This is a genomic window from Plantibacter sp. RU18, assembly GCF_050613355.1.
Lineage (GTDB): Bacteria > Actinomycetota > Actinomycetes > Actinomycetales > Microbacteriaceae > Plantibacter.
Genome location: NZ_CP159618.1, coordinates 1,637,898 through 1,867,437 on the forward strand (window position 1 = coordinate 1,637,898; position 229,540 = coordinate 1,867,437).

192 protein-coding genes, 2 pseudogenes and 1 riboswitch (2 of these 195 only partly in view) are annotated in these 229,540 nt (G+C 68.6%); of the genes and pseudogenes, 113 read left to right on the forward strand and 81 right to left on the reverse strand.

The genetic code is table 11. The features are described 5' to 3' along the window. The 6 genes from ABMA10_RS08060 to ABMA10_RS08085 form a co-directional block, all read left to right on the forward strand. Positions 1-143, forward strand: partial view of an ABC transporter substrate-binding protein gene (locus tag ABMA10_RS08060; RefSeq protein ID WP_347870243.1) — the end only. 895 nt of this gene lie to the left of the window's left edge; the window shows 143 of its 1,038 coding nt (coding positions 896-1,038); its start codon lies beyond the left edge, outside the window; its stop codon occupies positions 141-143. Between the two features lie 11 nt (positions 144-154). Further along, the gene (locus ABMA10_RS08065) at positions 155-1,876 is read left to right on the forward strand and encodes an ABC transporter permease (protein ID WP_347870244.1); all 1,722 of its coding nucleotides are present in this window, start codon (positions 155-157) and stop codon (positions 1,874-1,876) included. Positions 1,877-1,956: 80 nt separating this feature from the next. Further along, positions 1,957-3,078 carry an ABC transporter ATP-binding protein gene (locus ABMA10_RS08070; RefSeq protein ID WP_431031408.1) on the forward strand — a complete coding sequence of 374 codons (1,122 nt, stop codon included), beginning with the start codon at positions 1,957-1,959 and terminating at the stop codon, positions 3,076-3,078. Then, a complete protein-coding gene (locus ABMA10_RS08075) occupies positions 3,075-3,269 on the forward strand; it encodes a hypothetical protein (RefSeq protein ID WP_347870246.1) in 195 nt (64 codons plus the stop codon). Before ABMA10_RS08070 ends, ABMA10_RS08075 begins: the two co-directional genes overlap by 4 nt. 107 nt (positions 3,270-3,376) lie before the next feature. Continuing rightward, positions 3,377-3,952 (forward strand): isochorismatase family protein, encoded by a 576-nt coding sequence (locus ABMA10_RS08080; RefSeq protein WP_347870247.1) that lies wholly within the window; start codon positions 3,377-3,379, stop codon positions 3,950-3,952. Positions 3,953-4,032: 80 nt separating this feature from the next. Further along, complete coding sequence (locus ABMA10_RS08085) at positions 4,033-6,315, forward strand: MMPL family transporter (protein ID WP_431031409.1); 2,283 nt, start codon at positions 4,033-4,035, stop codon at positions 6,313-6,315. 57 nt (positions 6,316-6,372) lie between these two features. Here ABMA10_RS08085 and ABMA10_RS08090 read toward each other — a convergent pair whose 3' ends face one another. Together ABMA10_RS08090 and ABMA10_RS08095 are read right to left on the reverse strand one after the other, a co-directional pair. Then, positions 6,373-7,167 (reverse strand): alpha/beta fold hydrolase, encoded by a 795-nt coding sequence (locus ABMA10_RS08090; protein WP_347870248.1) that lies wholly within the window; start codon positions 7,165-7,167, stop codon positions 6,373-6,375. Positions 7,168-7,236: 69 nt separating this feature from the next. Then, complete coding sequence (locus ABMA10_RS08095; RefSeq protein ID WP_347870249.1) at positions 7,237-9,009, reverse strand: thiamine pyrophosphate-binding protein; 1,773 nt, start codon at positions 9,007-9,009, stop codon at positions 7,237-7,239. Between the two features lie 225 nt (positions 9,010-9,234). Between ABMA10_RS08095 and ABMA10_RS08100 the strand changes: the two genes are divergently transcribed. After that, positions 9,235-10,476, forward strand: coding sequence for a DUF4192 family protein (locus tag ABMA10_RS08100; protein WP_431031410.1), 1,242 nt, complete (start codon positions 9,235-9,237; stop codon positions 10,474-10,476). Here ABMA10_RS08100 and ABMA10_RS08105 read toward each other — a convergent pair. Then, positions 10,461-11,918, reverse strand: a complete 1,458-nt coding sequence (locus tag ABMA10_RS08105; protein ID WP_347870251.1) for a helix-turn-helix domain-containing protein — start codon at positions 11,916-11,918, stop codon at positions 10,461-10,463. The two genes, ABMA10_RS08100 and ABMA10_RS08105, sit on opposite strands and share 16 nt — an antisense overlap. Before the next feature lie 122 nt (positions 11,919-12,040). Between ABMA10_RS08105 and ABMA10_RS08110 the strand changes: the two genes are divergently transcribed. Together ABMA10_RS08110 and ABMA10_RS08115 are read left to right on the forward strand one after the other, a co-directional pair. Further along, positions 12,041-13,906 carry a phosphoenolpyruvate carboxykinase (GTP) gene (locus ABMA10_RS08110; RefSeq protein WP_347870252.1) on the forward strand — a complete coding sequence of 622 codons (1,866 nt, stop codon included), beginning with the start codon at positions 12,041-12,043 and terminating at the stop codon, positions 13,904-13,906. A 377-nt stretch (positions 13,907-14,283) separates the two neighbouring features. Then, positions 14,284-15,036: a hypothetical protein gene (locus ABMA10_RS08115; protein ID WP_347870253.1), complete on the forward strand. Its 753-nt coding sequence runs from the start codon at positions 14,284-14,286 to the stop codon at positions 15,034-15,036. 63 nt (positions 15,037-15,099) lie between these two features. Here ABMA10_RS08115 and ABMA10_RS08120 read toward each other — a convergent pair. The 7 genes and pseudogenes from ABMA10_RS08120 to ABMA10_RS08150 form a co-directional block, all read right to left on the reverse strand. Beyond that, positions 15,100-17,029 (reverse strand): annotated as a pseudogene (locus ABMA10_RS08120) (ABC transporter ATP-binding protein). A 183-nt stretch (positions 17,030-17,212) separates the two neighbouring features. Further along, on the reverse strand, positions 17,213-18,559 hold the full coding sequence (locus ABMA10_RS08125; protein ID WP_347870255.1) for an MFS transporter: 1,347 nt from the start codon (positions 18,557-18,559) through the stop codon (positions 17,213-17,215). 224 nt (positions 18,560-18,783) lie between these two features. Then, positions 18,784-19,254, reverse strand: a complete 471-nt coding sequence (ribH, locus tag ABMA10_RS08130) for a 6,7-dimethyl-8-ribityllumazine synthase (RefSeq protein WP_347870256.1) — start codon at positions 19,252-19,254, stop codon at positions 18,784-18,786. A gap of 58 nt (positions 19,255-19,312) precedes the next feature. Beyond that, positions 19,313-20,596 carry a 3,4-dihydroxy-2-butanone-4-phosphate synthase gene (gene ribB, locus ABMA10_RS08135; protein WP_347870257.1) on the reverse strand — a complete coding sequence of 428 codons (1,284 nt, stop codon included), beginning with the start codon at positions 20,594-20,596 and terminating at the stop codon, positions 19,313-19,315. Continuing rightward, positions 20,593-21,279: a riboflavin synthase gene (locus ABMA10_RS08140; protein ID WP_347870258.1), complete on the reverse strand. Its 687-nt coding sequence runs from the start codon at positions 21,277-21,279 to the stop codon at positions 20,593-20,595. The genes ribB and ABMA10_RS08140 overlap by 4 nt, the downstream gene beginning before the upstream one ends. Before the next feature lie 24 nt (positions 21,280-21,303). Then, the gene (gene ribD, locus ABMA10_RS08145; RefSeq protein ID WP_347870259.1) at positions 21,304-22,377 is read right to left on the reverse strand and encodes a bifunctional diaminohydroxyphosphoribosylaminopyrimidine deaminase/5-amino-6-(5-phosphoribosylamino)uracil reductase RibD; all 1,074 of its coding nucleotides are present in this window, start codon (positions 22,375-22,377) and stop codon (positions 21,304-21,306) included. A gap of 80 nt (positions 22,378-22,457) precedes the next feature. Beyond that, positions 22,458-22,620: riboswitch (FMN riboswitch) on the reverse strand. A gap of 214 nt (positions 22,621-22,834) precedes the next feature. Further along, complete coding sequence (locus ABMA10_RS08150; protein WP_347870260.1) at positions 22,835-23,821, reverse strand: sugar-binding transcriptional regulator; 987 nt, start codon at positions 23,819-23,821, stop codon at positions 22,835-22,837. A gap of 135 nt (positions 23,822-23,956) precedes the next feature. Here ABMA10_RS08150 and ABMA10_RS08155 point away from each other — a divergent pair, with 135 nt between their 5' ends. From ABMA10_RS08155 to ABMA10_RS08170, 4 genes are all read left to right on the forward strand, one after another. Next, complete coding sequence (locus ABMA10_RS08155) at positions 23,957-25,693, forward strand: glycerol-3-phosphate dehydrogenase/oxidase (protein ID WP_347870415.1); 1,737 nt, start codon at positions 23,957-23,959, stop codon at positions 25,691-25,693. 147 nt (positions 25,694-25,840) lie between these two features. Continuing rightward, positions 25,841-26,593 carry an MIP/aquaporin family protein gene (locus ABMA10_RS08160; protein WP_347870261.1) on the forward strand — a complete coding sequence of 251 codons (753 nt, stop codon included), beginning with the start codon at positions 25,841-25,843 and terminating at the stop codon, positions 26,591-26,593. A gap of 104 nt (positions 26,594-26,697) precedes the next feature. Beyond that, positions 26,698-28,212, forward strand: a complete 1,515-nt coding sequence (gene glpK, locus ABMA10_RS08165) for a glycerol kinase GlpK (RefSeq protein WP_347870262.1) — start codon at positions 26,698-26,700, stop codon at positions 28,210-28,212. Positions 28,213-29,126: 914 nt separating this feature from the next. Beyond that, positions 29,127-29,645, forward strand: coding sequence for a hypothetical protein (locus ABMA10_RS08170; RefSeq protein ID WP_347870263.1), 519 nt, complete (start codon positions 29,127-29,129; stop codon positions 29,643-29,645). An 86-nt stretch (positions 29,646-29,731) separates the two neighbouring features. Here the strand turns inward: ABMA10_RS08170 and trpS are convergent, their stop codons facing one another. The 3 genes from trpS to ABMA10_RS08185 form a co-directional block, all read right to left on the reverse strand. Next, complete coding sequence (gene trpS, locus ABMA10_RS08175) at positions 29,732-30,736, reverse strand: tryptophan--tRNA ligase (protein ID WP_347870264.1); 1,005 nt, start codon at positions 30,734-30,736, stop codon at positions 29,732-29,734. A 38-nt stretch (positions 30,737-30,774) separates the two neighbouring features. Continuing rightward, positions 30,775-31,620 (reverse strand): exodeoxyribonuclease III, encoded by an 846-nt coding sequence (locus tag ABMA10_RS08180; protein ID WP_347870265.1) that lies wholly within the window; start codon positions 31,618-31,620, stop codon positions 30,775-30,777. Between the two features lie 88 nt (positions 31,621-31,708). Next, on the reverse strand, positions 31,709-32,956 hold the full coding sequence (locus tag ABMA10_RS08185; RefSeq protein WP_347870266.1) for a YihY/virulence factor BrkB family protein: 1,248 nt from the start codon (positions 32,954-32,956) through the stop codon (positions 31,709-31,711). Positions 32,957-33,069: 113 nt separating this feature from the next. Between ABMA10_RS08185 and ptsP the strand changes: the two genes are divergently transcribed. Beyond that, complete coding sequence (ptsP, locus tag ABMA10_RS08190) at positions 33,070-34,728, forward strand: phosphoenolpyruvate--protein phosphotransferase (protein ID WP_347870267.1); 1,659 nt, start codon at positions 33,070-33,072, stop codon at positions 34,726-34,728. A 207-nt stretch (positions 34,729-34,935) separates the two neighbouring features. Here the strand turns inward: ptsP and ABMA10_RS08195 are convergent, their stop codons facing one another. The 5 genes from ABMA10_RS08195 to corA form a co-directional block, all read right to left on the reverse strand. Further along, on the reverse strand, positions 34,936-35,703 hold the full coding sequence (locus ABMA10_RS08195) for a succinate dehydrogenase iron-sulfur subunit (protein WP_347870268.1): 768 nt from the start codon (positions 35,701-35,703) through the stop codon (positions 34,936-34,938). A gap of 2 nt (positions 35,704-35,705) precedes the next feature. Further along, positions 35,706-37,508, reverse strand: coding sequence for a succinate dehydrogenase flavoprotein subunit (gene sdhA, locus ABMA10_RS08200; RefSeq protein WP_347870269.1), 1,803 nt, complete (start codon positions 37,506-37,508; stop codon positions 35,706-35,708). A gap of 16 nt (positions 37,509-37,524) precedes the next feature. Further along, entirely contained in the window at positions 37,525-37,971 is a 447-nt protein-coding gene (locus ABMA10_RS08205) for a succinate dehydrogenase hydrophobic membrane anchor subunit (RefSeq protein WP_347870270.1), read from the reverse strand. Further along, positions 37,971-38,399 carry a succinate dehydrogenase, cytochrome b556 subunit gene (sdhC, locus tag ABMA10_RS08210; RefSeq protein WP_347870271.1) on the reverse strand — a complete coding sequence of 143 codons (429 nt, stop codon included), beginning with the start codon at positions 38,397-38,399 and terminating at the stop codon, positions 37,971-37,973. The genes ABMA10_RS08205 and sdhC overlap by 1 nt, the downstream gene beginning before the upstream one ends. Positions 38,400-38,549: 150 nt before the next feature. Next, positions 38,550-39,674: a magnesium/cobalt transporter CorA gene (gene corA, locus ABMA10_RS08215; RefSeq protein WP_347870272.1), complete on the reverse strand. Its 1,125-nt coding sequence runs from the start codon at positions 39,672-39,674 to the stop codon at positions 38,550-38,552. A 111-nt stretch (positions 39,675-39,785) separates the two neighbouring features. Between corA and ABMA10_RS08220 the strand changes: the two genes are divergently transcribed. Both ABMA10_RS08220 and ABMA10_RS08225 read left to right on the forward strand, forming a co-directional pair. Continuing rightward, positions 39,786-40,901, forward strand: coding sequence for a mannose-1-phosphate guanylyltransferase (locus tag ABMA10_RS08220; protein ID WP_347870273.1), 1,116 nt, complete (start codon positions 39,786-39,788; stop codon positions 40,899-40,901). A gap of 13 nt (positions 40,902-40,914) precedes the next feature. Next, positions 40,915-41,403: a hypothetical protein gene (locus ABMA10_RS08225; protein ID WP_347870274.1), complete on the forward strand. Its 489-nt coding sequence runs from the start codon at positions 40,915-40,917 to the stop codon at positions 41,401-41,403. A gap of 29 nt (positions 41,404-41,432) precedes the next feature. On the opposite strand, the gene ABMA10_RS08230 is transcribed toward ABMA10_RS08225, so the two are convergent. Further along, positions 41,433-42,437 carry a hypothetical protein gene (locus tag ABMA10_RS08230; protein ID WP_347870275.1) on the reverse strand — a complete coding sequence of 335 codons (1,005 nt, stop codon included), beginning with the start codon at positions 42,435-42,437 and terminating at the stop codon, positions 41,433-41,435. 265 nt (positions 42,438-42,702) lie between these two features. On the opposite strand from ABMA10_RS08230, the gene ABMA10_RS08235 reads away from it, so the two are divergent. The 10 genes from ABMA10_RS08235 (at position 42,703) to ABMA10_RS08280 (ending at position 53,834) form a co-directional block, all read left to right on the forward strand. Further along, the gene (locus ABMA10_RS08235) at positions 42,703-44,415 is read left to right on the forward strand and encodes an ATP-binding cassette domain-containing protein (RefSeq protein WP_347870276.1); all 1,713 of its coding nucleotides are present in this window, start codon (positions 42,703-42,705) and stop codon (positions 44,413-44,415) included. Positions 44,416-44,682: 267 nt separating this feature from the next. Beyond that, complete coding sequence (locus ABMA10_RS08240) at positions 44,683-45,789, forward strand: BMP family lipoprotein (protein WP_347870277.1); 1,107 nt, start codon at positions 44,683-44,685, stop codon at positions 45,787-45,789. 157 nt (positions 45,790-45,946) lie between these two features. After that, positions 45,947-47,461 (forward strand): ABC transporter ATP-binding protein, encoded by a 1,515-nt coding sequence (locus ABMA10_RS08245; protein ID WP_347870278.1) that lies wholly within the window; start codon positions 45,947-45,949, stop codon positions 47,459-47,461. After that, positions 47,458-48,744, forward strand: a complete 1,287-nt coding sequence (locus tag ABMA10_RS08250; protein WP_347870279.1) for an ABC transporter permease — start codon at positions 47,458-47,460, stop codon at positions 48,742-48,744. Before ABMA10_RS08245 ends, ABMA10_RS08250 begins: the two co-directional genes overlap by 4 nt. Next, the gene (locus ABMA10_RS08255) at positions 48,741-50,039 is read left to right on the forward strand and encodes an ABC transporter permease (RefSeq protein WP_414693717.1); all 1,299 of its coding nucleotides are present in this window, start codon (positions 48,741-48,743) and stop codon (positions 50,037-50,039) included. The genes ABMA10_RS08250 and ABMA10_RS08255 overlap by 4 nt, the downstream gene beginning before the upstream one ends. Before the next feature lie 2 nt (positions 50,040-50,041). Beyond that, positions 50,042-50,461, forward strand: a complete 420-nt coding sequence (locus ABMA10_RS08260) for a cytidine deaminase (protein WP_431031411.1) — start codon at positions 50,042-50,044, stop codon at positions 50,459-50,461. Beyond that, entirely contained in the window at positions 50,458-51,750 is a 1,293-nt protein-coding gene (locus ABMA10_RS08265; RefSeq protein ID WP_347870281.1) for a thymidine phosphorylase, read from the forward strand. Before ABMA10_RS08260 ends, ABMA10_RS08265 begins: the two co-directional genes overlap by 4 nt. Positions 51,751-51,846: 96 nt before the next feature. Beyond that, on the forward strand, positions 51,847-52,977 hold the full coding sequence (locus ABMA10_RS08270) for an adenosine deaminase (RefSeq protein WP_347870282.1): 1,131 nt from the start codon (positions 51,847-51,849) through the stop codon (positions 52,975-52,977). Positions 52,978-53,097: 120 nt separating this feature from the next. After that, on the forward strand, positions 53,098-53,565 hold the full coding sequence (locus ABMA10_RS08275) for a PTS sugar transporter subunit IIA (RefSeq protein ID WP_347870283.1): 468 nt from the start codon (positions 53,098-53,100) through the stop codon (positions 53,563-53,565). Beyond that, a complete protein-coding gene (locus ABMA10_RS08280; protein WP_347870284.1) occupies positions 53,562-53,834 on the forward strand; it encodes a PTS sugar transporter subunit IIB in 273 nt (90 codons plus the stop codon). Before ABMA10_RS08275 ends, ABMA10_RS08280 begins: the two co-directional genes overlap by 4 nt. An 81-nt stretch (positions 53,835-53,915) precedes the next feature. On the opposite strand, the gene ABMA10_RS08285 is transcribed toward ABMA10_RS08280, so the two are convergent. Together ABMA10_RS08285 and ABMA10_RS08290 are read right to left on the reverse strand one after the other, a co-directional pair. Further along, on the reverse strand, positions 53,916-55,619 hold the full coding sequence (locus tag ABMA10_RS08285; RefSeq protein ID WP_347870285.1) for a phospho-sugar mutase: 1,704 nt from the start codon (positions 55,617-55,619) through the stop codon (positions 53,916-53,918). Next, entirely contained in the window at positions 55,616-56,449 is an 834-nt protein-coding gene (locus ABMA10_RS08290) for a purine-nucleoside phosphorylase (protein ID WP_347870286.1), read from the reverse strand. Before ABMA10_RS08290 ends, ABMA10_RS08285 begins: the two co-directional genes overlap by 4 nt. A 129-nt stretch (positions 56,450-56,578) precedes the next feature. On the opposite strand from ABMA10_RS08290, the gene ABMA10_RS08295 reads away from it, so the two are divergent. Both ABMA10_RS08295 and ABMA10_RS08300 read left to right on the forward strand, forming a co-directional pair. Continuing rightward, positions 56,579-58,015, forward strand: a complete 1,437-nt coding sequence (locus ABMA10_RS08295) for an NAD(P)H-quinone dehydrogenase (RefSeq protein ID WP_347870287.1) — start codon at positions 56,579-56,581, stop codon at positions 58,013-58,015. A gap of 205 nt (positions 58,016-58,220) precedes the next feature. Continuing rightward, complete coding sequence (locus ABMA10_RS08300) at positions 58,221-59,105, forward strand: type IV toxin-antitoxin system AbiEi family antitoxin domain-containing protein (RefSeq protein ID WP_347870288.1); 885 nt, start codon at positions 58,221-58,223, stop codon at positions 59,103-59,105. Positions 59,106-59,198: 93 nt separating this feature from the next. Here ABMA10_RS08300 and ABMA10_RS08305 read toward each other — a convergent pair whose 3' ends face one another. The 3 genes from ABMA10_RS08305 to ABMA10_RS08315 form a co-directional block, all read right to left on the reverse strand. Further along, entirely contained in the window at positions 59,199-60,881 is a 1,683-nt protein-coding gene (locus ABMA10_RS08305; protein ID WP_431031412.1) for a helix-turn-helix transcriptional regulator, read from the reverse strand. A 110-nt stretch (positions 60,882-60,991) separates the two neighbouring features. Beyond that, positions 60,992-62,752, reverse strand: a complete 1,761-nt coding sequence (locus tag ABMA10_RS08310) for a biotin carboxylase N-terminal domain-containing protein (RefSeq protein WP_347870290.1) — start codon at positions 62,750-62,752, stop codon at positions 60,992-60,994. Between the two features lie 97 nt (positions 62,753-62,849). Further along, entirely contained in the window at positions 62,850-63,500 is a 651-nt protein-coding gene (locus tag ABMA10_RS08315; protein ID WP_347870291.1) for a Maf family protein, read from the reverse strand. Positions 63,501-63,561: 61 nt separating this feature from the next. Between ABMA10_RS08315 and ABMA10_RS08320 the strand changes: the two genes are divergently transcribed. The 4 genes from ABMA10_RS08320 (at position 63,562) to ABMA10_RS08335 (ending at position 67,894) form a co-directional block, all read left to right on the forward strand. Further along, positions 63,562-64,863, forward strand: a complete 1,302-nt coding sequence (locus ABMA10_RS08320) for a class I SAM-dependent RNA methyltransferase (protein ID WP_347870292.1) — start codon at positions 63,562-63,564, stop codon at positions 64,861-64,863. A gap of 79 nt (positions 64,864-64,942) precedes the next feature. Beyond that, positions 64,943-65,599, forward strand: a complete 657-nt coding sequence (locus ABMA10_RS08325; RefSeq protein WP_347870293.1) for a response regulator transcription factor — start codon at positions 64,943-64,945, stop codon at positions 65,597-65,599. Further along, on the forward strand, positions 65,589-66,839 hold the full coding sequence (locus tag ABMA10_RS08330) for a sensor histidine kinase (protein ID WP_347870294.1): 1,251 nt from the start codon (positions 65,589-65,591) through the stop codon (positions 66,837-66,839). Before ABMA10_RS08325 ends, ABMA10_RS08330 begins: the two co-directional genes overlap by 11 nt. Then, on the forward strand, positions 66,836-67,894 hold the full coding sequence (locus tag ABMA10_RS08335) for a hypothetical protein (protein WP_347870295.1): 1,059 nt from the start codon (positions 66,836-66,838) through the stop codon (positions 67,892-67,894). The genes ABMA10_RS08330 and ABMA10_RS08335 overlap by 4 nt, the downstream gene beginning before the upstream one ends. 432 nt (positions 67,895-68,326) lie before the next feature. On the opposite strand, the gene ABMA10_RS08340 is transcribed toward ABMA10_RS08335, so the two are convergent. Beyond that, positions 68,327-68,578 (reverse strand): acyl-CoA carboxylase subunit epsilon, encoded by a 252-nt coding sequence (locus ABMA10_RS08340; protein ID WP_347870296.1) that lies wholly within the window; start codon positions 68,576-68,578, stop codon positions 68,327-68,329. Next, the gene (locus ABMA10_RS08345; protein ID WP_347870297.1) at positions 68,575-70,176 is read right to left on the reverse strand and encodes an acyl-CoA carboxylase subunit beta; all 1,602 of its coding nucleotides are present in this window, start codon (positions 70,174-70,176) and stop codon (positions 68,575-68,577) included. Before ABMA10_RS08345 ends, ABMA10_RS08340 begins: the two co-directional genes overlap by 4 nt. A gap of 139 nt (positions 70,177-70,315) precedes the next feature. Here ABMA10_RS08345 and ABMA10_RS08350 point away from each other — a divergent pair, with 139 nt between their 5' ends. Beyond that, the gene (locus ABMA10_RS08350) at positions 70,316-71,110 is read left to right on the forward strand and encodes a biotin--[acetyl-CoA-carboxylase] ligase (RefSeq protein ID WP_347870298.1); all 795 of its coding nucleotides are present in this window, start codon (positions 70,316-70,318) and stop codon (positions 71,108-71,110) included. Here the strand turns inward: ABMA10_RS08350 and ABMA10_RS08355 are convergent. After that, positions 71,094-71,912, reverse strand: a complete 819-nt coding sequence (locus ABMA10_RS08355) for an EI24 domain-containing protein (RefSeq protein WP_431031413.1) — start codon at positions 71,910-71,912, stop codon at positions 71,094-71,096. The two genes, ABMA10_RS08350 and ABMA10_RS08355, sit on opposite strands and share 17 nt — an antisense overlap. A 90-nt stretch (positions 71,913-72,002) precedes the next feature. Between ABMA10_RS08355 and ABMA10_RS08360 the strand changes: the two genes are divergently transcribed. Next, positions 72,003-72,548, forward strand: a complete 546-nt coding sequence (locus tag ABMA10_RS08360) for a PH domain-containing protein (RefSeq protein WP_347870300.1) — start codon at positions 72,003-72,005, stop codon at positions 72,546-72,548. Positions 72,549-72,704: 156 nt separating this feature from the next. After that, complete coding sequence (locus ABMA10_RS08365; RefSeq protein WP_431031414.1) at positions 72,705-73,850, forward strand: 5-(carboxyamino)imidazole ribonucleotide synthase; 1,146 nt, start codon at positions 72,705-72,707, stop codon at positions 73,848-73,850. Between the two features lie 112 nt (positions 73,851-73,962). Here ABMA10_RS08365 and ABMA10_RS08370 read toward each other — a convergent pair whose 3' ends face one another. Both ABMA10_RS08370 and ABMA10_RS08375 read right to left on the reverse strand, forming a co-directional pair. Next, the gene (locus ABMA10_RS08370; protein ID WP_347870302.1) at positions 73,963-75,789 is read right to left on the reverse strand and encodes a sulfite reductase subunit alpha; all 1,827 of its coding nucleotides are present in this window, start codon (positions 75,787-75,789) and stop codon (positions 73,963-73,965) included. Between the two features lie 23 nt (positions 75,790-75,812). Next, positions 75,813-81,410: a glutamate synthase-related protein gene (locus ABMA10_RS08375; RefSeq protein ID WP_431031415.1), complete on the reverse strand. Its 5,598-nt coding sequence runs from the start codon at positions 81,408-81,410 to the stop codon at positions 75,813-75,815. Between the two features lie 389 nt (positions 81,411-81,799). Here ABMA10_RS08375 and mvk point away from each other — a divergent pair, with 389 nt between their 5' ends. From mvk to ABMA10_RS08400, 5 genes are read left to right on the forward strand one after another with little or no spacing between them, the layout of a single operon-like run. After that, positions 81,800-82,738, forward strand: coding sequence for a mevalonate kinase (mvk, locus tag ABMA10_RS08380; protein ID WP_347870304.1), 939 nt, complete (start codon positions 81,800-81,802; stop codon positions 82,736-82,738). Then, a complete protein-coding gene (mvaD, locus tag ABMA10_RS08385; RefSeq protein ID WP_347870305.1) occupies positions 82,735-83,790 on the forward strand; it encodes a diphosphomevalonate decarboxylase in 1,056 nt (351 codons plus the stop codon). Before mvk ends, mvaD begins: the two co-directional genes overlap by 4 nt. Continuing rightward, positions 83,787-85,004, forward strand: coding sequence for a phosphomevalonate kinase (locus ABMA10_RS08390; protein ID WP_431031416.1), 1,218 nt, complete (start codon positions 83,787-83,789; stop codon positions 85,002-85,004). Before mvaD ends, ABMA10_RS08390 begins: the two co-directional genes overlap by 4 nt. Further along, a complete protein-coding gene (locus ABMA10_RS08395; protein ID WP_347870307.1) occupies positions 85,001-86,068 on the forward strand; it encodes a hydroxymethylglutaryl-CoA reductase in 1,068 nt (355 codons plus the stop codon). The genes ABMA10_RS08390 and ABMA10_RS08395 overlap by 4 nt, the downstream gene beginning before the upstream one ends. 55 nt (positions 86,069-86,123) lie before the next feature. Next, positions 86,124-87,317, forward strand: coding sequence for a hydroxymethylglutaryl-CoA synthase (locus ABMA10_RS08400; RefSeq protein ID WP_347870308.1), 1,194 nt, complete (start codon positions 86,124-86,126; stop codon positions 87,315-87,317). A 27-nt stretch (positions 87,318-87,344) separates the two neighbouring features. Here the strand turns inward: ABMA10_RS08400 and ABMA10_RS08405 are convergent, their stop codons facing one another. Next, positions 87,345-89,429, reverse strand: a complete 2,085-nt coding sequence (locus ABMA10_RS08405; protein WP_431031417.1) for an acyltransferase family protein — start codon at positions 89,427-89,429, stop codon at positions 87,345-87,347. 190 nt (positions 89,430-89,619) lie between these two features. Then, a complete protein-coding gene (locus ABMA10_RS08410) occupies positions 89,620-90,723 on the reverse strand; it encodes a VIT1/CCC1 transporter family protein (protein WP_347870310.1) in 1,104 nt (367 codons plus the stop codon). Positions 90,724-90,867: 144 nt separating this feature from the next. On the opposite strand from ABMA10_RS08410, the gene purE reads away from it, so the two are divergent. Together purE and ABMA10_RS08420 are read left to right on the forward strand one after the other, a co-directional pair. Then, on the forward strand, positions 90,868-91,389 hold the full coding sequence (gene purE, locus ABMA10_RS08415) for a 5-(carboxyamino)imidazole ribonucleotide mutase (protein ID WP_347870311.1): 522 nt from the start codon (positions 90,868-90,870) through the stop codon (positions 91,387-91,389). Then, entirely contained in the window at positions 91,386-92,759 is a 1,374-nt protein-coding gene (locus ABMA10_RS08420) for an LCP family protein (protein ID WP_347870312.1), read from the forward strand. The genes purE and ABMA10_RS08420 overlap by 4 nt, the downstream gene beginning before the upstream one ends. Positions 92,760-92,836: 77 nt before the next feature. On the opposite strand, the gene ABMA10_RS08425 is transcribed toward ABMA10_RS08420, so the two are convergent. Genes ABMA10_RS08425 through ABMA10_RS08435 form a run of 3 tightly spaced genes read right to left on the reverse strand, consistent with a single transcriptional unit; the run spans position 92,837 to position 95,410 of the window. After that, on the reverse strand, positions 92,837-93,973 hold the full coding sequence (locus tag ABMA10_RS08425; protein WP_431031418.1) for a glycosyltransferase family 4 protein: 1,137 nt from the start codon (positions 93,971-93,973) through the stop codon (positions 92,837-92,839). Then, complete coding sequence (rfbD, locus tag ABMA10_RS08430; RefSeq protein WP_414693720.1) at positions 93,970-94,821, reverse strand: dTDP-4-dehydrorhamnose reductase; 852 nt, start codon at positions 94,819-94,821, stop codon at positions 93,970-93,972. Before rfbD ends, ABMA10_RS08425 begins: the two co-directional genes overlap by 4 nt. Before the next feature lie 28 nt (positions 94,822-94,849). Then, the gene (locus tag ABMA10_RS08435) at positions 94,850-95,410 is read right to left on the reverse strand and encodes a GtrA family protein (protein ID WP_347870314.1); all 561 of its coding nucleotides are present in this window, start codon (positions 95,408-95,410) and stop codon (positions 94,850-94,852) included. 102 nt (positions 95,411-95,512) lie between these two features. Here ABMA10_RS08435 and ABMA10_RS08440 point away from each other — a divergent pair, with 102 nt between their 5' ends. Then, positions 95,513-96,115 carry a dTDP-4-dehydrorhamnose 3,5-epimerase family protein gene (locus ABMA10_RS08440; RefSeq protein WP_347870315.1) on the forward strand — a complete coding sequence of 201 codons (603 nt, stop codon included), beginning with the start codon at positions 95,513-95,515 and terminating at the stop codon, positions 96,113-96,115. A 71-nt stretch (positions 96,116-96,186) separates the two neighbouring features. Here the strand turns inward: ABMA10_RS08440 and ABMA10_RS08445 are convergent, their stop codons facing one another. Further along, positions 96,187-97,713: a glycosyltransferase gene (locus ABMA10_RS08445; RefSeq protein ID WP_347870316.1), complete on the reverse strand. Its 1,527-nt coding sequence runs from the start codon at positions 97,711-97,713 to the stop codon at positions 96,187-96,189. Then, positions 97,710-97,982 carry a hypothetical protein gene (locus tag ABMA10_RS08450; protein WP_347870317.1) on the reverse strand — a complete coding sequence of 91 codons (273 nt, stop codon included), beginning with the start codon at positions 97,980-97,982 and terminating at the stop codon, positions 97,710-97,712. The genes ABMA10_RS08445 and ABMA10_RS08450 overlap by 4 nt, the downstream gene beginning before the upstream one ends. Positions 97,983-98,142: 160 nt before the next feature. Here ABMA10_RS08450 and rfbA point away from each other — a divergent pair, with 160 nt between their 5' ends. After that, on the forward strand, positions 98,143-99,012 hold the full coding sequence (rfbA, locus tag ABMA10_RS08455) for a glucose-1-phosphate thymidylyltransferase RfbA (RefSeq protein WP_347870318.1): 870 nt from the start codon (positions 98,143-98,145) through the stop codon (positions 99,010-99,012). A gap of 28 nt (positions 99,013-99,040) precedes the next feature. Here rfbA and ABMA10_RS08460 read toward each other — a convergent pair whose 3' ends face one another. Then, positions 99,041-100,009, reverse strand: a complete 969-nt coding sequence (locus ABMA10_RS08460) for a lysylphosphatidylglycerol synthase transmembrane domain-containing protein (RefSeq protein ID WP_347870319.1) — start codon at positions 100,007-100,009, stop codon at positions 99,041-99,043. A gap of 46 nt (positions 100,010-100,055) precedes the next feature. Between ABMA10_RS08460 and ABMA10_RS08465 the strand changes: the two genes are divergently transcribed. Further along, positions 100,056-101,267: a glycosyltransferase gene (locus tag ABMA10_RS08465; protein WP_347870320.1), complete on the forward strand. Its 1,212-nt coding sequence runs from the start codon at positions 100,056-100,058 to the stop codon at positions 101,265-101,267. On the opposite strand, the gene ABMA10_RS08470 is transcribed toward ABMA10_RS08465, so the two are convergent. Next, on the reverse strand, positions 101,255-102,196 hold the full coding sequence (locus tag ABMA10_RS08470) for a glycosyltransferase family 2 protein (protein ID WP_431031419.1): 942 nt from the start codon (positions 102,194-102,196) through the stop codon (positions 101,255-101,257). The genes ABMA10_RS08465 and ABMA10_RS08470 overlap by 13 nt on opposite strands. A 140-nt stretch (positions 102,197-102,336) precedes the next feature. Between ABMA10_RS08470 and ABMA10_RS08475 the strand changes: the two genes are divergently transcribed. Further along, positions 102,337-105,168 carry a hypothetical protein gene (locus ABMA10_RS08475; RefSeq protein WP_431031420.1) on the forward strand — a complete coding sequence of 944 codons (2,832 nt, stop codon included), beginning with the start codon at positions 102,337-102,339 and terminating at the stop codon, positions 105,166-105,168. A gap of 43 nt (positions 105,169-105,211) precedes the next feature. On the opposite strand, the gene ABMA10_RS08480 is transcribed toward ABMA10_RS08475, so the two are convergent. Continuing rightward, a complete protein-coding gene (locus ABMA10_RS08480; protein ID WP_347870323.1) occupies positions 105,212-105,952 on the reverse strand; it encodes an ABC transporter ATP-binding protein in 741 nt (246 codons plus the stop codon). Continuing rightward, positions 105,949-106,785: an ABC transporter permease gene (locus ABMA10_RS08485; RefSeq protein ID WP_347870324.1), complete on the reverse strand. Its 837-nt coding sequence runs from the start codon at positions 106,783-106,785 to the stop codon at positions 105,949-105,951. The genes ABMA10_RS08480 and ABMA10_RS08485 overlap by 4 nt, the downstream gene beginning before the upstream one ends. A 113-nt stretch (positions 106,786-106,898) precedes the next feature. Here ABMA10_RS08485 and ABMA10_RS08490 point away from each other — a divergent pair, with 113 nt between their 5' ends. From ABMA10_RS08490 to ABMA10_RS08525, 8 genes are all read left to right on the forward strand, one after another. Further along, positions 106,899-107,834, forward strand: coding sequence for a class I SAM-dependent methyltransferase (locus ABMA10_RS08490; RefSeq protein ID WP_347870325.1), 936 nt, complete (start codon positions 106,899-106,901; stop codon positions 107,832-107,834). Positions 107,835-107,934: 100 nt separating this feature from the next. After that, the gene (locus ABMA10_RS08495) at positions 107,935-108,195 is read left to right on the forward strand and encodes a hypothetical protein (RefSeq protein WP_431031421.1); all 261 of its coding nucleotides are present in this window, start codon (positions 107,935-107,937) and stop codon (positions 108,193-108,195) included. 3 nt (positions 108,196-108,198) lie between these two features. After that, positions 108,199-109,650, forward strand: a complete 1,452-nt coding sequence (locus ABMA10_RS08500) for a glycosyltransferase family 2 protein (RefSeq protein WP_347870327.1) — start codon at positions 108,199-108,201, stop codon at positions 109,648-109,650. A 17-nt stretch (positions 109,651-109,667) separates the two neighbouring features. Continuing rightward, the gene (locus tag ABMA10_RS08505) at positions 109,668-110,906 is read left to right on the forward strand and encodes a glycosyltransferase family 1 protein (protein ID WP_347870328.1); all 1,239 of its coding nucleotides are present in this window, start codon (positions 109,668-109,670) and stop codon (positions 110,904-110,906) included. Then, entirely contained in the window at positions 110,899-111,825 is a 927-nt protein-coding gene (locus ABMA10_RS08510) for an NAD-dependent epimerase/dehydratase family protein (RefSeq protein WP_347870329.1), read from the forward strand. The genes ABMA10_RS08505 and ABMA10_RS08510 overlap by 8 nt, the downstream gene beginning before the upstream one ends. A 124-nt stretch (positions 111,826-111,949) precedes the next feature. Beyond that, entirely contained in the window at positions 111,950-112,423 is a 474-nt protein-coding gene (locus tag ABMA10_RS08515; protein ID WP_347870330.1) for a hypothetical protein, read from the forward strand. Then, on the forward strand, positions 112,420-114,696 hold the full coding sequence (locus ABMA10_RS08520; protein WP_431031422.1) for a hypothetical protein: 2,277 nt from the start codon (positions 112,420-112,422) through the stop codon (positions 114,694-114,696). The genes ABMA10_RS08515 and ABMA10_RS08520 overlap by 4 nt, the downstream gene beginning before the upstream one ends. 58 nt (positions 114,697-114,754) lie before the next feature. Next, a complete protein-coding gene (locus ABMA10_RS08525; protein ID WP_347870332.1) occupies positions 114,755-116,776 on the forward strand; it encodes a DUF7657 domain-containing protein in 2,022 nt (673 codons plus the stop codon). On the opposite strand, the gene ABMA10_RS08530 is transcribed toward ABMA10_RS08525, so the two are convergent. After that, positions 116,752-118,389 carry a DUF2142 domain-containing protein gene (locus tag ABMA10_RS08530; RefSeq protein WP_347870333.1) on the reverse strand — a complete coding sequence of 546 codons (1,638 nt, stop codon included), beginning with the start codon at positions 118,387-118,389 and terminating at the stop codon, positions 116,752-116,754. The genes ABMA10_RS08525 and ABMA10_RS08530 overlap by 25 nt on opposite strands. A 218-nt stretch (positions 118,390-118,607) precedes the next feature. On the opposite strand from ABMA10_RS08530, the gene ABMA10_RS08535 reads away from it, so the two are divergent. The 4 genes from ABMA10_RS08535 (at position 118,608) to ABMA10_RS08550 (ending at position 123,375) form a co-directional block, all read left to right on the forward strand. After that, the gene (locus ABMA10_RS08535) at positions 118,608-119,879 is read left to right on the forward strand and encodes an acyltransferase family protein (RefSeq protein ID WP_347870334.1); all 1,272 of its coding nucleotides are present in this window, start codon (positions 118,608-118,610) and stop codon (positions 119,877-119,879) included. Further along, the gene (locus tag ABMA10_RS08540) at positions 119,876-120,961 is read left to right on the forward strand and encodes an NAD-dependent epimerase/dehydratase family protein (protein ID WP_347870335.1); all 1,086 of its coding nucleotides are present in this window, start codon (positions 119,876-119,878) and stop codon (positions 120,959-120,961) included. The genes ABMA10_RS08535 and ABMA10_RS08540 overlap by 4 nt, the downstream gene beginning before the upstream one ends. A gap of 4 nt (positions 120,962-120,965) precedes the next feature. Beyond that, a complete protein-coding gene (locus ABMA10_RS08545) occupies positions 120,966-122,243 on the forward strand; it encodes a hypothetical protein (protein WP_347870336.1) in 1,278 nt (425 codons plus the stop codon). A gap of 67 nt (positions 122,244-122,310) precedes the next feature. Then, positions 122,311-123,375 (forward strand): acyltransferase family protein, encoded by a 1,065-nt coding sequence (locus ABMA10_RS08550; RefSeq protein WP_431031423.1) that lies wholly within the window; start codon positions 122,311-122,313, stop codon positions 123,373-123,375. On the opposite strand, the gene ABMA10_RS08555 is transcribed toward ABMA10_RS08550, so the two are convergent. The 3 genes from ABMA10_RS08555 to ABMA10_RS08565 form a co-directional block, all read right to left on the reverse strand. Continuing rightward, complete coding sequence (locus ABMA10_RS08555) at positions 123,308-123,706, reverse strand: DUF2304 domain-containing protein (protein WP_347870337.1); 399 nt, start codon at positions 123,704-123,706, stop codon at positions 123,308-123,310. The genes ABMA10_RS08550 and ABMA10_RS08555 overlap by 68 nt on opposite strands. After that, complete coding sequence (locus ABMA10_RS08560) at positions 123,703-124,446, reverse strand: glycosyltransferase family 2 protein (RefSeq protein ID WP_347870338.1); 744 nt, start codon at positions 124,444-124,446, stop codon at positions 123,703-123,705. Before ABMA10_RS08560 ends, ABMA10_RS08555 begins: the two co-directional genes overlap by 4 nt. An 85-nt stretch (positions 124,447-124,531) precedes the next feature. Continuing rightward, positions 124,532-125,419, reverse strand: a complete 888-nt coding sequence (locus ABMA10_RS08565; RefSeq protein WP_347870339.1) for a glycosyltransferase family 2 protein — start codon at positions 125,417-125,419, stop codon at positions 124,532-124,534. 90 nt (positions 125,420-125,509) lie between these two features. Here ABMA10_RS08565 and gmd point away from each other — a divergent pair, with 90 nt between their 5' ends. The 5 genes from gmd to ABMA10_RS08590 all read left to right on the forward strand — a co-directional run bounded on the left by gmd (position 125,510) and on the right by ABMA10_RS08590 (position 132,153). After that, a complete protein-coding gene (gene gmd, locus ABMA10_RS08570; protein ID WP_347870340.1) occupies positions 125,510-126,541 on the forward strand; it encodes a GDP-mannose 4,6-dehydratase in 1,032 nt (343 codons plus the stop codon). A 5-nt stretch (positions 126,542-126,546) separates the two neighbouring features. Continuing rightward, positions 126,547-127,482 (forward strand): NAD-dependent epimerase/dehydratase family protein, encoded by a 936-nt coding sequence (locus ABMA10_RS08575; RefSeq protein ID WP_431031424.1) that lies wholly within the window; start codon positions 126,547-126,549, stop codon positions 127,480-127,482. Next, the gene (locus tag ABMA10_RS08580; RefSeq protein ID WP_347870342.1) at positions 127,479-128,666 is read left to right on the forward strand and encodes a DegT/DnrJ/EryC1/StrS family aminotransferase; all 1,188 of its coding nucleotides are present in this window, start codon (positions 127,479-127,481) and stop codon (positions 128,664-128,666) included. Before ABMA10_RS08575 ends, ABMA10_RS08580 begins: the two co-directional genes overlap by 4 nt. Before the next feature lie 89 nt (positions 128,667-128,755). Then, positions 128,756-129,637 carry an HAD family hydrolase gene (locus ABMA10_RS08585; protein ID WP_431031425.1) on the forward strand — a complete coding sequence of 294 codons (882 nt, stop codon included), beginning with the start codon at positions 128,756-128,758 and terminating at the stop codon, positions 129,635-129,637. Continuing rightward, positions 129,634-132,153 carry a glycoside hydrolase family 65 protein gene (locus tag ABMA10_RS08590; protein ID WP_347870343.1) on the forward strand — a complete coding sequence of 840 codons (2,520 nt, stop codon included), beginning with the start codon at positions 129,634-129,636 and terminating at the stop codon, positions 132,151-132,153. Before ABMA10_RS08585 ends, ABMA10_RS08590 begins: the two co-directional genes overlap by 4 nt. 109 nt (positions 132,154-132,262) lie before the next feature. Here the strand turns inward: ABMA10_RS08590 and ABMA10_RS08595 are convergent, their stop codons facing one another. Continuing rightward, entirely contained in the window at positions 132,263-133,357 is a 1,095-nt protein-coding gene (locus ABMA10_RS08595; protein ID WP_431031426.1) for a glycosyltransferase family 4 protein, read from the reverse strand. 72 nt (positions 133,358-133,429) lie between these two features. On the opposite strand from ABMA10_RS08595, the gene ABMA10_RS08600 reads away from it, so the two are divergent. Continuing rightward, positions 133,430-134,419: a glycosyltransferase family 2 protein gene (locus tag ABMA10_RS08600; protein ID WP_431031427.1), complete on the forward strand. Its 990-nt coding sequence runs from the start codon at positions 133,430-133,432 to the stop codon at positions 134,417-134,419. A 33-nt stretch (positions 134,420-134,452) separates the two neighbouring features. Here ABMA10_RS08600 and ABMA10_RS08605 read toward each other — a convergent pair whose 3' ends face one another. Together ABMA10_RS08605 and ABMA10_RS08610 are read right to left on the reverse strand one after the other, a co-directional pair. Continuing rightward, entirely contained in the window at positions 134,453-135,781 is a 1,329-nt protein-coding gene (locus ABMA10_RS08605; RefSeq protein ID WP_347870346.1) for a lipopolysaccharide biosynthesis protein, read from the reverse strand. Positions 135,782-135,788: 7 nt separating this feature from the next. After that, positions 135,789-136,622, reverse strand: a complete 834-nt coding sequence (locus ABMA10_RS08610) for a glycosyltransferase family 2 protein (protein ID WP_347870347.1) — start codon at positions 136,620-136,622, stop codon at positions 135,789-135,791. Positions 136,623-136,790: 168 nt separating this feature from the next. Between ABMA10_RS08610 and ABMA10_RS08615 the strand changes: the two genes are divergently transcribed. Together ABMA10_RS08615 and ABMA10_RS08620 are read left to right on the forward strand one after the other, a co-directional pair. Beyond that, entirely contained in the window at positions 136,791-137,858 is a 1,068-nt protein-coding gene (locus tag ABMA10_RS08615) for a glycosyltransferase family 4 protein (RefSeq protein ID WP_347870348.1), read from the forward strand. Continuing rightward, positions 137,858-138,964, forward strand: coding sequence for a glycosyltransferase family 4 protein (locus ABMA10_RS08620; protein WP_347870419.1), 1,107 nt, complete (start codon positions 137,858-137,860; stop codon positions 138,962-138,964). Before ABMA10_RS08615 ends, ABMA10_RS08620 begins: the two co-directional genes overlap by 1 nt. A 72-nt stretch (positions 138,965-139,036) precedes the next feature. On the opposite strand, the gene ABMA10_RS08625 is transcribed toward ABMA10_RS08620, so the two are convergent. Both ABMA10_RS08625 and ABMA10_RS08630 read right to left on the reverse strand, forming a co-directional pair. After that, positions 139,037-140,212 (reverse strand): hypothetical protein, encoded by a 1,176-nt coding sequence (locus ABMA10_RS08625; RefSeq protein ID WP_347870349.1) that lies wholly within the window; start codon positions 140,210-140,212, stop codon positions 139,037-139,039. Beyond that, a complete protein-coding gene (locus ABMA10_RS08630; protein WP_347870350.1) occupies positions 140,209-141,138 on the reverse strand; it encodes a polysaccharide pyruvyl transferase family protein in 930 nt (309 codons plus the stop codon). The genes ABMA10_RS08625 and ABMA10_RS08630 overlap by 4 nt, the downstream gene beginning before the upstream one ends. Before the next feature lie 184 nt (positions 141,139-141,322). Here ABMA10_RS08630 and ABMA10_RS08635 point away from each other — a divergent pair, with 184 nt between their 5' ends. Further along, positions 141,323-142,768, forward strand: coding sequence for a sugar transferase (locus ABMA10_RS08635; protein ID WP_431031428.1), 1,446 nt, complete (start codon positions 141,323-141,325; stop codon positions 142,766-142,768). 18 nt (positions 142,769-142,786) lie between these two features. Here ABMA10_RS08635 and ABMA10_RS08640 read toward each other — a convergent pair whose 3' ends face one another. The 3 genes from ABMA10_RS08640 to ABMA10_RS08650 are packed head-to-tail and all read right to left on the reverse strand — an operon-like array spanning position 142,787 to position 146,715. Beyond that, positions 142,787-144,064, reverse strand: a complete 1,278-nt coding sequence (locus ABMA10_RS08640; RefSeq protein WP_431031429.1) for an O-antigen ligase family protein — start codon at positions 144,062-144,064, stop codon at positions 142,787-142,789. Positions 144,065-144,071: 7 nt separating this feature from the next. Then, the gene (locus ABMA10_RS08645; protein ID WP_347870353.1) at positions 144,072-145,499 is read right to left on the reverse strand and encodes an O-antigen ligase family protein; all 1,428 of its coding nucleotides are present in this window, start codon (positions 145,497-145,499) and stop codon (positions 144,072-144,074) included. A 37-nt stretch (positions 145,500-145,536) separates the two neighbouring features. After that, entirely contained in the window at positions 145,537-146,715 is a 1,179-nt protein-coding gene (locus tag ABMA10_RS08650; protein ID WP_347870354.1) for an acyl-CoA dehydrogenase family protein, read from the reverse strand. A gap of 201 nt (positions 146,716-146,916) precedes the next feature. Between ABMA10_RS08650 and manA the strand changes: the two genes are divergently transcribed. Next, positions 146,917-148,122 carry a mannose-6-phosphate isomerase, class I gene (manA, locus tag ABMA10_RS08655; protein ID WP_431031430.1) on the forward strand — a complete coding sequence of 402 codons (1,206 nt, stop codon included), beginning with the start codon at positions 146,917-146,919 and terminating at the stop codon, positions 148,120-148,122. 3 nt (positions 148,123-148,125) lie between these two features. Here manA and ABMA10_RS08660 read toward each other — a convergent pair whose 3' ends face one another. Beyond that, positions 148,126-149,172 (reverse strand): GlxA family transcriptional regulator, encoded by a 1,047-nt coding sequence (locus ABMA10_RS08660; RefSeq protein WP_414693724.1) that lies wholly within the window; start codon positions 149,170-149,172, stop codon positions 148,126-148,128. Between the two features lie 44 nt (positions 149,173-149,216). Here ABMA10_RS08660 and ABMA10_RS08665 point away from each other — a divergent pair, with 44 nt between their 5' ends. The 5 genes from ABMA10_RS08665 (at position 149,217) to ABMA10_RS08685 (ending at position 155,771) form a co-directional block, all read left to right on the forward strand. Continuing rightward, complete coding sequence (locus tag ABMA10_RS08665; protein WP_347870356.1) at positions 149,217-149,360, forward strand: hypothetical protein; 144 nt, start codon at positions 149,217-149,219, stop codon at positions 149,358-149,360. Positions 149,361-149,414: 54 nt separating this feature from the next. Continuing rightward, positions 149,415-150,377 (forward strand): UDP-glucose 4-epimerase GalE, encoded by a 963-nt coding sequence (gene galE / locus ABMA10_RS08670; RefSeq protein ID WP_347870357.1) that lies wholly within the window; start codon positions 149,415-149,417, stop codon positions 150,375-150,377. A gap of 189 nt (positions 150,378-150,566) precedes the next feature. After that, entirely contained in the window at positions 150,567-150,896 is a 330-nt protein-coding gene (locus ABMA10_RS08675) for a WhiB family transcriptional regulator (protein WP_347870358.1), read from the forward strand. An 89-nt stretch (positions 150,897-150,985) separates the two neighbouring features. After that, complete coding sequence (locus ABMA10_RS08680) at positions 150,986-154,348, forward strand: glycosyltransferase (protein WP_347870359.1); 3,363 nt, start codon at positions 150,986-150,988, stop codon at positions 154,346-154,348. Then, positions 154,338-155,771: a DUF5719 family protein gene (locus ABMA10_RS08685; protein WP_347870360.1), complete on the forward strand. Its 1,434-nt coding sequence runs from the start codon at positions 154,338-154,340 to the stop codon at positions 155,769-155,771. Before ABMA10_RS08680 ends, ABMA10_RS08685 begins: the two co-directional genes overlap by 11 nt. 46 nt (positions 155,772-155,817) lie before the next feature. On the opposite strand, the gene ABMA10_RS08690 is transcribed toward ABMA10_RS08685, so the two are convergent. Beyond that, positions 155,818-156,255, reverse strand: a complete 438-nt coding sequence (locus tag ABMA10_RS08690) for a metallopeptidase family protein (protein ID WP_347870361.1) — start codon at positions 156,253-156,255, stop codon at positions 155,818-155,820. A 104-nt stretch (positions 156,256-156,359) separates the two neighbouring features. On the opposite strand from ABMA10_RS08690, the gene ABMA10_RS08695 reads away from it, so the two are divergent. Genes ABMA10_RS08695 through ABMA10_RS08710 form a run of 4 tightly spaced genes read left to right on the forward strand, consistent with a single transcriptional unit; the run spans position 156,360 to position 159,503 of the window. After that, the gene (locus ABMA10_RS08695; RefSeq protein ID WP_347870362.1) at positions 156,360-157,154 is read left to right on the forward strand and encodes an MTAP family purine nucleoside phosphorylase; all 795 of its coding nucleotides are present in this window, start codon (positions 156,360-156,362) and stop codon (positions 157,152-157,154) included. Next, positions 157,151-158,200: an NAD-dependent epimerase/dehydratase family protein gene (locus tag ABMA10_RS08700; protein ID WP_347870363.1), complete on the forward strand. Its 1,050-nt coding sequence runs from the start codon at positions 157,151-157,153 to the stop codon at positions 158,198-158,200. The genes ABMA10_RS08695 and ABMA10_RS08700 overlap by 4 nt, the downstream gene beginning before the upstream one ends. Further along, complete coding sequence (locus ABMA10_RS08705) at positions 158,197-158,880, forward strand: glycosyltransferase family 2 protein (RefSeq protein ID WP_347870364.1); 684 nt, start codon at positions 158,197-158,199, stop codon at positions 158,878-158,880. Before ABMA10_RS08700 ends, ABMA10_RS08705 begins: the two co-directional genes overlap by 4 nt. After that, positions 158,877-159,503, forward strand: coding sequence for a TIGR04282 family arsenosugar biosynthesis glycosyltransferase (locus tag ABMA10_RS08710; RefSeq protein ID WP_347870365.1), 627 nt, complete (start codon positions 158,877-158,879; stop codon positions 159,501-159,503). The genes ABMA10_RS08705 and ABMA10_RS08710 overlap by 4 nt, the downstream gene beginning before the upstream one ends. Positions 159,504-159,935: 432 nt before the next feature. Here the strand turns inward: ABMA10_RS08710 and ABMA10_RS08715 are convergent, their stop codons facing one another. The 3 genes from ABMA10_RS08715 to ABMA10_RS08725 all read right to left on the reverse strand — a co-directional run bounded on the left by ABMA10_RS08715 (position 159,936) and on the right by ABMA10_RS08725 (position 163,214). Further along, positions 159,936-161,198: a molybdopterin-dependent oxidoreductase gene (locus ABMA10_RS08715; RefSeq protein ID WP_347870366.1), complete on the reverse strand. Its 1,263-nt coding sequence runs from the start codon at positions 161,196-161,198 to the stop codon at positions 159,936-159,938. Positions 161,199-161,302: 104 nt separating this feature from the next. After that, a complete protein-coding gene (locus ABMA10_RS08720; RefSeq protein WP_431031431.1) occupies positions 161,303-162,487 on the reverse strand; it encodes a sensor histidine kinase in 1,185 nt (394 codons plus the stop codon). A 7-nt stretch (positions 162,488-162,494) separates the two neighbouring features. After that, positions 162,495-163,214: a response regulator transcription factor gene (locus ABMA10_RS08725; protein WP_347870368.1), complete on the reverse strand. Its 720-nt coding sequence runs from the start codon at positions 163,212-163,214 to the stop codon at positions 162,495-162,497. Positions 163,215-163,326: 112 nt separating this feature from the next. On the opposite strand from ABMA10_RS08725, the gene ABMA10_RS08730 reads away from it, so the two are divergent. The 4 genes from ABMA10_RS08730 to ahcY are packed head-to-tail and all read left to right on the forward strand — an operon-like array spanning position 163,327 to position 167,215. Then, a complete protein-coding gene (locus ABMA10_RS08730; protein WP_347870369.1) occupies positions 163,327-164,031 on the forward strand; it encodes a class I SAM-dependent methyltransferase in 705 nt (234 codons plus the stop codon). Then, entirely contained in the window at positions 164,025-165,392 is a 1,368-nt protein-coding gene (locus tag ABMA10_RS08735; protein WP_431031432.1) for a hypothetical protein, read from the forward strand. The genes ABMA10_RS08730 and ABMA10_RS08735 overlap by 7 nt, the downstream gene beginning before the upstream one ends. Before the next feature lie 50 nt (positions 165,393-165,442). Next, positions 165,443-165,664 carry a DUF3499 family protein gene (locus ABMA10_RS08740; RefSeq protein WP_347870371.1) on the forward strand — a complete coding sequence of 74 codons (222 nt, stop codon included), beginning with the start codon at positions 165,443-165,445 and terminating at the stop codon, positions 165,662-165,664. A gap of 60 nt (positions 165,665-165,724) precedes the next feature. Further along, the gene (gene ahcY, locus ABMA10_RS08745; protein WP_347870372.1) at positions 165,725-167,215 is read left to right on the forward strand and encodes an adenosylhomocysteinase; all 1,491 of its coding nucleotides are present in this window, start codon (positions 165,725-165,727) and stop codon (positions 167,213-167,215) included. A 102-nt stretch (positions 167,216-167,317) separates the two neighbouring features. Here the strand turns inward: ahcY and ABMA10_RS08750 are convergent, their stop codons facing one another. Further along, on the reverse strand, positions 167,318-168,178 hold the full coding sequence (locus tag ABMA10_RS08750) for an RDD family protein (RefSeq protein ID WP_347870373.1): 861 nt from the start codon (positions 168,176-168,178) through the stop codon (positions 167,318-167,320). Positions 168,179-168,246: 68 nt separating this feature from the next. Here ABMA10_RS08750 and ABMA10_RS08755 point away from each other — a divergent pair, with 68 nt between their 5' ends. Further along, complete coding sequence (locus ABMA10_RS08755; protein ID WP_347870374.1) at positions 168,247-169,242, forward strand: stage II sporulation protein M; 996 nt, start codon at positions 168,247-168,249, stop codon at positions 169,240-169,242. Positions 169,243-169,264: 22 nt separating this feature from the next. On the opposite strand, the gene ABMA10_RS08760 is transcribed toward ABMA10_RS08755, so the two are convergent. Beyond that, positions 169,265-169,660, reverse strand: a complete 396-nt coding sequence (locus ABMA10_RS08760; RefSeq protein WP_347870375.1) for a DUF5997 family protein — start codon at positions 169,658-169,660, stop codon at positions 169,265-169,267. 97 nt (positions 169,661-169,757) lie between these two features. On the opposite strand from ABMA10_RS08760, the gene ABMA10_RS08765 reads away from it, so the two are divergent. Beyond that, a complete protein-coding gene (locus tag ABMA10_RS08765; RefSeq protein WP_347870376.1) occupies positions 169,758-170,624 on the forward strand; it encodes a substrate-binding domain-containing protein in 867 nt (288 codons plus the stop codon). A gap of 116 nt (positions 170,625-170,740) precedes the next feature. On the opposite strand, the gene ABMA10_RS08770 is transcribed toward ABMA10_RS08765, so the two are convergent. From ABMA10_RS08770 to ABMA10_RS08790, 5 genes are read right to left on the reverse strand one after another with little or no spacing between them, the layout of a single operon-like run. Beyond that, positions 170,741-172,048, reverse strand: a complete 1,308-nt coding sequence (locus tag ABMA10_RS08770; RefSeq protein ID WP_431031433.1) for a DUF58 domain-containing protein — start codon at positions 172,046-172,048, stop codon at positions 170,741-170,743. After that, positions 172,049-173,038: an AAA family ATPase gene (locus tag ABMA10_RS08775; RefSeq protein WP_347870378.1), complete on the reverse strand. Its 990-nt coding sequence runs from the start codon at positions 173,036-173,038 to the stop codon at positions 172,049-172,051. Then, positions 173,035-174,267 (reverse strand): DUF4350 domain-containing protein, encoded by a 1,233-nt coding sequence (locus ABMA10_RS08780; RefSeq protein WP_431031434.1) that lies wholly within the window; start codon positions 174,265-174,267, stop codon positions 173,035-173,037. The genes ABMA10_RS08775 and ABMA10_RS08780 overlap by 4 nt, the downstream gene beginning before the upstream one ends. Beyond that, positions 174,264-174,932 (reverse strand): DUF4129 domain-containing protein, encoded by a 669-nt coding sequence (locus ABMA10_RS08785; RefSeq protein WP_347870380.1) that lies wholly within the window; start codon positions 174,930-174,932, stop codon positions 174,264-174,266. Before ABMA10_RS08785 ends, ABMA10_RS08780 begins: the two co-directional genes overlap by 4 nt. Beyond that, a complete protein-coding gene (locus ABMA10_RS08790; protein ID WP_347870381.1) occupies positions 174,932-176,386 on the reverse strand; it encodes a hypothetical protein in 1,455 nt (484 codons plus the stop codon). The genes ABMA10_RS08785 and ABMA10_RS08790 overlap by 1 nt, the downstream gene beginning before the upstream one ends. A 164-nt stretch (positions 176,387-176,550) precedes the next feature. Between ABMA10_RS08790 and mtrA the strand changes: the two genes are divergently transcribed. From mtrA to hpf, 5 genes are all read left to right on the forward strand, one after another. Then, positions 176,551-177,234, forward strand: a complete 684-nt coding sequence (mtrA, locus tag ABMA10_RS08795; protein WP_347870382.1) for an MtrAB system response regulator MtrA — start codon at positions 176,551-176,553, stop codon at positions 177,232-177,234. A gap of 6 nt (positions 177,235-177,240) precedes the next feature. Then, positions 177,241-178,932 carry an MtrAB system histidine kinase MtrB gene (gene mtrB / locus ABMA10_RS08800; protein ID WP_347870383.1) on the forward strand — a complete coding sequence of 564 codons (1,692 nt, stop codon included), beginning with the start codon at positions 177,241-177,243 and terminating at the stop codon, positions 178,930-178,932. Then, the gene (locus ABMA10_RS08805) at positions 178,916-180,658 is read left to right on the forward strand and encodes an LpqB family beta-propeller domain-containing protein (RefSeq protein ID WP_431031435.1); all 1,743 of its coding nucleotides are present in this window, start codon (positions 178,916-178,918) and stop codon (positions 180,656-180,658) included. Before mtrB ends, ABMA10_RS08805 begins: the two co-directional genes overlap by 17 nt. Positions 180,659-180,752: 94 nt before the next feature. Then, positions 180,753-181,481, forward strand: a complete 729-nt coding sequence (locus ABMA10_RS08810) for a ComF family protein (RefSeq protein ID WP_347870385.1) — start codon at positions 180,753-180,755, stop codon at positions 181,479-181,481. A gap of 143 nt (positions 181,482-181,624) precedes the next feature. Then, a complete protein-coding gene (hpf, locus tag ABMA10_RS08815) occupies positions 181,625-182,269 on the forward strand; it encodes a ribosome hibernation-promoting factor, HPF/YfiA family (protein ID WP_347870386.1) in 645 nt (214 codons plus the stop codon). On the opposite strand, the gene ABMA10_RS08820 is transcribed toward hpf, so the two are convergent. Further along, the gene (locus tag ABMA10_RS08820) at positions 182,233-182,865 is read right to left on the reverse strand and encodes a PadR family transcriptional regulator (protein ID WP_347870387.1); all 633 of its coding nucleotides are present in this window, start codon (positions 182,863-182,865) and stop codon (positions 182,233-182,235) included. The genes hpf and ABMA10_RS08820 overlap by 37 nt on opposite strands. 227 nt (positions 182,866-183,092) lie before the next feature. On the opposite strand from ABMA10_RS08820, the gene secA reads away from it, so the two are divergent. Beyond that, positions 183,093-185,900 (forward strand): preprotein translocase subunit SecA, encoded by a 2,808-nt coding sequence (gene secA / locus ABMA10_RS08825; protein ID WP_347870388.1) that lies wholly within the window; start codon positions 183,093-183,095, stop codon positions 185,898-185,900. Between the two features lie 73 nt (positions 185,901-185,973). On the opposite strand, the gene ABMA10_RS08830 is transcribed toward secA, so the two are convergent. Continuing rightward, the gene (locus ABMA10_RS08830; RefSeq protein WP_347870389.1) at positions 185,974-186,474 is read right to left on the reverse strand and encodes an Rv3235 family protein; all 501 of its coding nucleotides are present in this window, start codon (positions 186,472-186,474) and stop codon (positions 185,974-185,976) included. Positions 186,475-186,624: 150 nt separating this feature from the next. Here ABMA10_RS08830 and ABMA10_RS08835 point away from each other — a divergent pair, with 150 nt between their 5' ends. Further along, positions 186,625-187,215: a hypothetical protein gene (locus ABMA10_RS08835; RefSeq protein ID WP_347870390.1), complete on the forward strand. Its 591-nt coding sequence runs from the start codon at positions 186,625-186,627 to the stop codon at positions 187,213-187,215. Between the two features lie 30 nt (positions 187,216-187,245). On the opposite strand, the gene ABMA10_RS08840 is transcribed toward ABMA10_RS08835, so the two are convergent. Then, positions 187,246-187,542, reverse strand: a complete 297-nt coding sequence (locus ABMA10_RS08840; protein ID WP_347870391.1) for a helix-turn-helix domain-containing protein — start codon at positions 187,540-187,542, stop codon at positions 187,246-187,248. 131 nt (positions 187,543-187,673) lie between these two features. On the opposite strand from ABMA10_RS08840, the gene ABMA10_RS08845 reads away from it, so the two are divergent. From ABMA10_RS08845 to ABMA10_RS08860, 4 genes are all read left to right on the forward strand, one after another. Continuing rightward, on the forward strand, positions 187,674-188,393 hold the full coding sequence (locus ABMA10_RS08845; RefSeq protein ID WP_347870392.1) for a hypothetical protein: 720 nt from the start codon (positions 187,674-187,676) through the stop codon (positions 188,391-188,393). Further along, the gene (locus tag ABMA10_RS08850) at positions 188,393-189,652 is read left to right on the forward strand and encodes an AAA family ATPase (RefSeq protein WP_347870393.1); all 1,260 of its coding nucleotides are present in this window, start codon (positions 188,393-188,395) and stop codon (positions 189,650-189,652) included. The genes ABMA10_RS08845 and ABMA10_RS08850 overlap by 1 nt, the downstream gene beginning before the upstream one ends. Positions 189,653-189,858: 206 nt before the next feature. Further along, positions 189,859-190,194 (forward strand): histone-like nucleoid-structuring protein Lsr2, encoded by a 336-nt coding sequence (locus tag ABMA10_RS08855; protein ID WP_347870394.1) that lies wholly within the window; start codon positions 189,859-189,861, stop codon positions 190,192-190,194. Between the two features lie 130 nt (positions 190,195-190,324). Then, on the forward strand, positions 190,325-191,824 hold the full coding sequence (locus tag ABMA10_RS08860; RefSeq protein WP_056012629.1) for a sensor histidine kinase: 1,500 nt from the start codon (positions 190,325-190,327) through the stop codon (positions 191,822-191,824). A gap of 70 nt (positions 191,825-191,894) precedes the next feature. Here ABMA10_RS08860 and ABMA10_RS08865 read toward each other — a convergent pair whose 3' ends face one another. Continuing rightward, the gene (locus tag ABMA10_RS08865) at positions 191,895-192,143 is read right to left on the reverse strand and encodes a WhiB family transcriptional regulator (RefSeq protein WP_056012627.1); all 249 of its coding nucleotides are present in this window, start codon (positions 192,141-192,143) and stop codon (positions 191,895-191,897) included. Positions 192,144-192,336: 193 nt separating this feature from the next. On the opposite strand from ABMA10_RS08865, the gene ABMA10_RS08870 reads away from it, so the two are divergent. Next, complete coding sequence (locus ABMA10_RS08870) at positions 192,337-192,762, forward strand: hypothetical protein (RefSeq protein WP_347870395.1); 426 nt, start codon at positions 192,337-192,339, stop codon at positions 192,760-192,762. 54 nt (positions 192,763-192,816) lie between these two features. Here the strand turns inward: ABMA10_RS08870 and bcp are convergent, their stop codons facing one another. From bcp to aroA, 3 genes are read right to left on the reverse strand one after another with little or no spacing between them, the layout of a single operon-like run. Beyond that, positions 192,817-193,296, reverse strand: coding sequence for a thioredoxin-dependent thiol peroxidase (gene bcp / locus ABMA10_RS08875; protein WP_347870396.1), 480 nt, complete (start codon positions 193,294-193,296; stop codon positions 192,817-192,819). Positions 193,297-193,341: 45 nt separating this feature from the next. Further along, positions 193,342-194,406 carry a ribosome small subunit-dependent GTPase A gene (gene rsgA / locus ABMA10_RS08880; RefSeq protein ID WP_347870397.1) on the reverse strand — a complete coding sequence of 355 codons (1,065 nt, stop codon included), beginning with the start codon at positions 194,404-194,406 and terminating at the stop codon, positions 193,342-193,344. Between the two features lie 4 nt (positions 194,407-194,410). Continuing rightward, positions 194,411-195,763 (reverse strand): 3-phosphoshikimate 1-carboxyvinyltransferase, encoded by a 1,353-nt coding sequence (gene aroA, locus ABMA10_RS08885; protein WP_347870398.1) that lies wholly within the window; start codon positions 195,761-195,763, stop codon positions 194,411-194,413. 43 nt (positions 195,764-195,806) lie between these two features. Here aroA and ABMA10_RS08890 point away from each other — a divergent pair, with 43 nt between their 5' ends. Beyond that, positions 195,807-196,496, forward strand: coding sequence for a sigma-70 family RNA polymerase sigma factor (locus tag ABMA10_RS08890; RefSeq protein ID WP_414693725.1), 690 nt, complete (start codon positions 195,807-195,809; stop codon positions 196,494-196,496). Beyond that, a complete protein-coding gene (locus ABMA10_RS08895) occupies positions 196,493-196,744 on the forward strand; it encodes a zf-HC2 domain-containing protein (RefSeq protein WP_347870399.1) in 252 nt (83 codons plus the stop codon). The genes ABMA10_RS08890 and ABMA10_RS08895 overlap by 4 nt, the downstream gene beginning before the upstream one ends. Positions 196,745-196,768: 24 nt before the next feature. On the opposite strand, the gene ABMA10_RS08900 is transcribed toward ABMA10_RS08895, so the two are convergent. After that, entirely contained in the window at positions 196,769-198,472 is a 1,704-nt protein-coding gene (locus ABMA10_RS08900; protein WP_347870400.1) for a cation:proton antiporter, read from the reverse strand. Positions 198,473-198,618: 146 nt separating this feature from the next. Next, positions 198,619-202,365: a multifunctional oxoglutarate decarboxylase/oxoglutarate dehydrogenase thiamine pyrophosphate-binding subunit/dihydrolipoyllysine-residue succinyltransferase subunit gene (locus ABMA10_RS08905; RefSeq protein ID WP_347870401.1), complete on the reverse strand. Its 3,747-nt coding sequence runs from the start codon at positions 202,363-202,365 to the stop codon at positions 198,619-198,621. 134 nt (positions 202,366-202,499) lie between these two features. Here ABMA10_RS08905 and ABMA10_RS08910 point away from each other — a divergent pair, with 134 nt between their 5' ends. Further along, positions 202,500-203,939, forward strand: a complete 1,440-nt coding sequence (locus ABMA10_RS08910) for a GuaB1 family IMP dehydrogenase-related protein (protein WP_347870402.1) — start codon at positions 202,500-202,502, stop codon at positions 203,937-203,939. A 33-nt stretch (positions 203,940-203,972) separates the two neighbouring features. Next, entirely contained in the window at positions 203,973-204,278 is a 306-nt protein-coding gene (locus ABMA10_RS08915) for a hypothetical protein (RefSeq protein ID WP_347870403.1), read from the forward strand. 42 nt (positions 204,279-204,320) lie between these two features. On the opposite strand, the gene ABMA10_RS08920 is transcribed toward ABMA10_RS08915, so the two are convergent. Further along, on the reverse strand, positions 204,321-205,166 hold the full coding sequence (locus ABMA10_RS08920; RefSeq protein WP_347870404.1) for a LysR substrate-binding domain-containing protein: 846 nt from the start codon (positions 205,164-205,166) through the stop codon (positions 204,321-204,323). A 152-nt stretch (positions 205,167-205,318) separates the two neighbouring features. Here ABMA10_RS08920 and ABMA10_RS08925 point away from each other — a divergent pair, with 152 nt between their 5' ends. The 3 genes from ABMA10_RS08925 (at position 205,319) to ABMA10_RS08935 (ending at position 209,198) form a co-directional block, all read left to right on the forward strand. Beyond that, positions 205,319-206,683 (forward strand): MFS transporter, encoded by a 1,365-nt coding sequence (locus ABMA10_RS08925; RefSeq protein ID WP_347870405.1) that lies wholly within the window; start codon positions 205,319-205,321, stop codon positions 206,681-206,683. Between the two features lie 149 nt (positions 206,684-206,832). After that, entirely contained in the window at positions 206,833-208,152 is a 1,320-nt protein-coding gene (locus ABMA10_RS08930; RefSeq protein WP_347870406.1) for a hemolysin family protein, read from the forward strand. Continuing rightward, positions 208,149-209,198: a hemolysin family protein gene (locus ABMA10_RS08935; RefSeq protein ID WP_347870407.1), complete on the forward strand. Its 1,050-nt coding sequence runs from the start codon at positions 208,149-208,151 to the stop codon at positions 209,196-209,198. Before ABMA10_RS08930 ends, ABMA10_RS08935 begins: the two co-directional genes overlap by 4 nt. Before the next feature lie 72 nt (positions 209,199-209,270). On the opposite strand, the gene ABMA10_RS08940 is transcribed toward ABMA10_RS08935, so the two are convergent. Further along, on the reverse strand, positions 209,271-210,347 hold the full coding sequence (locus ABMA10_RS08940; protein ID WP_347870408.1) for an NADH:flavin oxidoreductase/NADH oxidase: 1,077 nt from the start codon (positions 210,345-210,347) through the stop codon (positions 209,271-209,273). Positions 210,348-210,516: 169 nt separating this feature from the next. Here ABMA10_RS08940 and ABMA10_RS08945 point away from each other — a divergent pair, with 169 nt between their 5' ends. From ABMA10_RS08945 to ABMA10_RS08975, 7 genes are all read left to right on the forward strand, one after another. After that, on the forward strand, positions 210,517-211,380 hold the full coding sequence (locus ABMA10_RS08945; protein WP_347870409.1) for an ADP-dependent NAD(P)H-hydrate dehydratase: 864 nt from the start codon (positions 210,517-210,519) through the stop codon (positions 211,378-211,380). Positions 211,381-211,529: 149 nt separating this feature from the next. Next, positions 211,530-212,057, forward strand: coding sequence for a hypothetical protein (locus ABMA10_RS08950; protein WP_347870410.1), 528 nt, complete (start codon positions 211,530-211,532; stop codon positions 212,055-212,057). A gap of 19 nt (positions 212,058-212,076) precedes the next feature. Continuing rightward, positions 212,077-214,566: an FAD:protein FMN transferase gene (locus ABMA10_RS08955; RefSeq protein WP_347870411.1), complete on the forward strand. Its 2,490-nt coding sequence runs from the start codon at positions 212,077-212,079 to the stop codon at positions 214,564-214,566. 92 nt (positions 214,567-214,658) lie between these two features. Next, complete coding sequence (locus ABMA10_RS08960; RefSeq protein WP_347870422.1) at positions 214,659-215,894, forward strand: glycosyltransferase 87 family protein; 1,236 nt, start codon at positions 214,659-214,661, stop codon at positions 215,892-215,894. A 4-nt stretch (positions 215,895-215,898) separates the two neighbouring features. After that, positions 215,899-216,207, forward strand: a complete 309-nt coding sequence (locus ABMA10_RS08965; protein WP_347870412.1) for a thiamine-binding protein — start codon at positions 215,899-215,901, stop codon at positions 216,205-216,207. An 83-nt stretch (positions 216,208-216,290) separates the two neighbouring features. After that, a complete protein-coding gene (locus ABMA10_RS08970; RefSeq protein ID WP_347870413.1) occupies positions 216,291-217,592 on the forward strand; it encodes an MFS transporter in 1,302 nt (433 codons plus the stop codon). A gap of 175 nt (positions 217,593-217,767) precedes the next feature. Beyond that, positions 217,768-219,018 (forward strand): DDE-type integrase/transposase/recombinase, encoded by a 1,251-nt coding sequence (locus tag ABMA10_RS08975; protein WP_431030692.1) that lies wholly within the window; start codon positions 217,768-217,770, stop codon positions 219,016-219,018. Positions 219,019-219,162: 144 nt separating this feature from the next. Here the strand turns inward: ABMA10_RS08975 and ABMA10_RS08980 are convergent, their stop codons facing one another. The 5 genes from ABMA10_RS08980 to ABMA10_RS09000 form a co-directional block, all read right to left on the reverse strand. Next, a complete protein-coding gene (locus tag ABMA10_RS08980) occupies positions 219,163-219,813 on the reverse strand; it encodes a response regulator transcription factor (RefSeq protein WP_347869627.1) in 651 nt (216 codons plus the stop codon). Then, positions 219,810-221,042 (reverse strand): hypothetical protein, encoded by a 1,233-nt coding sequence (locus tag ABMA10_RS08985; protein ID WP_347869626.1) that lies wholly within the window; start codon positions 221,040-221,042, stop codon positions 219,810-219,812. The genes ABMA10_RS08980 and ABMA10_RS08985 overlap by 4 nt, the downstream gene beginning before the upstream one ends. Beyond that, positions 221,039-222,205: a sensor histidine kinase gene (locus ABMA10_RS08990; protein WP_347869625.1), complete on the reverse strand. Its 1,167-nt coding sequence runs from the start codon at positions 222,203-222,205 to the stop codon at positions 221,039-221,041. Before ABMA10_RS08990 ends, ABMA10_RS08985 begins: the two co-directional genes overlap by 4 nt. 80 nt (positions 222,206-222,285) lie before the next feature. Continuing rightward, positions 222,286-223,491, reverse strand: coding sequence for a homoserine O-acetyltransferase MetX (gene metX / locus ABMA10_RS08995; protein ID WP_347869624.1), 1,206 nt, complete (start codon positions 223,489-223,491; stop codon positions 222,286-222,288). Positions 223,492-223,697: 206 nt separating this feature from the next. Continuing rightward, positions 223,698-225,023 carry a bifunctional o-acetylhomoserine/o-acetylserine sulfhydrylase gene (locus tag ABMA10_RS09000; RefSeq protein WP_347868396.1) on the reverse strand — a complete coding sequence of 442 codons (1,326 nt, stop codon included), beginning with the start codon at positions 225,021-225,023 and terminating at the stop codon, positions 223,698-223,700. Between the two features lie 204 nt (positions 225,024-225,227). On the opposite strand from ABMA10_RS09000, the gene ABMA10_RS09005 reads away from it, so the two are divergent. After that, positions 225,228-226,004, forward strand: a complete 777-nt coding sequence (locus tag ABMA10_RS09005) for an SDR family NAD(P)-dependent oxidoreductase (RefSeq protein ID WP_347868395.1) — start codon at positions 225,228-225,230, stop codon at positions 226,002-226,004. Between the two features lie 27 nt (positions 226,005-226,031). Here ABMA10_RS09005 and ABMA10_RS09010 read toward each other — a convergent pair. Continuing rightward, a pseudogene (locus tag ABMA10_RS09010) lies at positions 226,032-227,499 on the reverse strand (MFS transporter). 103 nt (positions 227,500-227,602) lie between these two features. Here ABMA10_RS09010 and ABMA10_RS09015 point away from each other — a divergent pair. The 3 genes in view from ABMA10_RS09015 to ABMA10_RS09025 are tightly spaced (at most 19 nt apart) and all read left to right on the forward strand, a layout consistent with a single transcriptional unit that may run on beyond the window. Next, on the forward strand, positions 227,603-228,100 hold the full coding sequence (locus ABMA10_RS09015) for a phosphoribosyltransferase (protein ID WP_347868394.1): 498 nt from the start codon (positions 227,603-227,605) through the stop codon (positions 228,098-228,100). Between the two features lie 19 nt (positions 228,101-228,119). Continuing rightward, positions 228,120-228,848, forward strand: coding sequence for a Type 1 glutamine amidotransferase-like domain-containing protein (locus ABMA10_RS09020; RefSeq protein ID WP_347868393.1), 729 nt, complete (start codon positions 228,120-228,122; stop codon positions 228,846-228,848). Between the two features lie 3 nt (positions 228,849-228,851). After that, positions 228,852-229,540, forward strand: the 5' portion of a protein-coding gene (locus ABMA10_RS09025) for a uracil-DNA glycosylase (RefSeq protein ID WP_347868392.1). It continues 22 nt past the right edge of the window; only the first 689 of its 711 coding nucleotides appear in the window; its start codon is at positions 228,852-228,854; the stop codon falls past the right edge of the window.

Below are 229,540 nucleotides of genomic sequence, written 5' to 3' on the forward strand. Positions count from 1 at the left end.
CCTACCTTCCGGTGCGCAGCGACGTCGGCACACCGAAGGGCGCACCGTCGATGGACGACATCACCATCCTGTCGCCCGACCTCGAGACGATCCGCGCCACGCAGGGCGACGCGGTCGCCACCTTCAACCGCCTCTTCCAGTAACCGTGACGACGATGACGACGGCCCGCACGCCGAGCGCGCCGGCCACGGAGGCGACTGCAGTGGCTCCTGCCGGCGGGGTCGGGGAACCGACAGTGGGGCAGCAGCGACCGTCGCGGCATGGCCTCACACGTCCGGACGGCCTCACCGCCGTACGGGTGCTCGTGTGGCTCGCCTGTGCGGCTGTCATCATCGTCCCCCTGGCGAGTGTCGTGGTGCTCGCCGCCGGCGGGAAGCACCTGCCGTTCCTCCTGCAGGGCGACGTGGTCGAGGCAGGCGTGAACAGTTTCGTCTCCGCCACGCTGTCGTCGCTCGGGGCCGTCGTCGTCGGCACCGCGCTCGCGCTCCTGTTCGAGCGCACGGACCTCCCCGGACGCCGGGTGCTGCGCCTCGTCGCGCTGAGCCCGCTCCTCGTGCCGCCGTTCGTCGGCGCGATCGCCTGGATCGGCGTCGCAGGGCCGACGAGCCCGCTCAACGTGTGGTGGCGCGGGATCACGGGCGAGCCCCTGTGGTCGGTCTACGGCGGCGACGGCGTCGTGTTCCTCCTCACCGTGCACAGCTACCCGATCGCACTGCTGATCGTGACGGCGGCGATCAAACGGATCCCCGCCGACCTCGAGCAGGCCGCGCGCATCTCGGGGGCCTCCGCCGTCCGCGCGCTCGGCACCGTCACACTGCCGCTCGTGCGCCCCGCCCTCATCTCGGCGTTCACACTCATCGCCGTCTCGAACCTCGCCGACTTCGGCATCCCGTCGATCATCGGCACGCCCGAGCGGTTCGTGACGCTCTCGACCCTCGTCTATCGGTATCTGCAGTCGGGCACGATCGATTCACCGCTGGAGGTCGTGGCGACCATCGGGGTCGTCCTACTGGCGATCGCCCTCCTCGCGCTCGTCGCGGAGATGGCCGTCTCACGGCGGCGGACCGAACTCGACGCCTCGTCCTCGCCCCCGCAACGGTTGCCGCTCGGGCGAGCCCGTCCTCCAGTCGCGATCGTGACCTGGGGCTTCGTCCTCGCACTCACCCTGTTGCCGCTCATCGCCCTGCTCACCCAGGCGCTGCTGCCGGCCCCCGGTGTTCCGCTGACCTTCGAGAACCTGACCCTCGACAACATCGTTCGGGCAGTGACCGCATCCGGCACACTCTCCGCGATCGGCAACTCGGTGATGCTGGCGGGTCTCGCCGGAGCGATCTGCGTGGTCCTCGGCCTCGCCATCGGAGCGCTCGCCACCCGCACCCGTGCTCGCGACAACGGCGCGCTCTCCGCGATCGCGCTCCTTCCGCAGGCGATCCCCGGCCTCGTGATCGCCGTCGCCTGGCTCGTCATCGCACCGCGCATCGGGCTGTTCAACACGCCGTGGCTGATCCTCGCCGCCTACGTCACCTCGTTCGTCGCCCTGGTCGTGCAATCGGTCGGAGCGCCGCTCCGGGCGACGCCGCTCTCGGCGGAGGAGGCGGCCCGCGTCTCCGGAGCTGGACGGCTCAGGGCGCTGGTCGACATCTCGGCCAGGATGGCGCTCCCTGCCGCGCTCGCCGGCGGCGTCCTCGTCGTGCTGTCCGCCGTGCGCGAGCTGACGCTCTCGGTGCTCCTGCTCTCGCCGGGCTCGCAGACGCTTGGAGTGGCGATCTTCAACCTGCAGCAGGCCGGAGCGTACAACGCGGCATCGGCGCTCGCCCTCCTCGTCACCATCGCGGGCCTCGCGGGGCTCGGGCTGGCCGCCAGATCCTCCCGCTGACCGTTCCCAGTCCCTCGCTCGGCGCCATCGCCGAGCCGCCCGATCGCCCAGTCACCCCCGCACGAATCCAGGAGCATTCCATGGCCTCCGTCACCCTGTCCTCGGTCGATCTGCGTTACCCCTCTGGCACCCAAGGCCTCGCGGGGATCGACCTCCACGTCGAGGACGGCGAGTTCGTCGCGCTCCTCGGACCATCGGGCTCCGGCAAGACGACGCTGCTGCGAACGGTCGCGGGCTTCCTCGCGCCGACGAGCGGGCGGGTCCTCCTCGGCGAGCGGGTGGTCGCCGGGGACGGCGCCTTCGTCGCTCCGGAGCATCGGTCCCTCGGCATGGTGTTCCAGCAGCACGCGGTCTGGCCGCACTGGTCCGTCGGTCGGAACGTCGAGTACCCGCTCAAGCTCGCGAAGGTGCCACGTCGGGAGCGCGCGGAGCGGGTCGCCTCGGTGCTCGAGCTCGTCGGGCTCGCCGGTGCGGCGAAGCGTGACCCGGCCACGCTGTCTGGAGGGCAACGGCAGCGGGTCGCCCTCGCCCGGGCGATCGTCGCCGAGCCCGGTGTCCTGCTGTTGGACGAGGCACTCTCGGCGCTCGACGAACCGCTGCGGGACCGACTGCGACTCGAACTCCAATCCCTGACGAGACGGTTCGGTCTCACCGTCATCCACGTCACGCACGACCGCGACGAGGCACTCGCCCTGGCAGATCGGGTCGTCGTCCTCGACGGCGGGCGCATCCAGCAGGTCGCCACGCCTCCGGAACTGGTGTCGAGGCCGGCGTCGGCGTTCGTCGCCCGGTTCGTGTCGGACGCCACGATCATCGCGGGCGCGCTCGTCCCCGGCACGACCGGCGCGGGCGGGTTCGTCGGGAGTGGGCACGCCGTCCGGATCGACGCGGCCGTCATCGAACGCGGCGGGACCGAAGGTTCGAGGGACGGGGCCGAGGTCCACCTCGCGATCCTCCCGGAGGACGTCGTGCTCGCACCGTCCGGACGGGCAGGGGACGGCGACGCGGTTGTCGTCTCCTCCCTGTTCGGACGCGAGGGCAACGACGTCGTCGTCGACTGGGGCGGGCTCGCCCTCCGTAGTCGGACCGCCGGGTTCCGGCCGATCGTTGGGGAGCGGGTGCTCGTGCGGGTCCGACGGGCGATCGCGTGCCCGGGCGGTGCGTCCCGGTCGCCGCTCGTGCCGGTACCGTTGGGGGTATGAAGTACCTGGTGCTGTTCTCCACGGGCGTCGCGCTCATCGTCCTCGGTGTCGTGTTCGCCCTCCTGCTGGAGCTGCCGGTGCCGTTCCGGAGAGCCGGCCTCGTCGCGATGGTGCTCGGCACGGTCCTCATGGGCGTGAACGTCGCCCTGCAGTTCTTCGACCGCCGGAGAGAGCGCGACCGCCGCCTCTGAACCCACGCAGCATGCCGGGCGAAGCGCAAGCACCCGGCCGCCTCGCCGTCTCGGGCTACCCTCGAAGCACGCCGGACCGAACCGGGACGGCCAGGCTGGGAGGCATCGTGGCACGCGCACTGTTCATCATCGACGTCCAGAACGACTTCATCGAGGGAGGGGCGCTCGGCGTCGCCGGTGGCGAGGCGGTGGCTGCGGGGATCACCCGCCTGCTGACCGAGCACGGTGAGGAGTACGCGCACGTGTTCGCGTCCCGCGACTGGCATGACGCGGAGGGTGGCAACGGCGGTCACTTCGCCGACGGCGAGCCCGACTTCGAGACGAACTGGCCGGTGCACTGTGTCGCCGGCAGCGTCGGTGCCGAGTACCATCATGCGCTCGACACCAAACGCGTCGACACCCACATCCTCAAGGGGCAGGGCGCGCACGGCTACTCGATCTTCGATGGCGTCACGCCGGAAGGGAGACATCTCACGGATGTCCTGAGTGACGCCGGTATCACCGAGGTCGACCTCGTGGGTCTGGCAACCGACCACTGCGTGCGGGTCAGCGCGCTCGACGCGATCGAGCACGGGCAGCACGTGCGGATACTGACCTCCCTCGTCGCGCCCGTCGACCAGGCCGCCGGGGCTGCCGCGCTCGCCGAGATCGCTCACGCGGGAGGGCTTCTCATCGCCGAGTGAACACCGTGTCCCAAGGCGCCCATTCGAGATAGTAAGCTGGCTGCGTATTATTCGGAGCAGGGCGAGGATGGGACGCGCGCATGACGCACGGACGACACGGCGGGACACAGACGACGATGGAGGCGCCCTCGCCCGGACGCGGCGGTGCGCCCCGCTGGCTCCGCATCCTGCTGCCTGCCATGCTCATCCTCCTCTGGCTCACCGCCGCGTCGATCGGCGGACCCTACTTCGGCAAGGTGAGCGAGGTCGCGACGAACGACCAGACGAGCTTCCTGCCTGCGAGCGCCGACGCCACCGAGGTGCAGGCGGCGCTCGACGGCTTCCGCGAGGGCGATGACATCCCCGCGCTGGTGCTGTTCGTGCGGGACGGTGGCCTCTCGGATGCCGATCAGACCGCCATCGACGACGAGCTCTCGAAGCTGGCCTCCCTCGACGGCATCGCCGACGGTCTCTCTCCGGCGATCCCGTCCGAGGACGGCGACGCGATCGAGGTCTTCGTGCCGATCAGCGGCGATGCCGAGGTGGGTGATGTCGTCGAGGCGCTCCGCGCGCAGCTCGCTGAAGCGGTGCCGTCCGGCATGGACGTCTTCGTCACCGGACCGGCAGGCTTCACCGCCGACCTCACCGACGCCTTCGCCGGCATCGACGGCATCCTGCTCCTGACCGCGCTCGGCGCCGTCTTCCTCATCCTCATCGTCGTCTACCGCTCGCCGGTGCTGCCGTTCCTCGTGCTCGGTACCTCCCTCTTCGCCCTGTGCACCGCGTTGCTCACCGTCTGGTGGCTCGCGAAGGCCGGCGTCGTGCTGCTCAACGGCCAGGTGCAGGGCATCCTGTTCATCCTCGTCATCGGAGCGGCGACCGACTACTCGCTCCTCTACGTCTCGCGGTACCGGGAGGCGTTGCGCGACCACGAGAAACGTTGGGACGCGACCTGGGCCGCTCTCCGAGGGTCGTTCGAACCCATCGTCGCCTCCGGCGGCACGGTCATCGCGGGCCTCCTCTGCCTGCTGCTGAGCGATCTGAACTCCAACAAGGCGCTCGGGCCGGTCGCCTCGATCGGGATCGTGTTCTCGGTGCTCGCCGCTCTCACCTTCCTGCCGGCGCTCCTCCTCGCGTGCGGTCGCACCTCGTTCTGGCCGCTCCGCCCGAAGTTCGGGAGCGAGCACGCCGTCCACGTCTCGAGGAGTGACGACGCCGCCGTGCCGACGACCGGCCTGTGGGGGCGCATCTCCGGCCTCATCTCCCGCCACGCTCGCATCGTCTGGATCGGCAGCACGCTCCTGCTCCTCGTCGCAAGCCTCGGTGTCTTCCAGCTGAAGGCCGACGGCGTCGCGCAGAGTGACCTCATCCTCGGCACCTCCGAGGCGCGGGACGGGCAGGCGGTGCTCGGTGAGCACTTCCCGGCCGGATCCGCGAGCCCGGTCTCCATCCTCACGCAGGAGACCGACGCCGCGCAGGTGATCGGCATCCTCCAGCAGACCGACGGGCTCGACAACGTGCAGGTGCTGTCGGGCGACTCGGCGACGGGCACTGCCGACGCGACCGTGACAGACGGCGAAGTGGTGTTCACCGCTCCCGCAGCGGGTCCGCCCGGCACCCCGGCGACCGCTGTCGAGCCGACGGTCGACGACGGACGCATCCTCCTCCAGGCGACGCTCGACGATGCTCCCGACTCCGCCGCCGCCGAGGAGACCGTGCGGCAGCTGCGGTCCGACCTCGACGCCGACGTCAGCGACCACACGCCGGTCGGCGGCGTCACCGCGACCGCGATCGACTCGAACGACGCCTCGATCCACGACCGCAACCTCATCATCCCGGTCGTGCTCGCGGTCATCCTGCTGATCCTCATGCTGCTGTTGCGCGCGGTCCTCGCGCCGGTGCTGCTCATCCTGAGTGTCGTGGTGTCCTTCGGTGCTGCACTCGGCGTCTCAGCGCTCGTGTTCAACCACGTGTTCGCGTTCCCCGGCGCAGACCCCAGCGTGCCCCTCTACGGCTTCGTGTTCCTGGTGGCGCTCGGCATCGACTACAACATCTTCCTCATGACGAGGGTGCGCGAGGAGTCCATGCGGGTCGGGACGAGAGCCGGAGTGCTGCGTGGGCTCGCGATCACCGGGGGCGTCATCACCTCGGCGGGTCTCGTCCTCGCGGCGACCTTCGCGGCGCTCGGAGTCATCCCGATCCTGTTCCTCGCGCAGATCGCCTTCATCGTGGCGTTCGGTGTGCTGCTCGACACGATCATCGTGCGGACGCTCCTGGTTCCGGCGCTCAGCCACGACATCGGCGCTGCCATCTGGTGGCCGTCGAAGCTCGCGACAGGGCGCACCGAGCCCGAGCGAGCCCAGAAGCACAAGCACGTCGCCTGACGCGTCCGCTCCGCTCACCGAGCGCCCCTTCGCTCGCCGAGCCTGTCGAGGTGCGCCCTACCCCTGCTCGTCGAGGAACGCCAGGACGGCATCCTTGAACGCCCGCGACGACACCGCGTTGAAGTGCTCCCGACCGGGTAGCCCCACGTATCGGGCACCGGCGGCCTCGGCGAGGCGGCGGCTGCCGGCGGCGACGGCATCGTCGTCACCGGTCACGAGCAGCATCGGGAGCGCCGGCACCTGCGCGGTATTCGGCTGCGGACCCCCGCGGAGGCCCTCGACGAGCGCGATCAGCGCTGCGACCTCGTTCCCCGGGACCCCCTCGGCCATCGAGACGTACGTCTGGGTCAGGATGTCGGTGATGGGTTCACCGGTCGCGATCCGCGCCTGCGCGGCCGCGAGGTCGAAGTCGCGGAGCGAGTCGCCCTCGGGGAGCCCTCCGAGGCTGAGGCTCCGCACGCGACCCGGGTGCAGCACCCCCAGGCGCCAGCCGACGCGTGAACCGAGCGAGTAGCCGAGGTAGTGCGGCTCGTCGAGTCCGTAGCCGTCGAGGACCGTGAGCACGTCGTCGACGAGTCCGTCAGTCCGGTAGGCGGCGGGGTCGGTCGGTTTGTCCGATGCGCCGTGACCGCGCTGGTCGAGGGTCAGCAGCCGGTAGCCCGCGCGGGTCAGTGTGCGGGTCCAACCGGCGAGGTCCCAATTCAGGCCGGCGCTCGACGCGAAGCCATGGACGGCGACGATCGACCCGCGTTCCTCGGTGCCTGCGGCCGGCTCGTGCAGGTAGGTCGCGAGCCGGAGCCCGTCGTTCGACATCACGTAGGTGGGCGCGGCGGCGGGTGGGTTCGACAGCACGGCTCAACGATACCCGCGGGCAGGTGGAGCGACGTCGCTCGCGTCGTGGTCCGGAAGCCTACCGGGTGCTCACGGGGTGCTGACCGGCTGGGCCGCGTGTGCGACCATCTCCGCCAGATACGGCGCGACGATCGTCGTCGAGACCCGGCAGTCGAGGAGGAGGACGCCGTCGGCGCCGTCGCGCACCCAGTCGGCCAGGCCCTCGAGATCGGCGAGGGTGTCGATCGTCAGTCCGTGGCCGCCGAGGGCCCGGGCGATGCCGGCGAAGTCGACCTCGTCGATGAGCATCGGCGCGTGGGCGAGACCCCGAGAGCCGTACTGGTGGATCTCCGCGCCGTACGCGGCGTCGTTGAAGACGATCACGACTCCGCTGGGCACCGTCCGGATCACAGTGTCGAGATCGGGCAGCGCCATGAGGCCGCCACCATCGCCCGTGCACAGGACGGTCGTGCCCGTGTGGCCGGCCGCTGCGGCACCGACGGCGCTCGGGAAACCGAGGCCGATCGACTGGTAGGCGGTGCCCACCATGATCAGCCTGTCGGGGGACGGGACGTCGAAGTAGGTCGCGGCCCAACCGATGAAGTGTCCGCCGTCCTGCACGATCGTGCGATCGGTCGGCAGGAGTTCGTTCAGGCGGTGGGCGAGGCTGCGCGGGTCGAGACGACCGTCCGACGCCGTGCGCTCGCCCGGATGGCGGTCGAGGTGCGGTGCCGGTCGGACCGGGTCGGTGCTCGAGAACCAGCCGGAACCGGTCGTGTCGTGGAGTCGATCGAGGATGCCTGCGGCGGAGAGGGCGGCGTCGCCGCGGACGAGTTCGTCGACGCGGGGGTTGGTCGGTGCATCGGCGACGTCGAGCTGGATCACGTGGGCGCCCGATGCGAACGCATCGCCGAAGCGTGTCGTGAACTGGTTGAGACCGGCACCGACGACGAGCACGACATCGGCGTCGCGGATGCGGGTCGCCGCCTGTTCTGTCGCGAATCCGCCTGACACGCCCAGATCGCGGTCGCTCGCGCCGAAGAGTCCGAGGCCGAGCGCCGTGGTCGCGGTGTAGGCGTCGAGATGCTCGGCGAGCTCGTCGAGTGCCGCTCCGGCGCCGGCGAGCCAGGCGCCGCGGCCCGCGAGGATCAGCGGCCGACGGGCGGTGCGGAGTGCGGACGCCGCTGCGTCGAGCCGACGGGCGACGGGTTCGACACGTGATGGGCGGACGAGCGCCGGGTGGTGGGGCGTGCCGTCGGCACGAAGCGGCTCCTCGGCCTCGGCAGCAGCGAGGTCGTAGGGGATCGCCAGCACGACCGCCGTGCGGCGGTGCACCGCGTGCTCGATCGCGCGGATGGTGGTCGCGGTCGCGTCGTCGATGCCGACGGTGAAGGTCGGGGCGCCGAGGCCGGCGGCGATCTGGAACTGGTCGACGTCCCACGGACGTGCGCCCCCGGTCGGCGCGTCGCCGACCACGAGGACGAGGGGGATCTGGGCCATGACGGCCTCGGCCAGCGGGGTGAGCGTGTTCGTGAACCCGGCGCCGTAGGTGGCGGTGGCAGCGGCGATTCGACCGCCGGCTCGGAAGTAGGCGTCGGCCGCTGCGACGCCGCCGGCCTCGTGGCGCATCGCCGTGAACCGGGTGTCGGTCGTGCCGAGTGCATCGAGGAGGAATGCGTTGCCGTTGCCCATCACACCGAACACGTCGGAGATGTGACGGCTGAGGGCGTGGGCCACCCGGGCGGAGACCGTCGAAGCGGAGATCGTGGACCCTGGGGCGAGGGCCGCGGTGTCGATGGATGCGGGGCTGATGGATGCGGGGCCGACGGATGCGGGGTCGGTCGACGACAGGGATTCGGGCATGATGATGACCTTCGAGAGCTGGACGGATGGGGTTCCGTGTATGTCTCGCCGGTGCTGGCCGCGCTATCGCCCTTTTTTCGAGCAACGACCCCCAGAGGTGCGGGGTCTGACGAGCACACTCTACCTCGGTCCGAGCGTCCTGCACAGGGGGCGGCTGATGGCTCGATCTCGCACACCGACGACAGCCGTCGGACAGCAGACTCGCCACCGGCCCAGGCTTGCTGCATGACCACGATCGTGCAGGCTCACGCAGCCGAAGACCTCCTCGCCCTCGTCCCACACCTTCTCGGGTTCGCCCCGGAATCGAGCCTCGTCGTCATCCTGTTCGCGGGCAAACGGAGTCGTGGCGCGCTCCGCGTGCGGCTGCCGGCGGAGGCGGCGCTGTCGAAGCGCGCAGCGAAGACGGTCGCAGAACGGGCGCTCGCGTTCGCCTCGCGGGCTCCAGGGGTCGACGGTGTCGTGCCGGTGCTCTTCGTCGACAGGCCGTTCGGTCGCCGGACCCGAGCTGACGGACGCGCCGCACCACCCGGAGCGGCCATCGTCGATGCGTTCGTCGCCCTGGCACGAGAGAGGGGCCTCATCGTGAAAGACGCCCTCTGCTCGGCTCGCGATGGATGGGGCTCGTACCTCGACCCGCAGGTGCCGATCGGCGGGCGTTCCCTCGCCCTCGTCGAAGCGTCGCCGGTCGCGCGGGTGGCGCCTGTCCCGGACGAGCTCGTCACCGCTCAGATCCCTCCGGCGGATCCGACGTCGATCGCGGCGGTCGAGCAGGCGGTGCGGGGCTTCGAGGAGCAGCTGGCATCGATCGTCGGCGTCGGCGTCGACGTCGACGACGATGCCGACCTCGAGGCACTGAGCGTCGAGGTGATGGACACCATGGAACGCCTCGCGGCACTTCCGGTGCTCTTCGAACATGCGCTCGACGAAGGCGTCGCCGGGCTCTCCTCCGAGGACGTCGCGCTCCTGCTCGTCGCGCTGGAGCGGGCGTGGGCCAGTGACGTCGCGCTCATGCAGTGGGCGTTCGGCGTGGAACTCGGCGAGGAGCTGTTCTTCGCCGAGCACGAGCACCGCGACACCACGGCCGCGGAGCTCGACGACATCGAGGTGTTCCGTCGGGTTGCCCTCCTGCTCACTGGTGACGGCCCGCAACCGGACGTACCGCGCGTGCACGACGCGATCGCCCTGCTGTTCGGCATCGCCGCGTTGGCGCCGGTGCGCTATCGGCCGTCGCCGCTCTGCATGCTCGCCTGGTTCAGCTGGGCGCTTGGCCAGAGCACCCGCGCTGCGGCGTTCCTCGACCAACTCGCGGAGATCGCCCCGGGGCACAGCCTCGCCCCGACCATCCAGGCCATGGTCGTCCAGGGACACCTGCCGGCCTGGGCATTCGCGAGTGCGGCCTCGGCGGAGGCCTCGTCAGCGGACACTGCGGCCGACGTCACCACAGCGTCGGATCAGCCGGCCGCGTGACGCTCCAGGAAGTCGTAGACCTCGGAGTCGTCGACCCCGGGGAACGTCCCGCTCGGCAACGGGGAGAGGATGTGGGTGTGCAGTCGGGCGCTCGGCCACGCCTGCTCGCGCCACTTGTCGGCGAGGGTCGATGGCGGGCGCCTGCAGCACTGCGGATCCGGACACGTCGAGACGGCCCTGGCGGTCGTCTCCCGACCCCGGAACCACTTCGCCTCGCCCCACGGCACGCCCACCGAGATCGAGAACTCGCCCGCCTCGGTCGTGCCGGTCTGCGTCGCGCACCAGAACGTGCCGGCCGGTGTGTCGGTGTACTGGTAGAGCTCCGTGGTGCGGTTGGTCCGTGCGAAGGCGCTCCGAGCACTCCACTTGCGGCACACGATCTGCCCCTCGACCGCCCCCGTGACGTCGACAGGGAGTGGCAGCTCGTCGTTCTCGTAGGCCTTCGAGATCGCTCCGTCCTCGGAGACCCGCAGGAAGTGCAACCGCATGTCGAGTTGCGCGGTCGCGAGGTTGGTGAGGCGGAGGGCCGCCGCCTCGTGCGTCACCCCGAAGGCGTCCCGGAAGTCCTCCACCGCGAGGTTGCGGTCGCGTTTCGCCTGGTGCAGGAAGGCGACGGCGGCGGTCTGCGGCATCAGCGCGGCGGCGGCGAAATAGTTGATCTCGAGCCGCTGCCTGAGGAACTCGGCGTAGCTCGTGGGGCGCTGGTGGCCGAGCAGACGGTGCGCCATCGCCTGCAGCGCCATCGAGCGCAGGCCGTGACCGCCGGGGATCGACGCCGGCGGGAGGTAGATCCGTCCGTTCTCGAGGTCGGTGACGCTACGCGCGGAGTGCGGCAGGTCGTTGACGTAGATGAGGTCGAAACCGAGCTGCTCGGCCATGATGCTCACCGTGCGGTGGGTCAGGGCCCCCGTCGTGTGTCCGGCGCGCAAGACCCGCGACTCGGCGAGTTCCTCGATCTCCGGGAGATGGTTGTCGCGTTCGCGCATCCACTCGCGCAGCTCCGTGTTCGCGCGGCGCGCCTCCTCCGGCGTCGCGATGGCTTCGGTCGCGTGTCGTTGGAGTTCGCGGTGCAGACCGACGAGGGCCCGCAGGGCTTCGTCGGGGATGCCCTTCGACGGTTTGATGAGCGGCAGTGTGAGCTCGCTGTACAGGGCACTGCGCTGCAGGCGGTCCAGCTCGATCTCGAGCGCGGCGCGCGGGTTCGGCGCCTCCTTCGTGAGGAGTTCCGCCAGTTCGACGCCCAGGGCCGCGGTGAGCTCCTGCAACACCGACAGCTTCGGTTCACGTTTGCCGTTCTCGATGAGCGAGAGCTGGCTCGCGGCGATGCCGACACGCTCACCCAGATCGTCGAGCGTGAGCCCCCGCTGCGTCCGGAAGTGACGGATGCGGTGCCCGAGCGTCAACAGCTCGGCAGTGGCGTTGGCAGATGGCGTCGGCGTCATTCCTTCACCATATCGAAAGAAACACGATTCTTACTAGCACTCGCACCTCGAAGAAGCGCTGTCGGGGGCGCATTCTGAAATCGGCACCACTTCTTGACAATCCACCAACGCCGGAGGAACGCATGTCCATCGCAGAGCTGATCACGAGTCCCACGCAGGTCCCGACCTCTCGCCAAGCGCTGCGTGCGGTGACCACTCCGGCACCGAGCGGGCTCGCTGAGCTGCATGCCTGGGTCGACGAACTGGCCGACCTGCTGCAGCCCGCGGCGATCCACTGGGTCGACGGGTCCGCGAGTGAATCCCACCAGCTCACGAGGGAACTTGTCGCCGAGGGGAAGCTCATCAAACTCAACCCCGAGTGGCGCCCGAACAGTTTCCTGGCTCGCAGCGACCCGCGTGACGTCGCTCGAGTCGAAGACCGCACGTTCATCTGCTCCGAACAAGAGATCGATGCGGGCCCCACGAACAACTGGCGCGAACCGGTCGCGATGCGCGAGGAGCTCCAGGGGGTCTTCGCCGGGAGTATGCGCGGCCGCACGATGTACGTCGTACCGTTCTCGATGGGCGCCGTCGGCGGCCCGCTCTCGCAGCTCGGCGTCCAGATCACCGACTCCGCCTACGCCGTCCTGAGCATGGGCATCATGACCCGCATGGGCGATCGGGTCCTCGACCTCATCGCGACTGGTGAGCCGTGGGTCCGCACGGTCCACTCGGTCGGCGCGCCGCTCGCTGCAGACGAGACGGACGTCGTCTGGCCCTGCAACGACACCAAGTACATCGTGCAGTTCCCCGAGACGCGCGAGGTCTGGTCGTTCGGCTCCGGCTACGGTGGGAACGCCCTCCTTGCGAAGAAGTGCTTCGCGCTCCGCATCGCGTCGGTCATTGGACGCGATGAGGGCTGGCTCGCCGAGCACATGCTCCTGGTCCGGATCATCTCGCCGGAGGGGAAGGCGTTCCACATCGCTGCGGCGTTCCCGTCGGCGTGCGGCAAGACGAACCTCGCGATGCTGCGCCCGACGATCCCCGGTTGGCGGGTGGAGACACTCGGCGACGACATCGCCTGGATCCGTCGCGGCGAGGATGGGCGTCTGTACGCGATCAACCCTGAGGCCGGCTTCTTCGGCGTCGCCCCGGGAACGGGAGCCGGCACCAATGCGACCGCGGTCGAGACCCTGTGGGGGAACACGATCTTCACGAACGTCGCCCTCCGTGAAGACGGCGACGTCTGGTGGGAAGGGCTGACGGACGAGGCGCCCGCGCACCTCACCGACTGGCAGGGCCAGGCCTGGACCCCGGACTCCGGTCGCCCGGCGGCGCACCCGAATTCGCGCTTCACCGTCTCGGCGGCCCAGTGCCCGTCGATCGCCTCCGACTGGGACGGAGCCGACGGCGTGCCGCTCGACGCGATCCTGTTCGGTGGACGTCGTGCCACCAACGTGCCGCTCGTCGTCGAGGCGAGCAGCTGGGAACACGGGGTGTTCATGGGTGCGACCATCTCCTCCGAACAGACTGCAGCTGCAGAGGGCACCGTCGGGGAACTCCGGCGCGACCCCTTCGCGATGCTCCCGTTCTGCGGCTACAACATGGCCGACTACTGGGGCCATTGGCTGAAGGTCGGCAGCACGCTGGAACATGGGAAGGCGCCGAAGATCTTCCAGGTGAACTGGTTCCGGAAGGACGCCGACGGTTCGTTCCTGTGGCCGGGCTTCGGCGAGAACTCGCGCGTCATCGAATGGATCGTGCGTCGCCTCGAGAATCAGACCGACACTCGTGCGTCGGCGATCGGCGGGCTGCCGCTGCTCGACGAGCTCAACCTCGACGGAATCGACGTCCCTCACGACTCGCTGGAGGCCCTGTTCGCTGTCGACCGCGACTCGTGGCTCGCCGAATGCGACCTCACCGAAGCGTTCTTCGACACCTTCGGCACGCGTGTCCCGGCAGCTCTCCGGACCGAACTCGCCGCTCTCCGGTACCGCCTCCGCGACTGACCGGTCCCGCTCGTTCGCCCATGTTTGGGCGAACGAGCCTTCCTTCGCCCAAACTTGGGCGAGGGAAGTGGCGGCGAACGTCCTCCACAGGGTCCCGCGGGCCAGGAGGAGAGCACGGCGCCGCCGTCGGGCCTCACGGGCGGCACGATGGACGTCACGATCGAGGTATGACCGCATCGGATCTCCCACACGATCGCCCGTTCTCCGTTCGATCAGCGCTGGAACGTGGTGCGTCTGCCGAACAGCTTCGATCGACGAGGGTGCCGGCACCCTTCCCGGGTGTCCGTAGCTTCACCGCTCCACAGCGCGGGGAAGACCTTCCTCCGGAGCAACGCCACAGCGCCCATCTCGAGCTGTGTCGAGCGTACGCGGCGCGTATGCCGGACGTGCAGTTCTTCTCCCATCTGTCGGCGGCCCACGTGCTCGGAGCCCCGCTGCCGCTGCGCCTGGGTTGGGACCGCGTGCACGTGGGCGTCCGGCCGCCGCACCGTGAGCCACGCGTGTCCGGTGTCGTCGGACATCGGCTGACCGGCCTGGTCGCGGATCCCGTCACGATCGGCGGACTGGCGGTGGCGAGTCCTGCGGATGCCTGGTGTCAGCTCGGTCCGACGCTCAGCGTCGACGAGCTGGTCGCGGTCGGCGACCACCTGGTTCGAGAACGAGGTGCGTCCGGCCGGCGGCGTCGGGAACGGCAGCCACCGCTCTGTTCGATCGATGACCTCGGCGCGGCACTCGCGGCCGCTCGTCATCTCGGTGCGCGTTCGTTACGCGCCGCGCTGCCTCTGGTGCGTGTCGGTTCCGAATCACCCAAGGAGACCGAGCTCCGTCTCGCCCTCATGCGGGCGGGCCTGCCGGAGCCGGAGCTGAATCTCGAACTCCGTGACCGGTGGGGACGCTTCGTCGCCCGACTGGACCTCGCCTACCCGGCCTACCGCGCGGCGTTCGAGTACGACGGACGACAACACGCGACGAACGCGGCGCAGTTCGCGAAGGACGTCGATCGTGTTCACGCCATCAACCGCCTGGGGTGGACGCACGAGCGGTTCCTGTCGCATCACCTCGACGCCGGAGCGGCTGTCGCGATCGAGCGCGTTCGCGAACGCCTCGTGGCCGCGGGCTGGCGACCATGACCGGTTCGCCCATGTTTGGGCGAACGAGCCTTCGTTCGCCCGAACATGGGCGAGGGAAGAGCGTCAGACGAGGAGCTGGTGCTTGGCGAGCTCGCGGTAGAGCGGCACCTCGGTGACGAGTTCGCTGTGGGTGCCGACGCCGATGACACGACCTTCGTCGAGGACGACGATCTGGTCGCTGTCGACCACGGTCGACAGCCGGTGGGCGATCACGATCAGGGTGCGGTCGGCAGCCACCGCGTCGATCGCCTCACGCATCATCTGCTCGTTGACGCCGTCGAGGCTCGACGTCGACTCATCCAGCAGCAGGATCGGGGGTGCGGCAAGCAGTGCGCGGGCGATCGCGAGCCGTTGGCGCTCACCACCGGACAGCATGATCCCGTCCTCGCCGACGGGGGCCGAGAGACCGAGAGGGTTGCGGTCGAGGACCGCGCCGAGGTTCACGGCGTGCAGCACGCGCGCGCACTCGTCGTCGGTCGCGGTGGGGGAGGAGAGCAGCAGGTTGTCGCGGAGCGTGCCGGCGAGCACCGGAGCGTCCTGCTCGACATAGCCGATCTGCGCGCGCAGCTCTGCTCGCGGGATCGTCCGGATGTCGACACCGCCGAGGCGGATCGCGCCGGCGGTCGGGTCGTAGAACCGTTCGATGAGGCCGAGGATCGTGCTCTTCCCCGCGCCTGAGGGGCCGACGAGGGCGGTGCGCCGGCCGTGCATCGCCCCGAAGGACACCCCCTCGCAGGACCTGCCGACCCGCAGCGGAGGAGGCTTCGGTGAGGAGGGCAGCGTCGGCGGCGATGGCCTCGGTTGTCCGTGCAGGAGCGCCGAGCACGTCGGTAGCCAGCGCCTCAGCAGCGGCGCGCTCGCGCTCGATGACCGCGGCGTCCGGGTAGGCGAACTCGACACCGTCGAATTCGATCGTCGGCGCAGCGGCCGTTGCCGTGCCAGGCCGCTCGACGCGTGCAGCGATCGATGCATCGTCGTCGCCCTCGTCGGGGAGGTCGAGGATCTCCTGGATGCGGCCGAGCGCGCCGAGCGCCTGGTTGACGCTGGTGATGGCGCCGAAGGCCTGGCCGAGCGGCATGATCATCATGAAGAGGAACAGGATGAACGCAACGAGGCTGGCGATCGTGATGGCACCGGATGCGACCCGGAAGCCACCGACACCCAGCACCACGAGGAACGAGGTCTGCATGGCGATCCCGGCGACGGGCACGACGAGTGACGAGATCTTCGCGATCCGGACGCCCACGCCATAGACCTCCTTGGCGACACCGTCCACCGCGTCGATCTCACGGTCGGTGGCGTTGGAGGCGCGGATCGTCCGGATGGAGCTGATCGCACGCTCGACGGCAGCTGCGAGCTCGCCGACCTTCGTCTGCTGCTCCCGGCTTGCGACGCGGATGCGACCGCTGAGGGCGACCACCACGACGACCGACACGATGACGACGAGGAGCGTCAGCCCGAGGAGGACCGGATCGATGATCGCCATGGCGATGAGCGCGCCGAGGAAGGTGACCGCGCCGCCGACGGCGTCGACGAAGCCCTGGGTCAGCACCGCGTACAACATGGTGGTGTCGCTGCCGACTCGCGACACGAGGTCGCCGGTGCGGCGGGTGTCGAACTGGCTGATCGGCAGACGGAAGATGCGGGCGATGAGCTGGCGCCTGGACGAGTAGACGACGCCGGTGCCTGCACGCTGCAGCAGGTAATGCTGATACCCGCTGATGACGCCGGAGACGACCACGAGTCCCACGAGGAGCCAGGCGAGGTTGCCGAGGGACCGACCGGCTTCGACGACGCCGATCACCTGGCTGACGATGAGCGGTTGTGCGAGCGAGGCCGCAGCGCCCACGATGCTGAGGATGATGACCACGATGAGGATCGAGCGGTGCTCGAAGATGTAGGGCATGAGCTGCTTGAGGCTCGCGCGGGGACCATCGTCCTTCTGGCGGCTGAAGGGGTTGCGGCTCCGGGACGTGGACGCTGAGGTGCTCATCGTGCTCTTCCTGTGTGGTGCGGTGCGCGGCCAGGACAGATCCGTGGCGGAGGGCGCACAGTGCTTCGATTCTAGGCGACCGTGGCCTCGCGACCATCCGTCGTGGGCCTCGCCCCGGGATGCGTCGAGGGCCGATGCGCGGAGGAGTCCTCCGTGCACCGGCCCTCGACGAGGTGCCTGCGATCAGGCGTCGATGTCGACGTCCTTGGTCTCCTTCGAGACGATGAGCGCGATGAGCGTGAGCACGGCCATCCCCGACAGGTAGATGCCGACCCAGAAGGGGCTGCCGCCGCCGGCGCTCCACAACGCCACCGCGATGAACGGGGCGACTGCTGCGCCGAGGATCGACGACACGTTGTAGGAGATCCCGGAGCCCGTGTACCGGACGTTCGTCGGGAACAGCTCGGGCAGCAGGGCACCCATCGGGCCGAAGGTGAAGCCCATGAGACTGAACCCGATGACCAGCCAGATCATCACACCGGCGAACCCGGCATCGAGCAACGGCACCCAGACGAGGCCGAAGACGATGATCGCGGACGTCACCACGATGAGTGTCCTCCGACGCCCGTACTTGTCCGCGAATGGACCAGAGACGAGGGTGAAGATGCCGAAGAACACGACGCCGGCGATGAGCATCAACACGAACGTCGTGTAGCTGTAGCCGAGCCCCGCGATCGGGGCGTCCACCGGCGCGCGGCCGTAGCTCAGGGAGAACGTGGTCATCAGGTAGAAGAGCACGTACGTGGCCAGCATGAAGAACGTGCCGAGGATGAGCTTGCGCCAGTGCAGCTTGAACACGCTCAGGAGCGGGCTCTTCTGCACCTTGCCCTGCTCCAACGCATTCGTGAACGCATTGCTCTCGACGAGACGGAGTCGCACCCACAGGCCGACGATCACCATGACGACGGAGAACAGGAAGGGGATCCGCCAGCCCCATTCGAGGAAGGCCTCCGAGGGCATCGACGGGTCGTCGCTTGGGAGGATCGCAGCGATGATCAGGAACAGGCCGTTGGCGATGATGAAGCCGATCGGCGCACCGAGCTGCGGGAAGGTGCCGAACAGTGCTCGCTTGCCCTTCGGCGCGTTCTCGGTGGCGACGAGCGCCGCGCCCGACCACTCGCCGCCGAGCGCGAAGCCCTGGCCGATGCGAAGGATCACGAGCAGCAGCGGCGCGAACCAACCCACCATCTGGTAGGTCGGAAGGACGCCGATGAGGAAGGTCGCGATGCCCATGGTGAGCAGCGCACCGACGAGTGTCGCCTTGCGCCCGCGCTTGTCACCGAGGTGGCCGAAGATGACCGCGCCGATGGGCCGGGCGACCATCGCTGCACCGAAGACGGCGAACGAGGCGAGCAGGCCCGTCGTGGGGTCTTCGCTCGGGAAGAAGAGGTGCGGGAAGACGAGGACAGCGGCGGTCGCGTAGACGTAGAAGTCGTAGAACTCGATCGTCGTGCCGATGAGGCTGGCGAGGACGACTCGGGATCGCGGATTGACCGGGGCAGTGGTGACAGGTGTTGCTTCGAGAGACATGCGTGCGCGTTTTCGGTTCGGGGATGGATACCGTCGAGGCATCTGCACCGGTCACGCACGCCCGCCGACGACAGCAGGATCAAGATGTGGACCCACTTGTGGCGGGACCATGTCACTGTACGCCGAAGTGCGGCGTTCCGGTATTCCTTGCCGCACCGACGAGGAATATACCCGGAACGGAATGCTCGACCCCGGTGCAGCGCCGAAGCGGGGACGGAGAGCGGCTATCCGCGGAGTTCGCGCAGCAGCACTGCGGTGGCGACGGCGGCGTCGGCCGCTTCAGCGCCCTTGTCCTCCTTGGAACCGGGCAGACCCGCGCGGTCGAGACCCTGCTTCTCGTCGTCGAGCGTCAGTACCCCGAAGCCGACCGGCTTGCCGGTCTGGATCGTGACGTTGGTGAGGCCGCTCGTCGCTGCATCGGAGACGTACTCGAAGTGCGGAGTACCACCTCGGATGATGACTCCGAGGGCGACGACGGCGTCCGCGCCCGCTTCGAGAGCCGCCTTCGATGCGACGGGCAGCTCGAAACTTCCCGGCACGCGGACGAGCCGGTGGTTCGCGCCGCTGGCATCGAGGGCCTTCACCGCGCCGGCGATGAGGCCGTCGGTGATGGTCTCGTGCCAGGTGCCCGCGATGATGACGACGTCGAGGCCGGTGCCGTCGACCGTGATGGTGGGGGATCCTTCGCCGCTCATGCGGTCTCCTTCGTGGTGGGGGTGGTTCGGTCCCCGAGCGTGTCGAGGGGCGGTGGGACTACTGGTGGGGATGCGCCTGCGGTTCGAGGTCGAGGCCGATACTGTGCCCCATGCGATCGCGCTTGGTCTCGAGGTACCCCTCGTTGAAGAGGCCGACGCCGACGACGAGTGGCACGCGCTCGCTCACCGCGATGCCGCGTGCGGTGAGCTGGCGCTCCTTCTCCGGGTTGTTCGACAGCAGCCGGACCGAGGTGATGCCGAGGTCCTTCAGGATCGCACTCGCGGCGGTGTAGTCACGGGCGTCGATCGGGAGCCCGAGCGCCACGTTGGCGTCGAGTGTGTCGAGGCCGTCCTCCTGCAGGCGGTACGCACGGAGCTTGTTGATGAGGCCGATTCCCCGGCCCTCGTGTCCGCGCAGGTAGACGACGACCCCGCCATGGCGCTGGATGGTGTCCAGCGCACTGTCGAGTTGCGGGCCGCACTCGCACTTGAGCGACCCGAACGCCTCTCCGGTCAGGCACTCGGAGTGCACGCGGACGAGTGCACCCGTGGCGTCCGGGTCCCCGGAGATGATGGCGACGTGGTCGGCTCCCGTGCGGCGGTCGCGGTAGGCACGCAATCGGAACGAGCCGTGCGTGGTGGGCACCGTCGTCTCGACCTCGAACGTCACGTTGTCCGACTCGGGGATGACCGTCTGTGCGGCCCGGTCCTTCGTGCAGACGGCTGCCGCGTCAGGGTTCTCCTCGAGGAAGGCGATGAGCGCCGCAATGGTCGTGACGAGCACGCCCTCGCGCTCGCCGAGCTCGATGAGACCCGGCAGGCGCATCATCTCGCCGTCGTCCGCGACGATCTCGGAGATCGCGCCGACCGGCACGAGACCGGCGAGCTTCAGGAGGTCGACGGCTGCCTCGGTGTGGCCGTCGCGTTCGCGCACGCCGCCGTCGACGGCGCGCAGAGGAACGATGTGGCCCGGGCGCGACAGGCTCGTCGGTGTCGATGCGGGGTCGGCCAGGACGCGCAGGGTGTGCGCGCGGTCGGCGGCGCTGATGCCGGTGCTGAGCCGGTCGGCGGCGTCGACGGTGACCGTGTACGCCGTTCCGCGGGCGTCCTCGTTCACAGCGACCATGGGCGGCAGGAGGAGGCGGTCGGCGATCTCGTTGGTCATCGGCGCGCAGATGAATCCGGAGGAGTGCCTCACGGTCCAGGCGATCCACTCCTGGGTCGCCGACTCCGCTGCCAGGATGACGTCACCCTCGTTCTCGCGTCCTTCGTCGTCCGCGACGATGACCGGCTTGCCCTGGCGGAGGGCGTCGAGCGCCTCTGGGATGCTGGCGATGGTCATGCGTTGCCCCTTCCGGTGGCCGTACTGCGCGGAGTGCTGCCGTCGTTGCCGATGCTGCTCGGGATGACGGTGGCCTGTCGGCTGAAGGCGAGCATGCGCTCGACGTGTCTGGCGAGGATGTCGGTCTCGAGGTTCACACGCTCGCCGACGACGCGGGTGCCCAGGGTCGTCGCCTCGAGCGTCTCGGGGATGAGCGAGACCTCGAACCAGGGCTCTTCCGCGTTCGGCTCACTGATCGCGCTGACGGTCAGGGAGACGCCGTCCACGGTGATGGAGCCCTTGTCGACGACGAGCGGAGCGAGGGCGTCCGGCAGGGAGACGCGAACAATGCGCCAGGCCTCGCCGGGGACGGTCGCAAGGATCGAGCCGGTACCGTCGACGTGTCCCTGGACGATGTGCCCGCCGAGGCGGTCGCCGACGCGGGCGGCCCGTTCGAGGTTGACCTGCGATCCGACGGTCGCGGCGTCGAGCGAACTCATCGTGAGGGTCTGCGCCATGACGTCCGCGGTGAAGCTGTCGTCGGTCTGCTCGACCACCGTGAGGCAGACTCCGCTGACGGCGATGGAGTCCCCGTGGCGGGTGCCTTCGAGCGCGAGCGGCCCGCGGATGGTGAAGCGCGCCGAGGCTTCGCCGTGGTCGATGGCGACGATGGAGCCGAGTTCTTCGATGATGCCCGTGAACATGTGGTGGATCCGTTCTCTGGGGTGCTAGACGGTGAGACTGGCTGTGGGAGCGCTGATCGCGCTGGTGGGTGCGGTGACGACGAGGAGATCGGCGCCGAGCTGCTCGACGGAGACGGTGTCGAGGCGGATGGCGTCGCCGATGGTGTCGATGCCGAGGTCGTCGATCGCGAGCCTGGGGCCGCCGAGCAGCACGGGCGCGAGATAGGTGAGCACGGTGTCCACGAGGCCGGCGCGAAGGAACGCCGTCGCGATGGTCGGCCCGCCTTCGACGAACACGCTCCGGACGCCCGTGGCCCGGAGCTCGGCGAGGAGCGCCGCCGGATCGTGTCCATGGTGCAGGAGGACCTGGTGGGGGTGGCGGTGGAGTGCCGCGTCAGCGGGGATCGCCCGGGCGCCCATGACGACGGGCACCGGTTGTGTCGCGAGCAACGCCCCGTGCTCGTCGCGCGCCGTGAGGCTCGGGTCGTCGGCGAGCACCGTGCCCGTCCCGACGAGGATCGCGTCGTGCTCAGCCCGGCGTCGGTGCACGTCGACACGCGCTGCGTCGCCGGTGATCCAGCGGCTGGTGCCGTCGGCGGCGGCGATCCGGCCGTCGAGCGTCGACGCCCACTTCACGGTGACGAGCGGCCGGCCGAGACGCGCGGTCGTGAGCCAGTCCCCGAGGAAGCTCTCCGCCTCCTCCAGCAGGACACCTCCGGTCACGGACACACCCGCGGTGCGCAATCGCTCGGCCCCACCGCCGGAATGGTTCCCGGGGTCGGTGACGGCGTAGACGACACGAGAGACGCCTGCCTCGATCAGCGCGGCGGCGCACGGCCCGGTGCGGCCGGTGTGGTTGCAGGGTTCGAGGGTGACCACGGCCGTCGCACCGCGCGCGACGCCGGGGGAGAGGTGGGCGAGCGCGTCGACCTCGGCGTGCGGGGTCCCTGCTCCCCGGTGCCACCCTTCGGCGATGACGGTGCCGTCGGCGTCCAGGATGACGCAGCCGACCTGTGGGTTCAGACCGCGAGCCGGACCGTTGGCGGCGATCTCGAGCGCGCGCAGCATCGCCTGCTGCTCGCGGCTCGTCGCCTGCGGTGCTGCGGATCCTGCGTTCATCTGTCCGTCTTCTCGGTCGGTACTGACACGAGTTCCGGGGTCGCGGGCAGGTGCTCGCCGGCGTCGACCAACGGCCTCCGCCCGTGCTTCCTTCCATCCGGACTCGAACGTCGCCTGCAAGCAGACGCGTTCATAACCGTCGGTCCTGGAATTCCACCAGATCAACCGGGCATCGTTCTCACGATGCCTCGGGTCGCGGACTCTCACCGCCGGTTCGGACTCTCACCGACCCCGGAGCACGTTACGTGTTGTCGATTCTAGGTCAACGACGGGACACCCCGCCCTATTCCGACGAACTGTGACGGCGTACCGGCCCCTGGTGGTCTGGCAACGGCGAGCAGTTGCTCACGCTGTATCGGTATGAGATTCAGCCCACCGACCTCAGGGCGCTTCGCGCCTCCTACCGAGCCCTTGTGCAGCTGTCGAGGCGCGACACGACTGAAACCGTTCGATACCCTCAGCTCTGGGCGTCGTGTTGCTCGATCGCCGCGCGCGCCGTGCCCTCGTCGACCACGAGGTCCGAGATGAGCCCGCCGGCGAGAGCCCCGAGCAGCGGCGGTACCTTGGCGGCGCCTGCGACGACGCAGATGCGCCTCGAGACGTTGCGGAGCACGTCGAGGTCGGGGCCGGACGCCCGATTGTTGAACGGGATGTCCCGCCAGGAACCGTCGGCGCGGAAGAACACCGTCGCGACGTCGCCGACGGCACCTGCGCTCGCGAGCGCTTCGAAGTCGGCGTCGTCGAGGTATCCGCCGACGTAGACGTGGCTCGGGACACCCGAGAGCTGCGAGCCGAGCCCGAAGAGCGCGACGTCCATCCGCCGTTGGATCTCGAGCACGCGACGGATGCTGCGCTCCCGCCACAGTGCGAGCTTCGTGGACGGGTCGTCGAAAAACGCCGGAACCGCGAACTGCTGCGCGTAGGCGCCGTACGCGTCGGCGTAGCGGTGCAGGATCTCACTCGCATACAGGATGCCGGAGGTCCGGGTGTTGGCGGCGCCGTTCAGCTGCACGATCTGCGAGTTGTGCGTGCGCTTGGGCGTCAGGTGTCTCGCGACCGCGCTGACGGTGGAGCCCCACGCGAGCCCGAGGGTCATGTTCGAATCGAAGACCGACCCGAGAAAACGTGCAGCCGAGAGCGCGACCCTCTCGAGTCGGTCGATGTCGCTCGTGTGGTCGGGGACCGGCACGATGTGCGCGGTGACCCCGAACCGGTCGCGGAACGCGGCTTCGAGGCGCGACGGCATGTCGTGCGGCGACCGGACCTGGATGTCGACGAGCCCGCTCTCCCTCGCATATCCCAGCAGACGGGACACCGACGATCGCGAGGTGTGCAGCTCCTGCGCGATCGCCTCCATCGTGAGGTCCTGCACGTAGTAGAGCTGGGCCGCGCGCAGCGCCTCGGCTGTCTTGTCCGGTTGGCTCAGCGCATCTGCGAGCGACATCGGGTCTCCTTGCACGTTTGTTCATCGGGGTCGTTCAGAGTTGCAACGGGTGTCACGATGTATTCAGTCACACCATTCGGCGGCGCGCAATCCCAGCAGCGTCGCGTTCCAACCGCGAAGAAGCGAGGCATCCTCATGTCCCTCAAGTCGTCAGCTCCCCGTTCGACCGTCCAGTCCGTCATCGACCGCCCCACGGCGTCGGTGCTCATCATCGGCGGCGGCATCAACGGCATCGCGACCTTCCGCGACCTCGCGCTCCAGGGCGTCGACGTCACGCTGGTCGAGCGCAACGACTGGGCGTCCGGCGCCTCCGCAGCGTCGAGCCACATGATCCACGGTGGTATCCGCTACCTCGAGAACGGCGAGTTCCGTCTCGTCCAAGAATCGGTGCAGGAGCGCAACGGCCTGATCAAGATCGCGCCGCACTACGTGAAGCCACTCGAGACGACCGTGCCGATCTTCTCGACGTTCTCGGGGATCCTCTCGGCACCATTGCGGTTCCTCACCCACAAGCAGGGCAAGCCGCAGGAGCGTGGCGCTCTGCTCATCAAGGTGGGGCTGACCGCCTACGACTCCTTCTCGCGCGACGGCGGCAGTGTTCCACGCCACCGCTTCCACGGTCGCAAGAAGTCCCTCGCCGACCTGCCGAAGATGAACCCCGGTCTCAAGTACACGGCCACCTACTACGACGCCTCCATGCATGACCCGGAGCGCCTCGCGCTCGACGTCCTCATGGACGGTCTCGCCGCCGGCCCGCACGCCCGCGCGGTCAACTACGTCGAGGCGGTCGGCATGGGAGCCGACGGCGTCGAGCTGCGCGACACCGTCACCGGCCAGACCTTCACCGTCACGAGCGACGTCGTCGTCAACACCTCGGGCCCGTGGACGGACCTCACCAACGGCGACCTCGGCGAGCCCACGAGCTACATGGGCGGCACCAAGGGTTCGCACATCGTGCTCGACAACCCGGAACTGTTCGCGGCGACGAAGGGCCGCGAGATCTTCTTCGAGCACGAGGACGGCCGGATCGTCCTCATCTACCCGCTCAAGGGCAAGGTCATGGTCGGCACGACCGACATCGACGCCGACCCCAGCACCCCGAGCGTGTGCACGGAGGAAGAGGTCGACTACTTCTTCGACCTCGTGAAGCACGTCTTCCCGACCATCGCCACCTCACGTGCGCAGATCGTCTACCGCTTCTCCGGCATCCGCCCCCTCCCGAAGCACGATGACGAGGCTCCCGGGTTCGTCTCCCGCGACTACCGCATCGAGCACCGCCCAGCCGCTGCACGTCCGTCCACGACGGTCTTCAGCCTCGTCGGCGGCAAGTGGACCACGTTCCGCGCCCTCGCCCAGCACCTGAGCACCGACGTCCTCGGTGTCCTCGGCGCTCCGCGTCCGGTCGAGACCCTCGGCCTCGCGATCGGTGGAGGCGCCGGCTTCCCGCGCACCGACTCCGCGACCCGCACGTGGGTCGCCGCGCACGAGGACGGGCTCGGGGCCCGGCGCGCCGAGCAGCTGCTCCACCGGTACGGCACGAAGGCCGCCGGGCTGTTGGAGCACCTCGCAGAGCATGGCGACGACCGCTTGCAGGGCGCTGCCGACTACAGCGTGCAGGAGCTGGAGTACCTCGTCGGACTGGAGCAGGTCGTCCACCTGTCGGACGTGCTGCACCGCCGCACGAGCCTGGCGTTCACGGGATCCCTCACGGCGGAACTGGTCGACGAGATCGCTCGCGTCGCCGGCGGCGTCCTCGCCTGGGACGACACAGAGCGCGGCGCGCAGATCGAGGCGGCCCTCGACCGCCTCCGTGACGCCCACCAGGTCGACCTCCGTGTCGGCGCGACGCAGGAGGCTTCGGCGCTCTCATAATGCACGAACGTGCAGGCAAGCCCCTTGTCCTGTGCAACGAGAGCTGGCTACCTTACAAACAACTGGTCAGTGAACACACTCGCCCAGTGGAGGTAGGCGCTTCGGCGCCGGTCTCCAGGGGCACCGTCAAGAAAGGTCAATGAAGACATGAACCTCGGAACAATCTTCCTCTCCGAGACCGTCGGGACGGCGATGCTCGTCCTCCTCGGTACCGGTGTGGTCGCCACGGCGATCCTCACGAAATCGAAGGGTCTCGGCGGCGGTTGGCTCCTCATCAACTTCGGTTGGGGCCTCGCGGTGTTCGCAGGTGTGACGGTGTCGTACGCCTCCGGCGGCCACCTGAACCCTGCGGTCACGATCGGCTTCCTCACCACGGGCTCGATCGACTTCGGCACGGCGCTCGTCTATTGGGCTGCACAGATGGTCGGTGCCTTCATCGGTGCCGTCCTGACGTACTTCGCCTTCAAGCAGCACTTCGACCAGGAAGAGGATCCGGGCAAGAAGCTCGGCGTGTTCTCCACCGGTCCTGAGATCCGCAGCTACGGCTGGAACCTCGTCACCGAGGTCATCGCGACCTTCGTCCTCGTGTTCGTCGTCATGTCCTTCGGCAAGGTCGGCCCGGGCGTCGAACTCGCCGACGGCATCCCCGGTGGCCTCGCGGCCCTCGGCGCACTGCCCGTCGCCCTGCTCGTCGTCGGTATCGGTGCCTCCCTCGGTGGCCCGACCGGCTACGCGATCAACCCTGCTCGTGACCTCGGTCCGCGCATCGCGCACGCCCTCCTCCCCATCAAGGGCAAGGGCAAGAGCGACTGGTCGTACGCCTGGGTGCCGGTCGTCGGCCCCCTCCTCGGTGGTGTCCTCGCGGCCCTCGCCTCGATGGTGCTCCTCCCGGCCGTCTGACCCTGACGCTGCGGCGGTGATGCACCATGATCATCGCCGCGGCATCCCGGGGCACCGGGTCCGGTGTCTCACCTCGCAACGCACGCAACGAAGGAGTATCTCCAATGGCGGACTACGTCATCGCAATCGACCAGGGCACGACCAGTTCCCGGGCCATCGTCTTCGACAAGAGCGGGTCGATCATCTCGACCGGTCAGCTCGAGCACGAGCAGATCTTCCCGAAGGCCGGGTGGGTCGAGCACAACCCGAACCAGATCTGGAACAACGTCCGCGAGGTCATCGGCCAGGCGCTCAGCAAGGCCAACATCACCCGGCACAACATCGCCGCGATCGGTATCACCAACCAGCGCGAGACCGCTGTGGTGTGGGACAAGACCACCGGTCAGCCCGTCTACAACGCCATCGTCTGGCAGGACACCCGCACCCAGGACATCGTCAACCGTCTCGCTGAGGACGGGGGCGTGGAGCGCTTCAAGAAGACCGTGGGCCTGCCGCTGGCGACCTACTTCTCCGGTACGAAGATCGTCTGGATCCTCGAGAACGTCGAGGGTGCCCGCGAGAAGGCGGAAGCCGGCGACCTGCTGTTCGGCACGACCGACAGCTGGGTCCTCTGGAACCTGACCGGCGGGGTCAACGGCGGCGTGCACGTCACCGACGTCACGAACGCCTCCCGCACGCTCTTCATGGACCTCGAGACCCTGCAGTGGGACGACGAGATTCTCAAGGCGTTCGGAGTGCCGAAGTCGATGCTCCCGGAGATCAAGAGCTCCTCCGAGATCTACGGCCACGCGTCCGACGACAGCCTGCTCCGCGAGACGCCGATCGCCGGCATCCTCGGCGACCAGCAGGCTGCGACCTTCGGCCAGGCGGCGTTCCAGCAGGGCGAGGCGAAGAACACCTACGGCACCGGTAACTTCATCATCTTCAACACCGGTGAAGAGATCGTCCACTCGGAGAACGGCCTGCTGACGACCCTCGGCTACAAGCTCGGCGACGCGAAGCCGCACTACGCGCTCGAGGGTTCGATCGCGGTCACGGGTTCGCTCGTGCAGTGGCTGCGTGACAACCTCGGCATGTTCTCATCCGCTCCCGAGGTCGAGGCGCTCGCCAAGACCGTCGACGACAACGGTGGCGCGTACTTCGTCCCGGCCTTCTCAGGTCTGTTCGCGCCGTACTGGCGTCCGGACGCACGTGGCGCGCTCGTCGGCCTCACCCGCTACGTGAACAAGGGCCACATCGCCCGCGCGGCACTCGAGTCGACTGCGTTCCAGACGGCAGAGGTCATCGACGCTGTCAACGCCGATTCCGGTGTGCCGCTCACGGAGCTGAAGGTCGACGGCGGCATGACCGCCAACGACACGCTCATGCAGTTCCAGGCCGACATCCTCGGCGTCCCGGTCATCCGACCGGTCGTCGCGGAGACCACGGCCCTCGGCGCCGCATACGCCGCCGGTCTCGCGGTGGACTTCTGGTCCGACCTCGACGACCTCGCGAAGAACTGGCAGGAGGACAAGCGCTGGGAGCCGTCCATGGACACCGCCGAGCGCGACCGCCTCTACCGCAACTGGAAGAAGGCCGTCACGAAGACCTTCGACTGGGTCGACGACGACGTGCAGTAGTCCGCAGCACCGGAACGGCCCGTCCTCCTCGTGGAGGGCGGGCCGTTCGCCGTTCGTTCCTGGCGCACAACTCCTGCACATCGCCGCGTCGTCCTGGATCACGGCGGAGTCTCCCTGCGGGTCCCCGTGTTGGTTGTCGGGGAGCAGGAGTTGTGCGCAATCGGGGCCGTCGTGGGCCGTCGGGAGTCGCTCGACAGGTACGCCGTCGCCACATCCATAACTCCTGCTGCTCGAGCTCCGCGGACACCAACACCCCCGAGCGGACGGGCGAAGTATGCCCAGTACCGCGCGTGAGCAGGAGTTCTGTCCAACAGGCGATGTCGCCGGGTGCGGAACTCCTGCTCCCGGCCGGGATGTGCAGGCGGCGGGTGCCCCCGTGCCTCTGATTCCGCGTTCTGCAGGAGTTGTGGACGCCCCGCCGTGGTGAGGTCGCTGGGCGGTGACGCTGCTCCACAGGCGGGCGATGGGTTGTGTCGATCGCAGGATCCGCAGAACGCGACTCGTGACCTGGTCGGCTTGATGAGCATGAGGGGATGAATCCAGCCCAAGCTGTCCCCACGATCTTCGCGCGCTCGACGCTCATCGAGGAAGGGATGCGCGGACGTGAGATCACACAAGCCGTGCGCGACGGGACGATCATCCGGGTTCGACGCGATCACTACGCCCTGCCCGGGTTGGACGAGGACATCCGGTCGGCCGTTCGCATCGGTGGGAGACGAGCCTGCCTCTCCACGCTGGTGGCTCACGGCGTGTTCGTGTTCGACTCGACGCGTGTGCACGTTCACGTCGACCGTACTGCGTCCCGACTGCGTGGTCCGAGTCCGACGGAGCCGCGGCTCACGGCCAGCGACCGGAGCGGATTCGCGCTCCACTGGCGACCGCTCGATCAGCCATGCGGTCCGCTCGATGACGATGTGTCGTTCGTCGACGCACTGGCGCAATCGATCCGATGCCAATCGCCTCGAATGGCGCTCGCAACGCTGGACAGCGCGGTCCATCTCGGTCTGGTGGACGAGCCGGACGTGCATCGGGTGTTCTCGATGGTGTCCGCGCGCTTCCGGGCGCTGCACCGATTGATCGACGGACGAGCAGAGTCCGGCCCGGAAACGCTTCTCCGGCTGATCGTGCGCAGTCTCGGATTGTCGTACGTCGTCCAGCCTCGTCTCGCGAATGGAGGCAGGGGGGATCTCCTGGTGGCTGACGCCCTGCTCGTCGAGGTCGACAGCCGAGCGCACCATGCAGGCTGGGATCATGCGGTGACTGACCGGACGCGCGATCTACAGGCGGCGTCTCACGGGCTGATGTCGCTACGGCCGCTTTACCAGCACGTCGTCCATGAGCCGGGGCTCGTCGCGTCTGCGATCACGGGTCTCCTCGGTGGGGCGCGCGCAACTCCTGTACCTCGCTCACCGGAGTTCACCGATACCCGGTGAGCTCGCCGCACACCGAGAGCCCTGCCCGATCCGGCAGGAGTTGGGAACCGCGGCCACTCGGACGACCGGGCAGCGGACGGAGCCGGTCAGGCGCGGCGGAGGAGACCCATGCGTTCGTAGACCGTCGCGAGGGTCGCCTCGGCGACCTCGGACGCGCGTGCGGCGTTGACGGCGAGCAGGCGGTCGAGCTCTGCAGGGTCGTCGAGGAGTTCGAGTGCTCGGGCGCGGACCGGCTCGAGCTCGCCGATGACGACCTCGGCGAGACCCTTTTTGAGATCGCCGTATCCACGTCCCTCGAACTCGCCGACGACGGCCTCGATCGGCTTGCCGGTCATCGCCGAGTAGATGCTCAGCAGGTTCGAGACGCCAGGCTTCTCGGCGGCGTCGAACGCGATGACGCCGTCGGTGTCGGTGACGGCACGCATGATCTTCTTCTGCGTCACCTTCGGCTCGTCGAGCAGCCACACGATGCCGGCCGGCGTCTCGGCCGATTTGGACATCTTCGAGGTGGGGTTCTGCAGGTCGTAGATGCGAGCCGAGTCGCGCTGGATCTGGGCCTTCGGGATCACGAAGGTCTCGCCGAATCGCGTGTTGAACCGCTCGGCGAGGTCGCGGGTGAGCTCGATGTGCTGGCGCTGGTCGTCGCCGACCGGGACGATGTCCGTCTGGTACAGCAGAATGTCTGCCGCCATGAGGATCGGGTACGCGAAGAGGCCCACCGATGCGGCGTCGCGGCCGTGCTTGGCGGACTTGTCCTTGAACTGCGTCATGCGCGCCGCCTCACCGAACCCGGTGATGGTGTTGAGCGCCCACGCGAGCTGAGCGTGTGCCGGGACGTGCGACTGCACGTACAGTGTCGACACCGACGGGTCGATGCCCGCGGCGATGTACTGGGCGGCGGTGCGGCGGGTCTTCTCGCGGAGTTCCGCCGGGTCCTGGGGGACGGTGATGGCGTGCAGATCGACGATGCTGAAGAACGCGTCGTGGTCCTGCTGCATCTGCTTCCACTGGAGCAGGGCTCCGATGTAGTTGCCGAGGTGCAGGGAGTCGGCGGACGGCTGCATGCCGGAATAGAGACGTGGCTTGGTCATGGGATCTCGCAGAGGTGTGGGCGGCCTGGGGCCGGTGGTCAGATGGCGTAGTCGACGACGACGGGAGCGTGGTCGGACCATCGCTGGTCGTAGGCGGCAGCGCGGTCGATCGTGTAGCCGGAGGCGAGCGCCGCGAGCTCCGGGGTGGCGAGCTGGTAGTCGATCCGCCAACCGGTGTCGGTGTCGAACGCCTGGCCGCGCTGCGACCACCACGTGTACGGCCCGGGAACCTGGCCGGCAGCCTGGCGACCGACGTCGACCCAGCCGAGGCCGGGACCGCTGACGCCGTCGACACCGGTCACGGACGAACCTGCGGCACCGAGGTACCGGTCGAAGTAGGAACGCTCGGCGGGAAGGAAGCCGGCACGCTTGACGTTGCCCTTCCAGTTCTTGATGTCGAGTTCGGTGTGGCCGACGTTGAGGTCGCCGACGACGAGCGAGAGCGGGTTGTGCGCGTGCAGGGCGGGCAGACGCTCGAGCATCGTGTCGAGGAAGCGGAACTTCTCGACCTGCTTCGGGGTGTCGACCTCGCCGGAGTGGACGTAGGTGCTGACGACCGTCACGAGGGTGCCGTCGACGTCGAAGTCGGCCTCGAGCCAGCGCCCGGCACTGTCGAAGTCGTCTGCTCCGAATGCGACCCGGTGGATGCCGGCGGTACGACGGCTCACGATCGCGACGCCGGCGCGACCCTTGGCGGTCGCGGCGTCGTGGAGGATGTTCCACTCGGGGCCGAAGAGCCCCTCGAGGTCTGACGTGGCGGCCCGGACCTCCTGGAGCGCGAGGATGTCGACGCCCCTCGTCTCGAGCCACTCGCCCATGCCCTTGCGGAAGGCCGCGCGGACTCCGTTGACGTTGACACTGGCGATGCGGAGGGGTGCAGACATGCCTCCAGCTTAGTCGCGGCGTCCGACACGGCCGTGGTCGACCGTGCCCGTGGACGGACGCCTCCGGTGGGGTGCGTCGCGCGGTGGATCAGTTGGTGAGGGAGTGCTGCTCGTCGTGTCGATCAGCGACCGCTTCGGCGACCGCTTCGGCACGGCGGACCCGTCGTCGGGCGAACCACACTGCCGGACCGCGCGCTGTCCGGAGCGCCGATCGCGACTTGCGCAGTTCGGCCTCCGCCACGAGGCGACGAGCGGCGAGCTCCTCCTCCGCCTGTTCCTCCGGGGTCAAGGTGTGCACGCTGATCCCCTGGTCGTCGAGCCCCACGGCGATCCATGCTGCTGAGGCGAGGATGACCCGACTCACGAGGTTGAACCACAGCATCAAGCCGACGAACACCGCGAAGGTGGCCAGGAGCGGGTTGCGTGAGGCGCCGGCGATCACCGCGCTGCTCACGACGCTCAGCAGCGACAGCACCAGGCTGCCGAGCAGCGCCCCGCCGAACAGGTTCCGCCACGGGATCTGGATTCGACTGAGCACGCGGAACATCGCTCCGAGAGTGACGACGTTGACGACCACGGCGACGATCAGGCCGACCGCGCGGCTGCCGAGGGTCACCCAGAACGTGTTCTCGAGGCCGGCGAGCGACAGCAGCCAGCTCAGCGCCTGCGTGCTGGCGACCGACAGCGTCGCCGAGACGACGAGGAGGACACCGAAGGCGAGGGCGAGGACGAGATCGACCACTTTGAGGAGGAAGAAGCTCGCGGCGACCTTCGGCAGATCGAAGATGGCGCGGACAGCCTGGCGGGTGTAGTACAACCAGCCGATGGCGGTCCAGATGAGACCGATCGCAGCGATGGCGCCCGTCCAGCCGAGGAGTGAGGCGCTCGAGAGCTGCTCCTCCGAGATGATGCCCTGTCCGTCGGTGCCGATGAGCCCTGGGACCGCCCGGTTGATGATCTCCACCAGCGCCTCGAAGACCTCCGGGTTGCCGCCCAGCCAGATCCCGGCGATCGCGAAGCCGACGTACACGGCCGCGAACACGGCGAAGACCGACTGGAAACTGATGCCGGCGGCGAGCAGGTTGCCGTCCATGTGCAGGTAGCGCATGATCACGCGGTAGGGCTTCAGCCGCATCACCCAGGTCGTCGCACGCTCAGCCGTCGCCGCCCGCGGGGCGAGCCGCCGGATGATCGGGTTCTGGCTGTTCTGGATCATCTGGAAGACGACCGGTGGCGGTGTCTGCTTGAGGGTTCGTCGTGGCGGCCGGGCCGGGGTGTCCACGGGCTCCGTGCCGGGTTCGGCAGTTCGCCTCATCGATGCTCGCGGACTGGTCACGGAGCAAGCCTACAAGCGGCCGTGCGGCGGGTGTCCGCGGGCTCCGAACGCGGTTGGCTCTGGGAGATGCGGGCGCTCCGGACGGCGGGGAAGCCGTGCGCTAGGGTCGGACCATGCACGAGGCGGTGGGGCAGCGCACCTTCATCGGGACGGGTGTCGGACGCGGCGTCGTCGCAGGGCCTGTCCTGCGAATGCCTGATCCGCTACCGGAACCGTCCGATGGGCCGTTCACGGGCGACACCGCCGTTGAGCAGGGGCGGGCTGCGGCGGCGCTGGCGGCGACACGTGTCGAACTCGAGCAACGCGCGAGCCGGACCGACGGACATGCGCGCGACGTCCTCGAAGCCCAGGCCATGATGGCCGACGACCCGGCCCTGGCCGACGACGTGGCTGCGCGGATCTCCGGCGGTCGCACGGCGGAGCGTGCGGTGTTCGAGGCACTCGCGACCGTGCAGCAGATGTTGTTCAACCTCGGCGATGCGATGGCGGCGAGAGCCACCGATGTCGGCGACGTGTCGCAGCGGGTCATCGCGCGGCTGGAGGGCCGCCCGACGCCCGGACCGCCGGAGTCGGATGAGCCCTTCGTCCTGGTCGCAGCCGACCTCGCGCCGGCCGACACGGTCCTCCTCGACCTCTCGATGGTGCTCGCCCTCGTGACAAGCGGCGGCTCCGCCACCTCGCACACGGCCATCCTCGCGCGAGAGAAGTCGCTGATCGCGGTCGTGGGCGTCGCCGGAGCCGACCAGTTCGAGGACGGCGAGATCGTCCTCGTCGATGCGGGGGCCGGTGTCGTCACGGGTTCCCCGACGAAGCGGGAGGTCAGATCCGCGCGGTCCACCGCTGCGGCGCGAGTGCGGGTGTCGCCAAGGTCGCCCGGCGAACTCGCTGACGGAACCCCCGTGCCACTCCTCGCGAACCTCGGTGCCGTCAGTTCCGCTGCGGGCGCGCTGGCCCTGGGCGCGGAAGGCGTGGGGTTGTTCCGGACCGAACTGCTGTTCCTCGACCGACGGGAGGCCCCCGGCGTCACGGAGCAGGTCGAACGGTACGGCGAGCTGCTCGCGGCGTTCCCCGGGAAGCGTGTCGTCGTGCGGGTTTTCGATGCCGGTGCCGACAAGCCGCTCGCGTTCCTCGGCTCGGGTACGCCGGAGGTCAATCCGGCGCTCGGCGTGCGGGGAATCAGGGCTCTGCAGACCCATGAGTCCGTGCTGCGGGACCAGCTGACGGCACTGGCGCTCGCTCAGGACTCGCACGACGCTGAGCTGTGGGTGATGGCGCCGATGGTCGCGGACCTGGCGGAGACGGCGGCGTTCGTCTCCCTCGCCAAGAGCCTGGGACTCCGAACCGTCGGCGCGATGATCGAGGTGCCGTCGAGCGCGCTGCTCGCCGCTCAGATCCTGGGCGTCGCCGATTTCGTGAGCATCGGGACGAACGACCTCACCCAGTACACGCTCGCCGCTGATCGCCTGCTGGGTCCGCTCGGGGCGTATCAGGACCCCTGGCATCCAGCGGTGCTCCGACTCGTCAAACTCGTCGGTGATGCTGGGCTCGCGTCGGGTCGCTCGGTCGGGGTGTGCGGCGAGGCCGCCGCCGATCCCTTGCTCGCGGTCGTGCTCGTCGGTCTCGGTGCGACGAGCCTGTCGGTCACCCCGTCCGCGCTCGGCGACGTGCGGAGCGAACTGCGTCGCTACACGCTCGAGGCTGCGCGAGCCATGGCGATGGACGCCCTCGGTGCCTCGTCCGCCGCCGAAGCGCGCACAGCCGTCCAATCCTGATCGAGCCTCGGGCCAGCGCACCGCGCTGGACCGAGCGCGAGGTGACGGCGCCCAGCGCGGTGCGCTCGACCGAGCGCGGGGTGACAGCGCTCGGCGCGGTGCACTGGCGCGAGCGCTACCCTCCGGAAGGTAGCGCTCGCGCCACAACACGCGTTCGGTCCAGCGCACCGCGCTGGACCGAACGAATGACTGGGGTAGAGGAGCGGGTTAGGAGATGCGACCCGAGATCATGGCCTGCTTGACCTCCGCGATCGCCTGCGTCACCTGGATGCCGCGGGGGCAGGCCTCGGTGCAGTTGAAGGTGGTGCGGCAGCGCCACACGCCCTCCTGATCGTTGAGGATGTCGAGGCGCACCTGCGAAGCGTCGTCGCGGGAGTCGAAGATGAAGCGGTGGGCGTTCACGATCGCGGCAGGACCGAAGTACTGGCCGTCGGTCCAGAACACGGGGCAGGACGAGGTGCACGCGGCGCACAGGATGCACTTCGTGGTGTCGTCGAAGCGTGCGCGCTCGGCGACCGACTGCACGCGCTCCTTGTTCTTCTCCGCCGGCTTGCCGGGCATGAGGAACGGCTGCACCTCGCGGAAGGACGCGAAGAAGGGATCCATGTCGACGACGAGGTCCTTCTCCAGCGGCAGGCCCTTGATCGCCTCGACGTAGATCGGCTTCGAGATGTCGAGGTCCTTGATCAGCGTCTTGCAGGCGAGGCGGTTCCGGCCGTTGATGCGCATGGCGTCCGAACCGCAGATGCCGTGGGCGCACGAGCGACGGAACGTGAGCGAGCCGTCCTGCTCCCACTTGATCTTGTGGAGGGCGTCGAGGATGCGGTCTGTCGGGAACATCTGGACGTCGAAGTCCTCCCAACGCGGCTCGGCGTCGACCTCGGGGTCGAAGCGACGGATGATCAGCGTCACCGTGAACGACTGGATCTCTTCCGGCGCCGCGGCCGGCGGGTTCTCGAGCGTTGCAGTGCTCATCGCTAGTACTTCCTCTCCATCGGCTGGTAACGCGTGATGACCACGGGCTTCCAGTCGAGCCGGATGTGGTCTGCGGCGTCGGCGGAGTGCGGGTCGCCGGACAGGTAGGCCATCGTGTGCTTCATGTAGTTCTCGTCGTCCCGCTTCGGGAAGTCGTCGCGCATGTGGCCGCCGCGGCTCTCCTTGCGGTTGCGGGCGGAGAACACGACGACCTCGGCCAGGTCGAGCAGGAAGCCCAACTCGATGGCCTCGAGGAGGTCGGTGTTGAACCGCTTGCCCTTGTCCTGGACGGCGATGCTCTGGTACCGCTGACGCAGGTTGTGGATCGTCTCGGTGACGCCCTCGAGCGACTCGTCGGTGCGGAACACCTGCGCGTTGCGGTCCATCTCCTCCTGCAGCTCGCGGCGGATGTTGGAGATCCGCTCGGTGCCGTTGGAGTTCCGCATCTGCTCGATGAGCCCTGAGACGAACCCGGCAGGGTTCTCCGGCAGCGGGGTGAAGTCGAGTCCCTGCACGTACTCGACGGCGTTGTTGCCGGCGCGCTTGCCGAAGACGTTGATGTCGAGGAGTGAGTTCGTTCCGAGGCGGTTGGAGCCGTGGACGGAGACGCAGGCGCACTCGCCGGCGGCGTAGAGGCCGGGCACGACGGTGTTGTTGTCGCTCAGGACCTCGGCCTTGACGTTGGTCGGGATGCCACCCATCGCGTAGTGCGCGGTCGGCATCACAGGAACGGGCTCGGTGACCGGGTCGACACCGAGGTAGGTGCGCGCGAACTCCGTGATGTCGGGGAGCTTCGTCTCGAGGACCTCGGCACCCAGGTGGGTGCAGTCGAGGTACACGTAGTCCTTGTTCGGACCGGCGCCACGGCCTTCCGCAACCTCCTGGACCATGCAGCGCGCGACGATGTCTCGCGGCGCGAGGTCCTTGATGGTGGGGGCGTAGCGCTCCATGAAGCGCTCACCGCTCGCGTTGCGGAGGATCGCACCCTCGCCTCGCGCTCCCTCGGTGAGGAGGATGCCCAGACCGGCGAGGCCGGTGGGGTGGAACTGGAAGAACTCCATGTCTTCGAGGGGGAGGCCCTTGCGCCAGATGATGCCGACGCCGTCTCCCGTGAGGGTGTGTGCATTCGACGTCGTCTTGTAGATCTTGCCGAAGCCGCCGGTCGCGAAGATGATCGCCTTCGCCTGGAACACATGGATCTCGCCGGTGGAGAGCTCGTAGGCGACGATGCCGGACGGCTTCTCGACGCCGTCGACCGTGGTCATGATGAGGTCGAGTGCGTAGTACTCGTTGAAGAAGTTGATGCCGAGGCGGACGCAGTTCTGGAAGAGCGTCTGGAGGATCATGTGACCGGTGCGGTCTGCCGCGTAGCACGCACGGCGGACGGGAGCCTTACCGTGGTCGCGGGTGTGGCCACCGAAGCGACGCTGGTCGATCTTGCCCTCTGGCGTGCGGTTGAAGGGCAGGCCCATGTTCTCGAGGTCGATGACCGCGTCGATGGCCTCCTTCGCGAGGATCTCAGCGGCATCCTGGTCGACGAGGTAGTCGCCACCCTTGATGGTGTCGAAGGTGTGCCACTCCCAGCTGTCCTCCTCGACGTTCGCGAGCGCCGCCGCCATGCCGCCCTGGGCTGCGCCCGTGTGGGAGCGCGTCGGGTAGAGCTTGGAGATGACGGCGGTCTTGGCGCCGGGACCAGCTTCGATCGCCGCGCGCATACCGGCACCGCCGGCACCCACGATCACGATGTCGAACTGGTGGTAGTGGATCCCGTCGACGACGGTGGACTCGCTGGTTTCTGTAGTCACGCTGTGCTTTCGTTGCTTAGTTGGCGGGGCAGAACGAGGCGAGCAGGTCTGCAGGTGCGCCGGCGGGGCACGGGTCGAAGGTGAAGACGACCAGGGTCCCGAGGATGATGAGCACGACCACGGCCGCGAGGATCGCGCCCTTGAGGACGCCGCGGATGGTCCGCCCGGTGGCGTAGTCGTTCACGAGGGTGCGCATGCCGTTGCCGCCGTGGATGAGTGCGAGCCACAGCATCGCGACGTCCCACCACTGCCAGAACGGGTTGGAGAGCTTGCCGCCGACGAACGCGAAGTCGATGGCCTTGATGCCGTCGCCGACCATGAGGTTGACGAACAGGTGGCCGAAGATGAGGACCAGGAGGATCACGCCGGAGGCGCGCATGTAGATCCAGCCCCACTTCTCCCAGTTGACGCCCTTGCGGCGTGCGGGACGGGCGGGGGTGCGGGGAGCGGCGATCGTCGTCATCAGTGGCCCATCTCGCTGAACACGTTGATCAGGTGGCGCGGCGTGAATCCCAGCATCGTGATGGCCCAGAGGGCGAGCACGATCCAGAACATCGGTCGCTGGTACTTGGTGCCCTTCGACCAGAAGTCGATGAGGATGATCCGGATGCCGTTGTACGCGTGGTACGCGATGGCGGCGACGAGCGCCACCTCGCCGAGGCCCATGATCGGGTTCTTGTAGGTGCCGATGACGGCGTTGTACGCCTCTGGGGAGACCCGCACCAGTGCGGTGTCCAGGATGTGCACCAGGAGGAAGAAGAAGATTGCGACACCGGTGATCCGGTGGAGCACCCACGACCACATTCCCTCGCGGCCCCGGTACAGGGTGCCGGCGGGACGCTTGGATGTCGTGGATTCCAACGGTGACGTTCGCGTGAGACTCGCGGTCACGAGGTCCTCCTTGATAGTCGCTCTCTGCGGCAGATCGTTCTGCGGCGCGCTGCGCACCAGTGTAGGCGGATCAGGCGTCTTTTCGCCGCTAAGGGTGGCCTAAGTGTCTCGACGTCGAGAGAGTCGGGACACCGTGCGTCCACCCGGCGTTCACAGCCAGTTCCGTCGTTTGAACACCTTGTAGAGGATGACGCTGGTCGTCGCCATGAGGGCGAGCGCCATCGGGTATCCGAACCACCAGGAGAGTTCCGGCATGTGCGTGAAGTTCATGCCGTAGATGCCGGCGATGAGGCTCGGACCGAAGAGGATCGCGGCCCACGAGGAGATCTTCTTGACCTCGTCCCCCTGCGCCAGGCTCGCTTCGGTCATCTTGGCCATCTCCTCGTTCTGGCGCTGGCCGACGAGTGTGCTGTTGACCGTGAGGATGTCGCGGAGGAGTTCGCGGTACGCGTCGATCTTCTGGTTGACGCTCGTGAGGTGGTCGGCGACGTCCCGCAGCCCGCGCCGGAGCTCGTCGGCGACCCCGTACTTCTCGCTGCCCTGCTCGAGTGCATGCATGACGTCGCTGAGTGGGTGCGTCGCACGTTCGAAGGCGATGACCTCGCGGGAGAGCTGGTAGATGCGCCGCGAGACCTGGGACTCGCCGATGAACACCTGCTCCTCGATCTCGTCGATGTCGTTGGAGAGACCGGACACGACCGGGCCGTACCCGTCCACGACGGCGTCGATGATCGCGTACAGGATGGCCTGCGGGCCGTAGGCGAGCAGCTCGTGCTCCTCCTCCATCCGGGCGCGCACCTGCGAGAGGTCGGGCGACTCCGCATGGCGCAGCGTGATGACGAAGTTCGGCCCGACGAACACGTGCAGCTCGCCGAACTCGACCGTCTCCGACTCGTCGACGTAGTTCGCGGCTCGGAGGACGACGAAGAGGACGTCGTCGTAGCGTTCGATCTTGGGGCGTTGATGCGCGGTGATCGCGTCCTCGACCGCGAGCGGGTGCAGGCCGAACTCGTCGGCGAGGACTCCGAGTTCCCCGGCGTCCGGGCGGTACAGGCCGATCCAGGCGACGCCGTCGGGTGTCTCGCGGAGCGCACGGAAGGTGTCCTCGAGCGAGGTGAGCGTCGAAGTGCGGGCGCCGTGCCGGTAGACGCAGGCGTTGACGATGCTGTTCCGGCCGTCGAGATCGGCGGCGGCGGGCGGCCCGACGGGGTTGGGAGGCGTCTGCCGACTGCCGAAGGAGGGGATCGGGATCCCGAGGACGTTGCGTCCGGCCATGCCTCACCTCTGTCCACTCGCTCTGGGTCGAGCTGGTGCTCATGTTAACCCCGCCGGATGGCGGCTTGGTGACGCCAGATCCGTGTCGGGTCCGACCGCTACGCTGGGCAGATGACCACGCCCCTCGAACGCTTCTACGCAGTGATCCCGGCCGGCGGCATCGGCAGTCGTCTGTGGCCCCTCTCGCGGGCAGACGCGCCGAAGTTCCTGCACGACCTCACCGGGTCCGGCAGCACGCTCCTCCGCGCGACCTGGGACCGTCTGGCCCCGATCGCCGGCGACCAGCGCATCATGGTCGTCACCGGACGCGCGCACCGTGCCGCCGTGGAGCAGCAGCTCCCGGACCTCGCAGACGCCAACGTCGTCCTCGAGAGCGAGCCACGCGACTCGACCGCCGCGATCGGGCTGGCCGCCGCGATCCTCGTCCGCCGCGAACCGGACGTCATCGTCGGCTCCTTCGCCGCCGACCACGTGATCCGGGGTGACCGCCTGTTCCGCGCCGCAGTCGCGCAGGCGGTCAACGCCGCCGAGGAACGCTACATCGTCACCATCGGCATCCAGCCGACGGAACCCGCCATCGGCTTCGGATACATCAGGAGCGCGCACGAGCTCGGCATCGAGGGCGCGGAGAGTGTCATGCTCGTCGACTCCTTCGTCGAGAAGCCGGACCTCGCCACCGCCAAGCGCTACGTGACGAGCGGCGAGCACCTGTGGAACGCCGGCATGTTCATCTCGCGAGCAGACGTCCTGCTCGAGGAGATCGGCCGACAGAAGCCGGAGTTGCTCGCAGGCCTCCTCGAACTGGCCGAGGCCTGGGACGACCCCGCGACACGCGGGCCCGTGGTCGACCGCGTCTGGCCTGCACTCGAGAAGATCGCGATCGACTACTCGGTCGCGGAGCCTGCCGCCGCCGCTGGGCGCATGGCCGTCGTCCCCGCCCACTTCGACTGGGACGACGTGGGCGACTTCGCATCGCTCGCGAAGCTCAACTCCGGCGGTCGCAAGTCCGACCTCGCGATCCTGGGTGAGAACGCCCGTGTCCTGTCGGACGCGTCGAGCGGCATCGTCGTCAGCCAGACAGGGCGGGTCATCAGTCTGATCGGCGTCCAGGACATCGTGGTCGTGGACACCCCGGACGCCCTGTTGGTGACCACGAGCGCGAACGCCCAGCGAGTGAAGAGCGTCGTCGACGCGCTGAAGCTCTCCGGCCGCGACGACGTCCTCTGATCGGCGGTGACCGGTGAGCGACGCGCGGGTGCTCCTGCACCTCGCCGCCGCACGCCTCGAGGCCGCCGCAGTTCCGGACGAAGCCCTCGCTGAGGTCTACACCCCGCGCGGGCTCCCGCTCGTCAAGCGCGCACCGGCACTGCGTCCGATCGGTCGCGCCTGGCGGCTCGGCGTTGTGCTGTTGTCAGCGGACGGCCGGTTGTTCACGGCCGCGGAGTCCACGCGCGCGATCGAACCGAAGTGGTTCAACCACCGCTCGACGGAGGTGGAGCACCGTCGTCTCGCGCAGCAGGCCGCTCATCGTGGCCCGTTCGCTGAGGGGGAGGTGGTGAACTTCGAGGTCGTCGAGCTCGCCGTGGACGACGCATCCCTGCGCGACGGCTCCGGCCCGCTCTCGCTCGTGGACGACACGGTGATGCTGCGGTGGGCGGGCCACGACCTCGGCCTCACCCGGCTCGACGCGTATCTCGACGACCGCGTCTCGCTCCTCATCGGCGACTGAGGCCGCGTCGCACACACGCGGGGCGTTGGTCAGATTGCTGGGCCGAACCACTCCGTGTACAGACGCCAGAAGTTGCGGTTGCCGTAGGCGCTGCAGGCGTCGCCCGTGCCGGACACGTTCGTGAGGGCCGCCGCGTTCGGCTGGTACGGCGTGTAGAGGTACAGGTTCGCGGTGGCCTGGTTCGTGATGTCGACCTCGGTGCCGCCGCACGCCGTGTCCGGGTTGTACTGGATGTACACCTTCCCCAGGTGGTACGCGCGCTGGTAGGACTCGCCCGGCACGTTCAGCGGGTAGAGCGTGTACTGCCGGAACTGCCAGGCCGAGCGGTACACCTGGTTCTGGAAGCCGAAGTAGTCGGCGTCGCAGCTGGCGCTGAAGTCCGGGCCGGTGTCCGGGCAGCCCCACCCCATCGCCCGGGCGTAGCCGTACTCGCTCGGCGAGGTGATGAGCGACTGCTCCTTCTGCATCAGCACGAGGAGCACTTTGGGGTTGATCCCGCAGGCACGGGCGACCTTCGTGACGATACGCGCTGCGGATTCGTTGACGGCGCCGCGGTAGGCCTCGCAGTGTCCTGGCTCCGCTGCCGGGACCGACTCCGTGCTGTCTCTGAAGTCGGCGAGGCAGGGGACACCGTCCTTGGGTGTGCACGGCTGGGAGGCGAAGAACGCCTGGACGTCCGCCTCGTTCATCGCGTTCGCGTCGTAGAAGTTCACGTCGCTGATGATCTCGCCGGGGTCGAAGTCGGTCCCGCGGACGGTGGGCGTCTCGGCGGGCTTCGGTGTCGCACTCGGCTTGGGTGTCGTCGTCGCGCCGTGGGTCGGGGTCGGCTTGCGGGTGGCCGGTGGTGCAGTGGTCGGGGACGTGCTCGGAACCGCACTCGGTGTGGTGCTCGTCGCGAACGCCACCGTCGACCAGGCAGGCGCGGCGCCGAGCGCGAGGACCACTCCGACCGCGGTCGCCGTGAGCAGGGCGCCGAGGCCGTGTCGGCGACGTGACCGACGCGGCGCGAGCGGGGGAGCCGACGGAGCACGCATACGACCAAGCCTAATCGCGAGGACCGACCATCGGGGTTGCGGCGCACGCTGGCGGCCATTAGCCTGGCTGCACTGTGAAGATCTGAGCGAATCGACCTCCCGTGTCCGCGGCCCTGCGTTGCCCAGTGCGACCTGCCCGACGGGAAACCATCGAGGTACGCCGACTTCATCCAGCTCCCGTGTGTGATCCAGAGCCCAGCTCCGTCGATCGCCGCACCCGAGACGTTCGACCAGGTCGTGCCTCCCATCCGAGAGGCGGTCGCGCATGCGAGCACCCGAAACGAATCATCTGTCTACCCGTCCGTCCGGCCGCGCAGGCTTCGGCCGCACTGCCGACATCCAGCAGCTTCGCGCCGACGGCGTCAGCCGCTCGTTCGGCGACCGCGTCGTGCTCCGCGATGTCGATCTCGTCGTCGCGGGCGGTGAGCGGCTCGGCCTGATCGGGGAGAACGGGGCCGGCAAGTCGACGCTGTTGCGCCTGCTCGCCGGTCTCGACGAGGCTGACGACGGCGAGGTGCTGCGTCCTGTCCGCACCGGCATCCTGCTGCAGGAGATCGGACTGCCCCCGGAGTCCACCGTCGGGGAGCTGCTCGAGCAGGCGCTCGGCGAGGTGCGGGCCATCGAGCGCGAGCTGGAGCAGTCCGCGCAGGCGCTCGGTGATCCCTCGGCAGCTGCGGACGGCTCCGCCGAGCATCGGTACGCAGCCGCACTCGAAGCCGCGGAGCGCGCCGACGTGTGGTCGGCCGACGCGCGGCTCGACGCCGTCGTGGACGGTCTCGGGCTGTCGGGGATCGAGCGGTCCAGGACGCTCGCCGAGGTGAGCGGTGGCCAGCGGTCGCGGCTCGCGCTCGCCGCCCTGCTGGTCGCCCGTCCCACCGCGCTGCTGCTCGACGAGCCGACCAACCACCTCGACGACGGGGCGGTCGCGTACCTTCGCGGCGAGCTCATCGCGTGGCCTGGGCCGGTGCTGTTCGCGAGCCACGACCGTGCGTTCCTCGACGAGGTCGCGACCGGTCTGGTCGACATCGATCCGTCTCGTCCCGTCCCCGTCGGTGAGCCGTCACCGGCGGTCGTCTTCGGCGGCCCGTTCAGCGAGTACCTCGGATGGAAGTCCGCAGAACTCACGCGATGGATCGGGCGGTATGCGGACGAGCAGGACGAGCTCCGACGGCTCGCGGGCGCCGTGCACGACGTGGCCCCGAAGATCAACCACGACCGCGGCATCCGGGACAACAACCGGATGGCGTTCGGTATGCGCGGCGATCGCGTGGAGCAGCAGATCAGTCGGCGGGTGCGGAACGCACAGCTGCGGCTCGAGGTGCTCGGACGCGAGCAGGTGCGCAAGCCTCCCGCGCCGCTCACCTTCGCAGGCATCCCGAGCGGGTCGATGGTCCTCGAGGACGGTGAGCAGCTCATCGAGCTCCAGGATGCGCGGCTCGACGGGCGGTTGGCACTCGATCGGCTGCGGTTGGCCCCCCCCCGCACCAGGCTGCTCGTCACCGGCGCGAACGGAGCGGGGAAGTCGACGCTGCTCGCAGTGCTCGCGGGATCACTGCGGCTCGACGGCGGACGCCTCCTGCGTCGTCGCGGCCTCCGGGTCGGGCTGCTCGAGCAGGACGTCGTGTTCGAGGACCCGGACAGCTCGCCGCGGGCGGTCTACGAACGCACGCTCGGCGAGGGGCGGGCTGCGCGCACACCGCTCGCCGCGCTCGGACTGATCGCCGCACGGGATCTCGATCGACCGGTCGGGCACCTGTCGGTCGGTCAGCAGCGACGGTTGGCGCTCGCGCTCATCATCGCGAGACCGCCGCACCTGTTCCTGCTCGATGAGCCGACGAACCATCTCTCGTTGTCGCTGGCAACGGAACTTGAGGAGGCGCTCGGCAGCTATCCGGGCGCGGTCGTGATCGCGAGCCACGACCGTTGGCTGCGGCGTCGATGGTCGGAGGAGGTGCTCGCGCTTCGCGCACCGGCGTGATGCCGATTCGCGTCCCGTAAGTAGGGGTCGGCAGGCGCCCTGCGCGCCGAGCTGCCCGACGATTCCACAAATGATGCTCAGATGCGCACGGTCCTGACGACACCGTGCGCGTCTGAGCGAGAGCAGTGTTTCCGGCGTATTGCGCGGCTGCCACCGTTCTGTAACGCTTCGGTCGCGAAGCTGGAATCGTCCATCCGCCCGACGTCACATTGGGTAACGTAACCCCATACGCCCCGCGACCCGTGGGGCTGCATCTTGGAGGCTACCTTGGCAATCTCAACTCGGAAGGCCGCTGCGGGCGCAATCGCCGGCGTCGGACTCATGGCACTGCTCGCCGGCTGCGCATCGGCACCCAGCACCGGCAGCGGCGACGCGACCGGTGCCGCGTCCGACTTCCTCCCCTGCATGGTCTCCGACGCAGGTGGCTTCACCGACAAGTCCTTCAACCAGCTCGGCTACGAGGGCCTGACCGAAGCCGCGAAGGACCTCGGCGTCGAGCCCATCACCGTCCAGTCCGACAAGGCCGACGACTACAAGCCGAACCTGCAGAGCCTCGCCGATCAGGGCTGCTCACTGATCGTGAGCGTCGGCTTCGCGCTGTCGGCAGACACGGTCACCGCGGCCCTCGCCAACCCGGACATCGACTACGCGATCATCGACGACGCGGCCGACAACGACTTCGACGGCAAGGTCGATGCCCCGAACATCAAGCCGATCCTCTTCGACACCGTGCAGGCCGCGTTCCTCGCAGGCTACGCAGCAGCCGACTACTCGAAGACCGGCGTCGTCGGCACCTTCGGTGGTCAGCCCTTCCCGTCCGTCCAGATCTTCATGGACGGCTTCGCCGAGGGCGTCGCGTACTACAACGAGCAGAAGGGCAAGAGCGTCCAGGTCGTCGGATGGGACGTCGCCGCCCAGACCGGTTCGTTCACCGGTGGCTTCGAGGCCAACGACACCGCCAAGCAGCTCGCCCGCACGCTCATCGACCAGAACGCTGACGTGCTCCTGCCCGTCGGTGGCCCGATCTTCCTGAGCGCGATCGCCGAGATCCAGGAGACCGGCAAGGACATCGCGATGATCGGTGTCGACGCCGACCTCTACGAGACGAACCCCGAGAACAAGGGTCTCTTCCTCACCTCCATCCTCAAGGGCATGAAGGCCGGCGTCGCCGACACCGTGACCGAGGCAGGCGGCGGCTCGTTCGACGCAGCGGCCTACATCGGCACGCTCGAGAACGACGGCGTCGGCATCGCGCCGTTCCACGACTTCGAGTCCAAGGTCTCCCCGACCCTGACCGACGAGCTCGAGACCATCAAGGCAGGCATCATCGACGGCTCCATCAAGGCGACCTCGGTCTCCTCGCCCGTCAAGTAGTCCCTCTTCACCCCGGGTACGCCTGGGTCTCCGGGGGGAGGTCGCGATCCGCGGCCTCCCCCCGGTCTGTTCGCGGCACGGTGCACGGCGACCCCGTCCACCGGAGCCGCATATCCGACGCGTGCCTCACAGCAACCCGTGACTTAGATTGGGACCCATGAAGCTCCAGCTCCGCGGCATCACCAAACGGTTCGGCGCACTCACCGCCAACGACCACATCGACCTCACCGTTGAACCGGGGGAGATCCACGCTCTCCTCGGCGAGAACGGTGCAGGCAAGTCCACCCTCATGAACGTGCTCTACGGTCTCTACCAGGCCGACGAGGGCGAGATCCTCCTGGACGACGTCGTCCAGCACTTCCAAGGCCCCGGCGACGCCATGAGCGCCGGTATCGGCATGGTGCACCAGCACTTCATGCTCATCCCCGTCTTCACCGTCGCCGAGAACGTCATGCTCGGCCACGAGCAGACCAGGAGCGGAGGCCGCCTCGACGTCGCAGCGGCCCGCAAGCGGGTCTCCGACATCTCGGAACGCTTCGGTTTCAGCCTCGACCCGGATGCCATCGTCGGCGATCTGCCCGTCGGTGTGCAGCAGCGCGTCGAGATCGTCAAGGCGCTGTCCCGCAACGCCAACGTCCTCGTGTTCGATGAGCCCACAGCAGTGCTCACGCCGCAGGAGACCGACGAGCTCATGGCGATCATGAAGCAGCTCCGCGATGAGGGCACCTCGATCGTCTTCATCACGCACAAGCTGCGTGAGGTCCGCGAGGTCGCCGACCGCATCACCGTGATCAGGCTCGGCAAGGTCGTCGGCGAGGCGTCGCCCACCGCGACGAACGCGGAACTCGCCTCGCTCATGGTCGGCCGCCCGGTCGAACTCACGGTGCACAAGGAGGCGCCGAAGCTCGGCGGGGCCACCTTCACCGTGCGCGACCTCTCGGTCATCGACCATCTCGGTCAGCTCGTCGTCAACAGCGTCAGCTTCGAGGTCCAGGAGGGTGAGGTGCTCGCCATCGCCGGCGTCCAGGGCAACGGACAGACCGAGCTCACCGAAGCGATCCTCGGCCTCCAGCCGCACACCAAGGGCAGCATCAAGCTCGACGGTGTCGAGCTCGTCGGCTCCACCCCGCGCAAGGTCCTCGACGCCGGCGTCGGGTTCGTGCCGGAGGACCGCTCGGAGGACGGCCTCGTGAAGCAGTTCACGATCGCCGAGAACCTCATGCTCGACCGTTCGACCGGCGCCCCGTTCGTCAAGGCGGGCAACGTGCAGCGCGGATACCGCGACGACTTCGCCCGGGAGAAGTCGAAGGAGTTCGACGTCCGCTCGCAGGGCATCGAATCGCCCGCCGGCTCCCTGTCCGGCGGCAACCAGCAGAAGGTCGTACTCGCCCGCGAACTCAGCCGCGATCTGCGGCTGTTCGTCGCCGCTCAGCCCACACGCGGCATCGACGTCGGATCGATCGAGTTCGTCCACAAGCGCATCGTCGCGACCCGCGACGCCGGCATCCCCGTCATCGTCGTCTCGACCGAGCTCGACGAAGTCGTCGCGCTCGCCGACAGGATCGCCGTCATGTACCGCGGCGGCATCGTCGGCATCGTCCCGGCGAACACACCCAGAGAGATCCTCGGCCTCATGATGGCCGGCGAACTCCCGGCAGGAGCAGCAGCATGAGCGACACCACCCACAACCCGCCTGGCACGGTCCAGCCGGTGGCTCCGGGGGAGACCCCGACGGACACCACCCAACCGCGCTCGAACAAGGTGCTCGCGGAGATCCTCAATTCGAGCGTCGTGATCTCGATCCTGGCGGTCGTGCTCGCGATGATCGCCGGAGCGATCCTCATCGCACTGACCGACCCGAAGGTGCACGCCGCGGCGGGGTACTTCCTCGCTCGCCCAGGCGACACCATCGCCGCCGTCTGGCAGTCCGCGACCGGAGCCTACGGTGCGCTGTTCCAGGGCGCGATCTACAACTTCAAGCGCCCCGACTTCCTGAACGGCATCCGCCCGCTGACCGAGACGCTCACCTTCGCGACTCCGCTGATCCTCGCCGGACTCGGCGTCGGTCTCGCGTTCCGCGTCGGTATGTTCAACATCGGTGGGCGCGGTCAGATGCTGATCGCAGCGGCGTGCGCCGGCTGGGTCGGCTTCACGCTCGACCTCCCGCCGGTCGTGCACCTGCTCGTCGCAGTCGCCGCAGGCATCATCGGTGGAGCGTTCTGGGGCGGCATCGTCGGCCTGCTGAAGGCGCGCACGGGAGCGCACGAGGTGATCATCACGATCATGCTCAACTACGTCGCGTTCTATCTCATCACCTTCATGCTCTCCACCCAGGGACTCCTGCAGGCCCCGGGCTCGAACGTGCCGAAGAGCGCGGCGATGGCGCCGAACGCGGTCCTGCCGAAGCTGCTCGGTGACCGCTACAACCTGCACGCCGGGTTCCTGCTCGCACTCATCGCGGTCGTCTTCGTCTGGTGGCTGTTCAGCCGCTCCTCGATCGGCTTCCGCTTCCGGGCGGTCGGCGAGAACCCGAACGCGGCCCGCGTCGCCGGAATCGACGTGAAGAACACCTACGTCTACGCCATGCTGCTCTCCGGTGGTCTCATCGGTCTCGCCGGTGTCTCGCAGGTGCTCGGAACCGTCACCTCGGGCTTCGACAACGGCATCGACGCGGGCATCGGCTTCGACGCCATCACCGTCGCGCTCCTCGGACGGAGTCGACCGGGTGGCATCCTCATCGCCGGCATCCTGTTCGGCGCGCTGAAGGCGGGCGGGTACTCGATGCAGGCGACCCAGGGCGTCAACGTGCCGATCGACATCGTGCTCGTGCTCCAAGCACTCATCGTGCTGTTCATCGCGGCTCCGCCGCTCGTGCGGGCGATCTTCTTCCTGCCGAAGCCCGACGGATCGCCGCGCGTGTCGCGTCGCGCCGCCAAGAAGGAGGTGTCCGCGTGAGCACCGTCACGACCGACCAGCAGGCCCAGCCTGCAGCAGACGCACCGATCGTCCTCGAGACCGTGGTCGTCCGGAGTTGGAAGGCACCGATCGCCTTCGGCATCTTCACCGTCATCGCCTTCCTGCTCTTCATCATCTGGCACCGCGACGGCAACAGCACGTTCCGCCTCTCGAGCGACGGCGACCTCATCCAACTGCCGACCGTCGTGCTGCCCGCGACCGTCACGGGCATCGTCGTCACGATCCTCCTCGCGGGTGTCACGGCGCTGAGCGCCTACCTCGTCACCACGGGCAAGAAGGTACCGCTCTGGCTCATCACCGTCTTCGGTGTGCTGTTCATGGTCGGCTTCCTGTCCTGGGCCGCCGCCGGCAAGGCGATCCCGATCACAGGGCTCCTGCTCGGAACAGTCGCCCTGAGCGTGCCGCTCATCTTCGGCGCGCTCGGCGGCGTCATCTCCGAGCGCGTCGGGGTCGTGAACATCGCGATCGAGGGTCAGCTCCTCGCCGGTGCGTTCTCGAGCGCCTTCGTCGCCTCGTTGACGGGCAACGCGTTCCTCGGCCTCATCGCCGCGATGATCGCCGGCATGCTCGTCAGCTTCCTGCTCGCGGCGTTCTCGATCAAGTACCTCGTCGACCAGGTGATCGTCGGTGTCGTGCTCAACGTCCTGGTCGTCGGCCTCACGAGCTTCCTGTATTCGCAGGTGCTCACGAAGGACGAGAACCTGTTCAACAACCCGCCGAAGTTCCCGCGCATCAACATCCCGATCCTGAGCGAGATCCCGCTCATCGGGCCGGTGCTGTTCCGACAGACGATCATCATCTACCTGATGTACATCGCCGTGGCCGTTGTGTTCTTCTGCCTGTTCTACACGCGCTGGGGCCTCCGCCTCCGCGCCGTCGGCGAGCACCCGCAGGCCGCGGACACGGTCGGTATCAACGTGAACCGGACGCGTTTCTGGAATGTCGCGCTCGCCGGCGCCATCGTGGGTCTCGGCGGTGCGTACTTCACGCTCGGATCGGTGGGTGCGTTCAACAAGGAGATGACGGCCGGCGCAGGCTACATCGCGCTCGCGGCGGTCATCTTCGGCCGCTGGGATCCGTTGAAGGCGACGCTCGCCGCGCTGCTGTTCGGCTTCACGCAGAACCTGCAGTTCGCGTTGAGCGCCATCGGTTCCCCGGTGCCAAGCGCGTTCATGCTGATGCTGCCGTACGTCGTGACGATCTTCGCGGTCGCTGGTCTCGTCGGCATCTCGCGTGGCCCGGCGGCCGCCGGCAAACCCTACGTGAAGGGGTGACGATGACCGACGTGTCGACCACCCCGGACATCGACTGGGACGCCCTGCATGCCGCTGCGAAGGACGCGATGGGGAACGCCTACGTGCCCTACAGTCGCTTCCCGGTGGGTGCGGCAGCCCTCGTCGACGACGGCCGGATCATCTCCGGCTGCAATGTGGAGAACGCCAGCTACGGCCTGACACTGTGCGCCGAGTGCGCCCTCGTGTCCTCGCTGCACATGACGGGCGGTGGGCGCCTCGTGGCGTTCGCCTGCGTCGACGGCCACGGCAACCGCCTGATGCCGTGCGGGCGTTGCCGCCAACTGCTGTACGAGCACTCGACGGCGGGCATGCTGCTCGACACCGTCTCCGGCATCCGCACCATCGACGAGGTCCTCCCGGACGCCTTCGGACCCCGCCAACTCGAGGAGTACCACGCATGAGCACCGTAGAGGCCTTCGACGTCGTCGACCTCATCCGCACGAAGCGCGACCGGGGCGAGCTGTCGACGCCGCAGATCGACTGGCTGATCGATGCGTTCACCCGCGGCTACGTCGCCGACGAGCAGATGTCCTCGCTCGCCATGGCGATCCTGCTGAACGGGATGGACCGTCGCGAGATCCGCGACCTCACACTCGCGATGATCGCGAGCGGGGAACGGATGAGCTTCGCGTCACTCGACAAGCCGACGTCCGACAAGCATTCGACGGGCGGCGTCGGCGACAAGATCACCCTGCCGCTCGCGCCGCTCGTCGCCGTGTTCGGCGTCGCCGTGCCGCAGCTGTCCGGTCGCGGCCTCGGCCACACGGGTGGCACGCTCGACAAGCTCGAGAGCATCCCGGGCTGGCGCGCAGCGTTGACCAACGACGAGATGATGGCGCAGCTCGCCGACGTGGGTGCGGTCATCTGCGCAGCGGGTTCCGGACTCGCTCCGGCGGACAAGCGGCTGTACGCGCTGCGCGACACGACGGGCACGGTCGAGGCCATCCCGCTCATCGCCTCGAGCATCATGTCGAAGAAGATCGCCGAGGGCACCGGTGCGCTGGTGCTCGACGTGAAGTTCGGTTCCGGCGCGTTCATGCGGGACTACGAGCGGGCCGAGGAGCTCGCCCGGACGATGGTCGCGCTCGGCACCGACGCGGGTGTCGCGACGACCGCGCTGCTGACCGACATGAACGTCCCGCTCGGCCTCGCGATCGGCAATGCGAACGAGGTGCGCGAGTCCGTCGAGGTCCTCGCGGGCGGTGGCCCGTCCGACGTCGTCGAGTTGACGCTCGCGCTCGCGAAGGAGATGCTGCGGCTGGCCGGCCAGCCGGACGCCGACGTCGAGGCCGCCCTTGCGGACGGCCGTGCGATGGACGTCTGGAAGCGCATGATCCGCGCGCAGGACGGCGATCCGGACGCGGGTCTGCCGGTCGCGAAAGAGACCCACGTGGTCCTCGCGGAGCGCGACGGTGTGCTCGCCACGCAAGAGGCGCTGCCGTTCGGTATCGCTGCCTGGCGGCTCGGCGCTGGTCGCGCGCGGCAGCAGGATCCGGTGGTCCACGCTGCCGGCATCGACCTCCACGCGAAGCCCGGAGACCGGGTGACCGCCGGCCAGCCGCTGTTCACGCTGTCCGCCGACGACGAGGCCCGCTTCCCGCGCGCGCTCGAAGCGCTCGAAGGTGCCTACTCGATCGCCGACACGGCGCCGGCCCGAGGTCCCATCATCCGAGCCCGCATCGAGGCCTGATCCGTCGGTCGAGGCGAGGCACTCGGTCGTTTGCGCCCACGGCTCGACGATGAAGTGCCTCGCCCGACCGGATCGGCGAGCGGTACAGTGAAACCCGTGACCTCTGCAGACGAATCCCCCCTGTCCGGCATCGACTTCCGCTCACTGCCGAAGATCTCGCTCCACGACCACCTCGACGGCGGCGTGCGACCCGCGACGATCATCGAATTGGCCGAACCGCTCGGCGTCGACGTACCCGTCGGAGACCCGGAAGGCCTCGCCGACTGGTTCTACGCCCAGTGCAACGCCGGCTCGCTCGTCGAGTACCTCAAGACCTTCGACCTCACGATCGCCGTCATGCAGACCCACGAAGGCCTGGTGCGTGTCGCCCGCGAGTTCGTACAGGACCTCGCAGCGGACGGTGTCATCTACGGCGAGGTCCGATGGGCCCCCGAACAGCACCTCACGCGTGGGCTGAGCCTCGACGCGGTCGTCGAGGCCGTCCAGGAGGGCATCGAGCTCGGCATCCAGGACGCCGCGCACAGTGGCTCCGACATCCAGATCGGGCAGCTCGTCACAGCGATGCGTCACGCCGACCGCGGCCTCGAGATCGCGGAACTCGCCGTCCGCCACCGCGAGCGCGGTGTCGTCGGCTTCGACATCGCCGGTGCTGAGGCCGGTTTCCCGGCCAGCAAGCACCGTCTCGCGTTCGACTACCTCGCGGCTGAACTGTTCCCGGTCACAGCCCACGCCGGCGAGGCGGACGGCATCGAATCCATCCGCGGCGCCCTCCTCGACGGGCGAGCCCTCCGCCTGGGCCATGGTGTCCGTATCGCCGAGGACATCTTCATCGAGCGCGACGACGCCGAGTCGCTGTACGCCACTCTCGGTCCCGTCGCCGAATGGGTTCGCGATCGGAAGATCCCGCTCGAACTCAGCCCGCAGTCGAACCTGCAGACCGGAGCGATCGCCGCCTGGGGAGTCGACCTCGAGGACCACCCGTTCGATCTGCTGTACCAGCTCGACTTCAACGTGACGGTCAACGTCGACAACCGCACGATGAGCGACACGAGCCTCACGAAGGAGCTCTCGCTCCTCACGGAGACCTTCGACTACGACCTCACCGACCTCGAGACGTTCCAGTTGAATGCGGCGTCTGCGACCTTCCAGCCGCTCGAGATCCGCGAAGCGCTCGCCGACCGCATCACCGAGGCCTTCGACGAAGCCCTCGGCGACGACGAAGACTGACCCGCAGCATGTGCCGCGCCGTCTGAGGGACTGCGTGGCACACGCGGGGCAAGTCGCTCAGCCTCCGGGCGATACGCTTGCACCGGCCCGACCGGGTCGTCCACCCCTCTGATTGAAGCGATGCCACTCCCAGACCTGCCCGAAGCCCGCGTCGTCCTCCGCGCTGCAGCGGCCGACTGGCGTGAGGCCGTCCGCGAGATCGGCGCCCTGCTCGCCGGCAGTGGCGCGACGGAACCCGGCTACACCCAGCGCATGATCGACGTCATCGACGAATTCGGGGCGTACGTCGTGATCGCGCCAGGCCTCGCCCTCGCGCACGCACGTCCCGGCGACGACGTCCGCGAGGATGCCCTCGCCGTGCTCACCCTCGACGAACCGGTCCGCTTCGGCCACCCGCACAACGACCCCGTGAGCGTCGTGCTCGGCCTCGCCGTGACGACATCCGAGTCTCATGTCGGCTGGGTTGCGGAGATCGCCAACGTGTTCAACGACCCGAGCGCCATCCCGCGGCTCGCCGCAGCCACCACGGTGGACGAGGTGCGTGCCGTGTTCGGCGCTGCACCGTCCGTCGAGGAGGATCCAGCGTGAAGATCGTCGCCATCTGCGGCTCCGGAGTCGGATCCTCCGCGATCCTCAAGCTCAACGCCGAACGGGCACTCGAACGCCTCGACCTCGAAGCCGAGGTCATCGCAGGCGACATCGAGAGCCTGCAGACGACGGCCGCCGACGCCCAGGTGATCCTGACGTCACCCGAGCTCGTCGAGCACATCGGGAAGACGTTCGCGGACGTCGTCGTCATCGACAACTACTTCGACCTCGCGGAACTCACCGAGAAGCTCGAACGCGCCATCGGCTGAACGACCGCGTCGGACCACCTCGACAAGCTCGGTGAGCGGGTGGTCCCGATCGCTGAGCGTATCGAAGGGATTCCCACCGGATCAGGACACGAGTGCCGTGAGGTCGATCCGCAGCGCGGCGAGGCGCGTCGCGACGGTGGATGAGCGCTCTGCTGCGTCGCTCCCGCTCGACTGCACGTCGACGTACACCTTGAGCTTCGGCTCCGTGCCGCTCGGCCGGATCATGATCCGTGTACCGTCGTCGAGCCAGAGCCGCAGGACGTCGCTTGGTGGCAACGTCTCGAAACCGTCGGCGAGATCGTCGATGCGCGTCACCGTGGCGCCGGCGACCGAGGTGGGCGGCAGGTCACGCAGGCGTGCCATGACCTCGCCGATGCGCGTCAGTTCGGCGTAGCGGATCGAGATCTGGTCACTGCCGAAGGAACCGAAGGTCGCGGCGAAGCGGTCGAGCAGCGCAGCGACATCCTCACCGGCCTGGGCCGAGGCGGTCGCCATGCCGAGGAAGGCGACGGCTGCCGAGATGCCGTCCTTGTCGCGGACCGTCCCAGGGTTCACGAGGTAGCCGAGGGCCTCCTCGAAACCGAACACCATCCCGGGGGTGCGGGAGATCCACTTGAAGCCCGTGAGGGTCTCCTGGAACGCCAGACCGTGCGCTTCGGCGACGGTTCGCAGGGCGGGTGAGGACACGATGGAGCACGCGAGCGTGCCCTCCGGCGCGGCATCACCGGTGAGTGCTGCGCTCGCGCCAAGCGCTGCGCGCCAGCCGAGCAGGAGCCCGACCTCGTTGCCCGTGAGGCGCCGGTATCCGGAGGGCTCTGCGGCGTCGGGGATGGCGATCGCCAACCGGTCCGCGTCGGGGTCGTTGGCGATGATGAGGTCTGCACCGCTTGCCCGGGCCGTCGCGAACGACAGATCGAGTGCGCCGGGCTCCTCGGGGTTCGGGAAGCTCACCGTGCGGAACGTCGGGTCAGGATCGATCTGCTCCGTCACGAGCTCGGGCGGTGGGTAGCCCGCGACGGCGAGGACCCGTTGCATGGTCTCCCAGCCGACGCCGTGCATCGCGGTGTACACCACACGCAGCTGCTCGCCGGCGGGTGCCGGGGCGACGTCGGCGGTCGCGGCGACGTAGGAGTCGACGACGTCCTCGCCCGCGGTCTCATAGGCGTTGCTCCGCGGGAGCTCCTGGACGAGGCCGGTGTCGGCGACCCGCGCGATGTGTGCGGCGATCGCCGCATCGGCGGGGGAGACGATCTGCGAGCCGTATTGCTCGCCGCCGAGGTACACCTTGTACCCGTTGTCAGCGGGCGGGTTGTGGCTCGCCGTCACCATGACGCCGGCACTCGCGTCGAAGTAGCGGACGGCGAAGGCCAGCACCGGGGTCGGGAGCAGGCGCGGGAGCAGGATCGCGCGCACGCCGGCGCCGGCCATGAGCTCAGCCGTGTCGGTCGCGAAGACCGCGGAGTTCTTCCTGCCGTCGTAGCCGATGACGATGCTCGGGGTGACGCCGGGGGCGGCCTGTTCGAGCAGGTATGCGGCAAGACCGGCGGCCGCCTGCGAGACGAGCACCCGGTTCATCCGGTTGGAGCCTGCTTCGATGCGACCGCGCAGGCCGGCGGTGCCGAACTGGAGCCGCGAGTCGAAGCGGTCGTGCAGCTCCGCGACCGCGACGTCGTCGGACGCCCGGGCGCGCTCGACGAGTCCGGCGAGTTCGGCACGTGTCTCGTCGTCGGGATCCTGGGCGAGCCAGGCCTCCGCGACGTCGAGCAGCGCCTTCCCGTCGCTCACAGTGCGGCGACGATCTGCGCGAGGAGCTTGCTGATCACCGGCTCGGCCGCCTGGCCGGCTTCGATGACCTCTGCGTGGCTGAGCGGCGTCTGCTGGATGCCGGCGGCGAGGTTCGTGATGAGTGACATGCCGAGCACCTCCATGCCCGCCTGACGGGCGGCGATCGCCTCGAGGGCGGTCGACATGCCGACGATGTGGCCGCCCATCGCCTTCGCCATCTGGACCTCCGCCGGCGTCTCGTAGTGGGGACCGCGGAACTGCGTGTAGACCCCCTCGTCGAGCTCGGGAGCGATGGAGTGGGCGATGTCGCGGAGGCGCTTCGCGTAGAGGTCGGTGAGGTCGATGAAGGTCGCGCCCTCGAGCGGCGAGTCGGCGGTGAGGTTGAGGTGGTCGCTGATGAGGACAGGTGTGCCGGGTGTCCAGTGGTCCTTGATGCCGCCGGCGCCGTTCGTGAGCACCATGATCTTCGCGCCGGCAGCTGCCGCGGTGCGCACACTGTGCACGACGCGGCGCACGCCGTGGTTCTCGTAGTAGTGGGTGCGGGCACCGATGACGAGGGCGCGCTTGCCGCTCGGCAGGAGCACCGAACGCAGGGTACCGACGTGGCCTTCGAGTGCGGGTTTCGAGAACCCGATGATCTCGGAGGCGGAGATGGTGGCGGTCGTCTCACCGATGAGGTCCGCCGCCTTCCCCCAGCCGCTGCCGAGTGTGAGGGCGATGTCGTGCTGGTCGACGCCGGTCTTCTCGGCGATCTGGCCGGCGGCTTCGCGTGCGATCTCGAAGGGATCGATGTCGGACAGATCGAGTGGGTTCGCAGAGGTTTCGGACATCCTCTCACTCTAGACATCGCACGGGGTCCTCCCCAACCGGGTGGACCCCGCTCATCCGCGCAGTGCGCGCCGGTCGAGAGGTGCCGCCTCAGTTTGGTTCAGTCCCTGATGAAGCGCGAGAATGGACGCATGGCCAACGAGTTCGAACGCAAGCAGCGAGTCGCGATCATCGGAGGCGGTCCTGGCGGGTACGAGGCCGCTCTCGCGGGAGCCCAGCTCGGAGCCGATGTCACGCTCGTGGAGCGCACCGGTGTCGGCGGTGCTGCGGTCATCACGGACGTCGTCCCCTCGAAGAGCCTCATCGCGACCGCCGACGCGGTCGGCGCGATCGGCGAGGCCGCAGACCTCGGTGTGCAGTTCTTCGTGCGATCCGACGTCACCGGCAAGCCCAGTCGTCCCGAGGTCGCAGTCAACCTCCAGGCGGTCAACAAACGACTGCTCGGACTCGCGCGTCAACAGTCCGAGGACATGCGCGCGGGCCTCATCCGGGCCGGAGTCCGCATCGTCAACGGCCAGGGGCGTCTCGACGGCCCCAACGAGGTCATCGTCTCGACCGACCTCTCCGGCGGCACCGACTTCGACCGCATCGAGGCGGACACCGTCGTCGTGTCCGTCGGTGCGAGCCCTCGGCAGCTGCCGACAGCCCTTCCCGACGGTGAGCGGATCCTCACCTGGACGCAGCTCTACAACCTCACCTCGGTTCCCGAACACCTCATCGTGGTCGGCTCGGGCGTCACGGGCGCCGAATTCGCTTCCGCATACACGGCCCTCGGCTCCAAGGTCACGCTGATCTCCAGCCGCGACCAGGTCCTGCCGGGCGAGGATGCGGACGCTGCGGCCGTCATCGAGAACGTCTTCAAGCGCAACGGCATGACCGTCCTGTCGAAATCGCGAGCCGATTCCGTCACCCGCACCGAGAACGGTGTCGTCGCGACGCTGTCGGACGGGCGCACGGTGGAGGGGTCGCACTGCCTCATGGCGGTCGGGTCCGTGCCGAACACCGCAGGGATCGGCCTCGAGGAGGCCGGCGTCCAGCTGACCGAGTCCGGACACATCCGCGTGAACCGGGTCGCACGGACGAGTGTCCCGAACATCTACGCCGCCGGCGACTGCACGACCTTCATGCCGCTCGCCTCGGTCGCCTCGATGCAGGGCCGCACGTCGATGCTGCACGCGATGGGTGACGCCGTGAACCCGACGGAGATCCGGAATGTCGCGGCGAACATCTTCACGCAGCCGGAGATCGCGACCGTCGGGTGGACGCAGAAGCAGATCGAGGACGGCATCGCCCAGGGCGAGATCTACAAGTTGCCGCTCGCGCAGAACCCCCGCGCGAAGATGATGGGGATCAAGGACGGTTTCGTGAAGCTGTTCGCCCGCACCGGGAGCGGGACGGTCATCGGCGGCGTGATCGTCGCCCCGAAGGCGAGCGAGCTCATCTTCCCCCTCGCGCTCGCGGTGGAGCAGCGTCTGAACGTCGACCAGGTCGCCCGGGCGTTCACGGTCTACCCGTCGCTCACCGGCTCGATCACGGACGCCGCTCGCGCGATGCACATCGTCCAGTAACCCCTCTCGTTCATCAGAATTCAGGGAAAGTATCACGGTCCGGCCTCTCACGCCGCGGTACCTAGCGGAAATCGGACATCAGGTCCGCGCTCTCCTGAGATTCCCTGAATTCTGAAGCTCCTCCACAGGGGATCGTCGAGGCTCGGCGGTCCGCGGATCGGACGGATCGGCTCCGGAAGCGACCGCGGATCGCGACGCTCGATGCATGCTGAGGATCGAACGTGTCATCGTGCAACTCGGAGGGATCGCGACCCGACGTCAGCTGCTGGCCGCAGGATTCACCGGTCCTGAGCTCACTGCAGCGGTCCGCGAGGCCGTCATCAGCCGGGTTCGGCAGGGCTATTACGCCAGCCAGAGCACGCCGATCGCGTCCCGCGTCGCCGTGCGGATCGGGGGAGCGGTCGGTTGTCTGACCGCCGCAGGCACCTACGGGTTCTGGGACGGTATGGACGCTCGTGTGCACGTCTCGGTACCGCATCTCGCGAGCAGACTGCGGACCAGGCAGCCGCTCGTCGCGTTTCCCTCGGCGCGCCGATCAGATGTGTTCCCCGAACCGGTCGTGCTGCATTGGACGGCCGAACCGCGGCCACACGTCGCGGGGCCTGAAACGTGGCGGGTGAGTCGCGACGAGGCTCTGCGACAGGTCATGCACTGCGCGGAGGCAGAGGACGCGATCGCCTGCTGGGAGACCGCACTCTCATCAGGGACGCTGCCGCAGGACACGCTTGCACGTATTGCATCGGGGCTGCCGATGCATCTTCGACGACGCGCAGCCCTCGTGCAGGCCGGTGCGGAGTCCGGCCCTGAATCGCTCGTCGGTCAACGCCTCGTCCGTGCGGGCTTCGCGGTGCGCCGACAGGCCGTGTTCGCGGGCATCGGACGTGTCGATCTCCTGGTCGGCGAACGCCTGGTGGTCGAGGTGGACGGGTTCGCCTACCACTCGGATCCAGCGCGTTTCGAGTCGGATCGACGACGCGACGCGCTGCTGACCGCTGCTGGCCAGGTGGTCATCCGCCTGTCGTTCCGCCAAGTGATGTTCGACTGGCCGTTCTGCGAGCGCATCATCCGTGAAGCCCTCGCCACCCACTGATCCGTCCCTCTTCAGAATTCAGGGAATCAGCTTCGCGAAACTGTCGGATGTCCGATTTCCGCTAGCTCCGGGGGCGATAGCTGGCCCGCGCGCTCAGATTCCCTGAATTCTGTTGCGTGCAGTAGGGGAGGCGGAGAGGGGCGTCGAGCGATCGGCGAGGACGATCCGGGCGACGGAGACACGCGAGCGCACCGCCCAGGCATCGAAGACGGCGCTCAAGTGCTTCTCGACGGTCTTCCGGGAGATGCCCAGCGATGCGGCGATCTCATCGTTCGAGAGTCCATCGGCGACGAGTTCGACGATGTCCCTCTGGCGCGGTGTCAGCCGGACGGCCGGAATCCGGACGGTGCTGCGCGGCAGCGTGGCGGGCAAGCGCGACGGAAGCTGGCGGCGCGACACGATGCCGAAGGCGGCGAGGACCCTGGTGAGGTGCGCATCCACCGTGCGCGAGGACAGCTGCAGGATGGACGCCACCTGGGCCGTCGAGTTGCCCTCGGCGGACAGCAGCGCGACCTCACGCTCGCGCGGCGACAGTCCGTCCCAGCCGGATCCCGTCGCAGGGGCGAGACGGCGACCGATGGCCTTCAACTCTCGTGCCGCTGCACGGGTGGCGGCCGTGTGACCGGCACGAGCGGTATGGTCGGCCAGCACGGACAGTTCACGGACCGCCTGTCCGCGGTCGGACATGGCGACGAGGGCGCGCGTGGCGAGGAGTTCCGCGATCCCGGCTTCGAGCATGCGACCGTCCGCGAGCGCGCGGTCGACGGCTGCTCTGGCGAGGGCGAGGGATCCGGCTGCGTCCCCTCCGAGCAACGCGAGCTTGCACTGCATCCGGAGGATCGCAGGGCCGGGGATGCGTCGGTCGACGTCTGCTGCGATGAACCCGATGAGGCGCTCCATCTCGACGACGTCACCGTCGAGGAAGGCGCTCGCGACGAGCAGCTCGATGGCCAGCGCCCGGTCCTGGACGGACAGTCCGCTGAAGTCGTCGCCGGAAGCACTCCGCGCGAGTGCCGCTGCGCCGTGATCGTCTGTGAGTGCGGCGAGGCCGAAGCCGACGAGCAGGTAGCAGGTGCTCTCGAAGGCCCCGGACGGTTCGGGGACGGCTTGGCGGACGCGGCGGGCGAGAGCACGGGTCGCGGCGTGTTCGGCTCGGTTCCCCGCGACGAGGCAACGCACGGCCTCGGCGTACAGGCTCGTCGGGCCGGACGACGATTGGGCGAGCATCCTGATCGAGACGGCCTCTGCCTCGGCGAGGCGACCCTCGTTCACGAGGAGTCGCGCGATGACGCCGTCGATGAGTGCGCGGAACACACGGTCCGGGGTGGTTTCGAGCACCGTTTCGAAGGCGTCGGCGAAGCGACGCGCGAGTCCGATGCGTACGTTGACCACAGCGCCCTCGACGAGGAGGTAGCCGGCGAGCCAGCCGAGTTCGGGATCCAGCGGTCCACCGTCGTCGACCAGGCGGATGGCCTCCTCGAAGCACCCCTCGAGTGCTGACGCGTCCGAGCGGTCTGAGCCGAGTGCGAGACCCGCAGCGCCGAGCGCGAGCAGCCGGGTGGTCCTCTCCGTGCCGGACGATGCGGCGACGGCCCGCGCGGCGTCGCGACGGGATCCCGCGAAGTCCGCCGCCGTGTACCGCACGTAGGCGAGCAGCGAGAGCAGACGGGGATCGGACCCACTGCCGGATGCGGCTTCGAGCAGCGCGACCCCACCGGCGGCGTCGAAGCCGGCGACACGTTCGAGCGCGTCCGCCAGGAGGTCGGGTGTTGACACCCGCTCAGCGTACCGCTGCGATGCGGTCGGAGGTGAGAGCGCTGTCACGTCGTGAGACGGCGATCGCCCGCGGCCCTCAGCGGGCGGCGGGCGATCATGAGGTCGATGCGCTAGCTGATGGTGAGCAGCTGATGACCGGACGAGACCGTGGCTCCGACGATGACGTCGATCGAGCCGATGGTTCCGTCCTTGTGGGCGGTGATCGGCTGCTCCATCTTCATCGCCTCGAGGACGACGACGAGGTCGCCCTTCACGACGGTGTCGCCCTCGGCGACAGCGAGCTTGATGATGGTCGCCTGCATGGGGGCGTTCACGGAGTCGCCGGTTGCACCGGAGACGACGGCTGCGCCACCACGTCGGTGCGGGGCCGGTGCGGCGACCGGGGCTCCGACGTTCAGACCCAGCTGGCCGCCGGGGAGGCTGACTTCGAGGCGCTTGCCGCCGACCTCGACCACGACGGTCGACCTGGCTGCCGGGGCCTGCTGTTCGTCGATCGAACCGTCCCACGCGGGGATGTCGTTGACGAACTCGGTCTCGATCCAGCGCGTGTAGATGCCGAACGTCCCGTCCTCGGCGGTGAAGGCCGGGTCACGGACGATCTTGCGGTGGAAGGGGATGACGGTCGGGAGTCCGGCGACCTCGAACTCGTCGAGAGCGCGACGGCTGCGTTCGAGCGCTTCCTCGCGGGTGCGGCCGGTGACGATGATCTTCCCGAGCAGCGAGTCGAACGCGCCGGAGATCGTGTCACCAGCGGTGACGCCCGAGTCCAGACGGACGCCGGGGCCGCCGAAGGTCTTGAACACGTGGATCGGGCCCGGCTGGGGGAGGAAGCCGCGACCCGGGTCCTCTCCGTTGATCCGGAACTCGAACGAGTGGCCGGTGGGCTCCGGGTCCTCGTAGTCGAGGACGCCGCCTTCGGCGAGCCGGAACTGCTCGCGGACGAGGTCGATCCCGGTGATCTCCTCCGAGACGGGGTGCTCGACCTGGAGCCGCGTGTTGACCTCGAGGAACGAGACCGTGCCGTCCTTGCCGATGAGGAACTCGCAGGTGCCTGCGCCGACGTAGCCGACCTCCTTGAGGATCGCCTTCGAGGCGCGGTAGAGCTCGTCGTTCTGCTCCTGCGTGAGGAACGGGGCGGGAGCCTCCTCGACGAGCTTCTGGTGGCGGCGCTGCAGGGAGCAGTCGCGCGTGGAGACGACCACGACGTTGCCGTGTGTGTCGGCGAGACACTGGGTCTCGACGTGGCGCGGCTGGTCGAGGTATTTCTCGACGAAGCACTCGCCGCGACCGAACGCGGCGATGGCCTCGCGGGTGGCCGATTCGAACAGCTCGGCGACCTCCTCGCGTTCGCGGGCGACCTTGAGACCGCGTCCGCCGCCGCCGAACGCCGCTTTGATGGCGACCGGGAGGCCGTGGATGTCGACGAAGTCCAGGACCTCCTCGGCACCGGAGACGGGGTTGAGGGTGCCAGGGGCGAGCGGGGCACCCACCTTCTCGGCGACGTGGCGTGCGGAGACCTTGTCTCCGAGGCGCTCGATGGCCTCGGGCGACGGACCGATCCAGATCAGCCCGGCGGCGATGACGGCGCGGGCGAAGTCGGCGTTCTCTGCGAGGAAGCCGTACCCCGGGTGCACGGCGTCGGCGCCGGAGCGTCGGGCGATCGACAGGATCTTGTCGATCACGAGGTAGGTGTCAGCGCTCGTGGTGCCGTCGAGTGCGTAGGCCTCGTCGGCGAGGCGGGCATGCATGGCGTCGCGATCCTGGTCGGCGTAGACGGCGACGGAGGCGATCCCGCTGTCTTTCGCAGCGCGGATGACGCGGACGGCGATCTCGCCACGATTGGCGATGAGGACCTTGTTTATACGTGGCACAGTCCACGAGCCTACCTGCAGGGTGGGCGCACCCTTTAGCGCACACGCACAAAAAAAGCCGCCCGAACGACGTGCAGCCTCTACAAGTCGGGCCGGTTCAGAGCGCGCCAGCGCGGTTCCGCAGCTCGTGCCAGTCGTGTCCGAGCGTCCGGACGAGGCGGCGGAGCGTGGGCAGCGACAGGCCGACGACGGTGGACGGGTCGCCGACGATCCGGGTGATGAACGCGGCCCCGAGGCTGTCGATCGTGAACGCGCCCGCGACGAACAGCGGTTCGCCCGATGCGATGTACGCATCGATCTCGTCGTCTTCGAGATCGTCGGCGAAGGACACCTCAGCCGTCGCCACCGCGCCGATGCCCACCGGTGTCGGCCCGGTGCAGTCGATGAGCCAGTGTCCTGAGCACAGGGTGCCGGTGCGGCCCCGCTGCGCCTGCCAGCGTTCGCGGGCCCGCTCGGCGGTGTGGGGTTTGCCGTGCACGACTCCGTCGAGCACGAAGACCGAATCGCCGCCGAGGATGAGGTCGACGTCGTCACCGCGACCCCGGGCGACGGCGAGCGATGCCTCCGCCTTGGCCCTGGCGAGCAGCGCGACCACTTCCTCCGGGGAGAGCGGTGCCCCTGCTGCCGCCGTCGCCGTCTCGACCGCAAGGTCCTCGTCGACGGACGACGGGACGACCAGCGGTTCGATGCCGCTCGAGCGCAGGAGCGCGAGTCTGGCGGGCGAGGTGGAGGCGAGAGTAAGGCGCACGGCTGGTCCTTCTGGGCGGACGGTGGACTCCCGGCCGTCGCCCGTGTGACATGCTCGACGCATGAGCACGACGACTGCACGCACCGTGGAACTGGACATCACCAACGTAGCCCACGGAGGTGTCTTCGTCGCCAGACTCGATGGTCGGGTCGTGTTCGTCCCGGACACGCTTCCGGGTGAACGGGTCCGAGCACGCATCGTCGACGAGAACGAGAAGCGTTTCTGGCGCGCCGACGCCCTCGAAGTCCTCACGCCCTCAGAGCACCGTCAGCCGCACATCTGGGCCGAGGCCGGGATCGACCGTGTCCCGGAGGAACGCGCAGGTGGCGCCGAGTTCGGCCATATCACCCTGGCGCACCAGCGCGCGCTGAAGCACCAGGTGCTCGCAGAGGGGCTGGAGCGTTTCGCCGGGATCACCCCCGATTTCACCGTCTCGCCGGTCGAGGGCGAGACCGCGGACGGCACGCGCTGGCGGACGAGGGTGTCGCTCCACATCGATCAGCACGGCAACGTCGGCCCCTACGCCGCGCGCTCGCACAACGTGGTCCCCGTGACCGACCTGCCGCTCGCGACCGAGGCGGTGGCAGCCGCCTCCCAGCTGAGTGAGCTCCCGTACGGAGCGACGACGATCGACATCGTGCAGCCGTCCTCGGGCGGTGTCCGGGTCATCGCCCGTACCGAGGAGGCCGGTGGCGGCGATCGGCGTCGCGGTGGCGGCCGGCGTCGTGGCGGGCCGAAGCCCGTGCGGCCAGCGGCCGACCCGATCCGCGAGCTCGTCGGCTCGCGTGAGTTCATCGTCGACGCGAACGGCTTCTGGCAGGTGCACCGCCAGGCGGCCGTCACGCTGCAGCAGGCCGTCAGGCGGGCGATCGACGACGCCCTGTTCGACCCGCGCGCCGCGAACCTCGATCTCTACGGCGGCGTCGGGCTGCTCGCCGCCGGGATCGGCGACCAGTTCGGTCCGTCCACGCGGATCACGACCGTCGAGAGCGACGAGCGCGCCACCGAGTACGCCGGGGAGAACCTGGCGGAGTGGGTCGGTGCCCAGGCGGTAACCGCCAAGGTCGACGCCTTCCTGCGTGCGGAGATCGCATCGGGCAGTCGTATCGAGCGCTCGCGGTATGCGAACGCGACCGTCGTCCTCGACCCGCCGCGCTCCGGTGCCGGTGCAGAGGTCGTCGCGATGCTCGGTGAGCTTCGCCCGGCGTCCATCGTCTATGTCGCCTGCGATCCCATCGCGCTGTCCCGCGACGTCGCGCTGCTCGCGGAGCAGGGGTACGAGCTGGGCGACCTGGCCGCATACGACCTCTTCCCGAACACCCACCACGTCGAGGCGGTCGCGAGCTTCGTGCGCTCCGCCTGAGGGCACGCGCCGTCGTCTGGCGGCGACTCGCTACGCAAGCGTCGCGCTCGGGAGCGCCCGCTATCGCTACGATGGTGCCGTGGTGACCGTCGCAATCATTGATGACCACGAGTCCGTGCGGCTCGGGATCGAAGCGGTGTGTGCGCACGCCGGGTATCAGGTCGTGGCCAGCGCCCCGACCGCTGTCGAATGCATCGCCGCGTTGAACGGAGTGGTGCCCGACGTCGTCGTGCTGGACCTCTCCCTCTCCGACGGCAGCACGCCGACCTCGAACATCCACGCGGTGCAGGCGGTGGGCGCCCACGTGCTGATCCACTCCATCGCGGACCGGGTGGCGCTGGTGCGCGAGGCGCTCGCTGCCGGGGCGTCCGGGGTGATCCCCAAGTCCTCGCCGACCGACACCGTCATCGCGGCCATCGCGACGGTGGCCCGCGGCGACGCGCTCAACAACATCGAGTGGGCGAGCGCGATCGACGCCGACAGCGACTTCGCGAGGGCACAGTTGGGTCGCCGTGAGCGCGACGTGCTGCACCTGTACGCCTCCGGGCTGCCGCTGAAGACCGTCGCCATGCAGCTCGGCATCGCGTACTCCACGGCTCGCGAGCACATCGACCGCATCCGCGTGAAGTACGTCGAGGTGGGCCGTCCCGCACCGACGAAGGTGGACCTCCTGCGTCGCGCGGTCGAGGACGGGATCCTTCCCGGCCTCGATCAAGGCGGGAAGGATGTCTCCTAGCTTCCGGGCTCCGACCAGGCATCCCGCCATCCGTGAGAACGTGAAGGATGCCCAGGTTCAGCGCCGGATGCTGAACACCGCGAACTTCGAACGTCTCCTCGGGCGCTCGGTCGCGATCATCGGTCTCGTCTTCGGACTGCAGACGGCGTTCACGACGCTCGGCCAGGGCATCCAGATCGACGGCTGGTTCGGTCTCGTGTACGTCGGTGTCGTCTTCGGGACGATGTTCGCCGCGATCTTCTGCTGCTTCTTCCTCTGGCACCATCGACTGGCGTCCGGTATCTTCGCGGCGGTGTTCTTCGTCGCACTCCTGACCTGGCCGGCGGTGAACGCTCCCGCTCCTGCCGACATCAACCAGGAGCCCTGGATCTGGTATCTGTGCACGATCGCGGTCGCCTTCGCCTGTGTGCCGTTGCAGCTCCGTGGCGCGATCCTGTACCTCCTGGTCACCTCGCTCATGTACGGTGTGAACCGCGTCATCGATGCCGACTTCGTCCGGGAGTCGTTCGAGATCGGCGCGCTCGACGCCTCGTACGCGACCATCATCGGCGGCCTGATCGTCGTGCTCGTCGGACTGTTCCGGGTGCTCGCCGGTCGTGTCGATGCCGCCAGGGCTGCTGCCCTCGCGACGTATGACGCCGCCGTGAAGCAGCACGCGACGGAGGTGGAACGGGTCGAGGTCGACTCGATCGTCCACGACAGCGTGCTCGCGTCCCTCCTCGCCGCGGATCGCGCCCTCACGCCGAAGTCCGAGGCACTCGCGGTGATGATGGCCCGGGTCGCGATCGAGCAGCTCGAAGGCGTCGGTGCGCCGATGACCAACGAGGACGAGGTCACCGGCCTCGCTGAACTGATCGAGCGTCTGCGTGTCGCCGCCGCGATGATCGGTGAGCCGTTCGCCGTCACCGTCGAGGGCGCCTCAGGGCGTGTCATGCCCGTCAACGTGGCGAATGCGATCTACTGGGCGACGGTCCAAGCGATGGTGAACAGCGTGGAACACGCCGGGATCGATGCTGCGCGCGAGCTGTCGATCGAAGGCACCGTGTCGGGCGGTGTCTGCATCATCGTCAGTGATGACGGTATCGGCTTCGATCCATCGCAGGTGGCCGAGGAGCGTCTGGGCCTCAAGGTCTCGATCATCGAGCGGATCGCCGGCGTGGGAGGCCGTACGACGGTGGTCGCGCGCCCCGGCGAGGGCGCGGTCATCCGGATCGACTGGTCTCCGGAGGTGGGTTCGTGACCCCGGCCCCGCGGTATGCGCTCGTCATCCTCGCCGCGCTGTTCTCCGCGTACCACCTGCTCAGGGCTGCGCTGACGCTCGACGTGCCGCGTGAGGTCTTGCCGGTGATCATCGCCATGGCCGTCTACGCCACGGCGAGTGTGTTGAGTCTCTGGCCGAGCGGCAGCACCCGGATGCCGCCGTGGCTCGCGAGCCTCAACCTCGCCACCGCGATCATCGTCCCGCTGCTCGTGACGAGCCAGCTCGACCCGTCGAGGAACAACGGGTACGCCACCTGGCACGTCGCCTCCGTGGGCACGCTCATGACGATCACGGTGGTCCGGCAGCGGGAGCTCGTCGCGTACATCGGCATCATCTTCCTGACCGTCCAGTCGATCGTCTGGGCGGGCCCCGGACTCGCGCTCGGCATGGGAGTCACGGGCAGCCTCATCTGGGTCGTGCTCGCGAGTGTCCTGACGAGATCGATTGCCGGCGCCCAGCACGACGCGGAGCGGCTCACGCAGGCCGAGCACGCGACCTCCGACTGGCAGGCTGCGCAGTATGCGCACGTCCATGAACGGCGTCGACGGCTCAGCCAGACCGGTCGTCTCGCGACACCCATGCTGCGGTCGATCATCGCGAACGAGGGCAGGCTGTCGGTCGCGGACCGCACGGAGTGCCGCACGCTCGAGGCGAGTCTCCGTGACGAGATCCGCGGCCGACACCTGCTGAGCGATGCGGTCCGCGAGGAGGTGCTTGCGGCCAGGCGGCGCGGTGCGATCGTGAACATGCTCGACGAAGGTGGGCTCGACGAACTCGATCCAGCGGTGCTCGCTGCCATCCATGAGCAGATCGCGGTGACGCTCTCGGCATCGAAGGCCACTCGTCTGATCGTGCGGAGCGTTCCCGACGACGAGCGCATCGCAGCCACGGTCGTCGGACTTCGGAAGGTCCACCGTGAGCCGGGCGTGGTCGCGGACCCCGAGGACGACGAGGAGCTCGACGTCTGGCTCGAGATCCCGCGGGACGGCTCACCGGCAGATGGCGCCCCGGTGCTCGCCTCTCACGACGACTGAGCATCCTCCCGACCCGACCGAGAACGGATGCGGCGTGCCACGACTCGACCGCACCGGTGGCCGACCATTCGTTGACGCGACCCTGAGACGGCCGAGGGCGGCGAGATGCCGTCGATGCCAGGACATCGGGCATGAACGGGAAAGGAGGGCCAGCACCCGATGCTGGCCCTCCATGGCGTTCGTGGGTCAGAGCGATAACCCGAATACCGCTCTGACCCGCCCCCGAACTTCTGCCCGCTTACCCTAGATGGAGCAGAAGCTGGTGAAGCGGTCTCAATGAGACTCAACTCTCAAGATGATCTTCCCCCATAAGGGGTACCCCCGACAGTCGGCACTATGGAGGACACGATTGGGGGACACCGGGGAGATCGAGGGGGGGGCAACACGCGTCGATCACGGCTCCGGAGCCTGAACCGGCGGTGCCGTCCGGAATCAGCCGGTGAAGCCTCGCCAGTGGCCAGGGCCAGCGGTGATGCCGGTGCGGAGATTCCGCCTCGTGCGATCCCAGGTGGAACGTACGAGCGGCGCCGGCGCTGTCTCGGAGTCGCGTGCCGCCTGCTCCGTGATCGCCACGCTGAGCACAGCCGTCAAAGCGGCGATCTCCTCGTCCGTCGGGTTGCCCCGCACGATCCGCAGATCGATCGCCGAGGGCTCGGCGACGGGCTCCTGGTCGGATGGACTCACAGCGGGATGTTCCCGTGCTTCTTGGCCGGCAGGCTCGCTCGCTTGGTACGCAGCGCCCGAAGGGCCTTGATGACCGAGACCCGCGTCGCGGCAGGTTCGATGACGCCGTCGAGTTCGCCGCGCTCGGCCGCCAGGAACGGACTCGCCACGTTGTAGGTGTACTCGTTCGCAAGGCGCGTCCGGACGGCTGCGACATCCTCGCCGGCCTCCTCCGCACGCTTGATCTCGCCGCGGTAGAGGATGTTCACCGCGCCCTGACCGCCCATGACCGCGATCTCGGCCGTCGGCCAGGCGAGGTTGATGTCGGCCCCGAGCTGCTTCGACCCCATGACGATGTACGCGCCGCCGTAGGCCTTGCGCAGGATGACGGTGACGAGGGGCACGGTTGCTTCGGCGTATGCGTACAGGAGCTTCGCGCCGCGGCGGATGACGCCGGTCCATTCCTGGTCGGTGCCCGGCAGGTAGCCGGGAACGTCGACGAGGGTGAGGATCGGGATGCTGAACGCATCACAGAACCGCACGAAGCGGCTGGCCTTCTCGCCTGCCTCGATGTTGAGCGTTCCGGCCATCTGCGAGGGCTGGTTCGCGATGACACCGACGGAGCGGCCCTCGACCCGAGCGAAGCCGATGACGATGTTGGGGGCGAAGAGCGGCTGCACCTCGAGGAAGTCGGCGTCGTCGACGACGTGCTCGATGACGGTCTTCACGTCGTACGGCTGGTTCGGGGAGTCGGGGATGAGGGTGTTGAGACGGCGGTCCTCGTCCGTCGTCTCGAGCTCCACCTCGGTGGGGAAGACGGTGGGCTCCGACAGGTTGTTGTCCGGCAGGAAGCCGACGAGCGTCCGCGCGTAGTCGAGGGCGTCCGGCTCGTCGCTCGCGAGGTAGTGCGCGACACCGGAGCGGGTGTTGTGCGTGTAGCCGCCGCCGAGCTCCTCCATGCCGACGTCCTCGCCGGTGACGGTCTTGATGACGTCGGGGCCGGTAACGAACATCTGGCTGGTCTTGTCGACCATGATGACGAAGTCGGTGAGGGCGGGGGAGTACACGGCGCCACCGGCGGCGGGGCCCATGATGATGGAGATCTGCGGGATGACACCCGAGGCCTGCGTGTTGCGACGGAAGATCTCGCCGTACTTGCCGAGGGCGACGACGCCCTCCTGGATTCGGGCACCACCCGAGTCGAGCATGCCGATGATGGGGACGCCGGTCTTCAGCGCCAGGTCCATGATCTTGATGATCTTGTCGCCGGCGACCTCTCCGAGCGAGCCACCGAAGATCGTGAAGTCCTGCGAGTACACGGCGACCTGGCGACCGTGGATGGTGCCGGTGCCGGTGACGACCGCGTCGCCGTAGGGGCGCGAGCGGTCCATGCCGAACGCCGTGGTGCGGTGGCGCACGAATTCGTCCAGCTCGACGAAGCTGCCGTGGTCGAGGAGCTGTTCGATGCGCTCGCGGGCGGTCAGCTTGCCCTTCTTGTGCTGCTTCTCGATGGCTGCTTCACCACTCGCGGTCACGGCTTCGTGGTAGCGGTGCTTGAGGTCGGCGAGCTTCCCGGCCGTCGTGTACAGGTCAGGGCCGGAGGCGGTTTCGTCGGTCACACTTTCACCTTACCCGGTGGCCCCCCGGCAGGCCCGTTGACGATCGCGCACAAGTGAGTCCCTGATCTCTTGTGCGCACTGTCCAAGTGTCCGCTGGCCCGTGCCGTGTCCTGCTGCGCGGCCTCAGTAGGGTTGCAGCATGGATCTGCCCGTCACCGCCTCCCTCGTCCCGCGCCTCGAGATCCTCGCGCATGCGGGGAGCACCAACGATGAACTCGCTCGGCGGGCGCGCGACGACGCCGACGGCACGCTGTGGCCGGACCGTTCGGTCCTCGTCACGGACGATCAGCGCAACGGCCGCGGTCGGCTCGGCCGAGTGTGGACGACCCCGCCGGGCGCTTCGCTCGCCGTGTCCGTCCTGCTGCGCCCCATCACCGCGGCTGGGAAGCCCCTCGACCTGGCCGCCTACGGCTGGCTTCCGTTGCTTGCGGGCGCGGCGCTCGCCGGCGCGTTGCGTGGCCTCGGGGTGCAGGCCGGGGTCAAGTGGCCGAACGACGTGCTCATCGGCGGACGCAAGGTCTCCGGCATCCTGTCGGAGCTGCTTCCGAGCGCAGACGGGGCGATCGTCGGCACCGGCATCAACCTGCGCCAGCGCGCTGAGGAGCTCCCGACGGACTGGTCGACCTCGCTCGCGCTCGCAGGCCTCGAGGCTCCGGACGCCGACGTCGTGCTCGCGGAGTACCTGCGCGAGTTCACGGCTCTGTACGACGCCTATCTCGCAGCCGACGGCGACGCTGAGGCGAGCGGGCTCCGCGCAGCGGTCACCGAGGCGTGTGTGACCCTCGGGCGTTCGGTGCGGGTCGAACTGCCCGGCGGCGCGCACCTCACGGGGACTGCGGAGGGCATCGACGCGGATGGCAGACTCGTGATCAGACCGTTGACGGATGGCGATTCCGTCGCTGTCGCCGCGGGTGACGTCACGCACGTGCGCTGAGCTGGCCCGCCGCCTCTTCCGTGAGGGCCCGTCGGGCGAGCACCGTGGCGCCGGAGACCGCAGCGGGCATGACGAGGACCGACAGCGCCGGCAAGAGGAAGAGGACGGCGACGGTCATCCCGAACCCGAGGGTCCTGGACCGTCGGCGACCGAGCAGCCGACGCCGGTCGCGGAGCGACACCCCGCGGGCGTCGAACGCGTACCCCGTCAGTTCGAGCGCGAGGAACCACCCGCCGACCGCGAGGCCGAGGACCGGCACCACCGTCTGGCCGACGACCGGCACGAATCCCAGGACGAACAGGGCTGCTCCGGTCGGCACGGTCAGGAGGAGTAGCCCGACGGCACGGCCGAGGCCCGTCAGGAGGCCCCGCCAGGCCGACTCGCCGGACTCCGCCGGTGCCTCGCCGAGGCCGCGTTCGACGTCGGCCCAGATGCGTTCGTAGAAGGGGTCTCCGACGAGCAGGGTGACCGCCGCGTAGGCGTACAGCACCACCACGACCGCCACCGCGATCAGGGCGACGGCAGCGGCGATCCGGATCGAGGAGCGGTACGGCTCGTCCCACGTCTCGGCGAACGGCGTCGCCCAATCCGTGATCGTGACGGCGTTCACCGCGAGCACGACGATCAACGCGATGAAGACCACACCCACGATCGCCGCCGGGATCATGCCGAGTACCATGCGCTTGGGCGAGGTGCCCCAGAGTCGGAAGCCGCCGAAGAAGATGCCCACCCCCTCCACGAAGGAGGACACGACGCCCGGACGTGCCGTGTTCGCCGTGGTGCCGTCCTCCGCCGCTGTCACGCCTTCATGGTAGTCGGCGGGACGGACTGGATTGCCGTCGGCCGGGGTGGCAGTGCGCAGGGGGTTGCTGCGCCTGCTATGAATGGGAGCATGGCTGATCCCGGTATGACGGGGCCGGGCAGGCCGGCTCCTCCCGCGGCGGCGACCGAACGTGTGGTCGCACGCCTGCGTCCGCATGCCCGGCGGCTCCTGCTCCCAGCGCTCCTGCTCATCGCGGTGAGCGGTACCGGTGCGTTCTTCTACGGCTCGTTCGAGCTCGAATGGCAGAACTGGGCGGTGCTCATCGGCGGCGGTCTGATCGTCCTGCTCGCCTGCGTGCTCCCGTTCATCGCGTGGCTGTCCGTCCGATACGTCATCACCACGCGTCGACTCATCGTCCGCCGAGGGTTCTTCGTCCGTACCCGTCAGGAGTTGTATCACGCACGTGGGTACGGGATCACGGTGCACAAGAGCTGGGTGCAAAGCGCCTTCGGCAGCGGCAACGTGCGGGTCACGTCCGGGGGAGAGGTACCCGTCGTCCTGCGTGACGTCCCGGGCGCCGTACTGGTGCAGAACGCTCTCCACGAGCTCGTCGCCGAGAACCAGAGCATCGCGGCGCCCTATCCGGCGCCGCAGCAGGTCCCGTACGCGGGCTGAGCCCCGACGGCTCAGGACCACTCGACGGCGGCTTGGCAGGCCGGGGTCGACGGTACGATGATGAGTCGGGACACCCGTCGATCCGCTCGCGGAACCGGGTCCCGCCTGCCGCTACGAGAACCCGCCGGCCCGCTGCCGGAGAGCTGGAGTGAACCCATGAGCATTCGCGTCGGAGTGATCGGTGGAGGTCAGCTCGCCAGGATGATGGTGCCGGCCGCGGTGAACCTGGGGCTCGACATCCGGGTCCTCGCCGAGCAGGAGGGCATGTCCGCGAAGCTCGCGACAGTGCAGGTCGGCGACTATCGCGACGCCGACACGGTCCTCGCATTCGCGAAGACCGTCGACGTCATCACCTTCGACCACGAGCACGTGCCGCAGAACGTCCTCCGGTCGCTCGTCGACGCGGGCGTGCAGGTCCACCCCGGCCCGGATGCCCTCGCGATCGCTCAGGACAAGCTCCTCATGCGCGAACGCCTCACCGAACTCGGCCTGCCGGTGCCCGACTGGGCCCGCATCCACGACCGCGACGAGCTTGCCGCGTTCCTCCAGGAGCACGGCGGCGCTGCCGTCGTGAAGACCCCCCGCGGCGGGTACGACGGCAAGGGTGTCCGTGTGGTGCGCGGGCCGAACGAGGTCGACGACTGGTTCACGGCGCTCGCCGAGGACGGCAACGGCGGGGCGCTGCTCGTCGAGGAGCTCGTCTCCTTCCGACGCGAACTCGCCCAGCTCGTCGCTCGTCGTCCCTCCGGCGAGGTCCTGCCGTGGCGCGTCGTGGAGACCGTGCAGCTCGGTGGCGTGTGCAGCGAGGTCATCGCGCCGGCTCCGCAGTCGGCCGGTCGCCTCGCGGACGTGGCTGAAGAGATCGCCGTGACCGTGGCGACCGCGCTCGGTGTCACCGGCGTGCTCGCGGTCGAACTGTTCGAGACCGATGACGACCGCCTGCTCATCAACGAGCTCGCGATGCGTCCGCACAACAGCGGGCACTGGACCCAGGACGGCAGCGTCACGAGCCAGTTCGAGCAGCACCTGCGCGCCGTGCTGGATCTGCCACTCGGCTCGACCGGCTGCCACCGCGACTGGACCGTCATGGTGAACGTGCTCGGTGGACCGGTCGAGGGCTCGCTCGACGACCGGTACCCGAGTGTCCTCGCCGCCCACCCCACGGCGAAGGTCCACAACTACGGCAAGGACCCGCGTCCTGGGCGCAAGGTCGGGCACGTCAACGTTGCGGGCGACGATCTCGACGAGAGCGTCTACGAGGCGCGGGCGGCAGCGGCACTCCTCGGCGCCGAGAACGCGTAGCGGCACCTCGTCAGGCTCGGTGACCGGGTTCGGCTCGGCGGCCGGGTTCGGCTCGGTGACCGGGTTCGGGGCGGGTTCGCGCCGGTGGGCACCGGAGCGCCCGCGCCCGGACTCAATACACGTCCCGGATGTACCGCTTCTCGCGTTTCAGCGCATGCACGTATTCGGCCGCTGCCTCCAGGGAACGCCCGCCGTGCTCCGCGATGAGTTCGTGCAGGGCGTGGTCGACGTCCTTCGCCATCCGCGATGCGTCACCGCAGACAGCGAAGTGGCCGCCCTCCTCGAGCCAGGCGTAGAGCTCCTTGCCGTTCTCGCGCATACGCGTCTGGACGTAGACCTTCTCCCGTTGGTCGCGGGAGAACGCGAGGTCCAGGCGGTCGAGCACACCGCCGGTGAGGAATTCGCCGAGCTCGTCCTCGTAGATGAAGTCGTGGGCCCGGTGCTGGTCCCCGAAGAACAGCCAGTTCCGGCCCGAGGCCCCGCGGGCGCGTCGTTCCTGCAGGAACGAGCGGAACGGAGCGATCCCGGTGCCCGGGCCGACCATGATGAGTGGGGCGTCGTCGTCGGCCGGCACTCGGAACCCGGAGTTCGCGGAGACGAAGACGCCGCTCCTCCCACCCTCGACGACACGGTCGGCGAGGTGGGTGGACGCGACGCCGCCGTGGGAACGCTCGCCGACGGCGTAGCGGACGCTCGCGATCGTGAGGTGCACGCGGCCGTCCGACGCGAGGGGGCTCGACGAGATCGAATAGGCACGGTGCTGCAACGGCCTGAGGTTGTCGAGGAGCTCGGTCGCGCCGAAGCGGACCGACGACGCGCGGAGGAGGTCGAGGACGTCGCGGTCGCGCAGCCACGAGTCGAGCGTCTCGGCCTGACCGAGCGCGAGGACACCCGCCAATTCCGACCCGGGAGCGCGCTCGGCCAGTTCCGCGACCAGCTCACGCGATGGTGTGCGGATCTCGAAGCCGTGCGTGAGACGCTCCAGCAGCGTCGAGTCCTCGACGGGTTCGTCCGTGCTCGCGTCGAGCTCGGCGATGATCGCGTCGACGAGTCGCGGGTCGTTCGTCGGCATGACACCGAGCGCGTCCCCGGCGGCGTACTCGATGCCGCTGTCGCCCAGGTCGAACTCGTAGTGCCGGATCTCCTTCGAGGACGCAGGCCCGGACAGGACACGGTTCACGGCGAGTGTCGCGCCGTAGGGCGTCTTGCGCGTCCACGGCGAGCGCGTTCTGGCGGGCTTCTTGATCGGCGCGGCGACAGGGGCCGGCGCCTCGCCGTCCGCGGGCGCGAGCGCGCCGAAGATCGTCAGGGCTTCGGTGGTCCAGGCCGCCGCGTGCTCCTCGTAGTCCACGTCGCAGTCGACACGGGCGAGAACGCGTTCCGCACCCAGCTGCTCCAGACGGGTGTCGATGAGCTTGCCGGCCTGGCAGAACCCGTCGTAGCTCGAATCACCGAGCGCGAGGACCGAGAACTTCAGGCCGTCGAGACGCGGGGCGGTGCTCGCCTGCAGAGCCTCCCAGAACAGTTCGGCGTTGTCGGGCATCTCGCCCTCCCCATAGGTCGAGGTGATGACGACGAGATGGCCGAGCGTCGTGAGCTTCTCGATCTCGATGTCGTCGAGCCCTGATGCTGTCGCCGACACCCCGAAGCCCGACGCGGCTCGCGCGAGGTCGTCCGCGATGATCTCGGCGGTGCCCGTCTGCGTGCCGATCAGGACGTGCAGCGCCAGCTGAGGCGTGCCCGGACCCGGGTCGGAGGTGTCGACGGCGCTCGACCGGATGCCGGCGAGGAAGCCGGCGAGCCACACCCGCTGCTCCGCGCTGAACGGCGCGTCGGCCGGGATGAACGGGTCGTCGGCGTTGTTGGCGCCGAGCGCGGCGAGCGCCTCGAACACGACCGGGGTCGTCTCCATCGTCGCTGCGTCCCGCGATGCGCTCATCGTTCCCTCCATGATCGGCGCGCTCATCGGCGGCCGGCCGCCGTCAGCTCGGCGAGTGCCGCCGAGGCGAAGAGTTCTTCGGTGCCGCCCGTGAGAGCGGATCGGGCCCGGTTCTTCGCGTGCTGGTGCATGATCCATCCGGTGGTGCCAGGGTGGTCGATCGAGCGGACGTTCCGCAGGCGCAGCGCTTCCGTGTAGTCGTGGAGGCGCTTGGCCGCGATCATGGCCGCGAGCTCGAGGTCGTCGTAGCGTTCGAGCAGCTCACGGGCCGCGCGCTGCACGCGCTGCGAGACGCCGAAGTCCTCGGTGAGGATCAACGTGCGCACCGTCGCCTGGACACTCGGGTGCGCCGGGTCGTCGACGCCTGGCGTGCGCGAGAGGGCGACCTCCTGTGCCAGCTTCAGCACGGCGTAGCTCGTGAGGAGTGCGTAGACGTCCTGTGGGTCGGCCTCGGGCTCGCCGAAGCGCTCACCGAGTCCCGGTGCGCGTCCGCCGCGGACCGGTCGACGGTCGCGGTAGTCGAGCTTGAAGGACCGCAGCTGCTGGGTGGCGAGAGCGGCGCCGAGCTCGTCGAGGAGTTCCTTGCGGGTCTTGGCCGCGAGGATCGCGTCGCTGTCCTGGTAGAGCAGCAGGGCACGCGGCATGCCGAACACGACATGGTGGCGGGTGGTCTCCCAGTCGGCCAGCAACTGGGTCGCGAGCGGAGAGCCCGTCGCCTCGACATGCCACTCGAGCATGAGGAGCACCGCGGCCTCATGGAACGCCGCCTGTTCACCCTCCGTGATCGATCCGAGGAGCAGCGAGTCGGCGCTCACCTTGTCGGGCAGTTCGCCCCGGGGGTCGTACTGGTACACGAAGCCGCCGCTCATGCCGTTGCCGAAGCCGATGCCGAATCCGCCCAGGTTCAGGACAGCGCCGTTCGTCATGTATTCGCAGGCGTAGTCGCCCACGCCCTCGACGACCGCCGTCGCGCCCGAGTTCCTCACGGCGAACCGGTCGCCGGCCTCGCCCTGGACGAAGGTGCGTCCGCCGGTTGCGCCGAAGAGTGCGAAGTTGCCCACGAGCACATTGCCGCCGGGCTCGGTGCTGCCGCCGCCGGGGGAGAGGACTGCGATGCTGCCGCCCGATGCGCTCTTGCCGACGCCGTCGTTGCAGGTGCCGGTGTGCCGCCAGTGCAGGCCGTCGATGCAGAACGCGGCATACGACTGCCCGGCGGAGTGCTCCGTCCGGATCGTCACCGAGTCGGCCGCGAGTGTACGGTGCCCGCGGTCGTCGGTGACGATCGACGGGATCGCTGCGGCCGCTTCGTCGTCGAGCTCGTGGTTGAGGTGCCGCTCGAGGTCGATGGCGAGCTGACCACCGACACTCCGCCAGCGGTTGCCGAGACGGATGCCGGCCTCGTCGTGCTCGGATCCGAGGTCGATGCTCGTCCGGCCGTCTTCGAAGAGTCCGGCGCGGACGCGTTCGATGAGCGCGTCGTCGAGCGTGAAGTCCTTCTCCATGTAGACGGGATCGGTGACGATCACCTCGGGGACCACGGCGAGCATGGCGCGCAGGTCGAGGTCCGCCACGGCCGCCGGGTGGTCGACGAGGTGCAGCAGATCGGTCCGGCCCCGAGCCTCCCGGAGTGACCGGAGACCGAGGATCGCCAGCCGCTCACGCACGTCGTGCGCGATGTTGAGGAGGTACTGCGCGAGTGCGCGGGGGTCGCCGTCGAACGTTTCGGGGTTGGTCGTGAGACCGGCCGGGCACTTGACGTTGCAGTTCTTCGCCATAACGCACTTCAGCATCATGAGCGCCGTCGTCCCGAATTCGAAGCTGTCGCCGCCGAGCAGGGCGGAGATGACGACATCACGTCCGGTCTGGTGCGCGCCGGAGCAGCGCAGGGTGACCTTCGAGCGCAGACCGTTCGCACTGAGGGCCTGGTGGACCTCGGCGATGCCGATCTCGGCGCTGCGGCCGGCGTACTTGAGGCTCGTGACGGCAGCCGCTCCGGTCCCTCCGGTGTTCCCCGCGACGTTGATGACGTCCGCGCCCGCCTTGGCGACGCCGACCGCGATCGTGCCGATCCCCTCGGAGGACACGAGTTTGACGACGACGCGCACGCGGGCCGCCTTGCAGTCGTGGATGAGCTGCGCGAGGTCCTCGATCGAGTAGGTGTCGTGATGGGGTGGCGGCGAGATGAGTTCGATGCCCGGGGTGCCGCCTCGTGCTGCAGCGATGTCGATCGTCACCTTCGGCGCGGGCAGCTGCCCGCCCTCGCCGGGCTTCGCGCCCTGGCCGATCTTGATCTCCAGCTCCTGCAGCATGGGGTCGGCGAGGTAGCCCGCCCACACGCCGAAGCGGCCTGAGGCGAACTGCTTGATGCGCGAGCCGCGGATGGTGCCGTACCGCGACAGGTGCTCGCCGCCCTCTCCGCTGTTCGACATGCCGCCGACCATGTTCGTGCCGTGCGCGACGGCCTCGTGGGCGGTTGCGACGAGCGCGCCGTGGCTCATGGCGCCGGACGCGAGTGACCGGGTGATCTCGCTTGCGGGCTGCACGAGCTCGGTCGCGATGCTCTCCGGCGCCTCGACGAGCATCGAGAAGTAGTCGTCGGCTGCGCCGATCGCCTCGACGATGAGGTCGCCGCCAGAGATCCAATGGCCCGTGATGTCGCTGCCGAAGCGGCGCACGTAGTACTCGCCGAGCGCTGAAACACGGGTGAGGTCGCCTGCGAGTGGGCCGGTGAGGTGCAGACGGTGGCGCCCCTGCTCCGTCCTGGTCGCTGACAGGCCGCGAACGACGATCGACGAGTTGCCCACGGGACCGAGTCGGTCGAGCTCGCGGGCGAACTCCTCGGGCGTCGTGAGGCGCGTGATGTCCTCGGGCAGGACGAGGACGTCGCGGAGTGCGGCTGGACGGCGACGGCGTTCGGTCGTCATCGACTGGATGAACGAGCGGTAGCCGGGCGTGATCGTGAACGCGTCGATCTCCTCGTCGTCGAGTGCTTCGAACGAGGTGTGCTGGTAGGCCTCGTCGTCGATCCCGAACGCATCCTCCAGGTTGCCGATGGTGTGGAGGCGCAGCGGGTCGTCGCCGAGGAGCCCGCCGTCGCGGTCGATCGGGGTGGTGTCGACGCGCGGGAGGTGCATGGTCTCCTCGGTGAGGTCGACGAAGCCGCGGACGGTTGTCGTCCCGTAGGAGTGACCCGCGCCCTCGGCGCGCTCCTTGAACAGACCGAGCAGAGGCACGTCCGCTTCGCTTGCCGTCGACACGGCGCGTCGGTGCCAGGCGCTCGCCGTCCTGGCGATTCCGGCGAAGCCCACACCGCCGACGGGAGCCCGGAGGTGCGGGAACGCCCGCGCGAGTACCGGGTCGCTGGTATCGAGGTAGTTCGGCTCGAAGAACTCGCCGCCGATGTAGCTCTCGACGGTACAGAGGCCCACACGGCCCATGGTCTTCAGCAGTGCCTTCTCCGCCGCGTCGGCGAACCGCTTGCAGGCGGCATCGACGTCGTCGGGGTGCTTCTGCTGGGCACGGAGGCGCACCGCCAGCGGGTGGACGGCCGACGCGCCGAAGCCCAGAGCCGACGCGACGTGGTGCGAGGACGGCAGCTGGCCGCTGTCGACGACGAGCGAGACGCGCAGGCGCAGGCCGTCGTCGATGAGTCGCTGGTTTACGGCCGCGATGACGAGGATGAGCGGGATCGCTGCGCCATCGGCGTGGAGGCCGCGGTCACTGAGGATCGCGATGCCGCCGTTCGCTGCGGCGAACGCCGCGACCTCGGAGGCGACACGGTCGACCGCCGCTTCGAGCGCATCGGCGTTCTCCTGTTCGCCACCCGCCGGCGGGTACAGGATGTCGAACCACTGCACAGGGGAGAGTTCCTGCTGGCCGAGGCGGCGGAGTTCGCCCTCGCTGATGATGGGGGAGCGGAGCACGAGCTGCTTGGTGCCGACCGTCCCGCTTCCGGGCTTCGGGCCCAGGGCGACGCGGAGGGTCATGCCGTCCGCTTCACGGATGCTGTCGAGCGGGGGGTTCGTCACCTGGGCGAAGCGCTGCGAGAAGTACTTCGCGAGGCCGCCCTCCTGATCGGACAACGCGTTGATGGCGTTGCCGTAGCCCATGGCCGAGATCCGCTCCTTGCCCGAGGCGAGCATCGGATCGGTCATGAACTTGAAGCTCTCCTGGTTGAGCGAGTACGCGACGTACCGCTGCACCAGGTCGAGCCCGCCGTCGTAGGCGAACGGATCGGCGTCTTCCCGCGTTTCGTCGCTCTCGGTGAGCGGGCCGCCGTCCTCGAGCGCGTCGAGATCGATCGCCACCGCCGCGAGCATCGACGGGTAGTCCTTGCGTGTCGCGAGCAGTTCGAGCGCCTCATCCGTCCGCAGGCGGGTGCCGGTCCGGTGGTCGAACGCGAGCATGCCGCCGGCTTCGATCCGTCCGCGGTGGACGACGTCCTCGTCCGGGAACGGGATCTGTCCGGCCTCCGACGTCACGCACAGGTACTCCTCGGTCTCGACACTGCGCAGCGGGCGCAGGCCGAGGCGGTCGAGGCGGGCGCCGACGGTCGTGCCGTCGTTGAAGATGAGCGCGGCCGGGCCGTCGTTCTTCTCCTCGACGAGCGAGAAGTACTCGAGCATCGAGCGGACCTCGCGGCTGAGCGTGCGGTCGTTCTCCCAGGCCGGCGGCATCACGGAGACGACGGCCTCGAGGAGCTCGAGTCCGTCCTCGACGACACGACTGTGCAGCATCTGGTCCAAGCGGGAGCTGTCCGACTGACCCCTGGCGCGGATGATCTTCCGGCCTCGGGCTGCTGCGAGCGCGGTCTCGGAGAGGCGGTTCTTCCGATCGGTATTGAGCTCGCCGTTGTGCGCCATGAGGCGGAAGGGCTGCGCCATCGAGGGGTGCGGTGCGGTGTTGGTGGAGAACCGGGTGTGGAACGCGAGCGTCCGGACGCGGTGCAGCGGGTCGGCGAGGTCGGCGAAGTAGGAGATGACCTCTCCTGAGTTCAGCCGCCCCTTCAGCACCTGGGTCCGTGCGCTCAGCGACAACGGGTACAGGCCGTCGAGCGTGATGTCCGTGTAGGCCGTCGCCTCGATCGTGAGGAGCGCGGCATGGGTGCGTCGGTCGACCTCCTCGGGCGAGACGCCGTCGTCGGCCACGAACACCCACTGCCGGATGGGCAGCTGGTACTTCACTGCGGCGGGTCGCAGCACGGCATCGACCGTCGGGACCGCACGTGCGAGCAGAACGGTGAACCCGGCCTCGCCGAGCGCCCGCTCGATGAGTGCCTCCGCGTCGACGACACGACCGTGCTCGACGGGCATGAAGACGTTCGCGACGCCGAACCGGCCGGCCTCGAGCTGTCGGCCGGCGAGCGCGCTGAAGAAGTCGACGGAGAGGTCGATCTGGACGCCGGCGCCGTCACCGACGCCCTCGGAGGACATGCCGCCGCGGTGCGGGATCGCACAGAGGGCGGTGTCGCCGAGCGCGATGACGTCGTGGCTCTGTACGCCGTCCTTGCGGGTGATGAAGCCGACGCCGCAATCGCTCTTGTCCGTCTGCCGGTCGACGAGGTCGGGCAGAGCGGCTGGTGCGAGCGCACGCGGGCGCGGTTGAACAACGGGTGAGATCACGGGGTACCCCTCGGAATGCCGGGCGTCACAAGGCCCGGAGACGGTGAGATGACGGAACCTGGATCTACGTCGCTGGAGGGTCGGTCCGTGTCGACGCGGCCGCTTGGTGCGGCGACCATCGTCTGCATGAATGGAGGTGGTCCGATATTAGCCGCCCCTTACCTGTTGCTCAACACCTTGCGAGCCGTCGGACGGCTTCGCGGCGTAGGCTGGGTGTTTCCGGTACGTATGGGACGAGCCGTGAGAGCTCCGGCAGCTCCCTCAGCCTGCCCACCGTGCAGCGCCCGGGTGCGGGTCTGGGACGATGGGCGGGGAACCGCCGTCATACCAGATCGTGACCGGGCACCCGATGTGCAGCCAGCTGCACGTTTTCGGACCAGAATGGTGAGATGACGACAGAGCACACGGCGACGACCGGTCGCGGCTTCGCGCACGCGAAGGCGATCCTGCTCGGCGAACACGCCGTCGTCTACGGTGCTCCTGCGATCGCCCTGCCCATCCCGTCGCTGCGCGTCGAGGCCGCTGCCCGTCGCATCGACGGCGCGTCGATCCTCGACACGGAGATCTCACTCGGCCCGGTCGATCCAGCCGACCCGCTCGGTACCAGCGTGCTCGAGACCCTCGCCCACCTCGGTGCCGGTCCGGAGGGCGTCGAGGTCGTCGTCCGCGGCACCCTGCCCATCGGTCGTGGCCTCGGCTCCAGCGCCGCAGCGGCCAACGCCATCGTCGACGCCGTCGCCGACCTGCATGGAACCACCCTCAGCGACGCCGACCGCTTCGAGCTCGTCCAGCGCGGAGAGCGCGTCGCCCACGGCACACCGAGCGGACTCGACGCCCGCGCGACCAGCGCCTCGGTACCGGTCCTGTTCACCGCCGGGGTCGTGGAACACCCGCAGATCCGGTTCGGCGGGAGCTTCGTCGTCGCCGACACCGGCGCCCGCGGATCCACCCGACAGGCCGTCGCGGACGTGCGCGCCTTCGTCGACGCCCACCCGGAGCGCGGGCGCGCGCTGCTCGCCGAACTCGAGACGGGGACGCTCGCAGGGGTCGCCGACCTCGCTGCCGATCGTCGCGACGCCCTCGGCTCGCGCATGACCGCGGCCCAGGCCGTGCTCGACGAGCTCGGTGCAGGACACCCGGCCATCACCGCCCTCCTCGACGTCGCCACCCGGGCAGGTGCCATCGGCGCCAAACTCACCGGCGGCGGACAGGGCGGTTGCATCATCACGCTCGCGACGACCGCCGTCGACGCCGAGCGCATCTCGCAAGCCCTCCTGGAGGCCGGAGCCCTCGGCACCTGGACGATCGACGCGGAGGACTACGCGTGACCACCACCCCCACCGAACCCGCTGCGGCCGCGACGCCCGGCACAGCGACCGCGCTCGCGAACCCGAACATCGCCCTGGTGAAGTACTGGGGCAAGCGCGACGAGGCCCTCATCCTCCCGTGGACCGGGAGCCTCTCGCTCACCCTGGACGCCGCTCCCACCACGACCACCGTCCGCGTGGGTGACACCCCGGACGATGTCGTCCTGCTCGGAGGACACCCGCTCGAGGGCACCGCCCGCGACCGCGTGACGCGTTTCGTCGACCTCGTGCGTGCGCTCGCCGGCCGCGACGACCGTGTCGTCGTCGACTCCCACAATGAGATCCCGACCGGCGCAGGACTCGCCTCCTCCGCCTCCGGGTTCGCTGCGCTGGCGCTCGCCGCATCCACCGCCTTCGGCCTCGACCTGGACGCGCGGAGCCTCTCGCGTCTGGCCCGCAGAGGCTCCGGATCGGCATCGCGGTCGATCTTCGACGGCCTCGCCATCTGGCACGCCGGCCACGACGACGCGTCCTCCTTCGCGGAGGCCGTGCCGGCCCCCGGTCTCGAACTCGGCATGGTCCTGACGGTCCTCGACGCGCGAGCGAAGACGGTGTCGAGTCGAGACGGCATGCGCCGGACGGTCGCAACGTCGCCGTACTACCCGGCATGGATCGAGCGCACACCCGTCGAACTCGACGAGATGCTCGCCGCCGTGGCAGCGGCCGACTTCACCCGGGTGGGCACGATCGCCGAACGCAACGCCATGCGGATGCACGCGACCATGCTCGGTGCAGAGCCGCCGGTGCGGTACTGGAACCCCGCGAGCGTCGAACTCCTCGACCTCGTGGCAAACCTCAGAGCCGATGGCCTCGAATGCTATGCGACGATGGACGCCGGCCCGAACGTGAAGATCCTCTGCCAGGCGGCCGAGGTCGACCGGTTGGCGGCTCGGGTCACCGAAGCACGACCGGAGATCGGCGTCATCCCCGCCAGAGCCGGACGGGGCGCGAGGCTCACCACCTCGGAGCCCGCTGGATCGGTGGGCGAGCAGACAACGGAAGGAGCGCGATGATCGAGATCAAGGCGCCAGGCAAGCTCTTCGTCGCAGGCGAGTACGCCGTCGTCGAGCCGGGGCACCCCTCCATCCTCGTCGCCGTCGATCGATGCGTGACCGTGCGTCTGAGAGCGAGCGAGCACGAGGGTCGCATCTTCTCCGACCAGTACGGGCGGGCACCGATCATCTGGCGGCGGGACCGCAACGGCGTCGTCGTCGATCACGAGGAACGCCCACTCGACCACGTCCTGTCCGCCGTGAGCACGATGGAGACCCTCGTCGCCGAACTCGGCGTCGCTCCGAAGTTCTCCGCACTGTCGATCACGAGCGAACTGGATGACGCGAGCGGTCGCAAGTTCGGCCTCGGCTCGAGCGCCGCCGTGACCACCGCGACGGTCCGGGCACTCGACGAGTTCTACCAGCTCGACCTCACGAGGACGCAGATGTTGAAGCTCGCGATCCTCGCCACGATCGACGTCGCTCCGGCTGCGTCCGGTGGCGACCTGGCCGCGAGCATGTTCGGTGGCTGGTTGCGGTACACCTCGCCGGATCGTGCGCGGCTGCGGGAACTCCGGCACCAGTCGGGGGTCCTCGCGGCACTGCGCGACCCGTGGGCCGAGCTCGGGCTGGAGCGTCTGTCGCCGCCGACCTCCCTGCGGCTCCTCGTCGGTTGGACCGGCGAACCTGCATCCACCACTCGTCTCGTCGACGAGCTCCAGTCGCGCAAGTGGGCGGAGAGCGCCCACTACACGGCGTTCCTGGCGGCGAGCCGCGCTGCCGTCGACGCCCTGACCATCGGTCTCAACGACGACGATCCGGCGTTCGTCCTCGGGGCCGTCCGCTCCGCTCGTGCGACGCTCGCCGGCCTCGGCCGGGATGCCGGCGTCGACATCGAGACCGCGGCGCTGGCCCAGCTCTGCGATGCGGCGGAACGTCTCGGTGGCGCCGCGAAGTCCTCCGGTGCCGGCGGCGGCGACTGCGGGATCGCCTTCATCGGACAATCCGTGTCGACCGCGGAACTCGAGGACGACTGGGCCGCGAACGGCATCGAGCGCCTGCCGCTCACCGTCCATCCACCGACCGGCCTCATCGACGCAGCACACAGCCCCTGGGGACCGGCCGAGATCAGTCGCACGGACGACCGCGCCGTCGAATCCATCAGGTCCACCTTCGCTCAGCCCTTCGCCGAGCAGCACGACGCCCGCCGCGGCGGAACGGAACACGACGCATGAACATGGATCCAGACGACGTCGCACCCGTCCCACTGAAGTGGATCGGTCCGCTGCACCTCAGCGGCAACGTCATGACCGGCGAGCAGGAGGTTCCGCTCGCCACCTACGAGAGCCCGCTGTGGCCGTCGGTGCGCCGCGGCGCCCGCATCTCCTCGATGGTGCCCGGCGGAATCCGCGCGACGCTCATCGATGAGCGTATGAGCCGCTCCGTGCTGTTCGAGGTCGACTCGGCTGGCGACGCCCTCCAGGCGCTCCGCGAGATCGAGCGCAGCCTCCCCGAGCTCCAGGCCGTCGTCGCCCAGTCGAGCAGGTTCGCCGAACTCATCGAGATCAACTCGCAGATCGCGGGCAATCTCCTCTTCCTGCGGCTCGAGTTCCGTACCGGCGACGCCTCCGGCCACAACATGGTCACGCTCGCCTCCGATCGACTCATGCCGTACATCATGGAGCGCTGGCCACAGCTGCGCTACGGGTCGATCTCCGGGAACTACTGCTCGGACAAGAAGGCGACCGCCGTCAACGGCATCCTCGGTCGGGGCAAGAACGTCGTCACCGAGATGACCATCCCACGCGCCATCGTCGAGAGGTTCCTGCACACGACGCCCGAGCAGATCGTGCAGCTGAACGTCCGCAAGAACCTCGTCGGCACGATCCTCGCCGGTGGTCTGCGTAGCGCCAACGCGCACTATGCCAACATGCTGCTCGCGTTCTACCTCGCGACCGGCCAGGACGCCGCGAACATCGTCGAGGGTTCGCAGGGCGTCACGCACGCCGAGGTCCACGACGGCGACCTGTACTTCTCGTGCACGCTCCCGAACCTCATCGTCGGAACCGTCGGCAACGGCAAGGGTCTCGGGTTCGTCGAGCAGAACCTCGCCCGGCTCGGCTGCCGGGAGGATCGCGAATCCGGTGCGAACGCTCGTCGTCTCGCCGTCCTGTGCGCTGCCGCCGTCTGGTGCGGGGAACTGTCCCTGCTCGCGGCGCAGACCAACCCCGGCGAACTCATGGCCGCCCACCTGAAGCTCGAGCGCACCGCGCCGTCCGCATCGAACGCCCAGTCCTGACCCCACCGCACCGGGGGACCGGTGCACCCCGAAGCTCGAACGGAGCACCCAGCACGTGACCGCATCATCGTCCAGCATCCCAGTCGTCGGTATCGAGGACATCGCCTTCGCGACCGGCGCGAACCGCATCGACCTCGCCGAGCTCGCCGCCCGGTTCGGTGTCGAGCCGGCGAAGTACTACGTCGGTCTCGGGCAGAGCGAGATGAGCGTTCCCGCGGCCGACGAGGACATCGTCACCATGGCGGCCGCGGCGGCCGCCCCGATCATCGAGCGCCATGGCACTGAGCGGCTCCGCACGGTGCTGTTCGCAACCGAGTCCGGCATCGACCAGTCGAAGGCCGCCGGCGTGTACGTGCACCGTCTTCTCGGGCTGCCGCAGGCCGTCCGCGTCGTCGAGCTGAAGCAGGCCTGCTACTCGGCGACCGCTGCGCTGCAGTTCGCGGCTGCGCTCGTCGCCCGCACGCCGGGCGAGACGGTGCTCGTGATCGCGAGCGACGTGGCCCGGTACGAGCTCCACTCGAACGCCGAGCCGACGCAGGGCGCCGGAGCGGTCGCGATGCTCGTCGCCGCAGACCCCGCGATCCTCGAGCTCGAGACGCCGACCGGTGTCTACACCCAGGACGTCATGGACTTCTGGCGGCCGAACCACAGCGCGACGGCGATCGTCGACGGCAAGCTGTCGATCTCGGCGTACCAGAACGCGATCGAGGGCGCCTGGGAGGACTTCCGGTCTCGCGGTGGGGCCTCGTTCGAGGAGATCGACCACTTCTGCTACCACCAGCCGTTCACGAAGATGGCGATCAAGGCGCACCGGCACCTCGCGAAGGTGACCGGGTCCGAGCTGACGCAGGCCGAGCTCGACGCGCAGATCGAGCCGACGACCGGGTACAACCGCGTCATCGGCAACAGCTACACCGCGTCCGTGTACCTCGCGCTGCTCGCACTCCTCGACAGCGGGCTCGATCTCGCCGGTGAACGCATCGGCTTCCTCAGCTACGGTTCGGGAGCCGTCGCGGAGTGCTTCAGCGGTATCGTCCGTTCCGGCTACCGGGACGCGCTCCGGAGTGACGGCAACCGTGGACTGCTCGACGCACGCACCGTCATCGACGATGCACGGTATCTGCAGCTGCTCACCGATGCGGCCTCGGCGGACGTGCACGACTCGTTGCGCCCCCGGGAGACCACCGCGCCCTTCCGCTTCGGCGGAGTCGTCGCCGACCAGCGCCAATACGAACCAACCCCTGCCTGAAGCCAGCGCGGTGCGCTGGACCGGCACTCACGGACGGGCGGTCGCCTGCTCGATGGCTTCGACGAGGATGGGTGCGAGCGTTCGCGACCAGGTCGCCGTGATGTGGTGCAGGTCGCGGTAGACCAGTACATGGCCGACCGCGGGTGAGCAGGTGCCGGCCGGACAGTAGAGCTCACCGAGGTCGATCACGGGAACCGCGCCGTCCGTCATCGCCGCGGCAGCGGTGTTCAGATCGAACGTCGGGTACGCCGCAGTCACGGGGAACGCGCACGCCCCGTCGAGCAGCTCGGCGGCGCTCGTCCGGTCGACGCAGGCGGCTGCGGTGACGGGCACCCGCGGATTGTCCCGCAGCACGACGATCGACGTCCCGCGTTCGAGCACTGGTCGCCAGGCCGCCAGGGTCGCTGTCCGGATCGCGGCCTGTTCCGCGACAGACGTCTCATCGGGGCTCTTCGACGTGACGAGGACGATGTCGTACGCCCGACCGCCCGTGAACGCCCGCTGCAGGATGGTGCGCCGAGCAGAGCAGGCCTCTGAGTCGTCCACCGCGGGCTCCCGCCATTCGCACCCTTTGCCGACGTAGACGTCGAGCCGCCAATTGCGCTCCTGGAGCTGATCGGTCAGCCCCGGGATGAGCATCGTCGCGTGTGAGTTCCCGGTGATGGCGACCCGCACGGCGTCTGCACGTTCCGAGCCGAACGAACATCCCGGGAAGTCCGTGGCGTCTGCGGCGGCCGAGCAGCGGAACGTGTCGCCGGTGTCCTCGGTCCGGACGGCGAGCGGCGGGAGGAGCTCGTCGGCCAGCCTCGGATTGCTGCACTCGCGCGTGAGGGCGGCGGCTGCACCGAAGCACGGCTCCTGGCTCTGCACGTAGGCGTCGACGGTGGCGGTCAAATCCTGCTCCTGCACGCGGACACTCGCGAGGCCGATCAGCGGGATGCAGAGGACGATCGCCGTCGCACCGGCGGCGACGGTGAACGTGCGGCGTGGCCGTGCTCCGGCGAGCTTCGGTGCCCGGCGAACGGGATCCTCGATGAAGTGTCTGGTCGTCGCTGCCAGGACGATCGACAGCGCAAGGACGGCTATCGACTCCGGCCAGCCCGGAGGTCGCCCGAGGAGCATTGGCGCGAACACGATGACAGGCCAGTGCCAGAGGTACAGCGAGTACGAGGTGTCTCCGAAGAAGTTCGACAGACGCCCGCGGGCGATGGTCGTCACGGACCACCGGTGCGTCGACGACCCGCCCGCGATGACCAGCAGCGTTCCGACCACGGGCACGACTGCGGCGATCCCCGGGAACGGTGTGTCGCCCGTGTACATGAGCACGCTGGTGGCGAGCAGGACGAGCCCGAGGAATCCGGCACCTGTCCGCCACCGGTCGCGGTGGACGAGCACGGCGGGCCCGATCAGCGCGAGCAGCCCGCCGGCCGCGAACTCCCATGCGCGGGTCGGGGTGACGAAGTATGCGGGGGCCGGCGCACTGGACGTGACGGCGATCGACGTGACGAGCGATGCGATTCCGATAACGCTGAGCGCCAGGGTGAGGACCTGTCGCAGCTCGAGCCGGCCGGCCCGGCGCGTGGCGGCGGTGCACACCACCACGACCAGCGGCAGCGCGAGGTAGAACTGCTCCTCGACGGAGAGCGACCAGAAGTGCTGTACGGGCGACGCCGCACTGCCCTCGGCGAGGTAGTCGACAGAGCTCGCCGCGAGGAACCAGTTCTCCCACGAGGTCGCGCTCGCGACCGTCTCGGTGAAGAACTGCGCCCAGCTCGTCGGCGGTGCCAGCCTCCAGATGAGGAGGGCGGTGACGGCCAGGACGAGCAGCGCGGCTGGGAGCAGCCGACGGATCCGGCGCGCCCAGAACGCCGCGAGATCGATGCGACCGGTCGTCGTCGCCTGCCGCACGAGGTGACCGGTGATGAGGTAGCCGCTGATGACGAAGAAGACGTCGACGCCGACGTAGCCGCCCGGCAGCGCGCTCGCGGACAGGTGGAAGACGACGACCGAGAGGACGGCGATCGCCCGGAGCAGTTGGATGTCCGGTTGCAGCCGAGGCATGGAGCCGAGTGCCGTGTCGCTCGGGACGGTCCGGTGCTGCAGCTGCGTCACACGTGTTCCCCTGGCCTGTCCGAGTCGACGACGGTGCACGTCGGCGCGTGCGTCGGACGCCGAGCCGGCGCGACGACGGCCCCAGCGTAGTCACCGGGGGTTACGCGTTCGTGGACACGGGATGACGTCTGGGCTACGGCCGTTCGGGGGAGGGCGGCTGATAGAGGGGGATGCCGCCCGAGCGCGCGCCCTACCCGACGTTCGCGCCGAACAACAGGCCGAGGAGGTAGGTCGCCGCAGCAGCCCCGTAGCCGATCGCGAGCTGGCGGAGCGCTCGACGCAGGGGCGGCCCCCCGGAGAGCAGCCCGACGACGGCGCCAGTGCCGAGGAGGGCGATACCGACGAGCAGCGCCGCGACAAGCAGCGCGGCGAGGCCCTGGAGTCCGAGCAGGTACGGCAGCACGGGGATGATGGCGCCTGAGGCGAAGAAGCAGAAGCTCGAGAGTGCCGCGCCGAAGCCGGTACCGATCGCCTCGTGGTCGATCGCGGTGCGAGCCTCCGCCTGATAGGTGCCGGCGCCGACTCGAGCGAGGACGTCGGCGGCATGCGTCTCCGCCTCGGCCGCTTCCATCCCGCGCGCGCGGTAGACCAGAGCGAGTTCGTTGGCGTCGACGTCGAGGTGGGGGAGAGCCTCGTCCGCCGCAGGGTTCGGGCTGGAGGCTTCGAGCAGCTCTCGTTGCGAGCGCACGGAGACGTACTCGCCGGCACCCATCGACAGCGCGCCAGCGAGGAGCCCGGCGAGACCGGCGGCGAGCACGACGCCGTTGCCGACCCCGGTGGCGCTCATGCCGATGACCAGAGCGAGGTTGGAGACGAGCCCGTCGTTCGCGCCGAAGACCGCCGCGCGGAAGGTCCCGGAGAGGCGGTTGCGACCGCGCGCGGCGAGTCCGCGGACGACCTCCTCATGGATCTGCTCGTCGGCGGCCATCGTCTCGGTCGCCGCGGCATCGGTCGCGTAGGGCGACCGTGCCTCGGCGCGCTGGACCAGCGCAAGGACGAAGACCGAACCGAAACGCCTCGCGAGCCAGCCGAGCGCCCTGGTGCGCAGGTCGCCCCGCTGCGGCTTCCCGACCTCGTCGCCGAGGAGGGCGACCCAGTGCGATTCATGCCGTTTCTCGGCGTCCGCGAGGGCCAGGAGGATCTCGCGTTCCTCGCCGGTGCGCCGCCCGGCGAGATCGCGGTAGACGGCGGCCTCTGCACGTTCGTCGGCGAGGTACCCGCGCCACGTGCGGACTTCGCGCGGGGTCGGCGGATCCTGGCGAGGTGCGGATCCATCAGTGGTCGAAGTGTTCACCCGTCGATTCTCTCAGCATCCTGCCAAGCAGGCCGAGACCACGCGACGCACCCCACGGACTGGGGCCTCGTCGCACAGCACCTGTCCGGCAGCTGCGGTGCGTCATGAGCGGATCTTCAGGCACACCGATCTACGATGGTGCTCATGCCCGAGAACTCTGCCGTGCCCCAGGACGCCCCGCCGCTCGTCGGAGTCGTCATGGGCTCGGATTCCGACTGGAACGTCATGAGCGACGCAGCACAGCTGCTCCGCGAGTTCGGCGTGCCGTTCGAGGTCGAGGTGCTCTCGGCCCACCGCACGCCCGAGAAGATGATCGCGTACGGCAAAACAGCGCACGCCCGCAGCCTGAAAGTCATCATCGCCGGCGCGGGTGGCGCGGCCCACCTGCCTGGCATGCTCGCCTCGGTGACCACGCTGCCGGTCATCGGTGTCCCCGTCCCCCTCTCGCGTCTGGACGGTCTGGACTCCCTGCTGTCCATCGTGCAGATGCCTGCCGGTGTGCCCGTCGCCACCGTCTCGATCGGTGGGGCGAAGAACGCCGGTCTCATCGCCGTGAAGGTCCTCGCAACCGCGGACGATGCGCTGCAGACGGCGCTCGTCGCCTACGCTGAATCGCTCGCCGCCTCCGTCGAGGAGAAGAACCGGAAACTCAAAGCCCAGCTATGACGAGTGCAGCCACCGCCGCGAAACCGATCCGGTACCCCGACACCCGCTCTCGCGAGGTGATGACCAAGCGCGCCTGGTGGCTCGTCCTGCTCAACCTGTTCATCCCCGGATCGGCTCAGGTCCTCGCCGGCAACCGGAAGCTGGGTCGGTTCGGCCTCGGCTTCACGCTCGTGCTGTGGCTCCTCGTGGTCGTCGCGATCGCACTGATGTTCCTTGCGCGCGAGGTGCTGTTCACCCTTGCCACGAACCCGATCGCCCTCACCGCGGCGCAAGTGGTCCTGGTCGCATACGCCATCCTCTGGGTGGTGCTGACGCTCGACACCCTGCGGTTGGTGCGGCTGGTGAAGGCCTCGCCGAACGCGAGGCTCGGCGTCGCGCTGTTCACGACGCTCGCGATGGTGCTGGTCGCCGGTGGCGCGGGCTACGGCGCTGTCGTCGCCGGGGCGACCCGCGGGTCGATCTCGTCCATCTTCGGGAACACCGGCCCCTCGGAGCCGCCCGTCGACGGGTACTACAACATCCTCCTGCTGGGCGGAGACGCTGGCCCCGACCGCGAGGGCATGCGTCCTGACAGCATGTCGGTCGTGAGCGTCAACGCCGAGACCGGCCAGGCGACGACGATGTCGATGCCCCGCGACCTCGTCGACATCCCGTTCCCCGAGGGCAGCGAGATGTCCTCCATCTACCCCGATGGCTACAACGACTCGTGCGACGTCGACGTCTGCCAGCTGAACTCCATCTACACCGAGATCGAGCTGAAGAACCCTGAACTCTTCCCCAACGCGACCGCTGAGGGCAGTGAGCCTGGCATCGAAGCGATGAAGCAGGCTGCGGAGGGCATCACCGGTCTCCACATCCAGTGGTATGTCCTGATCGACATGTACGGCTTCGCGACGCTCATCGACACGCTCGGCGGCGTCGACATCGACGTCAAGGAGCGACTGCCGATGGACGGCGACGCGGACCTCGAGAACGTGACGAAGTGGATCGAGCCCGGCGAGCAGCACATGGACGGCTGGACGGCCCTCATGTATGCGCGGTCGCGGCACTCCACGAGCGACTACGACCGCATGGAGCGTCAGCACGTGCTCCAGACGGCGATGCTCAAGCAGTTCAGCCCGACGACGGTCCTCTCACGGTTCCAGGACGTCGCGGCGGCCGGTAGCGACGTGGTGAAGACCGACGTGCCCCAGGGCATGCTCGGGTACTTCGTGAACCTTGCGCTGAAGACCAAGGACCTCCCGATCAACTCGCTGCAGTTCGTGCCGCCGACGATCGACCCGGAGGATCCCGACTACACGGTCATCCACCAGATGGTCCAGGACCAGCTGTTCCCGCCGACGCCATCCGCCGACCCCGACGCCGGCTGAACCGAGCTATCCCGCTCGCCGAGCTTGTCGAGGTGCCACCACCACAACGACCATGGCCGTGAGGTGTGACGCGGACGTCAGATCTCGGCGTGCAGCTGCCAGACTCGCTCGGCGGAGTCACGCCAGCTGAAGGCCTGTTCGCGGTCCATGCCGAGGATCCGGAGGCGCGCGAGGCGTTCGCTGTCCCCGATGACGTCGTTGATGGTGGCGATGAGGCGGTCTGCGTAGCCCTTCGCGCCTGATTCGACGACGACTCCAGCACCTCCACCGACCTCGACGAGCGCCGGGACGTCCGAGTGGATGACCGGAGTGCCGAAGCGGAACGCCTCGACGAGTGGCAGACCGAAGCCCTCAGCCAGGCTCGGGTAGACGAGCGCGGTCGCCCGATCCAGCACGACCGCGAGGTCTGCATCGTCGAGGACACCGAGCGCGCGCACCCGGCCCTCGGGCAGGCCCGCTTCGTCGGCAACCTGCGCCAGTGTGACGTCGCCCCAGCTGTCGGTTCCCACGATCAGGAGCGGGATCTCCGGGGCGCCCGGGCGGCCGAGTCCGGTGATGAGCTCGGTGATGCCCCGGCGAGGGTCGAGCGATCCGACGGAGACGAGGTATTCGGGCGGCAGGTCGAGCGTCCGTGCGCGGCCGTCGGCGTCGGTCGGGATGGCGAGCGTCGATGCCGCAGCGCCGCCGATCACACGGACGCGGTCGCCGAGCTCGACGATCTGTCGCAGCTCGTCTGCGACCGCGTGTGTCGGTACGACGATCGCGTCGGCGTGTTTCCGAGCGCGCTTCACCATGGCCTTCTGCCACGCGACCGACATCGGTGTGAGCGACGCGGGGTGCGACCAGGCGAGGGTGTCGTGGACGGTGACGACGATCTGGTTGCCGTCGTTGATGCGGTCGTGGCGACTGAGCGGAGCGAGCAGCCCCGGCGCGTGCACCATGCCGGTCGCGGCGCCGGGCGCCACGATGCCGAGCTGCCACGCCGCACTCAGTTCGCGGCGGGGGAGCGTGGTGCGATGCAGTGTGGAGAGGCCAGGCAGCTTCGCTTCGAGGAGGTCGATCTTCTCCTTCGGCACCGCCGAGACGATGCCCTCGACGTCGCAGCCGGCCGGTGCGCTCGCGATGATCTCGCGGGTGAGTTCCTCGGAGTAGCGTCCGACGCCTCCGATGACGGGTGCAACGATCTGGTCGACGACGACCCGGAGCGTGGTCACGCTGCCGTGACGACGCCGTGCTGCGCCGCTGCGTCGAAGGCCTCGCGCCAGTCGCGCATCGGCGCGAGTCCGGCTGCCGTCCACGCGTGGTGACCGAGGACCGAGTACGCGGGGCGCGGTGCCGGACGGACGAAGGCAGAGCTGTCGGTGGGGGAGACGCGGGCGGGGTCTGCGCCGACGGCGGTGAAGACGGCCTGGGCGAACTCGTACCAGGAGGCCTCTCCGGCGTTGGTGCCGTGGTACACACCGGCGGGAGCATCCGAGTCGAGCAGGACGACGATCTGCGCCGCGAGATCGGCGGTCCACGTGGGCTGGCCGAGCTGGTCGGTGACGACCGCCGGGTCGACACCGTTCGCCGCGAGCTTCGCCATCGTCGCGGCGAAGTTCGGGCCGTTCTTGCCGTAGAGCCATGCGGTGCGGACGATGTACGCACCGTCGGGGTGTTCGGCGAGGACGGCGCGCTCGCCGTCGGCCTTCGTGCGGCCGTAGGCGCTGATCGGCGCCAGTTCGTGGTCTTCCTGGTACGGCGTCGTGGCTGAGCCGTCGAAGACGTAGTCGGTCGACACTTGGATCAGCTTCGCGCCGGCCTCGCGCGCGGCGATGGCGAGGTTGCGGGCGCCAGTCGCGTTGACGGCCGCCGCATCGTCCTCGTGCGACTCGGCGTCGTCGACCTTCGTGTACGCGGCGGCGTTGATGACGGCCGAATGACCGGCGACAGCGGCACGGACTGCGTCGAGATCGGTCACGTCGAGTTCGGCGCGGCCGAGGGCCGTGACCTCGCGACCCGTGAGGGCCTCCTGCAGGTCGTGGCCGAGCATGCCGGAAGCGCCGGTGATCAGGTACGTCAAGATTGGGGTCCTCTCGGGGGTGACTCCTTTATCGTACCTGGCCGTCCGGGGAAGCAGCTGGCGCTGACGGGCCCGTGGGCGGCTCTTCGAAGATCGTGCGTTGCGCCTCCTCGGCCCGCGCGCGGTTCGCGAGTCCGTCGGAACGGTGGTGGCCGTAGACCCAGAATCGGTACAGGAAGAAGCGGAAGAGTGTCCCGAGGCCGAGCCCGATGACGTTGGAGGCGATGTTGTCTGCCAGCAGCGAGGTGAATCCGAGCACGTAGTGGCTCACGAAGAGGCAAGCGACGGCGATACCCATGCCGCCCAGCGAGACGATGACGTACTCGCCCAGTTCCAGGATGAAGTTCTTCCGCCGATGCTCTCGGAAGGTCCAGTACCGGTTGCCGATCCAGTTGAAGACGATCGCCACCGACACGCTGATGATCTTCGCGCCGATCGGAGACTGCGCGAAGTGGTCGTTGCCGAAGACACCGACCCGAAGAGCGTTGAACACCGCGACGTCGAGGCCGAAACCGATGAGGCCGACGACGCCGAACTTGAGCGCGTAAGCGGCGACGCCGTCCCAGAGGCGGCGGAGCAGGGAGATCATGGCGAGCCGTTCTGTACGCGGACAATCGATTATGCCGGAGGAGACTGGTCGACGACGCCCCGGGATCGCCCTCGATCAGCCTCCTCTTGGTAGACTCCCCGGGTGCAGATCCGTGAACTGAACGTCCCCGACAGCTATGAGATCACCCCGAAGCAGTTCGGCGACGACCGAGGCGTGTTCCTCGAGTGGTACCGCTTCGACAAGCTCGAAGAGGCTTCCGGACGCTCCATCAAGCTGGCGCAGTCGAACACATCCGTCTCGAAACGCGGCTCGGTGCGGGGCATCCACTTCGCCGACATCCCGATCGGTCAGGCGAAGTACGTCACGGCGACCCGTGGCGCGGTGCTCGACTACGTGATCGACATCCGTGTGGGCTCACCCACCTTCGGCCAGTGGGACTCTGTGCTCCTCGACGACACCGAGCGTAAAGCGATCTTCATCTCCGAGGGGCTCGGACACTGCTTCGTCGCGCTCACGGACGACGCGACGGTTAGCTACCTCGTGACCGACGTCTACCGTCCCGACCGCGAGCACGGTATCAACCCGCTCGACGAGCAGGTCGGTCTCGTCCTCCCGCCGGAGGCCGGGACGCCGCTGCTCTCTCCGAAGGACACCGAGGCTCCCGGTCTCGCCGAAGCTGCGGCCGCCGGCCTGCTGCCGACCTGGGACGACGCCCGCGCCTTTTACGCCACGCTACGCGGCTGAGCGTCCCTGCGCGGCTGAGCGCGGCCCCGGGCGGCTCGGGCGACCGTCGGCCGTGCCCGTCCAGCCCGTCCCTACGGGATGTACGGGTCGTCGGTCGGATCGCCCCAGCGGGCGAACAGTCCCGTAACCTGCTCGTCGGCGGTGCCGGCATCCTCGAGCTCTCGGTCGACGACCGCCTCGGCTGACGCCGACCACAGGACACGTCGCCCGAGCGTCGCGAACTTCCAACCGAGGTCGAGGTCGGCGGTCTCGCCGCTCAGGGCCTCGTTCCAACCGCCGACGGATTCGAATCCCATCCGATCGACCGCAACGAGCATAGCTGAAACGGCGCTCACCTCTCGGTCCACGACGAGGGCGTTGGCCTCTCCGGCAGCGTCGGCGTCCCGGCCCGAGTACGGGCGACGGTAGTCGCCCCGGGCGTACCGGAATCCGGCATGCAGGATGCGTCCTGAGGTGTCCAGCAGGCGTGCGCCCACCGCACCGACGTCAGGCTGCGACAGTGGTCCGGTGAGGTTGGCCAGGGAGTCGTCCGCGACCGACTCGAGCATGGTGTCGACGAAGACGACCACGTCCGACGTGCTGTGGGAGAACCCGATGTTGCGAGCGGCGGACGGGGCGTCGACCGGTGCGGGAACGAGCACGCGACGGGACGTCGGGGTCTCGTCGAGACGCTGGAGCGCAGCCTCCGACACGGCAGGTCCGTGGACGACGACGAGTTCGACATCGGTGTCGACCCCGGTGGCCAGGGCGTGGACTGCACCGGCCGCACGCTGTGCATCCGTGTCGTCGTCGATGCACAGCACGAGGGAGACCGCGGCGGGCACCGACCAGACGACGCGATAGGTGCCCGGGAGGTGACCAGGCTCGGCCACCCCGGCGAGCTGTCGGCGACGGACCGCATCCGACACCGCGCGCAATCCGGCGTCCCAGGCGTAGTCCTTCTCGCGGACGTCGATCGCGGTCGAGCCGGCGGTCGCTCGCCAGTGGTACAGGACCTCGCCGAGGTGCGTGATGTTTCGAGCGCGCTCGGTGACACGCAGGATCGCGTCGTGGTCCTGCGAGCCGTCGTACTCGGAGCGGAACCCTCCCACTTCACGCAGGAGCGTGGTCCGGATGATCGACACATGGGAGGTGTACATCTGGGACAGGAGTCGGGCCGGTGACCAGGTCGGCTTGGCGAAGGTGCCGGACAGTGCGCCCTCCTCATCGATCTTGTCCTCGTCCGAGTAGAGGTAGTCGACTGTTTCGTCCGCGGCGATCGCGTCCGCCGCGACCGCAAGGGCTGCGGGGGACAGGGCGTCGTCGTGGTCGACGAGGACGACGAACGTCCCCGCGGCGGACTCGAGGCCGGTGTTCGTCGCTGCGGAGATGCGGCCGTTGGTCGACCGGCGGATCACGGTGATACGAGGGTCGAGGTCCTGGACCGCCGTGAGCGCCTCGATGGTCTCAGCGGACGTCGAGCAGTCGTCGACGAGCAGGAGCTCCCAGTCGGCCGAACGCTGGGCGAGGACGGAGTCCACCATCTCTCGGAGCTGAACGGGGTCCGTGTCGAAGACCGGCGTGATGATCGAGAATAGCGGGGAGCCGGCCGGGCTCACCGACGTCGCCTCCGCACCCGGTCGATCGGTCGGAGCACCGCATCACCGACGCGCCATCGCGTCGAGGCGGTGTACTCGGCGATGAGACGCGCGACGTCCGCAGCGTGTGCACGCTGCTCGGCGGCGAGCGAGTCGCGCAGCTCCGCGATGGTGAGCTCGGCCTGCGCACGCTCGGCGCGGGCGCCCGCCAGGGCGTCGTTCGCCTGGAGCAGGCGGTGCCGGACGTCGGGTTCGGGTGTGTGCGGTGGTGGTGCGGCGTCTTCGGTCACGTCGGCATCTCCTCCAGTGGTCGGTGCCGCACCAGACTACCCGACGGGCCCTGAGAGCCGGTTCCTGCGATAATGGCACGTCGAGCGAACGCGCGGGCACCGATCGGGGGTCGTGCGACGCGCGAACCAATTGCATCGAGCGAAGGAACGACACATAACTATGCGCGGCATCATTCTCGCCGGTGGATCCGGCACGCGGCTCTGGCCGATCACCAAGGGCATCTCGAAGCAGTTGATGCCGATCTACGACAAGCCGATGATCTACTACCCTCTCTCGACGCTGATGATGGCGGGCATCAAGGAGATCCTCATCATCACGACTCCGGAGTACAACGAACAGTTCCGCGCGCTCCTCGGCAACGGTGACGAGCTCGGCATCCGGCTCGAGTACGCCGTCCAGCCCTCGCCGGACGGTCTCGCGCAGGCCTTCATCATCGGTGAGGAGTTCATCGGCGATGAGAGCGTCGCGCTTGTGCTCGGTGACAACATCTTCCACGGCACAGGCTTGGGATCCGCGCTGCGGAACCACAACAGCATCGACGGTGCGCTCATCTTCGCCTACCAGGTGGCGGACCCGAAGGCGTACGGCGTGGTCGAGTTCGACGAGGACTTCAAGGCACTCTCCATCGAGGAGAAGCCCGCGCAGCCGAAGAGCAACTACGCGGTGCCAGGCCTGTACTTCTATGACAACTCCATCGTGGAGATCGCGAAGACGATCGAGCCGTCCGCCCGGGGCGAGCTCGAGATCTCGACCGTCAACGAGCGCTACCTCGAGCAGGGCAACCTGCAAGTGCAGGTGCTCGATCGCGGAACCGCCTGGCTCGACACCGGCACCTTCGAGTCGATGATGCAGGCTTCCGAGTACGTCCGCGTCATCGAGGACCGTCAGGGCTTCAAGGTCGGCTGCATCGAGGAGATCGCCTGGCGTGCCGGCTGGATCGACGACGAGCAGCTCGCAGCGCTCGCCGCTCCGCTCGTGAAGAGCGGCTATGGCCGGTACCTGCAGACGCTCCTGGCGCAGCAGGCCTGACGCACCACCATCCGAGCCCGGCTCGCGCTCAGCGCGGGTCGGGCTCCTGCGTGCCGTAGGCGGTTCCGCCTCCTGGCGGCGGTTCGACGGCGACGACGCCCACGTGTCCGCGGAGGACCGCGCAGGCGCAGACCGCGACGTCGACGACGATGAGCACGAACCGGCTCACCAGGACGATCCCGAGGATCGACGACGCCGTCACGGTGTTCGCGAGGACGAGCGCGAGGATCGCCTCGCGGACGCCGGCGCCGGCCGGGGCGATCACCGCGAGGAACCCGGCGACCCAGGCCAAGGCGTACCCGCAGATCGCGGGCAGGATGGCCGCGAGGTCCACGGTGCCGAGCGCCGACACGATGCACCAGAGGTGCACGCCGAAGGCGGTCCAGCTCGCCAGCGACCAGCCGACCGCGGAGAGCAGCGGCAGGGTGCGGAGCTCTGGCAGCTCATCCCGGCGCTTCATGATCGTGAACATCCAGCCCAGCACGCGTCGCATCACGGGCGGCAGGAGGGCTACGACACCGACTACCACGAGGACGATGAGCAACCAGGCGTACTCGCGCAGGGCGGGGAACCCGAACAGCGCGCCGACGGCGAGCGTCGAGCCGGTGACGAGGCTCACTCCGAGCTGGGCGGTCAGGGTGACGACCGTCGTCGCCGTCGGTAGTCCGGCGCGCCGTCCGAGCTGACTGCCGGCGACGATCGGCCAGACGCCGCCGGGGATGTACTTGCCGATCTGCGACACGAAGACCACGTACCCGGCGTCGCGGACGGAGACGCGGTGCCCGAACGCGATGACGATGGCGCGCCAGGCGAGCATCGACAGCGCGACCCCGGCGAATCCGGCAGCACAGGACGCCACCATCCACCACGGGTTCATCTGCGAGACGCTCGCGCTGAACGAGGTCCAGTTGACGGCGACCGTCCACGCGATGCACGCGATGACGACGGCGGCAAAGCCCACCTGGATGGGCTTCCTATACTTGGTGAGGTTCTTCATGGGAAGTGCCCATTATCCCGGAGTGGTGCAGGAACGGAGTCTTCGGATGGCGCGACCACGCTTGCTCGTCCTCGCTTCGACCTGGCCAGCGGTCCCCGAGGACGGCACTCCGTCGTTCGTACGCGACCTCGCACTGCAGGAGGCGTCCGACTTCGAGGTGCTCGCCCTGGTCCCACGGGTACCCGGATCGGCGGCCGCAGAACACGACGGACCGGTGCGCGTCCTCCGCTACCGGTACTTCCCCAAGCGGTGGGAGGATCTCGCCGACGGCGCGATCCTCGAGAACCTCCGCAGGCGTCGGAGCCGCTGGCTGCAACTGCCGTTCTTCCTTCTCGGCCAGACGATCGCCACCGCTCGTGCGGTGCGCTCATTCCGGCCGGACGTGATTCACGTGCACTGGATCATCCCGCAGGGCATCGTCGCGAGGCTCGTCGCTCCCGGCGTGCCGAAGCTGCTCACCTCGCCAGGTGGCGACATCTACGCGCTCGACTCCGCACTCATGCGGCGTGTCAAGCGGTGGGTGCTGGGGGAGGCCGACCGCGTCACCGTCATGAATCGCGACATGATGCAGCGGGCCATCGGCCTCGGCGTCGCGCCGGATCGTGTGCAGGTGCTTCCGATGGGCACGCGCGTCGGTACGATGGCCGACCTCGAGACGATCGAGGCGGTCGTCGGCCATCACGCCCCGTCTCGGATCTTCTTCATCGGCCGACTCGTCGAGAAGAAGGGCGTCCACGTCCTGATCGAGGCCCTGCGGCTCCTGCCGTCCCGCCTCGGCTGGACGGCCGAGATCGGCGGGGACGGTCCGCTCCGCGCGGAGCTGGAGGCGCAGGCGGCCGGCCTGCCCATCCGGTTCCTGGGCCAGCTGGACCGTTCGGCGTTGGGTTCCGCGTTCCGCCGCTCCGACGTCGTCGTCTTCCCATCGGTGCTGTCCACCTCCGGAGACCAGGACGGCCTCCCCGTCGCGATCCTCGACGCGTTCGCAGCAGGGACGTGTGTCGTCGTCTCAGACCTTCCCGGGTTGAACGAGGCGGTCGTTGACGGTTCGAACGGTGTGATCGTGCCCTCGGGGGACGCCGTCGCGCTCTCCACTGCGATCGAACAGCTCGTGGGTGACGCTGCATGCCGAGCCAGGCTCCAGGCGGGCGCCCTCGCGCGTGCGGACGACTACTCCCTCGAGACGGCGGGGGAGCGGTACTCGGCGCTGCTGCACGACATCCTCGCCGATCGGGCGACCGCCGGCCGTCAGTCGCCGTAACGCTGCAGCTTGAGGTAGTCGAGCGTCTCCTCGTTCAATGTCCGGTTGATCCGTGTGAGGTCGGCGACCACGCCGATCGCGAACGAGAGCAGCGAGCCCATGAGTAGCGTGGCGCCGACCAGGAGCGATTGGAGGTGGTCTCCGCCGTCGTCCACCCACAGGAGCACGGCGTACCGCACGAACGGCGTCAGGCCGGCGAGGGCCAGCAGGAGTCCGAGGCCGGCGAAGACCACGTACGGGCGGTACATCAGGTAGGCCCGGGTGATCGCCACCCCGGACTGGTACATGTGCTCGCCGATGCTCCGGAACAGGCGTGACTCCCGGGTCTTCGGGTTGGTCATTACGGGGATGCTGGTGATCGCCAGTCGCTTGTAGCCGGCCTGGATGATCGTCTCCATGCAGTAGCTGAACCGTGTCACGACGTTCAGCCGGATGAGGGACGTCTTCGAGTAGGCGCGGAAGCCGCTGGCGGCGTCGGGTAGATCGGTTCCTGCGGCGAGGTTCACCACGCGGCTGCCGATCCGCTGCATGACCTTCTTGAACGGCGAGAAGTGCGCGATCAGTGCCGTCTGCCGATCAGCGACGACGATGTCCGCCTCTCCGCGGAGGATCGGCTGGACCAGGTCGCCGATGCGATCCTGCGGATACTGGTTGTCGCCGTCGGTGTTGACGACGATGTCGGCGCCGTGGAGCAGCGCGTAGTCGACGCCGTCCTTGAAGGATTGCGCGAGGCCGCGGTTGCGCGTGTGCTGCACGATGTGCTCGACACCGTGGGCTCGAGCGACCTCGACGGTGCGGTCCGTCGAGCCGTCGTCGATGACGAGGATCTCGATACGGTCGACGCCTTCGATGACCCTCGGAATCGAGGCGAGGACGAGCGGAAGCGTCGTCTCCTCGTTCAGACAGGGAATCTGGACGAAGACGATCATGGAGGCCTTTCGAGGGAGCGGTCCTTCCAGTATCCCCGATCCGGCCCCTGATCCTGGGCGATGCGACCCGGGCGGCGTTCTCGGGGATAATCGTTCGGGACCCCGGCGACGGGGCCAGCCCCTGATTTGCGAGGATCCGCGTGTTCACAGCCCTGCGCCGAACCACTCCTGGTGCGTCGCGCCCTCCGGTGTGGCGCGGCGGGATCTGGATGTCGGTCATCGCCTGGGGTTCGCTGGCGGTGTTCGCCATCCTCAGCGTCGGGCCGCCGCTCGTCGGTGTCGGCACGTTCCTCGGTACCGATCTGCTCCAGAATGCGGCGCCTTGGCAGTCCGCGCTCGGACCGACCCGACCGGCGTTCAACGCCCTGGTCGGCGACACCGTCGACACGGTCGTCCCGCAGACCTGGGCCATCGTCGAGATGCTTCGCGCGGGCACCTCTCCGGCGTGGAACCCCTGGGTCGGCGGCGGTGCGGAGCTCGGAGGGCTGCCGAACTCGGGACTGTACTCACCGCTGTCCGCGGCATGGTGGGTCTTCCCCCTGAGCGTGGCTCCCGGCGTGACGAAGCTGCTCGAGATCGCCACGGTGACGATCGGCATGTCGCTCTTCCTCCGCCGTCTCCGCCTGCCGGACCCCACCTGGGCGCTCGCGAGCCTCGTCTTCGTGTCCTCGGGCTTCATGGTCTCGTGGACAAACTGGCAGCACACCCGGGTCGCCGCGGTCATCCCGCTGCTGTTCTGGGCGCTCGATAGGGCGGCGGTCCGTCGGCGTCTCGTCGATGCCGTGCCGGTGGCGATCGTCGTGGGCGTCATGCTCCTCGGTGGTTTTCCGGCGGTGACGGCCTACGCGCTCTACGCCGGCGCCGCGTGGGCGATCTTCCGCGCCATCACGACCGGGCGCTCCGTCGTCGGTGTCCTCGGGGCCGGTGCCGTCTGCGCCGCGGGTGTCGTCCTCGGGGTGGCGCTGTGCGCGTGGACGATGGTGCCATTCGCCGTCAACGCCACGAGCGTGCTCGACTTCTCCGTCCGAGCCCAGACCTCCACCGACTCACTGCACCTCATGGATCTGGTGTCGGCGTTCGTCCCGGAGATCATCGGGGATGTCGCCATCCCGACCGCGTACGGTTCGGGGTCCCCGATCGAGCGCCTCTCCTACGTCGGTATCGTCGCGATGCTGCTGATCGCGGCACGGTTCCTGCTCCGGCGATCGTCCGTCGCACTGCCCGGCGCACGGTTCCAGATCATCGCGCTCGCAGTCTGCGTCGTCCTGGTCTACGTCGGCGGACCGGCCCTCGCCGCCGCCCAGGAGCTCCCGGTGTTCTCGAACAACCCGATCGGGCGTCTGCGTGTGATGGTCGGATTCTTCTCGGCGACACTCGCCGCGGCGGGGTTCGCATCGCTCATCTCCGCGGCTCGGCCACCATGTGATGTGCTCGAGCTGCCTGCGGCACGCGATGCGCTCGACGGCCGCCAGCTCACACTGCGCATCCTGACGGCGCTCGCGATACTCGGCCTCATGGCGTCGCTCACCGCGACAGCGATGGACGAGGTCCCGGCATGGGCCGAGGGCCGAATCATCGAGGGGATCTGGACGACGGCCGGCATCGGCGCCGCAGGTCTCGCCCTGGTCCTGCTCGGACGGTTCGCCAGGCCGTCCGTGGTCAGGGCCGCAGCTGTCGGCCTCCTGCCGATCCTCGTACTCATCCCCGCGCTCGACCTCGTGGACCACTGGTGGGGCTGGTCGGAGGAGTCGACCCTCTATCCCGCGACGGAGACGACGGACTACCTGGCGCAGCACCTTGGCGAGCAGCGCTTCGCAAACACCGACGCGGTCCTGTTGCCGGGGGCGAACACGATGTACGGGCTGCGTTCAGTCGGTGGCCATGCCTACCAGACCGCCGAGTGGCGGGACCTGCTCCGGGCGGTCGACCCGAACGCGATGATCTCACCGACGTACTCGACCTTCCTGTCCAGTATCGCCGCGATCAACATCGCGTCACCGGTGCTCGACCGCCTGGGCGTGTCCTACATGCTCTTCGATCCCAACGCTCCGGCACCGGGCGTCTTCCAAGGCGTCGACCGATCGCCCGAGACCGTCGAGCTCGGGGAGGAACCCGTGCGGTCCACGGTGCGGACAGGTCCGGTCCGGACGATCGGGTTCGCGATCGACGGTGACGCCTCGATCGATGCCGGCACGGAACTGACCGCGGACATCGTCGACGAGGCCTCTGGCGACGTGCTGGCCTCGACGACGACCTGGTATCGCTCGCTTGCCGGTGAGCGGAACGTGACGCTGCCCGGCGAGTCGATCTCCGCGGAGACCGCCTGGCACGCCGAGATCCGTTTGTCGAGCGGCTCGGCGCAGGTCTTCGCATCCGTCGACGATCCGGCGGCGGCCGCTGTCGCCCTCACGCTCCCGGATGACGACGGCGCCCGGATCGTGCAGACCGGGGAGGCGACCATCATCGAGCGCTCCAGTGCGCTTTCTCGAGTCCGCTGGGCCGATAGTGCCGTCGTGGAGACCGACCCGGAGCGACGGCTGGAGCTCCTCGCCGACGGCGCCATCCCCGCGACGAGTGTCCTCCTGGAACGCAACGAGGACGTCGAAACGTCGGACCAGATCCCTGAGGGCGAGGAGTCCTCCGCCACCGTCGATCTTGCAGCGACCGAGAACGATCCTGCAGCTGTCTCCGCGAGGACGATGTCGGATCGTGCGGGATGGCTCGTCATCGACGACTCGCTCCGCCGTCCGGGCTGGTCAGCGACCATCGACGGCGAACCGGCGGCCCTGGTACCCGCCGAGCATGCCGGGGCAGCGGTCCGCATCCCCGCGGGCAGCCACGACGTGCGTGTGCAGTACACCGTCCCGGGCCTCGAGACGGGCGTCCGTGTCTCGCTGGTGGCGCTCGGCGTCGCCGTGCTGATCATGGCGGCCGAGCTGCTGTTCGCACGCAAACACCGCCGACGACGCTGAGCGCCACCCGAGGGCGACGCTCAGCGGATGGAACCTGTGCCGGCTACGGCTGGTGTGGGTAGGAGTTCTCGTAGGCCGCGATGACCGGATCGATCTCGCCGACGAGCTCCAGGTGTCCCTTGTTGATCCAGGCGGCGTGATCGCACATCGTCTTCACGGAGCCCATCGAGTGGGACACGAGGATCACGGTCTTGCCGGCGGCCTTGAAGTCCTCGAACTTCTGGAAGCACTTCTGCTGGAACTCGGCGTCGCCGACGGCGAGCACCTCGTCGACGACCAGGATGTCGGGGTCGACGTTGATGGCGACGGCGAACCCGAGTCGGACGTACATGCCCGAGGAGTAGTTCTTCACGGGCTGGTCGATGAACTGCTCGACACCGGAGAAGTCGACGATCTCGTCGAACTTGCGCTGGATCTCCTTGCGGCTCATGCCGAGGATCGACCCGTTCAGGAAGACGTTCTCGCGGCCGGAGAGCTCGGGGTGGAACCCGGAGCCGACTTCGAGCAGCGCCGCGACCTTGCCGTTCGCGGTGATCGTGCCCGTCTCCGGGTAGAGGATCTTCGCGAGGCACTTCAGGAGGGTCGACTTACCTGAACCGTTGCTCCCGATCAACCCGAAGGTCGAACCCGTCGGAACGTCGAACGTGATGTCGCGAAGCGCCCAGAAGTCCTCGTGCACCGAGATTTTGCGGCGCATGATCGCCGACTTCAGGCTCTGGTTGCGCTCATGGTAGAGCCGGAACTTCTTGCTCACGTCGTCGACGTGCACAGCGATGTCGGTCATAGGATCTCCGCCAGTCTCTTCTCCTTGCGGGCGAATACCCACATTCCGACCACGAGCGCGACGACGGCCCAGGCCACACAGGCGAGGACGTCGGCCGGGTCGGCGAATCGGTTGTCGTACATGAGGTTGCGGAACACGTTGACGAAGTGGAGCATCGGGTTGAGTTCGTAGATGTCCCAGACCGTGATAGGCGTGCCGAACAGCCCGCCCACGCTCTTCGACGCGTCGCTCACGAGAGTCGACGGGTAGACGATGGGCGTGAGGTACATCCAGATCTGCAGCACAATGCCCAGGAGGTACTGCGTGTCGCGGAAGTAGACGTTGGCGACCGCGAGGATGAGGCCCACTCCGGTTGCGAACACGGCCAGCAGCACCATCATGAGGAGCACCAGCGGGAGCCAGGGGAGCACGAAGGCGCCGACGACGAAGAGGGCGATGGTCAGCACGGCCATCTCGAACAGCCAGTTGTAGCCGACAGTCAGGACCGAGGAGATCGGCAGGACCATCCGCGGGAAGTAGACCTTGGTGATGAGACCGGCGCCGCCGACGATAGACCCCATGCTGGTGCTGAGCGCGGTCGAGAAGAACGTCCAAGGGAGCAGGCCGCAGAGCAACCAGATGGCGAAGACGTTGACGCCGCTGGGGTCACCCGGGTCGGGCTTCACCCGGAAGATGAAGGCGAACACGAATGTGTACACGAGCATCGAGGCGAGAGGGCTGGCGAGCGACCACAGGCGCCCGAAGATGGTGCGCTTGTACTGGCCGCGGATATCTCGGAGGGTGAGATTCGCCAGGAGTTCCCTGGCGGACGCCAGATCCCTGAGATACTGCATTGAGCCTCGATTGCGCATTCGGAAGTGATTTCGACGACGTGAACCACGTCAATCTACCGTAGCTTTCCTGAACATCACGCCGACGTTCCGTCCCCATCCGCACAAGGAGTCCCATGACCAACGACGATCAAGCAACCGCACGCCGGTCGGATCCGGCGGTCGGATCCGCCTGGATCAGCCACGCCTCCTATTGGATGCCTCGCCACATCGTGCAGTCGGCGTGGCTCGAGCACGCGCCGTTCGCCTTCTGGATGATCGACGCGCTCCGGCCGTCCAACTATGTCGAACTCGGCACGCACAACGGCTTCTCCTTCTTCACCGCGTGCGACGCCGTGACCCGGCTCGGTCTCGACACCGCCTGTTCGGCCCTCGACAGCTGGGAGGGCGACGACCAGGCAGGCTTCTACGGCGAGGACGTGTACCAGTCGGTCCTCGCGATCCGGGATGCGGAGTACCCCGGGATCGCCACCCTCCTCCGCGGGTACTTCAGCGACAGTGTCGACCGGATCCCGGATGGCTCGGTCGACCTCCTCCACATCGACGGGCGTCACGGCTACGAGGACGCCCTGGAGGACTGGACCGCGTACGCGCCCAAGCTCTCTGAGCGTGGTGTCGTCATGTTCCACGACACCTTCGAATTCGATCGCGGCTTCGGTGTCCACCGATTGTGGGCGGAGCTCGCGGCGCAGTTCCCGGAGCGGAGCTTCCAGTTCGAGCACGGCCACGGTCTCGGGGTGATCGGCGTGGGATCCGACCTCCCGGCGGCGATCGTAGACTTCTTCCGGGCGGCGCAGTCCGACGGGCCGCAGATCGAGAGCGACTACCACTGGCTCGGCAAGCAGGTGTCCGCGCAATACGAGCGCGATCTCGACTATCGGAACCAGTTGCACCTCGCCGAGATCGAGCGAGCCTCGATCCGGGCGGAAGTCGAGGCCGCTGACGCCCGACGAGCCGTCGCGGTCGGCGAACTCGACGCCGTTCGCGCGAGCACCTCGTGGAAGCTGACCTCGCCGGTGCGGAAGGCGGTCGGCGTCCTCCGGCGACGCTGAGCGGTGCGCCGGGTTCCTGAACATCGCCCCCAAGGCGGCCTTGGAGCCCGGTGCTAGACTCGACCAGTTCATCCGGCAGTCACAGAGCGAGGCCCTTTCCATGTCAGCTGACCGTCCGACTCCTGAACAGATCGCCGCAGAGCGGCGCGTTCTCGAGCTCATCGACCGCATCCTCGGGCTCGAGGCCGAGCTCGCGAGGATATCCGTCTACAACAATCCCGGTCGCGAGCAGTTCGAGGCGCTCGAGCGCGAGAACGCAGGGCTCCGGCAGCAGCTCGACGCCGTCCGCGGCACGCGGACTTGGAAGGCCGGCAGGGCCGTTCTGGCGCCTCTGCGGGTCGTCTCCCGGAACCGGGCCTGACCCGTGGCGGTCACCCACACGGACGGCACACCGTTCGGGGTCACCTTCATCCTGTCCGGCCTCACTGCCTCAGACGTCGAAGCGTTCCGGTCCTCGGTCAGCACCGATGCCGACGTGGTGACGGTCGCTGACGGCGACGCCGACGCTCTGAACCACGCCGCCGCTGCCGCTTCGACACCGTTCGTGTCGGTCGTCTCACGTCCGGGGACCCTCGTCGACGGCGCCCTCGACACGATCCGGACCTTCGTCGAAGAGCATCCCGACACCGAGGTGCTCTACACCGACGAGGCGGTCGTCCTACCCGACGGAACCCTCGATCCGGTCCTCAAGCCGGCGCCGGCCGCAGAACGCCTGCGCAACCAGTACTTCTGGGGCGACCTGGTGCTCGTGCGTCGTGAGACATTCGAGCGCCTCGGCGGGTTCGGCATCGGGTACGTCGGCGCCCATGCCTACGAGTTCGCGCTGCGTGCCACCCGAGGCGACGCGGTCATCGCCCACCTCGCCGCGGCGGCGTTCGTCCCTGCCGCGCAAGGAGCGCTCGGTGACTTCGGCGTGGAAGCGGCCGACGGCGTCCGACGTGCGCTCGAGGAGCACCTGGCTGCCACGGGCGGTGGCTCCGTGCTCAACATCGGTACCGACGGCGTCCACCACACGGCGCGAGCCGTCCAGGGCGAACCGCTCGTGTCGATCGTGATCCCCACTCGCGGCCAGTACCTTCCCGGTTCCGACCGGAGCTACCTCGTCGACGCCATCGAGAGCATCGTCGAGCGGAGCACCTACGAGCGCTACGAGTTCGTCGTCGTGATCGACGACGTCGCAGACGCGGGAGTTGTTGAGCGCATCACGGAGATCGCGGGCTCGCGTCTGCACCTGGTCCCGTGGACGGAATCCTTCAACTTCTCTGGGAAGATCAATCTCGGCGTCCTGTCGTCGATCGGTGAGTACGTGCTGATCCTCAACGACGACGTCTCGGTCATCACGCCGAACTGGATGGAGGACCTCCTCGCTCTGGCGCAGCTGCCGAACGCCGGGATGTCCGGCTGCATGCTGTACTACGAGGACGACACCATCCAGCACGCCGGTCACCACTACTGGCGGGGCGACACCATCCACGTCGGCATGCAGTTGCCCCGCGGAACGGCGGGCCCCACGGACGGCTACCGGGTCGAGCGCGAGGTCGTCGGCATCACTGCGGCCTGTGCCATGATGCCGCGTTCCGTCTACCTTGAGGTCGGTGGCATGACCACCCTGCTCCCCGGAGCGTTCAACGACGTCGACCTGTGCCTGAAGGTGCTCGAGCAGGGTTACGGCATCCTGTGGACGCCGCATGCAGAGCTCTACCACTACGAATCGAAGACCCGCGACGCGCGGGTGCGCCACTACGAAGTGCAGACCGCCTGGGGGCGCTGGGAGCACAAGATGCACCAGCCCGGGTTCTGGCCGTACCCTGTCTAGGTGACAGAGAGAGAATCATGAAATCCTTCCTTCGCAAAGTCAGCGTCGCCCTCGATGTCCTCAAGAATGACGGACCGCGCCACTTCTGGCGACGAGTCCAGATGAACCTCCGGGCGCGCGTCGCCGGCAAGACGATCTACCTCCCGGTGAAGGTGTCCGACGCGATCGCGGTCGACTGGACGAAGCCGGGCCCGCAGCTGCTCGAGCCCGTCGTCGTCACGGACCGCAAGTCGCACATCGCCTGGATCATGTCGCCGCCAAGCGCGACGAGCGGCGGGCACCAGAACCTCTTCCGCTTCATCGACTTCGCCGAGCGCGCCGGCCACACCTGCAGCGTCCACTTCTACAACAGCATCGGTGTGGTGGTCGACCTCAAGGACATGCGTCGGATGCTCGACCAGTCGCCGGCCTACCCCGTTCTGAAGGCCGACTTCCACAACTACGACCCTGAGCTCGGCGTCGGTCCCGGCATCGACGCGCTGTTCGCGACCGGCTGGGAGACCGCGTATCCCGCGTTCACCGACGCCAGCGACGCACGTCGCTTCTACTTCGTGCAGGACTTCGAGCCCGCGTTCTACGCCGCGGGCACCGAGTCGATTCTGGCCGAGAACACCTACCACTTCGGTTTCCACGGCATCACCGCCGGAGGATGGCTGTCGAAGAAGCTGCACGACGAGTACGGCATGCCGACCGACCACTTCGACTTCTCGGTCGAGCGCAAGCACTACTCCGTCACCAACACAGAGCGCCGCAAGGAGATCTTCTTCTACGCGCGGCCCGTCACGCCCCGTCGCGCATTCGAGCTCGGAGTCCTGGCGCTCGCGGAGTTCGCGAAGCGGCGGCCCGAATACACGATCAACATGGCAGGCTGGGACGTCTCCGACTGGGACATCCCGTTCCCATACAAGAATCTGTCCGGACTCGAGATCTCAGAGCTGAACCCCATCTACAACAGGTGTGCCGCGGGCCTCGTCCTCTCGTTGTCGAACATGTCGCTGCTCCCGCTCGAACTCATCGCTGCCGGTGTCGCTCCCGTCGTAAACGACGCTCCGAACAACCGGCTGGTCTCCGACAACGCGTACATCGAGTACGTCCTCCCCGCTCCCGGCGCGATCGCCGACCGCCTCGTCGAGGTCGTCGATCGTCCGGATGCCGCCGAACGCTCCGTCGCAATGTCGGAATCGCTGGAGCACACCACCTGGGCTGACAGTGGTCGACAGTTCGTCGAGGCGTTCGAACGGGCCATGCGTGGCTAGAGCAGTCGTCATCGGGGCTAACGGCTTCATCGGATCCCATCTGGTGGACGCCCTCGTCGCCGACGGACACGAGGTCGCCGCGTTCGATCGCTTCAGCGGCGGTCGTGAGCCGAGCTTCAGCAGTTCCGGGGTCGAGCTGCTCCGGGGCGAGTTCTTGAGCCGGACCGATCTCGATAGCGCGGTGCGCGGGCGCGACCTCGTCTTCCATTTTCTGTCGACGACGAACCCGGCGACCGCTGAAGCCGATCCGACGCTCGACATCCGGACGAACGTGGCGCAGACCGTCGAGCTGCTCGAGTCGAGCGCCGAGGCCGGCGTCGGTCACTTCTACTTCGCCTCGACCGGCGGAGCGATCTACGGCCCGCAGGGCAAGGCGAGCTATGCCGAGCAGGACCGCGCGCTCCCGGTCTCGCCGTACGGCATCGGCAAGCTCACGATCGAGCACTACCTGCACTACTTCCGCACCATGCACGGCCTCGACTCCACGAGCTTCCGGATCTCGAACCCGTACGGCACGCGGCAGCACCCCCACAAGAAGCAGGGCCTGATCCCCATCGCGCTCCGCCAGGTGGTCAACGGCGAAACGACTGTGCGGTTGGGCGACGGATCGATGGTCCGCGACTACATCTACGTGACGGACGCCGTTCAGATGATCACCAAGGTGGTCGGACGTGATCGCGAACACGACCTGTACAACATCGGCAGCGGGCAGGGTTACTCCGTGAACGAGGTCTTCGATTCACTCCGACGCGTGACCGGGATCGACTTCGCCATCGAGGATCGTCCCGCGCCGGCGACGTTCGTGGACCGAGTGGTGCTCGACATCGCCCGCTACGCGGAGGAGTTCGGTGAACCGTCGACGATCGCGCTTGACGACGGCGTACGAGCGACGTATGAGGAGCTCGCGCTCTCCGAATGAGGCCCTGCACCTCCCGGCGGGAATCCTCGGCAGCCACGCCGGAAATCTCATGTGTCGCATTGACCTCACAGGTACCGCTACCCTGAACGGGGGTAACCGCCCCTTCGAGCGGATCGGGGAGACGATGACGGCTGGACGAACGACTGTCGCCGTGCGCATTGTCGCGATGGTTGCTCTGCTGGGATTCCTCAGCGGATGCACCGATGCCGAGACTGGGCCGAAGCCCTCCGGAAGCGCCACCAGCATCGCTCCCGGAATCACCCCACCGCCCGAGAAGACCGAGACTCCGAGCCCGGTGACGGCCGACGCCGTCGTCAGCTACGCGGGTGTCGACGTCGACGGCGCGAACGTGTCCGCCGCCGGCTACATCCAGGGCATCCTCGAGAACGGTGGCGCGTGCACGTTCACGTTTACCGGGACGACCGAGCCAGTCGCCGTCTCCAGCGAGGGTATCGCCGACTCCAGCACCACCTCCTGCGGCACCGTCCAGGTGCCGCTCGCGCAACTTCCATCCGGCACCTGGTCGGTCGTCCTGAGTTACTCGTCCGATTCGATCGACACCCTGGTCTCGACCGCTCTCACTGTGGAGGTGCCATGAGGCGCTTGCGTTTTCCCGCGATCCTCGCCGCGATCGCACTGATCGCTGGCGTGCTCACCGTTGCGCCCGTCTCGGTGCAGAGCGCCTCGGCCGCTGACGCCCGGGACTTCCAGGCCGGCAACATCATCAGCGACTCGCTGTTCTACGACGGCGGCACGATGGGCGCCGGCGAGGTTCAGAACTTCTTGAACGCTGCTCGCCCGAGCTGTCGAGCGGGCTACACCTGTCTCAAGGACTATGCCGAGGCGACGGCCAGTCGGTCGGCTGTAGCTGGTCGTTGCGCGGCCTACGCCGGTTCCGGCCGTGAGTCCGCCGCGTCCATCATCGCCAAGGTGGGTGCGGCTTGTGGGATCAGCCAAAAGGTCCTCATCGTGATGCTGGAGAAGGAGCAAAGCCTCATCACGGATGACTGGCCGAGCGCCCGCCAGTACCGCTCGGCGATGGGGTACGGCTGCCCCGACACCGCCGACTGCGACACAAACTACTACGGGTTTTACAACCAGGTGTACGCAGCTGCGCTGCAGTTCAAGAACTATCAGGCGAACCCAACGCGATGGAACCACGTGCCTGGCCGGATCAACGCGGTGCGGTACAACCCGAATGCCGCCTGCGGCTCGAGCTCCGTATTCATTCAGAACTATGCGACAGCCGGGCTCTACAACTACACGCCCTACCAGCCGAACGCTTCCGCGCTCGCGAACTTGTATGGCTCCGGGGACGGCTGCGGTGCCTACGGCAACCGCAATTTCTGGCGCCTGTACACGGATTGGTTCGGGTCGACCACTGGTGGAAGCAGCCTGGTAAAGAGCGCCTCATCGGCCGCGATCTACCTCGTGGCCGATCAGCAGAAGTACTACGTGCCCGACCAGGCGACGCTGTCCGCCTACGCCTCTCTCGGAGGCGTGGCAACGGTCTCGCAGGCGTACCTCGACCGTTACACGACCGCCGGGAATGCATCGCGCATTGTCCGCGCGCCGAGCGGGGCGATCTACTTCATTGATGCGGGGCTGCGGGTCGGGTTCACGAGCTGCGAGATGGTCATCGACTACGGCGGATCGTGCACGCCTGCCGGGTACACCCAGCTCACCGACTCGCAGATCCTGCAATTCGTCGAGCCGAACGCCAGGGTGACGCCCGTCTACGCGACCACCGCGGGTGCCCGATACTACGTGACGCGGGGGACCAAGCGGGAGATCGTCGACGCGACCGCCCAGGCGCTCGCAGGGATTCCGGCCGACCTCATCGTCCTGACCGAGGCCGGCGTCTCGAACCTCGCCGACGGCGCTCCGATCCTCCGCGACTCGATCTACCTCGGGAGCCGAGGCGCGGGGACGTACTCCTTCTTCAGCGGCGGAGCCGCTTACCAGGTCCCCGCTAACACGACGGCGTCGCTCGGCCTGCCGGGCCGCTCCGGCAGCGCGTTGTGGCCGCGGAACTATGACCGCGTTGCGAGCGGCGGGACCTTCCCAGGCGCCGTCATCGCTCCAGGTGGGGCGCCGCAAGTGCTGAGCGCTGCGGGACGGTACGCGTGGGGTGTCGGCTCACCGATCGCGACCGTTCCCGCGAGCCAGGCGTTCGTCGACTCCTATGCATCGAGTGGGACCATCGGGGAGGGGACCTCCATCACCGGGAACACGGGAGCGGTCTACCTCATCGCCGGCGGGCGCATCCGGCCCTACACCTCGTGGCTCGCGCTCACCTCGACGACGAACACGCAGTCGCCGGCCATCGTGACGATCGCTGCGAACGTGCTCGGCCAGGTCCCCGTCGGTGCACCGGTGCTCGCGCCGGGTACCCTCGTGAGATCGTCGGAGAGCGCCGCCGTCTTCCTCATCGACGGGACCCAGACGAAGATCCCCGTATCGAGCTTCGACTACCCGACGGCGATGGGCATCGCCGGAACGGACTTCGTCCCGCAGTCCCAGCTCGACGCTTACACGACCGCTCAGCCGCTCCAGTACGGCGTGACCTGCAACGGCGTCGACTACGTCTCGGCCGCGGGGAAGCTGCACAAGCTGGCCCCCGCGCTGAAGGCGCTGTACCCGATCACCTATGTGACGCTGTCGGCGATCAACTGCCAGCCGCGTCCGATCGGGAACGACGCCGGTTCCTTCATCCGCACGCCGAACGGGACGATCTACCTCCTCGAGGGTGGAGCGAAGCGCCCCATCTCGTCGATGGCCCGCTTCACGGAGCTGGGCGGGACCTCGACCAACTTCCTCGATGTCACGTACTCGTTCGCCGGACTCCTGAAGGACGGAGCAGTCGCCTGACCCCGTGGCGGTCGGTCCGACCGACCGCTACGTCCTGCGACCGGATACGCTGGGTCGAATGAGTTCCATCACCGATCGGTTCCCCGTGCTGCGCAGGATCACGGCATCCTGGGAGCCCGACGCAGAGGGGCTCCCGAACCGTCGGGTGCTGTTCGCCCCGCTCATCGCCCTCGCGGTGATCCTGCTCGGGCTCGTGGCCGGGGGTATCACCGGAAGCTCCTCCGGGATGCTGAACGCGTCGTTCAACTCCTCGGCCGACCCGAACCTGATCGCGGGCACGCCACAGGCTATCCGGAGCGACGAGTGGTCGGTGAACACCTCGTGGGTGATCTCGCAGGTCGAGCAGGGCCTGCCGATCGAGAACCGGAACTTCCCCGGGGGCACGGACGTCACCGTGCTGCAGGACCTGCCGAGCTCGGACTGGTCGACCGCGTTCCGGCCGCATCTGCTCGGGTTCGCGATCCTGCCCGTCGACAACGGCATGGCGCTGAAATGGTGGTTGCCGCCCCTTGCGCTCATCGGTGCGACCTACTTCTTCGCGGTCACGCTCCTGCCGAGGCGCCCGGTCACCTCCGGCCTGCTCGCGGTCGGATTCTTCTTCTCGCCGTTCCTCCAGTGGTGGTTCGGTGCCAACACGTTCTGGCCCGCAGCCTGGGCGTTCCTGCTCATGGGGGCGGCCGTCTGGCTGCTGCGCACCCGACGCCGTCTCCCGCGGATCATCCTGCCCGTCCTGGTGGGCTATCTCGCGGTGACCGTCGGCATGACCGTGTACATTCCGTTCATCCTGCCGGTGACGGTCGTCGCGGCCGCGTTCTGCGTCGGGTTCGTACTCACCCGAGGCAGCGCCGATGGGACCATCCAGACGAGGTTGCGAGCCCTGCGAGGAATCCTGTTCGCCGGTGTCGCCGCGGCGCTCGTGCTGGGGATCTGGATCCTGACCCGCCTGCAGACCATCGGGGGCTTCACGTCGACGGTGTACCCGGGCGCCAGATCCGAGCCCACCGGTGAGGCCGGTTTCCAGGGGCTCCTCGCGTTCTTCGGGGCGCCTTTCTCGCGGGGGCTCGGACCGGCCCAGGGGCTGCCGTTGGGACCGAATGCCTCGGAGGCGTCCACGTTCATCGTGGCGGGGCTCTTCCTGATCGTCCCCCTCCTCTGGATGCTCATCGAGCGGATCCGCCGAGGTGGTGGCATTGACTGGGTGGTCCTGTTGCCGATCGCCCTGGGGGCCGTCCTTGCCGCCTTCCTGTTCGTGCCGGGATGGGACGCCGTCGCGCAGCTTCTGCGCCTCGACCTCGTTCCGAACGAGCGCATGCGCTTCGCCTTCGGCATCCTCTCCGTCCTGCTCATCGTGCTCACCGTCCTCCGGATCGATGAGCGCGTCCGCGACGGGCTGCGCCGCCCGCCGCTGTGGACGGTCCTGCTCGCGGGCGCCCTGTCGCTGCTCGCCTACGGGGTCGTCGCACTGGACCTCGTGCCGCAGCACACGCCGCTGACGGCCAGCAAGGTGTGGGTCGTCGCGGTCCTCGCCCTCTCCGCAGCAGTCGTCCTGATCGCGCTCCGAGCGCCGGCCCTCGGGACCGCGGCGATCCTCGCGGTCGGCATGGTCGTGGCCGGGTCGGTCAACCCGGTGTACGTCGGCGTGTACGACCTCAACGGGACGACACTCGTCAAGACGATGCAGCAGATCGATGCCGAGGATCCCGGATTCTGGGTCGGCGCCGGCAACACGCCGCTGCTCGGCATCACCCTCGTGCAGTCCGGGCTCGCCTCGTACAACGGGATTCAGGGAGCACCGTCCGAGGAGATGTGGAAGCAGATCGACCCGAGCGGTGAACGGGAGGACGCGTGGAACCGTCTCGCCAACATCTCCTGGGGTGTCGGCGACGGACCGCCCGATCCGTTCAATCCGACCGAGGACCAGATCAGGATGATCTTCGACTCCTGCTACTCCTTTGCTCAGGACAACGTCTCGTACGTCCTGTCGGAGTTCGACATCCAACAGCCTTGCGTCGAGCGCCTCGATACCATCCGGCAAGGCCCGTCGACGTTCTTCATCTACCGCGTCGTGCCGCGCCCCTGAGCCCGGATCCGCTGGATTTCGCCGGTATCGAGGCGTTCAATTTCTGCAGTTTCGAGTCGCTCGGCCGGCGTGATGAGCTGGTCGCCTATGGTGACGGAGGCACCTTCGGCGATGATGAACATCCGTCGGAGCAGCAGGACCGTCAGGACGGACGCGGCCACGTAGATGAGGGCCAGGGACTTCCATCCGAATGGGGGCTCCCATCCGTCGTTGAAGAACATGTCCGACATGCTGCCGTTCGCGCCGACGATGTATCGGCGCAGCACCATGACGAACGCCAGGACGTGGCCGATGAACAAGAAGGCGTATGCTCCGGTCACGAAGTGGCGGATGCGCCCGTCAGCGCCGAGGCCGGCGTCGTCGAGCGCAATCCCGGCGACGACGAGCAGGCAGATGAACATCGCGAGCATGTACCGGCCTTGCCAGATGAAACCGTACTGCGCGTACACACCGAGCTGTGTGAAGCCGGGTACGAGGATACACACGGCGAGGAAGACCCACATCGCCCATTTGGTGCCGCGCTTGCCCCAAAGCAGGCCGACCGCGACGAGCAGCGCGATGCACGTGGTCCAGGCGGCCAGCGTCAACGATGGCGCACTGGTGTCGACCCAGCCGAAGAACCCGATCATCCCGAACATGAAGTCGACGGTCTGCAGCTCGGTGAAGAAGAACACGAACGCGAGGCTCACCGGGCTCACCGGGCTCGCCGGTGCCGGAGCGGCGAGGACCGGGGGGTTCAGATACCAGAGCACGGTCAGGGCGCACACGACCCCGAGCGCGCCGATGAGGACCCACGACACGGGCGAACGCAGGACACGGAGCACCCGCTCCCGATTGCCCAAGAGCAGCGAGACCACGGCGATGATGAGCAACCACAGTAGCGAGATGCTCCGCGTGGTGATGAGTGCGGACCCGAGGAGCAGTGCGAGACCGGCCTGCTCGACGAGTCGTCGACCGTTGTAGGTGCCACGGAAGGTGGCGACGAGCGTGGCGAAGAGTCCGCCCGCCGCTGCCACCTCGAGGCCGTTCGGGTTGATGGATCCTCCCAGGTACACGACCATCGGGGTGATCCCGATGACCGCGCCGACGATCGCCCACCTGAAGCGGGGGAGGAGCGTCAGCTGCATGAACATCACGGCGAGGGAGGCGGCGCAGAGGAGCACACTGATCATCCGCATGCCGTAGAAGGCCGCGTCCCCGGTGAGGAACAGGGAGGGCCAACCCACGAGGGCGTAGAACACCGGGCTGTTGAGGCCGGCCGAGGAGCCGGTCTCGACCAAAGTCTGGTCGGTGTCGCGGACCGCAGTCTGGCAGTCGGCAGTGATCTCGGCGTCGAAGGCGAAGCAGACGAGGTCGTGTGCGTTCGCGATGTTCTCGGGAACCGTGGCAGCCGTGAGGGTGGGACTCTGGCTCCACGGGGCGGAGACGATCTCTCCTCTGGCGACCGCGGCGGCACGGATCGCATGGGATGGCTCGTCGGGTATCGACCCGATCGGGGAGGCGAGCGCCCACAGCGTCATTGGTGCGAGGAGGGCGACGAACGCGATGAGGAAGGTCAGCCAGCGCCGCCGTTCCCATCGGATGCCGGGCGACGTCGAGGCGTTCGAGGCCATGGGGATGCAGTCCTATCGGTGGCGAGCGAGCGGCGTTGCGACTCGGGCGGTCGAGCCGCGACCGCTGGCAATCCTACCCGCGGCGCCCATCGAGGCCTGGGCGACGTGCGGGGTGGCCAACGACTCCGCGCCCTGGCCGGGGTATTCTTGCCCCAGCACAGCACGCCCGCCAGCGGTTCGCGACAGCACGCCGCCCCGCGCCTCTCCGAACGGACCGCATGACCTCGACGACGAACGTTCCGTTCGATGAGCCGAAGCGTCGCGCCGGTCGCCGACCGAGTCCGCGACGCGGTGAGCGCGTCTCGCTCTCCGAGGGTCTGAACGGGCACCGCAACTCGCTCGGCGTCCTTCGGCTGATCCTCGCCTCCATGGTGATCTTCTCCCATGCCTTTCCGACCGGTGGTTGGGGCGAGGACCCGTCGAAGGGGTGGAGCAATGGGCAGGAGACGATTGGCGGATTCGCCGTTGTCGGCTTCTTCGCCATCAGCGGGTACCTGATCGCGAAGAGCGGAGTATCCGCGGACATCCTGCAGTTCCTCTGGCGTCGTGGCCTCCGGATCTTCCCGGCGTTCTGGGCGGTGCTCCTCGTCGGGGCGCTGATCGTCGGCCCCATCGCGTGGCGGTTGTCGGGGAACGGACTCCGGGACTACATCGGTTCCGGTCCGATCATGTACGTCTTCCAGAACGCCGATCTGACGATCCGTCAGTGGGGGATCTACGACATCTTCGTGACCACCACTCCGTACGGGGAGGCGGTGGAGTACAGCGTCTTCAACGGATCGCTGTGGACCCTCGCGCTGGAGTGGGGATGCTACATGTTGATCGCGGCGCTCCTGGTCCTCGGGGTGCTTCGCCACGCGAGGTGGGCCGTCCCCGCCCTCGCAGGCGTCTTCTGGATCCTGTCCGTCGTCTACAGCCTCGCGCCACAACTCGTCGCGATGGTCGCTCCGGTCCTCGCCGACCCGAACAAGATCAAGCTGACCCTCGTCTTCCTCATCGGATCGTCGCTGGCCATGTACTCGCGGAAGGTACCGCTCAGCGACCTGCTCGGCATCGGTTCCGCAGTGGTGATGGTCGTGACCCTGCTCACGGGTGGATGGGTGCAACTCGGGTATCCGGCGTTCGCCTACTTCATCCTCTGGCTGGCCGCACGCCTGCCCAAGCGCATCCAGTGGATCGGCGCGAAGAACGACTACTCATATGGCATGTACGTCTACGGGTTCCTCGTCCAGCAGTTCACCGCGTTCCTCGGGTGGCACCTGCTCGGATACTGGCCGTGGGTCGGGCTGACCATCCTCGTGACCGCCGGTTGCGCCTGGCTCAGCTGGCATGGGATCGAGAAGCGCGCGATGGCGCTGAAGGACTGGGGCCCCGGTCGAGGGCTCGACTGGCTCGGCCAGCGGCGCGAGCGCCGGTCTGTGAACGCCGCGGCGGGCGGTCTTGTACCATCGAATGTCGATCCGTCCCAAGACAAAGGAAGCACCACGTGACTGCATCAACGCTCGGAACCGTTCTCGTGACGGGCGGTGCCGGCTTCATCGGCTGTGCGCTCTCCCACAAGCTGGCGTCCGTCGCGGAGCGGTGGGTCGTCATCGACAAGCTGCACCCGCAGGTGCACCCGAGCGCCCAACGTCCTGCAGACCTCCATGAGGCCGCCGAGCTCGTTGTCGGAGACGTCACGGATGCGGCCGCTTGGGACGCCTTGCTGCAGGATGTGCGGCCCGACGTGATCGTGCACCTTGCTGCCGAGACCGGCACTGCTCAGTCGCTGCATGCCGCGACGAGCCACGCGCAGGCGAACGTCGTCGGCACGACGGAGATGCTCGACGCCCTCGGGCGCGCTGGCCAGGTCCCCGGCCACTTCGTCCTGTCCTCCAGCCGTGCCGTGTACGGCGAGGGCCAGTGGAAGCGTGCTGACGGTACCGTGTTCGAGCCGGGTCAGCGTTCGCACGCGCAGTTCGAGCGTTCCGAGTGGGACTTCCCGGGTGCTACGCCGATGCCCAGCCGCGCTGCGGTGACGATGCCCGCTCCGACGAGTGTGTACGGTGCGACGAAGCTGGCTCAGGAGCACATCCTGTCCGCCTGGACTGCCGCGCACGACGCGAAGCTCACGATCCTGCGCCTGCAGAACGTCTACGGCCCGGGTCAGTCGTTGATCAACTCCTACACGGGCATCGTGTCGCTGTTCTCGCAGCTCGCGATGGACGGAGGCACCATCCAGGTCTATGAGGACGGACGCATCGTCCGCGACTTCGTGTTCATCGACGACATCGCGGAGTCCTTCCGCGCGGTCATCACGGCTGGGCCGTCCGCCGACGTGTCGCGGTTCGACATCGGCTCGGGTGTCGGCACGACGATCCTCGAGCTCGCGCAGGCCATCGCCGCCTACCACGATGCTCCGGCACCGATCATCAACGGGATGTACCGCGACGGCGACGTCCGGCATGCCGAGTGCAGCATCGACGACTCGCTCGCCGGCCTCGACTGGGCTCCGGCCTGGGACGTGACGCGTGGCGTCGCGGCGCTGCAGGAATGGATCGCCGCCCAGCGTGGAACCGATTCGCGGGACTAGGGGCGTGCCACCCGAGCCCGCGCGCCGCGGGCCGAACGGCGCGGTGCTCATCCTGCTCGCCACGGCGATCGGCGGCGGCGCGGGATACGTCCTGCAGATCATCACGGGGGTCGCGCTCGGTACGGCGGCATATGCACCGTTCGCCGTGTTCTGGTCAGCGCTCTACCTCCTCGCGAGCGCGCTGTCGGGCGTCCAGCAGGAGATTGCACGAGCCGCGCACCCGCTCGCTGCATCCGGCACTGATGCGCGTCGCACCCCTGTCGTACGGAACTTCACGGTGGTCGCGGCGGTGGTGGTCGCCGTCGTCCTCGCCGGCACCGCATGGCTGTGGGTGGGAGCGGTCTTCCCGACGAACGGCTGGTCGCTCGTCCTGCCGCTCGTCATCGGTGTCGCGTCCTATCTCGTCGTCGCCGCGGTCTCCGGCGTGTTCTACGGGTTGTCGTTCTGGGTGGCGGCGGCCGCGATGACGATCGTCGACGGACTGCTGCGTTTCGGCATCGTCGGCGTCATGCTGCTGTTCACGAGCGACACCTCCGTGCTCGCGTGGGGTGTCGCACTGCCGTTCGCGATCACACCGCTCCTGCTCTGGCTCTTCGTCCGTCAGCGGGTCGTCGGTCGTTTCGGCATCGACGTCGGCCCGCGGGAGCTCGGCTGGAACGTGCTGCGCACCGTGGTCGCTGCAGCCGCGACGGGTGTGATGGTGAGCGGATTGCCCCTCATGATCCAGGCCACGGGCGACACTGTCTCTGCGAACGCCTTCGGATCGTTGAGTTACGCGATCACCCTGACGCGAGCACCGATCGTCATCGTCGTCCTCGCGCTGCAGAGCTATCTCGTCGTCGTCTTCCGTTCGCACGCGGACGCCGTCCTCGGTTGGGTGGCGCGGCTGGCCGCAGTGGTACTGGCGGGGTCCGGCATCCTGGCCCTGCTCGCCTGGTTCATCGGTCCATGGGCCCTGTCAGTTCTCTTCGGCCGTCCAGATGTGCTCGCCGGTGGGACGATCGCCTTGTTGGTCGGCACAGCCGGTCTCGTCGGCGTGCTGTGCGTCACCGGTGCTGCGACCCTGTCACGGTCTCAGCACGGTGCGTTCGCCGGCGGCTGGATCGTCGCCGCGGTCGTGACCGTGGTCGTGCTCCTGCTGCCGCTCGGGCTCCACGAGCGAGTGATCCTTGCGCTGACGTTCGGTCCGCTCGCGGGGCTGCTGGTGCAGGGCTTCGCGCTGCTGCGAGTGAAGCCGGCCGTCGATCCTGCCTCGGAGTCGGAGTCCGGTCCGGTTTCCTAATCAGACGTCCGTCGGATAGCGTGTCCGGGGTTCGCTGAGCACCTGAGACCCGCGGCAGAGGAGTACCTTGAGTCCGAATTCCTTCACGGCGCTCCGGATGATCGCGGCAGTCGCCGTGCTCGTCCGGCACTCCCTGATCATCCTCGACGACGACATCTCACCATTCGGGCCCGTCACCACCGACGACCTCCCGGCGCTCGGTCTGTGGGTCTTCTTCGTGCTGTCCGGGTTCCTCCTTCCGGCCGCATGGGAGCGCCGCCCGAACCTGATCCGATTCGTCTCCGTGCGTGCGTTGCGGATCTTCCCTGGACTGATCGTCAGCCTGCTCGTGACCGTCCTCATCATCGGACTGGTCGCGTCGGACCTCGGTCCGCGCACGTATCTGCTGCACCCGCAGACGGTGCAGCATCTCGCGAGCAATCTGGTGCTCAACCCCGACTACCTCCTCCCCGGTGTCTTCGCTGAGAACTCATACGCCGACGCCGTGAACGGAGCGCTCTGGTCGCTCGGACCCCTGTTCGCGATGTACCTGCTGGTGCCTGTCGTCGGCTGGATCCGGTGGCGCCATGTTCGGGCCGTGGTCTGGACGGCGCTGCTGGTCTGGTGCGTCGTCGCTCCGCTCGTCGACGCTGTGGACACCGACGGGGTGGTCTGGGGCAACTACCTGCACGACATCCTGCGGGTGGCTGCGTTCTTCTGCGCCGGCGCGGCCCTCCGCGAGTGGCGGATCCCGCTGCGCCTGGGCTCTGCGCTCATCGCCGGTTCGGTGCTCGCCATCGTGATGGTGCTCGCGCCCGAACTCACCTGGGTCGTCGCCCATCTCGCCGTGCCCTACGTCCTGGTCACGATCGGTTCGCAGCCGATCCCCGTCCTCCGATCGGCTGGTCGCTTCGGCGACCCGAGCTTCGGGATGTTCCTGATCGGATTCCCGGTGCAGCAACTGCTGATCCAGCTGAATCCCGAGCTCGACTGGATCCCGAGCATCCTCTGCACGCTCGCGATCTCGGTCGCGTACGGATATGCGCTGTGGTGGTTCGTCGATCAGCCGATCGCTCGGCTGCGGGTCAGGCCCGGCCGCCCGTCGACGAGTCGCCTCGCTGCACGTCGGCCAGCCGCTGTTCCAGTGCCCTGATCCGGAGGTCCTGGAGGGCGCTCTCCTCGGCCAGGGTCCGGCTGCGGTTCTCCAGCGTCGTGAGCTCGGAGCTGTGCTGGATGCTCACGAGGAAGAGGATGAAGATGCTCACGAAGAAGACGAGGTTCGTCGGGATCTCGACGCCGATGACGCCGGCGGCCCAGATGAGCACCTGGGGGAAGACTCCGATGACCAACGCGAGGATCCCGGCGATGAGCCACCACACGGCGTGACGCTCGCGGAGCTGACGCTTCCGGAGCATCTCGATGACGATACCGAGCGTGAGGACCGCCCCGAGGATGCCGAGGATGTACGTGCCGAGCGGGATCATGCGGTCACGACCTCTCCGTCGCCCTGCAGCGCGACCGGCGGGCGGATGAGCGCGAACACGAGCGCGAGTCCGGCGCGAGCGAGGTAGCGGGCTGCCTTGAACGGGTTGTGCGATGGCGTGCCGCCTGCCCGTGGACGCATCGCGACCGGGACCTGGCGGATGACGCAACCGGCGCGGGCGGCAATGACGAGGGACTCGATGGTGTCGCCGAGGTATTCGGCCGGGTAATGCTCAGCGAACAGACGGACAGCACGAGGTCCGGTGGCGCGGAAGCCGCTTGTGGTGTCGGTCAGCTTCGTCTTCGCGACCCCACTGAGGACACCGGACAGGACGACCATCGCCCACTTGCGCGGCCCGCTCACCTCGTAGTCGCCTTCGCCGGCGAACCGGGCGCCGAGGACGAGGTCGGCCGTCTGCAGCGCTTCCACCAGACGGACCACGCCGGACGGGTCGTGTTGGCCGTCCGAGTCGACCTGGACGACGTTGCGGTAGCCGTGGGCCAAGGCGTATTTGAAGCCCGCACGCATCGCCCCGCCGACCCCGAGGTTGAACGGGAGCTCGGCGACGACGGCACCTGCGGAGCGGGCTTCCGTGGTGGTGGCGTCGGTCGAACCGTCGTTCACGACGAGCACGGCGACGCCGGGGAGCTTGGCATGCACCTCGCGAACGACTGCGGCGACCGAGGCCTCTTCATTGAGCGCCGGCATGACGATGAGGGTGCCGGCGAGGGAGGTCGTCATACGGGGAATCCTAGCAATCGGGTAGGAGGGCGGCCCTTCGACAGGCTCAGGGAGCAGTTTCCGGCGTCCCGGCGGTCGGCGCAGGTCAGACGCGGGCGAAGACGTGCTCGAGGAGCGCCTTGCGGCCGGCGGCGTTCTTCGCGCGGAGCGCCGCGGGAAGTTCGCTCAACGCATTGGCACGCGAGGTCCAGTGGTTCGCGGACGCACGAGCTGCGCGCTTCCAGCCTCTCGCGGTCAGGTCGCGGCGGGCTTCGCCGAACAGGGTGCGCTCCTGACGGAACTTCGAGCCGTCCGGACCGGTCACCGCGGACACGCTCTGGGAGTGCCGACGGTAGGAGAAGCAGATCTCGTCGTCGAGGACGAGACTGCCGCCGTCCTTCGTGATCTCGAGGAGCATCGCGAGGTCCTGCACGACGTCGAGGTCGAGGCGGAACTCGTGCTTCCGCAGCGCCTCGACCCGCCACACGAGCGAGGGGAAATACGTCCAGTTGCCCCGCAGGAGACTCGTCGCGAGCGCTTCGCCCCGGTACTCGCGAGCGCCGGTGCCCGAGAAACGGTACATCGCCTTGATGCGATCGGCGAGCGGCTTCGACGGCGCCCCGTTCTCGTCGACGACCGAGACTCCGGGCTGGATGATCGACGCGTCGGGGAACTCGGCGATGAGTTCCGCGACCCGGCGGACATAGTTCGGCTGCATGATGTCGTCGCAGCCCATGATCACGGAGAACTCGCCGGTCATGAGCGTGACGCACTTGCGGTAGTTCTTCGACGGCCGCAGGTTCACCTCGTTGCGGAGGTAGGTGATGCGGGGATCGCCCAGGGCGACGGCCCATTCTCCTGGCGCGAGGTCCGGGTAGACGTCGTCGACGATCGTCAGGTGCCAGTCGGGGTCGGACTGCGCGAGCACACTCTCCACCGCCGCCTGGAAATGATCGAAGCGGCCGTAGAAGGGCATCATGATGTCGAGCGTCACCCAGGTAAGCTAGCAATGTTTCTCGGGCAGTGCGGAATTCTTCGACGATCTCCCGGCCCGACCACACGTATCGACCCAGAGCGGAACCTCATGACTGACACCCCCGTGAAGAAGGCCGTCATCACCGGCATCACCGGCCAGGACGGCAGCTACCTCGCCGAGCTCCTGCTGTCGAAGGGCTACGAGGTGCACGGTTTCGTGCGTCGCGCATCGACCTTCAACACCGGTCGGATCGACCACATCTACGACCCCGAGGCGACGCACGGCGGCTCGCCGCGGCTGCAACTGCACTTCGCAGACCTCGCGGACGGCTCACGACTGGCCACCCTCCTCAACGAGATCCAGCCGGACGAGGTCTACAACCTCGCCGCGCAGTCGCACGTGCGCGTGAGCTTCGACGAGCCCGAGTACACGGGGGACACGACCGGCCTCGGGACCGTCCGTCTCCTCGACGCCATCCGCCAGGTCGGCCTGCACTGCCGCTTCTACCAGGCGTCCAGCTCCGAGATGTTCGGCGCGACGCCGCCGCCGCAGAACGAGGAGACCCCGTTCTACCCGCGCTCGCCGTATGGCGTCGCGAAGGTGTACTCGTACTGGATCACGCGCAACTACCGCGAGGCCTACGGCATGTTCGCCGTCAACGGCATCCTCTTCAACCACGAGTCCCCGCGCCGTGGCGGCACCTTCGTCACCCGCAAGATCACGCGCGCTGCGGCTCGGATCGCCGCAGGTCAGCAGGACTTCCTGTACATGGGCAATCTCGATGCCGTCCGCGACTGGGGCTACGCGCCCGACTATGTCGAGGGCATGTGGCGGATGCTGCAGGCCGACGAGCCGACCGACTTCGTCCTCGCCACGAACACGGCTTACACCGTCAAGGACTTCCTGCAGTTCTCCTTCGAGCGCCTCGACCTCGACTGGGAGAAGTACGTCAAGTTCGACGAGCGCTACCTGCGCCCGACCGAGGTCGACGCCCTCATCGGCGACTACAGCAAGGCGCAGTCGGTCCTCGGGTGGGCCCCGAAGGTGCTGCCGCCGCGCCTCGCTCAGATCATGGTCGACTCCGACGTCGCCGAACTCGCAGCATCGGGTTCGCCGTACATCGACACCGCCGAGGTCTAAGCCCAGTGCGCGTCCTCCTCACCGGTGGCGCCGGTCTGCTCGGCTCGAGCGTCGCGAACGCGTGGCCCACGCTTCGGCCGGACGACGAGCTGATCGTGGCGACCCGCGCCGACGCCGACCTCACCGACCGAGCCGCCGTCGCCGCGCTCATCGAACGGACGCGGCCCGACTCGATCGTGCACACGGCTGCGAAGGTGGCCGGCATCCAGGCGAAGCTGCAGCGTCCCACCGATTTCCTCCTCGCCAACCTCCTGATCGACACCTCGGTGATCAGTGGCGCGATCGAGGCCGGCGTGCCCGAACTGCTGTACATCTCGAGTGCCGCGATCTACCCCGAGGGGCTCCCGCAGCCGATCGGCGAGGACGCTCTCCTGAGCGGCACGCTCGAGGGGGCGAACGAGGGCTACGCGCTCGCGAAGATCGCCGGAACGAAGCTCTGCGAGTACGCCAGCCGTCAGTACGGCTTCGCCTACCGGGCAGCCGTCCCGAGCAACCTCTACGGGCCAGGCGACGACTACACGCACGGTCAGGCGCACCTGATCGCAGCGGCGCTCGGCAAGGTCCATGCGGCCCTCGTCGCCGGCAACGACGAGGTCGAGGTCTGGGGAGACGGCACCGCGCGGCGCGAGTTCACCTATACGCCCGACCTCGCAGCCTGGCTCGTCTCACAGCTCGGTTCGCTCGACGCCTGGCCGGTCACGCTGAACCTCGGGCCCGGCATCGACCACAGCATCACCGAGTACTACGAAGCCGTCGGCCTCGCCGCAGGTTTCACCGGCACCTTCCGATACGACGCGACCAAGCCGTCCGGCGTGCACCAGCGTTTGCTCGACTCCGCCGCGGCCCGCGTGCTCGGCTGGAACCCCACGACCCCGCTCGCGGCCGGCGTCGCCGCCAGCTATCACGCCTACCTCGCAGCTCAGGAGATCACCACACCATGACCGACGAACCCTTCGACTCCGGATTCCCCCTCGCCACGTCCTCCTGGGATGCCGCCGAGTACGCCGCCCTCCAGCGCGTCGTCGACAGCGGCCGTTTCACGATGGGTCCGCTCGTGGCGCAGTTCGAGCGCGACTTCGCAGCCGCCTTCGGGGCGGGGTTCGGCGTGATGGTCAACTCCGGCTCGAGCGCGAACCTCATCGCGATCGCGGCCGCCGTACTCGACGAACGCGTCGACCTCGCAGCCGGCGACGAGGTCCTCGTCCCCGCGGTCTCGTGGGCCACCACCTACTACCCGCTCCAGCAGTACGGTCTCGTCCCGAGCTTCGTCGACATCGACGTCGACACGCTGAACATGGATCTCGCCCTCGCCGAGGCGGCCATCACCCCGCGGACGAAGGCGATCTTCGCGGTCAACCTGCTCGGCAACCCGAACGACTTCGCTGCGCTCACCGCCCTCGCAGACCGTCACGGCCTGCTCCTCATCGAGGACAACTGTGAGTCGCTCGGGGCGAAGGACGACGGCCGGTTCGCCGGCACCGCCGGTGCGATGGGCACCTTCAGTGCGTTCTTCTCCCACCACATCTCCACGATGGAGGGCGGGATGATCCTCACCGACGACGAGGCCACGGCGCAGATCATGACCTCGCTGCGTGCGCACGGCTGGACCCGCGGGCTGCCTGAGCGCAACGCCGTCCACGACAAGTCGGGCGACGACTGGGACGACCTGTTCCGGTTCGTCCTGCCGGGCTACAACGTCCGCCCCATCGAGATGTCCGGCGCCATCGGCATCGAGCAGATCAAGAAGGTCCCGGCGCTCATCGCCGGGCGTCGCGAGAACGCCGCGTACTGGACGGAGAAGTTCGCCGGGCTCGACTCGGTGCGCATCCAGCGCGAGCAGGGCGAGAGCAGCTGGTTCGGATTCTCGCTCGTGCTCGAGGGCTCGCTCGCGGGCCGCCGCAAGGAGGTCGTGCGCGCCTTCGCAGCCGAGGGCATCGAGTCCCGCCCCATCGTCGCCGGCAACTTCACGAAGAACCCGGTCATGAAGTACCTGGACGCGAAGGTACCCGCTGAACTCCCCGCAGCCGACAAGATCCACGAGGACGGCCTGTTCGTCGGCAACCACCATTTCCCGGTGCACGCGGGTATCGACCGCGTGTACGACGTGGTGGCGAAACTCTCCTAGGCTGGGTGCGTCCGGCCGCGATCAGCGGCCGTCAGCAGCTTCCGTTCCACCGTCCACCTCTTCCCCCCAACCGATGAGGACTGTGCACCGTGACCCAGCCGATCAACGCGCCATCAAATCATGTCCTGAGCCTGCCTGAGACCGCCGCGCGGTTGCTCGGGCTGCGGGCTGTGCTCTTCGACCTCGACGGCGTGATCACCCCGACCGCCGAGATCCACATGCACGCGTGGTCGAAGTTGTTCAGCGCCTACCTGGAGTCTCGGGGCATCGCCGAGCCGTACACCGACGACGACTACTTCGCGCACATCGACGGCCGACCACGGTACGACGGCGTACGAGCCATGCTCGCGTCGCGCGGCATCGAGCTGCCTGAGGGGTCACCGTCCGACGCGCCGGAGCTCGAGACCGTCTGCGGCCTCGGCAACCGGAAGAACACGGTGTTCACCGCAGTGCTCGAGGAGGACGGCATCGCCGCGTATCCGGGGTCTCTCGCGTTCCTCGATGCGGTCGTCGACGCCGGCCTCGAGGTCGCGGTGGTCTCGAGCTCGAAGAACGCCGAGGTCGTGCTCGCTGCCGCCGGGCTGCGGGAGCGCTTCGACGTCGTCATGGACGGCGTCGTCGCCGCGCGCGAGGGCATCGCAGGAAAGCCTGCACCGGACACCTACGTCGAGGCGGCGTATCTGCTCGGGTTCGAACCGGCGGAGTGCGTCGTCGTCGAGGATGCCCACTCGGGTGTCGAGGCCGGACGACACGGCGCATTCGGTCTCGTCCTCGGCGTCGACCGTGGCATCGGCGCCCAGGTCCTGCTCGACGCCGGGGCGGACGTCGTCGTCGACGACCTCGGCGAGTTGATCGATCCGCTCGTCGATGCACGCCGAACAGCCGGGCCGGACGAACCGGCCGACCCCCGATCTCCTGCCACGGCGCACACCCCCGCGGCACCCCACGAACTTCCCGAGGACCAGGCATGAACCACATCACCAGCGATCCACTCGACCGCCACCGATTCCCGCTCGACGAATGGGCTCTGGTCGAGACCCGCGTCGAACCAGCTGAAGAGGGGACGACCGAGACGCTCTTCGCGCTCGGCAACGGTTACCTCGGTCTCCGCGGCAACGTCGAGGAGGGGCGCGACGGTCACGTCCACGGCACCTTCATCAACGGCTTCCACGAGACCTGGCCGATCCGGCACGCCGAGGAGGCATTCGGGTTCGCGCGCGTCGGCCAGACGATCGTCAACGCCCCAGACGCGAAGGTCATCCGTCTCTACGTCGACGACGAGCCGCTCATCCTCAACGAGGCGGACCTCCTGATGTTCGAGCGACGGCTCGACTTCCGGACCGGCGTCCTCAGCCGCGAGCTCGAATGGCGCACGCCGTCCGGCAAACGCGTCCACATCCGTTCGCGCCGGATGGTCTCGTTCACCGACCGCCACCTGGCCGTGATCGACTACGAGGTCACCCTGCTCGACGCCGACGCGTCGATCGTGCTCTCCAGCCAGATCATCAACCGGCAGGACCGCCAGGACGACTACCTCGCGAACGCTCCGGAGGCCGGCATGGGCGACCCGCGGAAGGCGGAGTCCCTCACAGAGCGTGTCCTCCAGCCGCGGTACAAGCTGATCGACGGCCCGCGCGCGATGCTCGGCTACCAGACGACGAACTCGGGCATGACGATCGTCGCCGGTGCCGACCACACGATCGAGACCGAGAACGACTACGACGTCTCCACGCACATCGAGTCCGACCTCGCGAAGCACGTGTACACGGTGCGCGGTCGCGCCGGTGTGCCGACGAAGATCACGAAGATCATCAGCTATCACACCTCGAACGCCGTACCCCCTCGCGAACTCGCCGACCGTTGCGCTCGCACGCTCGACCGCTCGGGTGAGAACGGCATCGAGTCGGCGATCCGCAACCAGGAGCTGTGGCTCGACGACTTCTGGCTCCGCTCGGACGTCGAGATCCACGACCAGCCCGTCATCCAGCAGGCGACGCGTTGGAACCTGTTCCAGCTCGCGCAGTCGACCGCGCGCACCGATGGCGGCGGCGTCGCCGCGAAGGGTGTGACCGGTTCCGGCTACGGCGGGCACTACTTCTGGGACACCGAGGTCTACGTGCTGCCGTTCCTCAGCTACACGGCGCCGCTCGTCGCCCGGAACGCCCTGCGCTTCCGACAGAACATGCTCGACGCGGCACGCGTCCGGGCGACGGAACTCAATCAGCATGGCGCGCTGTTCCCCTGGCGAACCATCAACGGTCTGGAGTCCTCGGCATACTACGCAGCGGGCACGGCGCAGTACCACATCGACGCAGACATCTCCTACGCGCTCCGCCAGTATGTGGCCGCAACGGGCGATGAGGACTTCCTGGCCCGCGGTGCCGTCGACATCTTCGTCGAGACGGCCAGGATGTGGGCGGACCTCGGGTTCTGGCGCGCGAACGGTAAGGACTCGTTCCACATCTACGGCGTGACGGGGCCGGACGAGTACACGACCGTCGTCAACGACAACCTGTACACGAACGTCATGGCCCGCTCGAACCTCCTGTCCGCGGTCGAGGCGGTCGAGCGTCTCCGCGAAGACGACCCGGCGGCGTTCGAACGCCTCGTCTCCCGGCTGTCGCTCGACGACGCCGAGGTCGTGGAATGGCAGCGCGCCGCCGAGCACATGCACATCCCCTTCGACAAGCGACTCGGGATCCACCCGCAGGATGCGCAGTTCCTCGAGAAGGAGCTGTGGGACCTCGATCACACGCCGCCGGAGCACCTCCCGCTGTTGCTCCACTTCCACCCGCTCGTGATCTACCGTTTCCAGGTGCTCAAGCAGGCGGACGTCGTGCTCGCGCTCCTGCTGCAGGGAGACCACTTCACCGACGAGGAGAAGCTCGCCGACTTCGACTACTACGACCCGCTGACGACCGGCGACTCCACGCTGTCGGCGGTCGTGCAATCGATCATCGCCGCCGAGGTCGGGTACCAGCGTCTCGCGCTCAAGTACTTCTGGTCGGCACTGTTCGTCGATCTCGCCAACCTCCACCGGAACACTCCGGACGGCGTGCATGTGGCGTCCACCGGCGGTGTGTGGAGCGCCCTGGTCCTCGGCTTCGCCGGGATGCGCGACCACGGCGGCGTCGTGTCGTTCTCGCCCCGTCTGCCGGCGAGCTGGAAGGGAGTCACCTTCCGCCTGACGCTCAAGGGCACGCGGGTGAAGGTCGCGGTGCGCCGCACCGAGATGCGCTTCACGATCGAGGAGGGCGACAGCGCCTCCTTCGTCGTCGGTGGCGGCACGGTGCTGGTCGAGGCCGGGACGACCGTGACGGTGCCGCTCGACAACCAGGGCCCGCACCTCGTCGGTGAGCCGAGCGCGAGCGACATCGAGGGCAGCCGTCGCGCGGACGGCTCGTTGATCACGGTGTCGATGCCGACGATCGCCCTCGGCCCGGCCGACACCGAGTCGATTCCGATCATCCAGCCGCAGTCCGAATAGCACCTCGACAGGCTCGGTGACCGGTTGTCGGCTCGGTGACCGCTTGTCGGGTCAGTGACCGACGGACGGCACGCGGGCGGCGTGCTCGCCGAGCGTGTCGCCGCGCCGGTCAGCGGCCGAGCGCTGTCCGGAACGATTCGAGTGTCGCCGATGCCGTGCGTGCCCAGGAGAAGGCTGCAGCACGTTCGAGACCTGCAGCGGCGAGTCGTTCCAGTTCGTCCGGCTGCGTCACAGCGGTGCGCATCGTCGCTGCGATGCTGTCGAGGGAGTTGGGGTCCAGGTACAGTGCGGCCTCTCCGCACACCTCGTGATAGACCGGGATGTCGCTCATCATGACGGGCAGACCGACCATCATGGACTCCAGCGCAGGCAGGCTGAAGCCGTCCACGAAGGACGGCATGGCCATGATCGTGGCCCGGCGGTAGAGCTCGCCGAGCTCTTCGCTCGTGAGCCAGCCCTTGAGTTCGACCCAGTCCTGCATCCCGGTCTCCTCGACGACCGCACGGAGGGGGTCGTCACCGTGACTGCCGGTGATGACGAGATGCGGACGCTCGTGCTCCGCGAGCAGTGGAAGGGCTCGGATGAGGCTCGCCCAGTTCTTGTGGGGACGACGGTTGCCGGTGGCGAGGACGAACGGGCGTTGGCGGTCCGGGTCGCGTTCGCCGTCGATGGAAGGCATCGTGCCGGCGAGGGGGACCAGGTCGATGCGGGCTCGCGGGACGTGGAGGTACTTCTCGATCTCCGTGCGCGAGACCTCGCTGATCGTCAGGACGCGGGCTGCGTTCTTCGACGCGAGGCGCTCCATGAACTTGACGGGCGCAGTGTAGAGCGGGGTGGTCATGAGCTCCGGATTGCTCCAGTAGAGCATGTCGTGCATCGTGACGACGGTCGGCATCGATGAGCGCGCCGGGCCGAGGGTCGCAGGGGAGTGGATGAGGTCCGCCCCATGTCGCTTCGCGTGGCGTGCAACCTGGAACAGCTCGCCGAACGCCCAGATGAAGCGGTTCTCGCCACTGATGCCCGTGTCGACCACCTCGCCGGGGAACCAGGAGTGGTCGAGCTGGTAGCCCTCCGAACTGGCCAGCCCGATGAACTCGAACTCGCTGCCTTGTCGCCCGACCTCGCGGTACAGCTCGCGCGCGTAGGTCTCCATACCGCCTTTCGTTCCGGTGTACGAGAGGAGGTCGACGGCTACGCGTGGCATAGTCCTCGAGACTACCAGCGGCCTGCCGGGGGATAGGCTGGTGGGCGGTCCGGCGAGCGGTGAGGAGTGGGTATGCCCCAGGCGTCTGTCGACGAACGTGTCTCCGTCGCGCTGTGCACCTACAACGGCGCGCGTTTCCTCGAGGAACAGCTCGACAGCATCCTCGGGCAGCGGGTCCTGCCGGCGGAGATCGTCGTCAGCGACGACAGCTCGACCGATGGCTCGCCGGAGATCGTCGAGCGGATCGCGGCGGGAGCGGCCGTGCCCATCAGGCTGCTCCGGAATCCGCAACCGCTCGGGGTGACCCGGAACTTCGAGTCCGCCATGCGCGCCACGACGGGGGAGTTCATCGTCCTCTGCGACCAAGACGACATCTGGCGGGTGGACCGGATCGAGCGCGCACTGCGGGCGTTCGATGCGCGCCCCCAGCTGCAGCTCGTCTGCTCCGATGCGAGGCTCGTCGACGGCGACGGCGCCCCCCTCGGTACCGGCTTGTTCTCGTCGCTCTCCATCGGCGCGTCCGAACGCTCCGAGATCGCGGCCGGACGGGCCTTCCGTGTCCTGCTCCGACGCAACCTCGTCACCGGGGCGGCCGCGATGCTGCGTCGGGCAGTGTTCGAGGCAGCGGCCCCGTTCCCTGCGCCCTGGGTGCACGACGAGTGGCTCGCCATCGTCGCGGCCTCGCTGGGACCGATCGAGTTCCTCGACGAACCGCTCGTCGACTACCGGCAGCATGGCGCGAATCAGATCGGTGTCGCCGAGCCGACGCTCAGGTACAAGATCCGTCGGCTCATGGCTCCCGGGCGACAGCGCAACCAGGACATCGCCGACCGGATGGCCGGGCTCGCCGCTCGCCTCGACCGGTCCGATCCACCGCTTCCCCTCGCCGACGTCGATGCCGTCCGGGCCAAGCTGTCCTTCGAGCGGTTCCGGGCTGATCTGCCCGAGGCGCGCCCCTCCCGCGTCCTGCCGGTGCTGCTCCGGCTGCGGCGCGGAGAGTACGGTCGCTTCGCGAGCCAGGGTGTGCTCGACATCGCGCGAGACCTCCTCCAACCGGCCTGACCCCGATCGGCCTGGGCGTCGGCCGTTACGCGCTCACCAGGCACCTACCGCCCACCACACCGCGGCCCCGCCGAGGACGACCACCGTCGCGCCGAGGGCGCCGCGCCACGGAGCCTGGCGCCGTGCGGCGAGCAGCAGCAGTCCCATGATGAGCAGTTCGCGCCCGCTCACGAGCCACGCGGCAAACTGGAGATCCGTCAGGGCGACGATGCCGATCGGTACCGACAACACGACGCCGATCGCCTTGATCCAACTGGCCCACTGCATCCCGTCATCGGCCTGCAGGATCGCCGTGATCGTCCAGGCGACGACCGAGGGCACGACGGCGAGCGAGAGGATCGGGACGAGCGCGAGGGCAGGGTCCCAGCTCGCCCCGAGGAACGGAGCGACACCGAGCTGGACTGCGGCCGTCGTGACGACGGCCGCCAGGGCCGCCAGCGGGATCGACCGCCGCAGTGACCCCTCGGCGATCCGCGCGGCCTCAGATCGACGGCCGGTGCGCGCGGCTTCGGCGAGCACCGGTCGGACGACGTTGACTGCTGCGACCGCTGCCGCGTCGCCGATACTGCGCGACAGCGACATCGCGAACGAGTACTGGCCGAGCTGTGCGGTACCGGCGAGCGTCCCGATGGAGAGGCGGTCGGTCTGCCCCTGGCCCCAGCCGAGGAGGGCGAACACCGCCGTGTGGAGGTAGTCGCGCGCGGCGCTCCGCACAGGTGCCACGTGGTTCGGTTCTCCGTCCGCAGGAGCGCCGGGAGCGACCGGAGCGGGAATCACCGTCTCGGTCGTGTCGCGGAGCAGCCGCGCTGCGCGACGTCGGTTGAGCAACGCGAAACCCAGTTCCGCAAGCGTGGCCTGCAGCGCGCTTGCGAGCAGTGACTGCGTCAGCAGCAGCGTGGGGATGCTGCAGCACAGCGAAGCGAGCGACGACACAGCCTGGGCCGAGGCGATGTCGCGCCATCGACCGGCGAGTTGGAGGGACACGAGCGCGTCCAAACCGAGGGCGGAGCAGCCGGGGACCAGGACGAACGGGAGGAGCGCGACGACCTGCCATCGCATCGGCTCGTCCTGCGTCAGCAGCAGCATGAGGACCACGATGGCGAGGGCCGCCCCGCCGGCAAGCGTCGTGGCGACTCGGAAGCGCCAGACGAAGCGGGCGCCCGCGATGGTGCCCGCATGGATCACGGCAGTCTGGCGGGCGGCGGTGTCTCCGACGGTCTGCACGAGGGTGAGCGAGAGGACCATCCAGGCGTAGACACCGACGATCTCCGGTGTCAGGACCGCGGCGAGCACGAGCATGACCAGCGCGGAGGCCATGCGGGGGAGGACGCGCTCGACGATGGACCAGGCGAGGTGGATCACGGGTGCCTCACAGGTAGAAGGTGCGCGAGCGCACGCTCTCGACGAGCCGGCCTGCGCGGGAGGACAGCCGCTCGACGCCTTGCCGGCGGTGTCCGCGCACCGTCAGCTGGAGGGCGCCGACGAGGATGACGAACGGCGCCGTCCACCAGGGTGATCGCGGCATGCCGTGCGCGGCGTGCGCGCGGAAGAGCCGCACGGTGCCGGTGCCGTAGGCGTAGAACTGGCGGGCGACTCCTCTGAGGTCTTCTCGGAGCGCGTAGGCGACGACCGCGTCGGGCACGGCGACCGTGGGGAATCCGGCAGAGGCGGCGCGCCAGAAGAAGTCGGTCTCGTCGCCGCCGCCCCGGAACGTCTCGTCGAAACCGCCGATGTGGTCGAAGACGTCGCGGAGGAAGCCGCAGTTCGCGCCGACGGGCGAGGGCACGTCCCAGTGGACGGTGCTCAGTCGGCGCTGGCGCTCGAGCACCGTGCCGTCGGCGAGTACCCGGTCGACGCCGCCGCCGACGCAGACGGCTCCGGCGGCGAACGCGCGTGCGTGCGCGTCGATCCATCCTGGTTGCACGACGTCGTCGGCGTCGCAGAGGAGGACGATGTCGCCGCGTGAGGCACGCACCCCCGTGTTGCGGCCGTGGTTGATGCCGGCGACCTGGCTCGCATCCACCAGACGCACGCGGTGGTCGCGAGCGGAGTAGGCACCGACGAGGGCGACGGTGCCATCGGTCGAGCGGTTGTCGGCGACGACGATCTCGAAGGGGGAGCTGGTCTGCTGTGCCATGAGCGCGTCGAGCTGGGCACCCAGGGCGGGAGCGCCGTTCCGGCAGGGGATGACGACGGAGATCATGGATGGTCCTCGCGGGTAGGGCTTCGGGTGGCGGCAGGATGCGACATCGACGGGTGGTGAAATTCTAATATTTATTCGGGCTTGAATCAAGGGTATGTGATGTTTTACACTTCAGTTGTGGTTCGTTGTGCGGGCCATCACACCCCGACGCCGTCCCGAGAGGCCGCCATGACCACGACCGTGCTGCACGTCACCGAGTGCTACGCAGGTGGCATTCCCGTCGCCATCGAGGCGTACGTCCGCAACTCCCCGCCTGACGTCGAGCACCACCTGCTGGTGGAGCTGCCGGACGAGATGACCGTCGACGACGACGTCTTCCGTCCGTTCCGCTCGGTGACCCCCATGAGGAGCGGGCCTGCGCGCGTCGTCTCGGAGATCCGTCGCACGCGCCGTCGCATCGGAGCCGACATCATCCACGCGCACTCGAGTTTCGCCGGCGCCTATGCGCGTCTCGCGCTCCGCAGCTCCTCGCGCACCCGGATCGTCTACACCCCCCACTGCTACGCCTTCGAACGCACCGACATCTCCTCGCTCGGACGTGGTGTGTATCGAGCGGTCGAGTGGATGCTCTCGTTCAACGTGGAGGCGATCGCCGCCTGCTCCGAGGGCGAAGCGGCAGCCTCCGCTCGTCGAGGTCCGCGTCGGCCTCGCGTCGTCCACGTCCCGAACGTGCTCGAGCGCACCGCGAACGACGCCCGCCGCGAGTCTCCGACGGGGCGCGGGCCGCTGCGCATCGCGAGCCTCGGACGCCTCGCCCCGCAGAAGGACCCGGCACGTTTCGCCTCGGCCGCTGCCTCCATTCGAGCCCGTGGGCTCGACATCGCCCCCGTCTGGATGGGCGACGGTCGCAGTGAGGACGTGGCCCTCCTCGAAGGACAGGGGGTGCACGTCACCGGCTGGATCCCGCATCCCGAGGTCTCCGAGCGACTCGCCGACAGCGACGTCTACCTGCACACCGCGGCGTGGGAAGGCTTCCCGCTCGCGGTCCTCGAAGCAGTGCAGGCCGGTGTCCCCACGCTCGTGCGCCGCATCGACGCGTTCGGCGAGCTGTCGGACGCACTCACGATCGAAGGCGGACTCGAGGCCATGATCTTCAGTCGTCATGCCGGGCCGGACGTCTTCGCCGCCTGGGCGACGACGAACGCCGAACTGTGGGCCGAGCGTCTGCGCGCCCACACGCCCGAAGAACAGACTCGCGCGCTCGCCGAGGCGTACCAGGTCGCGGCGGTGGCGTGATGCGCATCGCGGTCGTGCAGTGGGGGCGCAGTGGCGCCGGCCCGCTCTTCGCCGCCGAGCTGGTGGAGGCGCTCCACGCCGCCGGAAGCTCCGTGGTCGTCTCGTACTCCCTCGACGCCGAGATCGCCGAGCACTTCCCGAAGCTCGGCATCCCCGCGTTCGGCATCAGGACCTACGCCCACAAGCGCGGCGCGGTCCTCGGACTTCCGCGCCTGCTCCGAGACTCGCTGCGTTTCGACCGCTTCCTTCGTCGGCACCGTATCGACGTCGTGGTCGTGGCGATGGAACACCTCTGGCAGGGGGCGGCTGCCCCGGTCTTCCGGCTCGGCGGCCGTCGCACGCTCCTGTGCGTCCACGATGCGAGCATGCACCCCGGAGACTTCTCCCGAATCGAGCATGCGCTTCGCCGAGCCGAGCGCCGGTCCGCAGACGGCGCCGTGGTCTTCTCCGCCCATGTCGCAGGTGAACTCGCCGCGCACGGAGGGTTCCCCGAGGATCGCATCCATCAGACCGTCCACGCCGCGTACCAAGTCAGTGACGAGCGCCGGGTGGTCCGCGAGGGCCCTCGTGACGCCGTCCCGGTGATCGGCTTCTTCGGGCGGCTCTCCGCCTACAAGGGTCTCGATCTCGGCGCCCGCGCGATCGACGAACTCCGTCGTCGCGGCGTGCGGGTCCGCTTCCGCGTCGTGGGGTCCGGATCGAGCGATGTCGCCGACGGGCTGGTCCACGCCGACGACGACGTCCGGAATCGCTGGGTCGACCAGGAGGAGATCGCCGATGTCGTCGGCGGCTTCGACATCGCGCTCCTGCCGTACACCGAGGCCAGTCAATCCGGGGTGCTCGCCTACGCGATGGCACTCGGTGTGCCATCCGTGGTCACCCCCGTCGGTGGCCTCGCCGAGCAAGCGCAGCAGTCGGGCTCGGCGGTCGTCGCGGATGCGATGACCGCGTCTGCGCTGGCGGATGCCGTGGAGGTCCTCCTGTCGGACCACGAGCGCTACCGTCGGCTGTCTGCATCCGGGCTCGAGTCGGCAGCGGGAGCCATGTCCTGGTCGCGCGTTGCGGCGGATGTGCAGGCCGCTGCGACGGAGGCCGTCCGCGCCTGACGCCTTCTCCTGTGTCGCAGGTCGCAACGCGCACCCGTTCGCACGGGTGCGCGTTGTGTCGTCACCGGCGGTTCACGCAGCTGCTGGCTCCTCCGCCACGCGGTGTCGAAGGCTGAGCAGCAGCGCGACGGCGATCATGAGCACTGGCGTGAGGTGACGGAGGAACGAGCCGTAGTCGGGTTCGAAGATGGACTGCACCACGAGTACGGCGAGGAGGAGCGCGAGGAGACGTGCCTGGAACGGTGTGAACGCCCAGGTGCCGTCGGGGCCACGGCGGCGTGCGGCTCGGATGGCGAGGATGAGAGACGTCCAGACGACCACCAGCAGGAGTGCGACGACGAGGTAGAGTCCCCCGCCCTTGATGACGAGAGGCAGGGGGATGATGAAGGACGCGAAGATGAGCACACTGTTCGCGAAACCGATGTGCGCCCCCTCGCCTTCCACGAACCGTTCGATGATCGTGTTGACCGACTCCGGTGAACGGAACTCGTTCACGAGCAGTCGGTAGTGGTCGAGGTCGACCCCGACGACGAGGGGGAAGACGACCGCGAGGACGCCGTAGATGGCGAGGATCGCGATCAGGGTGCTGATCCATCCTCTCCGGAGGCGGAGCATGACGCGGAGCACGAGGTAGACGCCGGCGATGAGGAACCAGTAGGAGCGGAACACCTCGGCGTACAGCAGCATCGCGGCGAGCGGGAGGAGCTCGGAGACGATGCCCGTGCTCCGGCACAGCAGTACGACGGCGATGACGCCGATCGTGATGAGGTCCTTTGTGAACGCTCCGTGGTAAATGGCCGCCAGGGCGATGCAGCTGACGATGATCCCCCAGTCGCTCCACCGTGCGGCAACGGTGAATCGCCCGGGAAGAGCGAATGCGAAGGCGACGAGGTAAGCGACCACCCCGACGACGGCGGCGATCGCCGGGCTGTTGGCGAGGCCGAGTGCACGGTAGATGTTCGCGATGAGCACGAACGAGTCGTCTGCCTCGGTGAAGGTGCCGCGGAGGGTCGCAGCGATGGTGTCATGGTCGTTGGAGAACCGCTCCGGCAGGCCCGGCTGCCCGGCCGCGACCCAGGCGAGAGCGAGGAAGGACGTGACCACGAAGATCAAGCTGCCGGTGATCTGTCGTTGCGACGAGGGCCCCACATGGATGGCCGTCGGCCGCGAGGCGGACGGACGAGCGGTCGGCGCGCGCTCGTCCCGGAGTTCGGAACGTCGGTGCACCTCCGGCGCGACGGTGGTCACGAACGGAGGGCCTGTGCCGGGTGCTCGAAGCTGAGCAGCGGCTGGGTGTCGCCGAACCAGGTTTCGGCATAGCTCGAGAGCTTTCGGTTGTTGTTGTCGATGGCGATGACGCGTCGACCCATCTGCAGCGCGATGAGCATCGCGTGGAGCCGATCCGTCACGACCACCTCGCTGCGCGAGATGATGTCCACTGCGGCCTGGAAGCGCCGCTCCGCCCGGGCCATCCAGCCCGCGTGCGTGCCCTGGAGCAGGGGCTTGAGCCGCGGGTGGTTGTAGGAGCGCCATCCGAGCCATTCGTGTGCTCGGAGGTCGATCGGGTCGTTCGGCCAATCGGCGCTCGGCGCGCCGTGGAAGGAGCCGGTGCTCTCATCGTCCGTCCGGGCGATCACGAGGCGCTGTTGCGTCGGCTCCGGCGCGATGATCGGTCCGAGGAGGTGCACCGCATCCGGGGACAGGCTGAGGTCGTCGACGTCGGGACGGAGCAAGTCGAAGGAAACCTGATCGCGCACCGCGACGCGCAGGTTCGGGCGGGATGCGAACCGCGCGACGAGTGCGCGGTGGTCTGCGGGCGTCGGGAAGACGACGGACTGCGGCGCCTGGATGAGCAGGGTGTCGGCCGGTAGCTCTTCGGCGAGACGGTACCGCGCCTCGCTGAGCACGGGGTAGAGGCCGCCGAGGTTCCCGCCGCCCTGGACGAGGACGGGGACGGGCGACGACGAGACGCACGCTGGCATCGTCGCGGCGCTCGATGTCGATCGGACGGAGATGCCGTGCTCGGCCCAGAAGCGGGCTTGACCGAGCGCGATCGCCGAGTCTCCGCTGTTCTTGTGGTCGGGGAACTGGGTGTAGTGGAGCTCGGTGACTCCGCGGTGGAGGTTCAGGAAGGCGGCCTCGGCGCGCTGGCGCATGGTCTCGATGTACGACATGGGGTTCCGTTCGGTACGGGTTCGGGTGAAGTATCGACGCGATGACATGCTTCATCTGCGCATCTGCCATGCTAATATATCTGACAGACGGGAACGAAACAAGGTCGGCGTTCCCTGCCGGACCCGTCGGCATACCACCTCTTCCAGGACGCGAACCCGACCGCGCGCCGGAAAGCAATCAGCCATGCCATTCATCGAAGCCCGCCGTTCCTGGGAGCGGCGTTTCACCCGGACGATGCTCGTCCTCGACCTCTTCGTCGTGCTCCTCGCGATCGGAGCCACCCAGCTGCTCTGGTGGGACACGTACTGGGTCGGCTCCATCGTGATCGGCACGGACGACGCCCGTCTGACGATCGGCTATCCGGCGATCACCCTCGCCCTCGCGGTCTGCTGGTGGGCGGCGCTCTCGCCTGCCTCCCGCCGTCATCCCCGTGTGCTCGCAGACGGGTTCTCGCCCTACCGTCACGCGGCTGGCGCGACGGCCGGTGTGTTCGGCGCTTTCGCGATGGTCTCCTATCTGTTCAAGCTCGAGATCGGCCGGGCCTTCCTCCTGACCGCACTCCCGATCGGTCTGGTGCTCCTGCTCGCGGTCCGCTGGGCGGCGAAACGCTGGCTCCGGTCGCGGCGCCGGAAGAGTGCGTTCGTGTACCGCACCGTGCTCGTCGGCGAACGGGACAACGTGCTGCACGTCGCGGACCGCATGCGGAGCGGCGCCTGGGCCGGCCACCGCGTGGTCGGCGTCGTGACGCCGGGGATCATCGACGACGAACGGCTCTCCGGCGCTCCCGTCCTCAGCGGATACGCCTCCATCCAGGATGGAGCGACGAGTGCAGGTGCCGACACCGTCATCATCTGCGGATCGGACGATCTCACGCCCGCACGCCTGAGACGACTCGGCTGGGACCTCGCAGCGACGGGGACGAGGCTCATCATCGCCCCGGCGCTCACCGGAGTCGCCGGTGCCCGCCTGCATCTCCAGCCGGTCGCAGGCATGCCGCTCGTGCACGTCGACTTCCCCGAGCTGCAGGGCTGGAAAGCCGCGTTCAAGCGTGCGTTCGACGTCGTCGGCTCCGCCACGCTGCTGCTGCTGCTCTCCCCGGTCATGCTCGCGGTCGGCGTCGCTGTCGCCTGCACGAGCCCCGGCGGGGTCTTCTACCGCCAGGAACGCATCGGGCTGCACGGTGATCCCTTCGCCATCCTCAAGTTCCGATCGATGACCGTCGGCGCGGACGCCGGAGCTGCCTTGGCTGCGCAGCAGAACGCGACCGAACTGCTCACGAAGGCGGCGCACGATCCCCACGTCACGTCCATCGGTCGTGTGCTGCGCAAGTACTCCCTCGACGAGCTGCCGCAGCTGCTCAACGTCCTCGGCGGTTCCATGAGCCTCGTCGGCCCCCGCCCCCACCGCGACTGGGAGGTCGAGCGCTACGACGGACTCGCCCAGCGGCGCCTCCTCGTCAAGCCCGGGATGAGCGGGCTGTGGCAGGTCAGCGGACGCTCGAGCCTGTCCTGGGACGACTCGGTCGACCTCGACCTGTACTACGTCGAGAACTGGTCTCCAGCAGGAGACCTGACAATCCTCGCCCGGACCTTCAAAGCCGTGATCGCGCCGGGAGCGGATGCTCGCTGAACGATCGTCGACGGTGTCTCAGCGCTGCGGGAGTTTGTGCCGCCAGCTGAGGCCTCCGGCTCCGAGCACGGCGCAGACGACGAGCAGCAGCCAGCCGCCACTGGTGAGCAGGCTGCTCTCGGCCGCTCCGGAGACGAGGAGGGTGACGACGATGAGCGCCGCCCACACGTGGACGACGCTGCGGCGGTTGGCGGCGATCATCCAGGTCCGGAAGAGCGCGAGCCCACCCAGCACGAGGAAGAGCGCGAGGCCGACCAGGCCGAGTTGGAGGGCGACGTCGAGGTAGGCGTTGAGTGCCGACGGATTGGTCCGTCCGACCGCCTGATCGATGAGCCGGAAGGGCACGGCATCGGCTACCCACCCGCCAGTCCATCCCCATCCGTTGAGTCCGTTCGGCGCGAGGCGATGCGTTGTCTCCTGCCAGAGCGCGTAGCGCTGTTCGATCTCGGCGCCGAGGCCGAGCAGACGGAACACCTCCGCCCGGAAGACGTACCCGAGCAGCCCGCCGCTGAGCACGGTGACGAGCAGAGCGAACTGCCAGACCCTGCGGGGCTCGGGGCGCAGCTGGCGCAGCGCGTACAGCACCGCGCTCGCGATGCCGATCACCATGGCGAGCAACGCGACGGTCGGCGATCGGGTGCCGAGTGCGAGGCCGACCGCGAGCGCGATCGAGCCGATCGTCATACCGTGCCGGACCGAGCGGGTGCGCCATTCGACGACGAAGGTCACGAGCCCGAGCAACGCTGCGACACCCAGGGCGCTTCGGGAGCCGAAGACTCCCTCGAGCGGCCCACCCAGCGCGAGGTTGCCGCTGATGCCGAGGAACGGCAGCGGAGCGTCGATGAGGACGCCGCTCAGGATCTCGAGGGCGAGGGATGCGCCCAGCAGGAGCCGGAGCGCGCCACCGGTGGCGCGCACGATCTGGATCGTGTCCCGAGTGAGCGCGATCACGATGGCCAGGAACGCCCACGAGAGCTGTTCACCGATGGCTGGGATCGTCGCGAGGGGTGCGATACTCCACACGACCGAGACCGCGCTCCAGCCGAGGAACAGGAGCACCGAGATCGGGAGCAGTCCCCGCCATTCGATGATCGGGAGCCGGGCGATCAGGATCCCGGCTCCGATCGCCACGAGGCCGACGACCATGGCGGTGAAGCCGGCTGGTCCGATGAGACGTGAGATGAGGTGCTCGGCGAAGGCTGTGCCGATCGAGATCGAGGCGAACGCCGCCGCGAGCGGGGCCGAAGACAGGAACCGGGCGGCGCGCGAGGCCGCATCGAAGTCTGCTGCTCTCACCCCGTGATCACTCCGTCGACCTCGCTGTCCCGCGCGTGGCTGGACGCCGAGCGGGCGGAAGCTCGACCACCGGCCATGCGGGCTCCTGCTTCGTCTTGACGACGAGCAGGACGAGCAGCACCCAACCGGACTCGATGAGGATCCGGCTCTCGGCCACGGACTGGACGACGAGCGATACCCCGATGAGGATCGGGGCGAGCGAGAGTGCGCTGTAGGGTCGCTGCGCGTCGAGATCGATCCGCGGACGATCGACGGCGAGGAACCACGAGCGCGTCAGCATCGACAACACGACGCAGCTGAACAGGATGAGTCCGACGACGCCGAGCTGGAACCATACGTCGAGCCATGCGTTGTGCGCCTGCAGCTGCCGCACACCGCGGCGGATGACGAGGTCTGTGAACAGCGGCTCCCACGGAGCCCACGGGCTCGAGAACCCCCAGCCGAACACGGGACGCTGCACGATGAGCTGCCGGACCGTGTTCCAGATGTCGAGTCGCCCGGTGAGGTCGGGGCTCTTGCCGAGCAGCCCGAGCAGCTGGGCGCGGAACACGATGGCGCCGACGGCGCTCAGAGCGCCGGCCGCGAGGAAACCGAGGTAGATCGGCGTGCGGGCTCGCGGGGTGGGCGCGCGGCGGATCAGGACCGCGGCGGCCAGGACGACCACGGTGACGACGGCGGCGAGGAGGATCGTCGTGGAGAAGCTCAGGAGGAACATCGCGGTAGCAAGACCGAGGCGGAGCAGCAGGGTCCAGCGGCGGTCTCGAGGGAGGCTGACCCGTGAGCGGTCGGGCGCTTCGCGGAGCGCGGCGAGACGCACTGCGAAGATGATGAGACCGAGGAGGGCTGCGACCGCGAGCAGGTTGGCGTTGCCCGAGAGCCCCTGGATCCGCCCACCGGAGAACAGCAGATCGCGTGACCAGTAGTCGAGCAACGGTGGGTCGGCGGCATCGCCGAGATAGAAGTTCGGAAGCACCGGGTGACGGATGAGCGCTGCGACGACGAACTCGAACGCGAGGGACAGTGACAACAGCCACGTGACCGCCCTGCCGAGGATGCGCAGGACCTCCGGCCAGCTGAAGCAGGTCGCGAGGAACACGCCGAGGACGGTGCACAGTGCGGCGCCGACGAGGGTGGCCGCACTGCCGCTCGGGTACGCCGACCACGCGAGCGAGATGACGGCGAGGACCCCGTAGCCCACGAGCGACCACGGGACGCGGGTGCGGTGCAGCTTCGGACGGACGCTCAGCATGGCGACGAGGGACGCCCCGCCGGCGAGGACTGCGACCGCCGTGTAGCCCCAGATGGTCAGCAGATTCGTCCAGAACGTCCCGGCGAGCACAGCGAAGGTCGCGAAGGTCGCGATGTGCCGCAGCACGAGCGCGCGCGTCGACAGCTCCTCGGGCGGGCGGGGCGGTACGGGGTCGGACGGCAGCATGGTCTCCCCAGGCTAGCGGCTGCGCGCCGCCGGACGGTCAGACGAACGCTGCCGTGCCGGTGATCGCTCGGCCGACGATGAGCGCGTTCATCTCGCGAGTGCCTTCGTAGCTGTACAGGGCCTCGGCGTCGGCGAAGAAGCGGGCGGCGTGATAGTCGAGCACGATGCCGTTGCCACCCATGATCTCGCGCGCCCAGGCGACCGTCTCGCGCATGCGGGCGGTGCAGAAGGCCTTGGCGAGGGCGGAGTGCTCGTCTCGCTGGGTCCCCTCGTCGAGCATCTGCGAGACGCGGACACACATCGCCATCGAGGCGGTGATGTTGCCGAGGCACTTCGAGAGCAGATCCTGGATGAGCTGGTGACCCGCGATCGGCTTGCCGAACTGGACACGTTCCTTCGCATAGGCGACGGCCGCCTCGTAGGCGCCGACGGCGACGCCGACGCTGGACCAGGCGACGCCCGCGCGCGTGAGCCGGAGCACCTTGGCGGTGTCCTTGAAGGAGTTCGCGTGCTGTAGACGGAGCCGCTCAGGGACACGGACGGCGTCGAGCGTGATGTCCGCGTTCTGCACCATCCGGAGGCTGATCTTGCCCTCGATCTTGGTGGCCGAGTATCCGGCGGAGTTCGTCGGGACGATGAAGCCCTTCACCTGGTTGTCCGCGGTGTCCTTCGCCCAGATGATCGTGATGTCACTGAACGTCGCGTTCCCGATCCACCGCTTCGAACCGGTGAGGATCCAATCGTCTCCGTCGCGTGTCGCGGTGGTCCGGAGCCCCTGCGCGCTGTCGGAACCCGACTGCGGTTCCGTGAGGCCGAAGGCGCCGAGCACTTCGCCTGAGGCGAGCTTGGGCAACCACTCGTCCTTCTGCTCCTGGGAACCGCAGACGCTGATCGATCCCATGGTGAGGCCGTCCTGCACGCCGACGAAGGTGGAGATCGAGGCGTCGACACGCGAGAGCTCCATGGAGGCGAGTCCGCGGAAGACCGCACTGTTCTCGATGGGCGTGGTCTCTGGCCACGCCCATCGTGCGACGTCCAGTTCGAGCAGGGGCGCGATGAGCTGCTTCGGGAACTCGGCGCGCTCCCAGTAGTCGTTGACGATCGGCTTCGCTTCCGACTCGGCCCAGGCGCGCAAGCGGGCGATGGCCTGTTGCTCCGGCTCCGTGAGGAGACTCTCGAAGCCGTAGAAGTCGCTGGCGAGGGGTTCGAAGATCATCGTTCGTTGCTCCATTGCGTCCGCTGTCCGCCGGTGCGGCGGTGCGGCAAGCCTAGGCAACCTCGCCGCACGGGGACAACGGCTTGGTAGTTTGGTCCATGGTGCCGGGCGACCTCGTCGTGCGGCTTGTAGGACGACGCCAAGTGATGCCGTCACGTGCATCGCAGGCCGTCCGCCGTCCGCCGTCGAAAGGGTTCCTCCGTGTTCGTGCCGCTCCGTGCCACTCCCCGGGACTACGCGTGGGGGTCGCCGACGGCGATCTCCGAGGTGCTCGGCACCGCGCCCTCCGGCCGACCGGAAGCCGAGCTCTGGCTCGGTGCCCACCCCGGCGCGCCGACCCCGGTGGTCGACCCGACGCGCACCGGCGGGCATCCGGACCTCGCGAGCTGGCTGGCTGCGGACCCTGCGGCGCTCGGCGAGCACGCCTCGCTCCCGTTCCTGTTGAAGGTCCTCGCCGCCGCGCAGCCGCTGTCCTTGCAAGCCCACCCGGACCTCGCTCGTGCGGCCGCCGGATTCGCTGCAGAGACCGCTGCGGGGATCCCGCTCGACGCGCCACATCGGAACTACAAGGATCCGCTGCACAAGCCGGAGCTGATCGTCGCACTCCGCGACGGCTTCGAGGCGCTCTGCGGCTTCCGAGAGCTCGATGCGACGGATGCGCTGCTCTCCACGCTGGTCGATTCCGCTCCCGACCCGGCGGCGGCGGCGCTCATCTCCTCGTTCCGCGAGCGACTCGCAGCACCCGGCGGGCTCAAGGCCACCGTGCAGCTCCTGCTCGAGCGACTTCCCGGCGGCCTGCTCGACGCCCTCATCGCGTCGGCCGCGGCCCCCGGAAGCGACTCGTTCGCCGCAGAGCGCCAGGTTGTCGGCAGGCTCGCCGCCGCGTACCCCGGCGATCCGGGCATCGCCGTCGCGCTCCTGCTCAATCTCGTTTCCCTGCGGGCGGGCGAAGCGCTGTACCTGCCTGCGGGCAACATCCACGCCTACCTCGACGGCATCGGCGTCGAGCTCATGGCGTCGAGCGACAACGTCCTCCGCGGCGGGCTCACACCGAAACACGTCGATGTCCCCGAACTCCTCGAGGTCCTGGAATTCGAACCGCGTCCGGTGCCGTGGCTGGTCCCCAGCCGAGTCGGCGACGGTCTGAGCCTGTTCGTCCCGGACGTGCCCGACTTCGAACTCCTGCGGGTCGAGGTGGATGCTTCGGCGCACCCGACGTTCCCACTGCCCGGCCCCGCGATCGCCATCGTCACGGACGGCACGGTCCTGGTGGACGGTGCGCAGTCGTCGATCGAGCTCGCGCGTGGTGAATACGCGTTCGTCACACCCGATGAGGCGAGTCTCGGTTTCAGCGGGAGCGGCACCCTGTTCCTGGCGACGACGCAGCCGGTCGCACCCCGGTCCTGAGCGTCAGGCGCTCGTGCGCATCCCGAAGCTCCGGCGGTAGGCGGCGGGTGTGGTGTTGAGCACCCGGTCGAAGTGGTGCCGCAGGACCGCGGCCGTGCCGAAACCGGTGTCGGTGGCGATGCGCTCGATGCCGAAGTCTGTCTGCTCGAGCAGCTCCTGCGCTCGGAACAAGCGCTGGCGGTTGAGCCAGGCGGCCGGGGTGCTGCCGAGTTCCGAGCGGAACCGTCGGGCGAACGTCCGCTCCGACATGTGCGCCTGGCGTGCCAGTCGTCCGATCGGGAGGTCCTCGGCGAGATGGTCGAGCATCCAGTCGACCACCGGCGCGAGCGATTCGCACGGCGTCGATGCGACGGGGGAGAGGATGAACTGAGCCTGACCGCCGTCCCGTTGCGGCGGGACGACCATGCGGCGGGCGATGACGTTGGCGGCGGCAGCACCGTGTTCCCGTCGGACGAGGTGCAGGCAGGCGTCGATACCCGCGGCGGTCCCGGCGCCCGTGATGACCTTGCGATCCTCGACGAAGAGCACGTCCGGATCGACGTCCGTGCCGGGGAACATCAGCTGCTGTTCGTCCGTGTACATCCAGTGGGTCGTGCTCCTGCGTCCGTCGAGCAGCCCGGCATGGCCGAGGACGAAGGAGCCGCTGCAGACGCTGAGGACCCACGCGCCTCGCGCCTCGGCGGCTCGGAGCACCTCGAGGTAGGCGTCGTCGACCCGCGCGCCGTGCGAGCCTCCCCGCCCGGTGATCGCGATGAGGTCGGCTTCGGCGGCGAAGGACAGGTCGTCGGTGACGATCATGTCGAAACCGTTCCGACCATCGTCGCTGAGGTTCATCCGGACCGGGCCGGGCTCTTTGGTGAGGATGCGCAGGTCGAACGCGGGCCCACCCTGATCGGTGCGGTCGATGCCGAACACCTCGCACACGACGCTGAATTCGAACGGCTGCAGGCCGGGGATGGCGAGCAGGGCGACCTTCGTGAGCATGGGACCTCCGGCGACGGCGTGGGCTGGCTGGTGGGGGATGGCGGAAATGTGCTGTTCTTCGTCCATTCTGCCACTGGTGGCAGTTTTTCGCACTTCCTACAGTTGCAGACATGTCCATCATCGCACTCCTCATCGGAATCCTGATCGTCGCGATCACCGTGATCGCCTTCGTCGCCACGGTCCGCGCCGTGCTCACCGACGGCTATCGGCGGGCGCCGAACTGCCCGCACGCCCGTGGTGCACGCCTCCAGTAGTCTGGTCACTCCGTCTGCAGCACGGCAGTCGGTCGACTCCCTGGAGGAAGTATCGTGGCGTGGCTGGTAACGGGCGGGGCCGGATACATCGGTGCCCATGTGGTTCGGGCCTTCCAATCGGAGGGGATCGACGTCGTCGTCCTCGACGACCTCTCCAGTGGCCATGAGCGTTTCGTGCCCTCGGACGTCCCGTTCGTCCGAGGGACCCTGCTCGACGGTTCCGTCCTCGAGCGCACCTTCTCGCAGTACGAGCTGAGCGGCGTCGTCCATGTCGCGGGCTACAAGTACGCCGGTGTCTCCGTGCAGCGACCGTTGCACACCTACGCACAGAACGTCACGGCCACGGCCATGCTGCTCGCTGCGATGGAGGAGCACGACGTGCCGCGCATCGTGTTCTCCTCGAGCGCCGCCGTCTACGGCACGACCGACGTCGACCTCGTCACCGAGGACACGCCGAAGGCGCCGGAGTCGCCCTATGGGGAGTCGAAGCTCGTCGGCGAATGGCTGCTGCGCGATCAGGGCGTCGCGACCGGCCTGCGCCACACCTCGCTCCGGTACTTCAATGTCGTCGGCTCGGGCACCGACGAGGTCTACGACACGAGCCCCCACAACCTCTTCCCGCTCGTCTTCGACGCGCTGCTCGCCGGCCGGACCCCTCGGATCAACGGCGACGACTATCCGACCCCCGACGGCACTTGCGTGCGCGACTACCTGCACGTGGCCGACCTCGCTGCGGCGCACGTGGCTGCAGCCAAGCGGCTCGACGCAGGCGAGCCTGTCGAGGCCGCCTACAACCTCGGCAGCGGAGACGGTTCCTCGGTCGACGAGATCATGACCGCGATGGCTTCGGTCACCGGGATCGACTTCACTCCGGAGATCATGCCGCGTCGTGCCGGGGATCCGGCGCGCATCGTCGCCTCCGGCGCGCTCGCCGCCCGAGACCTCGACTGGCGGATGCGCCATGATCTGCGACAGATGGTCGAGAGCGCGTGGCGGGCACGTCGCGCCGCTGAGTGAGACGTCGTCGACTCGGCATGGTCGAGGTCGTGACGGCCGCGCACCCAGTTCAGGTGCCACTCGGCGCGTCGCGAACCCTCAGCTCCTGATTGAGGCTTTACGATGTGCGACTTGACGGAAGGCTAACTACAAGGGTGTAATTATGTATCGCGCCGCGTGGCGCAGGGCATTGGTTGGTGGGGAGACGGTATGGCAATTCCTGAGTATCGTGCCGGAGTACCCGACGACTGGTTCGTCGATCCGGTCAGTCTCGGAGTTCCCGGCGTCCGTCAGCCGGCCGCAGAGGGAGAAGACGACAGTCAGCTCTCCTGGCAGACCGACGCACTGTGTGCACAGACCGATCCAGAGGCGTTCTTCCCGGAGAAGGGCGGCTCGACTCGTGATGCCAAGCGCATCTGCACGAGTTGCGACGTCAAGTCGCAGTGCCTCGAGTACGCACTGCAGAACGACGAGCGCTTCGGCATCTGGGGCGGCCTGTCCGAGCGCGAGCGTCGGAAGCTCCGCAAACGCGCGGTCTGATCCATTGAAGATGCGACCGAGGCGCCCTAATCGAGGGCGCGCCCGGTTCGTTCCCGGTCTTCCGGCGGCTCCCGCCTAGTCTGAAACGGATGTCTCCCCGAGTAACGGCGATTCTCGTGGTGCGCGACGGCTCAGAGTCGCTCGCACGCACGCTCGACGCCCTCAGTACCCAGACCCGTCCGGCGGACGGGATCATCGCCGTGGCCTCGCGCAGCAGCGAGGCGACCATCGCTGAACTGACGCGGGTCCCCGGTGTGAAACTCGTGACCTCCAGCGAGGACCTGAGCTTCGGCCAGGCCGTCGCCGCTGGCGTCCGGGTGACCGAGCAGCCGGAGGACGCGGAGCAGATGCTCTGGCTCCTGTCCGAGGACAGTGCGCCTGAGCCGACCGCCCTCGCCGCCCTCCTCGGGGCGCTCGAGGTGTCGCCGTCCGTCGGCGTCGCAGGACCGAAGATCCTCGACTGGGACGACGCTTCGTTCCTCCGGCGCTACGGCGAGACGATCACGACGCTCGGTGCCGCGGTTCCGGTCGTCGAGGACGAGCTCGACCAGGCGCAACATGACACCATGAACGACGTCATGGCGGTCGGCCCGGCAGGCATGCTCGTGCGTCACCAACTCTGGGACCAGCTCGGCGGTTTCGATGCGGCGCTCGTCGCCGACGACGCGCTCGACTTCTGCATCCGGACGCGGCTCGCCGGCTACCTCGTGGCCGTCGTACCGACGGCACGTGTCGCGTCCGCCGGCTCCGGCATCGCAGGGCCCTCATGGTCCAACAAGATCGGTGCGCGTCGTCGTCGCCATCGCCAGGCACGAGCCGCGCAGCTCCACCGCCGTCTGGTCTACGCGCCGGCGATCATGGTCCCGGTGCACTGGTTGAGCCTCGTACCGCTCGCGATCATGCGTGTCATCGGCTACTTCGTGAAGAAGCAGCCGGAACTCGTGCTCGGCGAGCTGTCGGCGGCGTTCGCCGTCGCGTTCTCCGGGATCAAGGTCAGCAGTGCGCGTCGCCAGTTGGCGAAGAACCGGACGCTCGGCTGGTCGAGCATCGCCGGACTCCGGATGAAGCTCGACGAGGTACGACGCCAACGCGCGCTCGCCAGGGAGGCCACGCAGATCGGCTTCATCGGCGAGGAACGCGACCTCCGCTTCTTCTCCGGCGGTGGCGCTTGGGTCGTCCTCGCGACCGCCGTCATCGGCGCAGCGATCCTCGCGCCGCTCCTCGGCGCGTCGTACATCCAGGGAGGCGCTCTCCTGCCCCTGTCGGGCAGCGTCCCCGAGCTCTGGCAGCAGGCCGGCTTCGGCTGGCGCGACGTCGGCCTCGGGTTCGTCGGCGCGGCCGACCCCTTCAGCGCGGTCCTGGCCGTGCTCGGCTCGATCACGTTCTGGGAGCCGTCCTTCTCGCTCGTCCTCCTCTTCCTGCTCGCCCTCCCGTTGTCTGCGCTCGGCGCATGGTTCGCGTCGACGCGATTGACCGAACGGGCGGGGGTACGGGCCGTCGCAGCGATCCTGTGGGCGCTCGCGCCGACGCTCCTGACCGCGCTCGCCGACGGCAGGCCGGCCGCGGTCATCGTGCACATCCTGCTGCCCTGGCTGTTCTACGCGGGAGTCGTCGCCGCACGATCCTGGGCCGCCGCCGGGACCAGCGCGTTGCTCCTCACCGCCACCGTCGCCTGCTCGCCGTCACTCGCTCCGGCACTGGTCGTCATCTGGGTGATCGCGATCGCGTTCGCAGGTCGGGGGGTCGCCAGGGTGGTGCTCGTACCGATCCCGGCCTTCGCGCTCTTCGCCCCACTCATCTGGCAGCAGGGCATCCACCGGGGCAACTGGCTCGGCCTCCTCGCCGACCCCGGTGCCGTGACGCCGGCCACCGCTGCTTCGGGATGGCAGCTGTCCCTCGGATTCCCCGGTGGCAGTCTCGGCGGCTGGAGTCAGATCGCCGCGACGCTCGGGCTCCCGGGCATGGCGCCGGTGTTCGTCGTGCCGGCGCTCCTCGCACCCCTCGCCATCGTTGCGTTCCTCGCGCTCTTCCTGCCCGGCTCGCGTCGGGCGATCCCGCTCCTCGTGGCGGCGTTCCTCGGTCTGGTCTCCGCCGTGCTCGCGAGTCACCTGCTGCTCGCGTCGACAGGCGGCGAAGCCGCGCCCGTGTGGGCCGGTGCCGCGATCAGCCTGTACTGGCTCGGGATCATCGGAGCCGTGACGCTCGGGCTCGACCGCATCAAGCGCTTCTCGGCGATCCCGGCTCTCGTCATCGTGCTCGCAGCCGCCGTCATCGTCGTGCCCCTCGCGCTCGCCCAGCCGCTCGGGACATCGGTCGTCCGGGAGAGCAGCGGGCGCCAGCTGCCGGCGTACGTCACGGCTGCGACGCAGACCGACCCGCGCCTGGGGACCCTGGTGATCACACCGGGAGCGGATGGGAGCATCACCGCCGAGGTGATCCGCGGGCAGGGCATGACTCTCGACGGTCAGTCCACGATCGTCCAGACGGCCCCCGGAATCTCGGCAGACGACCGGACCGTCGCGGAGCTCGCAGGGAACCTCGCCTCCCAGAGCGGCCTGGACCCGACGGACACCCTCGTCGAGAACGGGATCGCCTTCGTGCTCCTGTCGCCGACGGTCGAGGGTTCCGAGCAGACCGTCGCGGGTCAGACTGCCGGGAGAGCGGCGAGCGCGCTCGATGCGAACGCAGCCCTCGTCGCCGTCGGAGACACCACGAGCGGAACCCTCTGGCGTGCGGTCGCCGACGTCGGATCGGGTCCGGCCGTCCCGAAGATGAACGTGGTCGGGACGCTCGTCGGTGTCGGACTCGCCATCGTGTTCCTGATCACCCTCCTGCTCAGTATCCCGAACGGCGCCTCTCGCGACGGGTACCGGGCAGGGTCCCGCAAGCCGCCGAAACTCAAGGGTCGGGCGGCCAGGCAGGCGGCAGCGGCCGCGGCGGGCACAGCCGTCGTGCAGACGGACGATGACGCCGTCGGCTCCTACGACGACGAGGACGCCTCTGGCGACATCGACGAGGAGACGGGCGAGATCGAACCGGACGCTGCCGGGTCCGCAGACTCCGCGTCGCCGCGTCGGCCCCAGTGGTGGCGTCGTGGCCGGAAGGACGGAGCGCCCACCGCCGGTGCCGCGGCCCTGCCCGCGGAGCAGGTCGTCTCCGATCAACCGGTCGACGACGCGGCTCAGCCCGCGGAGTCGGCCCTCGACGGGTCCGGCACGGACGCTGCCGCCGTATCGGATCCCGACGTCGAGGGTGTGGGTGCGGCCGTATCGGTCGCCCCGGAGCCGACGGACGCCACAGCCGTCCGTGCCGAGCAGACGGACGCCGAGCAGCCCGATCCCCGCACGGACGGACTGCAGCCGACCGAGACAACTGAGGCGGAATCCAAGGACGGTCCCGCCGAGACCCCCCGTCGGGACACCCCGGGAACGGAGCAACCGCATGCCGAGTAAGCGCGGAGTCGCCCTCACCTCAGGGCGCATCATCACCGGTCTCGCAGGTATCGGGATCGCCGCGGTCACGATCGCGGCCGCTGGTCAGCTGACCCTGCCCACGATCGAGATCACGCCGCAGGACGTCCTCGTGACCCCGGTCGCCGGAGACCAGTCGCTCGTCTGCCCCGGACCGTTGCTCGCGCTCGCACAGGATGCGACCGCGGCGACCGCATCAGGATCCTTCGGACCGGCGAGTGTGGACTTCGGTGCCGGCGGGGTGTCGGCGACCACCACGCAGCTCGCAGCACCCGACAACGCGAGCGGCCCGGCGGACGGCACCCCGACCGTCATCACCGTCCCTGGGGCGTCCGACGGCACGGTCACGCCGCTGAGCGGATCGCAGTCGCAGATCGCGGCAGAGGCCGACATCGCCGGCCTGGCGGCTGCTGCATGCACTCCCGCCTCGGGCGAGAGCTGGCTTGTCGGCGGGTCGAGCGACATCGGCCGCACGACCCTCGTCCTCCTCGACAATCCCTCGGCTGTCGACTCGAACGTCACCCTCGACGTGTTCGGCGCAGCAGGCAAGGTCGACGCCCCAGGTGCGGCCGGCATCGTCGTGGCGGCGGGCACGCAGCGCGTGATCGCGCTCACCGGTCTCGCTCCCAATGAGCCGACGCCGGTTGTCCATGTGACGAGCCAAGGCGGCCAGATCGTCGCAGGGCTGCAGCAGAGCACCGTGCGCGTCCTTGCGCCGGGCGGCGTGGAACTCCAGGGCCCGACGGCCGCTCCGTCGACCGAGGTGGTCATCCCCGGCCTCGTCGTCACGGCTGCTGCCGCGGTGGGGGCCAGTTCCGACACGGCCTCCGTCGACGACCGGGCGACGGCACTGCGCATGTTCGTCCCCGGTACCGAGACGGCGGACGTCGTGGTCACCGCTCACCGGGAGAACAGCAAGGACGCGCCCATCGTCATCGATGCGACCGTGCAGCCGGGTGTGCCGGGTGAGATCGCGCTCGCCGAGCTTCCGGCGGGAGAGTTCTCGCTCGAGATCAGCTCGGACCAGCCGATCGTCGCCGCCGCCCGTTCGAACTCGCGCGGCGGCGCCCTCGAGGACTTCGCATGGTTCGGGGCGACCCCCTCGCTCGACGACACCGCCGCGTTCACCGTGCCGACGGGGCCGGGCCCGAAACTCCACATCCTCAATCCGACGGGCGACGCCGCCGCGTTGACGCTGACGGACGCAGACGGCAAGGAGACGACCGCCACGGTGGCCGCCGGCGCTGCCGCGACGGTCGCCATCACCGCGGGTCAGAGCTACGTGATGGACGGCTCCGAGGGGATCCACGCGTCGATCAGCCTCGCGGCGGCCGGCCGTCTCACCTCGCTCCCGGTCTCGCCGCCGAACCCGTTGGCGGCTCCCATCACGGTCTACCCGCGCTGAGCGTCCGGAACCGGCCGCTACCGCTTCCTCTGACCGGCAGGGCTGATCAGAGGAAGCGGTAGCGCTCCGGGCCGAGGTCCCACGGGTCCTTCCCGAGCAGCTCGGCCACGGCGCGGAACACGCAGCTCTCGACCATCATGCGCTGGTGCATCTCGTCGTTGCGGTGGAGCTTGCTCATGCGCTGGATGGGCAGCCGGTACAGGATGATCCGTCGGCGCGCGCGGTCCACGAACCATCGGTCGACGCCGTCGGTGCCGGAGTTGTCCGCTGGCATCGCGCCGACCTCGAACCGGACGTCGGCGAGTTCGTCCGGCCAGGCGCCGCGCAGGTAGTCCGCGGTCGTCGCGACGGTGAGGTCGAACTGGTCGATGCGCGTGTCGATCGGCGGGACGTCGGGACCGACGACACTCGATCGTCCGTTCCGGCCGTGGCGTGATCGTCGACGCGAGAGCGCGCCCCGTGTCTCCTCGTCAGCCTGCGCCATGCGACCAGTCTAGGCGGCGGTGCTGTCAGCGCCGGATCTTACGAGGCGGAGACAACCCTCGCGGTTCGCGCGCGAGACGGGGTCTCGGCTGAGAGGGTCGGAGGATGAGTATTCCAATTGCCGTCATCGGCGGTTCCGGCCTCTCGACCGTGCTCGACCCCACGAGCGCAGAATCCCTGAGCGTCCCGACCCCCTATCGGACGGTCGAAGTGCTCGTCGGCGAGCTCGGCGGTCGGACGGTGGCGTTCGTCCCGCGTCACGGTGCGGGGCACAGCGTGCCGCCACATCGGATCGATTCCAGGGCGACCGTCTGGGCGCTCGCGAGCCTGGGGGTCCACGCGATCATCTCCACGGCCGCCGTCGGATCGATCAACACCGAACTCCCCGTTGGCAGGCTGGTCGTCGTCGACCAGTACCTGGATCGGACGAACGGCAGGCAGGACACCTTCTACGAGGGCCCTGACGTCCAACATCTGCCGTCGGCCGAGCCGTTCTGCCCAGAGCTGCGTACGATCGCCGCGTCGACGCTCGGTCCCGACGTGTCCGTCGGAGCGACGGTGGCGGTCATCCAGGGCCCGCGGTTCTCCACTCGCGCCGAGTCGCGGTGGCTCGCGGCTGCCGGAGCCGACCTCCTCAACATGACCCTGTATCCGGAGGTCCCGCTCGCCGCCGAACTGAACATCGGCACGCTCACGCTCGCGTTCGTCACCGATGAGGACGCCGCGGACGACGCCGACCCGGTCGACGCGGCGCTGGTGTTCGCGCGGTTGGCCGAGGCGAAACCCAGGATCGTCGACGCGATCGAACGCATCGTCGCTGCTGTTCCAGTGGATTACCGGGCGCGGACGCTCATCTCGGCCGCCGCGGTCGAGCGCGTACTCCAACGGCGGACCTCATGATCCTCGTGACCGGCGGCGCAGGGTTCATCGGTCGTGCGGTCGTGCGAGCGCTCATCTCGAGAGGCGAACCGGTGCGCGTCGTCGACTCGCTCCGGATCGACGTGCACGGGACGCATCCTGCACCGCCGACGCCGGGCGCTGAGTTCCTGCACGGTGATCTCCAGGACAGAGGCGTGGTCGCCGCCGCCCTCGACGGGGTCGACACGGTCCTGCATCTGGCGGCGAAGGTCGGTCTCGGCGTCTCGCTCGGGGACGCTCCGGACTACATCGCCTCGAACGACCAAGCGACCGCCGAACTCGTGGCGGGCATGGCTGTGGCTGGAGTCGGCCGGCTCGTGCTGTCCAGCTCGATGGTGGTCTACGGAGAAGGCGCCTATCTCGGGGCGTCCGGGCCGACCCGTCCTGCGCCCCGTCGTCTCGCCGATCTCGAAGCGGGCCGGTTCGAACCCCGCAGCGCCGACGGAGAACAGCTGCGGTCCTCGTTGATCCTCGAGGATGCGACGCTCGATCCACGCAACGTGTACGCGAGCTCGAAGCTCGCCCAGGAACACCTCGCGGCCGCCTGGGCGAGGGCGAGCGGCGGGGTCGCCGCCGTGCTCCGCTATCACAACGTGTACGGGCCGGGCATGCCTCAGAACACCCCCTACGCAGGCGTCGCCTCGCTCTTCCGTTCTGCTCTCGCTCGCCGAGAAGCACCGCTGGTCTTCGAGGACGGACGACAGCGTCGGGACTTCGTGCATGTCGACGACGTCGCTTCGGCCAACCTCGCCGCGCTCGACTGGACCGCGGCACAGCTCGCAGGCACGGTGCGCCCCTTCAACATCGGCAGCGGCGTGGTGCACACCATCGGGGAGGTCGCGAGCGCACTCTGCGCGGACGACGAACTCGACCCGGTGATCACCGGAGCGTTCCGCCTGGGCGACGTCCGGCACATCACCGCATCGTCCGAGCGAGCACGTCGCGAGCTCGCCTGGGAGCCCAGAGTGGCGTTCGACGACGGCATGCGCGACTTCCGCACCGCGCCACTCAGGCCGGCGGCACGATGATGCCCGCACGCGTCGATGTCGTGTTCCCCTGCCTGGATGAGGCGCAGGCGCTGCCTTGGGTCCTCGGCCGCCTGCCCGCGGACCACCGGGCGATCGTCGTCGACAACGGTTCGACCGACGGTTCCGCGGACGTCGCGCGCCGATACGGAGCCGTCGTCGTCACCGAGCCCCGCCGCGGTTTCGGAGCTGCCGCGCACGCCGGGCTGCTCGCCGCGACCGCGCCGACGGTCGCGTTCTGCGATGCCGACGGCTCGATGGATCCGCGCGACCTCGTGCTCGTCACCGCCCCGGTGCTCGCGGGACACGCGGAACTCGTCCTGGGCCGACGACGGCCGACACGAGGCTCCTGGCCCGTCCACGCCCGCATGGCCAATCGAGCACTCGCCGCCCTCATCCGGGTGCGGACGGGCCTCGCGCTGCACGACCTCGGTCCGATGCGCGCGGCGGATCGCCTGTCGATGCTCGGATTCGAACTCCAGGACAGGCGCAGCGGGTACCCGCTCGAACTGGTCCTCCGGGCGAACGCCGCCGGCTGGCGCATCAGGGAGGTCGACGTGCCGTACCGGCCGCGGGTCGGTCGTTCGAAGGTGACCGGCACGGTGCGCGGAACCCTGTCCGCCGTCTCGGACATGTCGCGCCTGTTGGCGGACGAGCGCGCGAGGACGGGAAGCGACCGATGACGACGCTTGTCCTCATCGCGAAGGAACCGATCGCCGGCCGGGTGAAGACCCGGTTGCATCCGCCGTTCTCGCTTGCCGAGGCGGCCAGGCTCGCTGCGGCGGCCATCGACGACACTCTCCGGGTGCTCGCCGACTTGCCGGCCACCGGTCGGATCCTCTACTACCAGGGCGAACTCCTGCCCGAGCGTGCGCACGGCTTCGACATCGTGCCACAGGGCGAGGGGTCTCTCGACGTCCGTCTCGGTGCGCTGTTCGACCTGTGCGTCGGCCCCACGCTGTTGGTCGGGATGGACACGCCGCAGCTGCGCGCTGAGGACCTGGCCGGTCCGTGTACAGCTTGGGCGGACGAGGTCGACTCCTGGTTCGGCCCGGCCGAGGATGGCGGGTTCTGGGCGCTCGGGATGCGCGAGCCGGATGGCTCGCTCATCCGGGGGGTCACCATGTCGGCCGACGACACCGGGGGTCGTCAGCTTGATCGACTGCGCAGCGCAGGTCACTGGGTGGGGATGCTGCCGACGCTGCGCGACGTCGACACCGTGCTGGACGCCGAGGCGGTCGCTGCGCTGGCCCCGGACACGTCGTTCGCGCAGACCTTCGCCGCGTTGCGGAACGCCGGGCGGTGACGTTTCGGGCGGCGATGACCGCGACGACCGCGACGAGCACGACGCCGAGTTCGAACCAGACGAGGTTCCCGAGGTAGTCGAACGGCAGGACCGTGGGATTCGCTGTGCCGATGGCGTCCTTCCACGCGGCGGGGAGCACGATCAGGGCCATGATGCCGCCGACCACTGCCGCACCGCTGACGATCGCCTTCGTCGCGGCGCTCCACGGGGCGAGGCGCAGCAGCAGGCCGACGCCGAGCACCGCGGCCGCGATGATCCCGTCGTGCACGACCAGGGCGCCGAGCAGCCAGCCGGCGACGCCGGGATATCGGATCGCCGGGATCTGCTGGATGAACAGGACCGCTCCGAGCACCACCAGGGCGATGCCCAGACCGCCGAGCAGCAGTCGAGTGCGCCGCAGCGGTGTGCTGTGCAGGGGAGACGAGGAGCGGTTCATGCGAGGACCTCGATGCTGGTGAGCCACTTGGTCTGGAGGACACCCGGACGGGACGAGCAGATGATGCGGGCGGGGTATCCGTGGTCGAGGTCGAGGATCTGACCGTTGAGTTCGAGCGCGATGAGCGTCGCGTCGTCGCGGACGAACTCCCGCGGCATGATCATCACCGTGTACGCGCTGCGTTCCTGGAGACTGCGTACCCGGATCGTGGCGTGCTCGGGTGCGCCGACCCGATCGACGAGGTCGCGCATGCGCAAGCCGCGCCACCGTGCGCTTTGGCTCCAGCCCTCGACGCAGGCCAGCGGGATGACCTCCTCGACCTGCGGCAGGGCTGCGAGCTCGGCTCTGGTGAAGGTCCTGCTGGTTTCGCCGTACCGCACTGTCAGGACCCAGTCCTCGGCTGCGGCCGTTTCGAGTACTCCGGCGGAGGACGCCGTGTGGTTCACCGGTAAGTCTTGCGGGCCAGTGCCGGGAAGCCTCGGTGCGAAGAGCGTGAACGGTCGGAGGAACGGGATGCTCTGGCCTGCCGTGAGCACGACGAGCGCGCCTGCAGCGAGTCCGATGGTCGAGAAGAAGCTGCGCCGACTGGTCGCCGCGGCAGTCCCGGAAGGCTGCGACGGGACGCGATCGATCCACGCGAACAGGGTTCCGGTCATGCCGCGAACGGCGCGAGACGGTTCGGCGACCGGTACGGTCTCCGACTCTGTCGCGAGCTCCACCATGGCGTCACGGCGACGCCAGTACCGTGTGATCACCGGCAGCTTGATCGCGATGTGCAACGCGAGCGATCCGACGATGACGAACGACAGGACGAAGTGCAGCCGGCGGAACGAGAACGGGAACAGTGCGTAGAACTGATAGGTGTTGAGGAGCCCGATGGTGATCTCGACGAGCGACGCCGAGACGAAGACCGCGATCGATGCCCGCTCGAGGAAGTGGGGCACAGAACGGACCGGCGGCGACTGGAACAGCTCGGGGAACACGGCGTAGAGCTTCCCGAGGAGTAGCGGGAAGCAGACGATGCCGGTGATGATGTGCGTGCCCTGCGTCGCCTGGTAGAGCCAGACGGGCCGGGTCGGGAACACCATCCATGGCAATGGGTCCTGGAGGAAATGACTGTAGAGCCCGGTGAGGAAGCAGACGATGAACGCTGCTCCCAGCAGCCGCCCGAGCACCACCGCAGTCCGTGGATTGCGCGACGGCGTTGCGAGGGCCGTTCTGGTGCGATGCAGGATCTCGTGCAAGCCAGGTGCCGCCATGGGGTCTCCATCCGTGTGCTGCCAACGCTACGGAGCAGCGCAGCCGGGCGTGCTCGTCTGCGGTGACGAAGTGGAGACAGTCCGTGACTGTGGACACGTGTCGGTCAGGCGCTGGCGAGACCGCGCGGGAGCCGCACCTCGAAGCGGCAACCGCCTGGCACGTTCCGGACGGAGACGGTACCGTCGTGCGCTTCGACGATGCCGCGCACGATCGCGAGCCCGAGGCCCCCTCCCGACAGGCCGTCGATGGTCGCGGTCCTCGCCGGGTCGCCTCGCCAGCCCGCGTCGAACACCCGATCCAGGTCAGCGTCGACGATGCCAGCTCCCGTGTTCGCCACGCTCAGCACGAGCTGGCTCGCGACCTCGGAGGTCGAGATGTCGACGACACCGCCCTCAGGCGTGTGCTCGACGGCGTTCACGAGCATGTTGGCTATGACCCGCGCGAGCTCGCGGGCATCGCCGAAGATGATCGGCGCGTCCTGATCGCCGGTTGCGCGGAGTTCGACGCGCTGCCGATCCGCGACCGCTTGGAGCTCGCCGACCGCATCGCTCACCAGATCGGCGACCGACACTGGCTCGAAGTGCAGACGGAGCGCGCCGGCTTGGATCCGGGAGAGTTCGAACAGGTCGTCCACCATGCTCGTCAGGCTGGACACCTGGCCGCGCATCAGCCGGTAGTACCGGGGCGGGTCCTCGACAAGACCATCCTCGAGGGCTTCAGCCATCGCGCGTATCCCGGCGAGGGGGGTCCGGAGGTCATGGGAGACGTGCGCGATGAGATCACGGCGTGCACCCTCCGCGGCCGCGACCGCAGCCCGAGACTCTGCGAGTCGTCGCCCGCTCAAGGCCAGTTCGGCCGCCAGCCGGGCGAGTTCCGCGGTCGCCTGCGGGGCGGGACGGTCGTGTGTCTCCAGCCCCGAGCGCGATACGACGAGACCGTCAGAGGCCTGGTCGGCGTCGCCGAGTGCTCTCGCGAGGGCGGTCAGTTCGGCACTGCGTCGGGCGAAGGTCCGCCCGAGGACGACCGCCGCGCCGAGCGAGACGACCGCTGAGATCACGGCCATCGTCAGCACGACCGACAGGTCGTGGGCGGAGACGTACATCTCCGATGAGGCGAGCACCACGCCGAGGACGACGGACAACACGCCGGAGACGGAGACGATGCCGAGTTGAACGAGCATCGAGGTGCGTCGAGCAAGGCGGAGTGCGACGAACCCGACGATGGTGACCGCCGTCGCCGCGACCAGTGCGATGCCGACGAGTATCAGGATGTCCTGGAGGGGGAGCATGGGATCCTCAGAGGTCGAGTCGGTATCCGACGCCCCACACGGTGGTGAGGATGGTCGGTTTGGTGGGTTCCGGTTCGATCTTCTCGCGGACCCGACGCACGGTGACCGTGACCGTCGAGAGATCGCCGAAATCCCAGCCCCACACCGAGCGCAGGAGTTGCTCCCGACTGAAGACCTGCCGGGGGTGCTTCAGCAGGAACGAGAAGAGGTCGAACTCGCGCGCGGACAGCGCGAGGGACACTCCGGAGCGCTCGACCGTGCGGGCCGAGGGGTCGAGGGTGAACGGACCGTGCGTGAACGATGCCTCCGGTGTGTACTCCCCGATGACACGCCGGAGGATGGACTGCGCCCGCAGGACCAGTTCTCGCGGTGAGAAGGGCTTCGCGAGGTAGTCGTCGGCCCCGGCTTCGAGACCGGCGATGCGATCCTCGGTGGAGCCGAGAGCCGTCAGCATGATGATCGGCATCGATCGGGTCGCCCGGAGTCGGCGGCAGACCTCGAGCCCGTCGATGCCGGGCAGCATGCGATCGAGGACGACGAGGTCGGGAGGTCGGCGGGAGGCGAGCTCGAGTGCGCCGAAGCCGTCGGATGCGGTGTCGACGATGAATCCGGCTGCCCGCAGGTAGGAGCCGGCGACCTCGAGCACGGTCGGGTCGTCTTCGACGATCAGGATGCGGCGATCGGCGAGCAGATGGTCGGCGGCTGGGACCGGGTTGTGGGGGAGCACGGCCCAACCGTAGTTCGTTCGAGCTGTTCGAACCCCATATGTGCGGAAAGGCGTTCGCGGTTCGTAAGATCCTCGCCCACGGATCCTGAGGTGGTCGACCTAGCCTCGAAGGATGTCAAGCCTACTGATCGATGGCGCGTCCCGTTCGGAGCCCGTCTTCGGCGCCGGTGGTCTCGCCCCGTATGAACGTGCGCTCCTCGCTGCGCATCGTCGCTCGACGCTGCGGCTCGTGGGAGCGCTCGAGAACAGCCCCGCGGGCGGAGACGTCATCGACGTGGCGACGTACAGTGATGGTGCGGACACCGTCGACCGCAGCGTGCTCGCGATGACCTCAGGTGCCGTGCTCGACCTCGGTTGCGGTCCAGGACGGATGGTCGAGGCAGCTGTGCAGCTCGGGAGGACGGCGCTCGGCGTCGACCTCTCCGTCGCCGCTCTCGAGCTCGCCGTCCGTCGTGGTGTGCCCGTCCTGCATGCGTCGGTGTTCGACCCGCTCCCTGACGAGGGCGGCTGGGGCGCTGTCCTGCTGCTCGACGGCAACGTCGGGATCGGGGGAGATCCGGATTCGCTCCTCCGACGTGCGCGCGCCCTGGTCCGACCTGATCGGGCGTCACGGATCGTGGTCGAAGCGCATCGGACGGAGCACGACCGTCGCTTCGAGGCGGTGCTTGTCGACGACGACGGACGCCGGAGCGCGGCCTTCCCCTGGGCGCAGCTCGGCTCACGAGCCCTCGTGACCGTCGGCTCGCGGAGTGGCTTGCAGGTCGTCCGTCGATGGCGCACCGGCGGACGTCGATTCGTGGCGTTCTCACCATGCTGAGCCCGGTCGATCGACCGCTGGTCCCCGGCCGACCGCCACGCGAGCCCGGCACGCGCGCAGCGCTCATCGGTGCCGGCGCCTCCGTGCTCCTGATCGTGCTCGCGATCGCGCTGCCCGCCCTGCTCCACCTCGATGTCCGAGTCCGCTGGTTCCCACCGCTGCACGCCGAGTGGGCGCCCCGCATCGGGTGGGGCACGGTGCCTGCCCTCGTCATCGCCGGGCTCGCGCTCCTGTCCGCCTTCCGCCTCGCCCATTCGCTCCGGTGGGGCGCGCTGCTCCCGCTGGTCTTCGCCGCCGCGCTCGCATGGATGACCTCGCTCGCGGTGGTCGACGGTCCGGAGGGGCTCGGCCAGATCCTCGAGCACCCCTACGAATATCTGCAGTCGGCCAGGATGATCACCGACGTGCCGACGATGCTGGCCGAGTACGTCTCACGCATTCCGCTCGACTCGGTCGACAACTGGCCGGTCCACCTCGCCGGGCATCCCCCCGGTGCGGTCCTGTTCTTCATCGGGCTGGTGCACCTCGGCCTCGGGTCCTGGCTCGCCAGTGGACTCGTCGTCATCGTGCTGGCGGCGAGCACGCCCGTCGCCGTCCTCATCACACTGCGGCGCCTCGGTGCCGAGTCCATCGCCCGGGCAGCAGCACCGTTCCTCGCCCTCGGACCGGTCGCGGTCTGGCTCGCAGTGTCCGGGGATGCGATGTTCGGTGCGGTCGCCGCCTGGGGGCTGTGCGCGCTGGCGTGCGCCGCGACCACCCGCCGCGTCCCGATGCTCATCCTCTGGGCGCTCGCCGCTGGCCTCCTGCTCGGAGCCTGCGTCATGCTGTCCTACGGTTTGCCGCTCCTGGGCGTCCTCGCGCTCGCGATCCTCTGGCTGGCACGATCCTGGTGGCCGTTGCCGATCGCGGCCGGTGCGGCAGTCGGCGTCGTGCTCGTGTTCGCGGGGTTCGGGTTCCGGTGGTGGGAGGCCTATCCGGTGCTCGTGGACCGCTACTGGGCGGGGATCGCGAGCCGGCGACCATTCACCTACTGGGTCTGGGGGAACCTCGCGGCGCTGTCGATCAGTGCGGGCCCCGTGGTCGGAGCCTCGGTTGCGGTCGTCCTGCGCCGCCTCAGGCGTCCATTCCCCGTCGGTGCGGCGCGGGTGGCCGTCGTCCTGACGGCTGCCGCGCTCGTCATCATCCTGCTGGCAGACCTCTCGATGATGAGCAAGGCCGAGGTCGAGCGTATCTGGGTGCCGTTCGTCCCCTGGCTGTTGATCGGCACCGCGCTCCTTCCGGAGCGTCTTCGCCGCCCCGCGCTCGGCCTCCAGCTCGTGACCGCGCTCCTCGTGCAGCATCTGCTGCTGACGGGCTGGTGACCGGCGAGCCGGAGGGGCGACCCGGAGCACCGGGGTTACCCTGGGACCAAATGGTAGACAGGATGTGTTCGAAGGTCGGCTGCTCACGCGAGCCGGTCGCGACGCTGACCTACGACTACCGGGATTCGATGGCGGTGCTCGGGCCGCTCAGCATCGAGAAGAGCCCCCACAGCTATGACCTGTGTTCCATCCACGCGGAACGTCTGAGCGTGCCGAAGGGGTGGCAGGTCGTCAAGCACAGTGTGCTGGGCGATGTCGGCTACGGAGTCTGAACGCTTCGGATCCGCTGTCATGAAGCTCCGCGACGCGTGACGGTCTGCGAGAATGGCCGCATGAGTTCTTCTGCGCCATCTGCCCCCACCACCGTCCTCCCGTACAAGGTGGCGGATCTCTCGCTCGCCGAAGCCGGACGCCACCAGCTCCGTCTCGCCGAGAACGAGATGCCCGGCCTCATGGCGCTCCGCGAGGAGTTCGGCGCCAGCCAGCCACTCGCCGGCGCGCGCATCGCCGGCTCGCTGCACATGACCGTGCAGACCGCCGTCCTGATCGAGACCCTGACGGCCCTCGGCGCCGAGGTCCGCTGGGCCAGCTGCAACATCTTCTCCACGCAGGACGAGGCCGCCGCTGCCGTCGCCGTCGGACCCACCGGCTTTGTCGACGCTCCGGCAGGTGTGCCGGTCTTCGCCTGGAAGGGCGAGACGCTCGAAGAGTACTGGTGGTGCACCGAGCAGATCTTCGACTGGTCGACCGAAGCGGCGGCCGCCGGTGCCGACTGGACCGGGCCCAACCTCATCCTCGACGACGGTGGCGACGCGAGCATGCTCGTGCACCAGGGTCGTCGATTCGAACTCGCCGGCGCCGTCCCCGAGACGACCGACGCTGACAGCCACGAGTACAGCATCGTCCTCGATGTCCTTCGTCGTTCGCTCGCGGGCAGTACCGACCGCTGGACGAAGGTCGCTGCCGACATCCTCGGCGTGACCGAGGAGACCACCACGGGTGTGCACCGCCTCTACGAGCTGGCGAAGACGGGCGAGCTGCTGTTCCCCGCGATCAACGTCAACGACTCGGTGACGAAGAGCAAGTTCGACAACAAGTACGGTATCCGCCACTCGCTGCCCGATGGCCTGAACCGCGCGACCGACGTCCTCATCGGCGGCAAGGTCGTGTTCGTCGCAGGGTACGGCGACGTGGGCAAGGGCGCGGCCGAGGCCCTCCGTGGCCAGGGCGCGCGTGTCATCGTCTCCGAGGTCGACCCGATCTGCGCACTCCAGGCGTCGATGGACGGGTACCAGGTCGCTACGCTCGAGAGCGTCATCGGCGACGTCGACATCATCGTCACCTGCACCGGGAACTTCAACGTCGTCACGCTCGACCACATCCTGGGGCTGAAGCACCTCGCGATCGTCTCGAACGTCGGCCACTTCGACAACGAGATCGACATGGCCTCGCTCGAAGCGCTCGAAGGCGCCGAGAAGGTCGAGATCAAGCCCCAGGTGCACGAGTGGCGTCTGCCGAACGGGCGGAGCGTCCTCGTCCTCAGCGAGGGCCGCCTGATGAACCTCGGCAACGCGACGGGTCATCCGTCCTTCGTCATGAGCAACTCGTTCACCAACCAGGTCCTCGCCCAGCTGGAGCTCTGGATGCGGACGGACGAGTACCCGATCGGCGTCTACGTGCTCCCGAAGCACCTCGACGAGAAGGTCGCGCGTCTCCACCTCGACGCCCTCGGTGTCAAGCTCACGACGCTCTCGGGCGAGCAGGCCGACTACATCGGCGTCCCCGTCGAGGGCCCGTACAAGGTCGACCACTACCGCTACTGAGGTCGACCCCGCTTCGACAGGCTCAGTGACCGGGCGGAGGCCCGCTCAGTGAGCCTGTCGGGCGCTCAGTGAGTGTGCCGGACGGTCTCCGGCGGCGGCGCTTCAGCGGTCGGGGAAGTGGTGCGGCTGCCCGGCCAGGGTGGGTTGCAGGAGCGCCAATCGCTGGCGCTGGGCGAGCTGCGCCTGATACTCGCGCTCCCGACGGATCACGGAGACCCCGACGAGGAACATCTCGGGCGGCGCGACCGGCAGGGGCGACACGAACTGCGAGACCTCGGCGGCCAGTTCGGCGGCGAGACGGGCCCGTGTGGCGGGTGTCATCGCCCCAGCCTGCTTGAGGAACTGCGTGACGCGGCGGGCGAGGGCGTCCGGCAGTCTGGCGACGTCGGCACCGACGGACCAGGCGCCGAGTTGTGGCGGGATCATCGCGACGGGCTCGACCACGCGTGGCAGACGTTCCCGTTGGCTGTACGTTCCGGCGAGGACGTCCCCGAGGCGCTTCGACCGACTGCTGAGCAGGCCCGTGAGTGCAGCGATACCGCCAGCGGTGAGATAGATCTCGAAGTACCCGGTCAGCGCGCGGATGAACGCGTGCCGGAATCCTGGCGCACCGCCATCGTCGCGGACGATGCGGGCTCCGACGACGAGCCTGCCGAGTGATCGACCGCGTGTCGCGATCTCGACCGCCGCAGGCAGGACGACGAGGCAGAGCACGGTCAACCCCAACACGATCGCCGTGAACATCGACGTGTCCATCTGCACGCCGGACAGCGCCCAGGAGAACATCACGAGCATGAGGCCGATGAAGACGGCGATCGACACGATGTAGTCGATGATCGCTCCGGCTGCACGGAGGATGAAGCCCGTCGGGCGCACGTCGAGGGCGACCGCCTCACCCGTGATCAGCTCGGTGCCGTCATCCAGCGACGACTCGTGCAGCGGAAGCTGGGTGGGGTGGGACATGCCGTCCATTCAAGCAGAAGTGCGCAGTCCGAGGCGCGGATCGCGGGTACCGCGTAGCATGGCATCCGATGGACCTCGACGCCTACTCAGCAGCCCACCGACAGGAATGGGATCGCCTCGACGCGCTCGGGAAGCAGCGGTTCTTCACCGGGCAGGAGGCTGACGAGCTGATCGACCGGTACCAGGCGGGCGCGACGCAGCTCTCCGCGATCAAGACGACGGCCGGCTCGACCCTCGTCGGCGACCGACTCTCGGTGTCGTTGTCGAGAGCGCGCCTGCGCTTCACGGGTGCTGGTGCGAACGTCTTCTCGAGCGTCCCGCGCTTCTTCGTGCTGTCGCTCCCGGCGGCGCTCTACCGCGTGCGATGGGTGACGCTGGCCGTCGCCCTCGTGACGATCATCATCGCGACGCTCTACGCCGTGTGGATCGCGGGCAACCCGCAAGTGCTCGCCAACCTCGGGACCGATGCGCAGCTGAAACAGTACGTCGAGGACGATTTCGTCGCCTACTACTCGAACAACCCTGCCGCCAGCTTCGCGGGCCAGGTGTGGACGAACAACGCCTGGATCGCTGCGCAATGCGTCGCCTTCGGCATCAGCGGTGTCTGGGTGCCGTACATCATCGTCTCGAACGCGCAGGGCGTCGGTCAGGCCGCTGGTCTGATGTTCGCGTACGGCAAGGGTGACGTGTTCTTCGAGTACATCCTCCCGCACGGCATGCTCGAGCTCACCGCGGTGTTCGTCGCTGCCGCGGCCGGTCTGCGGATCTTCTGGGCCTGGGTCGCACCAGGACCGAGGACCAGGGGCCAGGCGCTGGCCGAGGAGGGCCGCGCGCTCTTCACGATCGCGATCGGCCTCGTCATCGTGCTCTTCGTCTCGGGTCTCGTCGAAGGATTCGTGACGCCGGCGCCTTGGCCGTGGGCTGTGAAGATGCTCATCGGCGGGGGAGCGCTTGCCGCATTCCTGCTCTACATGTGCTGGTGGGGCGGGAAGGCATACCGGTCCGGGGAGCGTGGCGACCTCGACGACTTCGAGGCAGGGGCGAAGCGGATCGTCGCAGGCTGACGCTGCGACGCCGTCAGGAAGGCTACTCGCCGGCCTCGCTGCGCGCGCGGCGCTCGGCGTTGCGGGTGTTGACCCGCGCGTTCTCCGCGTTGACCTCTGCGTGCACGGCGCGCTCCTGGACGAGCCAGGCCGGAAGCGTGCGGAGCAGTTCCTGGATCTGCTCCGTCGTGAGCGCCTCGGTGATCTCCGCGCGGGCGAGACCTGAGGTGGAGACCCCGAGTTTGCGGGCGACGACGTCGCGCGGGTGCGGGCCGTTCTTCCGCAGCTCGAGGAGCCACTCCGTCGGGTTCGCCTGCAGTTCGAGGAACGCGGAGCGCGTGATCGGCTCCTCCTGGAAGGATGCCGGAGTCGCCGGCAGGTACACACCGAGCTTCTTCGCCGCGGTGGCCGGTTTCATGATCTGTTCGCTCGCGCCCATCCGCTCAGCGTACCCCGCCGCGCGGCAGCCGCCCAACCGACCGGATCAGCCGGACTCCGGGCTGCAGTAGTCTGGCTGGCGAGCTGTGGAGGCACCGATGGACACGCAGGACGACCAGATCGACCAGATCCCGCTGCTGGCGGACTCCGCCGGCGCCGACTCCACGGAGGAGACCGCCGCTCCGGCACTGACCGTCGCGTTCGCCCGCGGGGTCAATCCCGGGAAGTGGGCCCGCATCTGGAACGAGCGTCGCCCGGACGACGCACTCGCCCTCGTCCGCGTCGACCTGCACGAGCAGCGTGAGGTGCTCCGGTCAGGAGCGGCCGACGTCGTCCTTGCCCGCGTCCCGATCGACCAGGAGGGGCTGAACGCCATCGCGCTCTTCGAAGAGCTCCCCGTCGTCGTCTTCGCCAAGGGTTCGTCGCTCGCCGGAACAGACACGGTCGACATGGCCGCCATTGCAGACGAACAGCTCATCATGACGCCCCTGGTCCTCGGCTGGGACGAGCGTGCCGCCGAACTCGGGTTCGACGAGCCCGCGAGGCCCCTGACGGACGACCCGGAGGCGGCGATCGAGCTTGCAGCGTCGGACGTCGGCGTCGTGGTCGTCCCGCAATCCGTCGCGCGACTGCACCAGCGCAAGGATGTCGAGTACCGTCCGATCGCTGATCTGCCCTCCGTGCCGGTCTTGCTCGTCTGGCCGCACGGACGCGATGACGACGCGATCGAGGACTTCATCGGCATCGTCCGCGGCCGGACCGCGAACAGTTCCCGACGCGCGATGCCGAGCGAGGAGCCCGCGGCCCCTGTCCAACAGCAGACGGGTAAGCGTCGGAAGCCTCCCAAGGCCGGATCCGCGCCAGGCACGGCTGCCGGTACGAGTCGTGGTGCGCAGCTTGCTGCCAGGAAGGCCAAGCAGGAGGCCCTCGCCCGCGAACGGCGGAACAAGAAGAAGGGCCGCTGAGTCCTTCGACAGGCTCAGGGGCCGTTTGGTGGTGGCCCCTTCGGCAGGCTCAGGAACCGATGGTCGGTGAGCCCTCTGACGCGCTGGGGCACCGCATCGGTCGCTGAACGCGTCGGCTACAACCGGCCGGACGCCTTCAGGGCGATGTAGGCGTCCGCGAGGGCCGGCGGGAGCGTCTCCGGTGAGCCCGTGACGACCTCCGCACCGAGCTGCCGGATGGCGGCCGAGACACGCTCGATGTCGAGGAGTGACCGCTCAGCGGAGGCCGCCCGATAGACCGCTTCCCGGCTCCCTCGGTCGTGGGTCGCCTCGAGTGTCGCGGGGTCGATGACGCTCGTGACGACGACCGTGTGCCGCCTGGTGAGTTGCGGCAGGATCGCGAGGAGCCCGTGGGCAGCGCCGGGGGCGTCGATCGAGGTCTGCAGGACGACGAGCGCGCGCTGGCTCGTGATCTGCCGCACCTGCCCCGGGACGGCATCCCAATCGGTCTCGATCAACTCAGGGTCGATGAGCGCCATCGCGTCGACGAGGCGGGAGAGCAGCTCGGGGCCGGTCGCACCCTGCACCCGGCCTCGGACCCGTCGGTCGTAGGCGAGGTAGTCGATCCGGTCGCCAGCGCGGGTGGCGAGCGCCGCGAGGAGGAGCGCGGATTCGAACGCGGTGTCGATGCGCGGCTCGTCATCGATCCGCGCGGCCGAGGTGCGGCCGCTGTCGGTGACGATGACCACCCTGCGGTCGCGCTCAGGACGCCAGGTGCGGATCATCACGTCCCCCCGGCGGGCCGTGGCGCGCCAGTCGATCGAGCGGACGTCGTCGCCGCGCACGTATTCGCGCAGTGAGTCGAATTCGGTACCCTGGCCGCGGACCATGACGCTCGTCGCGCCGTCGAGTTCGCGCAGGCGGGCGATGCGGCTCGGCAGATGTTTCCGCGAGTTGAACGCGGGGAGGACGCGCAGGTGCCCGGCGCTGTTCAGCGTCGCCTGCCGGGCGAGCAGACCCAGCGGGCCGAACGACCGGACGGTCACCTGTGAGACGCGTCGTTCACCCCGCCGGAAGGGTGTCAGCGTGAGGCTGACCGAACGGCGCTCGGCGGACGGGATGTCGACACTCAGGCGGGTGGACGGTGCACCGGCCGACGGTTGCCAGGCGTCGCGGACGAGGCCGCGAACCCGACGTCCGCCCCGATTGGTGAGGAGCAGCGTGCTCGTCGCCGATTCGCCGAGGCGGACGCGCGCGGGAAGCTGACGCTGGACGGTGAGCTGTCGTGGTGAGCCTGCGAGCACCAGGTCGAGGATGCCGAGCACGACGGCGAGGGCGAGCCAGCCCACGAACGCCGGAGCCGCATCGCCCGTGAGTACGCCGAACACCACGATCGGCACGACGCCGAACGCGACGAGCGCGACGAACCTCCCGGTGACGGCCATCTAGATCGGGACCTGGACCTGCTGCATGATCGACCGGAGGATCGCGTCGACCGAGACACCCTCGAGTTCCGCCTCCGGTCGCAGCTGCATCCGATGGCGCCAGACCGGCAGGACCATCGTCTGCACGTGGTCGGGCGTGATCGACTGGTACCCGCTCAACCAAGCCCAGGCCTTCGCGGTGGCGAGGAGCGCGGTCGTGCCGCGCGGGCTCACCCCCAGGCGGACGGAGGGGCTCCGGCGTGTGGCGCGAGCGAGGTCGACGATGTAGGAGAGGACGTCTGCGCTCGCGCCGACCCGACCGACCTCCACCTGTGCGGCCCTCAGCTGGGCAGCGCCCATCACCGGGGTGACGCCGGCTCCGGCCAGATCGCGCGGGCTGAATCCGGCAGAGTGCCGTCGCAGCACCTCGACCTCCGCGTCGCGCTCGGGGATGTCGAGCACGAGCTTCAGCAGGAAGCGGTCGAGCTGGGCTTCCGGCAGCGTGTAGGTGCCCTCGTACTCGATGGGGTTCTGCGTCGCAGCGACGATGAACGGGTCGGGCAGCGGTCGTGACCGTCCGTCGACGCTGACCTGCCGCTCCTCCATGGCTTCGAGGAGTGCGGACTGCGTCTTCGGCGGAGTGCGGTTGATCTCGTCCGCGAGCAGGATGTTCGTGAAGACGGGCCCCTCGCGGAACTCGAATTCGCCGGTCTTCGCGTCGTAGACGAGTGATCCGGTGACGTCGCCCGGCATGAGGTCCGGCGTGAACTGCACTCGCTTGGTGTCGAGGCTCAGGGCGTGGCTCAGTGATCGGACGAGCAGGGTCTTGGCCACACCTGGTACACCCTCGAGGAGCGCATGGCCTTTTGCGAGGAGCGCGATGACGAGACCCGTCACCGCGGCGTCCTGGCCGACGACGGCCTTGCCGACCTCGATGCGGACCTGCGCGAGGGCGCGGCGCAGATCGTCGGGGTGCGGTGCTGCAGATCCTGGCGCGGGTGCGTCGGTCATGGATGGTTCCTTCCGGTGAGGTCCGTGGCGCGGGCGACGGCGGCTTCGAGATCGAGGAGGTGGTCGGACAGGGTGACGAGTTCCGCATCGCTGGACGGGTACGCGTCGAGCAGGACGGCGCGGACGTGCCGTGGGTCGAGCCCGGTGAGCCCGGCCGCAGTGTCGGCGACCTCGATGACGCTGGCCTGTCGGGAGAGGCCGGTCGCGAGGGCGAGGCGGGAGACGGTGCCGATGCGAAGGGCGTCGAGCGCGCGGGCTCGGTTGGCGGAGCGCTGGTAGAGCCGAGCCCGACCCTCCATCGTCTCGCTCGCACGGACGGCCACGGGCAGGTTCTCGATCACGAGGGGACCGAACCGCCGGCCGCGCCACAGCATGGCGAGGAGCGCGGTGATGACGACCGTGCCGGTGACGCCGGCGACCCAACTCGGGGTGAGTTCGTCGAGGCTCGGTGGTCCGGTGACCGGCACGTCGGCCAGGCTCGGGAGGTACCAGACGAGTTGCTCGCGTGCACCGAGCAGGCCGAGGGCGAGGGCGGCATTGCCCTCGCGGTCGATGACGTCGTTCGTGAGCGCGTCTGCGGATCCGAGGAGGACGAGGTCCCCGCGCTGCGACGACACCAGGCCGCTGCCACCACTGGCGGCGTTGAAGCACGACTCGTCGTCGTCATCGGAACTCGTGTACAGCGTCCACCCGCCGGTGACACCGCCGGCGCGCGTCGCGGTGTCGTCCCCGCACTCGGCCGGGAGGACGTCGGACGAGGCGGAGCTGCCGGCGAACGACACTGCCGGGAAGAGTTCCCGGAGGGCGGTCGCGCGAGGTGTGACGACGACGATCCGCGCTTCGGAGTCCTCCAGCCGCGCGAGCCGCGCGAGCTGCGCGGCGTCGAGCAGGCCGTCGGAGTCGAAGAGGAGAACCGTGCTGGCAGCATCGCCCACGGCGTCGAGGGTCGTGTCGAGCGTCGTGGTCTCGGTGACGGTGACCCCTTGCTGGCGGAGGACCTGCGCGAGTGCGCGGCCGCCGTTCGGGGTCTGGTTGCCCGGGCTGAGCAGGGTGGCGTCGATCGAGGCGCCTCGAGTCGCGAACATCAACAGCAGGGTGATCACGATCGCGAAGACGGCAGCGATGATCCAGAACCGCCCACGCCGCAGCCTGGTGCCCAACGTCGGCGTCGCGACGTCGGTCGGGGGCGGCGCTGCGGCATCGGAGGGGAGGTGCTCGGTGAGGGTCATCGGATCGACTCCTCGGGTTCCGGGAGGAGCGCGGGCGCTGCCGCTGCGACCCGAGCGTCGAGGGCCTCGAGCTCGCGGAATTGCGTCTCGGTGCCGACGGCGTCGAGATAGCGGACGGCGTCGAAGACGTCAGCCGCACCTGCGAGCGACTGCTGTTCCGCCGGGTACGCGACGGCCGCGCGAGCGGCGAAACCGTGCGCAGTGGTGCCCGGCATGACTTGGACGATCGTCCGTTCGGCCAGGCTGCGCGCGAGCGCTCGATACAGCTCCTGGAGCGCGAGCGTCCAATCGCCCACGGCGGCAGCCGCCCGGGCGTCCCGACGGAGTTCGTCCGCACTCCGGTCGTCCCGTTCGCCGAAGAGTTCGAGACGCCTGGTGCTCCGTCGGTTGAGCCGTGGCACGCCCCAGACGATGAAGGCGACGACGATGCCGAGCACGACGACGGTCATGGCGATCACCGGGAACAGGCCGGTGAACGGGCCGTCGCCCGGGACCCGGAGGGAGTTCACCCAGTCCCAGAACGCCTTCGAGATGACATCCCAGAGCGTCGGCTGCGCGGTCTGGTACTCCGGTTTGGAGAGCTCCTGTTGCAGGAGGTCGCGAGCGTCCGGTGCATCCGGGACGAGCGGGACGTCGAGACGCGACGCGAGGACCAACGGGTTCATCAGCTGGCGAAGCCTCCGGCTGCTGCGGTGTCGAAGGGGTTGTCGACCGTCTCGCGTCCTGCTGCGCGTGCTTCGACGAACCGTGCGAGGTCGAGGTCGAGCCCCTCCTTGCGCATCCGCAGATCGACGTAGATGACCGCGGAGGTCGCGCTGATGACGACGACGGTGATCGCCCCGATGATGACGGAGACGAGTAGGGACAGCCCTTGCGCTGCGATGGTCGCGACGATCGTGGTCGCTTCGGAGTCGACACCGACGAACAGCACCGGCACGAGGCTTGCGAGGATGCTGATCGGCGTCGCGACGACCTGCGCGGCGACACTCACCACGCTGGAGACCAGGAACTGCACACCGAATGTCCGCCAGAAGTAGCCGTCCGTGAGTCGCCACGATCGCGCGAGCGATGCGAAGACCCGTCCGTTCTCGAGCACGATGATGCTGGGCGTGAGGGAGAACTTCGTCCCGAGCCAGACGGACGCTGCGACCAGGACGAGCGCGGCGAAGATGGCCATGAGGACGGTCAGGACGACGCCGACGGCTCCGCCGAGGGAGGTGAGCACGAAACCGAGTCCGACAGCGACGGCGACGAAGACCGTGATCACGCCGATGAGCAGGAAGGTGTATCCGATGAGCGGGAGGAATCGTGATCTCGTGCGGCGCCAGAGCGCACCGAGCTGCAGCTTCTCGCCGATCGTGCCGCGTGCCACCTCCTGGGCGATGATGCCCTGCAGGATGGCGCTGCCGACGATCGAGACGGCGACCGGGATGAGGAAGGACAGGATGATCGCCGTGATCGCGCCGGCACTGATCGAATCCTCCTCGCCGGGCGCTGCCTGCGACAGGCGGCTGAGGGAGAGCCAGGTGACCAGCCCGACGACGACGAGCGAGAGCACGGTCGTCAGGCCCTGGAGGAGCAGCGCGCTACCGAAGGTCGCCTTCGGATTGCGCCGGAGGACGAGGAACGGAGCGCCGAACAGGTCGCTGAACGAGAGGGGACGCAGGGGGATGAGGCCGGGCTTCGGCGGTGGAGCCCAGCCCTGCTGTGGTCCGGGCGCCCATCCGCCACCGGCGGTGTAGGGGTTCGCGTCGTACGCCGCCGTCGGCACGGACGGCGGCGGTCCGTACCCGCCGGGGAACTGCTGTCCGTACTGCGGATACCCCTGCGGCGGGGAGTACTGGGAAGGATACGGCTGCTGTTGCGGAGGACCCTGCTGGGGGGACCCCTGTGAGGGGAACTGCTGGGGAGGGTACGGCTGCCGCGGTTGTTGTCCGGGTTGCGGCTGCTGCGGGGACCACGGCTGCTGCGGGGGCACGGGTCGGTGCCCGGACTGTTGCCGGGGATCGACGGGCGCCTGGGCACCGGTCGGCGATGGTGGGCCCGGTTGCTGCGGGCGCGCCCACGCCGAGCGGTCCTGGTCGTCCTTCTCGCCCTCGGCTCGCTGGTCGGTGTTCATCAGCAGCACCCCCTTCGCCGTCTCGAACCCCTCCATGTTGCCACACCGGCGGCAGCCATGACCGGTGGTTCGGCGGTTCCCGTGGACACTTCGACTACGCTGAGGCAAGACGCATGGACACCGGTCAGGCAGCGCCGCCGGTCGGTCACACCCGAGACGGAGCTATGAACGCACGCATCCTCGTCGTCGACGACGACACCGCACTCGCCGAGATGATCGGCATCGTGCTGCGCACCGAAGGCTTCGAACCGTCGTTCTGCGCGGATGGCGGCGGTGCGCTGCAGGCGTTCCGCGACACGAAGCCAGACCTCGTCCTGCTCGACCTCATGCTCCCGGGCATCGACGGCATCGAGGTCTGCCGGCTCATCCGACAGGAGTCCGGCGTACCGGTCATCATGCTGACGGCCAAGTCGGACACCGCCGACGTGGTCAAGGGCCTCGAATCCGGTGCAGACGACTACATGGTGAAGCCGTTCAACCCGAAGGAGCTCGTGGCCCGTATCCGCACGAGGCTCCGGGCGCCCGCCGCCGACATCGGCGAGACCCTCCGCATCGGCGACCTCACGGTCGACGTGGCAGGGCACGAGGTCCGACGCGCCGACGGAGTGATCGGGCTCACCCCGCTCGAGTTCGACCTCCTGCTCGCGCTCGCGAGCAAACCACAGCAGGTGTTCACCCGGGAGATGCTGCTCGAGCAGGTCTGGGGCTACCACTACAAGGCGGACACGCGGCTCGTGAACGTCCATGTGCAGCGGCTGCGGGCAAAAGTCGAAGAAGATCCGGACAACCCGAAGATCGTCATGACGGTGCGAGGCGTCGGCTATCGCGCCGGTGCCGTCACCGGCTAGCCCCGCATGGCCTCCCGACTCGCGGGCTGGGCGCTCGACTGGCGCCTCTGGCCGAGCTGGCCGCGGCAGGTGCGCTCGCAGTGGCGGCGTTCGCTGCAGTTCCGTACCGTCGCGATCACCGTCGGACTGTCCGGGCTCGCGATCCTGCTCACCGGTGCGTACCTGTCCTTCAGCATCGGCAACGACCTCTTCCAGTCGAGACTGCAGCAGGCGCTCGCCGGCTCGGGCCGCGCCTTCGCCTCTGCGCAGAGCATCCTCGACGCGTCCGACGCCAGCGAGCGGGTCGCCCTCCAGCAGCTCATGGGCGCCGTCCGCACCGACCTCCAGGCGACCTCGGGCAGCAACCTCATCGCCGCCTACCGCGCGCCGGGCCAGGATTTCAGTCAGGTCACACCGCCGGGATTCGAGTCGCCCGGACTCGCGGACGGTGTGATCACCGACGCGCTGCACGCTGCCGTCAGAGCGGACCCGGACTCACTGCACTGGCAGTCGGTGACGCTCACGGGTGCGGATGGTACGTCGACGGCGGGCATCGTGATCGGTTCTGAGATCTCCATGCCGACCGCCGGTTCCTATGAGATCTACCTGGGCTACGACCTCAGCGAGTCCGAACAGACGCTCGGGTTCGTCCAGCGCACGCTCTTCCTCGCCGGCATCGGCCTCATGATCCTCGTCGGCGGTGCTGCCTGGCTCGTGGTCCGCTTCGTCGCCACGCCGATCCGGTCCGCAGCCGAGACCAGTCAGCGGCTGGCCGACGGCAACCTCGATGTGCGTATGCCGGAGAAGGGGGAGGACGAATTGGCGACCCTCGCCCGCTCGTTCAACGGGATGGCGGCCAGCATGCAGAAGCAGATCAAGGAGCTGGCCGATCTGTCACTCGTGCAGCAGCGTTTCGTCTCCGACGTGTCTCACGAGCTGCGCACGCCGCTCACGACGATCCGGCTCGCGGGCGACGTCCTCTACGACCAACGTGACACCTTCCCCCCGGCGACGGAACGGACGGCGGAACTCCTCCACGACCAGGTCGGCCGCTTCGAGATCCTCCTCGCCGACCTCCTGGAGATCAGCCGGTACGATGCCGGCAGCATCGAACTCGACCTCGAACCGACGAGCCTTGTGCGCCTCGCAGAGGATGTCGTCGAGGAGTTGCGACCGCTCGCGGAGCCCACGGGCTCCGATCTGCGGATCGTCGCTCCCGGCGGGTACGCGGCGGTGGCGATGGACCCGAGGCGGATCCGTCGCATCGTCCGGAACCTCGTCGGCAACGCGATCGAGCACGGCGAGGGCAAACCGATCGTCGTGTCCGTGGACAGCAACGAGTCCTCGGTCGCACTGGCGGTCCGCGACTACGGACAGGGGATGTCACGCGAGGCCACCGAGCGGGTGTTCGACCGGTTCTGGCGAGCCGATCCGTCCCGGAAACGCACCATCGGCGGGACCGGGCTGGGGCTCGCCATCTCCCTCGAGGACGCAGTCCTGCACGAGGGTTGGCTCGAGGTCTGGTCGGAGCCTGCAGGCGGCTCTTCCTTCCGGCTGACGATTCCGCGAGAACCCGGCACCGAGATCGTCCGCTCGCCCATCAGCCTGCCGCCGGACGACGCCATCGAGTCGATCGTCGACGAGCTCACCGTCCCGCAGACGAGATCGCTCCCGATCGTCCCGCGACCCCAGGACCGACAGGATGATGCTCGTGGTTGAGGACGCGATGACGATGCCGAGGAGACGGTCGGGCGTGAGGCGCGCGCTCACCGTCGTCCTTCCCCTGGTCCTGATCGTCGCGCTGAGCGCCTGTGTCGGCATCCCGCGCAGCGGATCCGTGCAGGACGGAGGCACCGTGGAAGGCGAGGGCGGTGATGTGGACGTCAACTTCATCGCACCGGGTCCGACGGAAGGGGCGACGCAGGAGCAGATCCTGCGTGGATTCATCGACGCTGCGGCGAGCCCGCAGAACAACTACGAGATCGCCCGGGAGTTCCTCGCACCCGACGACCGTTCCCAGTGGGATCCCGACGCCGGTGTCACGATCGACCAGGGCGGGCGAGCCTTCACCGCCGTCGCCGACTCCGTGCAGCTCACCGTCAACCCGGTGGCTGCCGTCGACGATCGTGGGGAGTACCGCGAATCGGCGAACTCCTCGCCCCTCAGCTGGAACTACACCTTCGTGCAGGTGCGCGGTGAGTGGCGGATCGCCGAGGCCCCGCCGGGCATCGTGCTGGAGTCGTCCACCTTCACCGACGTCTTCGCCGCGTATTCGTTGAGCTTCTTCGACCCGAGCTACAGCAGGCTCGTCCCCGATCAGCGATGGTTCCCCTCGCGAGCGTCGACGGCGACGCGGATCGTCGGCGCGCTCCTCGACGGGCCGGCCGAATGGTTGAAGGGCGCTGTCGCGACGGCATTCCCCGAGGGAACGGCGCTCACGAGCGACGCGGTGCCGGTTGAAGCGGGCACGGCGCGGGTCGACCTCACGAAGCCGGCGCTGCAGGCCGACGCGGTGACCCTGCAGCGGATGCAGCTGCAACTGAGCAGCAGCCTCGTGCAACTGTCGGGCAGCATCGGGGGAGTGGCGGCGGTCTCCAACGTGGCGATCACGGTCGTCGGCAACTCGACCCAGACCGTGTCGACACTGACGATGGCGGCGCCGCGAGTGGATTCGCGAGCGCTCATCCAACGCGGCGACCAGTTCGGCTTCGCCTCGGGCGACGAGATCGAGGGCGTGCCGGGTATCTCGGCGGCCGTCGTCGCGGCGTCGGCAGACGCCGCGGTGCTCTCGGCCGACCATGGACAGGTCGCGGTCCGATCCGCTGCCGGCGTCACCGTCATCCAGTCCGACGGCGATGCCCGGGTGGTCGATGCCAGACCGGGGCTCCTGCCGCCCACGATGGATCCGTTCGGCTTCACATGGACCGTCCCGTCGGCCGCTCCGACCGCGCTCCTCGCCCACGACGCGGCAGGGGGCTCCGTCCAGGTCGCGACGAGTTGGACGGGCGCCGCCTCGATCAGCTCGATCCAGATCTCGCGGGAGGGTACGAGGCTCGTCGCGCTGCTCCGGGACGGCGCGCAGTCGCGGCTCGTCGCGGCGGCCATCATCCGCGGCGATCGCAATGCGCCGACCCGACTCGGAGACCCCGTCGAGTTGCGGGTCATGTCCCAGGAGGCTGACACGGTCACCTGGATCGACGACATCACTGTCGCCGTCCTCCTCGACGACGCAGCTGCCGCGACGATCGTCACCCAGCAGATCGGTGGCAGGTCGGCCCCCGTGACGCCGCTCGCCGACGTCGTCAACCTCGTGGGCGGGAACGGGTTGACGCAGCTGCGTGCGATCACCGCGGACGGGAAGCTGCTGCTCCCACGGGGGGCGAGCTGGCAGGAGGCGGGTGACGAGGTGCGGTTCATCGCCACACAGCTCGGGTCACCGGATTGATCGGACGTGCTCCACAGGGTCCGGGGCGAGCCGGGTCGTGCCGTCCGGGCGCGAACGGTCGAGATCGTGCGCATGGGACCGGCACCATCGGACCATGTCAGAAGATCCTCGTCCGCCCACGCTCGCCCGGTTGACCGCGGACGCGGTGCTCGATGCCTGGGCCGTGCTGGTCCCCGTGTCCTGCGCCGCCTGCGGCGCACCGGATCGCGAGCTGTGCGCGACATGTCGTCACCGCCTGATCTCGTCGCCGGATGCTCCGGAAGGCGTGCGCTGGACGTTCCCCGACGGAACCCCGGGCGCCGCCACCCGCCGCTACGACCGGTTGACGGCATCGGTCCTGCTCGCCTACAAGCAGGAGGCCCGTATCGGCCTGCTGCGACCGCTCGCGGCGGCGATGCGCCCGGCGTTCGAGACGGTGCTCGCCGAAGCCGAAGCCGAAGCCGAAGCCGGAGCCGAAGTTGAGGGTACGGGCGGTCGGCACGGCCCGGCGGTGGAGGTCGCGACGGTCCCAGCGAGGCGTCGAGCCGCGATGGATCGTGGTTTCCATCCCCTCGAGCTTCTGGTGCGTCGGCTGGGAGCGCGTCCGGCCAGGCCATTGTGCTGGGCGCGAGAACCGGCCGATCAGCGGGACTTCGGCCGCATCGATCGATTCAGCAACCTCGCCGGAGCCCTGGTGGCACGCGCGGATCTCGCGCATCGGCGGTTCCTCCTCGTCGAAGACGTCGTGACCACCGGTGCCACAGCGCAGGAGGCAGCCCGCGCGATCCGCGCCGGCGGCGGCACGGTATCGGCCGTCGTGGCGCTCGCGCGTGTGCTCCCATAATGCCGCAACCGCCGCTGGAGGGCTTCGATGAACACTTCAGGAACTCTTCTGATGACATCCGCAGGCTCGGGCACTACGGTGGCAGGACACGGCGTGAAAGGACCGCCCGAGACCGGGTGGTCAGCCGGATGAGGAGGTCGAACGTGGATATCAACATCGTCGGACTTGGACTCGGCATCACCGATCGGTTCCGCGAGTACGCGACCGAGAAATCGGAGAAGGTGGCCCACCTGGTCGAGCAGGCGCAATCGCTCGACATCAAGGTCTCGCGCCATCATGATGCCAATGGACGCAAGGGCGAGGACCGCGTGGAACTCACGCTCGTCGGCCCAGGTCCGCTGGTTCGGGCGGAGTCGGTCGGCTCCGACAAGTACGTCGCCTTCGATCTCGCGATCGCTCGACTGCTGGAGCGCGTGCGCCGCTCGAAGGACCGCAAGAAGGTCCACCGCGGGAAGCACCGCACCTCGCTGCATGCAGCCACGAGTGCAGGTTTCAGTGGTGTGGACGTGACGCCAGCAGCCCCCGAGCTCATCGAGCAGGTCGCGACCGGGAGCGTCGCGACACTGACGCACGAGGACGACGAACCCGAGGCGTACAGCCCGGTCGTCATCCGCACGAAGGAGTTTCCGGCGGAGTGGATGAGCCTCGAAGATGCAGTCGACCGCATGGAGCTCGTCGGGCACGACTTCTTCCTGTTCATCGATGCGCAGTCCGAGCGCGCGAGCGTGGTCTATCGCCGCAAGGGTTGGGACTACGGCGTGATCAGTCTCGAAGCATCCGCGGGCTGATTGCCCGACGCCAACGCCGACGCGGTCGTCCGGTTCGCCGGACGGCCGCGTCGTGGCATGTCCGTGCCGGACGGGAAGTGCGCGTCACGTGCGGCGAGGCGCCCGGCGGTCGCATCGAGCCACGCCAGCTCTGCGACACCGCGTGAGCGCCTGGCCTCCAGGCCGATCCAGGCGACATCGCCCTCCGGCGTCGTCTCCAACCCCGCCAGTTCCTCGTCGAGGCGCTGGACCGCGTCGAGCGCCCAGGCGCGCTGGACGGCGATGACGCCGAGCGCGTCCACGCCGGCGAGGGACGCAGCGAGGGAGATCTTGCTCGACAGTTCGTCCCGGCCGGCGCTCGCGGTGACCGGGCTCACCCACCAGCGATCGAGTGCGGCGCGCCCGTCCGCAGTGATCCGGTAGAAGACATGGCCGTGCGCGTCGACGTCAGCTCGCTCGACGAGGCCGTCGCGCTCGAGGCGGTCGAGCGTGGCGTACGCCTGGCCGACGTTCAGGGAGGTGGCGGGCCCGGTTCGCCGGTCGAACTCGCCCCGGAGCCGATACCCGTAGTCGTCGCCCGTCGCGAGGATCGCGAGGAGACCGTGCTTGACCGACATCGAACCTCCATGAAATGCCTACGGCGTACTGTCTTGCCAGCCTAGTCAGGACGGGTGCCGGCACGACGACGGCGCTCCGTCCGCGCATATCGGGCAGTAGATACACAGGCTCCACTCAAGCCACTCCCCGCTAACATGATGAGAGGACTGCCCCGTTCGGGCGCGCCCCGTCCGTTCCGATCACTCGATCGGAGCGGAGACCAGGAACACGTAATGGAGAGCAATTCGTGGCCTCACCACTTGAGAAGATCCTCCGCGTCGGCGAAGGGCGCATCCTCCGGAAGTTGCAGAGCCTCACCAAGGCGGTCAACGCCCTCGAGGACGACTTCACCGAGCTGAGCGACGAGGAGCTGAAGAGCGAGACCGTCGAGCTGCGTGAGCGCTACGAGAACGGCGAGACCCTCGACGACCTCCTGCCCGAAGCGTTCGCCGCCGTGCGCGAGGCCGCACGCCGTACCATCGGCATGCGCCACTTCGACGTGCAGATCATGGGCGGCGCCGCCCTCCACCTCGGCAACATCGCCGAGATGAAGACCGGTGAGGGGAAGACGCTCGTCGCCACCCTCCCCGCGTACTTGAACGCCATCGCCGGCAAGGGTGTCCACATCGTCACGGTCAACGACTACCTGGCGTCCTACCAGTCGGAGATCATGGGCCGCGTGTTCCGCGCGCTGGGCATGACCACCGGCGTGATCGTCGAGGGGCAGACCCCCGAGCAGCGCCGCGAGCAGTATGCGGCCGACATCACGTACGGCACCAACAACCAGTTCGGCTTCGACTACCTACGCGACAACATGGCGTGGCAGGCGAAGGACATGGTGCAACGCGGCCACTTCTACGCCGTCGTCGACGAGGTCGACTCGATCCTCATCGACGAGGCGCGCACCCCGCTCATCATCTCCGGCAAGGCGTCCGGTGAGGCCAACCGCTGGTTCCAGGAGTTCGCGCGTCTCGCCGTCCGCCTCGACGCCGGTGATGACTACGAGGTCGACGAGAAGAAGCGCACCGTGGGTGTGCTCGAACCGGGGATCGAGAAGGTCGAAGACTACCTCGGTATCGACAATCTCTACGAGTCGGCGAACACGCCGCTCATCTCCTTCCTGAACAACGCCATCAAGGCTCGCGCGCTGTTCAAGAAGGACAAGGACTACGTCGTCATGAACGGCGAGGTGCTCATCGTCGACGAGCACACCGGCCGCATCCTCGTCGGACGACGCTACAACGAGGGTATCCACCAGGCGATCGAGGCCAAGGAGGGTGTCGCCGTCCAGGCAGAGAACCAGACGCTCGCGACGGTGACCCTGCAGAACTACTTCCGCCTGTACGAGAAGCTCTCCGGCATGACCGGCACCGCCGAGACCGAGGCCGCGGAGTTCATGTCGACGTACAAGCTCGGCGTCGTCCCGATCCCGACGAACCGTCCGATGCAGCGTCTCGACCAGTCCGACCTCGTCTACAAGAACGAAGAGGCGAAGTTCGCGCAGGTCGTCGAGGACATCGTCGTGCGTCACGAGGCGGGCCAGCCGGTCCTGGTGGGTACCACGAGCGTGGAGAAGAGCGAATACCTCTCCCGCCTGCTCGCCAAGAAGGGCGTCAAGCACGAGGTCCTCAATGCGAAGAACCACGCGCGTGAGGCGGCGATCATCGCCCAGGCCGGTCGTCTCGGCTCCGTCACGGTCGCCACCAACATGGCCGGTCGTGGAACCGACATCATGCTCGGCGGCAACGCGGAGTTCCTCGCGGTCGCCGAGATGAACGCGAAGGGCCTCAGCCCGATCGACACCCCGGACGAGTACGAAGCCGAGTGGGACGCCGTCTTCACGACGGTCAAGGCCGGCGTCAAGGTGGAGGCCGACAAGGTCATCGATGCTGGAGGTCTCTATGTCCTGGGTACCGAGCGTCACGAGTCGCGTCGCATCGACAACCAGTTGCGTGGACGGTCAGGCCGTCAGGGAGACCCGGGTGAGAGTCGTTTCTACCTCTCGCTGACGGACGACCTCATGCGTCTGTTCAATGCGGGCGCAGCGGAGAGCCTCATGGGGCGCCAGAACGTGCCGGACGACCTCGCGATCGAGTCGAAGATCGTCAGCCGCGCCATCCGGAGTGCGCAGTCGCAGGTCGAGGCGCGGAACGCCGAGATCCGGAAGAACGTCCTCAAGTACGACGACGTCCTGAACCGTCAGCGGGAGGCCATCTACTCCGACCGCCGCCACATCCTCGAGGGAGACGACCTCCAGGACCGTGCACAGAAGTTCCTCGAGAGCGTCGTCGACGACGTGCTCGATGAGCACACCGGTGAGGGGAACGGCGACGACTGGGACTTCGACGCCCTGTGGGCCGAGCTGAAGACGCTCTACCCCGTCGGCCTCACGATCGACGAGGTCGTGCAGGAAGCCGGTGCGAAGGGTCGCATCAACCGTGACTTCATGCGACGCGAGATCCTCTCCGATGCCAAGCTCGCCTACACCGACCGCGAGGAATCCCTCGGCGAGCCCGCCATGCGTGAGCTCGAGCGCCGTGTCGTGCTCCAGGTCATCGACCGGCGCTGGCGCGACCACCTCTACGAGATGGACTACCTCAAGGACGGCATCGGCCTCCGCGCCATGGCGCAGCGCGACCCGTTGGTCGAGTACCAGCGCGAAGGCTACGCGATGTTCCAGCAGATGATGGGCCAGATCCGTGAGGAGAGCGTCGGGTTCCTCTTCAACCTCGAGGTCGAGGTCAACGGGGAGGTCTCCGAGGGCGTCGCTGCACCGGCGATCACGGCGAAGGGCCTGACCCAGGAGACGCCGGACACCGAGAAGCTCAGCTACTCGGCCCCGAGCGAGCAGGGCGGGGTGGAGGTCCGGAACCAGCGCGGACAGATCGAGAAGGCTGCGACCGAACGGGCGCAGCGCCTCCAGCAGACGACGGCTGCCACCGAGCAGCCCCCCGCGGCTCCGGCGGCGCGCGGAGCGTTCGGCCAGAAGTCGGAGGACGCGGCTCCTGCGCCGACCAACCGGGCCGACCGCAGGAAGACGGGCAAGAAGAAGTAGTCGGCACGGCCTCGAGCCCGCCCGAACCGTGTCGCACGGTTGGGGCGGGCTCTGCCTGTCTGTCGCGGTCCGCTCAGAGCACGCTGATGGATGTCGCGCGCCAGCGGCCGTCCAGGCCCTCGAGTCGGATGGCCACGGCTCGGGAGCGCGCGCGACCGTGCACCATGACGACGGATTCGACCACGCCGTCCCGAGGCTCGGACATCGTGACGCTTCCGATGGAGATGACGGGGATACTTCCCGGGACGCCGCGCACGCGTCGCGCCCGCTCAGCCAGGATGACTCGTTTCACCAGCACACTGTGGACGTCCGCCGTGATCCAGCGTGCGAGCTGCGTGAGGTCCCTCGCCCCGGCGATCACCTCGATGACACTGCGGGTGAGATTCTCGAGCAGTGGCCTGGGGTCGGGGAGCTCGGCCCGGGGTGCCTGCTGATGGGCGAAGAATTCATCGGTGCCCGGCCGGACGCCGGTGCGTGGCTCCCGAGTGCGACGCTCCGGGAGCGGCGGGGTGGCCCGGAGAGGGGCGCGTGGATGGGGATCGTCGTCATCGAGGGGGTGGGCGACGGTGGTCATTGTTCCTCCGCGGGGTGTTCTCAGCGATCGCGAGTCGGTCGACCGAGTGTGGCATGTTAAATCAAGCATGTGAAATGCATCCTGTCCAGTTGTGAACCCGCCTGTGGAGAACTCGCGAGGCGGAGCGGCTTCGGCCACTAGCGTCGGAGGATGCGCTGGGACAGCCTGTTCGACGACCTCGCGGGCCAGCTCGACCACGAACTCGACGCGGACGACGCCGGGGTCCGGCTCGAGGCCGAGCGCCTGCGCCGTGGTCGCCTGACGCTGCGCGACCGTCTCCAGGCGCTCCAGTTCGAGCGAGGGGCCGGTGAGGTGCTCGCGGTCGAACTGGTCGATGGCACGACCCGGAGGCTCCGAGTCCGGAGCCTCGGGAAGGACTGGTTCCAGGCGACTTCGGGCCACGACGACCAGTGCGAGCTCGTCGTGCCGCTCCATGCGGTGGCCGCGATCGGCCTGAGCCCGGCGCAGGCCGACTGGAGTCTCGACGAGGTGGGGCAGCAGCAGCCGAGCCTGCTCGATCGACTGACGATCTCGTTCCTGCTTCGCGACCTCTGCCGCCGGCGCGCAGGGGTCGTCGTGCACACCCGGAGCGGGCGATGGAACGGCACGATCGACAGGGTCGGGCGGGATCATCTCGACCTCGCCGTCCACGAGGCCGGGGCGGTGCGGCGAGCGAAGGACATCGCTCAGATCAGGGTCGTCGCATTCGCGGAGATCGTCCTCGTCGAGCGCGGTGCCTGACCGGCGGTGACGCCTCGTGTGCTGCGCGGTTCAGTCGACCGGGAGCAGTGGTCTGAGGGTCGGGGCGCCGGAGAACTCCGGCAGCTCCGAGAACTGCGCCTCGTGCCAGAGGCCCTCGCGGCGGGCTGCCTCGTATCGTCCGGAGATGAACGCCTCGAGCGCCGACAACTCGATCCGCCAGGGCCCGCTGGCACCGACGCGGATGGCTGGGAGCTCGCCACTGGTGATCAGCTCGGCGATGTCCCGAGCCGACACGTTCAAGACCTCGGCGGCGTCCGCCATGGTGAGGAATCGGCCGAGTCGGGCGGAGTCGCGCTGCAGTTCCATCCCTCGATTATCCTCGCGGGCGTCCACCGGCTCCGGGGTTGTGGATAACTTTCGCGCCAGCTCGCCCGTCCGGGCACCATAGGACGCGATGCGGCGCGTGGCGCATCTGCAAGGAGGAGATGGTGCGGGGAATGGAACGGCGAGCAGAGGCCGGCGCGGGTGTGTCGACTGCCGACACAGGATCGGACCGGACGGGTGCGAGTGAGCGGTCGGCTCGCGGGCAGGCTGCCCGCAAGCGTCCCTGGCGGAGGGCCAACATCTGGGTCGACCCGCGCTTCGTGCTCGGTCTCATGCTCGTCGTCGTCTCGATCGTCGGTGTGTGGTGGCTGGTCACGACCTCGAGCCGGACGGTGCCCGTCTACGTGGCGACCGAGACGCTCACGCCTGGCACTGCACTCGACCACGCGAAGCTGCATGTGGTCGACATCCGGCTGGGTGCAGCGGAGAGCGGGTATCTCGCAGCGGACACGATGCCCAGTCGCGACCTGATCGTCACCCGGACCGTCGCAGCAGGGGAGCTCGTGCCCGTCGCCGCACTCGACGCCGCAGCATCACTCGGCATCACGACACTCGTGGTGGAGCCGTCGGGAAGACTCGGCGCAGACGTCGCCACCGGCGCCGTCGTCGATCTGTGGGCTGCAGCCCCCGTCACGGACGGCTACGGTGTGCCCGAGGTGCTCGTCGCCGCAGCGACCGTGGTCCGGGCGAGCGAGGAGGAGGGGTTCCTCGCCAGAGGCGGGTCGACCGCGCTGGAACTCGCCCTCCCTCGGTCCTCCGTGGCGGATGTGCTCGCTGCCATGGCGGCGGGCCACCTCCTGTCGGTCGTCCCGACCGAGCCTGGTGCGCGCTGATGCGGCGGGTCGGCCTCGCGCTTTCGCCCCGGATCGAGGGTGAGATCCTCGCGACGATGCTCGAGCTCGGACACCGGGTCGCCTGGCGCTGTCATGACGCCGCCGAATTGTCGGGACGGATCACTGCAGGCGTCCCAGTCGACGTCCTCCTGGTGTCGGCCGGTGAGGCGTTGACGCCCGGCGTCATCGATGCAGCCGACGGCGTGGGGACGCGCGTCGTGGCACTCGCCTCCGGCGAGGCCGAGAGGCGCCATGCTGCTGCGCTCGGATTGCTCGACATCGTGCTCCTCCCGGCGGATCCCGATGACCTCGAACGGGCCATGGGCTCCATCGGGCCGACCACGGAGGAGGGTCACCCCGACCGAGCGCCCGGGCGGGTGATCGCGGTCTGGGGTGGCGCCGGCTCACCCGGCGTCACCACGATCGCCGCCGGGATCGCGAGCGAACTCGCCGCCCGCGGAAGACGGGTCCTGCTCGTCGACGCAGACACCTACGGGTCCTCCGTCGCCGCCATGCTCGGGCTGCTGGACGAGGCTCCCGGGTTCGCTGCTGCCTGCAGGCTTGCCGCCAGCGACGCGCTCGACGAGGAACAGCTGGATCGGATCGCACTCGTGCATCACTCGGACGCCGGATCCTTCCGCGTGCTGACGGGCATCTCGCGTGCGGCGCGGTGGCCTGAGCTCGCAGCAGCCCGCGTCGAGACGACGCTCGCGCGATGCCGGGAGTGGATGGACGACGTGGTCGTCGACACCGGTTTCTGCATCGAGGCAGACGAGGAGATCTCGAGCGACCTGTTCGCCCCCCGTCGCAACGGGGCAGCCTTCGCCGTGCTCGGCGTCGCTGACCAGGTCGTCGAGGTCGGCTCCGCAGATCCGGTCGGCATCACCCGTCTGCTCCGCGGGCACGTCGAGCTGGTCGAGCTCGTCGATCCGGCGCGGGTCGTCGTCGTCGTCAACCGCCTCCGCTCGGTCGCGCTCGGCGTCGGGCCGGCGGGGCAGTTGGCCTCGACGCTGTCCCGATTCGGCGGGATCGAGGCCGCGGCGCTGTTGCCGGAGGACCAGCGAGCAGTCGATGCCGCGGTGATCTCCGGCAGCACGCTCCGCGATCATGCGCCGAGAGGGGCGCTCGCGGTGGCGCTCCGACGTTTCGTCTCGGCCCGGCTGATACCGGCCTCCGCATCGGAGGGGGAGACGACTCGTCGCGCGGCCCGAGACGAGCGTCGACGAGGTCTCCGAGGGGGAGTCGCTCGACGCGGCTGATGCTCCGTTCTGAACGCATGAATTGAATTGGGCGATTGACTAAGTCTTATCAGCTTCTCTCGCTCGGTGCATTCGAATGGTCGGGTTGAGATAGCCGCCAAGTGATGAATAACATCGAATGCCCACGAATAGGCGCGACCATGCGATGCATATCGATATGCTCGAGCTATCGTCGGATTCACGACGGCATTCTCCGGGAGGAACCAATGGCTCAGAAAGTCACCACAACGTACATCGACGACCTCGACGGGAGCGAACTCGCTTCCGGCGACGGCGAGACGATCCGTTTTGCAATTGATGGAACCGAATACGAGATCGATCTCGGTCAGGCGAACGCCGCGACATTGCGCGAGTCCTTGAAGCCGTACGTCGGCGCTGGGCGTCCCGTCAAGCGTGGTCGCCGTACATCGAGCGCGGGCACGCGCAACAGCGCCGAGAACCTTGCGGCCATCCGCGAGTGGGCCGCCAAGAACGGACACGCCGTCTCCTCGCGGGGCCGGATCCCCCAGACGGTCCAGGACGCCTACCGCGCCGCAAACTGAGTCAGCGGGCCGCCGGGCGGCGTCCAGCGGGTCTTCACCTCCCGTTGCACGCGCCCGGCGCAGGCTTCCCCGCCTCCCGCGGCTCGATCGTCGGTCCGTTCCGCAGCGAGACGACCCTAGACTGGGAATCGTGTCGACGCTCAGTGATCTCGTTCTCGCCCAGGGCCGCTCCAGCGCGGCCGACGTCGAGTGGCTGCATATGCTACTCGCCGACAGCCAACTCCTCGCCGATCTCGCATTCGCCGATATCGTCATCTGGGTCCCAACTGATTCAGGAAGCTTCATCGCGGTGGCGCATTCGCGCCCGTCGAGTGCAGCGACACTCTTCTATCGTGACTTCGTCGGCCAATCCATCAAACAGGAATGGCGCAAGCAGGTCACCGATTGTTTCGAGAGCGGTCGGATCATCGAATCCTCCGCACCGGACTGGTATGAGGAGACGCCGACGCGCGTCCGCGCCGTCCCCGTCGCGCGTCGGATCTCGCCCACCGAGAAGACGAATGCCGACGGGCCGATCGCGGTCATCACCCGGCACACCAACCTCGGTGAAGCCCGGACGCCGAGCCGTCAGGAACTCACCTTCAACGATTGCGCGAGCGACCTCTTCGAGATGATCGCCGTCGGTGACTTCCCGGATCTCGGCGCGCCCACCGGTCCACGCCGTGGTGCTCCGCGTGCGAGCGACGGCCTGATCCGTCTGGATGTGGACGGTACGGTCACGTTCGCGAGCCCGAACGCCCTCTCGGCCTTCAACCGCATCGGCTTCGCGGAGGAACTCGAGGGGGAGTCGCTCGCCGACGTCACGACACACCTGCTCTCGGGTACCGGCACCGTCACCGTGGACGAGTCGCTGCCGCTCGTCGTCACCGGACGCGCTCCATGGCGCACCGACATCGAGGACAAGGGTGTCACCGTCTCGCTCCGTGCCATCCCCCTCCGCAGCCGCGGCGAGCGGGTCGGTGCCATCGTCCTCTGTCGCGACGTCAGTGAACTCCGACACCAGGAGCAGGAGCTCATCACCAAGGACGCGACCATCCGGGAGATCCACCACCGGGTGAAGAACAACCTGCAGACCGTCGCCTCGCTGCTGCGGATCCAGGCTCGCCGGACGCACTCCGAGGACGCCCACGATGCACTCACGCAAGCGATGCGGCGGGTGGCGGCGATCGCAGTCGTCCACGACACACTGTCAGAGGGACTGAACCAGAACGTCGATTTCGATGAGGTGTTCGAGCGTGTCCTCCTGCTCGTCGCAGAGGTCGCGAGTTCGCACAACACGACCGTTCGTCCGAAGTCGTCGGGGTCGTTCGGCGTGCTGCCGAGCGAATACGCGACACCGCTCGCACTCGCGCTCACCGAACTGGTCACGAACGCGGTCGAGCACGGACTGAACGGTCGTGATGGCGACGTGGAGATCACCGCCGACCGCACCGACGAGCTGCTGAGCGTCCAGGTGCGTGACAACGGCGTCGGCCTGCCGGAGGGCAAGGTCGGCTCCGGTCTCGGCACGCAGATCGTCCGGACGCTCATCCAGGGTGAGCTCGGCGGCACCATCGACTGGCACACCCTCATGGGCAGCGGCACGGAAGTGACGATCGCCATCCCGATGCGCTGGGTCGCCAAGAGCTGAGGCGGTCCGTCCGGGTGCAGGGCAGACGAGAACCCCGGGGCCGTCAGGCACCCGGGGTTTCCGCGATGTTCTAGGAGGCGCGGCGCGCGCGGGCTGCGCGGCGCTTCAGGGCGCGGCGCTCATCCTCGCTGAGGCCGCCCCAGACACCCGAGTCCTGACCGGTCTCGAGGGCGTACTGCAGGCAGAGCTCGGTGACACTGCAGGTGGCGCACACGGCCTTCGCCTTGTCGATCTGATCGACCGCCGGACCGGTATTACCGACGGGGAAGAACAGTTCCGGGTCGACGGTCAGGCAGGCAGCTTTATCGCGCCAATCCATAGGGGAGCTCCTTTTATTGCATGGTGAGATTTCTTCAACCGGGTGAGGGGACTCGGGAAGCGAAAGCCGAAATGCGAGGGGGATGATCGTCCGGAAGTCGGGATCTGCCCACACCCTCGTGGACCTCATGTCGGCCTCAAACATGGTTTCATATCGGTAAGTGCAAATCAATAGTCAAGTTTGGGTGAACCCTGTGAGTACCGATCGAAACCCCCCTGCTGCGCCGAACCCGGAGGGGCGTCGTCACCCGGCCGTGCGAGCGTTCATCGTGCTGCTGATCGCCGAGGCGGTCTTCATGATCGGCCTGTCGGCGTGGTTCCTGTTCGAGCTGGTGTCGGCCACGCCGGCATCGTTCGCGAGCGCGCTCGCGATCTTCGTCATCCTGCTCATCGCGACGGCCTTCGTCGTCGCACTCGCGATCGGAGCGGTGCGCGGCCGCAGCTGGATCCGCGGCGGAGCGGTCACCTGGCAGTTGGTGCAGATCGCAGTCGCCATCGGAGCGTTCCAAGGAGTGTTCGCGCAGCCCGCGATCGGGTGGTGCCTGCTGGTGCCGTCGCTCGTCGTCCTCGGGCTGCTGTTCACGCCGGCCGTCTCCGCCGTGACCCGCCGCGAGCTCTGACCAGCGTCGGGCGGCCGCCGTCCGGGCAGATCACATCGTGGCGCGCGCCCTGCCTCAGGCGTCGAGCCCGAGGGCCTTCCGCAGGCTCTTGACGTGCCCGGTCGCCTTCACGTTGTAGCGGGCGAGCGTGATCGTGCCGGTCTCGTCGATCACGAACGTCGAACGCAGGACACCCGTCACGATGCGGCCGTAGGAGTTCTTCTCGCCGTAGGCACCGTAGGCCTCGTGCACTGCCAGATCGGTGTCGCTGAGGAGCGGGAAGGTGAGGCCGTCCTCCTGTTGGAACGCCTTCAGCTTGGCGACCGTGTCCTTGGAGACGCCGAGCACGACGAAGCCTGCTCCGGAGAGGGACGCGAGGTTGTCGCGGAAGTCGCAGGCCTGCGTCGTGCAGCCGGGCGTCATCGCCGCAGGGTAGAAGTACAGGATCACGCGCTGCCCGGCGTAGTCGCCGAGGGACACCTGCGCGCCGTCCTGGTCGGTGAGGGTGAAAGCGGGTGCCGGGTCACCGGCGGACAGGCGGAAGGGTTCGGACATGCATCCAGCCTACTGAGCCGTGCAGCGCACGACCGACGTCGACCGTCAGCTGTACTGGTCGGCCTTGATGGAGGCGAAGGTCGACAGGAGGCGCTGCAGCGAATCGAGCCTCGCCGCACCGTTCTCCCCGAGACGGCCCTCCGCGACGGCCTCGACGATGGCACAGTCAGGGGCGTCCGGAAGGTGGGTACACCCGCGTGGACACTCGAGCGCGATCTCGGCGAGATCGGTGAAGGATTTGAGGATGTTGGCGGTGTCGACGTGGCCGAGCCCGAACGACCGCACGCCAGGCGTGTCGATGACCCAGCCGGACCCGGACTCGGATTCGATGCGTAGCGACACGGTGGAGGATGAAGTGTGACGGCCGCGTCCGGTCACGAGGTTGACGTGGCCGGTGGCGCGCTCCGCGGTCGGTACGAGCGCGTTCACGAGCGTCGACTTGCCGACCCCGGAGTGCCCGACGAAGACCGTGTCGTGATCGATGAGCGCCTCGGTGATCTCCGCGAGCGGCACGTCGTCCTCGCGGCTGCGGAACACCCGGAGTCCGAGGCCCGCGAAGTTCGCGAGGAACTCGTCGGGGTTCTGGAGGTCGGTCTTCGTGATGCAGAGGATCGGCGTGATTCCGGCATCATAGGCTGCGACGAGATAGCGGTCGACGAGTCGGGCCCGCGGCTCGGGGTTCGCCGCCGCCACGACGATGAGCATCTGGTCGGCGTTGGCGACGACGACACGCTCCATGGCGTCGGTGTCGTCGCCGCTTCGGCGGAGCAGCGTGGTGCGCGGCACGATGCGGACGATGCGGGAGAGGGTCCCCTCCTCACCCGAGGTGTCGCCGACGACGTCGACGCGGTCGCCGGTGACGATCGGCTGTTTGCGGAGCTCGCGGGCCCTGGTCGAGGTCAGCGCCCGTTCAGCAGGCGTGCCCTCGTCGAGGAGGACCGTGTAGCGCCCGCGGTCGACGGCCAGCACCCGCGCAGTGAGGGCATCGAGGTGTTCCGGCCGCGTCTTCGTGCGGGGACGGTTCGCTTTGGGGTTCGGCCGGACACGGATGCTCGACTCATCGATCTCCAACTCGTCGTCATCGTCTACACCGTCGGTCCACCAGCTCATCGGATCATGCCTCGAGCATCGCGTGCCACAGTTCGGTGAACTGCGGGAGCGTCTTCGCGGTCGTCGCGACGTTCTCGATGGTGATGCCGGGGACGACGAGCCCGAGGATCGCGCCGGTGGTCGCCATGCGGTGATCGTGATAGCTCAGCCATTCGCCGCCGTGCAGCGGGCGAGGCTCGATGCGCAGACCGTCCGGCAGCTCGGTGACGGAGCCGCCGAGCTTGTTGATCTCGGTCGCGAGCGCGGCGAGCCTGTCGGTCTCGTGGTGGCGGATGTGGCCGATGCCCGTGATGGTCGACGGGCCGTCGGCGAGAGCGGCGAGTGCCGTCAGCGCCGGTGCGAGCTCACCACCGGTCGTGAGGTCGATGTCGACTGCGGTGATGCGCTCGCCGCCGGTCACCGTGAGACGGTCGCCGTCGAGGGAGACCGTGGCGCCGAACCGCGGGAGCAGCTCAGCGAGATCTGCACCGACCTGCGTGGTCGAGCTCGGCCACCCGCGCAGGGTGACGCTGCCGCCGGTGACGAGTGCCGCTGCGAGGAACGGAGCAGCGTTCGAGAGGTCGGGTTCGAGGTCGACGTCGCGAGCGCCGATGGTGCCGGGGGCGACGACCCATTCGCCGACAGCGGGCTGCTCCACGACCACACCTCGTTCAGCCAAGGCGGCGATCGTCATCTCGATGTGCGGCAGACTCGGCAGACGCTCGCCCTCGTGGACCAGGTGCAGGCCCTCCTCGAAGCGTGCGGCGGCGAGCAGCAGCCCCGACACGAACTGGCTCGACGACGAGGCGTCTATGGTCAGCTTGCCGCCGGTGACCGCCCCCGTGCCGTGCACGGTGAAGGGGAGTGCCTTGCGGCCGTCGTCGCTGATGTCCACGCCGAGTCCCTGGAGGGAGGCGATCATGGTGGACATCGGGCGGTTCCTCGCCGAGGGGTCGGCGTCGAACACGGTCGGGCCGAGGGCGAGGGCTGCGACGGGAGGCATGAACCGCATGACGGTGCCGGCGAGGCCGCACTCGACGGTGGTGCTGCCGAGGAGCTCTTCAGCGGGCGTGACCAGCCAGTCCTTGCCGAACGCCCCGGACGCCGGACGTTCCTCGATGGTCGTCCCGAGTGCACGCAGTGCCTCGACCATGTTGGTGCTGTCCATCGAGTGCAGGGGGGCTCGGAGGAGCGACGGGCCGTCGGCCAGAGCGGCCAGGACGAGCTCGCGGTTCGTGAGCGATTTGGAGCCGGGGAGCGACACGGTCGCATCGACCGGGGAGCCCGCAGTGGGCGCCGGCCAGGCGGTGTCGTCGTGCTCGGGTTCGGCATCGCCGTACACGTCGAAATCTGGTGCGGAATACGGATTGGTCAACATTGGTTCCAACAGTAGTCGGGGTCGAGAGCAGAAGGAGTAGCGGATGTCCACAGCGGTACTGGAACGACCGGCCACGGAGGCCGATCACGGCCGACGGGCGCTGGCCGTAGACTGGCCGGTGATGACCTCCGTCGACCCAGAAGCCCTCCCGGCCCAGCCGGACCCCCGATCACTGTTCGAAGCACAGGCACTGCCGTTCATCGACCAGCTGTACGGCGCTGCCATGCGCATGACCAAGAACCCGGCCGACGCCCAGGACCTCGTCCAGGAGACCTTCGTCAAGGCGTTCGCGGCCTTCGCTCAGTTCGAACAGGGCACCAACCTCAAGGCGTGGCTCTACCGCATCCTCACGAACACGTACATCAACACGTATCGGAAGAAGCAGCGCGAGCCGTACCAGGGCACCATCGACGATCTCGAGGACTGGCAGCTGGGTGGTGCCGAGTCGATCAGCGCCACCGCGAGCCGGTCCGCCGAGGCCGAAGCGATCGATCACCTGCCGGACAGTGACGTGAAGAACGCACTGCAGGCCATCCCGGAGGACTTCCGTTTGGCGGTGTACCTCGCAGACGTGGAGGGCTTCGCCTATCAGGAGATCGCCGACATCATGAAGACCCCCATCGGGACCGTGATGAGTCGTCTGCACCGTGGCCGGCGACTCCTCCGCGACCTGTTGGCCGACTACGCCGAATCACGTGGCTTCAACGTGACGAAGCAGGGGAGCAAGAAATGAGCGACTGCGGCTGCGACAAAGCCAAGAAGGACCTCGAGGAGTACCTCCGGCACGAGGTCTGCAAGACCGAGGCCGCGGACATCCGCGAGCACCTCGCGAACTGCCCGGACTGCCAGAACGAGGCGCTCGTCTCGCGGACGCTGACCGAAGCGGTCCAACGTGCGTGCAAGGAGGCCGCCCCTGAGGACCTCAAGAACCAGGTCCTCGCGTCCATCCGCGCCACACAGGCGACGCACGAGACGGCGTAGGCCGTGCCAGCGACGGCGTCCGGCTCAACCGGCGCCGTCGAGGCGTGACTCCTCCAGGTCGAGCATGCGCTGCGCCTTCGCGAGGACCTCGGAGCTGTAGCTTCCCGCGGCCCGCGCATCGAGCAGTGCGTCCCGTTCGGCGTCCAGTACCCGGCGCCGGAGCTGACGGTACTGCTCGTGCGGCCCGACTCCCGCGTCGGTCTGCTCCGCCGCCGACTCGACTCTGATCAGGCTCCCGGCCCGCACGCGCTCCACGACCGCTGCATCGAAAGGCCGGTCGCCGTCGGTCCGCAGCTCCGGGTCGTCGAGTGCGGCGACCCCGGTCGATGAGATCTCCGCGACGAGGTTCGCGAGTTCCGTGCGCGCGGCGTCCTCGTCAGTTCCACCGACCCGGCTCAGCCGGATCACGAGGGGGAGTGTGCCGCCCTGCAGCAGCAGGGTCACGATGGCGACCGTGAACGCGATGAGCACCAGCTCGGCCCGGTAGGGCGTCGTGAGCGGCAGCGATTGGGCTGCGGCGATCGTGACGACGCCTCGCATGCCCGCCCAGGCGAGCACGGAACCGCCCCGCCAGCCGAGACCCTCGCGCTCCAGGAAGTCGAGGTCTGCCGTGCGACGGGCGAGTGATCTCGACACCGCCGCCTTGCGTTTCGCGAACCGCGGATCGTCCGAGGTCCGGTCGTCGAGCCGTGCGGTGAACTCGTCCAGTCGTGGTCGGCGGGACAGCGCCTCCCGTTCGTCTCGCCTGAGCGACCACACGAGGAAGCCGACGAAGACGATGCGCAGCACGATGAGGGTGACGGTGGTGAGCAGGCCGAGCCCGATCGACGACCAGATGCCGAGGTCGTCCTGCTCGACCTGCGACACGATGGCCTCGAGTTCGAGGCCCATCACGAGGAACACGCCGTTCTCGAGCAGGAACTGCGCCGTCCGCCAGTTGATGCGCTCGCTGATGCGATCCTGCGCGGTGAACCGTCTTGCGCTCTGATGCCCGGTGTAGAGCCCCGCGACCACGACCGACAGGACACCGGAGGCGTGGAAATGCTCGGCTGGCAGATAGGCGATGAAGGGGACGGCGAAGGAGATGACGGTCGTGAGGACCGGGTCGCCGAGCCGGGCCCGGACGCGCACGGTGATGAACCCGACGAGGACACCGATCGCGACGGCGAGCGAGACCGCGTAGGCGAAGTCGCCGAGCACCCCCCAGAGCGACACGGTTCCCGCGGTCGCGGCGATGGCGGAGCGGAGGAGCACGAGTGCCGACGCGTCGTTCACGAGGCTCTCGCCCTCGAGCACGCTCACGAGCCTGGACGGCATGCCGAGTCGCTTGCCGATCGACGTCGCTGCGACGGCGTCGGTCGGGCTCACGACGGCACCGAGCGCGATACCGGCCGCGAGGCTCAGGTCGGGGAGGATCGTCGAGAGGATGAGCCCGATGACCACCGAGGAGACGACCACGAGGACGACGGACAGGCCGGAGATCGCCTTGAGGTTGCGGCGGAAGTCGACCAGCGGAACGTTGACGGCCGCTGAATACAGGAGCGGCGGCAGCACGCCGGCGAGGATCCACTCGGGCTTGACCTCGACGTCCGGGACGAACGGGAGATAGCTGAGCGCGAGACCGACGAGCACCAGGATGAGCGGCGCGGCGACGCGCAGCTTGTTCGCGAAGCGGGCGACGGCGACGATCGTCACCACTGCGACGACGGCGAGGAATGCGAAATCCATGGCATCAGCCTATTGGCGCGCGCTCACGGGCCACTGACGGATCGCTGTCACCTCGCTGACCGGCCCGAGTCACGGTGCCGGACGACTCGACCACCGACGACGACGGCCGCCCAGGAGACCTGGGCGGCCGTCGTCGTCGGACCGGTCTAGAGCGTGAGCGCGGTGCGCAGCAGCTCGGCCTGCTCGGCAGCGTGACGCTTCGCCGAACCAGTGGCGGGCGACGCCGAAGCCGTCCGCGAGACGTTGCGGATCGTGCGACCCTCGAGGTGCTTGGCGGTCTCCAGGCAGATGAACGGCCATGCGCCCTGGTTCTCCGGCTCGTCCTGCACCCACACCAGCTCGGCGTTCGGGTACTCGCCGACGATGCGGTTCAGGTCGGCGACGGGCACCGGGTAGAACTGTTCGACACGCACCAGCGCGATCTGCTCGTTCGGCTGCTTCTGCAGTTCACTCAGCAGGTCGTAGTGGATCTTGCCGGAGTGCAGCAGCACGCGCTTGACGGCAGCCTTGTCGGTGATGCGGGCATCGTCGATCACCGGTTCGAATCGGCCGGAGGTGAAGTCGGCGACCGGGCTCGTCGCACCGCGCAGGCGCAACATCGCCTTCGGTGTGAAGACCACAAGTGGACGACGCGGACGTGCGTAGGCCTGACGGCGCAGGAGGTGGAAGTACGACGCGGGGGTCGACGGCCGAGCCACGGTCATGTTGTCCTCGGCGCACAACTGCAGGAACCGTTCGATCCTGGCGGACGAGTGGTCGGGGCCCTGGCCCTCGTACCCGTGCGGGAGCAGCAGCGTGACGCTCGAGCGTTGCGACCACTTCTGCTCGGCTGAGGAGATGAACTCGTCGATGATCGTCTGCGCACCGTTGGTGAAGTCACCGAACTGTGCCTCCCAGAGCACGAGGGCGTCGGCGCGTTCGACCGAGTAGCCGTACTCGAAGCCCATGACCGCGTACTCGCTGAGGAGCGAATCGTAGATCCAGAAGCGCGCCTGGTTGTCACTGAGGTTCGCGAGCGGCAGCCATTCCTGGCCGTTGACACGGTCGTGGAGGACGGCGTGACGCTGAACGAAGGTGCCGCGGCGCGAGTCCTGGCCGGACATGCGGACCGGGGTGCCCTCGATCAAGACGGAGCCGAGTGCGAGCAGCTCGCCGAAGCCCCAGTCGATGTTGCCGTTGCGGCTCATGTCGAGGCGCTTCTCCAACAGCTGCTGCACCTTCGGGTGCACCGTGAAGCCGGCGGGCTTGTTGTTGAACGCGTCGCCGATGAGCTGCACGACGCCGTCGGACACACCGGTGGTCTCCAGTTCGCCCGCGTACCCGTCCTCGTCGACCGTCTCGGTGATGACCGGGGTCGGCGAGGTCTGCTCGGCGTGCGTCTCCATGAAGGCGCGCTCGAGGCGGTCCTGGAAGTCGCGGTGGGCGGCCTCGTACTCCTCCTCGGTGATGTCACCACGGCCGACGAGTGCCTCGGTGTAGAGCTTGCGGACCGAACGCTTCGCCTCGATCAGGCTGTACATGAGCGGCTGCGTCATCGACGGGTCGTCGCCCTCGTTGTGACCGCGACGGCGGTAGCAGACGAGATCGATGACGACGTCGCGCTTGAACTCCTGGCGGTATGCGAAGGCGAGTTCGGCGACACGCACGACGGCCTCGGGGTCGTCGCCGTTCACGTGGAAGATGGGAGCCTGGATCGTCTTCGCGACGTCGGTGTTGTAAATCGACGAGCGGCCCTCGCCCGGAGGCGTGGTGAAGCCGACCTGGTTGTTGATGACGACATGGACGGTGCCGCCTGTGCGGTAGCCGCGCAGCTGCGAGAGCTGCATGGTCTCGAGTACGACGCCCTGACCGGCCATCGCGGCATCGCCGTGGATGAGGATCGGGAGGGTGCCGAAGGCTCCGATGGGACCGCGGTCCTGCTTGGCGCGCACGATGCCTTCCAGCACGCCGTTGACGGCCTCCAGGTGTGAAGGGTTCGCCGCGAGGTAGACCGGGAGGTCGCGACCGTTCTCCGAGCGGAAGGTGCCCTCGGTGCCCAGGTGGTACTTGACGTCACCCGAGCCGTGGCTGGCAGGATCCTGCGTGCCCTCGAACTCGCGGAAGATCTGACCGTACGTCTTGCCGGCGATGTTCGTGAGCACGTTGAGGCGACCGCGGTGCGCCATGCCGATCGCGACCTCGTCGAGCTGGGCCTCGGAAGCACCCTGCAGGATCGTGTCGAGCAGCGCGATCGTCGACTCGCCGCCCTCGAGGCTGAAGCGCTTCTGGCCGACGTACTTGGTCTGCAGGAAGGTCTCGAACGCCTCCGCCTCGTTGAGCTTGCCGAGGATGCGCATCTGCTCGTCGTGCGAGGGTTTCTCGTACTTGCGCTCGACCTTGCTCTGGATCCACTTGCGCTGGGCAGGGTCCTGGATGTGCATGTACTCGATGCCCGTGGTGCGGCAGTAGGAATCGCGGAGGACGCCCAGGATGTCGCGGAGCTTCGAGGTGCGGGCTGTGCCGAACGCGCCGGTCACGAACTCGCGGTCGAGGTCCCAGAACGTCAGGCCGTGGCTGGCGATGTCGAGGTCGGGGTGCGACCGCTGCACGTACTCGAGCGGATCGATGTCCGCCATGAGGTGTCCGCGCACCCGGAACGCGTTGATGAGTTCCTGCACGCGGGCCGTCTTGTCGACGGCGTCGGCCAGGTCGACGCTGATGTCGGGCGCCCAGTGGATGGGGTCGTACGGGATGCGCAGCGCCGAGAAGATGTCCTGGTAGAAGCTGCGGCTGCCGATGAGGAGCTCATGGACGACCTTGAGGAACTCGCCGGAGCCTGCGCCCTGGATGACCCGGTGGTCGTAGGTGCTCGTGAGCGTGATCGTCTTGCCGATCGCGAGCTCGTTCAGGGTGCGCTCGGAGGCGCCCTGGAACTCGGCCGGGTAGTCGAGGGCGCCGGCGCCGATGATGCAGCCCTGGCCCTTCATGAGGCGCGGCACCGAGTGCACGGTGCCGATGCCACCGGGGTTCGTCAGCGAGACGGTGACGCCCTGGAAGTCGGCGCCCGTGAGCTTGTTCTTGCGAGCGCGGCTGACGAGGTCCTCGTACGCCGACAGGTACTCGTTGAACGTGAGCGTGTCGGCGCGCTTGATGCCCGGCACCATGAGCGCCCGCGAACCGTCCGGCTTCGGGAGGTCGATCGCGATGCCGAGGTTGACGTGCGCCGGCGCGACGACCGTCGGCTTGCCGTCGGCCTCCTCGTAGTACACGTTCTGGCTCGGGAAGTCCTTCAGCGCCTGGATCAGGGCCCAGCCGATGAGGTGGGTGAAGCTGACCTTGCCGCCGCGGGCGCGCTTCAGGTGGTTGTTGATGACGATGCGGTTGTCGATCATCAGCTTCGCGGGGATGGTGCGCACGCTCGTCGCGGTGGGGACTGTGAGGCTTGCGTCCATGTTGGTCGCGAGCGACTTCGCCATGCCCTTGAGGACGGTCACCTTGTCGACGGCCTCAGGCTCCGCTTCGTCGGCGGACGTCTTGGGCTGCTGCACCTGGCTCGGGCTCGTCACCGGTGCGTCGGCCGGAATCGGGGCCGGCTTCGCCTGCACCGAGGTGGTGCGGGCCACCGGCTGTGCGCCGATGACCTGGATCGGGGCGGTCGGCGGGTTCACGAGGGTGCCGGATTCGGGCTGCGCTGCTGCCGGAGCTGTCGTCGTGCTGCCGGCCGCGCCACCCGTGGTTCCCTCGGTGGCGCCGTTCACCGGCCGGTAGTGCTCGAGGATCGGCCACCAGGAGCGGTCAACCGAATCCTTGTCGACGAGGTACTGCTCATACATCTCGTCGACGAGCCATTCATTGGCTCCGAATTCGTTCGTTGCGCCGTCATCAGCGCCCACTCCGGTCATCTGGCTCGACACCGTCGATCGCCCACTCTCTCCGTTGATTTCTTGCTGTTTGCAGGCAGGGAACATGCCCGCACGATCCAAGGAACAAGCCTAAACCCATTCGGCTCTCCATGCGGCTCGGACGCAGGGCGGGATACGGTGTTCTCATGCGGTTCATCGGTGAGATTCCCAGCCACGACCTGACCTACTCGGACGTGTTCCTCGTCCCGAGCCGATCGGGTATCACCAGTCGACTCGACGTCGACCTCGCCCCGGACGACGGCACGGGGGCGACGATCCCCATCGTCGCCGCGAACATGAACTCCGTCACCGGTCCTCGCCTGGCGGCGGCGCTCGCCCGCCGTGGAGGTCTCGGGGTGCTGCCCCAGGACATGCCGCTGCAGGACCTGGACGCTGCGATCCGGTGGGTCAAGGCGCAACCGGTCGCCTTCGACACGCCCCTCATCATGCGCGAGGACCAGACCGCCGGAGACGCGTTGCGCCTCATCCCCGCGGTCGCCGGTCACGGCATCGTGTTGCACGACGAGGCCGGCGCCTACGCCGGGTGCATCCCTGCCGCCCGTCTGGCGACGGCACTGCCCGACGCGAGGCTCGGCGACCTCGTCCGTGGAGCCCTCGCCTCGATCGACGCCGACGACGTCACCGGCGGTCGCGCGGCGTTCGACCTGATGGTGGCCGCAGACCTCGAGTTCGCTCCGGTGCTGCACCACGGAGCGGTGGTCGGAACCCTCAGTCGCACCAGCGCCCTCCGCTCGACGATCTACACCCCGGCGCTCGACGCTGCGGGCAGGCTGCGGGTCGCCGCGGCCATCGGGATCAACGGGGACGTCGGCGTCAAGGCCCGCGCCCTCGCTGCGGCAGGGGTCGACGTCCTCGTCATCGACACCGCCCACGGTCACCAGGAGGGCATGCTCCGCGCCATCGCCGCCGTCCGGGCACTCGGGCTCGGCCTGCCGATCGTCGCCGGGAACGTGGTGTCAGCGGTCGCGGTGCAGGACCTCGTCGATGCCGGCGCGGACATCCTCAAGGTCGGCGTCGGCCCGGGCGCGATGTGCACGACGCGCATGATGACCGCCGTGGGTCGTCCGCAGTTCTCGGCGGTCCTCGAGACCGCGGAGACCGCACGGGCGCTCGGGGCGAGGGTCTGGGCGGACGGCGGGGTCCGCTACCCGCGCGACGTCGCCCTCGCGCTCGCCGCCGGCGCATCGTCGGTCATGATCGGGTCCTGGTTCGCCGGGACCATCGAGGCACCTGGCGAGCTGCAGCGCGCGGCCGACGGCTCCATCTACAAGGAGAGCTGGGGCATGGCGTCGACGAAGGCCGTGCACGAACGCTTCGGACGGCTCGATCCGTTCGAACTCGCCAGGAAGACCCTCTTCGCCGAGGGCATCTCATCCTCGCGCATCACCATCGATCCCCTCCGTCCGTCGGTCGAGGACCTCCTCGACATGATCACCGCCGGGGTCCGCTCGTCGTTCACCTACGCCGGCGCCGACACGGTGCCCGGTTTCCACGAGCGCGCCATCGTCGGTGTGCAGTCGGCGGCGGGGTACGAAGAGGGCAAGGCGCTGCCGGTCTCCTGGTGAGGCGGGCGGGCGTCCCGGTGGGATGATGGAGCCATGGCAGTGAACAAGGACGCGTCTCCACTCGGCCTCGGCGTGGGCATGCAGGTGCTCGTGCTGATGGACCCCGCGTCCGACCCGTCGACGGGCGAGCGCGTCTCCGGCGTGATCGTCGCTCCTGGCCGCCAGCGCGCCGCGGCCTTCATCTCCGTGTGGACCGAGCAGCTGACCACGTGGATCGTCGAGTTCGACGAACCGTTCACCGCGCCGGACGGCAGCGGTCCGCACGAATCGGCAGAGGTCCGGGAGACCTACCTCGTCCCGGCACCCTTCACTGACGAGACCGCCGACGTCTCCGTCTGATCCGGTCGGCATCCCGGTCGCGGACCACCGTCCGGCGGCGGTTCAGGCGAGCGAGCGGTCCATGATCGCCGAGGACAGTGCGTCGACCGGCTCCGAGGCCGCGAGCGGATTGGCGAGCAGCGTGAAGTCGACGCCGCCGAGGTCCGGGAGTTCGAGCCGGTTGCTCAGCATGACGAGGTCCGTCGGGATGAGGCTGCGCGGGAACACGGCGACGCCGAGCCCCGCACGGACGGCCGCGAGGACGCCGTTCACCTCGCGCGTGCTGCAGGTGATCCGCCAGGTGCGGCCGGCGGCCTCCAGCGCGTCGATCGCGAGCTGCCGCGACAGGCTCGGGTCCTGGTAGGCGATGAGCGGCACGGGTTGGCCGGGCTCGATCGTCGTCTTCTCGAGACCGACCCACACCATCGAGTCGGTGCGCACGAGCTTGCCTTCGCTCTGCCCAGGGTTCATCTTGATGAAGATGAGGTCGAGGGCGCCCGCTTTCAAGCGTCGGTACAGCGGTCCACTCTGATTGACGGTCAGCTCGAGGTTGACCTGCGGGTGCCCCTGTCGGAAGTGCCTGAGGATGCGCGGCAGCTGCGTCATCGCGAGGTCGTCTGCCGCCCCGAACCGGAGACGGCCGCGCATGGCCGAGCCGGTGAAGTAGCTCTCGGCGGCAGCATGCGCGGCGAGGATCGTCCGCGCGAACCCCGCCATCGCGTCGCCGTTGTCGGTGAGTCGGACGGCCCTCGTGTCCCGGACGACGAGCCAACGGCCCGCGGCGTCCTCCAGGCGACGGATCTGCTGGCTCACCGTCGGCTGACTGATCCCGAGTTGCGCCGCAGCACGCGTGAAGCTCTTGGTCTCGGCGACCGCGAGGAAGGTGCGCAGCAGCGTCGGGTCGAACATGCGGGATCCATTCATTCACGAATCGAATAGGACTGATAGGGATCATCCTGCTCCGAAATGGGTGGAACGGCAATACCGTGGAGGTGAGCCTCGCGCACCACGGCTCGCACCCATACGACACGCACTCGACATACGAAACGCTGGCCACACACGTGACTCCTCCTTCCGACATCGCCGTCGCTCCGCCCCCGCCAACCGCCCCGATGCCGATCGTCGGTGAGCGTCCAGCCTGGCGGGACACCTTCTCCTCCCTGCGGGTACCGAACTTCCGGCTCTTCACCATCGGGCACATCGTCGCGACGACCGCGATCGGCATGCAGCGCATCGCCCAGGACTGGCTCGTCCTGGAACTGTCCGGCAGCGTCGCGGCGGTCGGGATCACCGTCGCCATGCAGTTCGCACCCATGCTGTTGTTCGGGCTCATCGGCGGTGTCATCGCCGACCGGTACTCGAAGCGCGTGCTCCTGATGATCACGCAGTGTCTCGCAGCGGTCCTCGCCGTCGCGCTATCGATCCTCACGCTCAGCGGCTCGGTCGAGGTCTGGCACATCTACGTCATCGCGTTCATGCTCGGCCTCGTCACGGTCGTCGACAATCCTGCACGCCAGGTGTTCGTGAACGAGCTCGTGGGTCCGGCCCGACTGCGGAACGCGATCAGCCTGAACTCCGCGGTGTTCCAGCTCGGCCAGCTCGTCGGACCGGCGGTCGGCGGCATCCTCATCACCGCGGTCGGTTCCGGGTGGTCGTTCGGCATCAACGCCGTCGCCTGCTGCGGCGTCGTCCTCACGCTCGCGCTCATGCGCGTCTCCGAGCTCGTCCCGACGCCCATCGTCGCGAAGGCGAAGGGCCAGCTGAAGGAGGGCCTCGGGTACGCGATGCGGAAGCCGGCCATCCGCTGGACCGTGATCATGGTCGCGTTCATGTCGGTGTTCGCCTTCAACCTGCCGGTCCTCCTCGCCGCCTACGCATCGGACGTCTTCGACATCGGAGCGAGCGGCTATGGATTCCTCAACGCACTCGTCGCGGTCGGGGCGCTCACCGGCGCACTCGCGTCGACCCGGCGCGGGGGAGTGGACCTGCGCATCGTGATCGTCGCCGCAGCGATGGTCGGCATCCTGCAGGCAGCTGCCGGCGCGATGCCCGTACTCCTGCCGTTCGCGCTGCTGCTCATCGCCGGAGGCGTCGCGAACCTGCTCTTCATCACCGCGGCGAACTCGCTCGTGCAGCTCTCCTCGAACGTCGCGATCCGTGGCCGCGTCATGTCGTTGTACATCCTCGTGCTCCTCGGCGGCCAGTCGATCGGTGGCCCGCTGATGGGCTGGCTCATCGAAGCCGCCGGTCCGCACGTCGGCATGATCGTGTCGGGCGGTGTCCCAGCGTTGGCCGCCGGCGTGATCGGGCTCCGGTTCGCGATCGTCCGCCGCAAGGCGGCACGCGCCACCGAGCGGCGGGCGCGGGCGTCGGATGCTGAGAAGAACCCCAGGATTCCGGGGTCCACAGAGGTGGATGTCCGATAGACTCATCCGCACAATGGACGACCCTCCTTCAGACAATTCACCCGGCCACCATCCGTACCCGGCGCCGCATCGCGACGATTTCAGTCGCTGCGCTCTGACCCCCGGATTCCCCCTCCCGACATCGCTCGGCACGCACGGACGGGATCGGCATGTCTGAGTGGATCATGCTCGGCGTCGGCCTCGTCCTGACCATCGGCACCGGCCTCTTCGTCGCTTCCGAGTTCGCGCTCGTCAACCTCGACCGCGCGGACCTCGAAGCCCGCCGCGACCGGGGTGAGACCCGCCTCACGATGACCATCGCGGCGCTGAAGATCACCTCGACGCATCTCTCCAGCGCTCAGCTCGGCATCACGCTGACGACGCTCCTGACCGGTTACACGATGGAGCCGGCGCTGTCGAAGATGCTCGCGGGACCGCTCGGCTCGCTCGGCGTCCCGGAAGCGGTCGTCGCGGTGGTCGCGACGATCGTCGCCATCACCATCGCGACACTGCTCAGCATGATCATCGGCGAGCTGGTGCCGAAGAACTTCGCACTCGCACTTCCCCGCCAGACGGCCAAGCTCGTCGTGCCGTTCCAGACCGCGTTCACGTGGGTGTTCAAGCCGGCGATCGTCGTGTTGAACGGCAGTGCGAACGGGATCCTGCGGTCGATGGGCATCGAGCCGAAGGAAGAACTGTCCGGCGCCCGGACAGCCGAGGAGCTCTCCTCGCTCGTGCGTCGCTCGGCCCTCGAGGGAACCCTCGAGGCGGACACGGCGACGCTCCTCAACCGGACACTGCGGTTCTCGAACCACGACGCCTCCGACGTCATGACGCCGCGCCCGCGGGTCGCTTCGATCCAACGAAACGAACCCGCGCAGGCCGTCCTCGCGCTCGCTCGGAAGACCGGGCACTCCCGGTTCCCGGTGACGGACGAGGACGTCGACGACATCACGGGCGTGGTCCACGTGAAGCAGGCGATCGCCGTCCCGCGTGATCGCCGCGGGTCGGTGCCCGTCTCAGCACTCCAGTCTCCAGCGCTCCGCGTCCCGGAGACGATGAAGCTCGACGTGCTCCTCTCACAGCTGCGCGGGCGCGGTTACCAGATGGCCGTCGTCGTGGACGAGTACGGCGGAACGGCCGGCGTCACCACACTCGAGGACCTCGTCGAGGAGCTCGTGGGCGAGGTCGCCGATGAACACGACCGCTCCCGTGCGGGCGTCGTGCGAGGCCGTGACTCGACGACCTTCCCGGGCAGCCTCCGCCCAGACGAACTCCTCGAGCGCGCTGGCGTCCTGGTACCCGAGGACGGAGCGTACGAGACGGTGGCGGGCTACGTCATGAGCGAGCTCGGTCGGCTCGCGGTCAGCGGCGACGAGCTCGAACTCGAGGCGGGCACACTCCGCGTCGAGCGCCTCGACGGCCGACGCATCGATCGGATCCGGTTCACCCCGAGACCCAACACTCCGGAGGAAGGTGACGACGCATGAGCGACTGGGCAGGAATCGCCTGGCTCGTGGTGCTGCTGATCGCGAACGCCTTCTTCGTCGGTGCCGAGTTCGCCGTCATCTCCGCGCGTCGCTCGCAGATCGAACCGCTTGCGGAACAGGGCAGCCGGAGCGCGAAGACGGCGCTGTGGGCGATGGAACACGCGACCCTCATGCTCGCGACGAGCCAGCTCGGCATCACGGTGTGCTCGCTGCTCATCCTGAACGTCTCCGAACCCGCGATCCACCACCTGCTCGAGGTGCCGCTGGCGCTCACCGGCTGGTCCGAGGAGACGATCGGCACGGTCGCCTTCATCATCGCGCTACTGCTGGTGTCCTACCTGCACGTGGTGTTCGGCGAGATGGTCCCGAAGAATCTGTCGTTCTCGATCCCCGATCGCGCCGTGCTGCTGCTCGCACCGCCGCTCGTGTTCGTGGCGCGCGTGTTCAAGCCGATCATCTGGTCGCTCAACGCGATCGCGAACGCGGTCCTCCGGCTCTTCAAGGTGGAGCCGAAGAACGAGGCTGCGAGCGCGTTCACACTCGACGAGGTCGCGACGATCGTCGACCAGTCCACACGCGAGGGTGTGCTGACCGATTCGACCGGCGCACTCGTGGCAGCGTTCGAGTTCACGGAGAAGAAGGTGCACGACGTGGCTCTGCCGCTCGCGAGCCTCATCACCCTCACTGAGGAAGCGACCCCCTCCGACGTCGAGCGGGCGGTCGCGAAGTACGGGTACTCCCGCTACGTGATCGTCGATGACGAGGCCGTCCCGATCGGCTACCTGCACCTCAAGGACGTCCTGCGGTACGACGACCTCGACGGGAGCGGGGACGAGGAACGACCGGTCCCCGCGAAGCACATCCGGCAGCTCGTGTCGGTGTTCGAGGGTTCCGACGTCGAGGACGCGCTGACGACCATGCGCCGCTCCGGTGCGCACGTGGCTCGGGTCTTCGACGAGGAGGGCGCCACGACCGGCGTCCTGTTCCTCGAAGACATCATCGAGGAACTCGTCGGCGAGGTGCAGGACGCCACACGGCGCCGCTGAGTCGCAGCACCTGATGGACGACGACGGCCCGCACGCGACAGCGAGCGGGCCGGCGTCAGTCGAGGGACCTGGTCAGCGACGCGGCTTCGCCCGCTCGTACTGGCCGGGCCACTCGATGTCGACGCCGAGCTCCTCGGCGGCACGCAGGGCGAAGTGCGGGTCGCGGAGCGCCTCCCGCGCGACCATGACGGCCGCGGCGCGGCCGTCGGCGACGATCCCCGCCGCCTGGTCGGCGTCGGTGATGAGACCGACCGCGCTGGTGTCGACGCCCGTTGCGCCGATCTGGGCGGCGAACGGCACCTGGTAGCCGGGGGAGAGCGGGATGCGGACGCCACCGATCGCACCGCCGGTCGAGATGTCGAAGAAGTCGGCCCCGTGTTCTGCGCACCAGTTCGCTACCGTCGCCGTCTGGTGCTCGTCCCAGCCGCCGTCGGCCCAGTCCGTCGCCGAGAAGCGCACGAAGAGCGGCAGCTCCTCCGGAACGACCTCCCTGATCGCGTCGACGATCTGGAGGAGGAGCCGCGCGCGGTTCTCGAGCGAACCGCCGTAGGTGTCGTCACGGTGGTTCACCAGCGGCGACAGGAACTGGTGCAGCAGGTAGCCGTGGGCGGCGTGGAGTTCGATCACCTGGAAGCCGGCCTCGACCGATCGGATGGCCGCCGTTCGGAAGTCCTCGATGACGCGGTCGATGCCCGGCTGGTCGAGCGCCACGGGCATGGCGTACCCGGGGAACGCCTCTGCGGACGGAGCGACCGTCGACCAGCCGCCCTGCGCGTCCGGGACGCTCCCCGCCTGATCGTTGCCCCATGGCGCCCAGGTCGAGGCCTTCCGGCCCGCGTGCGCGAGTTGGATACCGGGCACTGCGCCCTGTTCGGTGATGAAGGCGGTGATGGGCTTCCACGCATCCTGTTGTCCGTCGGTCCAGATACCGGTGTCCTGCGGGGAGATCCGGCCCTCGGGGCTCACCGCGGTCGCCTCCGAGAGGATCAGCCCGAAGCCGCCGGCGGCGAACTGCCCGAGATGCATGAGATGCCAGCTCGTCGGGACACCATCCTCCTCGCTGACGCTGTACTGGCACATCGGGGCGATCCACAGTCGGTTGCGGATCGTGATGCCTCGCAGGGTGATCGGATCGAAGAGTGCTGGCACGGAAGGCCTCCGGTTCGTGGAGCGGTTCTGGGGTGTGAAGCGGCGTTGGCCGTCGCTGTCGGGGAACGTCGCGAGGGCGTCGCGGATTCCCTCGCCGCCCACCCCATGCTGCCGATCGGGACCGGCTGGTCGGGGATGCCGCGCCGGAGTGCTGCCCTAGGGTGATGGCATGGCTGAACCGATCCGCTGGACTCCTGCCGACGCCCGCGACTGGATCATGGTGCCCGACACCGATTCCGACAAATACTCGCACGGGGTGCTCGGCGTCGTGACGGGCTCGGAACACTACCCGGGCGCTGCGGTGATCGGCGTCGAGGCGGCCGTCCGGACGGGCGTCGGCATGGTCCGCTACCTCGGTGCCGAGCGGGCCGCGAACCTCGTGCTGCAACGACGCCCGGAGATCGTGACGATGCAGGGGCGTGTGCAGGCGTGGCTCATCGGCTCCGGGATGGATCCGGGCAAGCTCACCCGCGATGAGAGCGCGCTGCTCGACGGGGCGTTACGCAGCACCGAACCCGTCGTCGCCGACGCCGGTGCCCTCCGCCGGGTCGCTGCGGGGGGCCACCAGCGCGGCTTCGGAGTCGCCGAATCCTGGCTCATCGTCGCCACCCCGCACGTCGGTGAGCTCGCGACGATGCTGAGTGGACTCGGCAGCCCGGCGGAACGCGATGCGATCATGGCCGACCCGATCACCCACGCAGCGGACGTCGCCAGCAGGCTCGGGATCGTCGTGGTCCTGAAGGGCGCGACGACCCACGTCGTCTCGCCCGATGGAGCGACGATCAGTGTCGCCGGGGGGCCGTCGTGGCTCGCGACGGCTGGGACGGGGGACGCACTCGCTGGGATCATCGGTGCGCTCGTCGCGACGAACGCCGAACGGGTGCTGGACGATCCGTCGTGCTTGGCAGCGATCGCGGCGAGCGGCGTCCTCATCCACGCCGCAGCCGGGACTGCGGCGGCACTCGACGGCCCGCTCGCCGCGCTCGATGTCGCAGAGGCCGTCCGAGGCGCGGTCCGCGGAGTGCTGGGCTGAACGGTCGTTCATCGACACCAGAGGGGTAACTCCCAGAACGCTCATAGCTTCCCCATAGAGAGGCTCACGACACTGGGTTCACCGCGGCAGGGAACATGTCGCGCCGGCCGTCTCCGGACGGCGTCCCCCACCGTCCGAGGAGACGAACGATGCTGAAGAACACCACGACCCCCGGGACCATCCACATGCCCCGCTTCTCAGGAGCCGCCAAGAAGACCACGTTCGCGGCGCTCACCGGTCTCACGCTCGTCGGGACGCTCGCCGGTTGCTCGGCCGCCGATGCCGAGAGCACGGCGACCACGACACCCACCACCGGCACGTCGGCCACGACCGCACCGAGCGCGACCGCCGACGCGGGCGCGGGGACGGGCGGCGTGACCGACTACGCCGACGGCTCCTACACGGCGGACGGCAGCTATCAGTCCCCGAACGGCACCGAGTCCGTCACCGTCACCGTGACGCTCGCGGACGACGTCGTGACGGCGGTCGACGTGGTCTCGAACGCCGAGAGCGCCAACAGCAAGCGATACCAGGCGGAGTTCATCTCGGGGATCGCGGCCGAGGTCGTCGGCAAGGACATCGACAGCCTCTCCGTGTCGAAGGTCGCCGGCTCCTCGCTGACGAGCGGTGGGTTCAACGCCGCCATCGACACGATCAAGTCCGAAGCCGCCAGCTGAACCGGCCCGCTCTCCGACCATGAGTGACACGACGTTGCGCTTCGAGGCGATCGGGACCGGTTGGCAGATCGACACGACACTGCGCGTCGACGAGGCCACGGCTGCTGCGGTCGCCGCGCGGATCGACGCGTTCGATCGCACCTGGTCGAGGTTCCGGGACGACGCCTTCATCGCCCGGTTCGCCGAGGGCCCGGCACGCGCCGCCTTCCCGCCAGAGGCGAGGGAGGACGCCGTCGCCCTGTTCGACCTCTACCGACGCCTGCACGACGCGACGGCCGGTGCCGTGACGCCCTTCATCGGCGCCTCGCTCGAACGGCTCGGATACGACGCCGCGTACACCCTCGCCCAGCGCGGTCCGGCGCTCGCCGCACCGCGCTGGGACGACGTCGCCGAGTGGGACGGCCAGACCCTGGAGACGAGCAGGCCGATCGTGATCGACATCGGGGCCGCGGGGAAGGGGCGACTCGTCGACCTCGTCGCCGCGGTGCTCCGCGAGCACGGCCACGAGGAGTTCACGATCGACGCCTCGGGTGACATCCGGCACGAGCACGGAGCCCGCGAGTCCGCACCGCTCCGGATTGCGCTCGAGCACCCCTACGACCCCCGCAAGGCGATCGGCGTCGCGACGATCGACGCAGGCGCATTGTGCGCCTCAGCGACGAACCGTCGCTCCTGGGGCGAGGGCCTCCACCACGTCATCGACGGTCGCACGGGCGAGCCGACCAGGGCGGTCGCAGCGAGCTGGGTCACCGCGCCGGAGGCGATGACCGCCGACGGCCTCGCGACCGCGCTGTTCTTCACTGACCACGCCTCGCTCGCGGAGTTTTTCACGTTCCAGAGCGTCCGCATGTTCACCTCGGGCCTCGCGGATCGATCCGTGGCTTTCCCCCGGCGAACTCTTCACCTGACCCGCTCCGATCAGAGTGCCGACCTCCAGCAGCACCTCACCGCAGAAAGCAGACAGCACATGACCGGCCGCCTCGGCTACTTCTTCGACACCGTCCTCGGGCGGGTCACCATGTACCGGCTCGTGACACTCTCCCTCAGTACGCTCGCCCTCTACGCGTTCGTCCTGTCGCTCGTCGGTGCGGTCTTCTACACGCCGCTCGAACTCCTCGCGACGCTCGCCACCCTGCTCGTCGTCGGGTACCTCTCCAACCGGCTGTTCGGCGCGCTGTTCCGCGTCCACCCCCACAGCGAATCGTCGATCATCACCTCGCTCCTGCTGTTCTTCATCCTCTGGCCCGGGATCGAGCCCGCGGAACTCGCCTGGATCGCCGTCGCCGCGTTCGTTGCCTCGGCGGGGAAATACCTGTTCGCGATCCGTGGTCGCCACATCTTCAACCCCGCTGCGCTCGCGGCCCTCGTCATGAGCGTCCTCGCGAGTTACCTCGTCGTCCCGGGGATCTCGCCGTCGGTGTGGTGGGTCGCGAACCCGTACCTGTTGCCCGGCGTGATCCTCCTGGGCGGTCTCGTCCTCATCCGCACGAAGCGCCTGACGATGGCGCTCCTGTTCATCGTCGTGTCCTGGGCGCTCGTCGCCATCCGACTGGTCGTGGGCGGTCAGGATCTCGGAGCAGCGCTGCTGACGCCGCTCGTGTCGTATCCGATCCTGTTCCTTGCCTCCTTCATGCTGACCGAACCGCTCACGCTGCCGCCTCGCCGCTGGCAGCAGCTGGGGGAGGCTGCAGTGGTCGCGGTGCTGTTCTCGGTGCCGTTCATGATCGGTCAGGTCGCGTCGACGCCGGAGCTGGCGCTCCTCATCGGCAACGTGCTTGCCTTCGTCGTCGCTCGACGACGCGGCCTGCATCTGCGACTCGAGGGCACCCGAGCCCTCACCCCAACCGCCGTCGAGTACCGGTTCAGCTCGAAGCGGCCCATCCCCTTTGCCGCCGGCCAATACGTCGAGCTCACGCTGCCACACCGTGGGGCGGACGTCCGTGGGACGCGTCGCGTGTTCAGCATCGCCTCGCCACCGGAGGACGACGGCACGGTCCGTGTCGCGATGCGCATCCCGGAGCGCGCGAGCAGCTTCAAGCGGGCGCTCGGTTCGATGCCGGTCGGGACGAGTCTCGCGGCGACAGGGGTCTGGGGCGACTTCGTCCTCCCGAAGGACTCCGGCAAGCCGCTGCTCCTCATCGCGGCAGGCATCGGGATCACACCGTTCGCGAGCCAGCTGTCCCGCCTCCACCTGCGCGGGGAACGGCGCGACGTCGTGCTCGTGTACGTCGTCTCAGATCCGCTGGAGCTCGCCTACGCGGCCGAACTCCAGGCCTGGGGTACCCGGGTGATGGTTGCCGGCCTCGCTGCCGACGCACCGCTGCCCTCGGGGTGGACGACGATCGGCCCGGGGCGCGTCGACCACGACCGGCTCGCCGCTGCTCTACCGGATCTGGCTGCACGCGAGGTCTTCATCTCCGGGCCACCGGCCATGGTGGACGCGCTGAAGCCTGCGTTGCACGGCATCGGCGTCGGTCGGGTGCGCACGGACGCCTTCACCGGTTACTAGGCCCCGCACCCCGGGCGCTGGACGATCTCCGTCCTGTTCATCGTCGGGGCTCCACGGACGACGGGGCGCGCGAGCCTAGGATGGTGGACGTGATGCGGCGATGGCTCCTCTGGTGCGGCTTCGCCGCCGTGCACCTCGTCGTCGGCTGGCTCTGTCTCGTCGCGCAAGGGCTCCCGCTCGGCGACGTCATCCTCGTGTACCGCCCGTGGGTCGAGCAGGCGACGAGCGGGGGACCCGTCCCGGGACTCGATGAACCGTGGGTGTACCCGATCCTCGCGCTGCTCCCCATGCTGCTCCCGCTCGTGCTCGGCAGCGCGTGGTACGGCTTCGGCTGGCTCCTGCTCGTGACGATCGTGAACGCGGCTGCCTTCCTCGTGCTGCTCGGCAACGGGCGATCCCGTCCACGGCTCCTCGCCGCATGGTGGTGGCTCGCCTTCCTCGCGATGCTCGGCCCGATCGCCCTCGCCCGCATCGACTCGATCACCGTCCCCATCGCCATCGTCGGATTGCTGTGGGCTGCGGGCCGCCCGCGTGTCGCAGCGATCCTGCTGACGGTGGCCGCATGGATGAAGATCTGGCCGGCGGCGCTCGTCGGCGCGATCGTGATCGCCCACCGACGCCGCGTGCGCGTCCTGGTCGCAGCGATCGTGACCTCGGCGGTCGTCCTGGGTGTCGGGATGCTCCTGGGTGGTGCGAACGTCCTGAGTTTCGTGACCGAGCAGACCGGTCGAGGCCTGCAGATCGAGTCACTCATCGGGAACGTCTACCTCTGGCTCGCCGTGCTGCGGGTGCCGCAGAGCTTCGTCTACTACGACCACGACATCCTCACCTATCAGGTGACCGGGCCCGGCGTGCAGACGGCGATCGCGATCATGACGCCACTCCTCATGCTCGCCGTGGCGGGAGCGGTGCTGCTCGGCCTGCTCGCCGTCCGATCCGGACGACGTCTCGTGACCGTGCTGCCGCCGTTGTCGTTGCTGTTCGTGCTGACCCTCATCATCTTCAACAAGGTCGGGTCGCCGCAGTTCGCGATGTGGCTCGCGGCGCCCGTCATCCTCGGTATCGTGCTCCAGCGAGGCCGCTTCCTCATGCCGGCGGTGCTCGCCCTCGCGATCGCGGCGCTCACGCAGCTCGTGTATCCCTACCTGTACCTGTGGCTGCTGAACGTCGACCCGGTGCTCGTCACGGTGCTGACCCTCCGGAACCTCGCCTACCTCGTACTCGCCGGCTGGGCCGTCCAGGCGCTGTTCGCGCCGCGTGCGGCAGCCGGCGAGGTCGCGTCCGACCCGCTCTCCGTCCCTGTCCCCGTCCGAACCCACAAGGAGTGATCCCATGCTCGTCGCCTTCTCCGTCGCACCAAGCGGCACCGGTAAGACCGATGGTTCCGTCCACGATGCGGTCGCGGCCGCGGTCCGGATCGTGCGCGAATCCGGCCTCGCGAACCGCACCGACTCGATGTTCACGACGATCGAGGGGGAGTGGGACGAGGTGTTCGCCGTCGTCAAGGCGGCCACCGAGGCCGTCGGCGAGTACGGAAGTCGTGTCTCGCTGGTGCTGAAAGCGGACATCCGCCCGGGCTACGACGGTGAGCTCACCGCCAAGCTCGACCGCCTGGACGCCGCGCTCGACAACGACGGCTGATCCTCCGCGTCGCGCGGACGTCCCGTGTGAAAACTTCTCGGCGGAGACTCGAATCGATTCGAGAGCTGTCGTAGAATCGATCCATGCCCACCATCCTGGACGGGTCGACGCAGCTGTCGCCGACCCGTATTCGTCTTGCCATCCTCGCGCTCGCCGTCGGGGCGTTCGGCATCGGCACCACCGAGTTCGTCGCGATGGGGCTCCTGCCGAACATCGCCTCCGACCTGCTGCCGGAGCTCGCAGCACGCAGTCAGGAACAGGCGAATGCGCAGGCAGCGTGGCTCATCACCGCCTACGCGCTCGGCGTCGTCGTCGGTGCGCCGACGATCGCAGCGGTGGTCGCCCGATACCGCCGGAAGACCGTCCTGATGTGGCTCGGCGTCGCGTTCACGGTGGGCACGCTCGCCTCAGCGGTGCTCCCGAGCTTCGGCCTGGTGCTGCTCGCCCGCTTCGTCGCGGCCCTCCCGCACGGCGCGTACTTCGGCATCGCCGCGCTCGTCGCCGCGAGCCTCATGGGACCCGGCAAGCGCGGGAAGGGTGTGGCACTCGTCATGACGGGGCTGACGATCGCGAACGTCGTCGGAGTACCGTTCGCCACCTGGATCGGGCAGGAGTACGGCTGGCGTGCCGCCTACTTCATCGTCACCGGGATCTTCGCGATCGCGACCGTCACCATCTGGTTCGCCGTCCCCGTCCAGGCCGGGAACCCGGCCCAGACGATGCGCCGTGAACTCCGGGTGTTCCGCCGGAGCCAGGTGTGGTTCGTGCTCGGCTTCGGATCCATCGGGTTCGGCGGTCTCTTCGCCGTCTACAGCTATCTGGCGCCGCTCGTCACCGAGGTCGCGCGGCAGCCCGCCTCGCTCGTGCCGTGGGCGCTTGCGACCATGGGCGTGGGTATGACCATCGGCAACCTCGTCGGCGGGCACCTCGCCGATCGAGGCGTGAAGCGGGCTCTGATCGTGTTCTTCAGCCTGATGATCGTGGTGCTGACGGCGCTCGCGCTCACGGCCGCCTGGACGCCCACGATGTTCATCTTCGTGTTCGCCGTCGGGTTCGCGTCGCAGGGGCTCGGGCCAGCCATTCAGACGCGCCTCATGGACGTCGCCGGCGACAGCCAGTCACTCGCAGCGGCGCTCAACCATTCGGCGCTGAACATCGGGAACGCGCTCGGAGCCTTCCTCGGGGGCGTCGTCATCGCCGGCGGACTCGGATACATCGCCCCCGTGTGGACCGGTGTGGTGCTCACCATCGTGGGCCTCGCGATCGTCGTCACGAGCTTCTCGGTCGAGCATCGACAGCTGCGAACGTCGCTCGCGCGTGCCAACGCCCAGGAGGATCAGCGCATCTCCGACCGCAATCCGCCGACCGCGCCAATCCCCGTCTGATCTCTGCCCTCGGCCCTCTGCCAGCGCGGTGCGCTGGACCGAGCGCGGGTCTGCAGTGCGAGCGCGGGTCTCCGGAGACCTGTGAAGTCTCAGGACATCGTGGACACTTCTGTCTCAGGACTTCGTGGACAGTGTGTCTCAGGAGTTCGTGGACACTTCCGCGGTTCGGTGGAGCATGTCGATACCGAAGCGTCCATCTCCGAAGGTTCGTTTGCTCGTGGCATCGTGGCCTGATGATGCGGGCCGGGGTGCGGTCTCGGCGTTCTGCGAGGAGCATGGTGTTTCGCGGTCTTGGTTCTACAAGATCCGCGCCCGGGCTGCGGCAGATGGTGTGTTCGAGGTCGTCGCTCCGACATCCACGAGGCCTCGGTCGAGTCCGGCTCGGACGAGCGACGAGATCGTCGATCTCGCCATCAGTGTTCGGGCGCGATTGCGTGCAGAGGGGTGGGATTTCGGCCCGTTGAGTGTGATCGCGAGGTTGCGGCGGATGGGCTTCCAGGAGTTGCCCTCACGGGCCACCTTGGCGCGGATCTTCGTTCGTGCGGGCGTGGTCGAGGCGGAGCCTCGGAAGCGGCCCCGGAGCGCGTTTCGTCGGTTCGTCTATCCAGCCCCGAACTGTTTGTGGCAAATCGATGCAACCGAGTGGACGCTTACTGACGGTTCGCTCTGCACGATCTTCCAGATCATCGACGATCATTCCCGTCTCGCGCTCGCGTCGTTGGTCGCCCGGGCAGAGACCGGAGAGGCTGCATTGCGTGTCGTGACCCAGGCGATCAACCATCACGGAGCACCACAGAAGTTCCTGTCAGACAATGGTGTCGCGTTCAATCCCACGCGTCGGGGGCATTCCAACCAGCTCATCGATTACCTCGCCTCGCTCGGCGTCGAGACGATCACGGGGAAGCCCTACAAACCCACCACGCAAGGCAAGAACGAACGCTTCCACCGCACACTGCACCGCTTCCTCAACGCCAAACCGCCAGCCGCGACGATCGAGGAACTGCAAACCCTCGTGAACGTCTTCGACGTGTCCTACAACACGCTCCGCGAACACCAATCGCTCACCGACCGGCAAACCCCGAAAGAGGCCTGGGATCGCACCCCGGCTGCCCCGTCACCGACCCCGCAACCCACCGCGATCGAGATCCACGCCGCCCGCAACGCCCTCACAGCCCTACCACCCGGCGAAGCTGAATGTGTTGTCACGTCAGGCGGCAGAACCTACCTCCTCGGTCGCACGTTCCGCCCCGGGACAGCATTCATCGGTCACACCGTCCACGCGATCTGGGACGCTCAGCAGATCACGTTCTACGACCACCACGGCACCATGATCCGCACCCAACCCATGCCATCACGCAACGAAGGCCGCCCCGCCCACGGCCGAACACGAACGACCAAGAACAGCGTTGTGTCCACGAAGTCCTGAGACAGAGAAGTGTCCACGAAGTCCTGAGACAGAAGTGTCCACGAAGTCCTGAGACATCACAGGCCTCCGGAGACCCGCGCTCGCGTCAGTGCGTAGCGACGCCGGCTGGTCGCCCGCGCTCGGTCGGGCGCACCGCGCTGGCAGCTAGTCGACGATGATGCCGTCGAGGATGGCGCGCTTGCGCAGGGCGACCTTCGTGCCCACGTCGATGCCGGCGTTGCGGTACTTCTCCCGAATGCGCTTCAGATAGCTCTTCGCGGTCTCGTCGGAGATCCCGAGGCTCTCGGCCACCATCTTCACCGGCTCGCCCGCGGCGTAGAGTGCCATGACCCGTCGCTCCTGCGCGCTGAGTCGCGGCCCGGTGCCGGACGCGCCGCTCGCGAGCGCCAGGTCGAGTTCGGGGGAGATGTACGAGTCTCCGCGGGCCGCGGCGCGCAGCGCATGCACGATCGTCTCAGCGTCCTCGCTCTTGGCGAGATAGCCGATGGCGCCGGCGGCCAGCGCCTCGCGGACGACGGCGGGATCACTGTACGTGCTCATCAGCACCGTCGTGACCCCCGTGGTCTTCAGAGTGGCGAGTTTCACTGCGACCGGGACGTTGTCCTTCAGGTCGACGTCGAGCAGGAGGACGTCCACCGGGAAAGCGGGGTGCGTGAGGAGCTCCGGCCAGGACGGCGTGACGACGACGAGTTCGATGTCGTCGGCGACGCTCCTGATCCACTCGGTGAGTGCTCCGAGCAGCATCCGGTGGTCATCGACGATGCCAACCCTGATCCGAGACTGCAGTGACGTCATGGACGTTCCCCTTTCCGCTGGCCCGCAGCAGGATTGTCGACGGAACTGTCGATCTCGATCCTGATCCGGGATTTCTGGTACGTGTCCGAGTAGTTGCCCACCCGGCTGAGCGCTTCCCACACCGCGGGGTCGACCTTGGCGCGTTGCACCCCGTTCGCCTCGAGGGCGATCGGGATGGTGAGCGGACCTGGCCGGCCCTGTCGTTCGGTGCGATCGAGCGGCCCGAGCGTCAGCACAGCTGTGGCACTCTGCGCGTCTGCTTCCCCGAGGAGCAACCATACTGCAGAGAGCAGTCCATCCCGCTGATCCGTTGCGAGATAGGTCGCGAGGCGGTCGGGATCGCGCAACTGTGCGCCATCCGCCAGCACGGAGGACTCCTGGAACGCGTGTTCCAGCCAGGTCTCCTTGCCCTCTGCGGTGAGGTGACGGCGGAGCTCGGTGGCGAGGCGGGATGCGCGGGCGGCGAGTTCAGGGCTGAGCGGGAGGTCCACGGAACCGTCGGCGACGCCGTCGAAGAGTTCCTCGGCCTCGAGGTCGAGGGTCACGAGTTCCTCCGAGTCGAAGAAGCCGAGGGCGTCGCGTGCGCTGCCGACGGTCGAGGCGACCATGACCCGGTCGAGTTCGAGGCGGACGATCCGGCGGTACTGGGAGACGATCGCGCAGGCGATGAGCGGTGGCACGACCGCGATCGCCGCGACGAGGAGTTCCGCACCGAGCGTGGTGCTCTGATTCCGGGTCGCGGTGAGGATGGACAGCACGAGGAGTACCGCCAGGACGAGCGTCGACGCTGCGATGTCGCGGGCGGGACGCAGGGTGACCACCGCGAGCAGGACGCCGCCGACGGCCGCCGCAGCCGTCGGGTAGATCCCGACCGCGTCGAGGCCCCAGACACTCGCCAGGTCGAGCGTCGCGACGATGACCAGCTCGATGAGCAGGGCGATGAACATCCGATCCGTCAGATGGAAGCCGGAGCGACGCAGCAGCAGGAACGTCGACGCCATGGCTCCGGCGAGGACGAGCCACGCGATGACGGTGAGGACCGGCCGAGGGTAGAGGGCGAAACCCTCGACGAAGCGGATCGCCGCGTAGACGACGAGCACGAGGCCCGAGACGGACAATCCGATACCGAGTTGGCGTGTGCCGAGCGTGGAGCGCTGACGATCGAGTGCGCGTCGATGCCGGTAGCGGCGTGTCGGTCCGACGGCGCCGACGAGGGAGTCGATGCTCATGACTGCGGCACCTCCAGGATGACGGTCGTTCCTGCTCCCGGGGCTGAGAAGACGCGGGCCTGCCCACCGACTTCCTGGATGCGGGCGATGACCGACTCCTTGACGCCCAGATGCCCGGCGGGTACCGCTGCCGGGTCGAATCCGTGTCCGGTGTCGGTGACGAGGAGGCGCGCGGTCTGCTCGTCGATCGAAACCGTCACGTCGGCCGAGTCGACGCCGGAATGCCGTCGGACGTTCTCCAGACACTCGCCGAGCGCGAGGAGGAAGGCTTCGCGCACCTGCGGGTCGAGCGTGGCCTTGCCGCCGCCGTAGACGTTGACGGTCAGACCGAGCCCGGCGAAGCGCTCGGTCACCGCACCGATGCCCTCGTCGAGGGTGAAGTCGGCACCCCGCTGCAGGATGTAGCTGCCGGAGGAGATCGGGCTGAGCTCCTCGCCGAGTCGGAGACTGCGCAGCAGGTGCGCGTCGTCCCTCGCCTGGGCCCGGAGGGCGAGCGCGTCGACGCCACGACCCGAGTGGGCGAGGAGCGTCAGGGTGGCCAGAGCCGTGTCGTGGAGGAGGCGCGCGTCCTGTCGCCGCTGCGACTCGGCCTGGCTCGCGATCCGTTCGGCGTTGTACGCGCTGCCGATGTTGTCGACTCGGCGGATGAGGCGCGGGATGCTCGCGTGAAGCCAGCTCCCGAACGCTCCGATCGTGACCCACATCACGATCGTGAGACTGACCGCCGGGAACCCGAAGCCGGACGGCGACGTGGCGACGCCGACGGCGACGATCGTCACGAGGAACACGGCGGCGAGGAGTGGCCATGCGCGACGCATGGGCGCGAGTCTGGCGGCGATCGAGCCCATCCCGAGTGAGGCGACGGCCGCGACGGCACTGGCCGACCCGACGTTGCCGCCGCCACCATCGGACGTACCGATGACGACGACGACGCCGATACCGATCGCGAAGACGAGGGTCAGCCAGATCGGGTTCACGTACTGCTCCGCCGCCACATGGCCGAGAGCGAGGGCCGCGACGAGAATGAGGATCACGGCGTAGCGGCCGCCCACGATGACGCCGGGCACGCTGACGATCACGGCCGCGGTCACGCAGCCGGCGAGGCCGAACAACCGCGTCGTGCGCAGCAGCAGCCGTCGCTGCGTCTTGACCACGCGTTCCATGCTCACGCTCCTCTGTGGAGTCACCCTATCGGGTGACACGGCCTGGACGGGAGCGCCTGACCGACAGCTGTCGTCCGGCCTTAGGCGTCGAGGATCCGCTGGATCTGCGGTGCGACGAGCGCGTTCTCGATGAGGAAACCGTCGTGGCCGAAGTCGGAGCGGATGACCGCTGGAACGGCGCCGTCGAGGTTGCCGGAGAGATGGAGCGCGATCTCCTCCTGGCCACTCACCGGGAACAGCCGATCGCTGTCGATGCCGAGCACGAGCGACGGCCCGGGGTAGCGACGGAGCGCAGCTCCGATGCCGCCGCGATCCCGACCGACGTCGTGCGAGTTCATCGCCTCCACAAGGGTCACGTAGCTGCCGGCGTCGAAGCGGCGGGTGAACTTGTTGCCGTGGAAGTCGAGATACGACTCGACGGCGAACCGTCCACCATGGCCGAGCGGGCTGACGCTCGACTGCCAGCTGCGCTCGAACCGTTCGTTGAGCTCGCCAGGGCTCCGGTAGTTCAGCAGCGCCATGCGTCGAGCGAGTGCGAGACCGCGGTGGGGGCCTTCACCGTCGGGGGCGTCATAGTAGTCGCCGTTCTGGAAGTGGGAGTCGGTGCGCACCGCTTCGAGCTGCACGAAGTTCAAGGAGATCTGATCTGCGGTCGTCACCGGGGGTGCGGCGATGACCGCGAGGCGTTCGACCAGATCAGGGTGGGTGACCGCCCACTCGAGAGCGTGCATGCCGCCCATCGAACCGCCGATGACGGCCGCCCAGCGATCGAGTCCGAGGTGCCGGAGGAGGCGGTGCTGCGCCTCGACCTGGTCCCGGACGGAGGTGTACGGGAACCGGGAGCCCCACTCGACGCCGTCCGGTGCGAAGGAGGACGGGCCGGTGCTGCCCTGGCACCCGCCGATCATGTTCGGTGCGACGACGAACCAGCGGTCGGTGTCGATCGCGAGGCCTGGGCCGACGATCCCGGACCACCAGCCGGCGGTCGCGTGGCCGTTGCCTGCCGCACCGAGGACGTGGCTGTCGCCGGTCAGGGCGTGCAGGACGAGGAGGGCGTTGCCGCCGTCGTCGGCGAGTGTGCCCCAGGTCTCGTAGGCGAGTCTGGCGTGGGGGATGCTGCCGCCGTGCTCGAAGTCGAGGCGCCCGAGCGGCGCGAACAGCCGGTCTCCTGGCCGGTCGCCGTCACGCCATGCGCCGCTCGACGGAGGGTTCGCGAGGAGGGCGCCGACCTCTGCTTCGGTCACGAAGCGGGAGGGCACGCTGTCTTCCGGGATCTGCCAGTCCATAGACCTCCATTGTGTCGTGCCGTGGCGGGCCGGCGGACATTGTTACGCCCCCTCGGCGCGCGTGCGGTCTCGGCGCGGTGCGCTGGACCGAGCGCGGGGTACCGACCGCCGGGGACACACGACAGCGCGAGCGCGGGCCTCTGGAGACCCGCGCTCGCGCTGGTGGGGTGCGCCCGGTCCAGCGCACCGCGCTGGGGACGGGAGGATCAGACCCGGGCGGCCTCGACGACCTGCTTCGCGGCGGTGAGCCCGGCCTGCAGGTCCGCGGTGATGTCGTCGATGTTCTCGAGACCGACCGACAGCCGCACGAGACCCGGCGTGACACCGGCCGTGAGCTGCTGCTCCGGAGTCAGCTGCGAGTGCGTCGTCGACGCGGGGTGGATGACGAGCGAACGGACGTCGCCGATGTTCGCGAGGTGCGAGAACAGTTCAAGCGAGTTGACGAACGCACGGCCAGCGTCGACACCGCCCTTGAGCTCGAAGGACAGGACGGCACCGACGCCCTTGGGGGCGTAGTGGTTGGCAGAGCTGTACCAGGGGCTCGACGGGAGACCCGAGTAGTTGACGCTTGCGATGTCGGGGTGGGCGTCGAGCCACTCCGCGACGTGCTGGGCGTTCTGCACGTGACGCTCGATGCGCAGGCTGAGCGTCTCGATGCCCTGGATCAGCTGCCAGGCGCTCGCCGGAGCGATCGCGGCACCAAGGTCGCGGAGCAGCTGCACGCGCGCCTTGATGATGTACGCGAGCGAGTCGCCCACCGCGTCGGTGTAGACGGCGCCGTGGTAGGAGGGGTCCGGTGTGGTGAGGCCCGGGAACTTGTCCGCGTGCCCCGTCCAGGAGAAGGTGCCGCCGTCGACGATGACGCCGCCGATGACCGTGCCGTGTCCGCCGAGGAACTTCGTCGCGGAATGCACGATGATGTCCGCTCCGTGCTCGAACGGGCGGATCAGGTACGGGGTCGCGATCGTGTTGTCGACGATGAGCGGCACACCGGCCTCGTGCGCGATGTCGGCGACGAGACGGATGTCGAGGATGTTGATCTTCGGGTTGCCGATGGTCTCGGCGAAGAACAGCTTGGTGTTCGGGCGCACCGCACGGCGCCACTCCTCCGCATCGTCCTGGTTCTCGACGAACGTCGTCTCGATGCCGAGCTTCTGCAGCGTGTACTTGAAGAGGTTGTACGTGCCGCCGTAGATGGAGGACGAGGAGACGATGTGGTCTCCGGCCTGGGCGATGTTGAGGACCGCGGAGGCCTCCGCCGCCTGGCCCGAGGCGAGGAGGAGGGCGCCGCTGCCGCCCTCGAGCGCAGCGAGGCGCTCCTCGACGACGGCCTGCGTCGGGTTCTGGATGCGGGTGTAGATGTTGCCGAACTCGGTGAGGGCGAAGAGGTTCTTCGCGTGGTCCGCGCTGTCGAACACGTAGCTGGTGGTCTGGTAGATCGGCGTGGCGCGCGCCTTGGTGACGGGGTCGGGCGCTGCGCCGGAGTGGATCTGCTTGGTCTCGAACTTCCAGTCGTTCGTGGCATCGCTCATGGTGGATGGTCCCCTCTGCTCGGGTGGTCTGCGTTTCGGGTGGCGGATGCTGCCTGGTCGGCCGCTGCCGGTCTGACGTCGATGTCTCCGGGGTTCGGCTCCGGTGGTGCTCCGTCGTGTCCCCGAGGCTACTCGTCCGTCCTGAACGCGCCAAGCGGGCGGAAACACGGCGTAACGCCCTCGTGCGCTCGCTACCCTGGACGCATGACGACAAGACGTGTGGTGGTGACCGGTGCGAGTTCGGGGATCGGGGAGGCGACAGCGAGGCGGTTCGCCGCAGACGGCTGGGAGGTCGTCGCCGTCGCGCGTCGTGCCGATCGTCTCGAGCGGCTCGTCGCGGACATCGGCGGGGCGGCCGTCACCGCAGACCTGACGGTGCAGGCCGACGTCGATCGGCTCGCGGCGACGGTCGAAGGGCTCGGTGGGGCCGAGGCCCTCATCAACAACGCCGGTGGGGCCTTCGGGCTCGCCTCGGTCGAGGCGAGCGACGTCGACGACTGGCAGCGGATGTTCGACATCAACGTGCTCGGGACCAAGCGGGTCCTCCAGGCGCTGCTCCCGATCCTCCGGCGCAGCATCCCCGCCGGCGGCGCGGCGACGATCGTGGGCGTCACCTCGATCGCCGGTCACACCGCGTACGCGGGCGGCGGTGGCTACAACGCCGCGAAGTTCGCCGAACGTGCGCTGTTCGAGGTGCTGCGGCTCGAACTGAACGGCGAGCCCATCCGGGTCATCGAGGTCGCACCGGGCATGGTGCACACGGAGGAGTTCTCCCTCGTCCGCTTCGGCGGCGACCAGGCACGCGCCGACGCGGTGTACGACGAGATCCCGGACCCCCTGTCCGCGGACGACGTGGCCGAGGCGATCGTGCACGCGACGTCCCTCCCGCCACACGTGAACATCGACCACATCACGATCAAGCCGGTGGCGCAGGCAGCGCCGTACAAGCTCGCGAAGGGTCCGTTGCGCGTCGCGGAGTAGTCCGGGCAGCGTCGGCGCCTGCGGATCTCAGCGAGCGGGCCGCTCCGGCTCCGGCACGAGTGCGTCCGGGATCGGAGCGGCGTCGGCGAACGCGAGCTTCGGTACGAAGAAGAGCAGGATCGCCGCGAGGAGCGCACCAGCGCCGCAGATCGCCCACACCGTCAGGTACCCCGACAGGCTCGATGCCGCCGCTGTGACCGCCTGGGCGGCGCCGGCGAACAGGACGACTCCGAAGACCGCGGAGGCGAACGAACCACCGATCGTCTTCGTCGTGTTGGTGAGCGCCGCGGCGACCCCCGTCTGCCCGAGCGGTGCTGCTGCCGCCGCCGCCGCCGGCATCGCGCCGACGAGCGCGCCGGAGCCGAGACCAGCGATCGCCATGTTCGTGAATACCTGCCACGTCTCGAGATGGAAGGGGAGGAACAGCAGATAGCCGATCGCCACGAGGAACGCCGCGATGATGAGCGCGATCCGCGGCGTGGTCCACCGGGAGACGAGCGGGAACAGCAGCGCACCGACGATCATCGAGATGAGGTACGCGCCGATGAGCGTCGAGATGTCGCTCGCGTCGAGGCCCGAGACCGTATCCGTTCTCGCGTGGCGTGCCCGCGTAGGTGCTGAGCGGCGCCTGCGCTCCCAGCAGACTGATGCCGATGAGGCCGGCGGTGAGTTGCACAGGCCACATGTTCGGCTGGCGGAGGACGCGCAGGTCGATCGCCGGGTCCGCCTGGCGCAGCTCATGGCGTCCGAAGGGCAGGAATGCGAGTACACCGATCACGATGAGCGCCCACACCCACCAGGTACCGGGCCCGTTGAGCCGCAGGAACGTGAGCCCGGAGGTGATCAGCAGCAGCGCGAGACTGAGCAGGACGAACCCGCCGAAGTCGAGGGTGCGTCCGGGCACGGGCTTCGATTCCGGGACGCCGAAGAGGATGGCGAAGAAGACGAGGGTCACCGCCACGGCCGGAAGCATCATGGTCAGCGGGATGTCGCCGCCGAGAGCCGTGAGGATGCGGCCGCTGGAGAGCGCCCCGATGATCGCTCCGGCTTCGAGTGCGACGACGAGCAGGCCGGCCGCTCGTCTCGTCTGTGAAGCTCCGGTGCCCGAGCGGCGTCCACGCTCGAAGATGAGTGCGATCTCGAGTGGCAGCCACACGACGTAGAACCCCTGCAGCGCCCACGCGGCGAGGAACGACCAGAAGTCACCAGCGATCACCAGCCACCAGCTGGCTCCGGCGGTGAGGACGGTCGCGATGAGCAGGATCCGTTTGTGACCGTGCATGTCGCCGAGTTTCGCGAGGACGGGGACGACGAGCGCCGACAGCAGCAGCTGCGCGGCCTCGAACCAGTTGAAGTCGGCATCGTGGATGCCGAGATGGTCGACGAGGTCCGGGATGAGGGGGACGTAGTAGCCCTGCAGCACGCCGCTCGTGATCTCGACGAGGAACAACCAGCCGATGAGGCCGACGGTGATTCCGGCGGCCGAGCCCCGCATCGTGCCCCGCCATCCGGTGTGGGCGGCGCCGCCCGGAGCCGTCGTGTCTCGCGTCATGGGGGGATGGTACAGGTGGCGTGGCCCGGCAGGATAGCGTTGGAGCATGTCGACCGAGAACGCCGCTGCCCCAGCCCCTGAGCGAGAGGTCCTCGACTGGCCGACGTTCGGTGACGCAGCCCGTGAACTCGCAAGCGGGATCGTCGCGAGCGGCTTCCGTCCCGACTCCATCGTCGCCATCGCGCGTGGCGGACTCCTGCTCGCCGGGGCCATCGCGTACGCGCTCGACGTGAAGGCCTGCGGTGCGTTGAACGTCGAGTTCTACACCGGTGTCGACGCGAGGCTGCCGGAGCCGGTCGTGCTCCCGCCGCTGCTCGACGTCGCCGGACTCCCCGGCAGCCGCGTACTCCTCGTCGATGACGTCTCGGATTCCGGCCGCACCCTCGCCATGGTCCTCGAACTCATGCGGGCGAGCGGCGCAGAGGTGCGCACCGTCACGCTCTACGAGAAGCCGCAGACCGTGCTCCGGCCCGACTACGTCTGGAAGCGCGTCGACCGCTGGATCTCCTTCCCCTGGTCGACCCTGCCGACCATAACGGCGTAGCGCCGGGTAGGGTCTCAGGGTGAGTGTTTTCCTCCTCGGTGGCCCCGCCACCCCAGAGACCGAGTCGTCCGTCTATTCAGCGTTCATCGCCGAGGCGGCCGCGCTCGCCGTCGTCGCCGGACGACTCGCCCCGCGTATCGCCCTCATCGTCGTCCACGACGGTGACGGACTCGAGCAGTCGTCGGGCCTCGCCCGCGCCATCGAGCGTGCAGCCGAGATCGACGCGGTGCTGATCGTCGTCCGTGAGGGCGGTGTCGTCGCGCAGGCGCAATTGGCCGAGATCGACGGTGTCGTCGTCGGCGGCGGGCTTCCGTCCGCCTATGCCGACGCGGTCGCGCCGGTCGCGACGGAGATCCGTCGCCTCGTCGCCTCCGGCCTGCCGTACCTCGGTATCTCGGCCGGCGCCATGATCGCCGCCGAACACGCGATCCTCGGCGGGTGGCGCGTCGGAGAGGTGCCTGTGAGCCCCGAGGCCGCTGCAGAGGAGCTCGACGAGGTGACGATCGGCGACGGCCTCGGCCTCGTCGACATCGCGGTCGAGGCGCACGCCGCACAGTGGGGCACACTCGGGCGTCTCGTCGCGGCGACCGAGGCAGGCGTCGTCGACGGCGGCGTCGCGATCGACGAGAACACCGCATTGGTCGTCGGACAAGGGGCTCTCTCGGTGCTCGGCGGCGGCAGCGTCTGGCAGGTGTTCACGGCCGAGCACGGCGTCGTCGTGCGCACGATCGGCGCCGAGCAGCAGTAGTCGATGGTCGACGGCATCCTCGGCGGCGGCCCGGCCGCCCTTGCAGCGGCGGGGCTCATGGACGAGGCCTGGGCCGAAGCGCTCGACCCTGTCGCAGACGACCTCCTCGCGATCGAGCGCTGGCTGGGAGAACAGCGCGCCCAGTGGCTTCCGGCCCCGGAGCTCGTCCTCCGCGCGTTCCGTCTGCCCCTCGACGACGTCCGTGTGCTCATCGTCGGCCAGGACCCGTACCCGACACCAGGCCACCCGATCGGATTGTCGTTCGCCGCGGATCGAGACGTTCGTCCCGTCCCGAGGAGCCTCGTCAACATCCACCGGGAGCTTCGCGACGACCTCGGGATCGAGCCACCGCAGCACGGCGACCTCAGCTCGTGGACCGAGCAGGGCGTCCTCCTGCTGAACCGCGTCCTGACCGTGGAGGCCGGCAGCGCCGGCTCCCATCGCCGTCACGGCTGGGAGACGGTGACCGAGCAGGCCGTCAGTGCGCTCGCCGCGCGGGGCGGGCCACTCGTCGCGATCCTGTGGGGCAAGGACGCCGAGCGCCTGGCTCCGCTGCTCGATGCGACAGCGGATCCCGACCGCCTCGTCATCGTGTCGGCCCATCCGAGCCCGCTGTCCGCCTCGCGCGGATTCTTCGGCTCACGACCGTTCAGCCGTGCGAACGAGTTCCTGACCTCGCGCGGCGCAGCGCA

Excerpts from the sequence above, each read along its gene's own strand:
- ABMA10_RS08065 (WP_347870244.1), top strand. The coding sequence starts at position 155 with ATGACGACGGCCCGCACGCCGAGCGCGCCGGCCACGGAGGCGACTGCA.
- ABMA10_RS08070 (WP_431031408.1), top strand. The coding sequence starts at position 1,957 with ATGGCCTCCGTCACCCTGTCCTCGGTCGATCTGCGTTACCCCTCTGGC.
- ABMA10_RS08075 (WP_347870246.1), top strand. The coding sequence starts at position 3,075 with ATGAAGTACCTGGTGCTGTTCTCCACGGGCGTCGCGCTCATCGTCCTC.
- ABMA10_RS08085 (WP_431031409.1), top strand. The coding sequence starts at position 4,033 with ATGACGCACGGACGACACGGCGGGACACAGACGACGATGGAGGCGCCC.
- ABMA10_RS08095 (WP_347870249.1), bottom strand. The coding sequence starts at position 9,009 with ATGCCCGAATCCCTGTCGTCGACCGACCCCGCATCCGTCGGCCCCGCA.
- ABMA10_RS08100 (WP_431031410.1), top strand. The coding sequence starts at position 9,235 with ATGACCACGATCGTGCAGGCTCACGCAGCCGAAGACCTCCTCGCCCTC.
- ABMA10_RS08105 (WP_347870251.1), bottom strand. The coding sequence starts at position 11,918 with ATGACGCCGACGCCATCTGCCAACGCCACTGCCGAGCTGTTGACGCTC.
- ABMA10_RS08110 (WP_347870252.1), top strand. The coding sequence starts at position 12,041 with ATGTCCATCGCAGAGCTGATCACGAGTCCCACGCAGGTCCCGACCTCT.
- ABMA10_RS08115 (WP_347870253.1), top strand. The coding sequence starts at position 14,284 with ATGCCGGACGTGCAGTTCTTCTCCCATCTGTCGGCGGCCCACGTGCTC.
- ABMA10_RS08125 (WP_347870255.1), bottom strand. The coding sequence starts at position 18,559 with ATGTCTCTCGAAGCAACACCTGTCACCACTGCCCCGGTCAATCCGCGA.
- ribH (WP_347870256.1), bottom strand. The coding sequence starts at position 19,254 with ATGAGCGGCGAAGGATCCCCCACCATCACGGTCGACGGCACCGGCCTC.
- ribB (WP_347870257.1), bottom strand. The coding sequence starts at position 20,596 with ATGACCATCGCCAGCATCCCAGAGGCGCTCGACGCCCTCCGCCAGGGC.
- ABMA10_RS08140 (WP_347870258.1), bottom strand. The coding sequence starts at position 21,279 with ATGTTCACGGGCATCATCGAAGAACTCGGCTCCATCGTCGCCATCGAC.
- ribD (WP_347870259.1), bottom strand. The coding sequence starts at position 22,377 with ATGAACGCAGGATCCGCAGCACCGCAGGCGACGAGCCGCGAGCAGCAG.
- ABMA10_RS08150 (WP_347870260.1), bottom strand. The coding sequence starts at position 23,821 with ATGTCGCTCGCAGATGCGCTGAGCCAACCGGACAAGACAGCCGAGGCG.
- ABMA10_RS08155 (WP_347870415.1), top strand. The coding sequence starts at position 23,957 with ATGTCCCTCAAGTCGTCAGCTCCCCGTTCGACCGTCCAGTCCGTCATC.
- ABMA10_RS08160 (WP_347870261.1), top strand. The coding sequence starts at position 25,841 with ATGAACCTCGGAACAATCTTCCTCTCCGAGACCGTCGGGACGGCGATG.
- glpK (WP_347870262.1), top strand. The coding sequence starts at position 26,698 with ATGGCGGACTACGTCATCGCAATCGACCAGGGCACGACCAGTTCCCGG.
- trpS (WP_347870264.1), bottom strand. The coding sequence starts at position 30,736 with ATGACCAAGCCACGTCTCTATTCCGGCATGCAGCCGTCCGCCGACTCC.
- ABMA10_RS08180 (WP_347870265.1), bottom strand. The coding sequence starts at position 31,620 with ATGTCTGCACCCCTCCGCATCGCCAGTGTCAACGTCAACGGAGTCCGC.
- ptsP (WP_347870267.1), top strand. The coding sequence starts at position 33,070 with ATGCACGAGGCGGTGGGGCAGCGCACCTTCATCGGGACGGGTGTCGGA.
- ABMA10_RS08195 (WP_347870268.1), bottom strand. The coding sequence starts at position 35,703 with ATGAGCACTGCAACGCTCGAGAACCCGCCGGCCGCGGCGCCGGAAGAG.
- ABMA10_RS08205 (WP_347870270.1), bottom strand. The coding sequence starts at position 37,971 with ATGACGACGATCGCCGCTCCCCGCACCCCCGCCCGTCCCGCACGCCGC.
- corA (WP_347870272.1), bottom strand. The coding sequence starts at position 39,674 with ATGGCCGGACGCAACGTCCTCGGGATCCCGATCCCCTCCTTCGGCAGT.
- ABMA10_RS08220 (WP_347870273.1), top strand. The coding sequence starts at position 39,786 with ATGACCACGCCCCTCGAACGCTTCTACGCAGTGATCCCGGCCGGCGGC.
- ABMA10_RS08230 (WP_347870275.1), bottom strand. The coding sequence starts at position 42,437 with ATGCGTGCTCCGTCGGCTCCCCCGCTCGCGCCGCGTCGGTCACGTCGC.
- ABMA10_RS08235 (WP_347870276.1), top strand. The coding sequence starts at position 42,703 with ATGCGAGCACCCGAAACGAATCATCTGTCTACCCGTCCGTCCGGCCGC.
- ABMA10_RS08245 (WP_347870278.1), top strand. The coding sequence starts at position 45,947 with ATGAAGCTCCAGCTCCGCGGCATCACCAAACGGTTCGGCGCACTCACC.
- ABMA10_RS08250 (WP_347870279.1), top strand. The coding sequence starts at position 47,458 with ATGAGCGACACCACCCACAACCCGCCTGGCACGGTCCAGCCGGTGGCT.
- ABMA10_RS08260 (WP_431031411.1), top strand. The coding sequence starts at position 50,042 with ATGACCGACGTGTCGACCACCCCGGACATCGACTGGGACGCCCTGCAT.
- ABMA10_RS08265 (WP_347870281.1), top strand. The coding sequence starts at position 50,458 with ATGAGCACCGTAGAGGCCTTCGACGTCGTCGACCTCATCCGCACGAAG.
- ABMA10_RS08275 (WP_347870283.1), top strand. The coding sequence starts at position 53,098 with ATGCCACTCCCAGACCTGCCCGAAGCCCGCGTCGTCCTCCGCGCTGCA.
- ABMA10_RS08290 (WP_347870286.1), bottom strand. The coding sequence starts at position 56,449 with ATGTCCGAAACCTCTGCGAACCCACTCGATCTGTCCGACATCGATCCC.
- ABMA10_RS08295 (WP_347870287.1), top strand. The coding sequence starts at position 56,579 with ATGGCCAACGAGTTCGAACGCAAGCAGCGAGTCGCGATCATCGGAGGC.
- ABMA10_RS08300 (WP_347870288.1), top strand. The coding sequence starts at position 58,221 with ATGCTGAGGATCGAACGTGTCATCGTGCAACTCGGAGGGATCGCGACC.
- ABMA10_RS08320 (WP_347870292.1), top strand. The coding sequence starts at position 63,562 with ATGAGCACGACGACTGCACGCACCGTGGAACTGGACATCACCAACGTA.
- ABMA10_RS08330 (WP_347870294.1), top strand. The coding sequence starts at position 65,589 with ATGTCTCCTAGCTTCCGGGCTCCGACCAGGCATCCCGCCATCCGTGAG.
- ABMA10_RS08350 (WP_347870298.1), top strand. The coding sequence starts at position 70,316 with ATGGATCTGCCCGTCACCGCCTCCCTCGTCCCGCGCCTCGAGATCCTC.
- ABMA10_RS08360 (WP_347870300.1), top strand. The coding sequence starts at position 72,003 with ATGGCTGATCCCGGTATGACGGGGCCGGGCAGGCCGGCTCCTCCCGCG.
- ABMA10_RS08365 (WP_431031414.1), top strand. The coding sequence starts at position 72,705 with ATGAGCATTCGCGTCGGAGTGATCGGTGGAGGTCAGCTCGCCAGGATG.
- ABMA10_RS08370 (WP_347870302.1), bottom strand. The coding sequence starts at position 75,789 with ATGAGCGCATCGCGGGACGCAGCGACGATGGAGACGACCCCGGTCGTG.
- mvk (WP_347870304.1), top strand. The coding sequence starts at position 81,800 with ATGACGACAGAGCACACGGCGACGACCGGTCGCGGCTTCGCGCACGCG.
- ABMA10_RS08390 (WP_431031416.1), top strand. The coding sequence starts at position 83,787 with ATGATCGAGATCAAGGCGCCAGGCAAGCTCTTCGTCGCAGGCGAGTAC.
- ABMA10_RS08395 (WP_347870307.1), top strand. The coding sequence starts at position 85,001 with ATGAACATGGATCCAGACGACGTCGCACCCGTCCCACTGAAGTGGATC.
- purE (WP_347870311.1), top strand. The coding sequence starts at position 90,868 with ATGCCCGAGAACTCTGCCGTGCCCCAGGACGCCCCGCCGCTCGTCGGA.
- ABMA10_RS08420 (WP_347870312.1), top strand. The coding sequence starts at position 91,386 with ATGACGAGTGCAGCCACCGCCGCGAAACCGATCCGGTACCCCGACACC.
- ABMA10_RS08435 (WP_347870314.1), bottom strand. The coding sequence starts at position 95,410 with ATGATCTCCCTGCTCCGCCGCCTCTGGGACGGCGTCGCCGCTTACGCG.
- rfbA (WP_347870318.1), top strand. The coding sequence starts at position 98,143 with ATGCGCGGCATCATTCTCGCCGGTGGATCCGGCACGCGGCTCTGGCCG.
- ABMA10_RS08460 (WP_347870319.1), bottom strand. The coding sequence starts at position 100,009 with ATGAAGAACCTCACCAAGTATAGGAAGCCCATCCAGGTGGGCTTTGCC.
- ABMA10_RS08465 (WP_347870320.1), top strand. The coding sequence starts at position 100,056 with ATGGCGCGACCACGCTTGCTCGTCCTCGCTTCGACCTGGCCAGCGGTC.
- ABMA10_RS08470 (WP_431031419.1), bottom strand. The coding sequence starts at position 102,196 with ATGATCGTCTTCGTCCAGATTCCCTGTCTGAACGAGGAGACGACGCTT.
- ABMA10_RS08480 (WP_347870323.1), bottom strand. The coding sequence starts at position 105,952 with ATGACCGACATCGCTGTGCACGTCGACGACGTGAGCAAGAAGTTCCGG.
- ABMA10_RS08485 (WP_347870324.1), bottom strand. The coding sequence starts at position 106,785 with ATGCAGTATCTCAGGGATCTGGCGTCCGCCAGGGAACTCCTGGCGAAT.
- ABMA10_RS08490 (WP_347870325.1), top strand. The coding sequence starts at position 106,899 with ATGACCAACGACGATCAAGCAACCGCACGCCGGTCGGATCCGGCGGTC.
- ABMA10_RS08495 (WP_431031421.1), top strand. The coding sequence starts at position 107,935 with ATGTCAGCTGACCGTCCGACTCCTGAACAGATCGCCGCAGAGCGGCGC.
- ABMA10_RS08505 (WP_347870328.1), top strand. The coding sequence starts at position 109,668 with ATGAAATCCTTCCTTCGCAAAGTCAGCGTCGCCCTCGATGTCCTCAAG.
- ABMA10_RS08515 (WP_347870330.1), top strand. The coding sequence starts at position 111,950 with ATGACGGCTGGACGAACGACTGTCGCCGTGCGCATTGTCGCGATGGTT.
- ABMA10_RS08520 (WP_431031422.1), top strand. The coding sequence starts at position 112,420 with ATGAGGCGCTTGCGTTTTCCCGCGATCCTCGCCGCGATCGCACTGATC.
- ABMA10_RS08525 (WP_347870332.1), top strand. The coding sequence starts at position 114,755 with ATGAGTTCCATCACCGATCGGTTCCCCGTGCTGCGCAGGATCACGGCA.
- ABMA10_RS08530 (WP_347870333.1), bottom strand. The coding sequence starts at position 118,389 with ATGGCCTCGAACGCCTCGACGTCGCCCGGCATCCGATGGGAACGGCGG.
- ABMA10_RS08535 (WP_347870334.1), top strand. The coding sequence starts at position 118,608 with ATGACCTCGACGACGAACGTTCCGTTCGATGAGCCGAAGCGTCGCGCC.
- ABMA10_RS08555 (WP_347870337.1), bottom strand. The coding sequence starts at position 123,706 with ATGATCCCGCTCGGCACGTACATCCTCGGCATCCTCGGGGCGGTCCTC.
- ABMA10_RS08560 (WP_347870338.1), bottom strand. The coding sequence starts at position 124,446 with ATGACGACCTCCCTCGCCGGCACCCTCATCGTCATGCCGGCGCTCAAT.
- gmd (WP_347870340.1), top strand. The coding sequence starts at position 125,510 with ATGACTGACACCCCCGTGAAGAAGGCCGTCATCACCGGCATCACCGGC.
- ABMA10_RS08580 (WP_347870342.1), top strand. The coding sequence starts at position 127,479 with ATGACCGACGAACCCTTCGACTCCGGATTCCCCCTCGCCACGTCCTCC.
- ABMA10_RS08590 (WP_347870343.1), top strand. The coding sequence starts at position 129,634 with ATGAACCACATCACCAGCGATCCACTCGACCGCCACCGATTCCCGCTC.
- ABMA10_RS08595 (WP_431031426.1), bottom strand. The coding sequence starts at position 133,357 with ATGCCACGCGTAGCCGTCGACCTCCTCTCGTACACCGGAACGAAAGGC.
- ABMA10_RS08600 (WP_431031427.1), top strand. The coding sequence starts at position 133,430 with ATGCCCCAGGCGTCTGTCGACGAACGTGTCTCCGTCGCGCTGTGCACC.
- ABMA10_RS08610 (WP_347870347.1), bottom strand. The coding sequence starts at position 136,622 with ATGATCTCCGTCGTCATCCCCTGCCGGAACGGCGCTCCCGCCCTGGGT.
- ABMA10_RS08615 (WP_347870348.1), top strand. The coding sequence starts at position 136,791 with ATGACCACGACCGTGCTGCACGTCACCGAGTGCTACGCAGGTGGCATT.
- ABMA10_RS08620 (WP_347870419.1), top strand. The coding sequence starts at position 137,858 with ATGCGCATCGCGGTCGTGCAGTGGGGGCGCAGTGGCGCCGGCCCGCTC.
- ABMA10_RS08630 (WP_347870350.1), bottom strand. The coding sequence starts at position 141,138 with ATGTCGTACATCGAGACCATGCGCCAGCGCGCCGAGGCCGCCTTCCTG.
- ABMA10_RS08635 (WP_431031428.1), top strand. The coding sequence starts at position 141,323 with ATGCCATTCATCGAAGCCCGCCGTTCCTGGGAGCGGCGTTTCACCCGG.
- ABMA10_RS08645 (WP_347870353.1), bottom strand. The coding sequence starts at position 145,499 with ATGCTGCCGTCCGACCCCGTACCGCCCCGCCCGCCCGAGGAGCTGTCG.
- ABMA10_RS08650 (WP_347870354.1), bottom strand. The coding sequence starts at position 146,715 with ATGATCTTCGAACCCCTCGCCAGCGACTTCTACGGCTTCGAGAGTCTC.
- ABMA10_RS08660 (WP_414693724.1), bottom strand. The coding sequence starts at position 149,172 with ATGGACGAAGAACAGCACATTTCCGCCATCCCCCACCAGCCAGCCCAC.
- ABMA10_RS08665 (WP_347870356.1), top strand. The coding sequence starts at position 149,217 with ATGTCCATCATCGCACTCCTCATCGGAATCCTGATCGTCGCGATCACC.
- ABMA10_RS08675 (WP_347870358.1), top strand. The coding sequence starts at position 150,567 with ATGGCAATTCCTGAGTATCGTGCCGGAGTACCCGACGACTGGTTCGTC.
- ABMA10_RS08680 (WP_347870359.1), top strand. The coding sequence starts at position 150,986 with ATGTCTCCCCGAGTAACGGCGATTCTCGTGGTGCGCGACGGCTCAGAG.
- ABMA10_RS08685 (WP_347870360.1), top strand. The coding sequence starts at position 154,338 with ATGCCGAGTAAGCGCGGAGTCGCCCTCACCTCAGGGCGCATCATCACC.
- ABMA10_RS08690 (WP_347870361.1), bottom strand. The coding sequence starts at position 156,255 with ATGGCGCAGGCTGACGAGGAGACACGGGGCGCGCTCTCGCGTCGACGA.
- ABMA10_RS08695 (WP_347870362.1), top strand. The coding sequence starts at position 156,360 with ATGAGTATTCCAATTGCCGTCATCGGCGGTTCCGGCCTCTCGACCGTG.
- ABMA10_RS08700 (WP_347870363.1), top strand. The coding sequence starts at position 157,151 with ATGATCCTCGTGACCGGCGGCGCAGGGTTCATCGGTCGTGCGGTCGTG.
- ABMA10_RS08705 (WP_347870364.1), top strand. The coding sequence starts at position 158,197 with ATGATGCCCGCACGCGTCGATGTCGTGTTCCCCTGCCTGGATGAGGCG.
- ABMA10_RS08710 (WP_347870365.1), top strand. The coding sequence starts at position 158,877 with ATGACGACGCTTGTCCTCATCGCGAAGGAACCGATCGCCGGCCGGGTG.
- ABMA10_RS08715 (WP_347870366.1), bottom strand. The coding sequence starts at position 161,198 with ATGGCGGCACCTGGCTTGCACGAGATCCTGCATCGCACCAGAACGGCC.
- ABMA10_RS08720 (WP_431031431.1), bottom strand. The coding sequence starts at position 162,487 with ATGCTCCCCCTCCAGGACATCCTGATACTCGTCGGCATCGCACTGGTC.
- ABMA10_RS08730 (WP_347870369.1), top strand. The coding sequence starts at position 163,327 with ATGTCAAGCCTACTGATCGATGGCGCGTCCCGTTCGGAGCCCGTCTTC.
- ABMA10_RS08735 (WP_431031432.1), top strand. The coding sequence starts at position 164,025 with ATGCTGAGCCCGGTCGATCGACCGCTGGTCCCCGGCCGACCGCCACGC.
- ABMA10_RS08740 (WP_347870371.1), top strand. The coding sequence starts at position 165,443 with ATGGTAGACAGGATGTGTTCGAAGGTCGGCTGCTCACGCGAGCCGGTC.
- ahcY (WP_347870372.1), top strand. The coding sequence starts at position 165,725 with ATGAGTTCTTCTGCGCCATCTGCCCCCACCACCGTCCTCCCGTACAAG.
- ABMA10_RS08750 (WP_347870373.1), bottom strand. The coding sequence starts at position 168,178 with ATGTCCCACCCCACCCAGCTTCCGCTGCACGAGTCGTCGCTGGATGAC.
- ABMA10_RS08755 (WP_347870374.1), top strand. The coding sequence starts at position 168,247 with ATGGACCTCGACGCCTACTCAGCAGCCCACCGACAGGAATGGGATCGC.
- ABMA10_RS08760 (WP_347870375.1), bottom strand. The coding sequence starts at position 169,660 with ATGGGCGCGAGCGAACAGATCATGAAACCGGCCACCGCGGCGAAGAAG.
- ABMA10_RS08765 (WP_347870376.1), top strand. The coding sequence starts at position 169,758 with ATGGACACGCAGGACGACCAGATCGACCAGATCCCGCTGCTGGCGGAC.
- ABMA10_RS08770 (WP_431031433.1), bottom strand. The coding sequence starts at position 172,048 with ATGGCCGTCACCGGGAGGTTCGTCGCGCTCGTCGCGTTCGGCGTCGTG.
- ABMA10_RS08775 (WP_347870378.1), bottom strand. The coding sequence starts at position 173,038 with ATGACCGACGCACCCGCGCCAGGATCTGCAGCACCGCACCCCGACGAT.
- ABMA10_RS08780 (WP_431031434.1), bottom strand. The coding sequence starts at position 174,267 with ATGACCCTCACCGAGCACCTCCCCTCCGATGCCGCAGCGCCGCCCCCG.
- ABMA10_RS08785 (WP_347870380.1), bottom strand. The coding sequence starts at position 174,932 with ATGAACCCGTTGGTCCTCGCGTCGCGTCTCGACGTCCCGCTCGTCCCG.
- ABMA10_RS08790 (WP_347870381.1), bottom strand. The coding sequence starts at position 176,386 with ATGAACACCGACCAGCGAGCCGAGGGCGAGAAGGACGACCAGGACCGC.
- mtrA (WP_347870382.1), top strand. The coding sequence starts at position 176,551 with ATGAACGCACGCATCCTCGTCGTCGACGACGACACCGCACTCGCCGAG.
- mtrB (WP_347870383.1), top strand. The coding sequence starts at position 177,241 with ATGGCCTCCCGACTCGCGGGCTGGGCGCTCGACTGGCGCCTCTGGCCG.
- ABMA10_RS08805 (WP_431031435.1), top strand. The coding sequence starts at position 178,916 with ATGATGCTCGTGGTTGAGGACGCGATGACGATGCCGAGGAGACGGTCG.
- ABMA10_RS08810 (WP_347870385.1), top strand. The coding sequence starts at position 180,753 with ATGTCAGAAGATCCTCGTCCGCCCACGCTCGCCCGGTTGACCGCGGAC.
- ABMA10_RS08820 (WP_347870387.1), bottom strand. The coding sequence starts at position 182,865 with ATGTCGGTCAAGCACGGTCTCCTCGCGATCCTCGCGACGGGCGACGAC.
- ABMA10_RS08830 (WP_347870389.1), bottom strand. The coding sequence starts at position 186,474 with ATGACCACCGTCGCCCACCCCCTCGATGACGACGATCCCCATCCACGC.
- ABMA10_RS08835 (WP_347870390.1), top strand. The coding sequence starts at position 186,625 with ATGCGCTGGGACAGCCTGTTCGACGACCTCGCGGGCCAGCTCGACCAC.
- ABMA10_RS08840 (WP_347870391.1), bottom strand. The coding sequence starts at position 187,542 with ATGGAACTGCAGCGCGACTCCGCCCGACTCGGCCGATTCCTCACCATG.
- ABMA10_RS08845 (WP_347870392.1), top strand. The coding sequence starts at position 187,674 with ATGGAACGGCGAGCAGAGGCCGGCGCGGGTGTGTCGACTGCCGACACA.
- ABMA10_RS08850 (WP_347870393.1), top strand. The coding sequence starts at position 188,393 with ATGCGGCGGGTCGGCCTCGCGCTTTCGCCCCGGATCGAGGGTGAGATC.
- ABMA10_RS08855 (WP_347870394.1), top strand. The coding sequence starts at position 189,859 with ATGGCTCAGAAAGTCACCACAACGTACATCGACGACCTCGACGGGAGC.
- ABMA10_RS08865 (WP_056012627.1), bottom strand. The coding sequence starts at position 192,143 with ATGGATTGGCGCGATAAAGCTGCCTGCCTGACCGTCGACCCGGAACTG.
- bcp (WP_347870396.1), bottom strand. The coding sequence starts at position 193,296 with ATGTCCGAACCCTTCCGCCTGTCCGCCGGTGACCCGGCACCCGCTTTC.
- rsgA (WP_347870397.1), bottom strand. The coding sequence starts at position 194,406 with ATGAGCTGGTGGACCGACGGTGTAGACGATGACGACGAGTTGGAGATC.
- aroA (WP_347870398.1), bottom strand. The coding sequence starts at position 195,763 with ATGTTGACCAATCCGTATTCCGCACCAGATTTCGACGTGTACGGCGAT.
- ABMA10_RS08890 (WP_414693725.1), top strand. The coding sequence starts at position 195,807 with ATGTCCACAGCGGTACTGGAACGACCGGCCACGGAGGCCGATCACGGC.
- ABMA10_RS08895 (WP_347870399.1), top strand. The coding sequence starts at position 196,493 with ATGAGCGACTGCGGCTGCGACAAAGCCAAGAAGGACCTCGAGGAGTAC.
- ABMA10_RS08900 (WP_347870400.1), bottom strand. The coding sequence starts at position 198,472 with ATGGATTTCGCATTCCTCGCCGTCGTCGCAGTGGTGACGATCGTCGCC.
- ABMA10_RS08910 (WP_347870402.1), top strand. The coding sequence starts at position 202,500 with ATGCGGTTCATCGGTGAGATTCCCAGCCACGACCTGACCTACTCGGAC.
- ABMA10_RS08915 (WP_347870403.1), top strand. The coding sequence starts at position 203,973 with ATGGCAGTGAACAAGGACGCGTCTCCACTCGGCCTCGGCGTGGGCATG.
- ABMA10_RS08920 (WP_347870404.1), bottom strand. The coding sequence starts at position 205,166 with ATGTTCGACCCGACGCTGCTGCGCACCTTCCTCGCGGTCGCCGAGACC.
- ABMA10_RS08930 (WP_347870406.1), top strand. The coding sequence starts at position 206,833 with ATGTCTGAGTGGATCATGCTCGGCGTCGGCCTCGTCCTGACCATCGGC.
- ABMA10_RS08935 (WP_347870407.1), top strand. The coding sequence starts at position 208,149 with ATGAGCGACTGGGCAGGAATCGCCTGGCTCGTGGTGCTGCTGATCGCG.
- ABMA10_RS08945 (WP_347870409.1), top strand. The coding sequence starts at position 210,517 with ATGGCTGAACCGATCCGCTGGACTCCTGCCGACGCCCGCGACTGGATC.
- ABMA10_RS08950 (WP_347870410.1), top strand. The coding sequence starts at position 211,530 with ATGCTGAAGAACACCACGACCCCCGGGACCATCCACATGCCCCGCTTC.
- ABMA10_RS08955 (WP_347870411.1), top strand. The coding sequence starts at position 212,077 with ATGAGTGACACGACGTTGCGCTTCGAGGCGATCGGGACCGGTTGGCAG.
- ABMA10_RS08960 (WP_347870422.1), top strand. The coding sequence starts at position 214,659 with ATGCGGCGATGGCTCCTCTGGTGCGGCTTCGCCGCCGTGCACCTCGTC.
- ABMA10_RS08965 (WP_347870412.1), top strand. The coding sequence starts at position 215,899 with ATGCTCGTCGCCTTCTCCGTCGCACCAAGCGGCACCGGTAAGACCGAT.
- ABMA10_RS08970 (WP_347870413.1), top strand. The coding sequence starts at position 216,291 with ATGCCCACCATCCTGGACGGGTCGACGCAGCTGTCGCCGACCCGTATT.
- ABMA10_RS08975 (WP_431030692.1), top strand. The coding sequence starts at position 217,768 with ATGTCGATACCGAAGCGTCCATCTCCGAAGGTTCGTTTGCTCGTGGCA.
- ABMA10_RS08980 (WP_347869627.1), bottom strand. The coding sequence starts at position 219,813 with ATGACGTCACTGCAGTCTCGGATCAGGGTTGGCATCGTCGATGACCAC.
- ABMA10_RS08985 (WP_347869626.1), bottom strand. The coding sequence starts at position 221,042 with ATGAGCATCGACTCCCTCGTCGGCGCCGTCGGACCGACACGCCGCTAC.
- ABMA10_RS08990 (WP_347869625.1), bottom strand. The coding sequence starts at position 222,205 with ATGGAACGCGTGGTCAAGACGCAGCGACGGCTGCTGCTGCGCACGACG.
- metX (WP_347869624.1), bottom strand. The coding sequence starts at position 223,491 with ATGGACTGGCAGATCCCGGAAGACAGCGTGCCCTCCCGCTTCGTGACC.
- ABMA10_RS09000 (WP_347868396.1), bottom strand. The coding sequence starts at position 225,023 with ATGAGCGATGCCACGAACGACTGGAAGTTCGAGACCAAGCAGATCCAC.
- ABMA10_RS09005 (WP_347868395.1), top strand. The coding sequence starts at position 225,228 with ATGACGACAAGACGTGTGGTGGTGACCGGTGCGAGTTCGGGGATCGGG.
- ABMA10_RS09015 (WP_347868394.1), top strand. The coding sequence starts at position 227,603 with ATGTCGACCGAGAACGCCGCTGCCCCAGCCCCTGAGCGAGAGGTCCTC.